General features: G+C 64.8%; 232 protein-coding genes and 1 pseudogene (2 of these 233 cut by a window edge). 118 read left to right on the top strand and 115 right to left on the bottom strand.

The window, feature by feature from the left end; all coding sequences use genetic code 11:
* The 5 genes from ACE103_RS19570 to ACE103_RS19550 all read right to left on the bottom strand — a co-directional run.
* Nucleotides 1-62, bottom strand: partial view of an efflux transporter outer membrane subunit gene (locus tag ACE103_RS19570; protein WP_375780759.1) — the beginning only. The gene continues 1426 nt to the left of window position 1, outside the view; the window shows 62 of its 1488 coding nt (coding positions 1-62); the start codon lies at nt 60-62; the stop codon falls past the left edge of the window.
* Nucleotides 63-3347 carry an efflux RND transporter permease subunit gene (locus ACE103_RS19565; protein ID WP_375780758.1) on the bottom strand — a complete coding sequence of 1095 codons (3285 nt, stop codon included), beginning with the start codon at nt 3345-3347 and terminating at the stop codon, nt 63-65.
* A gap of 3 nt (nt 3348-3350) precedes the next feature.
* Nucleotides 3351-6458, bottom strand: a complete 3108-nt coding sequence (locus tag ACE103_RS19560) for an MdtB/MuxB family multidrug efflux RND transporter permease subunit (protein WP_375780757.1) — start codon at nt 6456-6458, stop codon at nt 3351-3353.
* Nucleotides 6455-7762: an MdtA/MuxA family multidrug efflux RND transporter periplasmic adaptor subunit gene (locus ACE103_RS19555; protein ID WP_375780756.1), complete on the bottom strand. Its 1308-nt coding sequence runs from the start codon at nt 7760-7762 to the stop codon at nt 6455-6457. The genes ACE103_RS19560 and ACE103_RS19555 overlap by 4 nt, the downstream gene beginning before the upstream one ends.
* 179 nt (nt 7763-7941) lie before the next feature.
* Nucleotides 7942-9387 carry a DASS family sodium-coupled anion symporter gene (locus tag ACE103_RS19550; protein ID WP_375780755.1) on the bottom strand — a complete coding sequence of 482 codons (1446 nt, stop codon included), beginning with the start codon at nt 9385-9387 and terminating at the stop codon, nt 7942-7944.
* A gap of 224 nt (nt 9388-9611) precedes the next feature.
* Here ACE103_RS19550 and aat point away from each other — a divergent pair, with 224 nt between their 5' ends.
* Nucleotides 9612-10292: a leucyl/phenylalanyl-tRNA--protein transferase gene (gene aat, locus ACE103_RS19545; protein WP_375780754.1), complete on the top strand. Its 681-nt coding sequence runs from the start codon at nt 9612-9614 to the stop codon at nt 10290-10292.
* 145 nt (nt 10293-10437) lie between these two features.
* Here aat and ACE103_RS19540 read toward each other — a convergent pair whose 3' ends face one another.
* A complete protein-coding gene (locus ACE103_RS19540; protein WP_375780753.1) occupies nt 10438-11415 on the bottom strand; it encodes a DUF2155 domain-containing protein in 978 nt (325 codons plus the stop codon).
* Between the two features lie 259 nt (nt 11416-11674).
* Here ACE103_RS19540 and ACE103_RS19535 point away from each other — a divergent pair, with 259 nt between their 5' ends.
* From ACE103_RS19535 to ACE103_RS19520, 4 genes are all read left to right on the top strand, one after another.
* Nucleotides 11675-12454, top strand: a complete 780-nt coding sequence (locus ACE103_RS19535; protein WP_375780752.1) for an SDR family NAD(P)-dependent oxidoreductase — start codon at nt 11675-11677, stop codon at nt 12452-12454.
* Between the two features lie 121 nt (nt 12455-12575).
* Nucleotides 12576-13517, top strand: coding sequence for an alpha/beta hydrolase (locus ACE103_RS19530; protein WP_375780751.1), 942 nt, complete (start codon nt 12576-12578; stop codon nt 13515-13517).
* Between the two features lie 167 nt (nt 13518-13684).
* The gene (locus tag ACE103_RS19525; RefSeq protein ID WP_375780750.1) at nt 13685-14908 is read left to right on the top strand and encodes an SLC13 family permease; all 1224 of its coding nucleotides are present in this window, start codon (nt 13685-13687) and stop codon (nt 14906-14908) included.
* 123 nt (nt 14909-15031) lie between these two features.
* Entirely contained in the window at nt 15032-15466 is a 435-nt protein-coding gene (locus ACE103_RS19520) for a hypothetical protein (protein ID WP_223967907.1), read from the top strand.
* Between the two features lie 244 nt (nt 15467-15710).
* Here ACE103_RS19520 and ACE103_RS19515 read toward each other — a convergent pair whose 3' ends face one another.
* Both ACE103_RS19515 and ACE103_RS19510 read right to left on the bottom strand, forming a co-directional pair.
* Nucleotides 15711-15929, bottom strand: a complete 219-nt coding sequence (locus tag ACE103_RS19515; protein ID WP_375780749.1) for a hypothetical protein — start codon at nt 15927-15929, stop codon at nt 15711-15713.
* A 249-nt stretch (nt 15930-16178) separates the two neighbouring features.
* Nucleotides 16179-17117 (bottom strand): GlxA family transcriptional regulator, encoded by a 939-nt coding sequence (locus ACE103_RS19510; RefSeq protein ID WP_375780748.1) that lies wholly within the window; start codon nt 17115-17117, stop codon nt 16179-16181.
* Nucleotides 17118-17246: 129 nt separating this feature from the next.
* Here ACE103_RS19510 and ACE103_RS19505 point away from each other — a divergent pair, with 129 nt between their 5' ends.
* The gene (locus ACE103_RS19505; RefSeq protein ID WP_375780747.1) at nt 17247-17933 is read left to right on the top strand and encodes a DJ-1/PfpI family protein; all 687 of its coding nucleotides are present in this window, start codon (nt 17247-17249) and stop codon (nt 17931-17933) included.
* A gap of 393 nt (nt 17934-18326) precedes the next feature.
* Here ACE103_RS19505 and ACE103_RS19500 read toward each other — a convergent pair whose 3' ends face one another.
* Nucleotides 18327-18737 carry an NADH:ubiquinone oxidoreductase subunit NDUFA12 gene (locus ACE103_RS19500; RefSeq protein WP_223967911.1) on the bottom strand — a complete coding sequence of 137 codons (411 nt, stop codon included), beginning with the start codon at nt 18735-18737 and terminating at the stop codon, nt 18327-18329.
* Nucleotides 18738-19003: 266 nt separating this feature from the next.
* Here ACE103_RS19500 and ACE103_RS19495 point away from each other — a divergent pair, with 266 nt between their 5' ends.
* A complete protein-coding gene (locus tag ACE103_RS19495; RefSeq protein ID WP_375780746.1) occupies nt 19004-19570 on the top strand; it encodes a BA14K family protein in 567 nt (188 codons plus the stop codon).
* Nucleotides 19571-19622: 52 nt separating this feature from the next.
* Here the strand turns inward: ACE103_RS19495 and ACE103_RS19490 are convergent, their stop codons facing one another.
* On the bottom strand, nt 19623-20519 hold the full coding sequence (locus ACE103_RS19490; protein ID WP_375780745.1) for a DMT family transporter: 897 nt from the start codon (nt 20517-20519) through the stop codon (nt 19623-19625).
* Between the two features lie 180 nt (nt 20520-20699).
* Here ACE103_RS19490 and ACE103_RS19485 point away from each other — a divergent pair, with 180 nt between their 5' ends.
* Nucleotides 20700-21104, top strand: coding sequence for a response regulator (locus ACE103_RS19485; RefSeq protein ID WP_223967914.1), 405 nt, complete (start codon nt 20700-20702; stop codon nt 21102-21104).
* Nucleotides 21105-21123: 19 nt separating this feature from the next.
* Nucleotides 21124-23361 carry a CHASE3 domain-containing protein gene (locus ACE103_RS19480; protein WP_375780744.1) on the top strand — a complete coding sequence of 746 codons (2238 nt, stop codon included), beginning with the start codon at nt 21124-21126 and terminating at the stop codon, nt 23359-23361.
* Nucleotides 23362-23367: 6 nt separating this feature from the next.
* Here the strand turns inward: ACE103_RS19480 and ACE103_RS19475 are convergent, their stop codons facing one another.
* The gene (locus tag ACE103_RS19475; RefSeq protein ID WP_375780743.1) at nt 23368-24261 is read right to left on the bottom strand and encodes a DMT family transporter; all 894 of its coding nucleotides are present in this window, start codon (nt 24259-24261) and stop codon (nt 23368-23370) included.
* 818 nt (nt 24262-25079) lie between these two features.
* On the opposite strand from ACE103_RS19475, the gene ACE103_RS19470 reads away from it, so the two are divergent.
* A complete protein-coding gene (locus tag ACE103_RS19470; RefSeq protein ID WP_375780742.1) occupies nt 25080-28853 on the top strand; it encodes a vitamin B12-dependent ribonucleotide reductase in 3774 nt (1257 codons plus the stop codon).
* Between the two features lie 19 nt (nt 28854-28872).
* Entirely contained in the window at nt 28873-29658 is a 786-nt protein-coding gene (locus ACE103_RS19465; protein WP_375780741.1) for an ImmA/IrrE family metallo-endopeptidase, read from the top strand.
* Nucleotides 29659-29785: 127 nt separating this feature from the next.
* Here ACE103_RS19465 and ACE103_RS19460 read toward each other — a convergent pair whose 3' ends face one another.
* The 6 genes from ACE103_RS19460 to ACE103_RS19435 all read right to left on the bottom strand — a co-directional run bounded on the left by ACE103_RS19460 (nt 29786) and on the right by ACE103_RS19435 (nt 34581).
* Complete coding sequence (locus tag ACE103_RS19460; protein WP_375780740.1) at nt 29786-30586, bottom strand: endonuclease domain-containing protein; 801 nt, start codon at nt 30584-30586, stop codon at nt 29786-29788.
* A 339-nt stretch (nt 30587-30925) separates the two neighbouring features.
* Nucleotides 30926-31309 carry an aspartate 1-decarboxylase gene (gene panD / locus ACE103_RS19455; RefSeq protein ID WP_375780739.1) on the bottom strand — a complete coding sequence of 128 codons (384 nt, stop codon included), beginning with the start codon at nt 31307-31309 and terminating at the stop codon, nt 30926-30928.
* Between the two features lie 320 nt (nt 31310-31629).
* Entirely contained in the window at nt 31630-32025 is a 396-nt protein-coding gene (locus ACE103_RS19450; RefSeq protein WP_375781146.1) for a lysozyme inhibitor LprI family protein, read from the bottom strand.
* 170 nt (nt 32026-32195) lie between these two features.
* Entirely contained in the window at nt 32196-32465 is a 270-nt protein-coding gene (locus ACE103_RS19445; protein WP_375780738.1) for a DUF2312 domain-containing protein, read from the bottom strand.
* A 142-nt stretch (nt 32466-32607) separates the two neighbouring features.
* Complete coding sequence (locus tag ACE103_RS19440) at nt 32608-33732, bottom strand: metallophosphoesterase (RefSeq protein WP_375781145.1); 1125 nt, start codon at nt 33730-33732, stop codon at nt 32608-32610.
* Between the two features lie 240 nt (nt 33733-33972).
* Complete coding sequence (locus tag ACE103_RS19435; RefSeq protein ID WP_375780737.1) at nt 33973-34581, bottom strand: hypothetical protein; 609 nt, start codon at nt 34579-34581, stop codon at nt 33973-33975.
* A gap of 125 nt (nt 34582-34706) precedes the next feature.
* On the opposite strand from ACE103_RS19435, the gene ACE103_RS19430 reads away from it, so the two are divergent.
* On the top strand, nt 34707-35699 hold the full coding sequence (locus ACE103_RS19430; RefSeq protein ID WP_375780736.1) for a hypothetical protein: 993 nt from the start codon (nt 34707-34709) through the stop codon (nt 35697-35699).
* A gap of 276 nt (nt 35700-35975) precedes the next feature.
* The gene (locus ACE103_RS19425; RefSeq protein ID WP_375780735.1) at nt 35976-36968 is read left to right on the top strand and encodes an LLM class flavin-dependent oxidoreductase; all 993 of its coding nucleotides are present in this window, start codon (nt 35976-35978) and stop codon (nt 36966-36968) included.
* A 63-nt stretch (nt 36969-37031) separates the two neighbouring features.
* Here the strand turns inward: ACE103_RS19425 and ACE103_RS19420 are convergent, their stop codons facing one another.
* A complete protein-coding gene (locus ACE103_RS19420) occupies nt 37032-37448 on the bottom strand; it encodes a DoxX family protein (RefSeq protein ID WP_375780734.1) in 417 nt (138 codons plus the stop codon).
* Nucleotides 37449-37730: 282 nt separating this feature from the next.
* Here ACE103_RS19420 and ACE103_RS19415 point away from each other — a divergent pair, with 282 nt between their 5' ends.
* The gene (locus ACE103_RS19415; protein WP_223967927.1) at nt 37731-37871 is read left to right on the top strand and encodes a hypothetical protein; all 141 of its coding nucleotides are present in this window, start codon (nt 37731-37733) and stop codon (nt 37869-37871) included.
* A 125-nt stretch (nt 37872-37996) separates the two neighbouring features.
* Entirely contained in the window at nt 37997-38938 is a 942-nt protein-coding gene (locus ACE103_RS19410; protein WP_375780733.1) for a LysR family transcriptional regulator, read from the top strand.
* Between the two features lie 29 nt (nt 38939-38967).
* On the opposite strand, the gene ACE103_RS19405 is transcribed toward ACE103_RS19410, so the two are convergent.
* From ACE103_RS19405 to ACE103_RS19390, 4 genes are all read right to left on the bottom strand, one after another.
* Nucleotides 38968-40251, bottom strand: coding sequence for a cystathionine gamma-synthase family protein (locus ACE103_RS19405; RefSeq protein WP_375780732.1), 1284 nt, complete (start codon nt 40249-40251; stop codon nt 38968-38970).
* A gap of 246 nt (nt 40252-40497) precedes the next feature.
* On the bottom strand, nt 40498-40758 hold the full coding sequence (locus ACE103_RS19400; protein WP_173643287.1) for a PepSY domain-containing protein: 261 nt from the start codon (nt 40756-40758) through the stop codon (nt 40498-40500).
* Between the two features lie 129 nt (nt 40759-40887).
* A complete protein-coding gene (locus tag ACE103_RS19395) occupies nt 40888-41637 on the bottom strand; it encodes an ROK family protein (protein ID WP_375780731.1) in 750 nt (249 codons plus the stop codon).
* Nucleotides 41638-42095: 458 nt separating this feature from the next.
* Nucleotides 42096-43034, bottom strand: coding sequence for a LysR family transcriptional regulator (locus tag ACE103_RS19390; RefSeq protein ID WP_375780730.1), 939 nt, complete (start codon nt 43032-43034; stop codon nt 42096-42098).
* Between the two features lie 115 nt (nt 43035-43149).
* Here ACE103_RS19390 and ACE103_RS19385 point away from each other — a divergent pair, with 115 nt between their 5' ends.
* A complete protein-coding gene (locus ACE103_RS19385) occupies nt 43150-43950 on the top strand; it encodes an alpha/beta fold hydrolase (RefSeq protein ID WP_375780729.1) in 801 nt (266 codons plus the stop codon).
* A gap of 164 nt (nt 43951-44114) precedes the next feature.
* Here ACE103_RS19385 and ACE103_RS19380 read toward each other — a convergent pair whose 3' ends face one another.
* Together ACE103_RS19380 and ACE103_RS19375 are read right to left on the bottom strand one after the other, a co-directional pair.
* Nucleotides 44115-44780, bottom strand: a complete 666-nt coding sequence (locus ACE103_RS19380; RefSeq protein ID WP_375780728.1) for an FMN-binding negative transcriptional regulator — start codon at nt 44778-44780, stop codon at nt 44115-44117.
* Nucleotides 44781-44865: 85 nt separating this feature from the next.
* On the bottom strand, nt 44866-45108 hold the full coding sequence (locus ACE103_RS19375) for a hypothetical protein (RefSeq protein ID WP_375780727.1): 243 nt from the start codon (nt 45106-45108) through the stop codon (nt 44866-44868).
* A gap of 511 nt (nt 45109-45619) precedes the next feature.
* Between ACE103_RS19375 and ACE103_RS19370 the strand changes: the two genes are divergently transcribed.
* The 7 genes from ACE103_RS19370 (at nt 45620) to ACE103_RS19340 (ending at nt 48866) form a co-directional block, all read left to right on the top strand.
* On the top strand, nt 45620-45793 hold the full coding sequence (locus ACE103_RS19370) for a hypothetical protein (RefSeq protein WP_016840760.1): 174 nt from the start codon (nt 45620-45622) through the stop codon (nt 45791-45793).
* Between the two features lie 10 nt (nt 45794-45803).
* Complete coding sequence (gene pdxY, locus ACE103_RS19365) at nt 45804-46661, top strand: pyridoxal kinase PdxY (protein ID WP_375780726.1); 858 nt, start codon at nt 45804-45806, stop codon at nt 46659-46661.
* Between the two features lie 17 nt (nt 46662-46678).
* A complete protein-coding gene (locus tag ACE103_RS19360; protein ID WP_375780725.1) occupies nt 46679-47305 on the top strand; it encodes a LysE family translocator in 627 nt (208 codons plus the stop codon).
* On the top strand, nt 47305-47649 hold the full coding sequence (locus tag ACE103_RS19355) for a tRNA-binding protein (protein WP_212317598.1): 345 nt from the start codon (nt 47305-47307) through the stop codon (nt 47647-47649). The genes ACE103_RS19360 and ACE103_RS19355 overlap by 1 nt, the downstream gene beginning before the upstream one ends.
* A gap of 141 nt (nt 47650-47790) precedes the next feature.
* On the top strand, nt 47791-48021 hold the full coding sequence (locus ACE103_RS19350) for a DUF6894 family protein (RefSeq protein ID WP_375780724.1): 231 nt from the start codon (nt 47791-47793) through the stop codon (nt 48019-48021).
* A 9-nt stretch (nt 48022-48030) separates the two neighbouring features.
* A complete protein-coding gene (locus ACE103_RS19345; RefSeq protein ID WP_375780723.1) occupies nt 48031-48204 on the top strand; it encodes a hypothetical protein in 174 nt (57 codons plus the stop codon).
* 425 nt (nt 48205-48629) lie between these two features.
* A complete protein-coding gene (locus tag ACE103_RS19340) occupies nt 48630-48866 on the top strand; it encodes a DUF6894 family protein (protein ID WP_375780722.1) in 237 nt (78 codons plus the stop codon).
* Between the two features lie 113 nt (nt 48867-48979).
* Here the strand turns inward: ACE103_RS19340 and ACE103_RS19335 are convergent, their stop codons facing one another.
* Together ACE103_RS19335 and ACE103_RS19330 are read right to left on the bottom strand one after the other, a co-directional pair.
* Nucleotides 48980-49501: a DUF1993 family protein gene (locus ACE103_RS19335; protein WP_375780721.1), complete on the bottom strand. Its 522-nt coding sequence runs from the start codon at nt 49499-49501 to the stop codon at nt 48980-48982.
* 153 nt (nt 49502-49654) lie between these two features.
* Entirely contained in the window at nt 49655-49840 is a 186-nt protein-coding gene (locus ACE103_RS19330) for a hypothetical protein (RefSeq protein WP_223967941.1), read from the bottom strand.
* A 190-nt stretch (nt 49841-50030) separates the two neighbouring features.
* Here ACE103_RS19330 and ACE103_RS19325 point away from each other — a divergent pair, with 190 nt between their 5' ends.
* Nucleotides 50031-50759, top strand: coding sequence for a class I SAM-dependent methyltransferase (locus tag ACE103_RS19325; protein ID WP_375780720.1), 729 nt, complete (start codon nt 50031-50033; stop codon nt 50757-50759).
* Between the two features lie 2 nt (nt 50760-50761).
* Here the strand turns inward: ACE103_RS19325 and ACE103_RS19320 are convergent, their stop codons facing one another.
* Together ACE103_RS19320 and ACE103_RS19315 are read right to left on the bottom strand one after the other, a co-directional pair.
* Complete coding sequence (locus tag ACE103_RS19320) at nt 50762-50941, bottom strand: hypothetical protein (protein WP_092113623.1); 180 nt, start codon at nt 50939-50941, stop codon at nt 50762-50764.
* A 428-nt stretch (nt 50942-51369) separates the two neighbouring features.
* Nucleotides 51370-51945: a septal ring lytic transglycosylase RlpA family protein gene (locus tag ACE103_RS19315; protein ID WP_375780719.1), complete on the bottom strand. Its 576-nt coding sequence runs from the start codon at nt 51943-51945 to the stop codon at nt 51370-51372.
* Between the two features lie 378 nt (nt 51946-52323).
* On the opposite strand from ACE103_RS19315, the gene ACE103_RS19310 reads away from it, so the two are divergent.
* Nucleotides 52324-53388: a hypothetical protein gene (locus tag ACE103_RS19310; RefSeq protein ID WP_375780718.1), complete on the top strand. Its 1065-nt coding sequence runs from the start codon at nt 52324-52326 to the stop codon at nt 53386-53388.
* A gap of 75 nt (nt 53389-53463) precedes the next feature.
* Here the strand turns inward: ACE103_RS19310 and ACE103_RS19305 are convergent, their stop codons facing one another.
* On the bottom strand, nt 53464-54093 hold the full coding sequence (locus ACE103_RS19305; protein ID WP_223967945.1) for a L,D-transpeptidase: 630 nt from the start codon (nt 54091-54093) through the stop codon (nt 53464-53466).
* Nucleotides 54094-54269: 176 nt separating this feature from the next.
* Here ACE103_RS19305 and ACE103_RS19300 point away from each other — a divergent pair, with 176 nt between their 5' ends.
* Nucleotides 54270-54650 (top strand): hypothetical protein, encoded by a 381-nt coding sequence (locus tag ACE103_RS19300; RefSeq protein ID WP_375780717.1) that lies wholly within the window; start codon nt 54270-54272, stop codon nt 54648-54650.
* A 65-nt stretch (nt 54651-54715) separates the two neighbouring features.
* On the opposite strand, the gene ACE103_RS19295 is transcribed toward ACE103_RS19300, so the two are convergent.
* Both ACE103_RS19295 and ACE103_RS19290 read right to left on the bottom strand, forming a co-directional pair.
* The gene (locus tag ACE103_RS19295) at nt 54716-55498 is read right to left on the bottom strand and encodes an SDR family NAD(P)-dependent oxidoreductase (protein WP_375780716.1); all 783 of its coding nucleotides are present in this window, start codon (nt 55496-55498) and stop codon (nt 54716-54718) included.
* A 33-nt stretch (nt 55499-55531) separates the two neighbouring features.
* Complete coding sequence (locus ACE103_RS19290) at nt 55532-56122, bottom strand: NADPH-dependent FMN reductase (protein WP_229167849.1); 591 nt, start codon at nt 56120-56122, stop codon at nt 55532-55534.
* On the opposite strand from ACE103_RS19290, the gene ACE103_RS19285 reads away from it, so the two are divergent.
* Nucleotides 56114-56557 (top strand): hypothetical protein, encoded by a 444-nt coding sequence (locus ACE103_RS19285; protein WP_375780715.1) that lies wholly within the window; start codon nt 56114-56116, stop codon nt 56555-56557. The two genes, ACE103_RS19290 and ACE103_RS19285, sit on opposite strands and share 9 nt — an antisense overlap.
* 168 nt (nt 56558-56725) lie before the next feature.
* Nucleotides 56726-58807: a methyl-accepting chemotaxis protein gene (locus tag ACE103_RS19280; protein ID WP_375780714.1), complete on the top strand. Its 2082-nt coding sequence runs from the start codon at nt 56726-56728 to the stop codon at nt 58805-58807.
* An 87-nt stretch (nt 58808-58894) separates the two neighbouring features.
* On the opposite strand, the gene ACE103_RS19275 is transcribed toward ACE103_RS19280, so the two are convergent.
* The gene (locus tag ACE103_RS19275; RefSeq protein ID WP_375780713.1) at nt 58895-59557 is read right to left on the bottom strand and encodes an FMN-dependent NADH-azoreductase; all 663 of its coding nucleotides are present in this window, start codon (nt 59555-59557) and stop codon (nt 58895-58897) included.
* Nucleotides 59558-59657: 100 nt separating this feature from the next.
* Between ACE103_RS19275 and ACE103_RS19270 the strand changes: the two genes are divergently transcribed.
* On the top strand, nt 59658-60509 hold the full coding sequence (locus ACE103_RS19270) for a LysR substrate-binding domain-containing protein (protein WP_375780712.1): 852 nt from the start codon (nt 59658-59660) through the stop codon (nt 60507-60509).
* A gap of 14 nt (nt 60510-60523) precedes the next feature.
* Here ACE103_RS19270 and ACE103_RS19265 read toward each other — a convergent pair whose 3' ends face one another.
* The 3 genes from ACE103_RS19265 to ACE103_RS19255 form a co-directional block, all read right to left on the bottom strand.
* Nucleotides 60524-61687 (bottom strand): acyl-CoA dehydrogenase family protein, encoded by a 1164-nt coding sequence (locus ACE103_RS19265; RefSeq protein WP_375780711.1) that lies wholly within the window; start codon nt 61685-61687, stop codon nt 60524-60526.
* Nucleotides 61688-61826: 139 nt separating this feature from the next.
* Nucleotides 61827-62759: an alpha/beta hydrolase family protein gene (locus tag ACE103_RS19260; RefSeq protein ID WP_375780710.1), complete on the bottom strand. Its 933-nt coding sequence runs from the start codon at nt 62757-62759 to the stop codon at nt 61827-61829.
* 3 nt (nt 62760-62762) lie between these two features.
* Entirely contained in the window at nt 62763-63440 is a 678-nt protein-coding gene (locus ACE103_RS19255) for a nitroreductase (protein WP_223967954.1), read from the bottom strand.
* A 151-nt stretch (nt 63441-63591) separates the two neighbouring features.
* Here ACE103_RS19255 and ACE103_RS19250 point away from each other — a divergent pair, with 151 nt between their 5' ends.
* A complete protein-coding gene (locus ACE103_RS19250; RefSeq protein ID WP_092113602.1) occupies nt 63592-63840 on the top strand; it encodes a hypothetical protein in 249 nt (82 codons plus the stop codon).
* A gap of 133 nt (nt 63841-63973) precedes the next feature.
* On the opposite strand, the gene ACE103_RS19245 is transcribed toward ACE103_RS19250, so the two are convergent.
* Complete coding sequence (locus ACE103_RS19245; RefSeq protein WP_223967956.1) at nt 63974-64219, bottom strand: PilZ domain-containing protein; 246 nt, start codon at nt 64217-64219, stop codon at nt 63974-63976.
* Between the two features lie 70 nt (nt 64220-64289).
* Nucleotides 64290-65018 carry a helix-turn-helix domain-containing protein gene (locus tag ACE103_RS19240; protein WP_375780709.1) on the bottom strand — a complete coding sequence of 243 codons (729 nt, stop codon included), beginning with the start codon at nt 65016-65018 and terminating at the stop codon, nt 64290-64292.
* A gap of 39 nt (nt 65019-65057) precedes the next feature.
* Between ACE103_RS19240 and ACE103_RS19235 the strand changes: the two genes are divergently transcribed.
* From ACE103_RS19235 to ACE103_RS19220, 4 genes are all read left to right on the top strand, one after another.
* Nucleotides 65058-65366, top strand: a complete 309-nt coding sequence (locus ACE103_RS19235) for a hypothetical protein (protein WP_375780708.1) — start codon at nt 65058-65060, stop codon at nt 65364-65366.
* 206 nt (nt 65367-65572) lie between these two features.
* Nucleotides 65573-66682 (top strand): DUF2336 domain-containing protein, encoded by a 1110-nt coding sequence (locus ACE103_RS19230; RefSeq protein WP_375780707.1) that lies wholly within the window; start codon nt 65573-65575, stop codon nt 66680-66682.
* Between the two features lie 8 nt (nt 66683-66690).
* The gene (locus tag ACE103_RS19225) at nt 66691-66993 is read left to right on the top strand and encodes a PilZ domain-containing protein (RefSeq protein ID WP_223967958.1); all 303 of its coding nucleotides are present in this window, start codon (nt 66691-66693) and stop codon (nt 66991-66993) included.
* A gap of 38 nt (nt 66994-67031) precedes the next feature.
* Nucleotides 67032-67223: a hypothetical protein gene (locus tag ACE103_RS19220; RefSeq protein WP_375780706.1), complete on the top strand. Its 192-nt coding sequence runs from the start codon at nt 67032-67034 to the stop codon at nt 67221-67223.
* Between the two features lie 24 nt (nt 67224-67247).
* Here the strand turns inward: ACE103_RS19220 and ACE103_RS19215 are convergent, their stop codons facing one another.
* Both ACE103_RS19215 and ACE103_RS19210 read right to left on the bottom strand, forming a co-directional pair.
* A complete protein-coding gene (locus ACE103_RS19215; protein ID WP_375780705.1) occupies nt 67248-68123 on the bottom strand; it encodes an MBL fold metallo-hydrolase in 876 nt (291 codons plus the stop codon).
* Between the two features lie 126 nt (nt 68124-68249).
* Complete coding sequence (locus ACE103_RS19210; RefSeq protein ID WP_092113589.1) at nt 68250-68546, bottom strand: HU family DNA-binding protein; 297 nt, start codon at nt 68544-68546, stop codon at nt 68250-68252.
* A gap of 340 nt (nt 68547-68886) precedes the next feature.
* On the opposite strand from ACE103_RS19210, the gene ACE103_RS19205 reads away from it, so the two are divergent.
* Together ACE103_RS19205 and ACE103_RS19200 are read left to right on the top strand one after the other, a co-directional pair.
* Entirely contained in the window at nt 68887-69861 is a 975-nt protein-coding gene (locus ACE103_RS19205) for a glycerophosphodiester phosphodiesterase family protein (protein WP_375780704.1), read from the top strand.
* Nucleotides 69862-69936: 75 nt separating this feature from the next.
* A complete protein-coding gene (locus ACE103_RS19200) occupies nt 69937-70569 on the top strand; it encodes a DapH/DapD/GlmU-related protein (protein WP_375780703.1) in 633 nt (210 codons plus the stop codon).
* Nucleotide 70570: 1 nt separating this feature from the next.
* Here ACE103_RS19200 and ACE103_RS19195 read toward each other — a convergent pair whose 3' ends face one another.
* Nucleotides 70571-72193, bottom strand: a complete 1623-nt coding sequence (locus tag ACE103_RS19195) for an ABC-F family ATP-binding cassette domain-containing protein (protein ID WP_375780702.1) — start codon at nt 72191-72193, stop codon at nt 70571-70573.
* A 160-nt stretch (nt 72194-72353) separates the two neighbouring features.
* Between ACE103_RS19195 and ACE103_RS19190 the strand changes: the two genes are divergently transcribed.
* Nucleotides 72354-72797 carry a DMT family transporter gene (locus ACE103_RS19190; RefSeq protein ID WP_223967964.1) on the top strand — a complete coding sequence of 148 codons (444 nt, stop codon included), beginning with the start codon at nt 72354-72356 and terminating at the stop codon, nt 72795-72797.
* 18 nt (nt 72798-72815) lie between these two features.
* Here the strand turns inward: ACE103_RS19190 and ACE103_RS19185 are convergent, their stop codons facing one another.
* Nucleotides 72816-73520 (bottom strand): GrlR family regulatory protein, encoded by a 705-nt coding sequence (locus ACE103_RS19185; protein ID WP_375780701.1) that lies wholly within the window; start codon nt 73518-73520, stop codon nt 72816-72818.
* Between the two features lie 288 nt (nt 73521-73808).
* On the opposite strand from ACE103_RS19185, the gene ACE103_RS19180 reads away from it, so the two are divergent.
* The 4 genes from ACE103_RS19180 to ACE103_RS19165 all read left to right on the top strand — a co-directional run bounded on the left by ACE103_RS19180 (nt 73809) and on the right by ACE103_RS19165 (nt 78967).
* Entirely contained in the window at nt 73809-74900 is a 1092-nt protein-coding gene (locus ACE103_RS19180) for a hypothetical protein (RefSeq protein WP_375780700.1), read from the top strand.
* 142 nt (nt 74901-75042) lie between these two features.
* Nucleotides 75043-77817, top strand: a complete 2775-nt coding sequence (locus ACE103_RS19175) for a xanthine dehydrogenase family protein molybdopterin-binding subunit (protein WP_375780699.1) — start codon at nt 75043-75045, stop codon at nt 77815-77817.
* Nucleotides 77814-78338 (top strand): (2Fe-2S)-binding protein, encoded by a 525-nt coding sequence (locus ACE103_RS19170; protein WP_375780698.1) that lies wholly within the window; start codon nt 77814-77816, stop codon nt 78336-78338. The genes ACE103_RS19175 and ACE103_RS19170 overlap by 4 nt, the downstream gene beginning before the upstream one ends.
* Before the next feature lie 11 nt (nt 78339-78349).
* Nucleotides 78350-78967 (top strand): Isoquinoline 1-oxidoreductase subunit, encoded by a 618-nt coding sequence (locus ACE103_RS19165; RefSeq protein ID WP_375780697.1) that lies wholly within the window; start codon nt 78350-78352, stop codon nt 78965-78967.
* Between the two features lie 9 nt (nt 78968-78976).
* On the opposite strand, the gene ACE103_RS19160 is transcribed toward ACE103_RS19165, so the two are convergent.
* The 5 genes from ACE103_RS19160 to ACE103_RS19140 form a co-directional block, all read right to left on the bottom strand.
* The gene (locus ACE103_RS19160) at nt 78977-79126 is read right to left on the bottom strand and encodes a hypothetical protein (protein ID WP_016843021.1); all 150 of its coding nucleotides are present in this window, start codon (nt 79124-79126) and stop codon (nt 78977-78979) included.
* Between the two features lie 63 nt (nt 79127-79189).
* The gene (locus ACE103_RS19155) at nt 79190-80008 is read right to left on the bottom strand and encodes a tetratricopeptide repeat protein (protein ID WP_375780696.1); all 819 of its coding nucleotides are present in this window, start codon (nt 80006-80008) and stop codon (nt 79190-79192) included.
* Between the two features lie 32 nt (nt 80009-80040).
* A complete protein-coding gene (locus ACE103_RS19150) occupies nt 80041-80727 on the bottom strand; it encodes a substrate-binding domain-containing protein (protein ID WP_375780695.1) in 687 nt (228 codons plus the stop codon).
* 5 nt (nt 80728-80732) lie between these two features.
* A complete protein-coding gene (locus ACE103_RS19145) occupies nt 80733-81437 on the bottom strand; it encodes a hypothetical protein (RefSeq protein ID WP_223967972.1) in 705 nt (234 codons plus the stop codon).
* Between the two features lie 210 nt (nt 81438-81647).
* On the bottom strand, nt 81648-82682 hold the full coding sequence (locus tag ACE103_RS19140) for a glutamine synthetase beta-grasp domain-containing protein (RefSeq protein WP_207839084.1): 1035 nt from the start codon (nt 82680-82682) through the stop codon (nt 81648-81650).
* 541 nt (nt 82683-83223) lie between these two features.
* Between ACE103_RS19140 and ACE103_RS19135 the strand changes: the two genes are divergently transcribed.
* The gene (locus tag ACE103_RS19135) at nt 83224-83424 is read left to right on the top strand and encodes a DUF2735 domain-containing protein (protein ID WP_375780694.1); all 201 of its coding nucleotides are present in this window, start codon (nt 83224-83226) and stop codon (nt 83422-83424) included.
* Between the two features lie 90 nt (nt 83425-83514).
* Here ACE103_RS19135 and ACE103_RS19130 read toward each other — a convergent pair whose 3' ends face one another.
* Nucleotides 83515-83826, bottom strand: coding sequence for an MliC family protein (locus tag ACE103_RS19130; protein ID WP_375780693.1), 312 nt, complete (start codon nt 83824-83826; stop codon nt 83515-83517).
* Nucleotides 83827-83953: 127 nt separating this feature from the next.
* On the opposite strand from ACE103_RS19130, the gene ACE103_RS19125 reads away from it, so the two are divergent.
* On the top strand, nt 83954-84697 hold the full coding sequence (locus ACE103_RS19125; RefSeq protein ID WP_375780692.1) for a tyrosine-protein phosphatase: 744 nt from the start codon (nt 83954-83956) through the stop codon (nt 84695-84697).
* 14 nt (nt 84698-84711) lie between these two features.
* On the opposite strand, the gene ACE103_RS19120 is transcribed toward ACE103_RS19125, so the two are convergent.
* Both ACE103_RS19120 and ACE103_RS19115 read right to left on the bottom strand, forming a co-directional pair.
* Nucleotides 84712-84918, bottom strand: coding sequence for a hypothetical protein (locus tag ACE103_RS19120; protein ID WP_038375209.1), 207 nt, complete (start codon nt 84916-84918; stop codon nt 84712-84714).
* 113 nt (nt 84919-85031) lie between these two features.
* The gene (locus ACE103_RS19115) at nt 85032-85739 is read right to left on the bottom strand and encodes an SGNH/GDSL hydrolase family protein (protein ID WP_375780691.1); all 708 of its coding nucleotides are present in this window, start codon (nt 85737-85739) and stop codon (nt 85032-85034) included.
* A 124-nt stretch (nt 85740-85863) separates the two neighbouring features.
* On the opposite strand from ACE103_RS19115, the gene fabG (ACE103_RS19110) reads away from it, so the two are divergent.
* Nucleotides 85864-86544, top strand: coding sequence for a 3-oxoacyl-ACP reductase FabG (fabG, locus tag ACE103_RS19110; RefSeq protein ID WP_375780690.1), 681 nt, complete (start codon nt 85864-85866; stop codon nt 86542-86544).
* Here the strand turns inward: fabG (ACE103_RS19110) and ACE103_RS19105 are convergent.
* A complete protein-coding gene (locus tag ACE103_RS19105) occupies nt 86507-86884 on the bottom strand; it encodes a hypothetical protein (protein ID WP_375780689.1) in 378 nt (125 codons plus the stop codon). The two genes, fabG (ACE103_RS19110) and ACE103_RS19105, sit on opposite strands and share 38 nt — an antisense overlap.
* 135 nt (nt 86885-87019) lie before the next feature.
* Here ACE103_RS19105 and ACE103_RS19100 point away from each other — a divergent pair, with 135 nt between their 5' ends.
* From ACE103_RS19100 to ACE103_RS19090, 3 genes are all read left to right on the top strand, one after another.
* Complete coding sequence (locus tag ACE103_RS19100) at nt 87020-87703, top strand: DUF2161 domain-containing phosphodiesterase (protein WP_375780688.1); 684 nt, start codon at nt 87020-87022, stop codon at nt 87701-87703.
* Nucleotides 87704-87718: 15 nt separating this feature from the next.
* Complete coding sequence (locus ACE103_RS19095) at nt 87719-88018, top strand: putative quinol monooxygenase (RefSeq protein WP_176531724.1); 300 nt, start codon at nt 87719-87721, stop codon at nt 88016-88018.
* A gap of 89 nt (nt 88019-88107) precedes the next feature.
* Nucleotides 88108-88416, top strand: coding sequence for a hypothetical protein (locus tag ACE103_RS19090; RefSeq protein WP_223967981.1), 309 nt, complete (start codon nt 88108-88110; stop codon nt 88414-88416).
* An 82-nt stretch (nt 88417-88498) separates the two neighbouring features.
* Here ACE103_RS19090 and ACE103_RS19085 read toward each other — a convergent pair whose 3' ends face one another.
* Together ACE103_RS19085 and ACE103_RS19080 are read right to left on the bottom strand one after the other, a co-directional pair.
* Nucleotides 88499-89122, bottom strand: coding sequence for a GNAT family N-acetyltransferase (locus tag ACE103_RS19085; protein ID WP_375780687.1), 624 nt, complete (start codon nt 89120-89122; stop codon nt 88499-88501).
* A gap of 140 nt (nt 89123-89262) precedes the next feature.
* Entirely contained in the window at nt 89263-89661 is a 399-nt protein-coding gene (locus ACE103_RS19080) for a PaaI family thioesterase (protein ID WP_375780686.1), read from the bottom strand.
* Between the two features lie 182 nt (nt 89662-89843).
* Between ACE103_RS19080 and ACE103_RS19075 the strand changes: the two genes are divergently transcribed.
* The gene (locus ACE103_RS19075) at nt 89844-90632 is read left to right on the top strand and encodes a cobalamin-binding protein (RefSeq protein ID WP_375780685.1); all 789 of its coding nucleotides are present in this window, start codon (nt 89844-89846) and stop codon (nt 90630-90632) included.
* 105 nt (nt 90633-90737) lie between these two features.
* On the opposite strand, the gene ACE103_RS19070 is transcribed toward ACE103_RS19075, so the two are convergent.
* Together ACE103_RS19070 and ACE103_RS19065 are read right to left on the bottom strand one after the other, a co-directional pair.
* Complete coding sequence (locus ACE103_RS19070) at nt 90738-92015, bottom strand: ArgE/DapE family deacylase (protein WP_375780684.1); 1278 nt, start codon at nt 92013-92015, stop codon at nt 90738-90740.
* A 55-nt stretch (nt 92016-92070) separates the two neighbouring features.
* Entirely contained in the window at nt 92071-92763 is a 693-nt protein-coding gene (locus ACE103_RS19065; RefSeq protein WP_375781144.1) for a pyridoxamine 5'-phosphate oxidase family protein, read from the bottom strand.
* Between the two features lie 106 nt (nt 92764-92869).
* On the opposite strand from ACE103_RS19065, the gene ACE103_RS19060 reads away from it, so the two are divergent.
* From ACE103_RS19060 to ACE103_RS19050, 3 genes are read left to right on the top strand one after another with little or no spacing between them, the layout of a single operon-like run.
* Nucleotides 92870-94384: a PLP-dependent aminotransferase family protein gene (locus ACE103_RS19060; RefSeq protein WP_375780683.1), complete on the top strand. Its 1515-nt coding sequence runs from the start codon at nt 92870-92872 to the stop codon at nt 94382-94384.
* 46 nt (nt 94385-94430) lie between these two features.
* Nucleotides 94431-94580 (top strand): hypothetical protein, encoded by a 150-nt coding sequence (locus ACE103_RS19055; RefSeq protein WP_223967987.1) that lies wholly within the window; start codon nt 94431-94433, stop codon nt 94578-94580.
* Nucleotides 94581-94591: 11 nt separating this feature from the next.
* Entirely contained in the window at nt 94592-94834 is a 243-nt protein-coding gene (locus tag ACE103_RS19050) for a DUF6719 family protein (protein ID WP_375780682.1), read from the top strand.
* A gap of 51 nt (nt 94835-94885) precedes the next feature.
* On the opposite strand, the gene ACE103_RS19045 is transcribed toward ACE103_RS19050, so the two are convergent.
* Both ACE103_RS19045 and ACE103_RS19040 read right to left on the bottom strand, forming a co-directional pair.
* Entirely contained in the window at nt 94886-95281 is a 396-nt protein-coding gene (locus ACE103_RS19045; protein ID WP_223967989.1) for a hypothetical protein, read from the bottom strand.
* Between the two features lie 39 nt (nt 95282-95320).
* Nucleotides 95321-95479 (bottom strand): hypothetical protein, encoded by a 159-nt coding sequence (locus ACE103_RS19040; RefSeq protein ID WP_375780681.1) that lies wholly within the window; start codon nt 95477-95479, stop codon nt 95321-95323.
* 466 nt (nt 95480-95945) lie between these two features.
* Here ACE103_RS19040 and ACE103_RS19035 point away from each other — a divergent pair, with 466 nt between their 5' ends.
* Nucleotides 95946-96173, top strand: a complete 228-nt coding sequence (locus ACE103_RS19035; RefSeq protein ID WP_375780680.1) for a hypothetical protein — start codon at nt 95946-95948, stop codon at nt 96171-96173.
* 43 nt (nt 96174-96216) lie between these two features.
* On the opposite strand, the gene ACE103_RS19030 is transcribed toward ACE103_RS19035, so the two are convergent.
* Nucleotides 96217-96777 (bottom strand): CreA family protein, encoded by a 561-nt coding sequence (locus tag ACE103_RS19030; protein WP_375780679.1) that lies wholly within the window; start codon nt 96775-96777, stop codon nt 96217-96219.
* Nucleotides 96778-97000: 223 nt separating this feature from the next.
* Here ACE103_RS19030 and ACE103_RS19025 point away from each other — a divergent pair, with 223 nt between their 5' ends.
* From ACE103_RS19025 to ACE103_RS19010, 4 genes are all read left to right on the top strand, one after another.
* On the top strand, nt 97001-98707 hold the full coding sequence (locus tag ACE103_RS19025; RefSeq protein WP_375780678.1) for a L,D-transpeptidase family protein: 1707 nt from the start codon (nt 97001-97003) through the stop codon (nt 98705-98707).
* Nucleotides 98708-98790: 83 nt separating this feature from the next.
* Nucleotides 98791-99360 (top strand): glutathione peroxidase, encoded by a 570-nt coding sequence (locus tag ACE103_RS19020; protein WP_375781143.1) that lies wholly within the window; start codon nt 98791-98793, stop codon nt 99358-99360.
* A 163-nt stretch (nt 99361-99523) separates the two neighbouring features.
* Entirely contained in the window at nt 99524-100510 is a 987-nt protein-coding gene (locus ACE103_RS19015) for a polysaccharide deacetylase family protein (RefSeq protein ID WP_375780677.1), read from the top strand.
* Between the two features lie 20 nt (nt 100511-100530).
* Nucleotides 100531-101088: a dihydrofolate reductase gene (locus tag ACE103_RS19010; protein WP_223967995.1), complete on the top strand. Its 558-nt coding sequence runs from the start codon at nt 100531-100533 to the stop codon at nt 101086-101088.
* 122 nt (nt 101089-101210) lie between these two features.
* Here the strand turns inward: ACE103_RS19010 and ACE103_RS19005 are convergent, their stop codons facing one another.
* Together ACE103_RS19005 and ACE103_RS19000 are read right to left on the bottom strand one after the other, a co-directional pair.
* Complete coding sequence (locus tag ACE103_RS19005; RefSeq protein ID WP_375780676.1) at nt 101211-101663, bottom strand: DoxX family protein; 453 nt, start codon at nt 101661-101663, stop codon at nt 101211-101213.
* A 156-nt stretch (nt 101664-101819) separates the two neighbouring features.
* Nucleotides 101820-104129, bottom strand: a complete 2310-nt coding sequence (locus tag ACE103_RS19000) for an NADP-dependent malic enzyme (protein WP_375780675.1) — start codon at nt 104127-104129, stop codon at nt 101820-101822.
* Nucleotides 104130-104351: 222 nt separating this feature from the next.
* On the opposite strand from ACE103_RS19000, the gene ACE103_RS18995 reads away from it, so the two are divergent.
* The gene (locus ACE103_RS18995; RefSeq protein ID WP_375780674.1) at nt 104352-106349 is read left to right on the top strand and encodes a hypothetical protein; all 1998 of its coding nucleotides are present in this window, start codon (nt 104352-104354) and stop codon (nt 106347-106349) included.
* Between the two features lie 166 nt (nt 106350-106515).
* Here ACE103_RS18995 and aspS read toward each other — a convergent pair whose 3' ends face one another.
* Nucleotides 106516-108288 (bottom strand): aspartate--tRNA ligase, encoded by a 1773-nt coding sequence (aspS, locus tag ACE103_RS18990; RefSeq protein WP_375780673.1) that lies wholly within the window; start codon nt 108286-108288, stop codon nt 106516-106518.
* 196 nt (nt 108289-108484) lie between these two features.
* Here aspS and ACE103_RS18985 point away from each other — a divergent pair, with 196 nt between their 5' ends.
* Nucleotides 108485-109957: a YdiU family protein gene (locus tag ACE103_RS18985; protein WP_375780672.1), complete on the top strand. Its 1473-nt coding sequence runs from the start codon at nt 108485-108487 to the stop codon at nt 109955-109957.
* A gap of 117 nt (nt 109958-110074) precedes the next feature.
* Here the strand turns inward: ACE103_RS18985 and ACE103_RS18980 are convergent, their stop codons facing one another.
* A complete protein-coding gene (locus tag ACE103_RS18980) occupies nt 110075-111064 on the bottom strand; it encodes a zinc-dependent alcohol dehydrogenase family protein (protein ID WP_375780671.1) in 990 nt (329 codons plus the stop codon).
* 103 nt (nt 111065-111167) lie between these two features.
* On the opposite strand from ACE103_RS18980, the gene ACE103_RS18975 reads away from it, so the two are divergent.
* The 5 genes from ACE103_RS18975 to ACE103_RS18955 all read left to right on the top strand — a co-directional run bounded on the left by ACE103_RS18975 (nt 111168) and on the right by ACE103_RS18955 (nt 116794).
* A complete protein-coding gene (locus ACE103_RS18975; protein WP_375781142.1) occupies nt 111168-112067 on the top strand; it encodes a LysR family transcriptional regulator in 900 nt (299 codons plus the stop codon).
* A 349-nt stretch (nt 112068-112416) separates the two neighbouring features.
* Nucleotides 112417-112809 (top strand): VOC family protein, encoded by a 393-nt coding sequence (locus tag ACE103_RS18970; protein ID WP_375780670.1) that lies wholly within the window; start codon nt 112417-112419, stop codon nt 112807-112809.
* 148 nt (nt 112810-112957) lie between these two features.
* Entirely contained in the window at nt 112958-114262 is a 1305-nt protein-coding gene (locus ACE103_RS18965; protein ID WP_375780669.1) for an SLC13 family permease, read from the top strand.
* A 92-nt stretch (nt 114263-114354) separates the two neighbouring features.
* Nucleotides 114355-115575: a chromate efflux transporter gene (gene chrA, locus ACE103_RS18960; RefSeq protein ID WP_375780668.1), complete on the top strand. Its 1221-nt coding sequence runs from the start codon at nt 114355-114357 to the stop codon at nt 115573-115575.
* Nucleotides 115576-115645: 70 nt separating this feature from the next.
* Complete coding sequence (locus ACE103_RS18955) at nt 115646-116794, top strand: acyltransferase family protein (RefSeq protein ID WP_375780667.1); 1149 nt, start codon at nt 115646-115648, stop codon at nt 116792-116794.
* On the opposite strand, the gene ACE103_RS18950 is transcribed toward ACE103_RS18955, so the two are convergent.
* Together ACE103_RS18950 and ACE103_RS18945 are read right to left on the bottom strand one after the other, a co-directional pair.
* Entirely contained in the window at nt 116788-117492 is a 705-nt protein-coding gene (locus ACE103_RS18950; RefSeq protein ID WP_375780666.1) for a hypothetical protein, read from the bottom strand. The two genes, ACE103_RS18955 and ACE103_RS18950, sit on opposite strands and share 7 nt — an antisense overlap.
* Nucleotides 117489-118700, bottom strand: a complete 1212-nt coding sequence (locus ACE103_RS18945) for an OpgC domain-containing protein (RefSeq protein WP_375780665.1) — start codon at nt 118698-118700, stop codon at nt 117489-117491. Before ACE103_RS18945 ends, ACE103_RS18950 begins: the two co-directional genes overlap by 4 nt.
* Before the next feature lie 688 nt (nt 118701-119388).
* Between ACE103_RS18945 and rnd the strand changes: the two genes are divergently transcribed.
* Nucleotides 119389-120537 (top strand): ribonuclease D, encoded by a 1149-nt coding sequence (rnd, locus tag ACE103_RS18940; protein WP_223968008.1) that lies wholly within the window; start codon nt 119389-119391, stop codon nt 120535-120537.
* 331 nt (nt 120538-120868) lie between these two features.
* Entirely contained in the window at nt 120869-121072 is a 204-nt protein-coding gene (locus ACE103_RS18935; RefSeq protein WP_021079877.1) for a cold-shock protein, read from the top strand.
* A gap of 89 nt (nt 121073-121161) precedes the next feature.
* Here ACE103_RS18935 and purN read toward each other — a convergent pair whose 3' ends face one another.
* A complete protein-coding gene (gene purN, locus ACE103_RS18930; RefSeq protein ID WP_375780664.1) occupies nt 121162-121812 on the bottom strand; it encodes a phosphoribosylglycinamide formyltransferase in 651 nt (216 codons plus the stop codon).
* Nucleotides 121809-122882, bottom strand: coding sequence for a phosphoribosylformylglycinamidine cyclo-ligase (purM, locus tag ACE103_RS18925; protein ID WP_375780663.1), 1074 nt, complete (start codon nt 122880-122882; stop codon nt 121809-121811). The genes purN and purM overlap by 4 nt, the downstream gene beginning before the upstream one ends.
* Nucleotides 122883-123042: 160 nt before the next feature.
* Between purM and ACE103_RS18920 the strand changes: the two genes are divergently transcribed.
* The 4 genes from ACE103_RS18920 to ppx all read left to right on the top strand — a co-directional run bounded on the left by ACE103_RS18920 (nt 123043) and on the right by ppx (nt 128211).
* Nucleotides 123043-123585, top strand: a complete 543-nt coding sequence (locus ACE103_RS18920; protein WP_223968011.1) for a CDP-alcohol phosphatidyltransferase family protein — start codon at nt 123043-123045, stop codon at nt 123583-123585.
* Nucleotides 123586-123681: 96 nt separating this feature from the next.
* Nucleotides 123682-124359 carry a chromosomal replication initiator DnaA gene (locus ACE103_RS18915; RefSeq protein ID WP_375780662.1) on the top strand — a complete coding sequence of 226 codons (678 nt, stop codon included), beginning with the start codon at nt 123682-123684 and terminating at the stop codon, nt 124357-124359.
* A gap of 132 nt (nt 124360-124491) precedes the next feature.
* The gene (locus ACE103_RS18910) at nt 124492-126696 is read left to right on the top strand and encodes an RNA degradosome polyphosphate kinase (RefSeq protein WP_375780661.1); all 2205 of its coding nucleotides are present in this window, start codon (nt 124492-124494) and stop codon (nt 126694-126696) included.
* 12 nt (nt 126697-126708) lie between these two features.
* Entirely contained in the window at nt 126709-128211 is a 1503-nt protein-coding gene (gene ppx, locus ACE103_RS18905; protein WP_223968014.1) for an exopolyphosphatase, read from the top strand.
* A gap of 65 nt (nt 128212-128276) precedes the next feature.
* Here the strand turns inward: ppx and ACE103_RS18900 are convergent, their stop codons facing one another.
* Entirely contained in the window at nt 128277-129233 is a 957-nt protein-coding gene (locus tag ACE103_RS18900; RefSeq protein ID WP_375780660.1) for a quinone oxidoreductase, read from the bottom strand.
* Nucleotides 129234-129342: 109 nt separating this feature from the next.
* On the opposite strand from ACE103_RS18900, the pseudogene ACE103_RS18895 reads away from it, so the two are divergent.
* The 3 genes and pseudogenes from ACE103_RS18895 to ACE103_RS18885 form a co-directional block, all read left to right on the top strand.
* Nucleotides 129343-129468 (top strand): annotated as a pseudogene (locus ACE103_RS18895) (LysR family transcriptional regulator); the annotation flags it as partial.
* A 104-nt stretch (nt 129469-129572) separates the two neighbouring features.
* Nucleotides 129573-130187 carry a substrate-binding domain-containing protein gene (locus ACE103_RS18890; protein ID WP_375781141.1) on the top strand — a complete coding sequence of 205 codons (615 nt, stop codon included), beginning with the start codon at nt 129573-129575 and terminating at the stop codon, nt 130185-130187.
* Between the two features lie 138 nt (nt 130188-130325).
* Entirely contained in the window at nt 130326-131564 is a 1239-nt protein-coding gene (locus ACE103_RS18885) for an acyl-CoA dehydrogenase family protein (RefSeq protein WP_375780659.1), read from the top strand.
* A 42-nt stretch (nt 131565-131606) separates the two neighbouring features.
* Here ACE103_RS18885 and ACE103_RS18880 read toward each other — a convergent pair whose 3' ends face one another.
* Nucleotides 131607-132446 (bottom strand): TerC family protein, encoded by an 840-nt coding sequence (locus ACE103_RS18880; protein WP_223968017.1) that lies wholly within the window; start codon nt 132444-132446, stop codon nt 131607-131609.
* A gap of 109 nt (nt 132447-132555) precedes the next feature.
* Entirely contained in the window at nt 132556-132978 is a 423-nt protein-coding gene (ndk, locus tag ACE103_RS18875) for a nucleoside-diphosphate kinase (protein ID WP_050425938.1), read from the bottom strand.
* A gap of 350 nt (nt 132979-133328) precedes the next feature.
* Between ndk and ACE103_RS18870 the strand changes: the two genes are divergently transcribed.
* The 3 genes from ACE103_RS18870 (at nt 133329) to ACE103_RS18860 (ending at nt 135960) form a co-directional block, all read left to right on the top strand.
* Nucleotides 133329-133592, top strand: coding sequence for a sulfur globule protein precursor (locus ACE103_RS18870; protein ID WP_375780658.1), 264 nt, complete (start codon nt 133329-133331; stop codon nt 133590-133592).
* 227 nt (nt 133593-133819) lie between these two features.
* Nucleotides 133820-133990, top strand: coding sequence for a hypothetical protein (locus tag ACE103_RS18865; protein WP_223968019.1), 171 nt, complete (start codon nt 133820-133822; stop codon nt 133988-133990).
* A gap of 107 nt (nt 133991-134097) precedes the next feature.
* Nucleotides 134098-135960 carry an ABC-F family ATP-binding cassette domain-containing protein gene (locus ACE103_RS18860; protein ID WP_375780657.1) on the top strand — a complete coding sequence of 621 codons (1863 nt, stop codon included), beginning with the start codon at nt 134098-134100 and terminating at the stop codon, nt 135958-135960.
* A gap of 22 nt (nt 135961-135982) precedes the next feature.
* On the opposite strand, the gene ACE103_RS18855 is transcribed toward ACE103_RS18860, so the two are convergent.
* The 3 genes from ACE103_RS18855 to ACE103_RS18845 all read right to left on the bottom strand — a co-directional run bounded on the left by ACE103_RS18855 (nt 135983) and on the right by ACE103_RS18845 (nt 138605).
* A complete protein-coding gene (locus tag ACE103_RS18855; protein ID WP_375780656.1) occupies nt 135983-136528 on the bottom strand; it encodes a hypothetical protein in 546 nt (181 codons plus the stop codon).
* A 103-nt stretch (nt 136529-136631) separates the two neighbouring features.
* Nucleotides 136632-137084 carry a DNA polymerase III subunit chi gene (locus ACE103_RS18850; RefSeq protein ID WP_375780655.1) on the bottom strand — a complete coding sequence of 151 codons (453 nt, stop codon included), beginning with the start codon at nt 137082-137084 and terminating at the stop codon, nt 136632-136634.
* Between the two features lie 18 nt (nt 137085-137102).
* The gene (locus tag ACE103_RS18845; protein ID WP_375780654.1) at nt 137103-138605 is read right to left on the bottom strand and encodes a leucyl aminopeptidase; all 1503 of its coding nucleotides are present in this window, start codon (nt 138603-138605) and stop codon (nt 137103-137105) included.
* Nucleotides 138606-138975: 370 nt separating this feature from the next.
* Between ACE103_RS18845 and lptF the strand changes: the two genes are divergently transcribed.
* From lptF to ACE103_RS18790, 11 genes are all read left to right on the top strand, one after another.
* Nucleotides 138976-140142: an LPS export ABC transporter permease LptF gene (gene lptF / locus ACE103_RS18840; RefSeq protein ID WP_223968024.1), complete on the top strand. Its 1167-nt coding sequence runs from the start codon at nt 138976-138978 to the stop codon at nt 140140-140142.
* The gene (lptG, locus tag ACE103_RS18835) at nt 140139-141236 is read left to right on the top strand and encodes an LPS export ABC transporter permease LptG (RefSeq protein ID WP_092113464.1); all 1098 of its coding nucleotides are present in this window, start codon (nt 140139-140141) and stop codon (nt 141234-141236) included. Before lptF ends, lptG begins: the two co-directional genes overlap by 4 nt.
* A gap of 77 nt (nt 141237-141313) precedes the next feature.
* Entirely contained in the window at nt 141314-143731 is a 2418-nt protein-coding gene (locus tag ACE103_RS18830; protein WP_375780653.1) for an LPS-assembly protein LptD, read from the top strand.
* Between the two features lie 112 nt (nt 143732-143843).
* The gene (locus tag ACE103_RS18825; RefSeq protein ID WP_375780652.1) at nt 143844-144791 is read left to right on the top strand and encodes a SurA N-terminal domain-containing protein; all 948 of its coding nucleotides are present in this window, start codon (nt 143844-143846) and stop codon (nt 144789-144791) included.
* A gap of 17 nt (nt 144792-144808) precedes the next feature.
* Entirely contained in the window at nt 144809-145810 is a 1002-nt protein-coding gene (pdxA, locus tag ACE103_RS18820) for a 4-hydroxythreonine-4-phosphate dehydrogenase PdxA (protein WP_375780651.1), read from the top strand.
* Nucleotides 145811-146665, top strand: a complete 855-nt coding sequence (rsmA, locus tag ACE103_RS18815) for a 16S rRNA (adenine(1518)-N(6)/adenine(1519)-N(6))-dimethyltransferase RsmA (protein WP_375780650.1) — start codon at nt 145811-145813, stop codon at nt 146663-146665.
* A 19-nt stretch (nt 146666-146684) separates the two neighbouring features.
* Nucleotides 146685-147743 carry an alcohol dehydrogenase gene (locus ACE103_RS18810; protein WP_375780649.1) on the top strand — a complete coding sequence of 353 codons (1059 nt, stop codon included), beginning with the start codon at nt 146685-146687 and terminating at the stop codon, nt 147741-147743.
* A gap of 144 nt (nt 147744-147887) precedes the next feature.
* Entirely contained in the window at nt 147888-149246 is a 1359-nt protein-coding gene (locus ACE103_RS18805; protein WP_375780648.1) for a caspase family protein, read from the top strand.
* A 30-nt stretch (nt 149247-149276) separates the two neighbouring features.
* Nucleotides 149277-149786: a hypothetical protein gene (locus tag ACE103_RS18800; RefSeq protein WP_375780647.1), complete on the top strand. Its 510-nt coding sequence runs from the start codon at nt 149277-149279 to the stop codon at nt 149784-149786.
* 50 nt (nt 149787-149836) lie between these two features.
* Entirely contained in the window at nt 149837-150346 is a 510-nt protein-coding gene (locus tag ACE103_RS18795) for a hypothetical protein (protein WP_375780646.1), read from the top strand.
* A gap of 173 nt (nt 150347-150519) precedes the next feature.
* Complete coding sequence (locus tag ACE103_RS18790; protein WP_375780645.1) at nt 150520-151560, top strand: hypothetical protein; 1041 nt, start codon at nt 150520-150522, stop codon at nt 151558-151560.
* A gap of 64 nt (nt 151561-151624) precedes the next feature.
* Here the strand turns inward: ACE103_RS18790 and gmk are convergent, their stop codons facing one another.
* From gmk to ACE103_RS18745, 9 genes are all read right to left on the bottom strand, one after another.
* Nucleotides 151625-152278, bottom strand: coding sequence for a guanylate kinase (gene gmk, locus ACE103_RS18785; RefSeq protein ID WP_212317734.1), 654 nt, complete (start codon nt 152276-152278; stop codon nt 151625-151627).
* A 3-nt stretch (nt 152279-152281) separates the two neighbouring features.
* Complete coding sequence (locus ACE103_RS18780; protein ID WP_375780644.1) at nt 152282-153169, bottom strand: YicC/YloC family endoribonuclease; 888 nt, start codon at nt 153167-153169, stop codon at nt 152282-152284.
* A 214-nt stretch (nt 153170-153383) separates the two neighbouring features.
* Nucleotides 153384-154643, bottom strand: coding sequence for an endolytic transglycosylase MltG (gene mltG / locus ACE103_RS18775; protein WP_223968035.1), 1260 nt, complete (start codon nt 154641-154643; stop codon nt 153384-153386).
* 232 nt (nt 154644-154875) lie between these two features.
* Entirely contained in the window at nt 154876-156141 is a 1266-nt protein-coding gene (fabF, locus tag ACE103_RS18770) for a beta-ketoacyl-ACP synthase II (protein WP_223968036.1), read from the bottom strand.
* A 96-nt stretch (nt 156142-156237) separates the two neighbouring features.
* Nucleotides 156238-156477 carry an acyl carrier protein gene (locus tag ACE103_RS18765; RefSeq protein ID WP_011441358.1) on the bottom strand — a complete coding sequence of 80 codons (240 nt, stop codon included), beginning with the start codon at nt 156475-156477 and terminating at the stop codon, nt 156238-156240.
* 289 nt (nt 156478-156766) lie between these two features.
* Nucleotides 156767-157504 carry a 3-oxoacyl-[acyl-carrier-protein] reductase gene (fabG, locus tag ACE103_RS18760; protein ID WP_223968037.1) on the bottom strand — a complete coding sequence of 246 codons (738 nt, stop codon included), beginning with the start codon at nt 157502-157504 and terminating at the stop codon, nt 156767-156769.
* Between the two features lie 21 nt (nt 157505-157525).
* The gene (gene fabD / locus ACE103_RS18755) at nt 157526-158479 is read right to left on the bottom strand and encodes an ACP S-malonyltransferase (protein ID WP_375780643.1); all 954 of its coding nucleotides are present in this window, start codon (nt 158477-158479) and stop codon (nt 157526-157528) included.
* A gap of 220 nt (nt 158480-158699) precedes the next feature.
* Nucleotides 158700-159725 (bottom strand): fatty acid desaturase family protein, encoded by a 1026-nt coding sequence (locus tag ACE103_RS18750; RefSeq protein ID WP_375780642.1) that lies wholly within the window; start codon nt 159723-159725, stop codon nt 158700-158702.
* The gene (locus tag ACE103_RS18745) at nt 159722-160426 is read right to left on the bottom strand and encodes a TetR/AcrR family transcriptional regulator C-terminal domain-containing protein (protein ID WP_375780641.1); all 705 of its coding nucleotides are present in this window, start codon (nt 160424-160426) and stop codon (nt 159722-159724) included. Before ACE103_RS18745 ends, ACE103_RS18750 begins: the two co-directional genes overlap by 4 nt.
* A 351-nt stretch (nt 160427-160777) precedes the next feature.
* Between ACE103_RS18745 and rpsF the strand changes: the two genes are divergently transcribed.
* The 4 genes from rpsF to rplI all read left to right on the top strand — a co-directional run bounded on the left by rpsF (nt 160778) and on the right by rplI (nt 163243).
* A complete protein-coding gene (gene rpsF, locus ACE103_RS18740) occupies nt 160778-161245 on the top strand; it encodes a 30S ribosomal protein S6 (RefSeq protein WP_092113431.1) in 468 nt (155 codons plus the stop codon).
* A gap of 6 nt (nt 161246-161251) precedes the next feature.
* On the top strand, nt 161252-161491 hold the full coding sequence (gene rpsR / locus ACE103_RS18735) for a 30S ribosomal protein S18 (protein WP_016844287.1): 240 nt from the start codon (nt 161252-161254) through the stop codon (nt 161489-161491).
* Nucleotides 161492-161617: 126 nt separating this feature from the next.
* Nucleotides 161618-162586: a hypothetical protein gene (locus tag ACE103_RS18730; RefSeq protein ID WP_375780640.1), complete on the top strand. Its 969-nt coding sequence runs from the start codon at nt 161618-161620 to the stop codon at nt 162584-162586.
* 51 nt (nt 162587-162637) lie between these two features.
* On the top strand, nt 162638-163243 hold the full coding sequence (rplI, locus tag ACE103_RS18725; RefSeq protein WP_223968042.1) for a 50S ribosomal protein L9: 606 nt from the start codon (nt 162638-162640) through the stop codon (nt 163241-163243).
* Between the two features lie 39 nt (nt 163244-163282).
* On the opposite strand, the gene ACE103_RS18720 is transcribed toward rplI, so the two are convergent.
* From ACE103_RS18720 to ACE103_RS18710, 3 genes are all read right to left on the bottom strand, one after another.
* On the bottom strand, nt 163283-163744 hold the full coding sequence (locus ACE103_RS18720) for a PaaI family thioesterase (RefSeq protein ID WP_375780639.1): 462 nt from the start codon (nt 163742-163744) through the stop codon (nt 163283-163285).
* Nucleotides 163741-164346: a TetR/AcrR family transcriptional regulator gene (locus ACE103_RS18715; protein WP_375780638.1), complete on the bottom strand. Its 606-nt coding sequence runs from the start codon at nt 164344-164346 to the stop codon at nt 163741-163743. The genes ACE103_RS18720 and ACE103_RS18715 overlap by 4 nt, the downstream gene beginning before the upstream one ends.
* A 93-nt stretch (nt 164347-164439) precedes the next feature.
* Nucleotides 164440-165417, bottom strand: coding sequence for a hypothetical protein (locus ACE103_RS18710; RefSeq protein ID WP_375780637.1), 978 nt, complete (start codon nt 165415-165417; stop codon nt 164440-164442).
* Nucleotides 165418-165675: 258 nt separating this feature from the next.
* Between ACE103_RS18710 and ACE103_RS18705 the strand changes: the two genes are divergently transcribed.
* The gene (locus tag ACE103_RS18705; protein WP_375780636.1) at nt 165676-166929 is read left to right on the top strand and encodes a class I SAM-dependent methyltransferase; all 1254 of its coding nucleotides are present in this window, start codon (nt 165676-165678) and stop codon (nt 166927-166929) included.
* 20 nt (nt 166930-166949) lie between these two features.
* On the opposite strand, the gene ACE103_RS18700 is transcribed toward ACE103_RS18705, so the two are convergent.
* Nucleotides 166950-167561, bottom strand: a complete 612-nt coding sequence (locus ACE103_RS18700; protein WP_375780635.1) for a hypothetical protein — start codon at nt 167559-167561, stop codon at nt 166950-166952.
* Nucleotides 167562-167717: 156 nt separating this feature from the next.
* Between ACE103_RS18700 and ACE103_RS18695 the strand changes: the two genes are divergently transcribed.
* The 13 genes from ACE103_RS18695 (at nt 167718) to ACE103_RS18635 (ending at nt 181684) form a co-directional block, all read left to right on the top strand.
* Nucleotides 167718-169226: a replicative DNA helicase gene (locus tag ACE103_RS18695; RefSeq protein WP_223968047.1), complete on the top strand. Its 1509-nt coding sequence runs from the start codon at nt 167718-167720 to the stop codon at nt 169224-169226.
* Between the two features lie 149 nt (nt 169227-169375).
* Nucleotides 169376-170698 carry an alanine racemase gene (gene alr, locus ACE103_RS18690; protein ID WP_375780634.1) on the top strand — a complete coding sequence of 441 codons (1323 nt, stop codon included), beginning with the start codon at nt 169376-169378 and terminating at the stop codon, nt 170696-170698.
* Nucleotides 170699-170722: 24 nt separating this feature from the next.
* The gene (gene xth / locus ACE103_RS18685) at nt 170723-171493 is read left to right on the top strand and encodes an exodeoxyribonuclease III (RefSeq protein ID WP_375780633.1); all 771 of its coding nucleotides are present in this window, start codon (nt 170723-170725) and stop codon (nt 171491-171493) included.
* 357 nt (nt 171494-171850) lie between these two features.
* The gene (locus ACE103_RS18680; protein WP_375780632.1) at nt 171851-172654 is read left to right on the top strand and encodes an outer membrane protein; all 804 of its coding nucleotides are present in this window, start codon (nt 171851-171853) and stop codon (nt 172652-172654) included.
* 127 nt (nt 172655-172781) lie between these two features.
* The gene (locus ACE103_RS18675; protein ID WP_375780631.1) at nt 172782-173507 is read left to right on the top strand and encodes a sulfite exporter TauE/SafE family protein; all 726 of its coding nucleotides are present in this window, start codon (nt 172782-172784) and stop codon (nt 173505-173507) included.
* 18 nt (nt 173508-173525) lie between these two features.
* Nucleotides 173526-173990, top strand: a complete 465-nt coding sequence (locus ACE103_RS18670; RefSeq protein ID WP_375780630.1) for a hypothetical protein — start codon at nt 173526-173528, stop codon at nt 173988-173990.
* A 78-nt stretch (nt 173991-174068) separates the two neighbouring features.
* Nucleotides 174069-175550: a DNA repair protein RadA gene (gene radA, locus ACE103_RS18665; protein WP_342722384.1), complete on the top strand. Its 1482-nt coding sequence runs from the start codon at nt 174069-174071 to the stop codon at nt 175548-175550.
* Between the two features lie 170 nt (nt 175551-175720).
* Entirely contained in the window at nt 175721-176356 is a 636-nt protein-coding gene (locus ACE103_RS18660; protein WP_223972611.1) for a CvpA family protein, read from the top strand.
* Between the two features lie 26 nt (nt 176357-176382).
* Nucleotides 176383-177945 carry an amidophosphoribosyltransferase gene (gene purF, locus ACE103_RS18655; protein ID WP_223972613.1) on the top strand — a complete coding sequence of 521 codons (1563 nt, stop codon included), beginning with the start codon at nt 176383-176385 and terminating at the stop codon, nt 177943-177945.
* An 11-nt stretch (nt 177946-177956) separates the two neighbouring features.
* The gene (locus tag ACE103_RS18650; protein ID WP_172803473.1) at nt 177957-178100 is read left to right on the top strand and encodes a hypothetical protein; all 144 of its coding nucleotides are present in this window, start codon (nt 177957-177959) and stop codon (nt 178098-178100) included.
* Between the two features lie 85 nt (nt 178101-178185).
* Complete coding sequence (locus tag ACE103_RS18645; RefSeq protein ID WP_375780629.1) at nt 178186-178926, top strand: SDR family NAD(P)-dependent oxidoreductase; 741 nt, start codon at nt 178186-178188, stop codon at nt 178924-178926.
* 242 nt (nt 178927-179168) lie between these two features.
* The gene (locus ACE103_RS18640; protein WP_375780628.1) at nt 179169-180305 is read left to right on the top strand and encodes a hypothetical protein; all 1137 of its coding nucleotides are present in this window, start codon (nt 179169-179171) and stop codon (nt 180303-180305) included.
* Between the two features lie 152 nt (nt 180306-180457).
* The gene (locus tag ACE103_RS18635; RefSeq protein ID WP_223972626.1) at nt 180458-181684 is read left to right on the top strand and encodes an ABC transporter substrate-binding protein; all 1227 of its coding nucleotides are present in this window, start codon (nt 180458-180460) and stop codon (nt 181682-181684) included.
* Nucleotides 181685-181815: 131 nt separating this feature from the next.
* Here the strand turns inward: ACE103_RS18635 and ACE103_RS18630 are convergent, their stop codons facing one another.
* From ACE103_RS18630 to ACE103_RS18615, 4 genes are all read right to left on the bottom strand, one after another.
* Complete coding sequence (locus ACE103_RS18630) at nt 181816-182385, bottom strand: DUF2147 domain-containing protein (protein ID WP_375780627.1); 570 nt, start codon at nt 182383-182385, stop codon at nt 181816-181818.
* Nucleotides 182386-182436: 51 nt separating this feature from the next.
* Nucleotides 182437-183099 (bottom strand): DUF3313 domain-containing protein, encoded by a 663-nt coding sequence (locus ACE103_RS18625; protein ID WP_223972637.1) that lies wholly within the window; start codon nt 183097-183099, stop codon nt 182437-182439.
* Between the two features lie 391 nt (nt 183100-183490).
* A complete protein-coding gene (locus tag ACE103_RS18620; protein ID WP_375780626.1) occupies nt 183491-184165 on the bottom strand; it encodes a TetR/AcrR family transcriptional regulator in 675 nt (224 codons plus the stop codon).
* 157 nt (nt 184166-184322) lie between these two features.
* On the bottom strand, nt 184323-184619 hold the full coding sequence (locus ACE103_RS18615) for a hypothetical protein (RefSeq protein ID WP_375780625.1): 297 nt from the start codon (nt 184617-184619) through the stop codon (nt 184323-184325).
* 200 nt (nt 184620-184819) lie between these two features.
* Here ACE103_RS18615 and ACE103_RS18610 point away from each other — a divergent pair, with 200 nt between their 5' ends.
* Nucleotides 184820-185212: a nuclear transport factor 2 family protein gene (locus tag ACE103_RS18610; RefSeq protein WP_223972656.1), complete on the top strand. Its 393-nt coding sequence runs from the start codon at nt 184820-184822 to the stop codon at nt 185210-185212.
* A gap of 84 nt (nt 185213-185296) precedes the next feature.
* On the opposite strand, the gene ACE103_RS18605 is transcribed toward ACE103_RS18610, so the two are convergent.
* The 9 genes from ACE103_RS18605 to ACE103_RS18565 form a co-directional block, all read right to left on the bottom strand.
* Complete coding sequence (locus ACE103_RS18605) at nt 185297-186541, bottom strand: MFS transporter (RefSeq protein ID WP_375780624.1); 1245 nt, start codon at nt 186539-186541, stop codon at nt 185297-185299.
* The gene (gene der / locus ACE103_RS18600) at nt 186538-187926 is read right to left on the bottom strand and encodes a ribosome biogenesis GTPase Der (protein ID WP_375780623.1); all 1389 of its coding nucleotides are present in this window, start codon (nt 187924-187926) and stop codon (nt 186538-186540) included. The genes ACE103_RS18605 and der overlap by 4 nt, the downstream gene beginning before the upstream one ends.
* A 179-nt stretch (nt 187927-188105) precedes the next feature.
* Nucleotides 188106-188663 (bottom strand): hypothetical protein, encoded by a 558-nt coding sequence (locus ACE103_RS18595; RefSeq protein ID WP_375780622.1) that lies wholly within the window; start codon nt 188661-188663, stop codon nt 188106-188108.
* Nucleotides 188664-188700: 37 nt separating this feature from the next.
* The gene (locus tag ACE103_RS18590) at nt 188701-189357 is read right to left on the bottom strand and encodes a tetratricopeptide repeat protein (RefSeq protein WP_375780621.1); all 657 of its coding nucleotides are present in this window, start codon (nt 189355-189357) and stop codon (nt 188701-188703) included.
* A gap of 158 nt (nt 189358-189515) precedes the next feature.
* Nucleotides 189516-191111, bottom strand: coding sequence for a class I adenylate-forming enzyme family protein (locus tag ACE103_RS18585; RefSeq protein WP_375780620.1), 1596 nt, complete (start codon nt 191109-191111; stop codon nt 189516-189518).
* A 10-nt stretch (nt 191112-191121) separates the two neighbouring features.
* The gene (panB, locus tag ACE103_RS18580; RefSeq protein WP_375780619.1) at nt 191122-191943 is read right to left on the bottom strand and encodes a 3-methyl-2-oxobutanoate hydroxymethyltransferase; all 822 of its coding nucleotides are present in this window, start codon (nt 191941-191943) and stop codon (nt 191122-191124) included.
* Between the two features lie 2 nt (nt 191944-191945).
* On the bottom strand, nt 191946-192530 hold the full coding sequence (locus tag ACE103_RS18575) for an NnrU family protein (protein WP_375780618.1): 585 nt from the start codon (nt 192528-192530) through the stop codon (nt 191946-191948).
* Between the two features lie 215 nt (nt 192531-192745).
* Nucleotides 192746-193354 carry a hypothetical protein gene (locus ACE103_RS18570; RefSeq protein ID WP_375780617.1) on the bottom strand — a complete coding sequence of 203 codons (609 nt, stop codon included), beginning with the start codon at nt 193352-193354 and terminating at the stop codon, nt 192746-192748.
* Between the two features lie 388 nt (nt 193355-193742).
* The gene (locus ACE103_RS18565; RefSeq protein ID WP_375780616.1) at nt 193743-195359 is read right to left on the bottom strand and encodes a peptide chain release factor 3; all 1617 of its coding nucleotides are present in this window, start codon (nt 195357-195359) and stop codon (nt 193743-193745) included.
* A gap of 157 nt (nt 195360-195516) precedes the next feature.
* On the opposite strand from ACE103_RS18565, the gene sugE reads away from it, so the two are divergent.
* Complete coding sequence (gene sugE / locus ACE103_RS18560) at nt 195517-195825, top strand: quaternary ammonium compound efflux SMR transporter SugE (protein WP_375780615.1); 309 nt, start codon at nt 195517-195519, stop codon at nt 195823-195825.
* Here sugE and ACE103_RS18555 read toward each other — a convergent pair whose 3' ends face one another.
* The 7 genes from ACE103_RS18555 to ACE103_RS18525 all read right to left on the bottom strand — a co-directional run bounded on the left by ACE103_RS18555 (nt 195826) and on the right by ACE103_RS18525 (nt 202285).
* The gene (locus tag ACE103_RS18555) at nt 195826-196830 is read right to left on the bottom strand and encodes an anion permease (RefSeq protein ID WP_375780614.1); all 1005 of its coding nucleotides are present in this window, start codon (nt 196828-196830) and stop codon (nt 195826-195828) included. It abuts the gene before it with no gap.
* Between the two features lie 14 nt (nt 196831-196844).
* Nucleotides 196845-197489, bottom strand: coding sequence for a DUF47 domain-containing protein (locus tag ACE103_RS18550; protein ID WP_223972679.1), 645 nt, complete (start codon nt 197487-197489; stop codon nt 196845-196847).
* A gap of 145 nt (nt 197490-197634) precedes the next feature.
* Nucleotides 197635-198603 (bottom strand): branched-chain amino acid ABC transporter permease, encoded by a 969-nt coding sequence (locus tag ACE103_RS18545; protein WP_375780613.1) that lies wholly within the window; start codon nt 198601-198603, stop codon nt 197635-197637.
* Between the two features lies 1 nt (nt 198604).
* Nucleotides 198605-199468 carry a branched-chain amino acid ABC transporter permease gene (locus ACE103_RS18540; RefSeq protein ID WP_050406473.1) on the bottom strand — a complete coding sequence of 288 codons (864 nt, stop codon included), beginning with the start codon at nt 199466-199468 and terminating at the stop codon, nt 198605-198607.
* 64 nt (nt 199469-199532) lie between these two features.
* Nucleotides 199533-200753: an ABC transporter substrate-binding protein gene (locus ACE103_RS18535; RefSeq protein ID WP_375780612.1), complete on the bottom strand. Its 1221-nt coding sequence runs from the start codon at nt 200751-200753 to the stop codon at nt 199533-199535.
* A 40-nt stretch (nt 200754-200793) separates the two neighbouring features.
* The gene (locus ACE103_RS18530) at nt 200794-201537 is read right to left on the bottom strand and encodes an ABC transporter ATP-binding protein (protein ID WP_223972685.1); all 744 of its coding nucleotides are present in this window, start codon (nt 201535-201537) and stop codon (nt 200794-200796) included.
* Entirely contained in the window at nt 201530-202285 is a 756-nt protein-coding gene (locus ACE103_RS18525) for an ABC transporter ATP-binding protein (protein WP_097675648.1), read from the bottom strand. The genes ACE103_RS18530 and ACE103_RS18525 overlap by 8 nt, the downstream gene beginning before the upstream one ends.
* Nucleotides 202286-202626: 341 nt before the next feature.
* Between ACE103_RS18525 and ACE103_RS18520 the strand changes: the two genes are divergently transcribed.
* Nucleotides 202627-203229 carry a PAS domain-containing protein gene (locus tag ACE103_RS18520; protein WP_223972687.1) on the top strand — a complete coding sequence of 201 codons (603 nt, stop codon included), beginning with the start codon at nt 202627-202629 and terminating at the stop codon, nt 203227-203229.
* A 3-nt stretch (nt 203230-203232) separates the two neighbouring features.
* Nucleotides 203233-203850 carry a hypothetical protein gene (locus ACE103_RS18515; protein ID WP_375780611.1) on the top strand — a complete coding sequence of 206 codons (618 nt, stop codon included), beginning with the start codon at nt 203233-203235 and terminating at the stop codon, nt 203848-203850.
* Between the two features lie 14 nt (nt 203851-203864).
* Here the strand turns inward: ACE103_RS18515 and ACE103_RS18510 are convergent, their stop codons facing one another.
* The 4 genes from ACE103_RS18510 to ACE103_RS18495 form a co-directional block, all read right to left on the bottom strand.
* Nucleotides 203865-205031 (bottom strand): HWE histidine kinase domain-containing protein, encoded by a 1167-nt coding sequence (locus ACE103_RS18510; RefSeq protein WP_375780610.1) that lies wholly within the window; start codon nt 205029-205031, stop codon nt 203865-203867.
* Nucleotides 205032-205152: 121 nt separating this feature from the next.
* Complete coding sequence (locus ACE103_RS18505; protein WP_375780609.1) at nt 205153-205521, bottom strand: ArsC family reductase; 369 nt, start codon at nt 205519-205521, stop codon at nt 205153-205155.
* Between the two features lie 279 nt (nt 205522-205800).
* The gene (locus ACE103_RS18500; protein ID WP_375780608.1) at nt 205801-206310 is read right to left on the bottom strand and encodes a cytochrome P460 family protein; all 510 of its coding nucleotides are present in this window, start codon (nt 206308-206310) and stop codon (nt 205801-205803) included.
* 78 nt (nt 206311-206388) lie between these two features.
* Entirely contained in the window at nt 206389-207429 is a 1041-nt protein-coding gene (locus tag ACE103_RS18495; RefSeq protein ID WP_375780607.1) for an alpha/beta fold hydrolase, read from the bottom strand.
* Between the two features lie 164 nt (nt 207430-207593).
* Between ACE103_RS18495 and ACE103_RS18490 the strand changes: the two genes are divergently transcribed.
* The 5 genes from ACE103_RS18490 (at nt 207594) to ACE103_RS18470 (ending at nt 213945) form a co-directional block, all read left to right on the top strand.
* On the top strand, nt 207594-209147 hold the full coding sequence (locus tag ACE103_RS18490; RefSeq protein ID WP_375780606.1) for a winged helix-turn-helix domain-containing protein: 1554 nt from the start codon (nt 207594-207596) through the stop codon (nt 209145-209147).
* A 408-nt stretch (nt 209148-209555) separates the two neighbouring features.
* Nucleotides 209556-211232 (top strand): arylsulfatase, encoded by a 1677-nt coding sequence (locus ACE103_RS18485; RefSeq protein WP_375780605.1) that lies wholly within the window; start codon nt 209556-209558, stop codon nt 211230-211232.
* A 105-nt stretch (nt 211233-211337) separates the two neighbouring features.
* Complete coding sequence (locus tag ACE103_RS18480) at nt 211338-212108, top strand: 2'-5' RNA ligase family protein (protein ID WP_375780604.1); 771 nt, start codon at nt 211338-211340, stop codon at nt 212106-212108.
* 99 nt (nt 212109-212207) lie between these two features.
* Nucleotides 212208-212435 carry a hypothetical protein gene (locus tag ACE103_RS18475; RefSeq protein ID WP_375780603.1) on the top strand — a complete coding sequence of 76 codons (228 nt, stop codon included), beginning with the start codon at nt 212208-212210 and terminating at the stop codon, nt 212433-212435.
* A 214-nt stretch (nt 212436-212649) separates the two neighbouring features.
* Entirely contained in the window at nt 212650-213945 is a 1296-nt protein-coding gene (locus ACE103_RS18470) for a TAXI family TRAP transporter solute-binding subunit (protein ID WP_375780602.1), read from the top strand.
* Between the two features lie 242 nt (nt 213946-214187).
* Here the strand turns inward: ACE103_RS18470 and ACE103_RS18465 are convergent, their stop codons facing one another.
* The 3 genes from ACE103_RS18465 to ACE103_RS18455 form a co-directional block, all read right to left on the bottom strand.
* Nucleotides 214188-214829 (bottom strand): glutathione S-transferase family protein, encoded by a 642-nt coding sequence (locus ACE103_RS18465; protein ID WP_375780601.1) that lies wholly within the window; start codon nt 214827-214829, stop codon nt 214188-214190.
* A 253-nt stretch (nt 214830-215082) separates the two neighbouring features.
* Complete coding sequence (locus ACE103_RS18460; protein ID WP_223972723.1) at nt 215083-215694, bottom strand: TIGR00730 family Rossman fold protein; 612 nt, start codon at nt 215692-215694, stop codon at nt 215083-215085.
* 16 nt (nt 215695-215710) lie between these two features.
* Entirely contained in the window at nt 215711-217039 is a 1329-nt protein-coding gene (locus ACE103_RS18455) for a dicarboxylate/amino acid:cation symporter (RefSeq protein ID WP_375780600.1), read from the bottom strand.
* A gap of 140 nt (nt 217040-217179) precedes the next feature.
* Here ACE103_RS18455 and ACE103_RS18450 point away from each other — a divergent pair, with 140 nt between their 5' ends.
* Together ACE103_RS18450 and ACE103_RS18445 are read left to right on the top strand one after the other, a co-directional pair.
* Nucleotides 217180-217338, top strand: coding sequence for a DUF5993 family protein (locus tag ACE103_RS18450; protein ID WP_375780599.1), 159 nt, complete (start codon nt 217180-217182; stop codon nt 217336-217338).
* A gap of 8 nt (nt 217339-217346) precedes the next feature.
* Entirely contained in the window at nt 217347-217901 is a 555-nt protein-coding gene (locus ACE103_RS18445; RefSeq protein ID WP_375780598.1) for a disulfide bond formation protein B, read from the top strand.
* Here ACE103_RS18445 and ACE103_RS18440 read toward each other — a convergent pair.
* Nucleotides 217898-218602: a glutathione S-transferase family protein gene (locus tag ACE103_RS18440; RefSeq protein ID WP_375780597.1), complete on the bottom strand. Its 705-nt coding sequence runs from the start codon at nt 218600-218602 to the stop codon at nt 217898-217900. The genes ACE103_RS18445 and ACE103_RS18440 overlap by 4 nt on opposite strands.
* 78 nt (nt 218603-218680) lie before the next feature.
* On the opposite strand from ACE103_RS18440, the gene ACE103_RS18435 reads away from it, so the two are divergent.
* Nucleotides 218681-219550, top strand: coding sequence for an SDR family oxidoreductase (locus ACE103_RS18435; protein ID WP_375780596.1), 870 nt, complete (start codon nt 218681-218683; stop codon nt 219548-219550).
* 31 nt (nt 219551-219581) lie between these two features.
* Here the strand turns inward: ACE103_RS18435 and ACE103_RS18430 are convergent, their stop codons facing one another.
* Together ACE103_RS18430 and ACE103_RS18425 are read right to left on the bottom strand one after the other, a co-directional pair.
* Complete coding sequence (locus ACE103_RS18430; RefSeq protein ID WP_212014469.1) at nt 219582-219926, bottom strand: Lin0512 family protein; 345 nt, start codon at nt 219924-219926, stop codon at nt 219582-219584.
* 63 nt (nt 219927-219989) lie between these two features.
* On the bottom strand, nt 219990-221285 hold the full coding sequence (locus ACE103_RS18425; RefSeq protein ID WP_375780595.1) for a CynX/NimT family MFS transporter: 1296 nt from the start codon (nt 221283-221285) through the stop codon (nt 219990-219992).
* A 23-nt stretch (nt 221286-221308) separates the two neighbouring features.
* Between ACE103_RS18425 and ACE103_RS18420 the strand changes: the two genes are divergently transcribed.
* On the top strand, nt 221309-222250 hold the full coding sequence (locus tag ACE103_RS18420) for a LysR family transcriptional regulator (protein WP_375780594.1): 942 nt from the start codon (nt 221309-221311) through the stop codon (nt 222248-222250).
* Nucleotides 222251-223496: 1246 nt separating this feature from the next.
* Entirely contained in the window at nt 223497-224822 is a 1326-nt protein-coding gene (locus ACE103_RS18415) for a TROVE domain-containing protein (RefSeq protein WP_375780593.1), read from the top strand.
* 94 nt (nt 224823-224916) lie between these two features.
* On the opposite strand, the gene ACE103_RS18410 is transcribed toward ACE103_RS18415, so the two are convergent.
* A protein-coding gene (locus ACE103_RS18410) for a PA1136 family autoinducer-binding transcriptional regulator (RefSeq protein WP_375780592.1) crosses the window boundary here: on the bottom strand, nt 224917-225313 show its 3' portion. 308 nt of this gene lie beyond the right edge of the window; only the last 397 of its 705 coding nucleotides appear in the window; the start codon falls outside the window, past its right edge; its stop codon occupies nt 224917-224919.

The raw sequence follows: 225313 nt of genomic DNA, 5'->3' as shown, positions 1-225313 counted from the left end.
CGCCGAAACCGGAACGGTTTCCGCAATATTCGAAGACTATGCAACGCTGCATCTGTCGGCATTTACTCGCCCGGTTGAAGTGAAGAGCCCGGCATCCGCACGGCGCCGCCGCGGCGGACGCGCAGGGCCCACAAGCGGAACCGGTCGAGATAGAGGTAGATCACCGGCGTCGTGTAGAGCGTCAGGACCTGGCTCAGGATCAGGCCACCGACGATGGCGATGCCGAGCGGCTGCCGCAGCTCGCCGCCGTCGCCCATCCCGATGGCGAGCGGCACCGCACCGAGCAGCGCGGCCATCGTCGTCATCATGATGGGACGGAAGCGCAGCAGGCATGCCTCCTTGATCGCCTCGAGCGGCTCCAGCCCGCGCCTGCGTTCCGCGTCCAGCGCAAAGTCGATCATCATGATGGCGTTCTTCTTCACAATGCCGATCAGCAGGATGACGCCGATCAGCGCCATGATACTGAACTCGGTCTTGAATGCCATCAGCGCCAGCAAGGCACCTACACCTGCGGAGGGCAGTGTGGACAAGATGGTCAGCGGATGGACATAGCTCTCATAGAGCACGCCCAGCACGATGTAGATCGTGACGATCGCGGCCAGGATCAGGAACGGCTGGTTGCTGAGCGAGTCCTGGAACGCCTTCGCCGAGCCCTGGAACGTGCCGCGGATCGTGGCCGGGACGCCGATCCGGTTCATGGTCGCCTCGATGCTGCCGACCGCGGTGCTCAGCGACACGTTCGGCGGCAGGTTGAACGAGATGGTGTTGGCGACCAGGAGGCCCTGGTGGTTGACCGCAAGCGGCGTCGCGCCCTGCTTGAACGCCGCCACCGCCGACAGCGGGATCATGGTCTCGCTGTTGGTCGAGACCGCCGATCCGGTCGAGGCCACGCCCTTCCCGGTCGAACCGATCGAATTGGTGGCCTGGTTGCGCGCGGCCTGGGCATTGGCCGAACTGGCCGCGCTCGAGGCTCCCGGCGCCACCACGGTGCCGGCCACCGCGTTGGTCGATTGCGAGCCGCCGACCGATCCGCCCGACGTGCTGATGTAGACGTCCTTCAGCGTCTCGGGGTTCTGCCAGTAGCGCGGCGCGACCTCCATGATGACGTGGTACTGGTTGCGCGCGACATAGATCGTCGACACCTGACGCTGGCCGAAGGCGTCGTAGAGGGTGTTGTCGATCTGGCTGACGGTGATGCCGAGCCGGGCCGCGGCATCGCGGTCGATCACGAGGTCGGATTCCAGCCCCTTGTTCTGCTGGTCGCTGTTGACGTCGGCCAGGTTCGGATCGCGCTGCAAGGCCGCCGCGATCTTCGGCGTCCAGTCATTGAGCTCCTCCAGCGTCGATCCCTGCAGCGTGTACTGATACTGCGCATTCGAGGCCCTGCCCCCGACCCTGATGTCCTGCACCGCCTGCAGGAACAGGCTCGCGCCGGGCACCACCGCCATCTCGCGGCGCAGGCGTGAAATCACCCCATCGGCGCCGATCTTGCGCTGGTCGAGCGGACGCAGCGAGACGAACACGAAGCCGGAATTGGTCTGACCGCCGCCGGTAAACCCGACCACCGTCTCCACCGCCGGATCGCGCTTGATGATGCCGACGAACTGCGCGAGCTTCTGCTGCATCAGCTGGAACGACACGCTCTGGTCGGCCTGGATCGAGCCGACCAGCCGCCCGGTGTCCTGCTGCGGGAAGAAGCCCTTCGGGATCACGTCGTAGAGATAGAAGTTGAGGCCGAACACCGCCGCCAGAATCAGCATCACTGACAGCGGATGCGCCAGCGCCGCGGTCAGCGTCCTGCGGTAGAAATTCAGCATCGCCTCGAAGAAGCGCTCGCTGGCCCAATAGAGCCGGCCGTGGCCGCCGCGGTCCGGCTTGAGCAGCACCGCGCACATCATCGGGGTGGTCGCCAGCGAGACCGCGAGCGAGATCAGGATCGAGATCGAGATCGTCATCGCGAATTCGCGGAACAGCCGCCCGACGATGCCGGCCATCAGCAGGATCGGAATGAACACCGCGATCAGCGAGATGCTCATTGACAGCACGGTAAAGCCGACCTCGTTGGCGCCCTTCAGCGCCGCTTCGAGCGGGCTCAGGCCCTCCTCGATGTAGCGGGTGACGTTCTCCAGCACGACGATGGCGTCGTCGACCACGAAGCCGGTCGCGACCGTCAGCGCCATCAGCGACAGATTGTCGAGGCTGTAGCCGATCAGGTACATCGCCCCGAAGGTCGCCACCAGCGACACCGAGACCGCCACCACCGGAATGAGGGTGGCGCGCAAATTGCGCAGGAACGCGAACACCACGATGATGACTAGCATCACCGCCAGGACCAGCGTCCGTTCGACGTCGCGGAGCGAGGTGCGGATGGTCGTCGAGCGGTCGACCGCCAAGCCGATGTCGATCGCCGGCGAAATCGAGGCCTGCAATTGCGGCATCAGCCCCTTTACCAGGTCGACGGTACTGATGATGTTGGCGTTCGGCTGCCGGTAGAGGATCAGCAGCACCGCCGGCTTGCCGTTGGCGAGCCCGGCATTGCGCAAGTTCTCGACGCCGTCGGCCACCTCGCCGACATCGGAGAGATGAACCGGGGCGCCATTGCGGTAGGCCACGATCAGCGATCGGTAGTCGTCGGCCTTGTTAGCCTGGTCGTTGGCATAGACCTGGTAGCGCTGGTCGCCGACATCGATGCCGCCCTTGGGGCTGTGGGCGTTGGCGCTCGACAACGCCGCGCGGACGTCTTCCAGACCGATGCCGTATTTGTAGAGCGCTTGCGGGATCAGATCGACGCGCACGGCGGGCAGCGAGCTGCCGCCGACCACGACCTCGCCGATGCCCTCGACCTGCGACAGCTTCTGCGCCAGCACCGTGGAGGCGGCATCATAGAGAGCGCCGCGGGTCAGCGTGTCCGACGTCAGCGTCAGGATCAGGATCGGCGCGTCGGCCGGGTTGACCTTGCGGTAGGTCGGATTGCTGCGCAGGCTGGTCGGCAGATCGGCCCGCGCCGCATTGATTGCGGCTTGCACGTCCCGCGCCGCGCCGTTGATGTCGCGATTCAACCCGAACTGCAGCGTGATCCGGGTCGAGCCGACCGAGCTCGACGACGTCATTTCAGTCACATCGGCGATCTGGCCGAGATGCCGCTCAAGCGGGCTGGCGACCGTGGTCGCGACGTCCTGCGGGCTGGCGCCGGGCAGCGTCGCCTGTACCGAGATGGTCGGAAAATCCACCTGCGGCAGCGGAGACACCGGCAGCTTGAAGAATGCGACGAGGCCCGCTGCCGCAAGCCCCAACGTCAACAGCGTGGTTGCGACCGGCCGGCGGATGAAGGGCGTTGACGGATCCATGGCTCAACGCGACCCGCTCGCCTCGCCGACCTCGTCCGCCCGCCCGGCAAACCGCAGCGCCAGGCGATCGAACCAGAGATAGATCACCGGCGTCGTGAACAGTGTCAGCAGTTGGCTCACCAAGAGACCGCCGACGATCGAGATGCCGAGCGGATGCCGAAGCTCGGAGCCGGCGCCGCTGCCGAGCATCAGCGGCAGTGCGCCGAGCACGGCTGCCATCGTCGTCATGATGATCGGCCGGAAGCGCAGCAGGCAAGCCTGGTAGATCGCCTCCCGCGGCGGCTTGCCCTCGTTGCGCTCGGCATCGAGCGCGAAGTCGATCATCATGATCGCGTTCTTCTTCACGATGCCGATCAGAAGGATGATGCCGATGATCGCGATGATGGTGAGGTCCTGGCCGGCCATCATCAGCGCCAGCAACGCGCCGATGCCGGCCGAAGGCAGCGTCGACAGGATCGTCAGCGGATGGATGAAGCTCTCATAGAGCACGCCCAGCACGATATAGACCGTGATGATCGCAGCCAGGATCAGGAACAGCTGGTTGGAAAGCGAGGACTGGAACGCCAGCGCCGCGCCCTGGAAGCTCGTGATCATGCCGAGCGGCTGGTTGATTTCGGCCTGCGCCTGCTTGATCGCGGTCACCGCCCCGCCGAGCGAGGCGCCCGGCGCCAGGTTGAACGAAACGGTTGCCGACGGGAACTGGCCGAGATGTGAGACCTGCAACGGCGCGGTCTCGACCCGCATCCTGGCCATGACGGACAGCGGCACCGGCGTCGAGCCCACCGATGACGGTAGATAGATCGACGACAGCGAATCCAGCGAGTTCTGCAACGACGGATCGGCCTCGAGGATGACGCGGTACTGGTTCGAATTGGTGAAGACGGTGGAGACGATGCGCTGGCCGTAGGAATCGTACAGCGCGTTGTCGATCGTCGCCGGCGTGATGCCGAACCGCGCGGCCTGGTCGCGATCGATGTCCACGAATACCGAAAGTCCCTGTGCGGAGATGTCGCTGGTGACGTCGCTGAGCTCCGGCAATTCCCTGAGCTTGTCGACCAGCTTCGGCGTCCATTCCGCGAGTTCGTTCGGGTCGGCGTCTTGCAGGATGAACTGATACTGCGTGCGGCTCACGGTGCCTTCGATGGTGAGGTCCTGGACCGGCTGCATGTAGAGCGTGATGCCGGTCAGATCAGCCGTACTGGCCTTGATCCGGTTCATGATCGTCGCGACGCCGGCCTTGCGCTGCTCGTGCGGCTTCAGATTGATCAGGATGCGGCCGCTGTTGAGCGTGGTGTTTGTGCCGTCGACGCCGATGAACGACGACAGGCTCTCGACGTCGGGATCCCTGAGGATCGCGCTGGCGAGCCGCTGCTGCCGCTCGGCCATCGCCGCATAAGACACCGATTGCGGCGCCTCCGAGATCGCCTGGATCACGCCGGTGTCCTGCACCGGAAAGAAGCCCTTGGGGATGACCACGTAGAGCAGCGCCGTGAGACCAAAGGTGGCGAGCGCGATCAGCAGTACGAACGTCTGGCGGTCGAGCACCCAGTTGAGCATCCGGCCGTAGATCGCGATGACGGCGTCGAAGCCTTCCCGGCTGAGCCGCTGGAAGGTGTTCTCGCGCGTCGTACTCTCCGGCTTCAGCAGTTTTGCGCAGGCCATCGGCACCAGCGTCAGCGACACCACGGCGGAGATCAGGATCGTGACCGACAGCGTGATGGCGAATTCGCGGAACAGGCGGCCGACGACGTCGCCCATGAACAGCAGCGGGATCAGCACCGCGATCAGCGACACCGTCAGCGAGATGATGGTGAAGCCGATCTGCTCGGAGCCGCGCAGCGCCGCCTCGAGTGGAGATTCGCCCTCCTCGATATAGCGCGAGATGTTCTCGATCACGACGATGGCGTCGTCGACCACGAAGCCGGTCGCGATCGTCAGCGCCATCAGCGACAGATTGTTCAGGCTGAAGCCGAACAGATACATCGCCCCAAGCGTGCCGACCAGCGACAGCGGCACCGACAGGCTCGGGATCAGCGTGGCGCGGGTCGAGCGCAGGAACACGAAGATCACCAGCACGACCAGGATCACCGCAAGCGCCAGCTCGTATTCTACGTCGCGGACCGAAGCCCGGATCGTCACGGTCCGGTCGGTCAGGATGTTGAGGTCGATCGCCGCCGGCAGCGTCGCCTGCAACTGCGGCAACAGGTCCTTGATGCCCTGGACCACCGAGATCACGTTGGCGCCGGGCTGGCGCTGGATGTTGAGGATGATCGCCTGCGTCTCGTTCATCCAGGCGCCGAGCTTGTCGTTCTGCGCGCCGTCGACGACGTTGCCGACGTCGCTGAGGCGGACCGGCGAGCCGTTCTTGTAGGCGATGATCAGCGAGCGGTAGTCGCTGGCATTGCGGATCTGGTCGTTGGCATTGATGGTGTAGGCGCGCATCGCGCCGTCGAAATTGCCCTTCGGCGTATTGACGTTGGCGTTGCCGAGCGTGGTGCGGAGATCGTCGATGTTCAGCCCATAGGCCGCGAGCTTGCGGATGTCGGCCTGGATGCGCACCGCGGGCCGCTGGCCGCCGCTGATGCTGACGAGGCCGACGCCAGGCAACTGCGAGATCTTCTGCGCCAGCCGGGTGTCGACGAAGTCCTGCACCTGGGTCAGCGGCATGGTCTTCGAGGTCAGGCCCAGCGTCAGGATTGGCGCGTCAGCAGGATTGACCTTGGCGTAGATCGGCGGCGCCGGCAGGTCCGACGGCAACAGGTTGCCCGCGGCATTGATCGCGGCCTGCACCTCCTGCTCGGCGACGTCGAGCGAGATCGACAGGCCGAACTGCAGCGTGATGACAGATGAACCGGCAGAGCTCACCGAGCTCATCTGGTTCAGATTCGGCATCTGGCCGAATTGCACCTCGAGCGGCGCCGTCACCGACGACGTCATCACGTCCGGGCTTGCCCCCGGATAGAAGGTCTGCACCTGGATGGTCGGATAATCGACTTCCGGCAGCGCTGCGACCGGCAGGAATCTGAACGCCAGCATGCCCGACAGCATGATGGCGATCATCATCAGGGTCGTCGCCACCGGCCGCAGGATGAATGGCCGCGACGGGTTCATTTCGTCTGCCCGTCCGCGGAACCCTTATGGTCGCCGCCTCCCGGCTTGTCGGCAGCAGCGCCGCCTCCCTTCGCCGCCCCATTCGTCGCGCCCTTGGCTGCGCCGGCCGGGCTCGCGGCATCGGCGGCGGAGCGCACCACCACCTTGGCGCCCTCGCGCAGCTTGTCGGCGCCGTCGATCACGATGCGATCGCCGGGCACAAGCCCTGAGAGCACCTCGACGCGGTCGCCGTCGGTGACGCCGATTTTCACCGGCCGCACCGAGACCGTGCTGTCGGCGTTGACGAGATAGACGAAGGTGCCGGGGACGCCGCGCTGGATGCCGGCGGTCGACATCGTCGTGGCATCCTTGTGGGTATCGAGCAGCAGGCGGATGTTGACGAACTGGTTCGGATAGAGCGTGCGTTTCTCGTTCTCGAACTGGGCGCGCAGCTTGATCGTGCCGGTGGTCGCATCGATCTGGCTGTCGAAGGTCTGCAGCGATCCCTCGGCGAGCTTGTTGGCGCCGCTGCGGTCATAGGCCGCCGTCGGCAGCACCGCGCCGTCCTTCAACCGCTTCGCGACCGCCTGCAGATTGTCCTCCGGCAGCGTGAACAGCACGCTGATCGGCTCGAGCTGCGTGATCACGACAAGGCCGTTGGTGTCGCCCGGCGTCACGTAGTTGCCGAGGTCGACCTGGCGCAGTCCGACCCGCCCGTTGATCGGCGAGACGATGCGACAATATTGCAGATTCACTTCGGCCGATTTCACCGACGCGCGGTCGGCCTCGACCGTGCCCTGATACTGCGCGACCAGCGCGACCTGGGTATCGAGCGTCTGATGCGGCACGGCGTTCTGCGTGGCGAGGTTCTGGTAGCGGGTGAGATCGACCTGGGCGCCCTTCAGCTGCGCCTCGTCGCGCGCCAGAGTGCCCTTGGCCTGCGCCAGCGTCGCCTCATAGGGACGCGAGTCGATCTCGGCGATCAGGTCACCCTTCTTGACCTCATCGCCCTCCTTGAAATCGATCTTCATCAGGTAGCCGCTGATCTGGCTCCGGATCGTCACGGTGGCGAGCGACGTCACGGTGCCGAGCGCATTCAGGCTGACGCCGATGTCGCCCTTGCCGACGGCCTCCGGCACGATCGACATCGGCCCGGCGTTGCGCCCGCCGCCGGCCTGCGGCGGCGCGGCCTGCTGCCGCGTCCACCAGACGATGCCGGCAAGCACCGCCAGCACGACACACCCGGTCAGAAACCCTCGCCCGCGCGACGGCCGCCTGGTTTGCTCGGGCGCCACAATCGACGGGTCTTTGACATGCTGGTCCATAAACTTGCCCACGAAGAAACACGAACGAGCTCGCGCCGCTCTATGTGTCCCCTGAAGTTCGCGCGCGCCACATCCGAGGAAGCATTTTGAACGCTTCGGTCGGACAAAGCGCGTTAAGAATCGGAAAGGATAGCCCTCCTTCCCGATCGGCCGCTGTTTCTCGCTGGATTGTGGCTATTTTACCCGATCATCTGTAGCCAGGGCAACACGATCAGCAACAATCCGGCAAAGTAGATTACGCCGAAGATCAGCCCGAACTTCCAGAAGTCGCCTTTGCCGATATAGCCGCTGCCGTAATACATCGGCGCCGGTCCCGTGGCGTAGGGCGAGATCACCCCCATCAGCCCGAGCGAATAGACGCACAGCAGCATCAGGGTCTGCACCGACAGGCCGGGAATGCTGGAGCCGACGGCGAGCACCACCGGCAGCACGGCGGCGGTATGCGAGGTGATGCTCGAGAAGAAATAGTGGATCCAGAAGAAGAATGTGACGAGCAGGATCATCCCGACCAGCGGCGACGTCCCTGCGAGCGGCTTCGCATAACCCTCGGCCACCCATTTGATGAAGCCGATCTCGTTGAGACCCGACGACAGCGTGAGCAGCGAGGTGAAATAGAAAAATACCTCCCACGCGCTCTTCTCCGCGACGATGTCCTCGAACGCGATCACGCCTGACAGCAGCATCAGCGAGATCACGACGAACACCACAGTGGTCGCGTTGATGAAGTTCGAGCCGAGCAGCGGCACGCTGATGTTGGGATTGGAGCCGCAGATCCACAGGAACATCGCGAGCAGCACCAGCACCGCCATGATCCATTCGTGCCGCGACGGCGGCCCCATCTTGGCGAGCTCGCCCTCGCTCCAGGTCACGATCTCCGGGCTCTCCTTGATCTCGGGCCGGCAGATGACGTAGCTCAGCAGCGGCACCAGCAGCAGCAAGAGGATACCCAGCGGCGCGAAGCCGATGAACCATTGCGACCAGCCGACCTCGATATTGACGAGCTTCTTGGCGATCGACAGCGCGGCGGCGTTCGGCGCCAGCGCGGTCAGAAACAGCGAGCTGGTGACGGCCGTGGTCGCAAATGCCGTCCACATCACGAAGGTGCCGATCTTGCCCGCGGTCGGGCCGGGCTCGGAGCCGTAGATACGCGGGATGTTGCTGACGATCGGATAGATGGTGCCGCCCGAACGCGCGGTGTTGGAGGGCGTCGCCGGCGCCAGCACCAGATCGGAGAACGCCACCGCATAGCCGAGCCCGATCGTGCGGCGGCCGAGCCCGCGCACCAGGAGCAGCGCCAGCCGGCGGCCGAGCCCGCTCTTGCGGTAGCCGATCGAGAACACGAAGGCGCCGACGATCAGCCACACAGTGCTCTCGGAAAAGCCGGCGAGCATCCAGCGCAGCGACTTGTTCGGGTCAGGCTCGACATAACCGCCGACGCCGGCGACCGTGAGGCCGATCAGGCCGACAGCACCGACCGGCATCGATTCGAGGATCAGCCCGGTGATCACAGCGGCGAACACCGCAAAATAGTGCCACTGATTGGCGTTCAGCCCTGATGGCACCGGCACCAGATAGATCACCAGCCAGACCAGCAACGGCGCAAACGTCCGCCATGACGACTTCATGCAGCGTCCCCCTCACCTGTGTCGATTGTCAGGCGCGCAAGCCGCCATGTCCCGGGCGTCGGCGCCATCTTTTTGCGGCAATGTAGCATGGCCGCGCAGTCCGTCTCGGGAAACTGCGGCGGAATGGCGCGGCTTGTGGAGGAACCGGCGCGTTTCGTCAACACGTCGCGACCCCGTGGCCGGCCCCATCGCAAGTCCGCCCGTGCTTTGCTATCTTCGCCCGCATGACCGCACGCGACTCCGCCTCTTCCGAGATCACACCCGAGGTGCTGCTGCGCGCCTATGCCTGCGGCATCTTCCCGATGGCCGAGAGCGCCGACGATCCGACCCTGTTCTGGGTCGAGCCCGAATTGCGCGGCGTGATTCCATTCGACGGCTTCCGTGTCGCCTCCCGCCTGGCGCGCACCGTGCGCTCGGATGCGTTCAGCGTCACCGTCGATACCGCGTTCAAGGCCGTGATCGCCGGTTGCGCGGCGCCGCAGCCCGGCCGCGACGACACCTGGATCAACAAGCGGATCCGCGATCTCTATCTCGGGCTGCACGCGTCAGGCCATTGCCACAGCGTCGAGGTCTGGCAGGACGACAATCTGGTCGGCGGCCTCTACGGCGTCAGCCTCGGCCGCGCCTTCTTCGGCGAAAGCATGTTTCACACCACGCGCGACGCATCGAAGGTCGCACTGGTGCATCTGGTGGCACGATTGATCGCGGGCGGGTTCGAGCTGCTCGACACGCAATATGTGACCGAGCATCTGAAGACGTTCGGTGCGGTGGAGATTTCGCGCCGCCGCTATCGCGCGCTGCTCGACAAGGCGATCGCAGGCGAGCCGGCGGATTTCCGCAAGCTCGACACGACGCAGCCGGTCAAGGGGGCCGAGGCGCTTTCGATCATCGCCGCGCGCAATTGATCTCGCGGCGGATGTAGCCCGGATGAAGCCAACGGGTCGCGCAAACGCGCGCCCGATGACAGGCTCCGCGCAATCCGGGACGACGCTATCCGCGCAGAAAGAACCCGGATTTCGCTAACGCTCCATCCGGGCTACACAGTGCCAATCAGTTTCCGAACAAGCCGCCGAACAATCCGCCCGGCCGCTGCTGCTGGGGCGGCGGAGGTGGCGGCTGCTGCTGGTATTGCGGCAGCGGTTGCGGCGGCGGACGCGGCGCAGCCTGCTTCGGCGGCGCGCGCTTCTGGGCCGGCGGCGGAGGCGTCGGCGCCTTGGGTGGATCGGGCGCGGCGGTCACGATGGTCTGGTCCGGCCCTTTGCAGTCGGTCAGCCAGATGTCGTAGATCGGATGCTCGACGCCGTGCAGGCCGGGGCTCGCTGCGAACATCCAGCCCGAGAAGATCCGCTTCACCTCACCCTGCAACGTGATCTCGTCGACCTCGACGAATGCGTCGGTGTTAGCGGCTTCCGTCGACGGCCTGGTGTAGCAGGCATCGGTCTTCACCCGCAGCGCGCCGAACTGCACGGTCTCGCCGATATCCTCGTCGAAATTGATGATGCGCCCGGTGATCTTGTCGAGGCCGGAGAAGCTCGCCTTCTTGTTAGTGATCTTGGTCGACGGTGGCTCCTGCACGACCTCGTCGCCCGGCTGCAACGCGGCCGGCGTCTGCGGCGCCGCGCCCTTGGCGGCAGGACGCTGCCCCGGCGCCGGGTTGGCTGCGGGCGGTGTGATGGCAACGGCGGGCCCACCGGGCTGCGGCGGCTGCACCGCAACTCCGGGCGGCGCGACCGTGCTGCCTGGCGGCGGTGCCAAAGGCTGCGACTGCACATTACCGGGCGGCGGCACCGCCTGGCCCGGCGGCAACGCCCGCGGCTGCGTCGGCAACAGGCGGCCGCGCGGCAATTCCGGCACTTCCTCGTCGTCGTCGCTGGGCGGCGCCACCTGGCCACGCGGAATCGAGCCGGGCGGACGCGGCGCGGGATCGGAGAAAATCGTTCCGATCTGCGCGCGCGCGGGCGGCGCAAGCGAGATGGTTGAGGCGGCGACCAGGGCCGCAAAGCCAGTCAGGGCAATGGTTCGAAGCATCTCGCGGGCTTTAAAAGGCGAATCGGGCTCGCGACAGTCTACCTTGATATCGGCCGCTCGCAGGCCACCGGTTAACACGCCGAATACGGCGGGGAAAGGGCGCCCGGAGGCCCGTCCCCGGGCTGCCGGCCAGGCACAGGTCACCCCTCTAGTCACTCCTGGGAACACGTGTGATAGTCCTCACGCTGAAGGCGCGCGGCACCGCGCGAAAACCTGAGAAAATCCGGATCGAACCGGACCAGCCAGAGGAAACCCAAACATGCCAGATCGCATCAGGCTCGACGGCCGGGTTGCCGTCGTCACCGGGGCTGCCGGCGTCATCGGAACCGCCACGCTCCAGTTGCTCGCCGAACGCGGGGCCCGGATCGTCGCAGTCGACCGCAAGGGGGCCGATCTTGCGGCCGCCATCAAGGACCTCCCCGCCTCGGCCGAGGCCCTCGCGATCACCGCGGACGTCACCGATGAGGGCGAGGTCAGGGACTATGTCCGCGCCGCCGTCGACCGCTTCAGCACCATCGACGCCTTCTACAACAACGCCGGCATCGAGGGCGACATCAGGCCGATTCCTGAGTATTCGCTGGAGAGCTTTCGCCGGGTGCTCGACGTCAATGTCGTCGGCGTCTTCCTCGGCATGAAGCATGTGCTGCCTGTGATGCTGAAGCAGAACAAGGGCAGCATCATCAACACCGCCTCGATCGCCGGCCTGATGGGATCGCCGATGATCGCGGTCTACAGCGCCAGCAAGCACGCGGTGATCGGGCTGACCAAGAGCGCGGCCTGGGAATGCACCGGCACCGGCGTGCGGGTCAATTGCGTCTGCCCCGGCATGATCGAGAGCCGGATGCTGAGCACCATCCTGCAGGGCCGTTCCGGCGGCAACGCGCCGCCGCCGGTCGAGAAGATCGTCGACCGCATCCCGGCGCGCCGGCTCGGCCTCGCAAGCGAGGTCGCCTCGATCGTCGCTTTCCTCGCTTCCGACGAGGCGAGCTACGTCTCCGGCTCCGCCTACACCGTCGACGGCGGCCGCACCGCCGCCTAGGACCCGTTGTCATTCCGGGGCGATGCGCAGCATCGAACCCGGAATCTCGAGATTCCGGGTCTGGTGCTAACGCACCATCCCGGAATGACATCACCAAGCATCACAACAAGGTTTGCCGCCTATGCCCGTCGTTCTCGATCCCGATGCCGCTGCCGTCTACAAGGCTTTCCAGGAGGCCGGCCGCCCCGCCTATGAATCGCTGACCGCACCGGAAGCGCGCGACTATTATCGCGCCGCCCGCATCGTCTCCAATCCCGAGCCGCCGGCCCTTGAATCGAGCAAGCCGCTTGCGATCCCGGCGCCGCACGGCGCGATCCCGGCCCGCATCTACACACCGAAGACGCTGCGCAGGAAGGATGGGCTCGCGCCGTGCCTGGTGTTCTTCCACGGCGGCGGCTGGGTGATCGGCGATCTCGATACCCATGAGGTGGTTTGCCAGAAGCTCGCCCATGAGGGCGAACTGATCGTGATCTCGGTCGATTACCGGCTGGCGCCCGAGCACCGCTTCCCTGCCGCGGTGGACGACGCCGTCACCGCGACCAAATGGGTCGCCGCCAACGCTGGCGATCTCGGCATCGATGCTGCGCGCCTGATCGTCGGCGGCGACAGCGCGGGCGGCAACCTCGCGGCGGTGGTTACCCTCACCGCCCGCGACGGCGGACCAAAGCTCGCCGCCCAGCTGCTGGTCTATCCGGCCACCGATTTCTCGCGGAAGCATCCCTCGCATCGCGAGCCCGAGACCAGCATCCTGTTGACGCATTCGGTGATCGGCTGGTTCGGCGACCATTACCTCGGCGGTGCCGACAACAGCGACTGGCGCGCCTCGCCCGCGCGCGCGAAAGACTTTGCCGGATTGCCGCCGGCCTATGTGCTGACCGCCGGCGCCGATCCGCTGCGCGACGAAGGCGACGAGTACGCCAAATTCCTCAAGGACGCCGGCGTGCCCGTCACCTACCGGCATTTCCCCGGCCAGTTCCATGGCTTCTTCACCATGGGCAAGCTGCTCAACCAGGCCAACATCGCGGTGACCGAGATCAGCGCCTGGCTGAAGACGCTCGGCTAGCGATCCGATCCGGGCGACGCGCTTGCAGCGTCGCCCTCTCGATCGAAGCTCGGAGTGGATGGCGCGCGCAGCTTGCGGCGTTAGCGCGCCTTGAAGTTCCCCGCGCCGCGCGATAGTGCGGCCGGGCACGCTTCGCGCCACCGGGCACTCCAGCCATCGAGATCGTCTTGTTCACGCCCATCCTCGTCTACGGTATCCCGCTCGAATTCATCCTGTTCGCGCTGACGCTGCTCGGCGTTGCGATCTTCCATCACCATACGCTCGCCGTGGCGTTGACCGGCCTTGCCACGATCGTCGCCTACAAGCTGATGTTCACGGGCTTCGCAAGGTTCGGCACGGGCCTGCCCGGCCTCGTGCACCAGATGGAGCATGAGTGGGTCACGCTCGCGAACCTGTTCCTGCTCCTGATGGGATTTGCGCTGTTGTCGCGGCATTTCGAGGAAAGCCGCATCCCGGACGAGATGCCGGCGCTGCTGCCCGATGACTGGAAAGGCGGACTGATCCTGCTGGTGATCGTGTTCGTGCTGTCGGCTTTCCTCGACAATATCGCGGCGGCGCTGATCGGCGGCACCGTCGCGCGTTCCGTGTTCCGCGGCCGAGTCCATATCGGCTACCTCGCGGCCATCGTTGCCGCATCCAATGCCGGCGGCGCCGGCAGCGTCGTCGGCGACACCACGACCACGATGATGTGGATCGACGGCGTCAGCCCACTCACCGTCGTCGACGCCTATGTCGCGGCCATCGTGGCGATGCTGGTGTTTGCGGTGCCGGCCTCGTTGCAGCAGCACCGCTATTCCCCGATCGTGAAGAACGCGCCGTCCGGTCTCGCGATCGATTGGTCGCGGGTTGCGATCGTCGCGGTGATCCTGCTCGCCGCGCTCTCGGCCAATGTGACCGCCAATCTGAAATTCCCCGCGCTGCTCGATGCGCTGCCCGTGCTCGGGCTCGCGGTCTGGGCCGCGATCCTCGTCACCTCCCTGCTGCGGCGGCCGGATTGGTCGGTGATGCCCGAGACGTTCAAGGGCACCGTGTTCCTGCTCGCGCTGGTGACGGCGGCCTCGATGATGCCGGTGGAGACGCTGCCGGCCGCATCATGGCAGACCGCACTCGGGCTTGGCTTCATCTCGTCGGTGTTCGACAACATTCCGCTGACCGCGCTGGCACTTGGGCAAGGCGGCTACGATTGGGGCTTCCTCGCCTACGCGGTCGGATTTGGCGGATCGATGGTCTGGTTCGGCTCGTCCGCGGGCGTTGCGGTGTCCAACATGTATCCGGAAGCCAAGTCGCTGGTCCGCTGGATCACCCAGGGCTGGCCGATCATGGTGGCCTACGTCGTCGGCTTCTTCGTGATGCTTACCCTGCTCGGCTGGCATCCCGACGCGCCGCACTGACGCAAATGCAGAGTCCGCCATGCTGCGACGCACAATTTGATTGCTTCAAACTTGTGGAAAAGCGAGACAAATCCGTTGACATTGCTAAACTCCATTCGCCGTAACAACTTATGGAGCGTTCGCATGAGTGTCAGTGCAGAAGTCCTCGCCCGCGCCCCGCTGGAACAGTTGCAGAGCGAAGTCGACACGATGACTTCGCCTCGACCACGCAGCAACGTCAGACCTCTCTCACCGATGCCGGACTACGTCGAGCACCGCAACGGCGTCAACGAGGTTGGCAAGCTATCGGCCGAGGCGGTCGTGCGCGAATACGAAGCGGCGGTCAAAGAGATCGAGGCCCTTGGAACGGAACTGCAAGCGGCTGCCAAGAACTGTGAGGCAATGGTGGCAGGCGTCCATGAGATGATCGCGGAAATCAAGGAGTTCGCCGCGGGTTACCGCGACCAGGGCAAGCGTTTCTTCCTGCAGATCGAAGCCGTTTCGTTGATGACCACGGAAGTCAGGAATACCTGCGAAGCACTCAAGAAGAAGATCGCGACCGACACATTGGGCAATTGATATTTCGGCTCGGGCACGTTTCGTGCTCAGCCATCCGTGAATTCTTGGGCGTGCATAGGTGAAGGCCTGCGCTATTCCGGCGCGGCGGAACCGTTAGTTCTATTCGAGACCAAGTCGTTCGGGATTAAGTCGTTCAACATCAAGTGATTCAACATCCGGCCCCGCTTCGGCGGGGCCTTTGTGCTGCGGTGAACTCTGCGCGCGGCGTGTCCGCGACTGGGCCGGATCTGCGTCGATGACCGGCTTAACGCACGTCAGGTGCGCGCTCAGTCATGTCCATTGCCGGAGGCAAGGCTGAAATCGGGGACCAGCGGTCGCTGAAATCCCTGGCCGGAAGCGCTTCCGCGTCGGAGACGACAACGCCCTCGGTCCGGGGCAGGTGCGACCTGATCGTCGCGGCGGTTGCAGTGACAGCCAGCAGGGTGACGGCCACGAACCCGGTAATCGTTCGATGCTTTGTCATGTGGAACCTCCTCGGGTCCGCAACGCCCCACCTAACGTGGGTCACAGGAACCTTCGCGCCGGTTCATCGGTGCAACGACTGAATGAATCGCGTGAGATCGGACAACGAGCTTGTCCCAAACTCAAATTGCCGCTGCCGGCAGCGCCGCTGAGCTAGGCGACGGCCCCTCATCGGCAGCCGCGTTGGCTTCGCCGCTCGAATGATCACCGTTCTTTCCAACAACGCGCCGGGGTTCCGCGCGTCCACCACCTACCCGGCGCGCGATGCCCGGCGCAGCGATTGCGGCGGCTGGCCGAAGGCGCGGATGAAGGCGCGGCGCATCCGCTCCGGATCGCGGAAGCCGGTGATCTCGGCGACGCGCTCGATCGCCTCGCCCGACGACTGCACGCGCTGTCGCGCCACTTCGATCCTCAGCCGCTCCACCGCTTTCGATGGCGTCGTGCCGGTCTCCGCGATGAAGGCGCGGGTGAAATGCCGCGAGCTCATCCCGGCCTTGTCGGCGAGATCCTCGACCGTCAGCGGCGCGTCGAGATGCTCGCGCGCCCAGGCGAGCAGCGGCCCGAACCGACCGTTCGGCGCCTTCAATTCCAGCAGCGAGGAAAACTGCGACTGCCCGCCGCTGCGCCGATGATACAGCACGAGCTGCCGCGCGGTTTTCTGCGCGACCTCGTCGCCGTAGTCTTCGGTGATCATGGCGAGCGCGAGATCGATGCCGGCGGTGATGCCGGCCGAGCTCCAGATGTTGCCGTCGCGGACGAAGATCTGGTCCGGCTCGAGCTTGACCTTCGGATAGGTCTTCACGAAATGCGGCGTGCGCTGCCAATGCGTGGTGGCACGGCGGCCGTCGAGCAGGCCGGCCTCGGCCAGCACATAGGCGCCCGAGCAGACGCTGGCGACGCGGATGCCGCGGCTCGCCATCCGCCGCACGAATGACAGCGTGATCGGACACGTCGCCGGCGCGCGCACGCCGTTGCCGCCCGCGATGATCAGCGTCATGATCGCCGCCGACGGCTTGAAGCCGCGCGCCAGCATCTCGACGCCGGACGAAGAGCGCACCGGCCCGGCCTTCAGCGCGATCGTCTTGATATCAGGCGGATTGTTGGCGAAGCGCGCCGCGATCTCGAACGCCGCGATCGGGCCGGCTGCGTCGAGCAGCTGGAAGTCGGGAAAGATCAGGACGCCGATCATCTGCCAAATCCTCGCAATGCCGAATACCGGGAGATGGCGTCGACGTCCGAAAATGAGGGAATTACGCCATTTTGGACAGGAGGCCACCATGGCATCGTGGTTCCGTCAAGCGCTATTTGGAGACCTCCGATGTCCGACCCCCTGCAGATTGGATTGCTCGTCTTCCCGAAGGTGACCCAGCTCGACCTGACCGGCCCGTTGCAGGTGTTCTCCTCGGTCCCCGGCGCCAAGGTGCATCTGATCTGGAAACGGATCGAACCCGTTCCGACCGACTCCGTCATGATCCTGACGCCGACCACGACCTTTACCGACTGTCCGCAGCTCGACGTGATCTGCGTGCCCGGCGGGTTCGGCACCGACGACATGGTCGGCGACGAGGAGATGCTCGGCTTCCTGCGCAGGCAGGCCGAAGGAGCGAAATACGTCACGTCGGTTTGTACGGGCTCGCTGGTGCTCGGCGCCGCCGGTCTGCTGAAGGGCTATCGTGCCACCACGCATTGGAGCGCGATCGATTTCCTGTCGGGCTTCGGAGCCATCCCGACCAAGACGCGCGTCTGCGTCGACCGCAACCGTTTCACCGGCGGCGGCGTTACGGCCGGCATCGATTTCGCGCTGACGCTGGTGTCCGAACTCGTCGATCGCAAGACCGCGGAAGCGATCCAGCTCAGGCTCGAATACAACCCGGCCCCGCCGTTCAATGCCGGCTCACCCGATACCGCGCCGGCCGAGATCCTCGCCTTCATGAAGGAGCGGATGGGACCGGCACACGCGCGCCGGGGCGAATTGATGAGCCGCGCCGCGGCACGGCTGTCCTGACCCGACCGTGAGACCAAAAAGATCGTGAGACAAAGAAAAAGGCCGCCCGGTTTCCCGAGCGGCCCTTCCTGTCTCACGGCAGCCTCACATTTGCGGGCGATTTCCGGACGTCTGCACCGGGGGCCTATCTCCCGGCCGCATCCAACTCGGAGGCCGCTGCTCATCGGGACAGTCGCGATCTGGAGCCCGATCCGACGCGATGGTTTCCCATCTCCGTAAGATGGCTTCATTGAGCCGCGAAGGCGCGCACAGCGCAAGCGGACAGCATCGAATGCGGCGCACCTGTCCCCGCTGTTACCGTTGTCCACAGGCGCGCTTGCGCTGCCACAGGCCCGTGTGCGACGCACGCGCGGTGTTACGCGCCCACACATCCGAAACAACAATGCGTGAAGCTCAGCTTCCCGGCGTCCAGGCGTGATAGTCGCCGGTCGCCTTGGGGCGGCGGCCGCTCGCCAGCGTCGAGCCGGACGGACGGTAAGCCTGCGCGGTGCCTGTCATGTTCGGCAGATGCGGCTTTTCCCATTCCCGCGGCGCGTACTTCTCCTCGGTCGGGGGCACATCAACGGTGTGATGCAGCCAGCCGTGCCAGCCGGCCGGAATCCGGGACGCTTCGGCATAGCCGTTATAGATCACCCAGCGGCGCTCGAAATGCAGCGTCGGATCGATCTCGCCACCCTTGGTCCGGTAGTAGCGATTGCCCTGCTCGTCCTCGCCGACCAGCTCGCCGTAGCGCGAGGTCCAAAATTGCGTGCCAAAGGTCTGGCCGTTCCACCAGGTGAAGAATTTCAGCAGGAATTGTTTCATGCGTGGCCGGTCGTCGGTTCGAGGCAGTCCGGCTCTGATGCCACCTGAATCTCCAAATGTCCAGCCGCCGCCAAGGTAGCCCGGCACTCCCGGAAGAGACCGGGTTGCGGGACCGTTGGCGACCAAATGACGCGGTCACGAGGAGTTTTGTTCACCTGCCATACATGCGCCGCCGGTCAAGCAAAGATGACGGACAATCAATGTGGAACGCGGGAACGTCCGACCGCAGAGTTGGTTAGACATTGTCCGTTTTGATGGAGTCCAAAATGATCAATATGAAGGTTCTGAGCACCGCCGCGGCGCTGGCGCTTGCGCTGCCGTTGGCTGTGGCGCCGACCATCTCGTTCGCCCAGTCTGCCGCGCAGATGGGCGCGATGGGCGGTGGCGGTGGTGCTCGCGGCGGTGGCGGTGGCCATGTCGGCGGCGGCGGTGGTGGCTTTGGCGGCGGCCGTGGTGCCGCGATGGGCGGTGGCGGCGGCGGTCATTGGGCCGGTGGCGGTGGCGGCGGCGGCCACTGGGCCGGTGGTGGCGGCGGCGGTTGGCGCGGCGGCGGTGGCGGCTGGCACGATGGCTATCACCGCGGCGGCGGCTTCTGGCCGGGCGCGGTTGCCGGTGCAGTCGTCGGCGGTGCCCTCGCCTCGGGCGCGTATTACGGCGGCTACGGCCCCGGCTACTATGACGACAGCTACGGCTATTACGACGACAGCGCGCCTGTCGCCGTCGAGGCCGCGCCGGGCGGCGATGCGAGCTACTGCGCGCAGCGCTACAGGTCCTACGATCCGGCCTCTGGCACCTATCTCGGCTTTGACGGCCTGCGGCACCCCTGCCCGTAATCACGGCCTGAATCTTTGAGTTGGCGAAGGGCGGCGGCAACGCCGCCCTTTTTCATGTCCGCAACGCCACCGCGACGGCCGCGAACGTCACCACCAGCGCCGCGACGTCGCTCGTGCTGAGCGGCTCGCGCAACATGGCCGCTGCCGCCAGCACGCCGACGACGGGCACCAGCAGCGTGCCGATCGACGCGGTCGCCGCCGGCAACCGCTCCAGCGCCGCGAACCAGCAGACATAGCAAAGACAGAACTGGATCAGCGTCATGTAGACCATCGACGCCCAGCCGAGTTGCGACAGCGCCGCAAGCTGCGGCTGCTCGATCAGGACGCCGGCGATTGCGATCGGCACGCAGCCGATCGCGAGCTGCCAGGCGGCGAGCGACAGCGGTGGCATTGCGAGCTTGAAGGATTTGGTCAGCACCGTGCCAAGCCCGACGCAGAGCGCGCCCGCGAGCGCGAACAGCAGGCCCGGCAACTTGCCGAGGCTCGCGTCGAGGCCGCCGCCGCCGATCAGCGCCGCGATGCCGGCAAGCGCCACGCCAAGTGCGAGCGCACGCGGCAGCGACACGCGCTCGCCGAGCACCGGCCAGGCGACCAGCGCGACCCACACCGGAATCGAGATCCCGAGCACGGCCGCCTCGCTTGCCCGAAGCCAGATCAGCGCCAGGCCCATCGACGCGACCCAGCCGCCGATCGACAGCGTCGACACCAGGGCAAGCCGCAACCACATGCCGTCAGGGACGCGCAGCGTCTGTCCGCGTACGACCGCCACCAGAGCGAGTGCGATCGCGCCGACCACGCCGCAGAGCCCGCGCGACGACAGCGGCGGCCACTCCGTGAGCAGGAACTTCATGATCGGGAAATTGAGACCCCAGCCGGTCGATGCGACCACCAGGAATGCGAGACCGAGCGGTGACAGCGGGGCGCGGCCGGCGACTGGAACTGCGGTCATGGACCCGTCGTAATGTGGGCGGACAAATACAAGTGATGGCGTCAGGGCTAGCTGGAAATCTGCTTGTCAGCAAACAGCATATGCATTCTATGATACAGACTTTCCATCCAGGTTCCGCCTTAATCGGCAGACGGGCCAAGCGAGTCGACGGCACGCAAGGCCGCAGGAAGAGGATGCATCGTGCCGAGCGTTCTCGTGGTCGATGACGACCCGATGGTGTGCGTCGCCATCGAGGTGTGTTTGCAGCGCCAGGGCTTCGACGTCACCGTCGCGGATGGCGGTGAATCGGGTATGCGCGCGCTGGACAAGGCGTCGTTCGACGTCATGCTGGTCGACGTCTTCATGCCGCATATGCGCGGTTTCGAGGCGATCCGCGTCTTCCACGAACGCGCGCCCCATATTCCCGTCATCGCGATGTCCGGCTATGCCTTCGCCAATGCCGACCGTGCGCCGGATTTCCTGCGGATGACGATCGAGCTCGGCGCGTCGGCCTGCCTGCGCAAGCCGTTTACCCCGCAGGCGCTGGTTGCCGCCGTTAACGAATGTCTTGCGAAGTCTGCTCCTTCTGCTCGTCTTTCCAAATAATTGCTCGTACTAATCGTCGATGGCTTCCCAGCGTCTCATCCTCGGCAGCGGCCTTGCGATCCTTCTCGTCATCAGCGCGGCGTCGATCGGGCTGGACGTCAAGTCGCGCAGCGAGATTGATTCGGTCGATCACGCGCTCGGCATCCTCAAGCGCATTTCGGACGCGCGTTCGCTGCCGCGCGGCGTCGAGAGCGCAGCGCGCGGGTTCGCGCTGACGGGCGATACGTCCTTTGCCGACGAGTTTCGCCAGCAGAGCACCGCCCTCACCGCCGCCTTCGACGATTTGATGGCCGCGGTGAAGTCGGCCCCGGAGGAAGCGCAGCTGATCGCGGGCACCAAGGGACAGGTCGAGCGCGCCATTGCGCTCGGTGCCGAACTGATCAGGTTGCGCACGGCGGGTGACACGGCCGGCGCCGCGGCGCTGATCTCGGCGGACGAGAGCCGCGCGCTGATGGACAAGGTCGGTACGGCGCTCGACCGCCTGGTCACTGAAGAGCGCCGCCTGCTCGGGATTCGCACCGAACAGTCGAAGACCAATGGCCGGCTGTTGCTGGCGGTCGACCTTGCCGGCGTGGTGATGATCCTCCTGCTCGCGGTCGCGCTGACGCTGGCGGCCCGGCGCGCCAGCCGCGAATTGCAGGGCGTGCTCAGCGCGACCAAGGCGACCAATCTGTCGCTCGAGGGCAAGGTGGCCGAACGCACCAAGGACCTCGGCGCCGCCCTCGAAGGGCTCCGCCGCTCCACCTCGGTGATGGAAACCACCTTCCGCACCATGGCTGAGGCGGTGCTGGTGATCGACGCCGAAGGCATCGTGCTGCTCTCGAACCCGGCCGCCGAGAAGATGCTGCGCTATAAGCCCGGCATGACCGTCCGGCAGTTGCGCGCCATGAGCAACGTGTTCCAGGCCGACGGCGTCACGCCGATGCAGGCGAGCGACATGCCCTCGGCCAAGGCGCTGCGCGGCGAGGAATTCGACGGGCTGGAATTCGTCGCCCGGCCGGTGCGCGGCGCGCCGGAGATTCACCTCGTGGTGTCGGGCCGGCCGTTGCGCGACGGCGACAGCGCCATCACCGGCGCGGCGCTGATCTATCACGACATCACCGCCTCGCGCGAAACCGAGCACAAGCTGCAGCAGGCGCAGAAGCTCGATGCCATCGGCAAGCTGACCGGCGGCGTCGCGCACGACTTCAACAACATGCTGACTGTCATCACCGGCACCACCGAGACGCTGGTCGACAGCCTGCGCAGCCAGCCGAAGCTTGCGCAAACCGCCGAGCTGATCGACCGCGCCGCCGAGCGGTGCCGCGAGCTGATCCAGCATCTGCTCGCCTTCGCCCGCCGCCAGCCGCTGGAGCCGCGCACCGTCGACATCAACGGCACCGTGGTCGATATCGCCAAGCTGCTGCGGCCGACGCTCGGCGAGCAGATCGAGATCGATCAGGTGCTCGCGCCCGATGTCGCCAGCGTTCACATCGACCCGTCGCAGCTTGCCAACTCGCTGCTCAACATGGCGATCAACTCCCGCGACGCGATGCCGAACGGCGGCAAGCTGCTGTTCGAGACCAGCAACATCGTGCTCGACGACGCCTATGCGGCAACCAATCCCGACATCACGCCGGGCCGTTACGTGCTGCTCGCGGTCAGCGACACCGGCACCGGCATGTCGCACGCGGTGCAGGACAAGGTGTTCGAGCCGTTCTTCACCACCAAGGAGGTCGGCAAGGGCTCCGGCCTCGGCATGAGCATGGTGTACGGCTTCGTCAAGCAGTCCGGCGGCCACATCAAGATCTACAGCGAGGAAGGCCACGGCACCACGATCAAGCTCTATCTGCCCCCTGCCCGCGGCCAGGTCGAGGTCGAGGCGCCTGCACCGGAGCCGCCGCGGCGCGGCAGCGAGGTCATCCTGGTCGTGGAAGACGACCAGCTGGTGCGCAACTACGTGGTCACGCAGCTTGGCGCCCTCGGCTACAAGACCATTGCCGTGCCCGACGCCCGCGCCGCGCTGGCGCTGGTCGACAAGGGCGAGAAGTTCGACCTGTTGTTCACCGACGTCATCATGCCCGGCGGCATGAACGGCCGGCAGCTCGCGGACGAAGTGGCAAAACGGCGCCCCGGCATGAAGGTGCTCTACACCTCGGGCTATACCGAGAACGCGATCGTGCATCACGGCCGCCTCGACGAAGGCGTGCTGCTGCTGGCAAAGCCCTACCGCAAGGCGCAGCTCGCCAGCATGCTGCAGCAGGCGCTCGGCGAGTGATGCGAGCTACCTTGTCGCCAGCGCGACGCCGGCGAGCGTGAACAGCAGCGCTGTGATCTGGGTCGGCCCGAGCGGCTCGTGCAGCGCGACCGCGGAAGCAATCACGCCGATGACAGGCACCGCCATGGTGCCGATCGCCGCCACCGAGGCCGGCAGGCGGGCAAGCGCGGCAAACCAGGCGACATAGGCGACGCAGAACTGGATCAGCGTCGAATAGACCAAGAGCCACCAGCCGACCGTCGTGACGCGGTCGAGATGCGTGGTCTCGATCATCAGGCCGATGATCGCGATCGGCACGCAGCCGAGGCCGATCTGCCAGGCCGCGGCCGGGATCGGCGGCATCACCAGCGGGTATTTCTTCGCCAGCACCGTGCCGAGCGCAAAGCCGAACGCGCCGCCGAGCGCCATGATGATTCCCGGCAGCTTGTCCTTGCTCGCGGAAATCCCGTTGCCGCCCATGATCGCGGCAAGCCCCGCGAACGCCATCACCAGCGCAATGGTCCGAAGCCACGTCGGCCGCTCGCCGAGCACCGGCCACGCCAGGAGCGAAGCCCACACCGGCATGGTGTAGGCAATCAGCGCGGCCTCGCTCGCCGGCAGCCACAACAGCGCGAGCCCCATCAGCACCATCCAGCCGCTGACGTTGAGCGCCGCATACAGCACGAGGCGCGGCCACAGCCGGGCCTCGACATGCAGGCTCTGGGCGCGGAGCAGCGCCAGCGCCGCCAGCAGCACGGCGCCGATCACGCCGGTGATGCCGCGCAAGGTCAGCGGCGGCAGCTCGCTGAGCAGGAACTTGGTGGACGGCCAGTTGAACCCCCAGCCCACCGAGGTGATGGCGAGGAACATCAGGCCGGCGGGCGCAAGGCGCGTCCGCCCGGAAGGCTTCGGATCTGTCATGGAACCCGGCAAGGGTGTGAAGAGGAGTGAGTCGGCCGCAGCTTGCCCGCGATTTTGTCGCCCGACCATCACGCCTCTGACATGCCTGATCCGTAGTTTGCCCGTAGGGCTACGTGAGTCCCCAAAATTCAATCCGCCACGGCGAATAAAAACTTCGCCTGTGAACAGCGGGGCGAACCTCCAATCCACAGGCGGAGCGAATTTTTTTGGCTTGGGAATCCCTGAGGACTCACCGATAGTTGGCTCGATCACAGGCGCGGCACTGACCCCTGTTATCCCCCTCCGTCCACCATATTTAGTGTTTGATTCAGAAACTCGTACTAGTCCTTGACGGGCGCAACGGACATGGCCTAGCTTTCAACCTGTTCGGCGCGAGTGTGTTTGGGTCCCCGCCGGTCGCTCCCACAAGGGTTCCAAAATGACCACTCCGCCAGGCCTTCGGGCCGCGGGTGAAGGGCTTGTTTGCCCTGATTTTGGGCCGCCGTTGAGGACGACAAACGGGCCGAGAAGGACCCGGAAACAGAGGCCGTAACCGGCCCACGAGAAGCGTACGCGTGACGTGTCGCGTGAGCGTTTGGGGCGTTGAATGCATGACCCGGAGGACCCGACCAGTCGGGCGCCGCCGCGGGACCATGCCGCCGCTGGGCCGGGTCAAATCGGCGCCTGGCGGACGATGAGAAAACAGGCCGGATCCACCGGCTGAGCTGCGGATGACGGGAGGCGTGCTGACGCGTTCTCCCAAAGTCCGCGAACAGATAACATTCCGGCAACCTGCGGGGAAACGTGGGGCCGGGCAGAAGAAGAGACGGGGCTCGACCATGCAGATCCAACGACGCAACACCACCAGCGGACAATCTCCCTATGCCGGGATCAATTTCCGCCTGACGACATCTGAGATCCGCAACCCGGACGGCTCGGTCGTGTTCCGCGCCGAGAACGTCGAGGTTCCGGAGTTCTGGTCGCAGGTCGCCTCCGACGTGCTGGCGCAGAAGTACTTCCGCAAGGCCGGCGTTGCCGCGCGCCTGAAGAAGGTCGAGGAAGAGACCGTGCCGTCCTGGCTGTGGCGTTCGGTGCCCGACACCGACGCGCTCGCCACCCTGCCCGAGAACGAGCGCATCGTCGGCGAGACCAGCGCCAAGCAGGTGTTCGATCGCCTCGCCGGCTGCTGGACCTATTGGGGCTGGAAGGGCGGCTACTTCTCGACGGAAGAAGATGCCCTCGCCTTCTTCGACGAGCTGCGTTTCCAGCTCGCCAAGCAGATGGTCGCGCCGAACTCGCCGCAGTGGTTCAACACCGGGCTGCACTGGGCCTATGGCGTCGATGGCCCCGGCCAGGGCCACTATTACGTCGACTGGAAGACCGGCAAACTGACAAAATCGAAGTCGGCCTATGAGCATCCGCAGCCGCATGCCTGCTTCATCCAGGGCGTCGGCGACGACCTCGTCAACGAGGGCGGCATCATGGACCTCTGGGTGCGCGAGGCGCGCCTGTTCAAGTATGGCTCCGGCACCGGCTCCAACTTCTCGAGCCTGCGTGGCGAAGGCGAAAAGCTGTCCGGCGGCGGCCGCTCGTCCGGCCTGATGAGCTTCCTCAAGATCGGCGACCGTGCCGCGGGCGCGATCAAGTCGGGCGGCACCACCCGCCGCGCCGCCAAGATGGTCGTGGTCGATGCCGATCACCCCGACATCGAGACCTATATCGACTGGAAGGTGAAGGAGGAGCAGAAGGTCGCCGCTCTCGTCACCGGCTCCAAGATCAACCAGAAGCACCTCAAGGCCGTGATGAAGGCCTGCGTGAACTGCGAAGGCAGTGGCGACGATTGCTTCGATCCCGAGAAGAACCCGGCGCTCCGCCGCGAGATCAAGCTCGCGCGCCGCAGCCTCGTGCCCGACAACTACATCAAGCGCGTCATCCAGTTTGCCAAGCAGGGCTACAAGGACATCCAGTTCGACATCTACGACACCGACTGGGATTCCGAGGCGTACCTCACCGTCTCCGGCCAGAACTCCAACAACTCGGTGTCGCTGAAGGATGACTTCCTCCGCGCAGTCGAGACCGACGGCGACTGGAACCTGGTCGGCCGCACCACCAAGAAGGTGACGAAGACACTGAAGGCGCGCGACCTCTGGGAGAAGATCGGTTACGCCGCCTGGGCCTCCGCCGATCCCGGCCTGCACTTCAACACCACGATGAACGACTGGCACACCTGCAAGGCGTCCGGCGACATCCGCGCCTCCAATCCGTGCTCGGAATACATGTTCCTGGACGACACGGCGTGCAACCTCGCCTCGGCCAACCTGCTGACGTTCTACAGCTCGACCACCAAGCGGTTCGACATCGAGTCCTACGAGCACCTCTGCCGGCTCTGGACCATCGTGCTCGAAATCTCCGTCATGATGGCCCAGTTCCCGTCGAAGGCGATCGCCGAGCTCTCCTACGAGTTCCGCACCCTCGGCCTCGGCTTCGCCAACATCGGCGGCCTGCTGATGACCATGGGCCTGCCCTATGACTCGAAGGAAGGCCGCTCGCTCTGCGGCGCGCTGACCGCGGTCATGACCGGCATCTCATACAAGACCTCGGCCGAGATGGCGGCCGAGCTCGGCACCTTCCCGGGCTACAAGAAGAACGCGGCCCACATGCTGCGCGTGATCCGCAACCACCGCCGCGCCGCCCACGGTGAAAGCCGCGGCTATGAGGCGCTCGCCGTCAATCCGGTGGCGCTCGACCACGAGTCCTGCCCGCAGGCCGACATCGTCGCGCATGCCAAGCTGGCGTGGGACGACGCCCTCGCCCTCGGCGAGGTCAACGGCTATCGCAACGCCCAGACCACGGTGGTGGCGCCGACCGGCACCATTGGCCTGGTGATGGATTGCGACACCACCGGTATCGAGCCTGATTTCGCGCTGGTGAAGTTCAAGAAGCTCGCCGGCGGCGGCTACTTCAAGATCATCAACCAGGCGGTGCCGGCGGCCTTGCGCGCGCTCGGCTATCGCGAAGCCGATATCGCGGAGATCGAGGCCTACGCCGTCGGCCACGGCTCGCTGTCGAATGCCCCTGGGATCAACGCCACCACGCTGAAGGCCAAGGGCTTCACCGATGAAGCCATTGCCAAGGTGGAAAAGGCGCTGCCGACCGCGTTCGACATCAAGTTCGCCTTCAACAAGTGGACTTTCGGCGAAGACTTCATTCGCGACACGCTCGGCATCGGCGCTGAAGCCATTGCAGCGCCGGGCTTCGACCTGCTCTCGGCGGTCGGCTTCTCCAAGCGCGAGATCGAGGCCGCCAACGTCCACATCTGCGGCGCGATGACGGTGGAGGGAGCTCCTCACCTCAAGGCCGAGCACTATCCCGTGTTCGACTGCGCCAACCCCTGCGGCAAGATCGGCAAGCGCTATCTCTCGGTCGAGAGCCACATCCGGATGATGGCGGCCTCGCAGCCGTTCATCTCGGGCGCGATCTCGAAGACCATCAACATGCCGAACGACGCCACGGTGGAGGACTGCAAGTCCGCCTATTTGTTGTCGTGGAAGCTGGCACTGAAGGCCAACGCGCTGTACCGCGACGGCTCAAAACTGTCGCAGCCGCTGAACTCGCAGCTCATCTCCGACGATGAGGACGAAGACGATGCGGTGGAAGCGCTCTACGAGAAGCCGATGGCCGCACGTGCCGCCCAGGTCTCGGAGAAGATCGTCGAGAAGCTGGTCGAGCGCATCATCGTGATGCGCGAGCGCGAGAAGATGCCCGATCGCCGCAAGGGTTATACCCAGAAGGCGGTTGTCGGCGGCCACAAGGTCTATCTGCGCACCGGCGAATATGACGACGGCCGGCTCGGCGAGATCTTCATCGACATGCACAAGGAAGGCGCGGCGCTGCGCTCCTTCATCAACAATTTTGCGATCGCAGTATCTCTGGGTCTGCAATACGGCGTGCCGCTCGAAGAATATGTCGACGCCTTCACCTTCACCCGCTTCGAGCCCGCGGGTCCGGTGCAGGGCAACGACTCGATCAAGTACGCGACCTCGATCCTCGACTACGTCTTCCGCGAGCTCGCGGTGAGCTACATGAGCCGCTTCGACCTCGCCCACGTCGATCCGAACGAGTCTGGCTTCGACGCGCTCGGCAAGGGTGTCGAGGAAGGCAAGGAGCCGGATGAGGCCCCGACCCACCAGGCGACCAAGTACGTGTCGAAGGGCCTGACCCGGTCGCGCACCGACAACCTCGTCGTCATGCGCGGCGGCTCGGCCGCGGTCAGCGGCAACGCCGACAACGCCCCCGCCGGTGGCAGCCGCGTCACCGCGCTGGCCCCGCACGGCGCCACCGCCCGCGGCGTCTCCGACACCATCGAAGGCGCGGTCGCCCTCAAGCAGGAAGTCAGCCACGACCTCTCGCCGACCGAGAAGCTCGAGGCACTGAACTGGAGCAAGCCCGGCACCGCCGCAGCCGCCGCCCCGTCCAAGGCGGAGCGTCGCGCCGAGGCGAAAGCCAAGGGTTACGAAGGCGAAATGTGCTCGGAGTGCGGCAACTTCACGCTGGTGCGGAATGGGACTTGTATGAAGTGCGATACTTGCGGCAGCACGACGGGATGTTCGTGAGCAACTAGGCGGAGCCAGCATGAGTGATGAGGGAGAGGACGATCGTCGCGTAACTCGTCGCTCCAATGACGAGTGCCGGCGTATCGCGAATGACACGAAACGCTACTATGGCACCGACAGGCTGTGGCCGGTAAACGTCGGCCGCATCCTCCGGTCGGGCAAGGTTCTGACCTTGCACGGCGAAAGGCCTCTGATTTACGAGTGCGTGGATGATCGCGCACTCGGCAATAAGGATGCTAAAACCGAACTAGTCGATGGCTCAATCAAGATCACTATAAAGAAGTCAATCGACTCATTGAGTACTTGGGGCGACGGAAGGGCCCGTATGACCCAAGCGCATGAGCTTGGCCATGCCGTCATGCACGCAGCCGACGGCTTCATCGATCACCGCGCATCCGGTGCAGCGGGCACTACGACCCTTTCAAAAATAAACGCATCGGAATCCGCGGAACATCAGGCAAAGGTTTTCGCGGCGGCGTTTCTCATTAACGAGCGGCGCGCGTCTGAGCTCGAATCTCCGCTAGATATCGCCACCGAGTTCCTTGTGAGCCTCTCGGCGGCGGAAATCTGCTTCGAGCGAATTCTGGACGAAAGAGATCGCGCCGCGGCAGTCAAAAGAGTTCTAGAATCCAACAGAGAATTTCAGGCTCAAATGCGCCAGGTCGCAAAGCCTGCGAAAAAATACCTGCTAGCCAGATGCCCTGCGTGCATGCACCGAACCCTCGTCCCACTTGGAATCAAGGTAGTCTGCGACAATTCCGGCTGTGGCTACGTGGGCGACGATCCTGAGAATGGCGATCAATAACTAGAACAACCGCAACGATATCCGAGGGCGCCTCTTTATCGAAGGCTTTAGATCTTAGATCCTTGACCGGACCCAAACGAGACCAACTTTGTCTCGCAGGTGCCACCGTGCTGCGTCGTCGACCGCTTCACTCGCCGCCAGCAATTTTGTCCAGACGCGCCGCCAATTCCCCTGCCACAGTGGGTGGATCTCGATGTATTTCCTGCCCCGAGAACCGAAGTACGTCATAGCCTAACGCACTCAGTTTTCTATCGCGCTGTCTATCAAGCGTAAATCGCTCTTTGCTTGAATGATATTGATAGCCATCACATTCGACTATGATCTTGATGTTGGGACGGTCTGGAATCCAAAAGTATATGTCAGGCCTTATCGACCGACCATCGATCCTAATGGCTGGAAATTTCGGTTGGATCGACATGTGAAACAAGCCAGACATAGGAAGATACCGATACTTAAACACAAGTCGGTGCAAGTACCTTCGTTCATCTTCAAGCATTTTGCCCCGGGCACACTCGGTGTCCAGAAACTCATCTAGCGTCTTATTCGGCTTGTTGGCTGCAAACCAAGTCTCCAATTCGCGGAAATGAGCAAGGTCTGACCGAAGCTGTGCAATCTCGGCAGCGCAATCAGTGTACGTGGCGTGAACCGAAAGGAGCTGTTGACTCTTTATCGAACAAAGAACGAGTGAATTCAGAAATAGCTTTTCAATAGGTGACTCAGATCGCTCTGCTATTTCTTGTCTGTTCTCGGCAGTTAGAGCAGCGAGAGCCTCTCCAAAGAACTCATTGAATCCGCCTGAGGGCGCTTCAGCTAGAAGCTCTGCTTTCATCTTTCCTATGAAGAAGTCCGCCAGCTTCAGAAAGCGCTCGTCGTCGAGGAGCGTCTCGCGGAGACTCTCAACGGCAAACCGATCCAAACCAGAGGTCATGTCGACTTCCACCCAGAAAGAAACTTACGCAAGCTGCGCGCAGCTATCCGGACGTCCGGGCACAGTCTGCTGTCGTTCGATTGCCGTATCGAGTTCAGCAACTAAGGGCAAATTGGCAAAGGGCGCAACTACCATTCCGCCCACTACATCCTTGGCGGATTGCGCCTCGCCAGCTCACCTTACTCGCTGCGCCGAGGTCATCGTATCCTCAGGCAAGCCAATCGTAGCAACCGTGGGGCGGATTAGCCGAAGGTTTAGTCCGCCATTCCCCGTAATCCAGTCGACGGGTTACCTTACGCTAGCCGGCCTACGCAATTGAACTAAGCGGCGAGATAGGCGTTACGCCTCCGCCAACACCGACGAAACCGCACCCGCCTCTACTCGTCGGTTCTTCTCGTCCACCATCACCACGCGCGGGCGAAACCTGCGCGCCTCCTCGGCATCGAAGCCGGCATAGGCGACGATGATCACCTTGTCGCCGGCCATGGCGAGGCGCGCGGCGGCGCCGTTGAGGCCGATGATGCCGGAGCCTACGGGCGCCTCGATCACATAGGTCGAGAAGCGCGCGCCGGTGTCGATGTTGTAGATGTCGACGCGTTCGTTGATCAGGAAGCCGGCGGCCTCGATCAGGTTGCGGTCGATCGAGATCGAGCCCTCGTAGTGCAAGTCCGCTTCGGTGACACGCGCGCGATGAATCTTGCCCTTCATCAAAGTCACTTGCATCGAGCCCATCTCGTATTGTTGCGTCGCATTCTCCGCGCCCGCCAATAGGGACCGTGCGGCTCCCGGTCAATACGTGTCGCGCGACCGGGTGTTCCTGCGTCGGCAGGTTTGTTCTGAAATCGCCGACTGCTTTGGTCGGAATGGGCTGCAGGTCGCGGCACACCTGGAATAATCGCGCTGCAATTCGCCCTTCAGGGAGCATGGCATTATCTTGCCATTGATTGGCTGGCAGCGAGCATGAGGCGGATCAGCCGATCCCGCATGTCGCGGGGCCTGTCATCGGGTGCGCGTGCTTCGCGCGACCCGTTGGCTCATGCGGGCTACAGGCCGGCACGCTTCTCAAGAAGCAGCGTGCGGTCGGCGATGTCCTGCAATTCGAACGCCTGGGAGTCGAGGAACGCGACGGACCCATTGTTGGGGTCCGCGGCGAGGCGATGGGTTTCACCCAGATGATGCTTCAGCCAGACCCGCTGCTCGGTCTGCAATTGCGCGTGCGCCTCGCCCTTCGACTTTGCGAGCAGCGCTTGATAAGCGGTGTTGAGCCTGATGTCCCACTTCTCGATAGCAGCCTTGCCGCAATCGAGCATCTTGGTTGACACCCCTTCGGCCTTGTCCATGCACGCATCATACTCTGTGCCTTGCTGCGCGCGGGCCGACAAAGCCCCGAGCACCAGCGTAGCTGCAACAATGACAAGCCTTCGCGAAAGCATGACCACGTCCAAATTGCCCCACCCGCATCTCGCAGCAAGCGTAGGGCGGATTAGCCGTAGGCGTAATCCGCCATTTCGCCAGCTACAGTTTAGGCGGGTTACGCTTCCGCCTTCGCTCGTTGAGCTACGGCGGACAAGTCGCTAACCCGCCCTACGCACCGAACGCGCCTCAAGCCTCACGCCGCCTTCGCTTCCTTCTCTGCCGGCGCGTTTTCCATCGCGCGCATGTAGAGATCGAGCAGGGATTCACGCTCGTCGCGCTCGTCCTGGTCCTGCTTGCGCAGCTTGATGATCTCCTTGAGGATCTTCACGTCGAAGCCCTCGCCCTTCGCCTCCGAGAAGACTTCCTTCTTCTGCTCGGTCAGTTCCTGGATTTCAGTGTCAAGGTTCTCGACCCGCTCGACGAAGGAACGAATTTTTCCGCCGGGAATGGTGATGTCAGACATGGTGTCTCCTGCTGAATGAGGTCGTGAAAATGCAAGCAAAGAGATGACCAATATCTTAAGCACGCGACCGCTGTGGCGAGTTCATAGCTGAGGTATTTTTGTGACGCGATGCGCTTGCATCATCGCATCCGATACAAATCACTCAGGCATCGCCCGCCACCCGCAGCGTGATCCGCGTCAATTCGGACGGGCGGCCGAGCCGCAAGGCAAAGCCCGGCCAGAGCGCGGTGCCATTGTTGACGTAGAGCGTCATCCCGTCGACGTCGTAGCGGCCCGAGACGAAGCCGGCATTGGCGGGCGCGGCCAGGCGGTCGATGCCCCAGATCAATCCCCCATGGGTGTGTCCGGAGAGTTGTAGCGCGACGCCGAGCGCAGCCGAGTTGCGTGCGTCGCTCGGCTGGTGGTCGAGCAGGACGACGGGCGCGCCCTTGGGGGCGCCTTTGAGCACCGCGGCAAGGTCGCGGACGGGGTGCTTCCTGCGACGCGACGCGCGGTCGGTAATCCCTGCGATCACCAGCCGGCCGCCGCCGCGTTCGAGCGCGATGTGCCTGTTCTCGAGCGAGCGCAGGCCCAACGCTTCGTAGTGCGCCATCCAGGCGTCATAGCCGAAGATATATTCGTGATTGCCCGAGATCACGTAGACGCCATCGGCGGCCACAAGGTCCCGCAACGGCTCGATGTCCTTGCGCCGCGCATCGATGGTGCCGTCGATCAGGTCGCCCGTGATCGCGATCAGGTCCACGCCGAGCTTGTTCGATCGCGCGACGACCTCGCGCGCCCATGCCGCAGGAAACAGCCGGCTGATGTGAAGATCGGTCAGGTGCAGGATGGTGTAGCCGTCGAACTGTCGCGGCAGTCCGCGGATCTCGACCTCAATATCCTTCAGAGGCGGAATGCGCATCGCCTGATGAACGCCGATCGCGGCGGCTACGGCCGCGAGCGCTGCAATTGCGTAGCGGACGCCGTCAGGCGCGCCCACGAAGCCGCCGTGGATCAGGGCCGCGACCAGCAGTCCCGCATCGAGCGCCAGTTGCAGCAACGCCAGCAGCATGACCGCGCCGAACGCCCAGTTGAACAGCACGACCACCGGACGCGGAAACTCCGGCGAGAATTCCGATCCCGACGACCATCTGTTCCAGCGGTGAAACTGCAAGGCGACCAGCACCAGCAACGCTGCGACGATCTTTGCCGGGAGCGGCCAGTCGAGCGGCCAGATGAAGCGGGCCAGGATCAAGAGGCTGGTCAGGCCGAAGATGAGTTGGGGAATTGGTTCGCTCCGGATCGGATCGGGTAAGGCTCTGCGGTGGGTGCTCAGCGAAGGTAGGGTGGATCGGTCGCGGGCGTAAGGCGCCGATCAGCACATTTTCGGCAGATCGCGCGGCGCTGAAACGCCCTGCGCGGTACCCAACCGACCCCGCATATCGCGGAGCCTGTCCTCGGGCGCGCGTTCGCGCGACCCGTTGGCTCATGCCGACTACCGGCCGACCTTCCCGGCACAAGCGCCCGATCAATCTTCGATATCGGCAATTCGCCTGAGGACGATCACGACGGCGAGGACCAGGCCAAACAGGCCGCCGGCGACTCCGGCCAGACCCGAACCAAAGACGCCACTTACATCCCGGTCGGATAGAGCGAACGCGGCCATTTCAGCTGCAAAGGCCATCCCAACCGTCATGGCAATGACGATTGCAACGGACTTGGAAAGTTCGACCACAAATCGACATGCCATATCTTCCAAAGCGCCGAGCGCGCGGGTCGCGCGACTATCCGGACGCGAGGCAGCCCGGCCAAGTGCGCTCCGATGCCTTCTGATGGAGGCACCGGAGGCCGTATTGCCGATCAATCGGTTCGCGCGGGGATTGTCGTTGGGATCATCGAGAGCCTCAATGTCCCGTCTCAATTCTCCTCGCAGAAGCAGCGTCAGAAGCAGCGCACAACACAAGAGCACGGCCAGTCCTGCGTAGATGCTGACGCTACCTGCCAAAAGGATCAGAAGGATGCCGAGCCACCCAAGGGCCTCGCCACAAAATTGAACCACTGCCAATCGGGCAATGTCGGCCCATGACTGTTTTCGCCATGACTGTTTTCTCTTGGGGACGAAATCCGCGAGCCTCATCGGTTTGCCCTTCGACAGTCCGCTTTCAGCACCTTCAGCCGATCAATCTCCTGAGATGTGGAGCGTTGGTCGTCGGGCGCAATCCTTCCGTCGCAACGCCGACGAGAAGCGCAAGGGCAGCGCCAATGAGCGGCCTTTGCTCGCAACTCGGCGAAAGCGCACCTCCCCATAGACGGCGGTCAAAGCGCAAAATAGAACTTGAACGTCGCTCATTTTCTTGGTCTACTATTGAACATTGTTCGTTTTTGGTGAAGCCGACGATGCAGACGACCTTCCGGATGGACGGATCGACCGGGTCCGAGCGGCCCGCGAAACCATGGATGAAAGTCACCCCGACGATCATCACGCTCGGCATCATTGCGGCATTCGCGGTGCACGGACGCATCGCGCAGCCGGCCAATTACAACGATTTCGCCGACCACTCGGCCGTCTTCGGCATCCCTTACGCAGCCGATGTCTTGTCGAACGCAGGCTTCGCCCTGGTCGCGATCTGGGGCTGGCTGGCGCTGCGCCCTCACCGGAGCAGCGACCGGCTGCGCGCCGGATGGCCGGGCTATCGCCTGTTCCTGATCGGCCTGTTCCTGACCGCCTTCGGGTCCGCCTTCTTTCACTTTGCCCCCGGCAATGGCCGGCTGACCTGGGACATGCTGCCGATCGCGCTCGCCGGCGCCGGCCTGCTCGTCGGCGTCCGCGGCGACACCTGGCCGGTATCGACGAACCCGGTATCGAACGCGAACATCGAAGCGATCGCTCTCGGGCTTTACGCCACCGCCGGCGTCGCATGGTGGGTTTATACCGACCGACACGGCGCGGGCGACCTGCGACCGTACCTGTTGCTTCAGGTCCTCCCGCTGATCCTGATTCCGCTCTGGCAGTCGATCTATCGCGCGCCGCGCACCGAGCGCCTCGCCTTCGCCGCTGCGATGGCGCTGTACGTGCTGGCCAAAATCGCCGAGGTGCTCGACCATCGGATCGCAGACGCGCTCGGCTTCGTTAGCGGGCACACCTTGAAGCATCTGATCGCGACGGCAGCCACGGCCGCGATCGTCTGGGGGCTCACGCGACGATTCTCGGGCGGCGGCGGTCGAACGGCGGGCACTCGCACAATTTCGGAATAATGGAAAAATACTACTGAGTTGCCCGACGCGTCAAGTCGCTTCTCCGGGCCGTCGCGGCCACGGCTACTTTGCATGGGGTTGTTTTCGATATTTTGGGACGGGCAGCTTTGCCGCTTCAGCGCGCCTCGGTCGGATCAGGCGGATTGACCCGCGTGGCGACCGTATCCATATGCATCTGCATGAAACGGCAACCCAGCCGTTTCGCACCCACCGTGGACACAGCCTGATACCACCGGCCTCGTCCCTTGCGCACCCTCCTCTTGTTCCGGAGCTCCCGTGGCCGCCCTCTCCATTCTCGATCTCGTCCGCGTCACCGAAGAGACCGACGCGCGCGGCGCGCTCTACAATGCGCGCGATGTCGCTCGCCACGCCGAGGCGCTGGGCTATCGCCGGATCTGGGTGGCGGAGCACCACAACATGGCCGGTATCGCGAGCGCCGCGACGTCTGTCGTGATCGGGCATATCGCGGCGGGCACCAAGACCATCCGGGTCGGCGCCGGCGGCATCATGCTGCCGAACCACGCGCCTTACGTGATTGCCGAACAGTTCGGCACGCTGGCGCGGCTGTTCCCTGATCGCATCGACCTCGGCCTCGGCCGCGCGCCGGGCACCGATCAGCTCACCTTGCGCGCGCTGCGCCGGACGCCCGAATCCGCCGAGAACTTTCCGCAGGATGTGCTTGAGGTGCAGGCCTTCCTCGCCGCGGCCGGTCCCAATCAGCGCATCCAGGCCGTGCCGGCCGCGGGCACCGACGTGCCGCTGTGGATTCTCGGATCGAGCAACTTTGGCGCGATGTTGGCGGGCGAGCTCGGCCTGCCCTACGCCTTCGCCTCGCACTTTGCCCCCGAGCTGCTGATCCAGGCGCTGCAGATCTATCGCGCGCGCTTCAAGCCGTCGGAACAGCTCCAGCAGCCCTACACCATGGTCGGCGTCAACATCATCGCCGCCGACACCGACGCGGAAGCGCGGCGGCTCGCCACCACGCAGCAGATGTCGTTCACCAACATCTTCCGCGGCGCGCGCGGTCTCAGCCAGCCGCCGATCGACGACATCGAGACCTACTGGTCGCCATCCGAGAAGGTGCAAGCGATGCGGATGCTCGCCCGCACCATCATCGGCTCGCCCGCGACGGTGCGCGCCGGCATCGATGCGCTGGTCGCGGAGACCGGCGCCGACGAATTGATGATCGTGTCCGACGTCTACGATCACCAGAAGCGGCTGCGATCGTTCGAGCTGATCGCCGAAGCCGGCGGCATCAAGCCCGCCTGACCTCATCACGCAGCCGACCGCTGCCGCTTCTGGCGCGGCAGCGGTTGCTGGTTCGCATTCCGCTCAATGCGCGGCGACGGCTTGCGGCACGGCATGGCTGGCGCGGTTGTCGAGGCTGAGCGCGCCTGCGCCGAACGCTGCGATCTGCAGCAATCCACCCGCCATCATCACATTCTTCAGGAAGTGGATCATCTGGTTCTGGTCGGCGAAATTGCTGTGGAACGCGACCGCGGTTGCGATCGAGAACACCGCCAGTGCCAGCCCCACGGCGCGGGCCTGATAGCCGGCAATCAGAAGCAGGCCGCCGCCGAGCTCGACGACAACCGCCACCGCAAAAGCGAGCGGCGGAAACGGCAGGCCGACCGCACCGATCAGACCGGTGGTGGCCGCATAGGAGCCGAGCTTGCCGAGGCCGCTCATGGCGAACGTGAGGCCGATCAGAAGCCGGCCGGCGAAGGGAAGATATTTGGTAGCGCTCATGGTCGTGATCCTTTGTTGCGTGGATGAATGCGGCGCCCCACTGTCGGTGGCCTCGCCGGTCGCGAACCGTTGTGCTGTCCGCTTCGTCCCTGTTATCGCCCCGCAGCCGCCGATCGATTAGTCGGCCGATTTCAGACGGATCGTTCCACCACGAGAACGATCGCGGGACACGATCCGGATCGCGCAGCGTCGTTCAGTCAGTGGAACGCTCCGTCTGACAAACGCCGGCTAATGCGGCCGACCGATCGTCTCTACGATCCCATGCATCGAAGGAGACGGACCATGTGCGACATCCTCAAACACAACCTGATCAAGGCCCTGCGCGGCTTCCAGCACGCCTATCTCACGCCGGTCGTCCGGGACGACGACGAGGACGATGGCGACATCGCAACGCCGAAGACCAGCCTCGACGACGGCTGGTGAGGCCGCTCACGAGGCGCCCTCGCCGCCATGCAGGCTTTCGCCGCGCTGCCTGTCGAACGGCTTTCCGGTCGACAGGCAGCGATTCGGCGTTGAAAATCGAAGGGAACTATGATGCGGATGAATGATTGGTCCCGCCCGACGCGGGCGGAATTGACCTGGTAGTGCCCTTCATGCGGGACTTCAACGACCTCTATTTCTTCGCGGCGGTGGTCAAGCACGAGGGTTTTTCGGCCGCGGCGCGCGCGCTCCGCCTGCCGAAGTCCAGGATCAGCCGCCATGTCGCGCTGCTGGAGGAGCAGCTCGGCGTTCGCCTGATCGAACGCTCGACCCGCCGGTTGAGCATCACGGCGATCGGCCGCGACGTCTATCGGCATGCGCAGACCGTGGTCGACGCCGCCGAGGCCGTCGATGAAGTCGCGCTGCGGATGAAGTCCGAGCCGCAGGGCCTGGTCCGCATCGGCTGCCCGGTCGGCGTGCAGCGGGCGTTGGCGCCGAAACTGCCCGAGCTGTTCGCCAAATATCCGCGGCTGCGGGCGCAATTCCTCATCACCAACCGGCCGATCAATCTGATCGAGGAGCAGGTCGACGTCGCCATCCGCATCCGCGACAGCCTCGATACCGACAGCGAGATGCAGATGCGCAGGATCGGGACCAGCCGCAGGCTGCTGGTTGCGAGCCCGGCCCTGCTCAAGGCGCACGGCACGCCGAAGGCGGCCGGCGATCTTGCCGCGTTGCCGATCCTCGATGCCACGGAAACGCAGGGCGTGCGGACATGGGAGCTGTCAGGCCCACGCGGACAAAAGGCCTCGGTCGCCGTCGAGCCGAAGATCTCGGCGGGTGACTTCACCATTCTCATTCACGCAGCCGAGGCCGGGCTCGGCATCGCGCTGCTGCCCGAGCTTCAATGTCAGGCCGCACTCAGCGAAGGCAAACTGGTCCGCGTCCTGCCGGACTGGAGCGCCAGGGAGGGCATCATCCATCTCGTGTTTCCGTCCCGGCGCGGCATGCTGCCCGGCGTCCGCGCCACCATCGATTTCCTGGCCACCGCGCTCAAGGCGCAGCTCTAGCTCCGCCGGCGTGCAGCGATCCTGCACGCTCAAACCCGGCTCAATGCCTGCGCGATGTCGGCGACCAGATCGGATGGATGCTCGATCCCGATCGAGAGCCGGATCGTCGTATCGAGCACCCCGATCTTCTTCCTGATATCGGCCGGCACGCCGGAATGCGTCATCGTCGCCGGCAGGCTCGCGAGCGACTCGGTTCCGCCGAGGCTCACCGCGAGCTTGAAGATCTGCAAGCTGTTGAGGAATTTCTCCGCCGCCTGCTGCCCGCCGACGATGTCGAACGAGAAGGTCGAGCCGGCGCCGCTGCTTTGGCTTGCGAACACACGCCCCGCTGGTGACGCCGCGTCGTGATGGCCGAGATATTGCACCTGCGCCACCTTGGGATGGTCGCGCAGATAGTCGGCGACGATGTGCGCATTGCGGTCGGCCTTCTCCATGCGCAGGCTGAGCGTTTCCAGCGAACGGCTGATCATCCAGCACGAATGTGGATCGAGCTGGGTGCCGATCGCGCCGCGCAGCGCCTTGACGTCCTTCATCAGCTTCTTCGAGCCGAGCGCCGCGCCCGCGATCAGATCGGAGTGGCCGCCGACATATTTGGTCAGCGAGTACAGCGAGAGGTCCGCGCCGTGCTCGATCGGGCGCTGAAACACCGGCCCGAGCAGCGTGTTGTCGCAGGCGATGATCGGGGGAAAGCCCTGCGCCTTGCCGATCGCGTCGGCGACGCGCCTTGTGAGCGCGATATCGACCTGGCCGTTGGTCGGATTGGCCGGCGTCTCGATGAAGATCATCGCGACGCGGCCCTTCTTCATCGCCTCGTCGGCAGCAGCGCGGACGATGGTCTCGTCGAGGCCGTCGGCAAAGCCGACCGCGCCGATCGAAAAGCCCGCCAGCGTCCTGGTGAACAGCGTCTCCGTGCCGCCATAGAGCGGCTGCGAATGCAGGATCACGTCGCCGGGCCGCGCGAAGGCCAGCACCGTGGTCGAGATCGCCGACATGCCGGAGGAGAACAGCGCGCAGCTCTCGGTGCGCTCATAGATCGCGAGCCGGTCCTCGACGATCTCACTGTTCGGATGATTGAAGCGCGAATAGACCAGCCCCGCTCCCATGCCTTCCGGAGGCTCGCGCCGGCCCGCAACGAAATCGAAAAAGTCCTTGCCGTCCTCGGCGGTCCGGAACACGAAGGTCGAGGTCAAAAATACCGGCGGCTTGACGGCGCCCTCCGACAGTTGCGGATCGTAGCCGTAGTTGAGCATCTGGGTTTCCGGATGCAGCAGGTGGTTGCCGATGTGGGTTCTGGACGGAAACGGTTTGACCACGGCCAGTCTCCTTGTCTCGAGGGATCGCCGCATCGGCTGATCCATAAGAATCTGCCGCAAGCATACTCCACCTTTGTGCCATTCCGCCAAAACACTGCATCGAACACTCTGGATAACGAACGGCCGGCGTGCGCCCGCGCCGCCGGCCGTCCGAAAACCTCGTATCGTGCGTGCGTGATGTCACTTAGCTGAAGACATCAGGACCGATCGCCGGCGCGGGCTGCTCACGCTGCGGTGAATACGCCGCTACCAGCTGCGATCCACATTGCGCACCTCGCCGGTGCGCGCATCGACATCGACCTGCATCCAGCGGCCGAGCCGGTCACGGCCCTCGACTTCCCACTCGTCGCCGAGGAACTGGGTGTTGGACACCGTCACGACGCCGAGATTGGTCGCGACGTCGAGGGCGGCCTCCATCGAAATCTGGCTGCCGGAATCGTAGGCCATCGCCGGCGTCGCTGCGCCGATCGCCAACGCCGCAATCGCCGGAATAATCAAGCTTCGCATCAGTCACTCCTCATGGAACGGGATGTCATGCCGCATAAACGAGCGGCGCACCCGATCAGTTCCGACAACAGGGATGACGAAGCAGCGTGAAACTTCGGCAGTTGCGGCAATTTGGTGGCAGCTTTGGTTTCACCGACGCCCGCCGCGCGGCTTGCGCGTTGCCTTCTTCCACATCCGGAATCCACCCTCGAATGCGTTGGCGTTGTCGCCGAACCTCACTTTCGGCGGCGGGTTGTCGACCTTGTCGGCATTGCCGCCGCCGAGCACGATGTAGTCGGGCTCCAGCGCCGCCGACAGCCGCGCGATGACGTCGTCGACGCTTTTGCGCCACTTCTTCCGGCCGCGCCGCTCGAGGCCGGCGGCGCCGACATAGTCCTCGAACGTCCCGTCCTTGCGATAGGGCAAATGACCGAGCTCCATCGGCTCGTAAATTCCTTCCACGATCATCGCCGAGCCAAGCCCGGTGCCGAGGCCGAGAAACAACATCCGTCCGCCCTGATAGCTACCGATCGCCTGCATCAGCGCATCGTTGACGACCTTCACCGGCCGGCCGAACGCGCTGTGAAAATCGAAGCCGGCCCAGCCGCGGCCGAGATTGTGCGGCTCCGTCAACGGACGGTCGTGAACCACCGGTCCGGGATAGCCGATCGAGATCACGTCATAGGACCAGTCCCTGGTCAGCGCCATGACCTGCCGCACCATCTCGGTGGCGGACAGCGTTGGACCCGACTCGAATTCGCGCTTGATGCGCTCCTTGTCGGTCATGACCTTCACATGCGTGCCGCCGATGTCGATCGCCAGCACCGTCCGGCGCGACACGGGCTTTGCCGTCTTCCTGCCTGTCTTCCTGCCTGTCTTCTTGCCTGTCTTCTTGGCCATCGGCGCGATCTCTGTTGTGGGCGCCGAGTGGAGCAGAGAAACGCAGCGCGCGCCACAGCGCCGTTCTGCATCTGACTCCAATTTGTTCGCGGGGAACGAATCGGAATCGGGAAAATCGGCGCGGCTCAGGCGTTAACAACCTCTGTGCATGAACCGCGTCCGAGCGACCGATGTTGTGCCACGGTGGGATTATTGCGCTCGGTGCGGAACATCGCCGTGTGGTTCAGGCCCGTCGCATGTGCTGGCCTCCCGGATTGTGCGACAGACGGCATCACCGCTACGTTCTCCGTTCGACTCCATTTCGTTCACGAAGAACGAATCGGAATCGAAGAATCTGCGCGGGCCGATTCTTAACAACACGTTTGCATATCCTCGTCGCAGCGGCACTTTGTCGGGTGGATGAGCGCAAGCGTAATCCGCCACCTCTCCGCGACATCACTGCGGTGAGTTAAGCCCGTTCATCGCCCACGCTTTGCGCGGAGCCGTTTGCTGCCCCGCCCTGCGCGCCGCGCGAGCGGCCACTCTTCGAGATGAAGCCAAAGCGCTTCCGCGACCGGTCCGTGCGCATGCTGCCGATGGCGGATTGCCGCCAGGTGCTCCTCGCGGCCCGGAAAATTCGGTCCCGCGATGCTGATCAGTCGGCCATCCCTGAGCTCATCCTCGATCAGCCACGCCGGCAGGTGGCCCCACGCCAGACGATGCAGGATCAGCTCCTTCTTCATCATCTGATCCGGCACGGTACAGCGATGGGCGCCGTCGATCAGGAAGAAGCTTTCCGATGACGATCGCCGCGCCGTGTCACGGATCACGCACTGCGTGAAGGGACGCATCTGCTCCGGCGTGATCTTCTTCGTCCACGCGAATGGCAGAAACCCGGGAGCGACAACCGGCACCATCGCAGTGGTCGAAAGCTCGATCCGTTCGAAGCGCGGATCGGACGGGTCCGCGCGATGAAACACGAGGTCGGCGTTATCATCGACCAAGCGCTCGAACGGTCCCCCGACGGCCTCATATTCCAGATGCAGGCGCGTGTTGGGATATCTCGCAAAGAACCCCGAGAGCATTTGCAGGACGGGCGGCCGCGGACATAGATCACCGATGACGACGCGCAGGGCAACCTCTTCGCCGCTGACAAGCTGGTCCGCATAGGTCTGCAGCAGATCGAGTTCGCGCAACGTCAGGCGCGTGCGCTCGTGAAACGTCCGCCCTGCGTCCGTCAGCCCGACGCGGTATCCGCTGCGATCGAACAGCATGAGGCCGAGCTGCTGCTCGAGACGGGCGACCGCCGCGAACACCGACGGGTGCGAGCGGTTCAGGGCGGCGCCGGCAGCCTGGAAGCTGCCCTTGGTCGCCACCGCGTCGAAGCACCGCAGATCGTGGAGTTTGATCCGATCCATTATCCATATCTCCGACAGAGATTGGTCGATCTTAGTAATTTTATCTGCGGAGCGCGAGCCCTAGCCTGGCGCGACGCGAAGCCGTCGGCTTCGACCAGCACAAGGAATTGACGACATGAGCGGCGATCGACACTTCACGACGACGGACGGCTGCCGGATTGCGTACCGGATCGACGGTCCGGACGATCGGCCGGTGCTCGCACTGTCGAACTCGATCGCCACCAACCTGCATATGTGGGACCGCTCAGTGCCGGCGCTCAGCCGGTGCTTCCGCCTGCTCCGCTACGACACCCGCGGTCACGGCGGTTCGGACGCGCCGGTGGGCGCCTATTCGATGGACCGGCTCGGCCGCGACGTGGTCGGATTGCTCGACGCCCTTTCGATCGATCGTGCGCACTTCCTCGGCCTGTCGCTCGGCGGATTCATCGGGCAATGGCTCGGCATCTTCGCGCCTGAGCGCATCGATCGCCTGATTCTCTCGAACACCGCGTCCCATCTTGCGTCGGAGCTGCCGTTTGACGACCAGATCCGCGCCGTGCTGGCGGCCAGGGATATGGACGGAATCGCTAACGGCTTCATGCGCAACTGGTTTCCCGCGACGACGCTGGCTGCGCCGAACCAGATTGTCGACGAATTCCGCAGCATGGTGCTCACCACTGCGCCGCGCGGCCTCGCCGGCTGTTACGCCGCGCTGCGCGATGTTGATTTTCGCCGGGCAATCTCGCTGATCGCAGCGCCGACCTTGGTCATCGGCGGCGAGAGCGACACCGTCACGCGGGCCAGTCACAGCGAAGCGATCGCGGCGACCATCGCCAATGCAAAGCTCGTTCTGCTGCCCGGCGTTCACATTCTCAATGTCGAGCAGGCGGACCGATTCAACGATGAAGTTGCGAGCTTCCTGCAAGGCACACCCTAACTGTTCTCCATCCGACTCCATTTTGTTCGCAAAGAACGAATCGGAATCAAACAAATCGGCGCGGCGCAAATCTTAACAACAGGTTTGCGATCTCGATGTCGATCGACTTTGTAGGGGGATTGGCCGAAGGCGTGATCCGCCGCCCATCTAACGAAGATGGCGGGTTACGCTTCGCTAACCCGCCCTACGCGACCACCCTCATACGCAAGCCCAGGCCGCAGCGCGCGCATCTTCTCCGCCAGCCTGTGGCTTGAGGTCTCCGCCGCATGCGCGAGCCGGTTGACGAGCGCGACATAGTCAGCATCGCTCTTGTGCTGGTTGAGCTTCGACTGGCCCTCGATCTGGTCGACGACGAGGTCGATCACCCTGATCCCGAACAGCATCGCCTCGCGCTTGCCGGGCTCCATCTGGGTGAGGTCCCAGGGCTGCTTCGGAAGCCGCGCCTCGGAAGCCGCGAGCAGCGCGTCGCCGTGGCCGCGGTTCTCGCCGTGATCGCGCAGATGCGCGACGCCGGACAAATGCACCGCCTCGTAGAGCCAGGTGGAGACGTTATCGCGCGAGACGTACCAGTCGTTCGAGATGTAGGCGTCGTCGCCGGAGACGACCAGCAGGAAACGCCTGACGCCGTCGGCGAGCTCGACCAGCGGATTGTTCGCGGTGAGATGGATCTGCACGATCACGCGATCGTCGCGCCGCTCGATCACGAACGGTACATGGGATGCCCGCGGGCCGCGCGCATCGGCGGCGACGATGGCGCCGAAGCCGCGCGCCGCCGCAAAGGCAAGCGCGCGGTCGTCCTCGATACGAAATTGGGGACGGAGGATGTGCATGGCGGCGGCGCTCGCGGCTGGAGGGAGACGACCCAGCGAAGCTAGCGCAACTTTTGCCGGAGATCACCGCCATGCACCATCCGGCTCAGCAGATCATGGCATTGTCGCCGTGATCGCAGACGCCGCCGGGCTGGTCCCGGGGCAGCGTTTCGAACTCACCGAAGCGCGGCACCGCCATCCGCGGCGGCCCGCCGCTCCAGCGGCCGGCGGCCGCGGCATGTCCCTTCACCAACGCGGATGGGCCGGCCGGGACTTCGCGCGCCATGGCCGATGTCGTCAGCATGGCCAGCGCGAGCAAACCCGCCGCAACGTGTTTGATCGTGGTCATCGAGCGTCTCCTGCTGGATTCAACAGGATCGGACCGTGTCGCCGGCCTGCTGAAGCGTTTTCGCTAGAACCATGACGGGCGGCGCCACCCGATTATTCCGCGAGGACGCAGCGAATTTGCCTGTGCTGCGGCCCAGTTCGACAAATTCGATTGATCGGAGCGTGACCGCCGGGACCTGAGGTTCGCGGCCGCAACCGAGCCTGCCTGCGCGCAAGTCAAATCCGGTGCGAGAGCTGCGACAGAACAACCCGACGGGCAACTCATTCGACGTCGTCCTGGCGAAAGCCAGGACCCATTACCCCGAATGAGACTAGTTGCGCGATGCTGGGGCCGCGATCCCGTCCATTATCAAATGCGGTGGTTATGGGTCCTAGCTTTCGCCAGGACGACATTGGTGTGCAAGGCACCCGCCCCGTCATCCCCGCGCAAAGCCACGATGCACCGTTGAACTCGCACCAACTCGCAGGTTACGCTGCCACCAATCTCACGCCCTCGCGCTGGAAGGATCACCATGAACGGCAACCGATATTATGGCGTCCGCGTCGAGGGCGCGAAATACGGCGTGGGGTTCGGCTCGGCGCTGGCGATTGCGATCTCCTACACCAAGAACCATTCGATCCTTTGGGCGATCATCCACGGTATCCTGGGCTGGCTCTACGTGATCTACGCCGCGCTGTTCGGGTGATGCGGACAACATGACCGTCATCTCGATCCAGTCACAGGTCGCCTGGGGCCATGTCGGCAACAGTGCGGCCACCTTTCCGATCCAGCTGCACGGCATCGACGTCGTCGCCGTGCCGACCACGCTGCTCAGCAACCGACCGGGCTATCCAACGATCCGCGGACGGGTGCTCGATGTGCAGCTGGTCGCCGACCTCTTGCGCGGCGTCGAGGAGCGCGGAGCGGTTGCGGCCGCGCGGATGATCCTGTCGGGCTATCTCGGCTCGGCCGACATCGCCATGGATGTCGCCGACTTCGTCGCCCGCGCGAAGGCGGAGAACCCTGCCCTGCTCTATTGCTGCGATCCCGTACTCGGCGATCGCGACCGCGGCATGTTCGTGCGATCGGACATCCCGCCACTGGTGCGCGACCAGCTCTGTCCGCTGGCCGACATCATCACGCCCAATCATTTCGAGTTCGAATTCCTCTGCGGCGCTCGCGTGACCACGACCGATGCCGTCATCGTGCAGGCGCGCGCGCTGATGGCGCGGGGGCCTGCGACCATCGTCATCACCAGCGCCGAGCTTGCCGGCACGCCCCACAGTGAGATCGAGACGCTGGCGATCGAGCGCACGGGAGCCTGGCGCGTGCGCACCCCGCGCGTGCCGATCAGCCCGTCCGGCACCGGCGACCTGTTCGCCGCGCTGTTCGTCGCCGCCCGGGTGCGCGGCCTGGCGACGCCGGAGGCGCTCAGCCACGCCGCCTCCGGCATCCACGGCGTGCTGGTGCGCACGGCGGAGCGAGGAACCGAGGAAATGCGCATTGTCGAAAGCGCCGACGTGATGCTTGATCCGAAACCACGCTTCGCTGCGGTCGCCATCCCAGCATCCTGACATCCGGGACACCTTTCATGATCGACATCACCACCCTCCTAACCTACGCCGCCGTCGTGCTCGCCCTGTTCCTGATTCCGGGGCCGGCCGTGCTGCTTGTGCTCGCGCGTTCGGTCACCGGCGGGCCGCGCGTCGGCGTCGCGACCGGGTTCGGCATCGCGCTCGGCGACCTCGTCCACACCGCCATGGCGACGTTCGGCCTGTCGGCCGTGCTGATGACCTCGGCGCTCGCGTTCTCGATCGTCAAATATGCCGGCGTGATCTACCTGATCGTGCTCGGCGTCCGCGCCTTGTTCGAGAAGAATGCCGACCTGCATTTGCCGGCGGCGCAGCCGGTCGATCCCAGGCGCGCGTTCCGGCAGGCGATCTGGGCGGAAATGCTCAATCCGAAGACCGCGCTGTTCTTCCTCGCCTTCCTTCCCCAGTTCGTGCATCCCGGCCACGGCTCCGCCGTGGCGCAGTTCGCGACGCTGGGCCTGATCTTCGTCGCGATGAGCGCGGCCTACACCTCGCTGCTCGCGCTCGCCGCCGGCCAGATCAGCCCGTGGATCCGGCGGCATCGCCGCATCGGCCAGTGGCAGGGCCGCGTGGTCGGCACGATCTATATCGCGCTCGGCATCCGCCTCGCGTTTCAGGAGCGCTGATGTCTCCGCTCAAGCCGCAGGCCACATATGACGATTTCGCCCGCCTCGACATCAGGATCGGCAAGGTGGTCGAGGTGCAGCCGTTTCCGCGCGCCCGCAACCCCTCATACAAGGTCGGCGTCGATGTCGGTGCCGGTCGGACGATGTGGTCGAGCGCGCAGATCACGAATTACGAGCCAGCGGCGCTGGTCGGCTCGCAGGTCGTCTGCATCTGCAATCTCGGGCCGAAGAACATCGCGGGTTTCACCTCGGAACTGCTGATCCTGGGCGCCAAGGATGCCGGCGGCCAGGTGATCGTACTCGGCCCGCGCAGCGAGGTTGCGATCGGTGAACCGATCTTCTGACGACCCGGCTCGATCACGGCCGCGTGATTCAAATCGTCTGGATTCCCCGTAGTTTACCGATGGGGGATCACCCGGATTCTAACTGCCGGCGTGCGCTGCTATTCCAATGCGCGAGAATCGCTTCGGCATGGGAATCGGAAGATGTCTGCAGTTTTCTTTCACTGCTCCGACGACAAGCACGTCATCCTGGATCGCACCGGCGCCGCGATGGATTTTAGGGAGGTGCGGGTGTATGCGGAGCAGCTGGCGCGCAGCTTTGTCATGACACCGAGCGTGGAAGACTGGCGCAACTGGGCGGTCCACGTCACCGACGATATCGGCACCGAGATCTTCGAGCTGCCATTCACCGCCGTTCTCGGCGAATTGCACTGAGGGCGTGCCATGAATTCGATGGAACTCGCCCTGCATCCCTTGCGCCGCCACCTCGCCCGCCTCGTTGCACGCTGTGTCGCGTTGGTCGAGGGCGTCATCAACCCCTATCGCCCCGAGCTGTACTACATGCGCGGGCCGGGTCCGAAATTCCGCGCCAGGCGGCAGGCCACGCTGCGCGACTAGCGCATGTTCGGTTCTGATCGAATCAGAACCGAAGCTCGAGTTTGTTGTTTGACGCGTTTTCTTCACGCGAACCGCTGTCCGCTTCGCTCGAAAGCGCTCTGGTCCGAGCGCTTGAGCGACGAGAAAAGGCCGATGGGCGTTACGCCACCGGCCTTCTCCTGCGGCTGCCGGTTCCCGGAGTCCGGTTCCGCCGCAATTCCACCTGGTCCCAAGCTTGCGACGACAGTTTTAATCAAATCTTAACGGCATGGCGGTGAGCTGTCTCACGAGACTCCTTCGCCGTGCCACGCGGCATCGTCGTTCATCGTGCGTCGAGCGTTGCACATCGTTTTTGCGCCGATCGCCCGACGATTGTGCGCGATGCATCTTAGGGAACGCACGACTCAGTGTTACCCTGTGATGCAAACCGAAACGGAGACTTCGGAATGCCGTACTACACCTTCGATCTCGTGGTGGGGGACGAGTTCCGCGATCAAGGAACGATCATCCTCGAAGACATCAGCCTCGCCTCCGATCGCGCCGATCAGCTCGCCAACGAGCTGTCACAGGTCAAGCCGGAGCTGAAGGCGCGCGGCTGTGCCGTGCGCGTCACCGACGTCGACCGGCGCGAGCTGTATCGGACGCCGCTCGATCCCGTGCCACACTGGCGCAGGGCCGGCTAGCGCCGGCAGGCTTTGGACTCTGTTGACCGCGCCCGTCAGCGCGCGGTCTTGGTCTTGCTGCGCGCAGCGGCTGATGTTGCCGCCTCAGCAAGACCCGTCGACGTGCGGCCCGATCACTTCTTCATGTTCAACCGGCCGATGAAGTCACGCTTGCCGAGCGGCGCGCCCTTGTGGCGAAGGATGTCGTAGGCCGTGGTCGAGTGGAAGAAGAAGTTCGGCAGCGAGAACGACATCAGGAAGCCCTCGGCCGTGAACGGCATCGAGCGCTCGCCGAGCTTGAACATCACTTCGCGCCCGAGCAACGCGTTGACCGAATCCGGCGTCAGGGCCGACAATTCGCTTTGCGCATCCTTCACCAGCGCCTGCAGCGCGGCGTAATCCAGATCGGGCTTGCCGGACGGTGGCACAAACACGCCGGTCCTGGCCGCTTCCATCGCGCCGCGGGAATGATGCGCCAGCGAGACCACCTGAAACCGGAACGGCAACATGTCCGGGAACAACCGGGTCTCGACGATCTCGGCCGGATCGATGCCGTTCGCCTTGAAATGGGCGAGGCTCTTGTCGAGAAAGCCCGAGGCGGCGCCGAGGATCTGCAGATAGTTGGCAACGGTCGCGTCGTAGAGTGAAAAAGTCATGGCGAATTCCCCCGGATAGAAAATTTCTTTGCTGCTTGTCCTGAACACAGTTCCCGGAAACTCCGGCGAAGGCAAGCGGCATCGGGCGCGCAAATCGAATCGATCCGGCGCACAGCGCCAGAGCACTCCGCCAGGCGTCGCGCAATCCCGCGGTCAGCTCTGATGCGGTCCGCGCATCATCTTCATGGCGTCCTCGATATGGCGCCACTCGCGGGCCTCTTCGGTCTCGCCCTTGCTCTCGCAGGCGACGGCGTTCTGCGCCGCCTCGGCAATCGCCTGCAGGCCGTGCTTCTCCAGCATCTGCCGCGCGATGGTGTGGATCTGCATCTCGGCAATCATGGCGCTCTCCTCTGCTGTCCGATGCCGCAGGGACAGGCGTGACCGCGCGTCCCGCGGGCTGACTTCAAAACGGCCGAACGCCGTGTCTGGTTCCAGCATCCCGGCCGGCGCGACGGAATCAGCGGTTCCCACGCGCCACGGCGGCGGATACAGAGAGGCGGCTCCCGTTGCTTCCCGAGTTGCTGGACCCATGGCGCAGAACATCTATGACGATCCCGGCTTCTTCGCCGGCTACAGCCAGCTGCCGCGGCAGGTCCACGGACTGCTCGGCGCGCCCGAATGGCCCGCGATCCGCGCCATGCTGCCTGACATCGCGGGCAAGCGCGTGGTCGATCTCGGCTGCGGCTTCGGCTGGGTGTCGCGCTGGATGCGCGAGCAAGGCGCCTCCAGCGTACTCGGCGTCGACCTCTCGCAGAACATGGTCGCGCGCGCCACGGCGATGACGCAGGATCCGGCCATCGCCTACGATATCGCCGATCTCGAAACGCTGGAACTGCCGAAGGCCACGTTCGACCTCGCCTACAGCGCCCTCACCTTCCACTACATCAGGGACTTCGATCGGCTGGCGCGGATGTTGTATCGCACGCTGGTCCCGGAGGGGCATCTGGTCTTCACCATCGAGCATCCGATCTACATGGCCGCCACCCACCCCGACTGGGGACAGGACCAGGACGGCCGCAAGACCTGGCCGGTCAACCGCTACTTCATCGAAGGCGAACGGCGGACCGACTGGTATGTGAAGGGCGTGCTGAAATATCACCGCACCATCGGCACCACGCTCAATGCGTTGATCGGCGCCGGCTTCACGCTTCGCCATGTCGAGGAATTCTCCCCGACGCGGGAGCAGATCAAGGCTGTGCCCGAACTGGCCGACGAACTGGAGCGGCCGATGATGATGCTGGTGTCAGCGCAGCGCTAACATCACGCCGCGAGCAGCTTGTCGAATTCCTCGGGCGGGTATGATTTTCCGTCCTTGTCGGTGATCACCACCTGCCATCCCTCGCTCGCCCAGACCTTGGCCTTGGCGATGATGATGAAGGTGCTCTCCCGCTCGATCCTGACCGTTTCGTTCTCGCGTTCTGCGATCATCTTGTAGGCCAATGCTTGTCCCTCGCCGACACAGTCCATTCCGCGGTGTGTTGGCAGCGACGTTGGGCCGCAATTCGCCGGGAGCATGACAATTTGATGGAAGCACAGGCGCCGGATGCGGCAGAGCGCAACGTGCGGTCGCGGCTAGGTCGACTTGCTCATCAAGGTCGGCATATCCAGCATATGCTAGGTCTAGCGTCCACCGCAGCAGCACATGCGGCGCGCATGCCCCAAAGAAAAACCCCGCCTCGGTGGGACGCCAAGGCGGGGAAGGTTCATTGGGTTGAAATCCACGCGCCTGGAAAAGCAGAGCGCGGGAAGTAGCGGCGACAATTCTATTTGCAGCTGGCGTTCGGACAACAGGATTAAAGCGCGCGTAACGCCGGGACTTTTTCCCGATCCAGCCGGAAAAAAATCCCGAACCCGGCTTACGACGGGGCTCACTGCACCACGTCGAGCCGGACATTCGCGACGCCCTTGCCGATCATGCCGAGCGACTGCGCTGCAGAATACGAGACGTCGACGATGCGCCCGGGAACGTAAGGCCCGCGGTCATTGACACGCACCGTGACCGAACGGCCGGTCTTGACGTCGGTGACGCGCAGCTTGGTGCCGAACGGCAATGTCGGATGCGCGGCGGTCAGTTCGCGCGCGTTGAACTTCTCGCCGCTCGCGGTCTCCTGCTCGTCGCTGTAGAAGCTTGCGACACCCTGCGACGCAATCCTGGTGTCGCCGCCTTTGCGCGCGGCGTACGGCGTGTGCTTGCGCGCGGTTGCGACATGTGTGCGCGTCGCCGATGACGCGGCCCGCGTCGGCTCGGCCGATACCGGCCGGCTCGCGAGCGCCTGCGAGCGCTGGCTGACGACGGAGGACTGCGCACAGGCGGCAAGCGACGCGGCGCCGATCACGATGGCACAGAGCCGCAGCGGCGCTCGCGCACGAGTCAACGGAATTGCAGCACCGCGGGCGCTGCGTTTGACGTCGACGTACGAAATGACTGCATCGTCGCGTGACATGTTGCATCCCCAACTCGTGCCCCAGCCCAAGCCGAAAATCCAACACCCGCATGGCCGAATCCAATCCGGGCGGAACGGAGGCGGAGCGCGGTCGGACGTGCCGCGGGCAACGCGATTTCCCCTCGGCTGTGGTGGATGCGCCACACAACCAGGGTGATTCACCCGAAAATGCGATCCCGGAGCCTCTCCGCCCGCGTTGCCGGGTGCCCGCCCCCTCAGCTCCCTGTGTGGTTCCCGAAACTCCCCAACCTCTCCACCCTCTCGCCTTGCTTTGGTCAAACCGGACTGGAGTCGTGGGGTCAGGGCCAGGGGTCGATACAGAGCTCAAATTGCCGGCCGCCCATTTGCGGTTGACCTTGGACTGAAACGGGGACCGCCATGCAATCGACACTGAAAGACGCAGATCCGCACGATATTTTCGCGATCGAACCTAGCTTCACTGCAACCCGCACCGACAATGCCGCCATCACACCGGCACCTGCCGGCAAGGTAGCATCGGGGCAACGGGAGCCATGGTTCGGCCCGAGCCTCGCACCCTCTTCCACGCCACCGGTCGCGCCCGCCGCGCCAGTCGCCTCGGTGCCACCGGTGACGCCGATGCCCGTGACGGCGCCGCCGGCCGCGCCGGAATACAGCACCGCGAGCCATGACGGCAGGCTGGACGACATCAGGCTGGAGCGTGCGCCGCGCCCGACCAGCAAATGGGCGATCCGCGCCTTCTGGTTCCTGTTCGCGATCGCCGGCGCCATGGGCACCGCGGCGTGGCAACACTACGGGCATCGCGTCAAGCAGGTGGTGGCGGAATACGTGCCCCAAGTCGAGGCCCTGACGTCGCTGCTGCCGGGCAAGGCCACTCCCGCTGCCGACCAGGCGAGCCCGCCCGCGCAGGCGGCTGCGGCCGATCAGCCGGCTGAGGCCGCTCCGGCGGCTGCGCCACAGGACGTCGCTGCAGCCCAGCCGGCGGCGACCACAGCACCCGTTGCAGCGGCGGCGCCGGTTGTTCCGCCGGCACCAGCTGACCAAACACAGTTGTTGCAGTCGATGGCACGCGATCTCGCGTCGATGGGACAGCAGATCGAGCAGCTCAAGACCAGCATCGATCAGCTGAAGGCGAGCCAGGATCAGTTGACGCAACGGGTCGCGCGGACGACTGAGACCAGGGCGGTCGAACCGCGGCCGGTCGCGCCGCGCCCGCGTGCCGCGATCGCACCGCCGCCTGCGGCGCCACATACGGCTGTTGCTTCACCGCCGGTGCGCCGGTCCTACCCGCCGGCACAGGCCTACATCCCGCCGCCACCGGCTGCATCAGCAGCCCCGCTGCCGGCGCCCGTTGCGGCCGCACCGCAGACGGTAGCACCGCGGCCGGTTCAGCCGCAGCAGTCCTCTGTTGTCGATGCCGATGATAACGGCCCCGTGGTTCGGCCACCGATGCCGCTGCGCTGACAGCCAGCTAACGGGTCAAACAAAAGGCGCCGATCGCGATTACGCAATCGGCGCCCTTTGCAGTTCAAATACGAATTACGCGCTCTGTCCCGGCGGCAGCACGACCACGGTCGCGCCCGGCTTGACGTGCTGGTAGAGATCGATGACGTCGGCGTTGTTCATGCGGATACAACCCGACGAGATCGCCTGCCCGATATATTCGGGCTGGTTGGTGCCGTGGATGCGGTACAGCGTGTCCTTGTTGCCCTGGTAGAGGTAGATGCCCCGGGCACCGAGCGGATTGGCCGGTCCGCCGGCGACCCGCGCCGGATACGGACCGAGCCGCTCCTGGATGTCCTTGGTCGGAACCCAATCGGGCCACTCCGCCAGACGGCCGACCGTGGCCACGCCGGAGAACGCCATCGCCTCTTCGCCGACGGCAACGCCGTAGCGGATCGCCTTGCCGCCGGGCAGCACGTAATAGAGGTAGCGCGCGTCGGTATCGACCAGGATCGAGCCCGGCTGCTCCTTGCGCCTGTAATCGACAATGTGGCGCTGGAACTGATCCGGGATCTTGGCGTCCGCATAGGGCGGATGCGCCAGCAATTGCCGATCGCGCGGCGTCATCGCGGCATCCGTCACCGGCGACAGCGTCGCCTGCATGCAGCCGCCAAGTGCGAGCGAACCCACCAGCACCGCAGCAAGCCCCAACTTCGACACGATCATTCTCCCCTGCGTCAACTTGTGGCACTTGCTGCCGAAATCGTGCTGAAATCGTGGCAGCCCCGGCTGGAACACGGCCGTTTGATCGGTTCCTTCCGCAACTGTGTCCTTACGGTTGCAGTCGGTTCCCGCGGACGCTAGCCTTGCCGCAAAATGTCTAAAACATCGGGAGGAATTCGATGCGTTACGCTCTGCTGATCGGCGGCCTGATTGTCGCGGTAACACCGGCCCACGCCGATCCGCGCGCGGCCTATGTCACCATGGTGCTGCAGGCCTTTGCCGCCAAGGTCGAGTGCCCCGGCACCGATCTCGTCTATCAGGACCTCGTGCAGCGCGCGCAGGACATGCACCTGCCCGACGGCACCACCGAACAGGTGCGCAAGGCGATCGCCTTCATGCATACCGGCGGCAAGATGGGCGAGAAGCAGGCCGACGACCTGATGACCGAAGTCGCGATCGCAACCCAGAGCACCGACCTCGACCAGCGCCGCGCCGGCAGCATGACGACCTGGTGCCAGGACCAGAAGACGCGGCTCGCGGGCTACATCAGGACCAAGTAGTAGAAAGCGTTTTCGAGCGAAGCGGGCACCGGTTCGCGTGAAGAAAACGCGTCAAACAAGAATCCTCAATCAAGCTCCGGCGGCGCGAACCAGTTGGTCAGCGACAGGCCGCCGTCGACCACGATCGATGCGCCGGTGACGTAGCCGGAGAGCTTGTGCGAGAGCACGGCGAGCGCCATCGGCGCGAGATCGTCAGCCTGACCAAGCCGCCCGAGCGGAATGTGCTTGGCCAAGGCGGGATCCGCGACGAAGCCGCCGGCCGCGATCGCGCCTGGCACCAGCGCATTGACGCGGATGCCGTAGCGGCCCCAGCTCTTGGCAAGCTCCTTCACCAGCATCGCCATGCCGGCCTTCGCCGTCGAGTAATGCGGCAGGTTGCGCGGCGTGCCCGCGTGCAGCGAGGTGAGCAGCAGGAACGAGCCAGGTTTCTTCGCCGCGATCAGCTTGCGCGCCAGCTCGCGCGACAGATGAAAACCGGCATCGAGATTGACCGCGTGCATCTGCCGCCAGGTCTCTTCATCGACCGCCATCGCGTGATCGGCCTCGCGGCGCGGCGGCGATGCGCTGTGGACGAAATGCGTCACCTGCCCGACCGCTGCTTGCGCATGCGCCAGCAGCGCGTCGCACGCCGCACGTTGCGCGAGATCGCCGACCCAGGGCACGGCAAGCTCGGGATGCGGGGCAGCCTTGATGGCGGCCAGCACCCTGTCCTCATGCAGGTCGGCGAACACCGTGCGCACGCCTTCACCGACCAGGGCCTGCGCGACCGCGCGGCCGATGCCGTTGCCGGCGCCGGTCACCAAAGCGGCCTCGCGCGCGGGATCGAAGGGCGATGTGAAGAGGCTCATGATGCCGATCTCCGAGGACGTGCAGGCCTGCACTCAGTATGGCGGCGCCTTGCGCGCCCGCTGTGCCTTGGCGGCTTCGATCCACCAGGTGAAGTCGTCGGCAAAGCGTGGAAAGGCGCGTTCGAGCGACTTGCCGCCCTCGCCGATCGGCTTGCCTTCGGCGGACAGGGTCTGCGCGATCGGCCCCGCGCTGATCGTGCTCGACACCACCACCATGCCCATCTCCGACAGCGTGCCGTGCCAGGCGGTCGCGGCGCGCGCACCGGCGAACCGCCCCGCCGAATAGCTTGCGATCGCCGCCGGACGCCAGAACCATTCCTCGAGGAAATGATCGGTCAGGTTCTTCAGCCCGGGCTGGATGCCCCAATTGTATTCGCCGGTGACGAACAGGAAGCCGTCGGCGTCGCGGATCTTGCCGGCGAGCGTTTCGAGCACGGCCGGTGCCTGGCCCTTCGGGTGTTCCTTGTACATCCGGTCGAGCATCGGCAGGCCGACCTCCTTGGCGTCGATCAACTCGACATCGTTGCCGCGCGCACGCAGGCCGTCGACGACGAAATGCGCCAGGCGGATGCCCATGCGATCCGAACGATAGGAGCCGTAGAGGACGAGAATGCGGTGGGTCATGATGGCGCGATCCTACCACGTCGCTGCGACAGCCGTCCCGCGGCCGGCGCGCAGATATTAACGGGCATTCCGGAGCGTTTTCCCGGCATTAAGCAATTCGTCGCAGGTCGCCCGCCGCGGCCAAAAATTGCCAGATTTGTTTTCTGGATATGTTTTTCGCTTCGAGAAGGAGAACCCGACATGCAGATCGCAAAGCTGGTTTTCGCAGGCTCGCTCGCGGCCGTCGCTGCCGTTGCCACGCCAGCGCTGGCGAAGAGTGCCGAGCGGCAGAAGGCCGACGAAAAAGCCGCCACCACAACCAATTCGGCCGGCTGCCAGGCCTACCAGCAGGCCGCCGACGGCACCTGGAACCAGCTTCCCTGCGGCGAAGCGGGCACGGGCGGCGCGACCCAGCACCGCGCCGCGACCAAGGGCGCTGACGACGACGGGCACTGACCGTCACACCGTGCCGCCACGCGCGGCCGAACGACCCGGCGCGTTCGACTTTCGGACAACGCGGACTGGGCGGGACCGCCGCGGATCCCTGATCATAAACCCAAGCTTAATGCGCACCCGGTAGGGTTGAGGTCTCTCCCTCTCTCGTCAAGAAATGGCGCGCATCCCATGAAAATCGGTACTCTCCTGACGGCCGCGATCGTCTCCTTGTCCGCGGTCGGCGGTGGCCTTGCGGCCTATGTCGCGGTGACCAAGTACCAGACCATGGACAAGGTCTCGACCGCGCAGAGCCGGCTCGAGATCGTCCGCGCCGTCGGCGACATCCCGCGCTACATGAACCCCGAGCGCGGCTACGCCACCAACCTGCTGCTCGCAGGCGGCACGATCGACCCGAAGCAGATCGCCGCGCTCGACCGCCAGCGTCAGCTGACCGACGGTGCGCTGGCCAAGGTCAACCAGGTGCGCACCACCCTGCCGGGATCGCTCGACGATGGCGAGGCCGTCGCACGCGAGATCGACGCGCTGAAGGTGAAATTTGCCGGGCTGCGCGACGCCATCGCGGCTGCCATCTCAGGTCCAGCCGATGCCCGCCGCGCGGCCGCCGGCAAGATCGTCGCCGACAATTCCGTATTCAACGCCGGTGTCACCACGCTGCTCGACGAGCAGGTGCGCCGGCTCGCCGGCCTCGACGGCAATGCCTATCGCCAGGCCAGCTACGCCAACGTCGCCTGGATGCTGCGCGACACCGGCGGTCTCAATGCCAGCCTGCACAAGGCGCTGGTCGGCGCCAAGCGCGTCGCGACCGATCAGGAGAAATTGGAACTCTACCGCTCGACCGGCCGCACCGAGCAGATCCTCTCGACGCTGCAGGAGTTGCGCAACAATCCGGCGACGCCCGCGAACGTCATGACGGCGCTCGGCAAGATGCAGGCCGACTATGTCGAGCGCTTCGGCAAGGCGCTGAAGCTTGCCAAGGAAGGCGCCGTGTCCGGCAAGTATGAGCTGGATCTCGACACCTACTATCCGGAATCGCAGATCGGCCTCGCCGCCATCATCACCGTGCGCGAGGCATTCTACGAGAACGCCGAGCAGGTGCTTGCGAGCGCCTATTCGTCGGCGCGCTTCAGCTTCGTGATCGCACTGACCGGGCTGCTCGCGGTCATTGCCGTCAGCGCCGGCCTCATCGTCGTGGTCCGCCGCCGCATCCTCAACCCGATTGCAGCCCTCACCCGCCGGATGTCCCGCCTCGCCGCGGGCGATGTCGCCGAGGCTATCCCGGGCGCCGCGCGCAACGACGAGATCGGCGCGATGGCCGCCGCCGTGCAGGTGTTCAAGGACAACAGGATCGAAGCCGATCGCCTCGCGTCCGAGAAGGAAGCCGAGAACGACGTCAAGATGCGCCGCGCCCGCGCGCTCGACGATCTGACCCGCGCCTTCGAAGCCAAGGTCACCGAACTGGTCGGCGGATTGTCCGCGGCGTCATCGGTGATGGAGGACACCGCGCAATCGATGTCCGCCACCGCCTCCGCCACCAATCGCCAGGCCGCGGTCGTTGCCGCCGCATCCGATCAGACCTCGACCAACGTGCAGACGGTCGCGAGCGCGACCGAGGAACTGACCTCCTCGATCTCGGAGATCGCCCGCCAGGTCGCGACCTCGACCGAGATCGCCGCCCGTGCCGTCGACCATGCCCGCCGCACCGGCGACACCGCGCGCTCGCTGGCCGAGGGCGCCCAGAAGATCGGCGACGTCGTGACGCTGATCCAGAGCATCGCGGCGCAGACCAACCTGCTCGCGCTCAACGCCACCATCGAGGCGGCCCGCGCCGGCGAGGCCGGCCGCGGCTTTGCCGTGGTCGCCTCTGAAGTGAAGTCGCTGGCCGGCCAGACCGCGAAGGCGACCACGGAGATTTCCGAGCAGATCACCGCGATCCAGACCGCAAGCGACGAGACCGTGACCGCGATCCGGAGCGTCGTCGACGTCATCACCGAGATCGACCAGATCGGCACCGCGATTGCCGCCGCGATCGAGGAACAGGGCTCGGCGACCAAGGAGATCTCGCGCAGCGTTCAGGAAGCCGCGCGCGGCACCCAGGAGGTCAACTCCAACATCTCCGGCGTGCAGCGCGCCGCCGACGACACCGGCGCCGCGGCAACCCAGGTGCTGGGCGCCGCCGAGCAGCTCTCGACGCAGTCCAAGGACCTCGCCGGTCAGGTCAACCGCTTCCTCTCGGACGTGCGGGCGGCGTAAGAGCGCGCCCGACCAAGAGACGGAGCGGCAGCGCAGACCAGCCGGCTGCTTTGACACATGGTGACAGCGCCCGGCGGCGATGCATCGCTATGACGTCGCCGCGCGTGATGACGAATGCGCAAGCTGCTTCACCGCCTCGACCGCGGCCCGCTTGGCGGCCGCACGCGAGGCATGATCGACGTCAGGTCCCGCGAGGGTCTTTTCGACCACGACCGTCGTGATGTCGGTAATGCCGATATACCGCAGCCACATCTCCAGATAGGGCCTTTGGAAGTCGTAGCTGCCGGCGGGCGTGATTGCCGTCGGCGCATAGTCGAGCCCCCGCGCCAGCACCAGCAGAGCCTTCCTCCCGTGCAGCAGGCCGCCGAACGCCCGTCCGTCAAACGAGAACAGGAGATCCTTCTGCGACACGACATCGATGAGCTGCTTCAACTTGTAAGGTATCGAGAAATTCCACAGCGGCACCGCGAGCAGAATCACGTCGGCTGCGAGAAAGCGTGCAGCGATCGCGGATATCTGCGCCCACGCTTCGGCCTGCTCAGGCGTTAGCGCCGTTCCTGCCAGTCCGGCGTATTTCGCCATCATGACCGGACCGTCGAACTCGGGGAGCTCCGTCGACCACAGGTCGAGGACATCGACGCTGAGATCGGGCTCGACGTCGCTCCATGCTGCGAGCGCGGCGTGCGCCACCTCGTTCGACGCGCTGCGGTTCTTTCGCGGGGATGCTTCGACGTAGAGGATGCGGGTCATCTGGAATCTCCGGGGCTGGTAGCGGCCCAACAGAGCAGCTTCCGTTCAGTGAGAGAAATGATATATAGTCGTCTAATTAATCTCATATCGAGATATATCGATGTTCGACACAACGCTCCTCCGGACGTTTCAGGCGGTCGCGCAGGAGGCAAATTTCACCAAGGCAGCGCGCCGGCTGAATCTCACGCAGTCCGCGGTCAGCGCGCATATTCGCCGCCTGGAGGTTCAGGCAGACCGACCATTGTTCGCACGCAACACGCGGTCGGTCGCGTTGACCGCCGAGGGCGAAGCCTTACTCGGCTATGCGCGGGCCATCCTTCGCCTCAACGAGGATGCGCGCCTGAGGTTGTCAGGCAAGAACCGCGGCGTTCATTTGCGCATCGGCGCATCCGACGACTTCATGAGCAACTGGCTGCCGCGCACGCTCGCGCAATTCCAGCATGGTCACCCTGGTCTGACGCTGGAGGTGCGGGTCGCGAACACGGCCCTGCTCCTGGCCGGGCTCGACCGGGGCGAACTCGATGTCGTGGTTTGCGGCCGATGCCAGGGCGACCAGAGCGGCCAGCTGCTGTGGCGTGAGCCGCTGGTGTGGGCCTATGCGAAGGGCGCGACGCCGGATACCACGGCGCCGCTCTCGCTCGCGCTGTTTCCCGAGCCCTGCCCATATCGCGACGCCGCGCTGGCCGCGCTCGCTGCGGCCAGCCGTGAAGCCCGCATCACTGTGGTGAGCCCGAGCATTGGCGGTCTGCGTGCCGCCGCTGCGGCCGAGCTTGCGGTGTGCCCGCTCTATCGCAGCCTGCTCACACCGCAATTGCGGGCGCTCGGCCGCGAAGCCGGCTTGCCCAGACTTCCCGAGGTCGAGTTCACGGTGTTCACCCGCAGTCGCGGCGGCCCGCGCGAGATCGGCGACATCGCCCAGGATATCATCAAGGCCGCTGCGAGCCGACGATAGCCCTCACGCGCTGATCAGCCGCCGCGCAGGCCGAGCACGCGGCGGGCGATCGCCTGGCGATGGACCTCGCTCGGGCCTTCGTACACCCGCATCAGGCGGGCCTTCTGCCAGAGCGCGTTGAGCGGCAATTCCAGCGTCACGCCGAGAGCGCCGAGCGTCTGCATGGCGTGGTCGCAGGCGTCATAGGCCATTTCGGTCGCGAACACCTTGATCATCGAGGCCTCGTGGCGGATGTCCTCGCCGCGATCGGTCTTGTCGGCAGCCTCGCGCACCATCAGCCGGCATGCATGCATGCGCGTCGAGATGTCGGCGATCCACCACTGGATCGCCTGGCGCTCGGCGAGCTTGACGCCGAAGGTCTCGCGCTGCTTGGCGTGCTCGCACATCATGTCGAGCGCGCGCTTGGTGATGCCGACGCAGGTCGACCCCATCTCGAGCCGCCGCGTGCGCAGCCGCAGCTGCATCGCCGCGTAGCCCTTGCCGACCTCGCCCAGCACCGAGTCCTTCGGGATACGGCAGTCCTCGAACACGATCTCATAGGTCGAGCCGCCGCCGACCATCGGGATCTCGCGCTCGATGATGAAGCCCGCCGTGCCCTTCTCGACGATGAAGGAGGTGATGCCGCCCTGGCGCTGGTCGTTGCCGACGCGCGCCATCACGATGATGAAATCGGCGGCGCGCGCATTGCTGATCCAGATCTTGCGGCCGTTCAGCACCCATTGCTCGCCGTCGAGCACCGCGCGCGTCTTCATCCCCGCGGGATCGCCGCCGGCGCCGGGCTCGGAGATCGCGATCGCCGACGTCATCCGGCCCTCGATGTAGGGCTGCAGATATTTCTTCTTCTGCGCGTCCGTGCCGACCGCCTGCAGCATGCGCAGGTTCGGCGAATCCGGCGGCAGCACGAACGGCACGCAGCTGCGGCCGAGCTCTTCGTGCACTGCAGCCATCGTGCGCGTCGGCAAATCGTGGCCGCCGAGATCCTCGGGTGCATCAAGGCCCCAGAGGCCGAGCTCCTTGGAGACGTCGCGCAGCCGCTTGCGCTGCTCTGCGGTGAGCTCGGGATGATCGCTGCCGGGCAGTTTGGATTTGAGATATTGCGGCTCCAGCGGGATGAGTTCGCGATCGACGAATCTCGCGACAGTCTCGCGGATCATGGCTGTCTGTTCATCATCGCTCATCTGGGATTCCTCGCCTGTGCTGTTTCGCTTCACAAAACCAGTAGCGCATTTTTTGTCGGCACAAATAGCGGAAACGCGCGCTCGCGCTCACGCTCGCGCGATGGTTTCATGGTGCGGAATTCAATATCCCGCGGCGCGGTCAGCGTGTGCTTAATTGCGCCGGACGCTCGGGCGCGTCGAGCAGACGATCACGCAGCACAAGGTTATTGGCTGCAAGGAAGCGATCGACGATCGGCGCCCAGATCGCCGATCCGTTCTCGCTGAACAGCATGTGACCGTCACTGCCGAATGCGGCCGTTCGAACCAGCGAGAGCTTGCCGCCTGATTTCGCGAACGCGTCCGACAACCGCGTCACGAGTTTCGGGCCGAAGAAGTGATCGTTGTCGGCGGCGACCCAGAGCAGCGGAACGCGTGAGGATTTTCCGAACTGCGCGAAGGCGTCGACGAGCTCACCTTCCCCACAGACCGTATCGGGACCGCTCGATCCGCGGCCCGGTGCGAACACGATCGCGGCCGCAAGACCCGACGGCGCACTCGACGTCAATGCCACCGTGGCGAAGCCGCCCGCCGAGCGGCCGACGCTGATCCACTTCCCGCCGCTGACGTAAGCCTGGCCGGCCATAAACCTGGCGGCAGCCGCGATGTCGCTGGCGCCGGCGCGGCCGGCTTTCGCGTAGTCCGGACTGGAGCACGGCCCGTAGGTCTCGGCCCATCCACCCTGCGAGGCGCCGTAGCCCCGGCGCAGGAACGCCACCGCCACCCAGCCGCGGCGCGCGAACTCCGCCGCCTGCGCCCACATCCCGTAGGGGCTCATCGACGGACGGTCGCTTGCCGAGCGCGGCGAGCCGTGATTGAGCAGGACCAGCGGATGCGGCTGCCCGTCATCCGGCCGCAGCACGATCGCGTCGAGCAGCGCAGCGGCCGGCCCTGCCCCTCCCGCATTCGGCACCGGGATCTTGAGCGCATCGAGGCGAATGCCTTCGGCTCGCGAGGCGCCGAAGGCCGAGATGAAGACCACCAGGGCCAGAACGACCGCGCCGATGCCGCTGCGGGTCCGCACTGGTCGGATCATGCGCTACTCGGCAAAGCCGACATAGCGGACAAAATCGCCGTTGGCCTCGCGGTCCGAGCGCACCGCGTTGGCGGCGAAACTGTCATCGGGATAGCCCATCGCGACGCAAGTCATGATCACCTGGTCTTCCGGGATGTTGGCGACCTCGCGCACGATGTCGGAGCGCATGATGCCCTGGCCGTTGATCACACTGCCGAGGCCGCGATCCCAGGCCGCCAGCACGATGCCGTAGCAGAGCGCGCCGAGATCGAAATGACAGACCGCGCCGGGATCGAGGATCCGGTCGTAGGCCAGGACCAGCGACACCGGGGCGTCGAACTGGCGGAAGCCGCGCAGCACCCAATCCTGCCGCATCGGCTTGTCGTCGCGGGCAATCCCCATGGCCCCGAACAGCTTCTTGGCAATGTCGACCTGGCGGCCGCGGTGCACGCCCTGGTATTCGCCATGGCTGACGATGTCGCGCTTGGCCTTGGCGCCGGCGATCATCTCCTCCATGTTGCGGCGCCGCACTTCCTCCAGCGGCGCCCCGGTCAGGACATGGACGTGCCAGGGCTGGGTGTTCATCGAGGACGGCGCGCGCTTGGCCACCTCGATGATCTCCTCGACGGTCGCCCGTGACACCGGCTGCTTCTTGAACCCGCGCACGCTTTTGCGTGTCTGTACCAGCGTCTCGAATTCCATTTCCGCGTTTCCCCCATTTTGTTCCGCGCTGCACACGGAATTTTCTCGCAGCTATCGGGGTATTTTATAGACAAATTCGGCTGTGGGAACTTGATCGAGCCAAGAATCCAATATCCAATCCGTCCACTGGTTTGGTTTAGGGAGAACCCAGATGAAGCGGATTTTCTTGGCGGCCGTGATCGCGACCTTTGCCGCCGGTTCGGCATTTGCACAGGACGCCTCCTGCGAGACGAAAGCCGTCGGCAAGGACGGCAAGCCGCTGGCCGGCGCGGCCAAGACCTCGTTCATGAAGAAGTGCACGATGGATACCTGCGAGACCAAGGCGGTGGGCTCCGACGGCAAGAAGCTCGCCGGCGCGGCCAAGAACTCGTTCATGAAGAAGTGCCAGAGCGGCGCTTGAGCCCCTCGCCGGCGCTTATCTAGCCCCCTCAATCGGGACAGACTTCATCGGGACTCAATCGGGTCGCGCAGGGCGCGGCCCGAACGGCTGTTGACGGGTGGACGGACCCTTCATCGGCCCACGCCCTGTGGCGCTAGAACGAAACGCCGACCCGGACGCCCCTGCTCCAGACCCGTCGGCAACGCTTCCGGGTGTTGCCGTGAAACATCTCGAAACGCTCGGGCAACTGGATCGGCTTGGAAAATTCCAGGCAGGCCCCGCCGGCGGAATAGTCCACCAGCCGGCATTCGATCAGGGGCGCCTTCGGTTCGAGCTGGAGTTTGACCACGCTGGAGACGCATCCTGTCGGACGAACACGCGCAAATCGTCGGGGATGCATCAGGCCGCCTCTGGTGGAATCGTACCCACAGATTCGCAACCGCCCGTTAAGATTTGGTTCAGGCGGATTGTTACGATTCGTGTCTGCCGCCGGCCGGATCGGCGGGCGCGACGCCAGCACGCCGCGAGGCCGCCAGCGTCTCCGATGGCGCTTCCCCGAACTGCGACCGATAGCTCCGTGAAAAATCGCTCAGGTGCCAGAACCCGTAGGCCAGCGCACAGGCCTTGACGCTCGGCGCACCGGCAAGCAGTTGCTGGCGCACCAGCCAGAGTCGGCGCAGCCGCAGATAGCGATGCAGGCTGATGCCCCGGTAGCGCTGGATCGCATCATGCAGCGTGCGCACCGACACGCCGATCTGCCTGGCGAGTTCGCCGCTGTAGATCGGGTGCGCGACGTCGCCGGCCAGGACGGCGCGCGCGTCGTTGAAGACCTTGAACTGACGCGTCGTGTTGGCCCGCGTCGCCCACTTGGCCGGCACGATCTCGGCGAACGCGTTGTCGATCGTGGACAGCAGCGTCTCCTTGATCGACGCGCCCGTGGCGAACTCTGCAATCGTGACCTGATCCGACGTGACGAGCAGAACCTGCCTCACCACGTCGCGCAGCCGATCCTGCGCGCGTTGAGATATCTCGTGAATGCTGAAATGGAGTCCGGCACTCGGCCAACCGCGGTCGACGATCTCGGGCGTGAACATCATCGAGACATATTGGCGGGGCGTCTCCTCCACCGAGGTGTAGAACGCGCCGCCGCCGCCGAGCACGATCACCGCACGATCGCGTTCGACGCCGTTGAACCGCATCGGAACGCCGTCATCCATCGTGAAGCCGACCGCGGTCGTATGCCGCGCAAGCTGCGCGTCGACGATCCGCGGAAACGACTGTGTGTAGTTGAGCTCGCATCCCGGCAAACTCAGGATGATTTGCTCGGCCGAAATCTTCCGCGCGAGTGGCGTGAAATCAACATCCAGATCCCGGATCGAACTCCGGAACGCATCGACATCGTCAAAACGAAAGACTCTCGGCACCAGCAATGGCGCCGTCAAATGACTGCTCCTGTGAAATGGTCTCTAAAATTTGCGCGCGGCGCCGCGCACAGCGCGCCAGCCGCATTGATAAATTGCATGCACAAAATTCGAATCGTCCAATGAACTCAGTCAGAAAAAATGCTGTCCGCTCGCCGAACCCGACAATCTGGCAAAATAGCGCTGCTGCCGAATTTCGATAGTGTTTGCCGCGATATCCACCGTTGGGATCAACCTCCACATCAATTTCTATACCCCTATTAAAGATTCGGGGAGCAGATTGACATCGGGAACGATGATGTTCCCCGTCGCGGAACATTTTAGGGACCGCAATGACAGCTATTGCCTCGCCCGATCTTATTGCCAAGCTCGACCATGTCTTGAGAGCCGGTTCCCCAGACCTCCGCACGCGCATGCTGCAGGAGGTGGCCGGGCTGTTTCTCGACGACGCCCACCGCCTCAGCGAGCATCAGGTCAGTCTGTTCGACGACATCCTGATCCGCCTGACCGATAGCGTCGAGCTGCGGACCCTGACCACGCTCAGCCGCTCGCTCGCCGACCTGCATCTGGTGCCGCGGGAACTCGCCCGTCGCCTCGCCAACCATGATGATGCCGATGTCGCCGCTCCGATCCTGCGAAAATGCGCCTGCATTCCGGACGCCGATCTGATCGACATTGCCTGGATGCGGGCCGAGGGGCATCTCTGCGCGATCGCGGGACGCAAGGCCGTCAACCAGGAGCTCACGGACATTCTGCTGATGCGAGGCGACAGCAACGTGCTTCGCGCGATCGCACGCAATCCCGGCGCGGACATGACGAGCGCAGGCCTTGCCATGATGGTCGATGCCGCCGAGCGCGACGAGGACATCGCAGCCGCGCTGGTCGCGCGCAAGGACCTGCCTCACCGCGTTGTTGCCGACCTCGTCGTGCGATCGACGCCGCGCCAGCAGGCCCGGCTGCTCAAGATCGCACACCCCGAGATCCAGCACGCGATCCGCGCTGCCATCGATGGCGGCGCAGCCCGCGCCTCCGCAAGCCCACCAGCCACAATCGACTATGCGGAGGCGCGGGCCACGGTGATGGCCCTCAACAATTCCGGACAGCTGAACGATTCCAGCGTCAACCGCTTCGCGATCCGACGGGAAGTCCACAACGTCGTCGCGGCGCTGGCGCAGCTCGCGACCGTTCCGATCGAGACGATCGCGCCATTGATGCAAGCCGCCGACATCAACGGGCTCGTGATCGCCTGCCGCGCATCGCGACTGAACTGGAACACGACGGCCACCATCGTCAGCTACCGGAAGGCCGGCTCGAAAGTCCCGCCGGATCAGCTCGAGCAGACCCGGAAGATGTTCGAGGCACTGCCGCTCTCAAATGCGCAGCGCATGATCCGGTTTGGCTCGCTGAGCGAGTTGGCTGCGAAACCCCTTCAGGCAGTGTGAGTTGCGTTATGACGTATGGTGACCGCAGGGCTGAGCGCGTCAGGCTTGAGACGCGCCATCCCGTCAATCTCATGGGGGTCGACGGCACGTGGCGGCGCAGCTGCATCCTGCTCGACGTCTCGCAAAGCGGTGCCCGGCTCGAGGTCGACGGAACGCTTGATGTGCTGAAGGCCCAGGAGTTCTTCCTGGTCTTGTCCTCGCGCGGACTGGCGTTCCGCCGCTGCGAGCTGGTTCGTGTCGACGGCGCCGAGATCGGCGTGCGATTCATCGAAGAACGAAAGCGAAAGGGACGTGCCGTCATTCCGAGATGAGAATTGGCGGCACCGGGCCCTGAGGGGAAGTTGACGACATGACCATGCACAGAGCAACCAGCATCGCGGTATCGGCGGTCTCCGCCGCACCATTGCGCGGCACCATCGCAATCGACTGCGCCGGCACCATCGCGACGTTCGAGATCGACGAGGAGCTCGCCCATCGCCTCTGCACCGATCTCGAGCGGTTTCTGACCCAGGTGCCGCGCCGGACCGGCGCGGCGCGGTGACCTCGAGCCGCCGACTGCCGCGCCCTACCCGCGCTTGAACCGATAATCGAAGCGGTCGCCGTCCGCCGTGATCAGGCCGAAGGTGGGGGCCGGAAAATGGATCGGCAGGATCAGCGTGTCGGTCCCGGCCACCGAGGCAAAGAACTTTCGCCGCGAGACCGCCGATTGCTTCGGGTCCCAATCGGGCTTGGCCGACCACTCCGGCTCGCGGCACTGGATCGCGTGGTGCATCAGATCGCCGGCGACCACCGCGCGCTGTCCTTTCGAGAAGATGTTGACGCAGCAGTGGCAGGGCGAATGGCCCGGCGTCGGCGTCAGCGTGACGGTGTCGTCGAGCGCATAGTCGTCGTCGACCAGCAGCACCTGCCCGGCTTCGACGATCGGCAGGCAATTGTCGCGAAACACCGTGCCGGGCGGATTGGCGCCCTTGGCATTCTCGGCCTCCCAGGCCGCATACTCGCCCTTGTGGAAGACATATTTCGCGTTCGGGAAGGTCGGCACCCAGCGCCCATCGCGCAGCGTGGTGTTCCAGCCGGTGTGGTCGATATGCAGATGGGTGCAGAACACGTAGTCGATCTGCTCAAAGGAGATGCCGAGCGCGAACAGCTCGTTGCGCCAGCGCTCCTTGCCCGGGAAATCGAACGGCGGCGGGTGCCCCTTGTCCTCGCCGGTGCAGGTGTCGACCAGGATGGTGTAGCGCGGCGTCCGCACCACGAAGGTCTGATAGGTGATCACCATCATTCCGCGCGCGGCATCGAAGACTTCCGGCTCCATTGTCTTCAGATGATGCTTGAACACATCGTCGTCATAGGTCGGGAAGAAATCCTGCGGCCGCCGCCACGGCCCCTCGCGCTCGATCACCGCGTCGATCGTGATGTCGCCGATCCTGATTTGCTTCATGCCGTTTCGCTCCCGCTTTTTTGAGAACCGTAGCGGGCGATGCTGAGCCGGACAAGCCGGACACAGCGCGGCAGGCCATGCGCCGTTGCATTGCTTGCGCGCGTGGCTTGCCGCAAACCGTAGTCTTTAAACAGCGTCCTTGGCGACCTTGAGAGGTGACGCCTTGACCGACTTGCTGGCCGGCTTCGCTGCAAACTCCATCGGCTCTTTCGTGAAAGGATTCACACCGCTGCGAGCTTCCGTGGCAGGCTTATGCACGACAGACATTTTCACAAAGCCAGGAATGACGAACTCACCGGATTCGTTCAGCTCCTTGTAGCCAACAGTCGCCATGTGCTCGATGACGGTCCTCACGTCATTCTTCGAGATCTGCGTGCCCTCGGCAATCGCGTCGATCAATTGATTTTTCGTCATCTTGGCCATGCTGAAAATCCTCTGAATTGGGGGGCGCGCGAGCTGCGATGTAACTCTGTCCAGAATGTGGTAGAGCCACGCAGCGCGCTTCTTGTTCATGCCAACGGTCATGAAGTCACCGGGCTTAAAACCTATCGAGGTCCGAAACGCAAGCATGCGAATCGCGGTACCTTCGATAGCGCAACAATCTGCGGTGCATATTTCTCGACCCGGTTAGCGCCTTGGTTCCACGCGCGGACTTGCTCAACAAGGCGATTGCCGTTGACGACGGCTTGAAGGATCAGGCCGCCGCAAATCGACCCAAAACGCGCCCTACCCGGAGCGACTATCCAGCAGGGAAAAGAGTCGCTTGGGCAGGAAATTGAAATACGCGGCAGCGGCGATCGTTGCCATCGCCGCCGGCATCTACCTCAACAACTCCAGTCTTCTCGCAACCCACGCCGGCGGCAAGCCGGTACTGCTCGCCCATCGCGGCATGGCGCAACGCTTCGACGAACGCGACCTCAGGAACGACACCTGCACCGCGGTGCGCATGCTGCCGCCAACCCACGACTATCTCGAGAACACGACCCGCTCGATGCGGGCGAGCTTCGAGCAGGGCGCCGATATCGTCGAGCTCGACGTCCATCCGACGACCGACGGCGAGTTCGCGGTGTTTCACGACTGGACGGTCGATTGCCGTACCGACGGCCAGGGCGTCACCCGCGAGCAGCCGATGGCGCGGCTGAAGATGCTCGATATCGGCTATGGCTACACCGCCGATGGCGGCAAGACCTTTCCATTCCGCGGCAAGGGCATCGGCCTGATGCCGTCGCTGGACGAAGCGCTCAAGACGTTTCCGGATCGTAAGTTCCTGATTAACATCAAGAGCCGGGATCCCGCCGAGGGCGAGAAGCTCGCGGCGGTCTTGAACCGGCTTCCCGCCGAGCGACGCAAGCTGATCATGGTCTATGGCGGCGACGATCCGATCGAGACGATCCGGCGTCTTGCGCCGGGAACACGGACGATCTCGCGCGCGGCGATCAAGAGCTGCCTCATTCGCTATCTCGGCTATGGCTGGACCGGCATCGTGCCGGACGCCTGCCGCAACGCCATTGTGCTGGTGCCGATCAACTACGCGCCGTGGCTGTGGGGATGGCCGGACCGTTTCCTCAACCGCATGGCGGCGGCAAACAGCGTGGTGTTCGTGCTCGGCCCCTATCAGGGCGGTGAATTCTCGACCGGGGTCGACGATGCCGAACTCTTCCGGCGCCTGCCCGAGAACTATTCCGGCGGCATCTGGACCAACGAGATCGAGACCATCGCCCGGCTCACCGGGCGTTAGATCCGGCGTCTCCTGTCATCTCGCCGTCATAGAAATCGTGCGACTGAAGCCGCTCGCTGCATCGAGGATAACGCTATGAACGGACTATCCGCCGCCCGCCCCAAGCTTGCCGAAACCGTCATCGAGCCGACGGTCAAGCTGCGCGAGGTCAAGGTCGGCCGTTGCTGCGAAGTCCTCGGCGACACCGCAATCGAATATACCGAGCTCGGCGACTACTCCTATCTCGGCAGCGGCTGCATGGTCGCCGACGCCGTGATCGGCCGGTTCTGCGCGATCGCGGCGCAGGTTAGGATCGGCGCGCCCAATCACCCGGTCGAGCGCCCCTCGCAGCACCGCTTCACCTACTGCCCTGAATATTACTCGGCCTCCGCCGAGCGCGATCATGGCTTCTTCAGCGACCGGCGCGCGGACCGCGTCGTGATCGGCAATGACGTCTGGATCGGCCACGGCGTGATCGTGCTGCCCGGCGTCACCGTCGGAGACGGCGCGGTGCTCGCGGCCGGCGCGGTGGTCTCGCGCGATGTCGCGCCCTACACCATCGTTGGCGGCGTGCCGGCACGGCCGATCAAGGAGCGCTTCAACCGCAGGATCGCGGCCGAGCTGTCGCAGATCGCCTGGTGGAACTGGCCGGCCGAGACGATCTGGGAGCGGCTACCGGAGTTTCAGTCCGGCGACGTCGAGGCGTTTTGCGCGCGGTGGAGAGCGTGAGCTAACTCCGCAACCCCGGCGCTTCCTGCCCGGTGCGCGCGACGTATTCGGTGTAGCCACCGCCAAACTGATGGATACCTTCCGGCGTCAGCTCCAGCACGCGGTTGGAGAGCGCGGCGAGGAAGTGCCGGTCGTGGGACACGAACAGCATCGTGCCCTCGAACTCGGCGAGCGCGTTGATCAGCATTTCCTTGGTGGCGAGATCGAGATGGTTGGTCGGCTCGTCCAGCACCAGGAAGTTCGGCGGATCGAACAGCATCTTGGCCATCACGAGCCGCGCCTTCTCGCCGCCCGAGAGCACTCGGCATTTCTTCTCGACATCGTCACCGGAAAAGCCGAAGCAGCCGGCGAGCGCGCGCAGGGAGCCCTGCCCGGCTTGCGGAAATGCATCCTCCAGCGACTGGAACACGGTACGCTCGCCGTCGAGAAGGTCCATCGCATGCTGGGCGAAATAGCCCATCTTGACGCTGCCGCCGACCGCGACCGCGCCGTCGTCCGGCTCGGTTGAACCAGCGACCAGCTTCAAGAGCGTCGACTTGCCGGCGCCGTTGATGCCCATCACGCACCAGCGCTCGCGGCGGCGGATCATGAAGTCGAGGCCGTCATAGATGCGCTTGCTGCCGTAGGCCTTGTGGACATTCTTCAGGCTGACGACATCCTCGCCGGAGCGCGGCGCCGGCTGGAATTCGAACGCGACGGTCTGGCGCCGCCGCGGCGGCTCGACCCGCTCGATCTTGTCGAGCTTCTTGACGCGGCTCTGCACTTGAGCAGCGTGCGAGGCGCGCGCCTTGAAGCGCTCGATGAACTTGATCTCCTTGGCGAGCATCGCCTGCTGCCGCTCGAACTGCGCCTGCTGCTGCTTGTCGGAGAGCGCACGCTGCTGCTCGTAGAACTCGTAATTGCCGGAGTAGCTGGTGAGCTGGCCGCCGTCGATCTCGACCACTTTGTTGATGATGCGGTTGATGAACTCGCGGTCATGCGAGGTCATCAGCAGCGCGCCCTCATAGCCCTTCAGGAACTGCTCGAGCCAGATCAGGCTTTCGAGATCGAGATGGTTGCTCGGCTCGTCGAGCAGCATGACGTCGGGACGCATCAGAAGAATGCGCGCCAGCGCCACCCGCATCTTCCAGCCGCCGGAGAGCTTGCCGACGTCGCCGTCCATCATCTCCTGGCTGAAGCCGAGCCCCGCGAGCGCCTCGCGCGCGCGGCCGTCGAGCGCGTAGCCGTCGAGCTCCTCGAACTGATGCTGCACCTCGCCATAGCGCGCGATGATGTCGTCCATCTCGTCGGCCCTGTCAGGGTCGGCCATCGCGGCCTCGAGTTCCCTGAGCTCGGCTGCGACCACGCTGACCGGCCCGGCCCCATCCATCACCTCGGCCACGGCGCTGCGGCCGGACATTTCGCCGACATCCTGGCTGAAATAGCCGATCGAGATGCCACGATCGAGCGAGACCTGGCCCTCATCGGGGATCTCCTGGCCCGAGATCATCCGGAACAGCGAGGTCTTGCCGGAGCCGTTCGGGCCGACAAGGCCGATCTTCTCGCCCTTCTGGAGCGCCGCGGAGGCTTCGATGAAGAGGATCTGGTGGCCGACTTGCTTGGAGACGTTATCGAGGCGGATCATGCTCTATGACTGGGAACTGAGGGTTTGCGGCCTCTTATTCGATCTGGGACGTGGGTGGAAGCCCAATCCTTAGGGTTTCGCGCCGTGCTTTACGCATGCCACGAACGTTGCCGATCGAATATGACATGAAATCCTTCAGCGACCGGTTTTGGGGCGTCACATGCAAGTCTGGTTTCTCTATCTGCTCGCGCTCGGCGCCGGCATCGCCGTGGCTGTTCAACAGGTCCTGAACGGCAACCTCCGCTCCGCGCTGAATTCGCCCGCCTGGGCCGGGCTCGTCAGCTATCTCGGCGGTCTCGTGACGATGGCGGTCGTGCTGGTCGCGACGCGGGAGCCGGTGCCGTCCTGGAAGCTGGTCTCGGCCGTGCCGTGGTGGGCCTGGAGCGGCGGCATCCTCGGCGGCGTCTTCATCCTCCTGATGATCCTGCTGCTACCGTCGCTCGGCGCCGCGACCTTGCTGGCGCTGGTGGTCGCGGGTCAGATGACCGCAGGCATCGCGATGGACCATTTCGGAGCGTTCGGGCTGGCGCAGCATCCCGTGTCGATCTCACGGCTGGCCGGCATCGCGCTGATCATCGGCGGCGTGCTTCTGATCAAGGATTGAGAGCGAGCCGCGCTTGAACTACGCGCGGCGCATCAACCGCAATTCGGCCGACAGGCGAAGGCTGCGCTTGCCGGCCAGCGCAATGCCTTCAAGCTCGGCGCCGTCGTCGCCGCAGGTCCCCGCGAAACCGATGCCGACCTCGTAGCCGCCGAACACCGGGTACGCGCCCTTCGCGAGCGTATGCTCCTGGTTGACGATCTCGCCGCGCCAGCGGCCATCCGCCGACGAATACGCGCCGAGATAATAGAAGAACGCATCGCCGCCGAGGATGCGGCCGTCCATCAGCAGCATCACCCCGGTGAGGCCGGCATCGACACCGTCGAGCGCGCGCAGCTGGATGGAATAGAGCCCGTTGACGATGCCACCCAGCCCGACCTCCCCGCGCGGCGGCAAGGCCTCGTCGTCTAGCGGCACCAAATTCGCCCAGAACACGCCGTCCGGCATAGCGTCCGCCCGGCCCTCGAGCAGGATGGTCGAGCCTTCGGTTCGGCCGCGCACCTTGATGACGGCGACGTCGGCGCCCATCAAAGGCTTGAAAATGGGATCGTCGTTGTGACGCTCGGTGATCACATCGCCGGCGATCTCGCCATTCGTCACCTGATAGGTGCCGAGATGGGCGAAGCCCGAATTGCCGCCCATCATCTTGCCGTCGTGCAGGCACATGATGCTGCGGCCGAATGCGCCGTTGATGCCGTACTCGACCTTGTAAAGTCCGTTGAGCACGCAAAAAATCCAATAAATAAAATTGATTCTGTTCGCGAGATAGCACCGGGCGGAAGGCTGCACCATTGGGTGTTTTGGCGCAGGGCAAGGCCCGCAATGTCCGGGTGTGGACACCAGGTGATTCGTCGCTTAGCTGTAGTCACCGCCCGCGTTGTGCTGCGTCACGCGGGATCTACACCCCTGTTCACTTCTCTCCAGTTCATTGCGTCCAGGCATTTGCGCATTCCGCCGATGATCGCGCGGCCGCATCCGGCCGCGACGTTGGCGCGAGGCTTCGAGGAGCATCACATGATCAATCGCTTTCGCCTGGCCGCCGCGCTGGCACTGCTGCTCGGCAGCTGTAGTGCGGCGCTGGCCCAGTCGCTGCCCGACTACATGGCACCGATCGCGGGCAAGACCAGCTCCACTCCGGCCGATGTCGCGACCAAGGACGTGCTGGCGCTCAACACCGGCATGTTCGAGCTCTATGGCGATGCGGCGCGGATCTTCCAGAAGAACATCCTCGACAAGCATCCGGTGATCCTCGGCCTGTTCTCCGGTGCCGGCGGCCGCCTGATCCTTTACCGGCCGGGCAAGCCGCCGACCGAGGCGCCGCAGGTGCCGGTCGTCTATCAGCTGCTCAAGTCGGTCGGCCACAGCACGATGGCGCTGGCCGAGGTGGTCGGCCCCTATGTCAACAATCCCGACGACAAGGCGTGGCGCGGGTCGATGCAGGCCTATCGCAGCCGGATGCAGTCGGCGCTCGACGGGCTCGATGCCACGCCAATGCAGGCGGACTGGCGCGACAACAACCGCGCCATCCTCAAGAACAACATCGCCTTCATGGATGAATGCCTCACCGCCGGCGCGATCCCGTTCGCGACGCTCGAGGCATTCGGCAAGAAGCAGGCGCCGCTGCTCGCCAAGAACGTCGCCTGGGCCGCGCAGACCCAAGTCGCGCACTGGATGACGGTCATGGCCGACTGGAAGGCCCAGCTCGGCGCCGACTGGGACAAGACCTACGGCGCGAGCAACACGATCTATGTGGCGCGGCAGAACAACGTGATCTTCAGCGTGCTGGCGCAGTTCTTCGGGCCTGACGCCATCAACAGCCGCCTGATGCTGATCGAGACGATTTCCTTCACCACCACACCGTCGGACATGCTGGAGTCGCTGACCCGGATCATTGCCGACCGCTCGGTGGGCGCACTGTTCTTCGGCAGCTACCATTTGATGGACTACGAGCTGATGGGGGGCGACGCGCGCGAGGCAATCATCGCCGAGACCAAGAAGCGCGGGATGACGACCGTCCTGCCGCCGCTGGTGCCGTTCGGTTCCAAGCAATGGCCGACCCTGATTACCCCGGGTCCGGGACCGGCCACCATCGCCGACCTCAAGTGAGGCCAGATCTACAAGTGAGAGGGCTACGACCTATTGCGGCATTGCGATTGCGCTCGCTTTGCTGCAACACTGCAGCGTGCATTTTTTTAATTCCTAAACCGTGGCGCGATTCGCCACCGAAGCGTTGTTGAGAGATCAGACCATGCGGCCCTCGCGACGCGACTTCGTGAAGTGGTTGTCGGCAGGCGGCATCTCGGTCAGCCTGTCGCATCTGGCGCTTGCGAAGGAGCCCGCCTTCGCGACCCGCGAGACGCTTCCCGGGCGCGGCCATTTCAATCCGTCGCTCAAGGGCGCCGGCCGCGTCGACGGGGTGGCCAAGGTCACCGGCGCAAAGCTCTACGCCTCCGACTTTCGCGCTGCCGACATGCCGGGCTGGCCTGCGACCACCTCGCACGCCATCCTGGTCCGCGCCAACGACGCCACGCATGTCTATGCCGGCATGGACCTCGCCCGCCTCGATGGTCCGGCGAAGCCCTCGGTCGTCGTGACTGCGGCCGATCTCGACAGGATCGGCACGCGGGTGCCGGAGTTCTACACCGGCGATCTGTTCTGCCCGGTCGGCACGACGCCAATCTATCTCGGACAGCCGGTCGCGCTGCTGATCTTCGAGCAGTTCGACGCCTTCGACCGGGCACGCCTCGCGTTGCGCGATGTCGGCTTCGTCAAGTTCGGCGACGAGACTGGTCCGGTCGTCCTGCCGAACTTCGGCGCGTATCGCTTCACCCGCGTGGCCGGCGCCACGCCCGATGCGCCCGACGTCTATTCGCCGATCCAGGCCGGCTGGGTCTCGCCGAGCCGCATCCAGAACGCGGCACTGCCGGTCTGGCTGCCGCTCGCCAAGGAGACCAAGGCCGACTACGCCAAGGCCGCGATCCATGGCGAGAAGATCCGCGCCCAGCTCGCCAAGGATGATCCGTCGCAGCTCGTGCTCGACCGCGAGTTCGAGACCCAGTCGGTCGATCCGATGTTCCTCGAACCCGAGAGCGGGCTCGCTTGGTACAACGACAACAGCGGCAATCTCGAACTGGTGCTCGGCGTGCAGTCGCCCTATGAGGCGACCGAGTCGATCGCCTTCATGCTCGGCAAGGCCCGCTCGCCCTTCCGCCCCTCGCACATCAACGCGCAGTTCGCCCATATCGGCGGCGGCTTCGGCGGCCGCGACCACACCCCGTTCGTGCTCTACGTGGCACTGGCGGCAATGTTCTTCCCGGGACGGCCGGTGCGGCTGGCGCACGACCGCTACCAGCAATTCCAGGGCGGCATCAAACGCCACCCGATCAAGATGCGCTCGCGGATCGGCATCGATCGCAAGAGCGGCAAGATCACGGCATTCGCCGCTGACCATGTGCTCGACGGCGGCGGGCTCGCCAACTTCTCCGCCAACGTCGCGACCGTGGCCGCCACCGCGGCGATCGGCATCTACGACGTCCCGAAGGTCGACGTCACCACCGTGGCGCTGCATTCGCGCGGCGTGACCGCGGGCTCGATGCGCGGCTACGGCACGCTGCAGACCATGACCGCGCTCGAAGTGCTGATCGACGAAGCCGCCAGCGAGCTCAAGGTCGATCCGATCGCGTTCCGCCGCAACAACGCGCTGAAGCAGAACGGCCGGACCATGACCGGCAGTCCCTACATCGTGTCGGTGCGCACACCCGAAATCCTCGACAAGCTCGAGACGCATCCGATCTGGCGGCAGCGCGCCGACTTCAAGCAGAAGGCAACGGAAGGACGGCTGGTCGGCACCGGCGTCGCCTGCGTCACCAAGGATTACGGCGCAGGCGCAGATTGCTCGCTCGGCCGGGTCGAGATCGATCCTGAGGGATGGATCGCAATCTTCTGCGACCACGTCGAGATGGGCAACGGCATCGGCACGGCGCTTGCCAACCGCGTTGCCGGCCATCTCGGCGTCGTGGCCGATGAGGTCGCGGTCTCCCGGGTCGACAGCTACGAGGCACTCGGGCTCGTCACGTCGGGTGATCCCTACACGATGGATCAGAAGACCCAGGACCTCGCCGAGAAGAACCCGCGCTGGGTGCCGGCGATCAGCTCGGCCACCAGCGCCTCGATCGGCGCCCATGTCGGCACTCACTCCTCGGCCGAAGCCGCCCGCATCATCTTCCGCTTCGGCCTGTGGCCGGCGGCACTCAAGCTCTGGCACATCGGCAAGGCCGATCCGCGCGCCCGGCAATGGGACAGAGCGCGCTGGAACGACGGCCAGCTCGTGCTCGATGACCTCGCGCCGCTGCCGCTGCCAAAGCTCGCCGCGACCGCGCATGCGCGCGGCTTCGTCACCGGCGCGGTGGCGCACAGCTTCTCGCGCTGGGCCTGGTCGCGCGCCCGCTTCCCGCTGTTCGGCGAGCAGTATCGCGCCGAGATCGATGCACTCGCGATCCGCCGCGGCCGCGGCGGGTTCGAGCGGATCGACCGCGTCAGCGTCAAATTCCCGCCGACCGACAACAACCGGATCGGCACCGCCTATACCTCGATGTGCGGCACGCTGGTGCGTGTCGAGATCGAGCGCGCGACCGGCATTTTGCGCATCGCCAAGGCCTACAGCGTGTTCGAATGCGGCCAGGCGCTGGTTCCTGAAGTGGTGCTCGGGCAGGCGCATGGCGGTTTTGCCATGGGCGTCGGCTACGCGCTGCTCGAGACCCTGCCGCCGTTCGAAGGCGGGCCCGGCAACGGACAGTGGAATCTCGGCCAATACCTGATCGCGCGCGGCTCCGACCTGCCGCTGCACGATCTCGAGATCGAGATGCTGCCGCCGCTGACGCCGGACGAACCGCCAAAGGGCATGGCCGAGGTGGTGATGATCCCGATCGTGCCAGCGCTGCTCAACGCTATCAACGATGCCACCGGCCATCGCTTCCGCTCATTGCCGGTGACAACGAGCCTGCTCAAGGGAGCGCTTGCGTGACGACGCTCAACCTCACCATCAACGGCCAGAAGCACGGCCCGATCGAGGTCCGCGACGACCTCTCGATGAACGACTTCCTTCGCGAGATGCTCGGCATGACCGGCACCAAATTCGGCTGCGGCGCCGCGCAATGCCTGAGCTGCGCCGTCATCATTGATAACCCTGACGGCACGAGCTACACCACCCCGACCTGCGTGGTGCCGGCGGCGAATTTCGACGGCAAGGCGATCCGCACAGTCGAGGGCCATGCCAGGGACGGCGAGCTCTCCGCGTTGCAGCGCGCCTTCATCGAGCATTTCGCGTTCCAGTGCGGCTATTGCACGGCCGGCTTCCTCAACGAGGGCCAGGTGCTGCTCGAACTTCTGGCAAGAGAGCCGGTGGCGCGGGACCAGCTCGAGACCGTCATTGCGGACGCGCTCGATGGCCATCTGTGCCGCTGCACCGGCTACATCAAATATCATCAGGCGGTGCGCGACGTGATCCTTGCCGATGCCACGCGCTATCTGACCGCCAACAAATGAGCGCACGCGCGATGACATCGGAAACGCGGTTTCGGATCATTGCGGTGCTGACGGCGCTCGCGACCAGCCTGTGTGCAGGATATGCGGCATCGGAGAGCGCAAGCCACGCCCTCGCCTCGCCGGAAAGCTTTGCCGGTATAGAGAATGTCGAGCAGCGCTCGGCGGCGATCTTCACCGAGCTCGGCAAGGTGCTGACGCATCCGCGCTGCACCAATTGCCATCCGGCCGGCGACAGCCCGCGGCAGGGCGACATCAGCCGCATGCACCAGCCGCCGGTCACGCGCGGCGCCGATGGCCATGGCAGCAACGCGATGCGCTGCTCGATCTGCCACCAGCACGCCAATTTCGATCCCGGTCGCCTGCCGGGTCACCCGGAATGGCACCTCGCGCCGCGCGAGATGGCTTGGGCCGGGAAAACCGTCGGCGAGATCTGCCAGCAGATCCGGGATCCCGCGCGCAATGGCGGCCGCAAAGTCGAGGATTTGGTCGAGCATATCGGCAAGGACACGCTGGTGGGCTGGGCCTGGCATCCCGGCTTCGGACGCTCGCCCGCGCCCGGCACGCAGGCAGAGGCCGGCGCTTTGGTCGAGGCCTGGGTGAAGACCGGCGCAGCCTGCCCTGCGCCCTAGCACACACGCTTAGTGGCGCTTGAAGTACTGCACGTCGCGCTCGTGCTTCTCTGCTGCCGCGCGTGACTTGAAGGTGCCGAGATTGCGGCGCTTGCCGGTCTTCGGATTGACCTTGCGAGAATACAGCCGGTACTCGCCGGAACGCAGCTTGCGGATCATGACGTCGCCTCGCCAGTGCCTTTCGCACATCAACGATATGCGAGCGCGAGCGTTCCTGTCTGACTAGAAGCAGAGGTTGGTCACGGCGTTGCCGCGCTTGTCCTTGATCACGTACGGGCAGCGTGCCCGCTCCAGCGCCTTCTTCGCATCCACATCGCCGAGCGCGGCCGCGCGCTCGTAGTAGGCTTTTGCCGCGTCGCCATCCTTCGGACCGCCGCGGCCGGCCTGCGCGAAGGCGCCCATCCGCTCCAGCGCGCCCGGATGGTTCTGCGCGGCAGCCTTCTCGAACAACGCGCGCGCACCGGCATCGTCCTGCGCGCCGCCTTTGCCCTCGGCCAACATCATGCCGAGCTGGTACTGCGCCTCCGTATTGGTCTCGGCGGACTTGGCAAGCAATTCGCGCGCGTGTGCCGGGTCGGACGCGACGCTGCCGCCGAGCGCGGCGAGATTGCTGACGCCGCGCGCGTTGCCGGCCTGCGCCGCGCGCTCGAACAATTTGCGCGCCTGCGCCTCGTCTTTGGCGACGCCAGTGCCATTGCCGTAGAGCACGCCGAGCTCGACCATCGCCGACGTCGAGCCCTTGTCGGCCGCCTTGCGCCAGGCCGACATTGCTTCGGCGGCCTGCCGGTTGGCGGCATAGGCGCGGCCGAGCTCGTACATCGCGCGGCGCGACGATTTTGCCGCCACCGCGCAATATTTGATCGCGGTCGCGATATCGGCCGACGCGATCTCGGCCACGCCCTTCACGTCAGCCGGCTTGTCGGGATCGGTGGGATCGGCGGCGAGCCGATCGCACAGCACGAGGTCGGCCGTTTGCGCGTGAGCAAGCACAGGCGCGGCCAGCGCCAAGGCAAGGACGATTGCATGGAGAGGTCTGAACATGCCCGGCAGGTTGCGTCGCGGTGCAGGCAAATTCAAGGCTCGAGCCCGGTCTCGCGCAGCACCGGCGCGACATCGGCCGACGCGAGGTAGCGCAGCAGATCATCGGCGGCTGCTGCGCGCTCTGAGGCGACCATGCGGCCCGCGGAAAACACCGCCGGCGTCTGCAGGTCTAAGGGAATTGGCCCGACGACTTCGATGCCATCGATCTGATTCAACTCGCTGATCTGCTGGATCGCAACATCGGCTTCGCCGCTGACGAGCCTTTCCGCAGTGAAGCCCATCGGAATGATCACCGCACGGGCGTTGATCGCCTCCGCAATGCCGAGACGCAGGATCAGCTGCGCGAACAGGATACCGCTGGCGCCGAGCCGCGAATAGGCCACCGCCCGTGCGCCGAGCAGCGTCGCACGCAATGCGGCTTCGCTCGCGATGTCGGGATGCGCAGTGCCCGCCTTCACGGCAACACCTACATAGGAGCGCGCGAGATCGACAACACTTTCCCGCGCAACGCGGCCCTCGCCGGTCATCTCGTCGAGGCCCTCGCGGGTCAGGATCACGAGATCGGCGGCCTCGCCGCCGCGCAGGCGTTCGAGCAGCGCCAGCGTCGGCGCGAAATCGGCATCGATCCGCACACCACTTGCCGCCTGGTAAGTCGCGGCAAGGCGCGCGACCGCGCCCTTCAGCGCCAGCGTCGAGAGCACGCGAACCGAATTGTCCATCCCGCTTACGCCCGCCGCATCAGCTTGAGCGTGGCCCCGAGGCGGAGGCTGCGCTTGCCGGCAAGCGCGGTCGCTTCGAGCACGGCGCCTTCCGCGTCGCAGGTGCCGGCAAAGCCGATGCCGACCTCATGGCCGCCGAACACAGGGTTCTCGCCCATCGCCGAGCTGTGCTCCTGATTGAGGATCTGCCCCTTCCAGCGGCCTTTCTCGGACGTGTAGGTGCCGAGATAGTAGAAGAACGCATCGCCGCCGAGGATGCGGCCGTTGTTCAGCAGCATCACGCCGGTGAGGCTGCCGTCGACACCGTCGAGCAGCTGGATGTGGATCGAATAGAGCCCGTTGATGATGCCGCCCTCGCCGACCCCGCCTGCGATCGGGATGTCATCCTCGGTGATCGGCGTCATCACCGACTGGAACGGCACGCCGGGCAATTCCTTCAGCTCGCCCTTGAAGCGGTAGAGCTCGCCGTCCGGGCCGCCCTTGGCGAGCAGCGTCGCATCATCGGTGCCGGCCATCGCGCGGTAGTTCGGATCGGGGTTGTGGCGGACGGTCTGGATCTCGATCGCGACCTCGTCGCCGGCCTTCTCGTAGGTGCCGATATGAGCGAAGGCCGAGTTGCCGCCGAGCATCTTGCCGTCGCCGACATACATCACGCTGCGGCCGACGGCGCCGCCCAGCTCGAACCGGACCTTGTAAAACCCTTCAAACAAGCGCCGTGTCCCCGGCAGCCAAGATACAACCGTTGTCTAGCGCGGTTCATAACGTAGCGAAACCGCTTTCGGCGGCAGGCTGTCCGTCAAGACTGTCGTCAAAAGCAAGGGTCCGCCAAGGCAGTCGCCCTGGCGGACCCGATTGCGGTACCGGATGGCTCCATCCGGGTCCGGCAGCTGCTTAGTCCGCGGCCATCAAGCCGCAGTCATTCAAGCCGCAGCCTTGGCGCCGGTCGGAACCTCGGAGATCGTCTTCAGGATCTGCGAAGCGATCTGGTAGGGGTCGCCTTGCGAGTTCGGGCGGCGGTCTTCCAGATAGCCCTTGTAGCCGTTGTTGACGAAGGAGTGCGGCACGCGGATCGACGCACCACGGTCAGCCACGCCATAGCTGAACTTGTTCCACGGCGCGGTCTCGTGCTTGCCGGTCAGACGCTTGTCGTTGTCGGGGCCGTAGACAGCGATGTGGTCCATCAGGTTCTTGTCGAAGGCCTTCATCAGGCTCTCGAAGTACTCCTTGCCGCCGACTTCGCGCATGTACTTGGTCGAGAAGTTGGCGTGCATGCCCGAGCCGTTCCAGTCAGTGTCGCCGAGCGGCTTGCAGTGGAATTCGATATCGATGCCGTAGCTCTCGGTGAGGCGCAGCATCAGATAGCGGGCCATCCACATCTGGTCAGCGGCGGTCTTGGAGCCCTTGCCGAAGATCTGGAATTCCCACTGGCCCTTCGCCACTTCGGCGTTGATGCCTTCGTGGTTGATGCCGGCGGCGAGGCAGAGATTGAGATGCTCTTCGACGATCTTGCGGGCGACGCTGCCGACGTTCTTGTAGCCGACGCCGGTGTAGTACGGGCCCTGCGGAGCCGGATAACCCTCTTCCGGGAAGCCGAGCGGACGGCCGTCCTTGTAGAAGAAGTATTCCTGCTCGAAGCCGAACCAAGCGCCTTCGTCATCCAGAATGGTGGCGCGCTTGTTCGAGACATGCGGCGTCTTGCCGTCGGGCATCATGACTTCGCACATCACCAGCACGCCGTTCTCGCGCGCGGCGTCGGGATAGCAGGCGACCGGCTTCAGCACGCAGTCAGAGCTGTGGCCTTCAGCCTGCTGGGTGGACGAACCGTCAAAGCCCCACAGCGGAAGCTGTTCGAGGGTCGGGAACGACGCGAATTCCTTGATCTGCGTCTTGCCGCGCAGGCTCGGCGTCGGCGTATATCCGTCGAGCCAGATATACTCGAGCTTGTACTTGGTCATTGAACCTCTCTGTTGATGATGCAAAACCGTGAGGAACCGAAAGCCAGTCGGCCGCCGCACGCGTACCCGGCCACCATCGGCCGGCTCTTACTAAGCAATTAAAATGCCAGTCGCTGCACTGCGGCACCCGCCCGGCCTGCGGATGTCCACAGCGGACATCGCATTTTTAGCTGCGACAAAGCAGCGCAGCTGGCATGCGCCACGGTCAGCCAAAAACTTCTCTCAGCGCCCTCTGCCGCCCGTTTCTGCAGCAAATTCAGCTACGGCGTCGGCCACCGATTAATGCGGCGGCAGCGCCATGTGACAGTTCGTGTCCAACCATCGGGCGCCGAGCAACCATCGGCTCGGCCCAAGCGTTGGTCAGCTGCATCCTGCCTCGCAAGATGCAAACCTGCATTTGCACACAAATTAGACAGTGAATGACTATTTCTTGGTCAACTTGCGCCCTATCGGGCCCGGGCCGATATCAAAACGACGGTAACGACACACGAATGAGTCGGGCGCACCATGGAGGCTCGCTCCGGCCATAGGAGACTTTGACATGATCACGACGGGCCAAAATCAGCGATCGGCAACGATCTATCAATTCCCGGCTGGGGGCCGCGCGGCGCTCGGCGGGCGCCGCTACGGCGAGATGCGGACGGCGCGCGAGCTTGCTGCTGAGGTCGAGACCTCCGCTTGCAGCGAGAGCTGGTACCATCAGGCGGCCATCGAAGACGCCAAGCCGAGCCGCGATCACTGATGTCGATCGGGCAGAGAGGCGTGACGCAAAAGCGTCAGACAGCAGCAGAGCAGTAAGAGAGGGTCGGAACGAAGCGTTTCGGCCCTTTTTTCATGCCAGCTCGCAGGCCGTCACCGGCCGCTTCGCATGCCGGAGCCTGGTCAAACCGGCCTTGGTGACCTCGAGCGTGACGCCGCCCCCCTTGTAGCGCACACCCCTCAGCGACAGACGCTTCGTCAGCGTCACCGCCTTGCCGTCAAGTTGCAGATGCGCGCGGGTGTCCCCGTTGAAGAAAGCGGCAATGAACTGCGTACCGTCAGCACAATGATAATTCCGGAAGGCGGATTGCGCCGGCGCGGCCGAGGAACCAAGAATCCCGACAAGAATTGCGCCGACGAGAATGGCGCCTCCGCGATAAGTCATATTCTCCCCCCGAGAGGCCGGTTATAGACCTGTCTGCGCCGATACACCTGCGCCGGGATTCCTGCGCCAAGTTTTCTGCGTCAGGTTTTCTGCGCCAAGACCTCACCAGCTGCAACAGGCCCGCCCGATGTCAGAAGCCCCTGCCCGTCACCTCAATCTCGCCGGCGCCAGCAATTTTCGCGACCTGGGCGGCTACCAGGCGCGTGACGGCCGGACGGTGCGCTGGCGGCAGATCTTCCGCTCCAACCATCTGGCCTATCTCACCGAGCAGGACGTCGCCGTGGTGCGCTCGCTCGGGGTCAAGAGCGCATTCGACTTCCGCGGTGTCGCCGAGCGCGCCGAGGCGCTGTGCAGCATGAGCGACGTGACCGTGCATTCGCTCCCGGTCGAGCCGACGGTGGTTGCTTCGCTGCGCGCGATCGCCAGCAAACGTCAACTGCTGGAGGCCGATGCGATCGACGTGATGCGGGATTCCTACCGCGGCTATGTGCAGGAAAACACGCCGCGCTACCGCACGCTGTTCGCCCATCTGCTCGAGGACCGCGCCCCGCTGGTGATCCACTGCACCGCGGGCAAGGACCGCACCGGCTTTGCCTGCGCGCTGATCCTGCACGCGCTCGGCGTGTCCGATCGGGTGATCGCGGACGACTATCTCCTGACCAACCAGTTCTACAAGCGCGACCCGGCCCACAGCACCGAGCTGCCCGATGACGTCAAGCAGGTGCTCGGCACCGTACGCGCGGCGTTTCTGGAGGCGGCGTTCGAGGCGATCGATGCCGACTATGGCAGCCTCGACGGCTATTTCCGCGAAGGCCTCGGGCTCGGCCAGGCCGAGCGCAAGGCGCTTGAAGGCCGCTATCTACAGGCTTGATCGATTCACGTCGCTCAGGCCGCCGCGGCCTCGAGCTCGAGCTCCGCATCGAGGTCGGCAATCACGTCCTCGAACGCCGAGATCGCCTGCTGAATCGCTGCGATCTGCATCAGCTCCCAGCTGCCCACTGGTCCGTTGCGGTTTTGCAGCGCCACCACGAGATCGCGCCGCTGCTCCTTAAGCTGAACGAGCGGTAAACCGTGATCCGGAAGATTTCCCATTCGCATTCCCCTGCCTTGATCGGAGTTCCGCTTCTAAGCAAAGGGTTCTGAAAACGACTTACAGAACTGCCGCAAATTTTATCCAACCGGCCCACCTCCGTAGTCTTACGTAGTCAAGACGACATGCTCGCGCTACCTGCCACTGCATCGTTGATCGCACCGAGCAACGCTTGAGTGACACAATCGGTCGCCCACTCGCTCGTATGGAGATGCTCCTGTGCACCATCGTCGAGTTCGGAGAGCGGAATTCCGGCATCGACCCATTGCTTCATCAGCGCAAAGCGGCGGAACAGGTTGACTTTCCTGCTTGCGGCGACGTCGGCGATCATTGGCATGAACTGGTTGGCGAGCTTGAGCACGTCTGGCGCGCCGATGATTGCCTGGGTGTATTGCGAGTCCATCACCACGACGTCCAGCGGCAGCCCGGCGAGCACATCGAGTCCTGCCTCGAATGTCGCTTGCACCTGATCGAAGTTGTAGTTCCTGTACACGGCGTTGGTGCCGACCTGCCAAATCACCATCACCGGTGCTTCAGCGATGACATCGGACTCGATGCGCGAGAACTCTTCCGGCGCCTCTTGCCCGCCGATCCCTCGGTTGACGATGTCGATCATCCGGCCGAAGGACTGCTTCTGGCTTCGCCATAAGATCTCCAGCCGTGGCGGAAATGGAAGAATTTTATCGGCTCCCGCGGTCGATGATGATCCGAGGGCAACGATCTTGACCTTCCTGTCGCGCCTGAGCGCCTGCGCAAGATGCGGCAATCCGTAGCTGAACTTGACGAGTTCGAGATGGGTTTCGCAGGCCCTCGGTGTCGGCATCGCAAACATCCCTGAGGCGAATGAACTGATGAATACGCGCAGTAGGAGACGAAATTGGCGGCATTGCAAATGAAATCCGCCTGATCATAGTGGGCAGCAACCTGTTGCTGATACGGAGACCACCATGAAGGGAAAAGCCATCGTCATCACCGGCGCGCTTGGCGCGCTCGGCAAGGTGGTCGCCGAAGAAGCCCTGGCGCGCGGCGCGCGCGTTGCCGGCATCGATCATGCGGCCTCGCAGCTGGCCGCGACGGCCAATCGTATCGAGCTCGGCAATGTCGACCTCACCGACACCGCGCAGGCGACGGCCGCGATCGACAAGGCGGCTGCGCATTTCGGCCGGCTCGACGGGCTGATCAACATCGCCGGCGGCTTTACCTTCGAGGCGGTGAGCGACGGCGATCCGGCGACCTGGCAGCGCATGTACGCGATGAACGTGATGACCGCGTTCAACACGTCGCACGCGGCCATTCCGCACCTCATCAAATCAGGCGCCGGACGGATCATCAATATCGGCGCGCTCGGCGCCTTGCAGGCCGCCTCCGGCATGGGCCCCTACGCGGCCTCCAAGGCCGGCGTGCATCGCCTCACCGAGTCGCTCGCCGCCGAGCTCAAGGGCAAGGTCACGGTCAACGCCGTGCTGCCCTCGATCATCGACACCGCCGCCAATCGCGCCGCGATGCCGAAGGCCGACATCTCGAAGTGGGTGACGCCGAAGGAACTCGCCGAAATCATCCTGTTCCTCGCCAGCGACGCCGCGAGCGCCGTCACCGGCGCGCTGCTGCCGGTGAACGGACGGGTTTAGTCTGCAACCAGGAGCCGCAGCTTCGACCGGAAGCGGATGCTCTGCTTGCCGGCCAGCGCCATGCCGTTGCCCTCGGCGGTCTCGTTGGTGTAGGTGCCGGTAAAGCGATCGTGACCACCTTGCGTTCCCACACCGGGCGTTCGCCGTAGGTCGGCGAATGCTCCTCGTTGGTGACCTCGCCCTTCCACTTGCCGTCGGCCGCGGTGTAGCTGCCGTGGGCGAAGAAGAACGAGTCGCCGCCGCGCATCTGGCCGTCGCGCAGCACCATGACGCCCTGGTTGCCGCCAGAGACGCCATCGAGAAATTCGACGGTGATGTGATAGAGGCCGTTCCGGATCATGAAATGGTCGCGCCCTGTCCGGCCCAACATTAGCCGCCTGGCCGCGCTTTGGGCAAATTCCATCCGCCTCAGTGAGCGCAATTCCGCGCTATGCTGGCGCTTGAGTCGCGGCGGGATGCCGCAGGAGCCTGCCTGTTGGAAACCGCGCTTTATCTGCCCGTCAAACGCTTCCTCGAAAAGCTCGCCTTCACGGTGAAGGGCGAGATCGGCGGCTGCGACCTCGTGGCGCTGAGCGGCGGCGATCCGCCTGTCGTCGTGATCGGTGAACTGAAGCTTGCCTTCAATCTCGAACTGATCCTGCAGGCGGTCGATCGCGCCGCGGCCGCTGATGAGGTGTGGATCGCGGCCAAGGTCTCGGCCCGCGGCAAGGGCCGCGAGAGCGACGCGCGCTATCGCAATCTGTGCCGGCGGCTCGGCTTCGGCATGCTCGGCGTCACCGACCGCGGCGACGTAGAGGTGCTGGTGCCGCCGCCGACTGCGGCACCGCGCCGCAATCCGAAGAAGCGCTCGCGCCTGATCACCGAGCATCGGAAGCGCAAGGGCGATCCAGCCATGGGCGGATCGACGCGCGCGCCGATCATGACCGCCTACCGGCAGCAGGCGCTGGCCTGCGCCTGTGCGCTGTCGGATGGCCCCCGGCGGGTACGCGACCTGCGCGCCGAGATTCCCGACGCCGGCAAAATCCTGCAGCATAATGTCTACGGCTGGTTCGATCGCGCCGAGCGCGGCATCTATGTGCTGACCGATGCCGGCCGCGCCGCGCTGAAGCGCTGGCCGCAGCAGCCGATCAATGCATCAGGGGCGGAAGCCGCCCCGTAACAACAGGGGGAGACCATGATCGTCGTCACCGGCAGCGTTACCGCCCGCCCCGACTCGTTCGACGAGGTGCGGCGATTGAGCCTCGAGCATGTCCATCGCTCTCGCACCGAGCCCGGCTGCATCTCGCATGCGGTCCAGGTCGACTGCGAGAATCCGCTCAGGCTGGTGTTTTTCGAGCAATGGGCCGACCGCGCGGCGCTGGCGGCGCATTTTGCGGTCCCTGCGTCGCGCGATTTTGTCCGCTCCCTGCAATCTCTCGCGGCGGCTGCGACCACCATCGAACTTTATGACGCTCACAAGATTGAGAGACTCTAGCTGCATGGCTGGATTGCCATCTCATATTCATATTGCAATGCAACATTGGGGACCTTACGTATCTCCCGCGATTCAAAGATGAGGCGGCGATGAGCGGAGACTGGAACACCAAGTATGGCACCCGGCGCGTGCGGCATGATCCGCCGACGCTGGAGGAGGCAATCTTCGCCGCCATCGGCATCACCGACGACGTGGAGGCCCAGGCCGAGATCGCGTCGTCCCTGATGGGGCTGCCCTATGAAGAGGTGCTGGCCGAGGTGAAGAAGACCGCGCGCGTCAGCGCCCGCACCGGTACGGCAACCCGCGTGATCGCCGGCGAACAGGGCGCACAGCGCTCGGTCGTGGTCGAGCGCCGGGTGGTCCGACGCTTCGCAATCGACAAGCGCACCGGCACCTGAACAACGACATCCGGTTACTCAAAGAAAAAGGGCAATCCGCTGAGCGGATTGCCCTTTTTTGTATTTGACGTAAAGTCTCGGCTCAAGCCGCCCGGCCCCAGCCGGACATCTGCATCACCATTCGCCAATAGGCGCGGTTCATGTCGACGATCGCACGCGCGGCCTCGACCGGCGTAACCGGTGCAGCGGCCGGCGCCGGTTCGGCCTGGTGCTGCTCGGTCAGGTCGATGCTGCCGGTGGACTCACCGTGACGGAAGGTCAGCTGCGCACCGAACTTGGTGGCGAGCGCACGCATCGCGTCGTTCTGCGCGCCGGTGGTGATGCGCAGGCTGCCGTAGCCCTTGGCATGCGCCTCGGCGATCAGTTTGCGGAACAACGTGCTGCCGACGCCCTTGCGCCGCACCGACCGTTCCACGCTGAAGGCGATCTCAGGCTGCGCATCCGGTGACTGCTCCGGCGGATGCAGCTCGGCCGCGCCGCGGACCACGCCATCCTCGAAATAGGCGATAATGACCGTGCCGTCGTTGGCGCAGCGCTCGGCGTAGCGGCGGATGAAGCTGTCGTCGATGAAGCCATGAAAACGATCATGGCGGCTGGTACGATCCAGTCGCAACAGGTGATCGCGCAGCAGAGGAAGTTCCTCCTGCTGGCTCAACGTCCGCACGGTGCCCTTGGCGGACGTCGGACGGATGGAATCATAGTTCATTTCATAACTCCTCTTGGTAGCCCTCGAGGAGGCGTCGAGTCCCTAGCAGTCCCTATATTGTGCGACGCACCATATAATTCAAGTGTCCAGATTCATTTAAGTAAACAATGATGTGATCGGTAAATCACATCATCGCCTCATCATAATACCAGCTGCGTTTGCGTAACCACCGCGACCAGCTTGCCATCCTCAGTCTCCAGCCTGGTCTGCCAGACCTGGGTCCGCCGGCCGCGGTGAACCGGGGTCGCCGTCGCGATCACGGTGGCCCCCTCCTTGGCCCCGCCGATGAAATTGGTCTTGCTCTCCAGCGTCGTGGTGCCCTCGGCGTCCTCAGGCAGGTTGATCACGGTGGCGGCGGCGCCGACCGAGTCGGCGAAGGCCATCACCGCGCCGCCGTGGATGGTGTTTCGGAGGGTACAGAGGTCCGGCCGCACCAGCATTTTCGCGACCACGCGATCCGGGCCGGCCTCGGTGAAGGTGACGCCCTTCAGTTCCGCAAACGGCATCTTCATCGACTGGATCTTTTCGAGCGGCGTCATCACGTTCCTCCGGTTTTTCTGGCGTCATACGCGGGCTTGACCCGCGTATCCATCGTTCTCGCGAGAAGTGTCCTCTGCATGATGGATTGCCGGGTCAAGCCCGGCAATGACGTGCGAGGTAATGGTGCAGATGACGTCATGGCCGCCGTGACAATCCTTGGCGAGTCTGCATACCGTCCGCGATGCGTGACTTCCCTCCCCGCCGGATCGTCTGCCTGACCGAAGAAACCGTCGAGACTCTGTACCTGCTCGGCGAACAGGACCGTATCGTCGGCGTCTCCGGCTATGCGGTGCGGCCGCCGCAGGTCCGCCGCGAGAAGCCACGCGTGTCGGCGTTCATCTCCGCCGACATTCCAAAGATCCTGGCGCTCGATCCCGATCTGGTGCTCGCCTTCTCCGATCTGCAGGCCGACATCGTCGCCGATCTCGTGCGCGCGGGTGTCGCCGTCCATGTCTTCAATCAGCGCGATGTCGCCGGCATCCTCGCAATGATCCGCAGCCTCGGCGCGATGGTCGGTGCTGCCGAGCGCGCCGGGCAACTCGCGCAAAGCCTCGAACAACGGCTGGCCGCCATCGCAGCTACGCCGCGCCCGACGCCGCGGCCAAAGGTCTATTTCGAGGAATGGGACGATCCACTGATCAGCGGCATTGGCTGGGTGTCCGAGCTGATCGAGACTGCCGGCGGCGAGGACGTGCTGCCGCATCTGCGCACGCACAAGGCCGCCAGGGATCGCATCGTCACGCATGATGACGTGCGCGCGGCGATGCCCGACGTGATCCTGGCATCCTGGTGCGGCAAGAAGGTCGTGCCCGACCGCATCCGCACACGCGCGGGCTGGAGCGATATTCCGGCCGTGCGCAACGACCGCATCGTCGAGATCAAGTCACCGATCATCCTGCAACCCGGTCCTGCCGCGCTGACCGATGGGCTCGATGCGATCGTCAAGGCGTTGTGGGCGGAGCGCGCATAGGACAACTGCGCCGTCATTGCGAGCGAAGCGAAGCAATCCATGTCACCGCTTGCCGCGAAATGGATTGCTTCGTCGCTTCGCTCCTCGCAATGACGGAGAGACTACCTACGCCTTCTCCACTCCGCACCATTCCGCGATGAACAGCGCGATGGCCTTGGTCGACTTCCGCAGCGATTCCAGTTCGACATATTCGTTGAAGCCGTGCATCGCCGCGCCACTGGCGCCGAAGCAGAGGCTCGGGATGTCGTAGTTCAGGCCGTAGAAACGCGTGTCGGTCAGTGCGGTGAAAGCGCGGTCTTCCACCGTTCCGCCATAGACCGTCTGATGCGCCTTGGCGAAAGCGGCTTCGGGCGCCTCGGAGTTCACGAGCTCGTAGCCTTCCGACAGGAAGCCCGACCATTCCACCTGCGGCGGATTGTTGGAGAGGAAACGATGGTCGCGCGCCGCCGCCGACACGCAGGCCAGAATTTCCTTCTGGCACTCCGCGATCGACCAGCCCGGCAGCACCGCGATGCGGCAGTCGACATCGCACCAGGCCGGCACGCTGGAGGCCCAGTCGCCGCCCTTGATGATGCCTGGATTGAAATTGATCGGATGATTGACGTCCTTGAAATGGCGGTCGGCCTTGGCGCGCTCGTTCCAGTCGATCTCGAGCTTCTCCAGCGCGTGCACCAGATGATACGCAGCCATGATCGCGTTCGAGCCGGCGCCGGCCTCGAACACATGCACCGGGAAGCCGCGCACCTTCAGGCGGAACCAGATCACGCCGACCTGTGAGCGGATCATCTTGCCGTTGGTCGGCTCGGGGATAAAGCAGGCATCGGCGCGATAGCCGCGCTGCAAGGTCGAGAGCGCGCCGACGCCGGTGCTCTCCTCCTCGATCACGGACTGGAAGTGAATCCGCGCCGTCGGCTTCAGGCCGGCCTTCCTGATCGCATCCAGCGCATACAGCGCGGCGATGGTGCCGGACTTCATGTCGCAGGCACCACGGCCATACATCCTGCCGTCGTTGATCACCGGCGAGAACGGCGGCGTCTCCCACATCTCGAGCGGACCGGTCGGCACCACGTCGCAGTGGCCCTGCAGGATCAGCGATTTGCCGGCATTGCTGGCCGGGCGGTAGGTGCCGACCACCGTGCGCGCCTTGGAGAAATCATGCTCGATCGGGCCGAAGCCGCGCAGATCCTTCAGCTCGTCGAGATTGATGTGCCAGTCGTCGACCTCGTAACCGCGCTCGCGCAGGAGATCGCCGATCATGTCCTGGCACGGCCCCTCGGCACCGCGGGTCGACGGGATCGCGACAAAGGCCTGCGTCGTCGCAAGCTGCGCATCGAATCCTTCGTCAACGGCGGCAAGGATTCGTTGTTGCGTCTCGGCAGTCATGCGGCAGCTCCATGGGGGACATCAGAAAAGGCGGGAGCCGCAGCGTAACCTGATTTCACTCCGCCGGGTATTGCGCAAAATAAGCATCCCGCAATGCATCTTCGAGCAGACGGCCTTCCGAATAGCCATCAAGCGTCGCAGGCCGCGTCACGCCGTCGAGCAGACGCGGACACGGCTCGGGCGCACCGAGCACGGTGCGCACCGGAATGCGCTCGGCATAGATCGGCAACTCGTAATCCTCGTCGTCGTCTGCTACGCCCTTGGCGCGCACCTTTGCCGAGGCTTCCTCGATCTCCATCGCGATGAACGAGGTCGCCTTGATCTCCTGCTTGTTGCTGGCGCGCAGACTGGCGGTGCGCTCCGGAAAGAAGCGGTCGACCATCGCAACGATCGCGCGCTCCTTCTCTTCCGGGTCGGTCACGAGATAGGCCGAGCCGAACGCCATCACCGCGCGATAGTCGGCCGAGTGGTTGAAGCCGCAGCGTGCCAGCACCAGGCTGTCGAGATGGGCAACCGTCAGGCACACGCGCTGGCCTTCGGACTGGTTCTCCAGCATCCGGCTCGCGCTCGAGCCGTGCCAATAGAGTTTCGTACCCTCGCGCCAGAAGAAGGTCGGCGTGCAATAGGGTTGGCCGTCGATCACGTAGGAGACGTGGCACAGCATCGAGGCGTCCAGGATCTTGTGCACGGTGGCGTGGTCGTAGAAGCCGCGATCATGGCGGCGCTTGACCCGGTTGCGGGACGACATGGGGTAGGACGGAGTGGACGCGCCTTCGGTCACGGCAGTGCCTTTCGAAATCTGGAATCTGTCCAGAGTTGTAGCGGCCCATTTGGTCTGCGATAGTGCCAATTCCATGCGAAAAATTCCGACCAATTCCCGAGAGCCCACGGCGCGCAAGCCTGAGCTACCGCTCGACCTCACCGGCCCGCACGTGACTCCAGGCGCGGCCTCGCAGCAGCGGCTCTATCAGGCGCTGTGCCACACCATCGTCGGCGGCCTCGTCAAGCCGGGCGAGCCGCTGCCGCCGTCGCGCGCGCTGGCCAAGCAGACCGGCTTCCGCCGCAACGCCATCACCACAGCCTATGAGCGGCTGATCGCCGACGGCTTCGCCGTGGCGACCACGGGCTCCGGCACCTTCGTCGCCGCGCGCATTCCGGCCCAGGCCACCGCGCCGCGACGCGCCAGGATCGAGATCGAACCGCCGCAGCACAATGCGCTGTCGCTCGGCTGCACGCATATCGATGAGCGCGCACTGCAGCGCTTCCGCGCCTTTGCCGGCCGCCGGCTGCGCGCCTTCGGCTCCGAGCATCTGCATTACGGCGATCCCCGCGGCAGCAGCGAGTTGCGCGCCGCGATCTCAGACCATTTGCTGTCGGCGCGCGGGCTGCGCTGCGATCCCGACCAGATCATGCTGGCCTCGGGCACGCTGCATGCACTGCGCATCGTGCTCGGCGCGATCCTCAAGCCCGGCGACCAGGTCTGGTGCGAGGACCCCGGCTATCCGGCGGCGCGGCGCGCGATCGAGCATTGCGGCTATCGTCCGGTGTCGGTGCCGGTCGATGGCTCCGGCATGCGCATCGACAAGGGACGCGTATCCGCGCCTAGCGCGCGCGCCGCCTATGTCACGCCGTCACACCAGTTTCCGCTCGGCGTGCAGATGGCGATGCCGCGCCGGCTCGAGCTGCTCGACTGGGCCAGGGACGCCGGCGCCTTCGTGTTCGAGGACGATTACGACAGCGAGTTCCGCTATGACGGCGCGCCGCTGCTGTCGCTCGCCGGCATCGATCATCTGCGCCGCGTGATCTACATGGGCACGTTTGCGAAGACGCTGTTTCCGGGATTGCGGATCGGTTACTGCGCCCTCCCCGAAGCCTTGATCGGTCCGGTGACGGCGGCGCGCGCCGCGCTGGATCGCTTTCCCGGCACCCTGATGGAAGGCGCGGTCGCCGACATGCTGAACTCAGGCGCCTTCGCCGCCAACCTGCGCAAATCGCGAAAACTCTATCGCGAGGCGCGCGACGTGCTGGCTTCGACACTCACGAATGCGTCCGAGGGCGAACTCACGGTTCCCGTGCCGTCGCAAGGCCTGCATCTCGTGGCGCGGCTCGTTCCCTCAACCGATCCGCAGATTGCCGCGCAGGCCAAGGCGGCTGCCGGCGTCGGCGGCTGGCTGCTCGCCGAGACCTATCATCGCGCGCGCCCACTGCCCGGCTTCGTGCTGGGATTCTCCGGTCATCCGGTTCCGCAACTGGTCGCGTCGGCGGAACAACTGGCGAAGACAACGCTGATTGCGCTGCGCGCGACGCGCAAGATATCCGTCAAGCCATCCGCCAGGCCGCAGCGCTCTAGGAGAATCGCAACCACCTGACTAAGGTCGCCCGCGTTCAGTCAGTGTCCGCCTACGGAGATACCGGATGCCCAATCGCAACGTCCTGTATCTCGTGATCGCCGCGCTGGTCGTGATCGCAGGGATGCTCGGCTACAATCTGTACCAGGCGAACAAGCAGCCCGAAGGTTTGCAGATCAATGTCGGCCCCGACGGGGTCAAGATCCAGAACAAGTGAAGGAGGCTGCGATGCCGCGCATTGGATTGGTCGCGCTGGTCAGCGCCGCAGCATTTCTCGCGATCATTCAGTCCGCTTCCGCACAGACCGTCATGCGCGAGGCTGACATCGTCGACCTCCGGATCGGTCAGCGCGTCCTGGTCGATGACGGCTCCTGCCCGGCCGGGCAGATCAAGCAGGTGATCGGCGCCAGGCTGAGCCAGAATGGCGTGGTGCGGACCCAAAGCTGCGTGCAGCGCCTCGCCAAAAAGTAACGCCCCGCTTCCGCGAGGCGCCTCATTCATACTGTATCGGCAAGACGCCGCTCAGTTCGAGATCGGCTCGAACATGCATTGCAGCGTCGGCTTGGCGATTTTGGTGAAGGTCGGGCCAATCTCGTTTTGCTTGGACGGCGGCACCCAATCGGTCTCGATGGTCGGCACGCCGGTCTCGCTGATGCCGCGCAGCAGCGCCTGGCGCAGATCGGGATCGTCCACCGTCGCGGCAGCATGGTCATGCAGGCAACCGCACACGGCCTCGGGATGCGCCCAGCGCCCGAGCATATGCGGCGCGCATTGCCGCACGAACTCGTCGCGCGGCTCAGGCACCCGGTAAAGCGACCGGATCTGCATCGACTCGAGTGGAAGTTGGGATTGCGCCTGCGCGGAACCTACGAGGGCAAGCGATGCCAGGAGCGCGGCGGAACAGATACGGAGCAACATGGGGAGCCTTTACCGGCAGTTCTGTTTGTCGCGTCGCGCTCAGTTGACCTGCGCCACCACCATCGGGGCCGACGTGACCACCGGCGAGCCGTTGTAGGAGAAGGTGCCGATGCCGGGCAAACCATTGTCCGGGGTACCAGCCATCGACGAACCGGCCATCATGAAGGCGAAGGCGAGGATCAGGCTCATGGTCCGCATTTGACAGTCTCCGTCATTCCGACTCGACGCCGGGCGCCGTTGTTGACGGTTTGATAACGATCTGCCGTTTCGAGAGTTCTGCGGAACAAGCTGAAAATGGTTTCGTCGACCGGAGAATTGTTTCGTCGATCGGCAGCCCACGAAACATTGACCGGAAAACACCAATGTTTTCAGTGCATGCAGGCGTCCCGTGGGCGTGTTCAACATTTCGCGCGCCGAGCGCCGCCCGGCGGCAGGAACCGCCCACGAATTATGCGTGCAAATTGAGCGGGCTACCGCGCTTTCTTAACTTCCTCTGCTGAGACAGGAAGCAGCACAGCAAGAGCGGCGTGAACCGGCCGGCGGTTCGGCCGACTCATCTGGGCACCGTGCAACCATCTCCGCGGTGGCACGTTGTGGTGATTCCCGATCCAACGGTTGTTGTGATCCCTGATCCAACAGTTGTTGTGATCCAATCCAACGAAGGATGTCAGTCGTGGGCAATGGCAACATGGGTGTTGGCAATCAATCCGCGGCCAGCAAATCCGGCCAGCAGCAACAAATGACGGCCGCGATGCCGCAGCAGGGCGCCTATGTGATGGGCGACAATGAGTGCGCGCAGCAGAAGCTGGTCCGCCTCGTCGGCTGCCACGACCCGAAGGTCAAGCTAGGCCTCAGCATGGGCACGAAGCAGTTCGGGCAAACCAAGCGCTAGCTCGCCCGCCGCTTCAGCCGCCCGGGCCAAGCCCCTGCTCCCGCTACTGAATGAACTCGCCGCATTTCTGCACGGCGCTGGCGTCGGCCGCGCCCCAAGGCATGATCGGCACCGACGACGTCGAGTTCTTCGGCGAGCCCTCGATCAGCTTGTCGGAATACACCATGTAGACCAGCACGTTGCGCTTGGCGTCGCAGCCGCGCACGATCTGCATCCGCTTGAAGAACAGCGACCGCCGCTTGCTGAACATGTCGTCACCCTGGCTGAGCTTGTTCTTGAAGCGGATCGGCCCGATCTGCCGGCAAGCCAGCGAAATATCAGAGACTTCCTCGGCAAGGCCGAGCCAGCCCTTGAAACCGCCCTTCTCCGGCACCGTGAAGTGACAGGCGACGCCGTCGACCTCGGGGTCGTCGACGCCATAGGTCGCGAGCTTGTCGTTGGGGCTCACCCATTTGAACACCGTCGAACGGCGAAAGATCAGGTCCGGCTCGTCAGCCGCGGCCGCGGGAACCGCCTGCCCCAAAGCCAACAACATCAGCAGCGCCGCGCAGCCCGATCGAGACAACAGTCGCGCGTCACACAAGCTCACATTTCTCGATGTCATTGAGGTCTCCGCCGGGTGGGTCCCGCCTATGTAGTGCGCAAACGCCGCACAGGAAGGCGCTGACAGTTCGGTGATCAGACCGGGCGCTTTAACCTCCTGTGAGGCTTTTTTGCTACTCTTTCGTCGAAAAATAGCCCCTCACGGAAGGGTTAGATCGCTTGCGCTGGTGAACGCGTTCGGCGTCTGCGACAACCAACAGATAGTTTGGACTGGGATTCGGAATATGCGCGCAAGCGGACGTCAGATTTCGATTTTTGATTCTGCGAATAGGCGGGTCTGGCAGTTTGCAATTCTGACGGCAGCCGGCACCGTGGCCGCCTCCTCGCAGGCCGATGCAGCCCTGTTCTATTGGAATCGTGACTCCGGCTATTACGGCGATATCGAGCCGATGCCGCCGCAGCAGGCCCGGCCGAAGCCGAAGCGCAGTACAGCCAAGAAGAATCCGGCGATCGAGAAGGAGGCCGGCCGCAAGCCGCAGGGTCCCCTGATCATCTCGGTCTCGATCGACCAGCAGCGGGTCAGCATCTACGACGCCAACGGCCTCTACGCCGAGAGCCCGGTATCGACCGGCATGAAGGGGCATTCGACCCCGATGGGTGTCTTCAGCGTCATCCAGAAGCAGAAGTACCACCAGTCCAACATCTATAGCGGCGCACCGATGCCGTACATGCAGCGCATCACCTGGTCGGGCATCGCGATGCACGCCGGCGTGCTGCCCGGCTATCCGGCCTCGCATGGCTGCATCCGCATGCCGATGTCGTTTGCGGTCAAGATGTACAACTGGACGCGGATGGGCGCCCGCGTGTTCGTCACGCCGGGCACGATCTCGCCGGAGAATTTCTCGCATCCGCTGCTGGTGACGCAGAAGGTCGCGCCGCAGCAGCCGGTTGCCGACGATGTTCTGAAGATGGACGCGCCGCTCGGCGTGAAGAGCGACAAGGGCGCGGACAAGCAATCCAGTCTCGACCTGCGCACCAGCGTCGGCCATGCGGCCGCCGCGTCACTGCGCGACAATACCCACACCGCCGATGCCAGCGGCGCGATGCCGGCGGCAAGCGCGACGGCGACGATGTCCGATGCTTCCTCCACCGCGCGCGACGCCATTGCGGAGAAGATCGCAGCTGACAAGTCCGAGGTGAGCGCGGCCGAGCCTGCCGCTGCCGACGACAAGACGGTCGGCGAGGTCACCGGCAGCACCGACACGCCGAAGTCCGAGGTTTCCGCAAGCGACCCGGTGAAGGCCGAAGCCAAAGCCGATGAGCCGAAGGCAGACGCCGCCAAGCCCGGCGTTGCCGAGGCGCCCAAAACGGAACCATCGAAGACGGACACATCGAAGACTGACGCGGCCAGCAAGGACGCAGCCAAGGCGGCGGATGCGGTCAAGCCCGCCGAGGCGGCGACTGCGACCGACGCCAGCCAGGATGCGGCCAAGGATCCCGCACGACTGCCCGGCGTTGCCAAGATCGAGATACCGAAACGCGGCGGCCAGATTTCGGTGTTCATCAGCCGCAAGGATTCCAAGCTCTATGTGCGGCAGAACTTTGCGCCGCTGTTCGAGGTGCCGGTGACGATCGCGGCAAGCGACCGGCCGCTCGGCACGCATGTGTTCACCGCGGAGGCCGACAAGACCGATGCGAACCTGCTGCACTGGTCGGTGGTGACGCTGCCGACCCGCAACGCCGCCCGCATCGACGTCGAGGAGCGCGCCTCACATCGTCGCAAGGTCGCGGCCGCAGCGCCGGTCGAGGCGAAGCCGCAGCCGGCGACCAACACCCCGGCCGAGGCGCTCGACCGCATCTCGATCCCGGCCGACGCGACGGCGCGGATCAACGAAGCGCTCGGCACCGGCGGATCGATCATCGTCTCCGACCTGGGCGTGAACCAGGGCGAGACCGGCGAAGGCACCGACTTCATCCTGCCGCTGCGCTGAGGCGATCAATAACGCCTTCTTGAAAGCCTCCGCCTGCCCGCTGGATTATGATCGCCGTGAACATCTGTTCCGGGGACGAGACCATGATGGACCGCAGGACACTGATCGTGGCGGCATTCGCCGCGGCCGCAGGATCCCGTGCGCTGCATGCGGAGCAGCCGGCGATGAGCCGGATCACCGCCTATGCCTTCTCATTTCCGGCACTCTCCGGCGGCGACATTCGCCTTGCCGACTATGCCGGCCATCCCCTGATGATCGTGAACACAGCCTCGCTCTGTGGCTTCACGCCGCAATATGCCGGCCTGCAGCAATTGTGGACCGAATTCCGCGATCGCGGCTTCGCCATCATCGGCGTGCCCTCCAATGATTTCGGCGGCCAGGAACCCGGCGGCTCGACCGAGATCGCCGAGACCGCGCAGCATCAATACGGCGTCACCTTCCCGATCGCGGCTAAAGCCGTGGTCAAGGGCGCAAACGCGCATCCGTTTTACCGTTGGGCGGCGGAGGCGCGGCCGAAGGACGTGCCGCGCTGGAATTTCCACAAATACCTGATCGGCCGCGACGGCTATATCGCCGACGTCTTCCCTGAGTCGGTGACGCCGGACGACACCCGCATCAAGACTGGGATCGCACGGGCACTGGCGGCAGCCTGAGAAGCTACGATAATCCCCGGAATTAACTGGGATTTTGGGCGCGAGGTCGCCACGTTCATTGCCTTGGCGTCGGCACTGTGACTAGGGTACGATCAGTTGGGGGTGAAGCGGCCTTGGTTGCGGCAGTGCCGGCACCGGGAGCGCGATCAGCAGGGAACACGCCATGCGCATTGCGGCAGGTCTGATTTTCGCAGGGACCGTATCATTGCTCGCGTCGAGCGCAGCTTGGTCGCAGACGCCGCCCGCCAAGGGCGCCGCCCCAGCGCCGGCGGCAGCACCAGCGGCCGCAGCGCCTACTACTGCTGCGCCCGCCGCAGCGGCCGCTCAAGTGCCACCGAAGCAAGCGCCGCAGCCGGCACGCGCCGCCTGCAACAATCCGAACGCGCTCGGTGTCGCCCGCACCGTCGAGATCGACACCACAGGCGGTCCCGGCTTCGGCTTCGAGCATTTCAAGCAGCTCGACTTCCTGCGCGACCATGAGGTGGTGCTGACCTTCGACGACGGTCCGTGGCCGGGCAACACGCCAGCGGTGCTGAAGGCGCTCGCCGATGAATGCACCACGGGCATCTTCTTCCCGATCGGCAAGCACGCGACCTATCACCCCGAAATCCTGCGCCAGGTCTATGCCGCCGGCCACACCGTCGGCTCGCACACCTGGTCGCATGAGAATCTGAACAACAAGAAGCTGACCGAGGATCAGAAGAAGGACGAGATCGAGCGCGGCCTGGCTGCGGTCAAGTGGGCGCTCGAGACGTCGCCCTCGCCGTTCTTCCGCTTCCCGGCGCTGCAACATCCGCCGGAGATGGTCACCTATCTCGGCAACCGCAACATCGCGATCTTCTCCTGCGACCTCGACTCCTTCGACTTCAAGTCGAAGAACTCGCAACAGGTGATCGACACCGTGATGAAGAAGCTCGCCAAGCTCGGCAAGGGCATCATCCTGATGCACGACTTCCAGAAGCACACCGCGGAAGCGCTGCCGACGCTGCTGACGCAGCTCAAGGCCGGCGGCTACAAGGTGGTCGCGATGCGCGCCAAATCCCCGGCGTCCGTGCTGCCGCAGTACGAGCAGGAGCTCGCCAAGGACGTCAAGCTGCCGACCGTGAGCTCGCGGCCGGTGAACAGCGTCGTCACGACAGTCGATCAGTAAGCGCGCCGGCGATAATTCTGGTGTCTGGGTTGCGTATCGAGGGTTTCGTCATCGTCTCCGCCGATGGCCGGTTGGCGAACGCGCGGAATGTGATGCCCGACGATCTCAAGATCGAGGGCGACAAGCGCTTCTTCACCGCGGCGCTCGACCGTGCGGACCTCGTCGTGCATGGCCGCCACTCCCAGGAAGAGCAACCGAACGCATCGAAGCGGCGCCGCCTGATCCTGACCGGCAAGGTCGCAGCCATCGCACCCGACCCGGACAATCCGAAGGCGCTGTTGTGGAATCCCGCCGGCTGCCCGTTCGAGACCGCGAGCCGCGAGGCCGGCGTGAGCTCGGGCATGGTCGCGATCATCGGCGGCCCCGGCGTGTTCGGCATGTTCATGGACCGCTACGACACGTTCTGGCTCTCGGTCGCACCGAAGGTGCGCATACCAGACGGCGAGCCGTGCTTTCCCGGCGTTCCTGCCCGCACCCCGCAGCAGGTGCTGTCAGCGCACGGCCTTCACGCCGGCGCGCCGCAGCAGATCGACGCGGAGCAGGATGTCAGCGTGACGCCGTGGCGGCGGGTGGGTTGAAGATCGTCGTTCGTAGGGCGGGTTAGCCGAAGGCGTAACCCGCCGGCTCCTCCTGCCCCATATGAAAATCGGCGGATTACGCTTCGCTAATCCGCCCTACGACTGCGACGTAGTCGTCGTATCTACACATCCCCATAAGCCGGGTCGTCGCGGCGCGGGCCGCGACCGTAGCCGGCGATGATGAACAGCGCGCCGATCAGCGACAGGTTCTTCAGCGCGTCGATCAGGGTCTTGGCGTTGTCGGGCGCCGGCTGATTCCAGAAATCATGGAAATAGAACGTCGTGAAGCACACGAAGATAATCAGCAGGATCGCGAAGAACCTTGCCAGCACGTTCACCGCGATCATCAGCCCCGCGATGATCTCGAAGCCGCCGACCGTGATCGCCAAGAGCTGCATGAACGGCATGCCGACGAAGGTCTCGATCTGCTGCGTATAGGGCGCTGCGATGGCCGGGATCGTCACCTTGGCCGTGAGCAGATCCGCCGTTGCCTGGATGCCGAACAGCTTGCTCGCCCCCGAATAAAGGAACAGCACGGCGAACAGAATCCGTCCGAAGGTGATGAACGCTGGCATGGGTCGGCCTCACTGGATGGCAGAAATCGGACGAAGCAGGCGGGGCGATTATGGCCGCCCCGCCTGCTTCGATCAAATCGAATCGATCTCGGCTCAAGCACGATCCGGAAAACTGCGCTGCGGTTCTCCGAACATAACGTGCTCAAACGACGTCTGTCAGCCGAACAGCGTCGGCTGCGCGCGGCCGGCGCGCTCCTGGGCCTCGACAGCCGCAACCGCGGTCATGTTGAGGATGCCGCGCGCCGTCACGCCGGGGGTGAGGATGTGCGCCGGGCGCGCCGGACCGATCAGGATCGGCCCCACCGGCAACGCGTTGGCCAACGACTTGATCATTTGATAGGCGATGTTGGCGGCGTCGAGGTTCGGCATGATCAGGATGTTGGCCTCGCCTTCCAGTCGCGACTGCGGCAGCACCATGCGCCGGGCAACGGCCGACAACGCGGTGTCGCCCTGCATTTCGCCATCGGCCTCGATCTCCGGATGCTTGTCCTTCAGGAGCTGGGTGGCCCGCCGCATCTTGCGCGAGGAGTCCGTATCGTAGCTGCCAAAGTCGGAATGTGACACGAAGGCAACCTTCGGCTTGAAGGCGAAGCGCTGGACGTGGATCGCCGCGAGCGACGCCACTTCGGCGAGTTCCTCCGCACTCGGATTCGGCCGCACCTGGGTGTCGGCGAGGAAATGGGCGCCGGTCGAGGTGATCATCAGCGCCAGCGCGGCGTAGTCGCTGACTCCCGGCAGGAAGCCGATGATCTCGCGGACATGGCGCAGATGGCTCATGTAGCGGCCCTCGACGCCGCACAGCATGGCGTCGGCCTCGCCGCGCGACACCGCGAGCGCCGCGATGACGGTGTTGTTGGTACGGACCACGGTCCGCGCACCCTCCGGCGTCACACCGCGCCGGCCGGCGACGTCGATATAGGACTGCACGTAGGAGCGGTAGCGCGGATCGTCCTCGGGATTGACCAGATCGAAATCGCGGCCAGCCTTGATCGACAGGCCGAAGCGCTTGATCCTGGTCTCGACCACCGACGGACGGCCGACCAGGATCGGCCGCGCCAGCTTTTCCTCGAGCACCACCTGGGTCGCGCGCAGCACGCGCTCGTCCTCGCCCTCGGCGTAGATCACGCGCACCGGCTGGGTCTTCGCCTTGGCAAACACCGGCTTCATGGTGAGGCCGGAGCGGAACGCGAAACGTTCGAGATTGGCGGCGTACTCGTCGAAATTGGTGATCGGCCGGGTCGCGACGCCGGACTCGATCGCGGCCTTGGCGACCGCCGGCGCGATACGCAGGATCAGCCGCGGATCGAACGGGCTCGGGATCAGCGAGCCCGGGCCGAACCCCTGCGTCTCGCCGCTATCGAAACCATGGGCCACCGCATCCGACGGCGGATCGCGCGCGAGCTGCGCGATCGCGTCCACTGCGGCATGCTTCATCGCCTCGTTGATCGCGGTGGCGCCGACGTCGAGCGCACCGCGGAAGATGAAGGGGAAGCACAGCACGTTGTTGACCTGGTTCGGATAGTCCGACCGGCCGGTGCAGATCATCGCGTCGGGACGCGCCGCGCGCGCCTCTTCCGGCATGATCTCCGGCACCGGATTGGCAAGCGCCATCACCAGCGGCTTGTCACCCATCTGCTTGACCATCTCAGGCTTCAGCACGCCCGGCGCCGACAGCCCGATGAAGATGTCCGCGCCCGGAACGACGTCGGCGAGCACGCGCGCGTCGGTCTTCTGGGTGTAGACCGCCTTCCAGCGGTCCATCGTGGTGTTGCGGCCGTCATAGACCACACCGTCGATGTCGCAGACGAAGATGTTCTTGCGCTGCGCGCCCATCGAGACCAGGAGATTGAGGGTCGCGATCGCGGCAGCACCCGCGCCCGAGCAGACGATCTTCACATCGGACAGTTGCTTGCCGTTCAGCAGCAGTCCGTTGACGATCGCGGCCGCGACGATGATGGCGGTGCCATGCTGGTCGTCGTGGAACACCGGGATCTTCATGCGCTCCTTGAGCTGGGTCTCGATCTCGAAGCACTCCGGCCCGCGGATGTCCTCCAGATTGATGCCGCCGAAGGTCGGCTCCAGCGCCGCGACGGTCTCCACCACACGCTCGATCGTGTTCGCATTGATCTCGATGTCGAACACGTCGATGCCGGCGAATTTCTTGAACAGCACCGCCTTGCCTTCCATGACGGGCTTGGAGGCCAGCGGGCCGATATTGCCGAGCCCGAGCACCGCCGTGCCGTTCGAGACCACGGCAACCAGATTGGCGCGGGCGGTCAGCGTCGCCGCCTCGGCGGGATTGTTGGCAATCTCGGTGCAGGCGGCGGCAACGCCCGGAGAATAGGCCAGCGCCAGGTCGCGCTGGTTGGCGAGCGGCTTGATCGCCTGGATCTCGAGCTTACCCGGCCGCGGCAGCCGGTGATAGGCGAGCGCTGCGTTATGGAGTTCTTCAGACGATGACGACATGCGTGCTCCCCGCGTTTCCAGCCCAAATTTCTTGTTTCTGTGCTAATCCAGGCAAAAGTCAGTTGTCCGGCAAATCGAGCCGGATGTGAAGCATGTCCCGCCGCCTGGATGCAACATCGGATACTATCCCCGTCAACAGGCCCGGGCGGACCCGTCATCGATGCTGCACCTTCCGACCGCCGATTGGCAATTTCTTTCCCTTGATGATCCGGAGTTGACCGAATGAAGAAAATTCTGCTCGGCCTGGTCGCCGCCGCAGTCCTCGCGGCCGGCGGTTACTTCGGTTTCGACTTCTATGCCCAGCGCCGGGTCACGCGCGACGTCGAGGCCGCCTTCGAGCAGGTCCGTGCCGCCGGCGCCAAGGCGAGCCACGGCAAGATCGCGTTCGACACCAAGAGCCGCACCCTGACGATTTCGGACATTGCCACCGAGTCAGGGACACAGCCCCCGGTCAACGTCAGGATTGCCAGCCTCACCATGACAGGCCTTGGTCAACCTGACGCGGGCCGAATCTCCGCTGACAATATCGCATTCAATGATGTCGAGATCGGCGCGACGGGACCGACACCGACCATCGCCGCCCTGACCTACAAAGCGCCGCAGATCACGGTGAAGGACTATTCCGGTCCGGCCGGCCTGCCCCAGCTTCCCGCCTCGTCGTCGATCTTCGAGCTGTACCGGTTCGCATTCGCCCAGCTCGCGAGCATCAACGCATCGTCGGTGACCGCGCCCACCTTGACCGGAACGATGACCTTCAGCGCCGCCGCACATGTCGGCGACGGCGCCGGCGGCGAATTCGCCTATTCGGGCCTTGCCATCGAGAACATGAAGAACGGAAAGATCGGCACCAACAAGATCGACAAGGTTGCGTTCACGATCAATTCGCAGGCGGCCGGCAAGGCGATCAAGACGACCGGCGATCTTGCGAACATGGTCGCGACCGATATCGACGTCGGCGCGATGGCGGCGATATTCGATCCGGCCAAGGCCAACGATGACCGGGAGTACCGGGTTCAGGGGCGCGTTTCCGCCGGCCCCTACGTGATCACCACCACGACCACGCCTCGCCTCAACATGCGGATCGATGGCATGACCATCGACGACGTCAGGATCAACCCGTCAAAGATGCAACTGCCGGTGTTGCTGGCAATGGTCCCGCCACCGGGGAGTCCACCGCCGTCTCCGGCCCAGGCGCGCGAATTGCTGGAGAAGGTCGCCGGCCTCTATGCGGGTGCCGGCATCGGAAATGCCGAGATGCACGGGTTCTCGGTCGAGACGCCGAAAGGCCCGCTCAAGCTTGCCTCGATGCGGTTCAACTTCGAACACGGCAAGATCGGCGAGCTTGCGGTCGAGGGACTTGATGGCAATGCCGAGAACGGCCCCTTCAAGGTCGGACGTTTCGCGCTGAAGGCGCTCGATGTTGTCAACCTCATGCGGCTGTCGGCACAGTTCGCCGCGCAGAAGCCGTCGCCCGAACAGGCGCTGACGCTGTTGCCCCTGATTGAAGGCGTCGAGGTCAAGGGCGTCACCTCGCCGTACAAATCCACCGGCAAGCCGGTCAACATCGACGTCCTCAGCCTCGACTGGGGCCAGTTCGTCGGATCGATCCCGAGCAAGCTGCGGCTGGTCGCGAAGATGGCGGCGCCGCTGGATGCAGCCGATCCGCGGCAACAGGCACTCGTCGCCGCCGGGATCGACCGGATGGCCGTCGATGCCGATCTCGGCGCGGTCTGGACCGAGGCGTCACGCTCGTTCGCGCTCGAGCCGGTCAAGCTCGACATGGCGGGCCTGTTGAATGCGTCGGCGAAGGTCACGCTCGCCAACGTGCCGCGCGAGGCATTCTCGACCAGCGCCGCGGAATCCTTGGGCGCGGCCGCGCAGATCGAGGCCGGCACGATCGAACTTGCCGTCCACGATCTCGGCGTCATCGATCTCGCCATCGCCCAGTACGCGCGCACCCAGAATGTCAGCCGCGACGAGGCGCGCAGCGCCGTCCTCAGCAGCATCAAGGCGCAGGGCCAAGCGGTGAGCGGAGGCAGTGCCGATGTCATGGCACTGGTCACCGCCATCAGCCAGTTCATCGAGACGCCGGGACAGACGCTGGTCATCAAGCTGACGCCACGCGCCAAAGCGCCGGCGCTTCAGCTGATGCAATTGCTCAAGACCGATCCGCCGTCGGCGCTGGCGCAATTCCGGATCGAGGCCTCGACAGGCTTGTGACGCGCTCGCCTGTTCTTTTCCCTCTCCCCGTTCTTACGGGGAGAGGGTCAGGGTGAGGGGCTGCTTCCGCAAATTCAGGAAGACGAGCTTACGCGGAAAGAAGTCCCTCACCCGGCGCTTCGCGCCGACCTCTCCCCGCAAGCGCGGGGCGAGGTAACTTCACAGGCTAGCCCTTCGCCGGCGGGTTGGTCTTGATGTGCAGCTCCTTGAGCTGCTTCGGCGTCGGTTCCGACGGCGCGCCCATCAGCAGGTCCACGTACTGCTGATTCATCGGGAACAGCGAGACCTCGCGCAGATTGTTGGTGCCGCACAACAGCATCACGATGCGCTCGAGACCGGCCGCCATGCCGCCATGCGGCGGCGCGCCGTACTGGAACGCGCGGTACATGCCGCCGAAACGGCCGATGACCTCCTGCTCGCCGTAGCCTGCGATCTCGAACGCCTTCACCATCGCTTCCGGCTTGTGGTTACGGATGCCGCCGGACGCCATCTCGTAACCGTTGCAGGCGATGTCGTACTGGAACGCCTTGATGGTCAGCGGGTCCTGCGACTGCAGCGCCTCCAGCCCACCTTGCGGCATCGAGAACGGGTTGTGCGAGAAGTCGACCTTCTTGTTCTCCTCGTCATACTCGTACATCGGGAAGTCGACGATCCAGGCGAACTCGAACCGGTCCTTGTCGATCAGGTTCAATTCCTCGCCGAGCTTGGTGCGCGCCAAGCCTGCGAACTTCCAGAACTTCTCCGGGTCGCCTGCGACGAAGAATGCAGCATCGCCCTCCTTGAGGCCGAGCTGGTCGCGGATCGCGGCAGTGCGTTCCGGGCCGATGTTGTTGGCGAGCGGACCTGCGCCCTCGCCGCCCTCGCGCCACATGATGTAGCCGAGGCCGGGCTGGCCCTCGCCCTGCGCCCAGGAGTTCATGCGGTCGCAGAACGCGCGGCTGCCACCGCCGGTGCCCGGGATCGCCCAGACCTGGTTCTTCGGGTCTTCCAGCATCCGCGCGAACACCTTGAAGCCGGAGCCGCGGAAGTGCTCGGAGACCTCCTGTATCACGATCTTGTTGCGCAGGTCCGGCTTGTCGGAGCCGTATTTGCGCACCGCTTCCGCGAACGGAATCCGCGGCCAGTTCTTGGTCACCGGCTTGCCGTTGGCAAAATCCTCGAACACGCCGGTGATGACGGGCTCCATCGCCGCGAACACGTCGTCCTGGGTGACGAAGCTCATCTCGACGTCGAGCTGGTAGAACTCCGGCAGACGGTCGGCGCGCGGATCCTCGTCGCGGAAGCACGGCGCGATCTGGAAGTAGCGGTCGAAGCCCGACATCATCAGGAGCTGCTTGTACTGCTGCGGCGCCTGCGGCAGCGCGTAGAACTTGCCGGGATGAATCCGCGACGGCACCACGAAGTCGCGCGCGCCTTCCGGCGAGGACGCCGTCAGGATCGGGGTCTGGAATTCGAAGAAGCCCTGCTCCTTCATCCGCTTGCGCATGGAATCGACCACCGCGCCGCGGGTCATGATGTTCTGGTGCAGCTTCTCGCGACGCAGGTCGAGGAAGCGATACTTGAGCCTGATATCCTCAGGATATTCCTGCTCGCCGAACACCGGCAGCGGCAGCTCGGCCGCCGGGCCAAGCACCTCGATCTCCTTGATGTAGACCTCGATCATGCCGGTCGGCAGTTCCGGATTGTCGGTGCCGGCGGGACGGCGGCGCACCTTGCCGTCGATCCGCACCACCCATTCCGAGCGGAACTTCTCGACCTCGGCGAACGCCGGCGAATCCGGATCGGCCACGCACTGGGTGATGCCGTAATGGTCGCGCAGGTCGACGAACAGCACGCCGCCATGGTCCCGGACACGGTGGACCCAGCCTGACAGCCTGGCCGTCTGGTCGATATCGCTCTCTCGGAGCGCGCCGCATGTGTGTGACCGGTAGCGATGCATATTCGTTCCAAAACTGATGTCGGAGGGTCGAATCGCGACAGGGCCAAAATGCCCTGTCCGAAGTTGCGGAGGGTTTACCCGACGAGGCCGGGTGCGGCAACCAAGGGAACGCCCGGTTTTCGGGCCAAACGGCAGATTTTCCGCACCGACGCCGCCAATCGTTTGCCTATTCGGCCCGCGGGCCTATCTTCCCGATATGACCATCCATTTCCCGTTTCAGAACACCTATTCGGCGCTGCCGGCGAACTTTTTCGCCCGCGTCGCGCCGACCCCGGTGGCCGCCCCCAGGTTGATCAAGCTGAACCGGCCGCTCGCGGTCCAGCTCGGGCTGGACCCGGACCTGCTCTCGACGGCGGACGGCGCCGAAATCCTCGCCGGCAAGCGGCTGCCTGACGGCGCCGACCCGATCGCCATGGCCTATGCCGGCCACCAGTTCGGGCACTTTGTTCCCCAGCTCGGCGACGGCCGCGCCATCCTGCTCGGCGAGGTCATCGACAAAGACGGCGTCCGCCGCGACATCCAGCTCAAGGGATCGGGCCCCACCCCGTTCTCCCGCCGCGGCGATGGCCGCGCCGCGCTCGGCCCGGTGCTGCGCGAATACATCGTCAGCGAGGCGATGTTCGCTTTGGGCATCCCGACCACCCGCTCGCTGGCCGCTGTCGTCACCGGCGAGCCCGTGATGCGCGAGACGGTGCTGCCGGGCGCAGTGCTGACCCGCGTCGCCGCGAGCCACATCCGCGTCGGCACCTTCCAGTTCTTCGCCGCCCGCGGCGACACCGACGGCGTGCGTGCGCTGGCCGATCATGTGATCGCCAGGCACTATCCCGAGCTGAAGGATGCCGCCCAGCCCTATCACGCGCTGCTTGCCGGCGTCGTTGGGCGGCAGGCCGCGCTGGTCGCACGCTGGCTGCTGGTCGGCTTCATCCACGGCGTGATGAACACCGACAACTCTTCGATCGCGGGCGAGACCATCGACTACGGCCCCTGCGCCTTCCTTGACGCCTACAACCCGGCGCAGGTGTTTTCGTCGATCGACGAGATGGGGCGCTACGCCTATGCCAACCAGCCGCGGATCGCGCTGTGGAATCTGACCCGGCTCGCCGAATGCCTGCTGCCGCTGTTCGACAGCGAGCAGGAGAAGGCCATCGAGCAGGCGCAAGTGATCCTCGGCGAATTCCCGGAGAAGTTCACCGCGGCCTATCAGGCCGGGCTGCGCGCCAAGGTCGGCCTGTTCACCGCACGCGACGGCGACGAGGCGCTGATCCAGGACCTGCTCGACGCGATGGCGAAGAACGCAGCCGACTTCACGCTGACCTTCCGCCATCTCGGCGACGCCGCGAGCGGCGACGCCGCCGACGTCCGCGCGCAATTCACCGATCCGGCAGCATTCGACGAATGGGCCGGCCGCTGGCGCGCCCGCCTCGCGCTGGAGAGCGAGACGCCGGCCGAACGCAAGGCCGCGATGGGTGCCGTCAATCCGGCCTTCATCCCGCGCAACCACCGGATCGAGGCGGTGATCCAGGCGGCCGTCAACAGCGACGACTACGCGCCGTTCGAGGAACTGCTGACGGTACTGACCAAGCCGTTCGAGGATCGGCCGCAGTTCGCGGCCTACGCCGATCCGCCGCTGCCCGAGCAGATGGTGACGCAGACGTTCTGCGGGACGTAAGGCCTCCACATCGTCATTGCGAGCGCAGCGAAGCAATACATCGCGCCACATGCGCTGAACAATGGATTGCTTCGTCGCTTCGCTCCTCGCAATGACGGTGGGATCGTCAGTAACCTCTCACACCGTCACAACGATCTTCCCGAACTGCACGTTCGACTCCAGATACCGGTGCGCCGCGACGATCTCCTCGAAGGCAAACGTCCGCGCGATGATCGGCTTCAGCGCGCCGTCTGCAAGCCCGTCAAGGATGAACGCCTTCGCCGCGGCGAGCCGCGCGGGATCCTGGACGATCTCGTGCACGCGGTAGCCGCGCAGGATCAGGCTCTTGCTCAGCACGGTGAACAGCGGAAACGGTGTCGGCTCCGGGCTGAGCCCACCATACTCGATCAGGATGCCGCCATGCGCCATCGCTGATGTCAGCGGCATGAAGACGGGACCGCCGACCGGGTCGAGCACGACGCGAACTCCGTTCGGCCCTGCGATCTGCTCCAGCCTCAATTGCAGGTCCTCCTCTGCCGACGCGATCACGTGCGCAGCGCCGGCGTCGCGCAAGGCCCGCGCCTTGGCCGAGGTCCGCGTCACCGCGATCGGGATCGCACCGACACGATTGGCGATCTGGATTGCGGCGAGGCCAACGCTGCTCGATGCTGCCGTGATGACGACGAACTCGCTCCGCCCAAGCTTCGCAATATCAATCAAGGCGCCGTAGGCCGTGAGATATTGCATCCACATCGCGGCGGCTTCCTGAAAACTCAGCTCTGGCGGATGCTTGACGACCAGTTCGGCCGGGAACGTCGCGAGCTCGGCATAGGCCGGCCACCGCGCCATCGAGATCGGCGGCACGATGCTGACGGCATCACCCAGGGCGAAACGGTCGCCCCCCTCGCCGATCGCTTCGACAAGGCCGGCTGCCTCAAGGCCGAGGCCGGACGGCAGCGCCGGCGTCTCGATGTAAGTCCCCGTGCGCATCAGGGCCTCGGCGCGGTTCAGTCCGAGCGCCTTGATCCGGATCCGGACCTCGCCGCGCGCCGGCGGCGCGATCGCAACGTCCTCGATGCGCAGCACCTCGGGACCACCATGTTGATGAAAACGGACCACGCGAGCCATCGGCAACACTCCAAAACAGTTGAGTTGAATGAGCTATGCCAAGGCCAGTTCAGCGGATAAATCATCCTACAGACTGAACAGTCCAAACTGAGGGTTTCGAATGATGGATCGCCTGACCAGCATGGCCGTGTTTCTCAGGGCGGTCGATCTCGGCTCCTTCGCGGCCGCCGCCGAGGCGCTCGAGATGTCCGGCCCGATGGTCGGCAAGCATGTCCGCTTCCTCGAGGAGCGGCTCGGCGTTCGCCTGATCCACCGCACCACGCGGCGTCAGAGCCTGACCGAGTTCGGGCAGGCCTATTACGAGCGCTGCCGCGCCGTGCTCGCCGAAGCTGATGCCGCCGACGCGCTCGCTGCCGATCAGCTGTCCGAACTGCGTGGACGGCTCAAGGTGACGATGCCGGCGCTGCTCGGCCGGCACTGCGTGGCGCCGCTGCTGCTCAAGCTGGCGCAGAAATATTCTGCGCTGGAGCTCGATCTCTCATTCGGCGATCCGGTCGCCGATCTGATGGAGGGCGGCTACGATTTTGCGATCAGGACCGGCGATCTCGACGAGCAATCCGGCGTGATCGCGCGGCGCATCGCGCGCCAGCGCATGGTGGTGTGCGGCTCGCGCGCGTATCTGAAGGCCAACGGCAGGCCGCGCACGCTCGACGAGCTCGGCCAGCACCGGGCGATCGTCTATCGCCGCCGGGGGCGCGCGCGCCCGTGGCTGTTCCCGCGCGACGGCCAGAAGCCGCGCGAGGTCTGGCCTGCCGGGCGGCTCAGGCTCGACGATCTCGAAGCCATCGCCGACGCTGCCGCGCGCGGCATGGGACTGGCGTGGCTGCCCTCCTGGCTGGTGCGCGAGCGCCTCGAGCGCGGCACGCTGGTCCGCGTTCTCGGCAACGAGGGTGAGCTTCCCTACGATTGCCATGCGCTGTGGCTGCCGACTCCGCGACTGCCGCTGAAGGTCCGGCTCGCGGTCGACGCGCTCGCAGCCGCGCTGCCGAAGCTCGTGGCGTAGCGCCAACGCGTTGTTCCACGATGCCCGTCGTGAGCGTTAACTCACCCTCCACCATGCCGGGAGGCTGGCGGCGGTAACCATAAGGCTTAACAGCGCGTCAACGCTCCCCCAACAAGTCTAACTGTTTCTAATGGGGGAGAATGGCCCGTGGACGCATTTGCATTCGAATTCATGGGATTGGCGATGATCGCGCTGTGTCTCGTCGTGCTGGCGATGCCGGCGGCGCGGCGGCCGTCGAAGAACATGCGCTACGAGTGACGCACCCGACGCGGCGCACGAGCCGCGCGGATCGGCGTGTCGCAGACAGGCGCCCTGCTCGGGCCGTCGTCTTCAATGGAAGAGATCGTTGATGTTGGACCACGTCTCCATCACCGTATCCAATATACGCGCCGCCGAGCCCTTCTACGACGTCGTGATGGCAGCGCTCGCCGTCACCAAGATCAGCAGCGGCGAGACATGGATCAGTTACGGCGAGCGCTGTGACGCCGATCATCCGGACCTGACCTATTTGCTGATCCGCCCCGGACCGGTGCCCGATGAAGCATACGGGCGGCATTGGTGCTTCAAGGCGCAACGCCGCGAGCAGGTTGACGCGTTCTGGCGTGCCGGACTTTCGGCGGGAGGATCCGACGAAGGCGCGCCGGGTCTGCGTCCCGAATATCATCCCCACTACTACGGGGCGTTTCTGCGCGACCCCGACGGCAACCGGATCGAAGCTGTCTGCCATCGGCGTTTCGCGTAACGCCGCATCGGGCGCGACGCGGACTTCACGCCACGCACCGGTCGCCCCGCCATCCCGGCACGTCAGCCTTGCCCGATCACGGCCACGCAGCCGGGTTGCGCGGTGCTATGGTCGCGTCGTCCTGCCCTCGTTTCCTTGATTCCCTGACATGACCGAGACCGCCTCGTCGCTGATCCATCCCGGCTGGTTTGCCGCGATTGCCATCCTGCTCTGGGCCACCAGCCTGCTGCCGGAATTCCTCACAGCGCTGCTGTTCTTCGCCGCAGTCGCCGTGTTCCACGCGGCGCCGCCGGACGTGCTGTTCTCAGGCTTCCAGTCGGAAGCGTTCTGGCTGGTGCTCGGCGGCTTCGTGATCGGCACCGCAATCCGCAAGGTGGGACTGGCCGACCGGATCGCGCGGCTGCTCGCAGACCATCTCAATGGCTCCTGGTTTCGGATGGTGGCCGGCGTGATCCTGCTGACCTATGCGCTGGCCTTCGTGATGCCCTCGAACATGGGCCGCATCGCGCTGTTGATGCCGATCATCCTGGCGCTGGCCGATCGCGCCGGCTTGGCGGAGGGATCGCCGGGCCGCGCCGCGCTCGCACTCGCCGTCGGCTTCGGCACCTATCAGCTCTCGGCCTCGATCCTGCCGGCGAACGTGCCGAACCTGATCATGACCGGCGCCGCCGAGCGCGCCTATGGCGTGCACTTCGAGTACATGTCGTATCTCGTGCTGCATGCGCCTGTCATCGGCATCCTCAAGGGGGGCGTGCTGATCGGGTGTCTGGTGTGGCTGTTTCCGGCATCGCCCAAGCCGATCGAGGGCGGCGCCGCGGCGATACCGATGAGCGCGGCCGAATGGCGGCTCTCGATCATCCTGCTTGCGACGCTCGCATTCTGGATGACGGACTCTCTGCACGGCGTCCGCCCGGCCTGGGTCGGGCTGGTCTCCGCATGCCTTTGCCTGCTGCCGCGCGTCGGCTTCCTCAACGGCGAGGAGTTCGCCGCCGGCGTCAATGTCCGCACCTGCATCTATCTCGGCGGCATTCTCGGGCTTGCCGCCGTGGTCGCGTGGTCGGGGCTCGGCACCGCGATCGGCGATCTCATTATTCCGCACCTGCCGCTCGATCCGGCGCGACCGGCGGCGGATTTCGCCTCGATGATCGGGCTTGCCAGCCTCTTGAATTTCGTCGTCACCGCCAACGGCGTCCCCGCGGTGTTCACGCCACTTGCCGCCTCGCTCGCCGCACACACCGGCCTCAGCCTTCCCACCGTGCTGATGTCGCAGGTGTTCGCCTATGCGACGCCGCTGTTGCCGTATCAGGCCGCGCCGATCGTGGTCGCCGCTGGCATGGCCCGCGTGCCGACCAGCGCGGCGGTCAAGATGTGCCTCGTCGTAGGCCTGATCTCCTTTGTCGTGCTGGCGCCGCTCTATCTCGTCTGGTTCCGGCTGCTCGGCTGGATCGGCTGACGGTCGTCGCGAGAATATCGCGCTTGGGCGTCGTCGATTGGCGATATGCTTGCGCTGATGACATGGAACGCAAGCCAGGGAATTGACGACGCTTGAACGATACCGACGTCCAGCACGCCAACACATCAGCCGCGAGGTCAGCACACTCGCCTCTCGAGGTGCTGCTCATTTTCCTCAAGCTCGGTGTGACCTGCTTCGGCGGGCCGATCGCGCATATCGGCTATTTCCGCGACGAGTTCGTCATCCGCCGGCGCTGGCTTGACGAACAGGCCTATGCGGATCTGGTCGCGCTCTGCCAATTCCTTCCGGGGCCTGCGAGCAGCCAGGTCGGCTTTTCGCTCGGCCTGATGCGCGCTGGCTATCTGGGCGCACTCGCGGCCTGGACCGGCTTCACGCTGCCCTCGGCGATCGCGCTGGTGCTGTTTGCTTTCGGCGCCGGCGGATTGAGCGGCCCGGCCGGCGCGGGCCTGGTGCATGGCCTCAAGCTAGTCGCGGTGGCGATCGTGGCGCAGGCGGTCTGGGGCATGGCGCGCTCGCTCTGTCCCGACCGCGAGCGCGCATCGATCGCGACGGTCGCGGCGCTCATCATCCTCGCGAGTTCCTCGTCGATCGCGCAGATCGGCGCCATTGTGCTCGGTGCCGTCGCCGGGCTGTGGTTCTGCCGGGCAGCGCAAGCGGCCGACGGCGTCACTCACATCGCGATGCCGGTGTCGCGCCGCGTTGGCCTCTGCGCAATGATCCTGTTCCTTGCCCTGCTGGTCGGGCTGCCGCTGCTCGCCCGCGCATGGCCCGGCCTCGGCCTGTTCGAAGCCTTCTACCGCTCCGGCGCGCTGGTGTTCGGCGGCGGCCATGTCGTGCTGCCGCTGCTCCGCGAAGCCGTGGTGACGCCGGGCTGGATCGGCGACGATGCGTTCCTGACAGGCTACGGCGCAGCACAAGCCGTGCCGGGCCCGCTGTTCACCTTCGCGGCCTATCTCGGCGCCGTGATCGGCGGCGTGCCGGGCGCGCTCGTCGGCATGGTCGGCATCTTCCTGCCGGGACTGCTCGTCCTGCTCGCGGCGCTGCCGTTCTGGGATGGCTTCCGCAAGCGGCCGGCGGCGCAGGCGATGATGCGCGGGGTCAACGCCGCCGTGGTCGGCATCCTCGGTGCCGCGCTCTACAATCCGGTCTGGACCAGCAGCGTGCAGCGTCCGCTCGATTTCGGCATGGCGCTATCAGGCTTCGTCCTGCTCATGGCATGGCGCGCGCCGCCGCTCGCGGTGGTCGTCCTCAGCGCGGCCGCCGGCATCGCCACCGGCCTCCTGCAATCGTGAACAGCGACGCCGCCCCCTCGCGGGCCAAATTAAGAACGCTTTCATGCCTGGCCGCCATCATTGAAGGCGTATGCCGAGCGTACCCAAACAACCGGATCCGACCCGGGTTCCCCTGCTCGACCTGCTGCGACTCGCCGCGGTCGGGGCCGTGATCCTGTACCATTACGGCTTCTGGGGCACGGCATCGCACGGCGTTCAGAAGGTGGCGTTGCCGTACCTCGCCCCGGTCGCCCAATACGGCTTCCTCGGCGTCCCCGTGTTCTTCACGATCTCCGGCTTCGTAATCGCCTACTCGGCCGAAGGCCGCACGCCGGTCGGATTTGCGATTGCGCGCTTCAGCCGGATCTATCCGACCTTCGTCATCTGCATGACGCTGACCTTCCTCACCACGCTGCTGCTGGGCCAGGTGTATTTCCACGTGACGTGGAGCCAATGGCTGGCAAACCTGGTCATCGCCGCGCCGATGCTCGGTCAGCCCTACATGGACGACGCCTACTGGTCGCTGGTGATCGAGGTCGTGTTCTACGTCTGGGTCGCACTGTTTCTGGCCTGGGGCATTTTCCCGCGGAAGATCGACACCATCATACTGGCGTGGATCGCCATCACCTTCGCCAACGAGCTGACGCTGGATATTCCGCTGTTCGAGAAGCTGTTCATGGCCGACGACAGCGGCTTCTTCGCCGTCGGGCTGCTGATCTACGAACATTACCGCGGACGGCGCGACACCAGGCTCTACAGCCTGCTGACGCTGTCGATGGGCACCGCGACGTTCCAGGCCGTGCACAAGCTGGAACGGCTCGGCGTCCACACCCATGGCAGCTTCGATCCGCGCGTCGTGACCGTGATCTGCATCGTCTCGCTCGGCATCGTGTTCGCCGCCACCCGGATCAAGTCGGTGCCGCTGCCGGACAGCGTCGTCAGGGCCTTGGGCGGCATCACCTATCCGCTCTATTTGCTGCACCTGCAACTCGGCTACGTGCTCCTGATCCTGATGACGCCAACGCCGGACGCGTTTTCGACCGCGCTCGTGGTGGCAGGCATGGTGGCGCTGGCATGGTTCGTCTGGCGCTTCCTCGAAGGTCCGGCGCATTATTTCGTCAGAACCAGGCTCACGACGCTGGCGTCACGGCACGGATGGCCGTCGCGCATTCGCGACGCGCGGATCGATCCGGGCCACGTCGCCGCCCCGGTCGAGGCCGGGCAAATCGCCAATCACTGATTGCGCCGCGACCAGCGATTGCGCGCCCATCCAGCGCAGAACACGGCATCGGCGCTATCGGGAATGGTCTGCGCGAACCACCAGTCGACATCCGGCGAGGTTTGTGTCCGCGGCTCATCGCGATAGCGAAGCTCGCCATAGGCGCCCCGCATCGCCATAGTCGCCTTCTCGATGGCCTGACGAGGGTACAGGGTTGCGGCCAGGCTGAGACAAAGCTCGTCGAGATCGCCCGCGTGTATCTCCGCCGAAATGGCCGGCACGACGCTTCGACATTGCGCGCGACCCAAGATGCAAATGACCGGATTTCGCGTCCGCCAGCACAGGCAGAATTCAGCCGGCGCCGCCGGATCACCGAACTCTGCCGTCATGGCCGCATCGAACATCCGCTTGAAAAAGCCGCTGCCCCGATAGCTGTCTCTGACTGCGGTGCCCGAAAGATAGATCACCGAGATGCCGGCAGCAGCCAGACGCTGAACGATCATGTAAGCCACGCATGCGCCGCCGCGGTGGAGCAGGACGATGCCGTGGTCGGCCTTGAACGGGGAGTGCCGGCGCGACCAGAATCTTTCTTCAGTCAGCCAATTGGTGTCGATGATGCTGTTGATGTCGTCGAGCACGGCATCGCGGCGATGCTCCGGGACATCAGAGGCGATTTGAAACAGCTCGCTGGTAACAGCCCCAGGCGGCGTCGCGATCAAGGCAGCTCCTTGTTGCTTATTAATCCAGTTCGGTCGGCAATCTTCCGTCGAAGCTCTGCATGTGTCACATCGACGAACAAATTCGGAATGTTGTCGGCGCGATGCAACAGCCATGCCGCGACGACCATAATCGCAATTCCGGCCGCGCTCACCACGAGCTGTGCGATGACCGCGCCGCTGTATTGGGTCAAGACCCAATGGGCGGAGAATGAAAGCAAGACCCCGAGGCAAAAGATCGGAAGCGAATGCTCGCCGCACAAGGTCAGCGGACGCAATGATCGGGACTTCAGCGGCGGCCAGTCCCGCGGAATCAGGCCATGGACAACCACCGCGAGCGCGAGAAAGTGGGTCAAGCGCAACATATCCAAGTCCGTTTTGTCGATCGGGTAGATGAACTTCATCAACCATCCCGGTATGAACGCCTCCAGCGCATGGAAATGCCAGGTCATCACGATCAGGAACGAAAAGATCAGCCAGGCAATCGCGACAGCCGCGACGATCCGCGACTGGATGAGTCTCGATATCTGCGACAACGCGCCCACACCACACCACTGGCCGAAGACAAACAGCAACTGCCAACAAAATGGATTGAAGTACCACGTTGTGCCCGGCGGATAGGAGGCGATGTTCCAATCGAACCATCGCGCCAGCACGTAGAGAACAATCGAGGCCAGCAAGGTGAGATTGGGGCGACGCACCAAGCCCCAGATGACCAGTGGGGCCGCGAGCAGCAAGACAATGAACAGCGGCAGCACGTCGAGATCCACGGGCTTGTATCGCAGGGTGAGCGCCTGCCCGATCAGGATATCCGGATGCTGGAGAAAATTGAAAACGTTGAATTCGTTTTCATACATCGGGTTGTCGAGCCGTCGGGAGGTTCTCGCGACCTGGGCCGTGAAGATCAGGAACAGCATGATATGCGCCGCGTAGATATGCGCGGCCCGCGTCCACAGCCGCTTCGCTGCAGACAGCAGGAATCCTGAAGCGATGATCGGGCCGTATATGAAGCCGGCAAGATAACCCGAGATGAAAACGAAGAACTCCGCAGCGTCGCTGAAGCCGTAGTTGCGCAGCGTTATCCAGCCGATGGCTCCATCATTGGGGATGTGATCCAGAAATATCATCCACAACCCGAGCCCTCTGAACAGGTCGAGCCGAACATCGCGTTCGATCGTTTCCTCGATCTGGTTCGCGTGGTGGAGCTCCATCGGACGACCCTCACTCGGCTGCTTCTGAGATCGCGATAGCTGCACCCGTCGGAGCCTGAATTCGCGTCGGGCCGGAATGCGTTAGCCGACAGCGAATCCGGCTCAGCAGGGGAAGATCATTGACATCCTTATACTCTCGCGTGCCATCGCCGTCCAAGTGCCGCTCCCATTCCAGCTCGTGGTGCTGACGAGAGCACGCGAAGCGGACGGTGAAGTCGTGTGGTCCTGACGCCCTAGAGCGGCCAAACGAAGAGCAAGACTCGGGCGACTCATGTTGCGAGAATGCGAAGATGCGTCCACAGCCTCAACTGTCATCGCCCGGCTCGACCGGGCGATCCAGTACGCCGCGGCTTCTCGGCTCAAGCACAGGCGTCTCTGGAATGCCGGATCGCCCGGTCAAGCCGGGCGATGACACCGAAGACGGGGTTCGCCAATGACGGTGCGTTGCCATACGAGGCCGGGGCCGCGATCCCCCGACCAGCGAATTCCGGTGGTTATGGGCCCTGGCTTTCGCCAGGACGACGGCCGGATTCGGGGCACAACCGGGCCGAAAACGCCCTCGAATCGCGCCCAATCACTTCAAAAATGCCCTGTTCCTCACCCGGTGCAGAGCCAAAATCCCTGCAAGACCCTTGACATAGCTGCCCTTTCGGCAGAACGCGTGTGGTCAAGCCGTCATGGACTGTTCATGGATCTGATTAGCACGACCTCCGACCTCGCCGCCGCCTGCGACCGGCTCGCCCAACACAAGGTCATCACCGTCGACACCGAGTTCCTGCGGGAGACGACCTACTATCCCCTGCTCTGCGTCGTGCAGATGGCGAGCGCGGATGAAGCCGTCGTGGTCGACGCGCTGGCGCCCGGCATCGACCTCAAGCCGCTGTTCGAACTGATGTCGAACGAAGCCGTGCTGAAGGTGTTTCATGCCGCGCGGCAGGACATCGAAATCGTCTGGCACCTCTCCGGCACGATCCCGCATCCGATCTTCGACACCCAGGTCGCCGCCATGGTGCTCGGCTATGGCGACAGCATCGCCTATGACCAGCTGGTCGATCGCGTCACCGGCCACCGCCCCGACAAGACCCACCGCTTCACCGACTGGTCGCGCCGCCCGCTGAGCGAGGAGCAGCTGCATTACGCCGTCTCCGACGTCACCCATCTGCGCGAAGTGTTCGCGGCACTCGACGCCGATCTGAAGAAGCGCGACCGCAGCGACTGGGTCAGCGAGGAAATGGAAATCCTGACCTCGCCGAAGACCTACGACTTCCATCCCGAGCGCGCCTGGGAGCGGCTCAAAACCCGCGTCCGCAAGCCGCGCGAGCTCGCGGTGCTGATCGAGGTTGCCGCATGGCGCGAGCAGGAGGCGCAGAGCCGCGACGTGCCGCGCTCGCGCGTGCTCAAGGACGACGCGGTCGGCGACATCGCCACCCATGCACCGACGTCGCTGGACAAGCTCGGCAATCTGCGTTCGCTGCCGAAGGGTTTCGAGCGCTCGAAATGGGGGGCCGACATCATCGCCGCGGTGCAGCGCGGACTGGCCCGCGACCCGGCGACGCTCCCCAAGCTGGAAAAGCCGAGAAACAATTCCAACGGCGCGGCGACCGTCGAGCTGTTGAAGGTGCTGCTCCGCATGACCTCGGAGCGCCACGGCGTCGCCAGCAAGGTGATCGCCACCGTCGACGACCTCGAGCAGATCGCCGCCAGCGATGAGGCCGAGGTCGGCGCCCTGCACGGTTGGCGGCGCGAACTGTTCGGCGAGGCGGCGCTCAAGCTCAAGCGCGGGCAGCTCGCTCTTGCGATCGACAAGGGCCGCGTGGTGCGGGTGGATCGGGGCTAGCAAACCAGGTCCCGGCGCGTCCGGCCGTCGGTCAGTGGCCGAACGCTCGGCGCCCAAGTTCGACCGGCACAGGCTGAGGTTGCGTCAGGCGAAACCAGCGCGCTTGCTAAGGCGCAGATTTCGTGTTGCAATCCCTTCACAATCGGATTGCGGCCGTTCGACTGTGCGTTTCACGACGTTGATAGCCAAGGCTTCGACAGGCGAAACTTCGGACTTGAAGACCTTGGATATAGTGACCCGGGAATTGAACAGACAGCGGAAAGCCCGCTTGTGGCGTGGCACGTGGAAAACGTGGCCGCGTCTTTTTTATGTCTAGACTGGGAGAGAGACGATGCCGAAGGGTACCGTCAAATGGTTCAACCCGACCAAAGGCTACGGGTTCATCAAGCCGGCCGTCGGCGACAAGGATGTGTTCGTTCACATCTCGGCGGTCGAACGCGCAGGTCTCAGCACATTGAACGAGAACCAGACCGTCGAGTACGAGCTGGTGGAGAACCGCGGCAAGGCGTCGGCAGAGAACCTCAAGGTTCACTGAACGCCGCTGCTAGCGGAATTCATCCTGATGCCTCCCCCGGCCGCATCACCCGGGGGATTGCTCTCGGGGATCTCTTGCGCAACCACGCGCTAGGGCGCCGGCGCGATCAGCGTGCTGCCGGTTGCGGCGCTGCCTTGCGTCCTGCAGAGATCGCCTTCGAGCTTGAGCCGGCCGCTCGCCAGCAGCCGCAGCGCCTCCGGATAGATCCGATGCTCGATGGTGATCACGCGTGCGGCGAGCGTCTCCGGCGTGTCGTCGTCAGCCACGGTGACCGCGCCCTGCATCACGATCGGTCCGGCGTCGGTCTCCGGGATCACGAAATGCACCGTCGCACCGGACAGCTTGACCCCTGCACGCAAGGCCTGGCCGTGCGGATCGAGGCCGGGAAAGCAGGGCAGCAGCGACGGATGGATGTTGAGCATCCGCCCGTACCAGTGCCGCACGAATTCCGCGGTGAACAGCCGCATGAAGCCGCCGAGGCAGATCAGCTCGACCTGGCTGTCGTCGAGCACCCGCTGCAGCGCCGCCTCGAAACCCGCGCGGTCCTTGCCGAACGGCTTGCTCTCGATGACGACGGTTGGAATGCCGCTCGCGGCCGCCTTCTCGAGCCCGGGAGCATTAGGACGGTTGGAGATCACGGCGACGATCTCGGCCGGAAAATCCGCAGCCTTCGCAGCCTCGATCAGCGCGGCCATGTTGGAGCCGCGGCCGGAAATGAGGATGGCTGTGCGGCGCTTCATCGCGAGAGATCGAGATGACCGTGATAGACCACGCGATGCTCGTCCTTGGCCTCGATCACTTCACCGAGCAGCGTCACGGTCTCGCCGCCGGCGGTGAAGGCCTCGGTCACCGCATCGACCGCGTCAGCCTTGACGATCGCGATCATGCCGATGCCGCAGTTGAAGGTGCGCAGCAGCTCGAGCTCGGCGATACCGCCCTGCTCGGCCAGCCATTTGAACACCGGCAGCACCGGCAGCCGCGCCAGGTCGATGCCGACGCCGAGATGCTTCGGCAGCACGCGCGGGATATTGTCGGTGAAGCCGCCACCGGTGATGTGGGCGAGCCCCTTCACCGCGCCGGTCTCGCGGATCGCGCGCAGGCAGGATTTCACATAGAGCTTGGTCGGCGTCAGCAACGCCGCACCGAGCGTCATGACCGGTGCGAACGGCGCCGGCGCATCATAGGCCACGCCGGACAGCTCGACGAGCTTGCGCACCAGCGAGTAGCCGTTGGAGTGCACGCCCGAGGACGCCAGCCCGATCACGGCGTCGCCGGCCGCGATATCCCCGGTCGGCAGCAGGGTGCCGCGTTCGGCCGCGCCGACCGCAAAGCCGCCGAGGTCGTAATCGCCGTCCTTGTAGAGGCCGGGCATCTCGGCGGTCTCGCCGCCGATCAGCGCGCAACCGGATTCGCGGCAGCCCTCGGCGATCCCCGCGACGATCTGCGCGGTGGCCTCCGGATCGAGCTTGCCGCAGGCGAAATAGTCGAGGAAGAACAGCGGTTCCGCGCCCTGCACGACGAGGTCGTTGACCGACATCGCGACCAGGTCGATGCCGATGCCGCCATGGATGCCGGTCTCGATCGCGATCTTCAGCTTGGTGCCGACGCCATCGGTCGCGGCCACCAGGACCGGATCCTTGAAGCCCGCGGCCTTGAGGTCGAACAGCCCGCCGAATCCGCCGATCTCGGCGTCAGCACCAGGCCGTGCGGTGGCCCGCACCATCGGCTTGATCAGATCGACCAGACGATTGCCGGCGTCGATATCGACACCCGAATCCGCGTAAGTGAGCCCGTTTTTGCGCTCGGTCATGCCCAATTCCAGATGATAAGGGGCTGGTTACGAGGAATTCCGCCCCCGCGCAATGGCTCGCGGCAATGCTGCCGCGATACTATGTAGATAACACCCGGCCACCGCGCAAAAGAGCCGGATATCGAGTAAAATCAGGCTTCTAGCCGGGAAGCGATTCAAGTTGAGCATTCCGAACATCATCACCCTCGCCCGCATCATCCTGGTGCCGGTGATCGTCTGGGCCATCGTGTCGAGCCAGATGGAGATCGCGTTCGCGATCTTCGTGATCGCCGGCGTCTCGGACGCGGTCGACGGTTTCCTTGCCAAGCGCTTCAACATGGCGAGCGAGCTCGGCGCCCTGCTCGACCCGCTCGCCGACAAGGCGCTGCTGGTGTCGATCTATGTCGCGCTCGGAATCTGGGGCGCGGTGCCGCGCTGGATTGTGATTCTCGTGGTGTCGCGCGACATCATGATCGTCTCCGCCGTGATTGTGTCATGGTTGTTCGACAAGCCGGTGGAGATGAAGCCGCTGATGGTGTCGAAGTTGAACACGGTGGCACAGGTCGCGTTCGCGGCTTTGGTGCTGGCCTCGCTCGGCTTCGGCTTTCAGCCGCATCCCTACGACGTGATCCTGATGGGACTGGTCACAATCTTTACTTTGGGTTCGGTGTCCCTCTATCTCGTGGAGTGGGTGCGGCACATGAGCACGATCGAGGCTCGGTAGCGCACGATCCCGGAAAAGTGGAAACCGGTTTTCCCGCGACAAACGCGAAGCGTTTGCGCAGGGATCATGCTAAAATAAAGTGGTTTGGAGATTTGCGTGGCAGGTAGCGTTCAACCTCGTCAATTGGCCTTGGCCCTGCCGCACGAGGAGAAGCTGACCCGCGACGATTTCCTCGAGGGACCCGCCAATGAGGCAGCGCTGGCGCTGATCGACGGCTGGCCCGACTGGCCGAACCGAATCATGCTGCTGGTGGGGCCTGACGGCTCCGGCAAGAGCCACCTCGCCGCGATCTGGGCCGAGATCGCCGGCGCGCGCTCGACCGCGGCACATGCCCTGACAGCCGACGCGGTGCCCACTGCTCTCGCTACCGGCGCGCTGGTGGTCGAGGATTTGAGGCCGGCCGATTTCGACGAGCGCGCGATGTTCCATCTGATGAATCTCGCGCGTCAGGACGATGCCTTCGTGCTGATCACGGCGCGCGTCCCGCCGTCGGCGTTCGAGATCGAGCTGCGCGATCTGCGGTCGCGGCTCCGCGCTGTGCCGACGGTGACGCTGCTGCCGCCCGACGACCAGCTGTTCCGCGGCCTGATCGTCAAATTCTGCGCCGACCGCCAGATGAGCGTGGACGAGCCGCTCGTCAGCTACCTGACCAACCGGATCGAGCGGTCCTATGCCGCCGTCCGCCAGGCGGTCGAGCTCCTGGATACCGAGGCGCTGCGGCTCGGCCGGCCGGTGACCCGGGCGCTGGCGGCGGAGCTGTTGCGCGATGCTTGAGCAGTCCCGCGGCTTGACGGCGCAGGCCAGCGGAACATCAATGTCATCGAAACGTCATCGCAATATCACATGGTCTGCGCGGCCCTCGGCTAGACCGCCCCAGCCCCCTGCCCGGAATTGGACCAGCACTTGATGGACTCGGCACAAGCACCTGAAATCAAAGAGAAAGAGGCGGAGCTCCCGCCCGTCCCCGCGATCGCGAGCAGCCCCGAGCGGTTCATCAACCGGGAGCTGTCCTGGCTGCACTTCAACCGCCGGGTGCTCGAGGAATCGGTCAATCTCGGCCATCCCCTGCTGGAGCGGGTCCGCTTCCTGTCGATTTCGGCGAATAACCTCGACGAGTTCTTCATGGTCCGCGTCGCCGGCATCAAGGCCCAGGTCCGCGAAGGCATTGCCGAACGCAGCCCGGACGGCCTGCTGCCGGCCGAGCAGCTCGTGATGATCAACAAGACCGTCTCGCAACTCGCCTCCGACCAGCAGGCGATCTGGAGCGACCTGCGCGAGTTCCTGTCCAAGGTCGGCATCCAGCTGGTCGACGGGCGCGACGTCACCAAGTCCGAACGCACCTGGATCGAGGATCACTTCCTCCACAACATCTTCCCGCTACTGACGCCGCTGGCGATCGACCCGGCGCATCCGTTCCCGTTCATCCCGAACCTCGGCTTCACGGTGGCGCTGCAATTGTCGCGGATCGCCGACGGCAAGGCGATGAACGCGCTGATCCGCATGCCCGGCAAGATCGACCGCTTCATCCGCATTCCCTCAACCAAGGAAGGCGCGCCGGCCCGCCTGATCACGCTCGAGCAGGCCACCGGCCTGTTCATCGGCCGCCTGTTCCCCGGCTACACCGTCAAGGGCCAGGGCGCGTTTCGCATCATCAGGGACTCCGAACTCGAAATCGAGGAAGAGGCCGAAGACCTCGTGCGCCTGTTCGAGACCGCGCTCAAGCGCCGCCGGCGCGGATCGGTGATCCGGCTCGAGATCGAGGCCACGATGCCCGAAGAGCTGCGCGTCTTCGTGCAGCACGCCTTGTCGGCCGCAGACGATGAAGTGATCCTGGTCGACGGCGTGCTCGCGATGAACGAGCTGTCGCAGCTCACCCGGCTCAATCGCCCCGACCTCGAATTCCCGCCCTACGTGCCGCGCCATCCCGAGCGCGTGCGCGACCATGGCGGCGATATCTTCGCCGCGATCAGGCAGAAGGACCTCGTGGTCCACCACCCCTACGAATCCTTCGACGTCGTCGTCCAGTTCCTGCAACAGGCGGCGCGCGATCCCGACGTGGTCGCGATCAAGCAGACGCTCTATCGCACCTCGAACAACTCGCCGATCGTGCGCGCGCTGGCGGACGCCGCCGAAGCCGGCAAGTCGGTGACCGCGCTGATTGAACTGAAGGCGCGCTTCGACGAGGAAGCCAATATCCGCTGGGCGCGCGACCTCGAACGCGCCGGCGTCCAGGTCGTCTACGGCTTCATCGAGCTGAAGACGCACGCCAAGCTGTCGATGGTGGTGCGCCGCGAGGGCGGCAATCTCACGACCTATGTGCACACCGGCACCGGCAACTACCATCCGGTCACCGCCCGCATCTACACCGACGTCTCCTACTTTACGTCGGACCCGATCATCGGCCGTGACGTCGCGCGGGTGTTCAACTACATCACCGGTTATGCCGAGCCGAGCGACATCGAGAAGATGGCGGTGTCGCCGCTGACATTGCGCAAGCGGATCATCGAGCACATCCACGGCGAAATCGCCCACGTCAAGCATGGCCGGTCCGGCGCGATCTGGATGAAGATGAACGCGCTGGTCGACCCTGACATCATCGACGCGCTGTATGAGGCCTCGCAGGCCGGCGTCTCGATCGAGCTCGTGGTGCGCGGCATCTGCTGCCTGCGGCCCGGACTCCCGGGATTGTCGGAGAACATCCGCGTCAAATCGGTGATCGGCCGGTTCCTGGAACACGGCCGAATCTATTGCTTCGGCATGGGCCAAGGCCTGCCGAGCGCAAAAGCTGCTGTGTATATCTCGTCCGCCGACATGATGCCGCGGAACCTCGACCGCCGCGTCGAGGTGCTCTGTCCGCTGCAAAATCCCACGGTGCATCAGCAGGTTCTCGAACAGATCATGGTCGCGAACCTGAAGGACACCGAGCAGAGCTGGCAATTGTTGCCGGACGGATCGTCAACGCGTATGAAGGCCGCGAAAGGCGAAGAGCCTTTCAATCTGCATGACTATTTTATGACAAATCCGAGTCTGTCCGGCCGTGGTAAGTCTCTCAAGGAATCTTCACCGCGCCGTCTCACGCGTCGTAACGAGCGTCAGCAGCCATCGTCTTAAGGGGGCCTTACGGTGAAGCGGCCGCGGAAGCGCGCTTCCAGCGTCGCTGTGATCGATATCGGCTCGAACTCGGTTCGTCTCGTGGTTTACGAGGCGATGGCGCGCAGCCTCATCACCATCTTCAACGAGAAGGCGCTGTGCGGGCTCGGACGCGAGGTGCAGAGCACCGGTCTGCTCGCAACCGATGCGGTGAACAAGGCGCTCACGGCGCTGCGCCGCTTTCGCGCGCTGTGCCGGATCCAGCAGGTCGGCCGCGTCTACGCGATTGCGACCGCGGCCTGCCGCGATGCCAAGAACGGTCCGGACTTCATCGCCCAGGCCGAACGCATCTGCGGCGCCAAGATCGAGATTCTCACTGGGCCACGTGAAGCGAAGCTGTCTGCGCTCGGCGTCGTCTCGGGCGTGCACAATCCGAACGGCATCGTCGGCGATCTCGGCGGCGGCTCGCTCGAACTGATCGACGTCAAGGGCAACCGCGTGCGCAGCGGCGTGACGCTGCCGCTCGGCAGCCTGGCACTGCAGGACCTCTCGAACAAATCGCTCAAGCGCGCCGAACGCATCGTCAAGAACGAACTGCTCGGCGTCGCCCAGCTCAAGACCGGCCGCGGCCGCACCTTCTACGCGGTCGGCGGCACCTGGCGCGCGCTGGCGCGCATCCACATCATCCAGAGCGGCTACCCGCTCAAGGTGATGCACGGCTATTCGATTCCGGCGGCGGACGCGCTCGACTTCGCGCAGCGGCTGCGGCGGCTCGCCGCCACCAACATGCTCGCCAATATCGAATCCATCGCAGATGCGCGGCGGCCGCTATTGGCCTATGCCGCGCTCGTGCTCGAATACATCATCCGCGTGGCCCAGCCGAAGACCATCGTGTTCTCGACCTTCGGCGTGCGCGAGGGCCTGCTCTACGAGATGCTGCCGCAGGCCGAACGCGCCAAGGACGGCTTGGTCTGTGCCGCGCAGAACCTCAACGAATTGCTGTCGCGCTCTGCCCGCCACGCCCAGGAGCTGACGGCGTGGACCGACCGGCTGGTCCGCGTCGTCCGGCTGCGCGAGACCGAGGAAGACCGCAGGCTGCGTCACGTCGCCTGCCTGCTCTCCGACATCGGCTGGCGCGTGCATCCCGATCATCGCGGCGAGGAAACCCTCAGCCTGATCATGAACGGCAATTTCGGCTCGATCACCCATCAGGGCCGTGCCTTCGTCGCGCTGTCGGTGTTCTATCGCTACGCCGGCCTCAGCGAGGAGAACGAGCCGCCGCCGCAGATCCGCGCGCTGGTGACGCCGGCGATGGACGAGCGGGCGCGTGTGCTCGGCGCAGCGTTCCGTGTCGCGCACCTGATCACGGCGGCGCGCACCGGCGTGCTGCCGGCGACACATTTCCGCACCCAGGGCCGCAAGCTGATGCTGGTGTTCGAGCATCGGATGGTGGATCTGGTCGCCGACCGCGTCGGCAGCCGCTTCAAGCAATTGGCGCGGCTGGTCGGGCGTGCCGGCTCGATCGTGCGGCGCTAGGAGCGTTTCTGGATCGAACCGGACTTCCCTTCCCGGGGGATTCGATTTGAGAACTCCGCCGGCCGTTACGGCCGAAGCAGAATAGACCCGACAGTTGCGCCTTGCTCGAGACGGAGATGGGCGGTGGCCGCATCGCTCAGTGCAAGCTCGGCGCCAATCTTGATCTTCAGACCGCGTCCGAGTTGCTCAAACAGGGCCGCCGTCGCACGGGCGTAGGATTTCGGATCGCCGGCATAGGCAAGGAAGCTGGGCCGCGCGAGTGACAATGACCGACGGGGTCCCAACTCGCCGAGCGCGATTGCCGGCAAGGATCCGCCGGCTTGGCCGACGCTGATGACCGTGCCGAACGGCTTCATCGCATCGAGCGTCCGAGTCAGAGTCTCTCCGCCCACACCGTCATAGGCGATGTCGACGCCGGTACCGTTGGTCAGACGACGCACCTCCGCAACAAAATCAGTCTCGCGATACAGGATCGCGTGATCGAGGCCATGGCTGCGCGCAAGCTCCGCCTTGTCGAAGGACCCGACCGTACCGATCACGGTTGCGCCGAGGCGCTTTGCCCACTGCGTAAGGATCAATCCAAGTCCGCCCGCAGCGGCGTGCACGAGCACCACCATGCCCTGGCGAACCGGGCACACGCGATCGAGCAGCATGTGCGCGGTGATGCCGCGCAACATGGCGGCCGCTGCGGTCTGGTCGTCGATGCCGTCAGGAATGCGCACCAACCTGCTGGTCGGCAGGTTGCGGGCTTCGGCATAGCCGCCGAGCGGCAGGCCGGCATAGGCGACACGGTCACCGATGCGGAACGCTTTGACCTCGGTCCCGACCGCTTCCACGACGCCGGCACCCTCCACTCCGAGCACGGCCGGCATGCCGGGTACGGGATAGAGCCCCATGCGCTGGTAGATATCGACAAAGTTAACTCCGATCGCGGTTTGACGCAGCCGCACCTCATCGGCCGCCGGACGCGGAAGGTCCGCGCGAACCGGCTTGAGGACGTCGACACCGCCGGGCGCGGTCATGGCAATGCTCAGGGTCATTGGTGGTCTCCAGTGATAGGACCAACTTAGGGGGAGCACCTGCGCGCAAGAATTCCTTATCCGCGCGCAGTTTCTGTGCAAAAATTCGCATATGGATTGGGATGACCTCCGTTTCTTTGCCGAATTGGTGCGCCAGGGCAATCTCTCGGCCACCGCCCGCCGGCTTCGTGCCGACCACTCGACGGTCGCCCGGCGCGTCGACAGCCTGGAGCGCGCGCTCAAGATCAAGCTGTTCGATCGCCTGCCACGCGGATACGTGCTGACGGCCGAAGGCGAACGCATCGCCGAGCGCGTCGGCGCGCTTGAAGAAGCCGTCTCTCGATCCAGCGCCTTGAAGGCGGTGAAGCGGCGGTCAATGGCCGGGTCAGAATCAGCGCGCCGCCTGCCTTCGCGAGTCTCTGGCTGGTCCCGCGGCTTGCGGCCTTGGGCCGCAATCATCCCGGTCTCGTTCTCGACGTCCTCGGCGCGACTGCGGCAGCAAGCCTCGCACGCCGGGAAGCCGACATCGCGTTGCGGCTGTCGCGCCCCGAGGACGGCGGCTTGACGATCCGCAACCTGGGTCGCTTGCGATACGGGATCTATGGTGCGCGCACCTACCTCGACGAGGTCGCTGAGGAAGAGCGGGTCTTTCTGGCCTACGACGAGGCGCTTGACGCCTCCCCGCAGCAACGCTGGTTACGCAAATTCGCCGGGGACCGGCCCATTGTGATGCTGGCCAACGACCTGGTGTCCTTGATTTCGGGTGCTCGCGCCGGGATGGGGCTCGCCGCCGTACCCCACGTGCTCGCGGTGGACTGCAAGGAGCTCCGTTGCGTGGCCGAAAGCGAGGAAGCCACGCGCCAATTGTGGCTCGTCTATCACCCCGACATCGGTCGCTCGGCGCGCATCCGCGTCGTGATCGATCACCTCGTGGCGATCACCCAATGCCTGAGGTGAGCCGGGACATCCCGTAGCAACCCTTCTGCGCGTTTGCGCACACGAACTGCGCAAAGATCGGGAGTTCTCCTCCGCACCATCGCGATGCACAGGTCGCTGGCAGGCAAATGCCCGTCGCGCAAAGGAGGACGAATCGATATGGCAAACGTATCGCTGGTGGAACATGACGCTGCTGAGCACGTATGGCTGCTACCGGAAGTGCTTCATGGCAAGGACACTTCGAGCCCGGCTGACTTTCTCGCGCTCGACTCGCTGCTCACGCCTGCGGAGCGTGGTGAACGCGATGCCGTGAGGCAGTTCGTCGAAAAAGAACTGAGTCCGCATACGCGGGATTGGTTCAAGATAAGGCCGCCGCTTCGCGAACTGACGAGATTGTTCGGCCAGCACCGAATGTTCGGCAGATTGATCGGGGAGACTGCGGCCCGGATTCCGCCCGCGGTCTCTTTCGGCCTGCAGATGCTCGAGCTCGAAGCTGGCGACACGGCCTTTCGGCAGCTCGTCTCGACGCAGGACAACCTCGTGATGTTTGCATTGGCCGAGTACGGTTCGCCGGAGCAGCGCTCGGAATGGTTGCCGCAGCTTGTCACAGGCGAGGCCGTCGGCTGCTTCGCGATGACGGAGCCCACTGCCGGCAGCGATGTCGCCGGCATGCAGACGGTGGCCCGACGAGATGGTCCCGATTGGGTACTTAACGGCGAGAAGCGCTGGATCACCAACGGTGTGGATGCCGACGTTGCGATCGTTTGGGCGAAGACCGACGAGGGCATTCGCGGCTTCGTCGTCCCGACCCGAACCGCGGGCTTCAGCGCCGTGGACATCGGCGACAAGGTGGCGATGCGCCATTCCTCCTCCACGGAGCTTGGCCTCCGCAACGTTCGGCTGCCGGCATCGGCATTGCTTCCCCTCGCCTCCGGCTCGCGCGCGCCGCTGTCCTGCACCAGCGAAGCGCGCTACGGGATTCTCTGGGGCGCGGCGGGAGCGGCGCGCGACTGCTTCCTTGCCGCGCTGGAGCGATCACTTGCGCGAACACAATTCGGCCGTCCGCTGGCGAACTTCCAGCTTACGCAGCAGCGCCTTGCGGTGATGTGCTCGAAGGTTGGCCACGCCACGATGCTCGCCATTCATCTGGGCCGCCTGAGAGAACAGGGCTGCGTGACCGCCGCGCAGCTCAGCCTCGGCAAGCTGCAGAACGTTCAGGCAGGTCTTGAAGTCGCACGTGAAGCTCGCGCCCTGCACGGCGGTGACGGCATTACGTTGGAATTCTCGCCGATCCGCCACATGATCAATCTCGAGGCTGTCTCGACGTACGAAGGCACGCATGAAATTCATACGCTTGCCGTCGGACGCGCGCTGACCGGGATCGATGCGTTCCGTTGACGATCGGACGGCCCGCCTGAAGCGGGACATCGCAGGTGCGCGTCACGCCGCCTTGGCGGCGTGCTTGGCCTTGCGGAGCGTGTGACGGCGCCAGATCGATCCCATGACCAGCACCACGACGATGCCGAGCACGGCGAGCGTGATCTCGCCGCCATTGCCGCCATGGGCGAATTGCGGCGACATCCCGATCGAGGTCAGCCAGGAATCGAGCCTGGCACCGAGCGGTCCGGCGAACAGCGCATTCAGCTTGGGATGCACGGCCGGATCGGTCGCGATGACGTCGCCCGCGATCCAGCCGAGCAACGCGGCGCCGGCCCAGACCAGGACCGGCAGCTTGGTGAGCAGCGCCATGATCAGCGCCGCACCGGCCACGATCAGGGGAACGCTGATCGCAAGTCCGAGCACCAGCAGCGGTACGCTGCCATTGGCGGCAGCGGCAACCGCGATCACATTGTCGAGGCTCATCACGATGTCGGCGACCACGACGATCTGAACCGCGGCCCACAGATGCGAGGCTGCGTGCACGCTGTCTTCGTCCTCCTGCTCCGGCACCAGGAGCTTGGCGGCGATCACGATCAGCGCCAATCCACCGACCAGCTTCAGATAGGGAAGCTCCATCAGGCTGGCGACGATGCCGGTGAAGATGACGCGCAGCAGCACCGCCGCGGCGGCACCGAGAATCATGCCCCAGAGGCGCTGGCGCGGCGCGAGCCCGCGGCAGGCGAGCGCGATCACGAGCGCGTTGTCGCCCGACAGCAGGACATTGATCCAGATGATCTTGCCGACGGCGACCCAGAAGGTCGGGGTCGCCATCTCGTTCTTGAACTCGGTGAAGAACGCGCCGATGTACGCCGGATCAAAGATCTGCCACAGCCAGTCCACAGCGAGTCCTATTCGGCCTTATGGCCGCCCCTGGCGGCGGTGGTTCGCCGCTCCCAGTTCATTTCGACGCGGTCTCCCCAGGAGACCGCGTCACTTCAGTTGTGCGGCGTCAGCCGACGATCTCGTTGCCGGCGAAGAACTGCGCGATCTCGATCACCGCGGTCTCCGGCGCATCCGAACCGTGCACCGAATTCTCACCGATCGACTTCGCATAGAGCTTGCGGATGGTGCCTTCGGCGGCCTTCGACGGATCGGTCGCGCCCATCACGTCGCGATACTTCAGGATGGCGCCCTCGCCTTCCAGCACCTGGACCACGACCGGGCCGGAGGTCATGAAGTCGACCAGTTCGCCGAAGAACGGGCGTGCCTTGTGGACGGCATAGAAGGTTTCGGCCTGGCCGCGGGTCATCTGGATGCGCTTCTGCGCCACGACCCGCAGGCCCGCCTTCTCGATCACCGCATTGACCGCGCCGGTCAGGTTGCGCTCGGTGGCGTCGGGCTTGATGATCGAAAAGGTGCGTTCAATCGCCATGATTTCGTCCTTGTAAACGGTGGCTGGGAGTTGCCGGGGCTTATATCGGCGCGATGGGGTAACGGCAAGCGACCCTGTGACGCGTTAGCCTTTAGTTTTGATGGATTTTCACGACAAAAACCGTCGTCCGGGCGGTCTGTGGACAGCGACAGGCTCGGCCAACTTACCGCGATTTCACTTAGGTGAACCCATTCTGACAGCGCCGTGCCGCTGCCGTTCAGCTGCAGCCGCCTAGGCTCTACACCGATCGGACGCCTTGCTGGCCCCCCATCCGCAAGCCTCACAGGACGTCTCGGGAAACGATGTCACCGCGGGCGCGTCACGCGCGCCCATACCTCGAGGAGACGATCATGTTACGCAAATTATCGCTCGCTGCCGTTGCCGCAATTTCGCTCGGTGCCGCTGCACTCGCCCCGACCTCCGCCTCGGCCTGGGGTGGTTGGCATGGCGGCTGGCACGGCGGATGGCACCACGGCTGGTGGGGCGGCCCGCGCGTCATCGTCGGTGGGCCGGCCTACTACGGCGGCTATGGCTACGGTGGCGGTTGCTATGTGCGCCGCATCGTGCCGACCCCGTGGGGTCCCCGCTGGCGTCTGGTCAACCGCTGCTACTGATCCATCTGTTCTGTCGACTGCTCCCCTGACTTGCATCGCCCCGGCCTCGCGCCGGGGCTTTTTTGTGCCCGCCTGGGAACCCGCCTCGCTACCTCAAGGCGACAGTAAGGCGGAACCGAAACCAAATTCGGGGGTCGCGACTTGTCATGGCAGGATTTACGAAGCACGCGAGATGGAACTCGCCAAGAAACATTCCAAGGCACATGCCAAGAGCCATGACGATGACAATGACCCAGACCGACAACGATCCCGATCAGATTGATCGCAAGACCTGCCGTTACATCTGCGATGCCGTGGGTGAACGACTCCAGCAAAGCATGCGGCCAGAACCCGCACTTTCGTCCCGCTTGCAACAGCTGCTCGAGGAAATGCAACGCCGGGAAAACGAGCGCCATTAGATAATGCGGGCTGACCGGCAGCCCAATTGCGTTTTTGCAACAGCCGTCCGGAGAGATTTTACCGACAGACGGGTTGCGTTTGGCAGCGGGTCCGGTGACAACGCTGCATGCTCTCCATTACTGACATTTCAGTCCGGATCGCCGGGCGGCTGTTGATTGATCACAGTTCTGTGCAAATCGTGCCCGGCGCGCGCGTCGGATTTGTCGGCCGTAACGGTGTCGGCAAGTCGACGCTGTTTCATGCCATCCGGGGCGAGCTTCCGACCGAGAGCGGCAGCATCGCGCTTCCTCCGCGCTGGCGAATCGGCAGCCTCGCGCAGGAAGCGCCCGACGGGCCCGAAAGCCTGATCAACGTCGTGCTGAAGGCCGACCTCGAGCGCGACGCGCTGCTGCGCGAGGCCGAGACGGCGCACGACCCGCATCGGATCGCCGATATCCAGACCCGGCTGGTCGACATCGACGCCCACTCCGCCCCTGCCCGCGCCGCGGCGATCCTCTCCGGCCTCGGCTTCTCGACATCAGACCAGGCGCGGCCGTGCGCGGAATTTTCCGGCGGCTGGCGCATGCGCGTGGCGCTGGCGGCGACGCTGTTCTCCGCACCCGATCTGCTGCTGCTGGACGAACCGACCAACTACCTCGATCTCGAGGGCACGTTGTGGCTTGAGAACCACCTCGCCAACTACCCGCGCACGGTGATCGTGATCAGCCACGACCGCGATCTGCTCGACACCTCGGTCGATCAGATCCTGCACCTCGATCGCGGCAAGCTGACGCTCTACAAGGGCACCTATTCCTCATTCGAGGAGCAGCGCGCCGCGCGCGAATTGCTCGACGCCAAGCACGCCAAGCGGCAGGCCGATGAGCGCAAGCGCCTGCAGGACTTCGTCGACCGCTTCAAGGCCAAGGCCTCCAAGGCGCGGCAGGCGCAGTCGCGCGTCAAGATGCTGGAGCGGATGAAGCCGATCACCGCACTGGTGACCCAGGACGTTCGCGAGATCTCCTTTCCGGCACCGGAGAAACTGCTGTCGCCGCCGATCATCGCGGTCGATGACGTTTCGGTCGGCTACGAGCCGGGCAAGCCCGTGCTCAATCGCGTGACGTTGCGCGTCGATCCAGACGATCGCATCGCGCTGCTCGGTTCCAACGGCAACGGCAAGTCGACGCTGGTCAAGCTGCTGGCGGGCAAGCTCGCGCCGTTCGCGGGCAGGATCACGCGGGCCGATAAATTATCGGTCGGCTATTTCGCACAGCACCAGGTCGACGAGCTCAATCTCGACGGCTCGCCCTATGATCACATCCGCAAGCTGATGCTCGAGGCTCCGGAGAGCAAGGTGCGCGGCCGTGTCGGCGCGATCGGCTTCTCCGGCAAGGCCGGCGACACGCTGGTGAAGAGCCTGTCGGGCGGCGAGAAGGCGCGACTGCTGCTCGGGCTTGCGACGTTCTACGCTCCCAACATGATCATCCTGGACGAGCCGACCAACCATCTCGACATCGACAGCCGCGCGGCGCTGGCGGAGGCGATCAACGAATTCCCCGGCGCCATCATGATGGTCTCGCACGATCGCTATCTGATCGAGGCCTGTGCCGATCGTCTGTGGGTCGTCGCCAATCAGACGGTGACGGCCTATGACGGCGATCTCGACGAATATCGCCGCATGATCCTGTCGGCCAATGACGGACGGACCGTGTCGCGTGAGCGCGTCAAGGAGCCGGCCAAGCCGGAACGCATCCGCAATGAGAAGCGCACTTCACCGAGACAACGGGTCGCGCAGGCCGAGAGCGAGATCGAGCGCATCAACGGCATCATCGCAAAGATCGATACCGCGCTCGCTCTGCCCGATATTTTCACGCGCGATCCCAAGCAGGCCGCACAGCTGACCAAGGCGCGCGCCGGCGCCGAGAGCGCGCTGCAACGCGCCGAGGAACAATGGCTGGAAGCCAGCGCCGAACTCGACGAAGCCGCGAGCTAGATTTGCGAGGAAGCGCCCGGGTTTAGCCGTGCGCGGTCTTTTTCTTCTTCGGCTTCGCGGGCTTCGGCTCCGGCGCAGCATCCGGGCCGCGCTCGACCGACGTCAGGCGTCCTGAGGAGAACGTATAGATACCGGCGCGCGCGCCGCGCGACCAGGTCACGACCGCGACGCGCTCGCCGCCCGGCCCGCTCGACAGGTTCACGCTGTCGGGGGCGCCGATGCCGCGCACGACATCGCATTCGGTGTGGCCGAGTGCGACACTGCCGCCGGTCGGCCGCGGCGCACCGGGAGCCTGCGCGTTCGCGTCGGTGGCACCTGCCGGCGGCGCCATGCCGGGGCAGCTTCCGTCAGCACTGACGAGATCATCGTTGGTCACCGGTTTGTCCGGCGTCAGCGGCGGCGATTCGATCGAGATGTTGCGGATGAACACCCGGCCGGGCCGCGAGAACCAATCCGCGTCACGCGAAAAGATGTCGGACGCGCCCGAGCAGCCGGCAAGGCCAGGTGCAAGTACCAGCAACGCCAGCAGCGACTTCCGACTGAATGTTCCATCACGCACGATCGACAAGGCTCCTAACCCCTCTACCTAAGGGCTTGTCCGAACATCACTTTGCGGCATGACCGTGACCCGCCCGAGGAAACGTCGAATTATCATTAATTCATCGATATCGCTATTGGCGCCGCTGCCAGCGTCCCCGCTCGTCGGCCTGCCAATAGGTGACGTCGAAGCCTCGGGCCTTGCAAGCGGTCCAGCTCTCCCGCGCCGAAGCCACCGCGTCGGGGTCGTCACCGTTGAACACGAGGACCAGGCGCTCGTAGCTGTCGCAGTCGGCCGGGAGCGCCGCGTTGTCGACCAGGAACCGGACATTGGCCCGGTTCGGATTGCCCTCCTCGATCGACAGGACGATCGGCTGATCCTGTGCATCGGCAACCCGCGCGCTCGCATGCGGCAGGAACGAATCATCGCTGTAGGTCCACAAATGCGCGTCGAGCGTCTCGGCGCGCTCCTGCGACGTCGATTGCACGACCACCCGCCAACCGCGCTCGAGTGACTTCTCGAGCAGCGGCGGCAGCACGCTTTCCAGCGTCATGTTCTGCAGATGGTAGAACAGAACCTCGGTCATGGGCCGGCCGACACTCTATTACTTCTTGGCTTCATAATACTCGGAGACGAGCCGCTCGAGCAGGCGGACGCCGTAACCCGAGCCCCAGCTCTGATTGATGTCGGTCTTCGGGGCGCCCATCGCGGTGCCGGCGATGTCGAGATGGGCCCAGGGCGTGCCGTCGACGAAGCGCTGCAGGAATTGCGCTGCCGTGATCGAGCCGCCATTGCGTCCGCCGGTGTTCTTCATGTCGGCGAATTGCGAGTCGATCTGCTTGTCGTATTCGGGACCGAGCGGCATCCGCCACACCTTCTCGCCGGTCTCGAGGCCGACCTTGGCGAGGCGCTCGGCGAGTTCGTCATTGTTGGAGAACAGGCCGGCGTAATCGGTGCCGAGCGCGACCATGATCGCGCCGGTCAGCGTTGCGAGATCGACCATGAATTTCGGCTTGCACTTCTTAGCGACGTACCAGAGCACGTCTGCGAGCACGAGGCGCCCTTCGGCGTCGGTGTTGATGATTTCGATGGTCTGGCCCGACATCGAGGTGACGATGTCGCCCGGACGCTGCGCGTTGCCGTCGGGCATGTTCTCGACGAGGCCGATGGCGCCGACCGCATTGACGCGGGCCTTGCGCGCCGCGAGCGCGTGCATCAGCCCGACCACGCAGGCCGCGCCGCCCATGTCACCCTTCATATCCTCCATGCCGCCGGCCGACTTGATGGAGATACCGCCGGTGTCGAAGCAGACGCCCTTGCCGACGAATGCGACCGGCGCCTCGCTCTTCTTGCCGCCGTTCCAGCGCATGATCACGGTGCGGCTGGGCCGTACCGAGCCCTGCCCGACGCCGAGCAGCGCGCCCATGCCGAGCTTGGTCATCGCCTTGACGTCGAGCACCTCGACGGTGACGCCGAGCTTGCGCAGCTGGCTTGCGCGGCGCGCGAACTCTTCGGGATACAGCACGTTCGGCGGCTCGTTGACGAGCTCGCGCGCCAGGTTCACGCCGTCGACGATGGACGAGTCGGGCGCAAACGCCTTCCTGGCAGCAGCGACGTCGTCGACCGCGATCGAGACGTCGGCGCGCACGGTGCCGTCCTCGCCGTCCTTCTTCTTGGTCTTGTAGCGGTCAAACTTGTAGGCACGCAGGCGGATGCCGGTGGCGACCGTTGCCGCCTGCCCCGCCGTCATCGCGGCATCGGGCAGTTCGGCAAGGACGGTCATTGCACCGCTGCCGGCGTTGAGCTTGCCGGCCACCACGCCGCCGAACTTGAGAATATCCTTCTCCTTGAGGTCGGCCACCTTGCCGGTGCCGATCACGATCAGCCGGTCGACCTTGATTCCCTCCGGCGCCAGGATGTCGAGGGCCGCCCCGCTCTTGCCCTTGAACTGGTTGGCGGCCGCGGCCCGCTTGACCGTCTCGGCGGCAGCTCCGAGCGCCTTCCGGGTAGCAGCTCCGAGCTTCAACTGCTCGTCGCAAAAGGCGACCAGAATGCCGCGGGCGGACGCGGAGAACGGGACAAAGCCGACCTTGACGGCGTCGGACATAGGAAAATCCTCCAGAACTCAGGGTGTTGCTCGGGCCTGAGGCGGCCCTTCCGGCACGCGGGGGTGAGCATTGCGATGGCGGTCCAGACCGACCCGGACCGGGCTTGTGGAGCACTATGACCTGCCGGCTGCGCCGCTGCCAAGCGCCGGAGTGGCCGGAAGGCCACAAAAGCGATTAATTAACCATAAATTAAGCGTGCCTTGGCCCGGCCATTTTGTTGACGGATCAAAGGGATGGTAGTGAGATTGTGAACAGAGAGTGAGCCGGACGAGTCCGCGGCTCGACCATAGGGGAACCCGGGTTGACGGGATTGGTCGAAAGCCGTGCGTCTGGTTGCGTGAAGGGGGTCTTGGGGGCCGTGCGGTAGCGATGGGGTCGATCGACAAGTACATCTTCAAAACGACGCTGGCGTCGTTTGCGCTTGTCTTGGTCAGCCTTACCGGCGTGATCTGGATTACGCAGGCGTTGCGCGGCATCGACCTGATGACCAGCCAGGGTCAGACCATCCTCACCTTCCTCGGCATCACCAGCCTCGTGATCCCCGCCCTGATCCTGATCATCGCCCCGATCGCGCTGATGATCGCGATCTCGCACACGCTGAACAAGCTCGCGACCGATTCCGAAATCATCGTCATGAACGCGGCGGGCTTCTCGCCGTTCCGGCTGTTCCGGCCGTTCTTCTTCGCCACCTGCGTGGTTGCGGCGCTGGTCGCCTTTATCGGCGCCTATCTCGCCCCCGACGGCATGCGCCGAATCAAGCAATGGGATGCCGAGATCACCGCCGACGTTCTGACCAATATCCTGCAGCCCGGCCGCTTCGCCCAGCTCGATCAGAACCTGACGATTCGGATCCGCGAGCGCCTGCCCGCCGGCGTGCTCGGCGGCGTTTTCGTCGACGATCGCCGCGATCCGCAGCAGCGCGTCACCATCGTCGCCGACCACGGCACCGTGCTGAAGAACGAGAGCGGCTCATATCTCGTGCTGGAGGACGGCAATCTCGAGCGATTCGAGGTCGGCAAGCGCGATCCGACGCTGGTGGTGTTTCAGCGCTACGCGTTCGACATGTCGAAATTCTCGCAGGGCCGCGACGTCACGCTCGGAATTCGCGAGCGCTACCTCTGGGAATTGATGTGGCCGGACGAGAACGACCAGACCTATCAGCAGCTGTCGGGCCAGTTCTTCGCCGAGCTGCATGATCGCTTCATGGCGCCGATCTATCCGTTTGCGTTCGCGGCCCTCACCTTCGCCTTCCTCGGCGCACCACGCACCACGCGCCAAAGCCGCAATTTCTCGATCGGCGGCTCGGTGTTCGCAGTGTTCGGCCTGCGCATGGTCGGATTCGCCTGCTCCGTCATGGCGGTGAAGACGCCGCTGGCGGCGCTTGTGCAATATCTGATGCTGTTCGCCGGCATCGGCGTCGGGATCTGGATGATCGTCGGCGGCGTGGTCGTCGAACCGCCGGCAGCATTGATGGAAGTCATCAACAGGAACAACGAACGCATTGCGCGCCTCTTCCGGAGGCCCGCCACCGCATGAGCATGGTCACAAATACGCTCGGGCGTTATTTCGCCGGCCGCTTCGTGGTCGCGGCGGTGGGCGTGTTCGCGGGCATCTTCGTGCTGCTCGTGCTGGTCGACTACATCGAGATGGTGCGCAAGACGTCGAGCCTGGTCGGGGCCTCCGCGATTACGGTCGCGGAAACCTCGCTGTTCCGCGTGCCGCAGCTGCTCGAGAAACTGATGCCGTTCTGCGTGCTGATCGGCGCGATGACCTGCTATCTCGCGCTGTCGCGGCGGCTGGAGCTCGTCGTGGCACGCGCCGCCGGCGTCTCGGCCTGGCAATTCATCTCGCCGGCGCTGGTCAGTGCGATCGTGCTCGGCATCTTCGCTACCACCGCCTACAATCCGGTGTCGGCCAATCTGCGCGAGCTCTCCAAACGGATGGAGGCCGAGCTGTTCGGCTCGGCGCCGGGCGGCGGCATCCAGGACGCGTCCGGCTTCTGGCTCAACCAGATCAACGACGAAGGTCAGGCGATCATCAATGCGGCTCGTAGTGAGCAGCAGGGCATCCGGCTGACCGGCCTCACCGTGTTCCGATTCGATACGGCGCTGCAGTTCAAAGAACGAATCGAGGCCCGCGAAGCGACGCTCGAAGAAGGCCGTTGGGCGTTCACGGGAGTACGCCGATACACCCTCGACAAGGCTCCGGTGGACCAGGACACCTTCTACCTGACCACAACCTTGACCCCGGCACAGGTGCGCAACAGTTTCTCCACCCCCGAAACTGTGTCCTTTTGGCAACTGCCGAACTACATCCGTTCGTCGGAGAGCTCAGGGTTCGCGACGGCCGGCTATCGCTTGCAGTATCACAAGCTTATCGCGCAGCCGTTTTTGCTGGCTGCGATGGTGATGTTGGCGGCTTCTGTGAGCCTCCGCTTCTTCCGGATGGGCGGCGTGCAGAAGATGGTTTTGAGTGGCGTGGGCGCAGGCTTTCTGCTCTACGTCCTGTCGAAAGTAACTGAAGATTTGAGCAAGGCTGAGTTGATGCATCCCATCGCTGCGGCGTGGTTGCCTGTCGTTGTGGGTAGCCTCACCGGTTTCTTAGCCTTGCTGTACCAGGAGGACGGGTAGTGGCTACTGTCGCCGCCCGCCAGTTGATGTCGCCTGCATTCGGGCGGCGCAGTGCCCTGCGCCGTCAACGGAGCCGCATGGCCGCGTTTGGCGTTTCGATTTCTGCTCTGCTTGCCGCGTTCGTCGTGGTCAGCGCGCTCGACGTCGTCACGTCGACGCCGGCTGCCGCGCAGTCGTTTACCTACAATCCGCGTCCGCCGAAGCCGGTCCGCCCGCCGGCCAAGAACGACGGGCAGATGCTCGTTCAGGCGACCGAGGTCGATTACGACTACAACAACAGCCGCATCTCGGCCGTCGGCAACGTCCAGATGTTCTACAACGGCACCAGCGTCGAGGCCGACAAGGTCATCTACGACCAGAAGACCAAGCGTCTTCATGCCGAAGGCAACATCCGCATGACCGATGCGGAAGGCAAGATCACCTACGCCAACATCCTGGATCTCAGCGACGACTACCGCGACGGGTTCGTCGATTCGCTGCGCGTCGATACTGAAGACCAGACCCGCATGGCGGCGACCCGCGCCGATCGGTCCAGCGGCAATTACACGGTGTTCGATAACGGCGTTTATACCGCCTGCGCCCCCTGTAAGGATGATCCGAAGAAGCCGCCGCTCTGGCAGGTCAAGGGCGCGCGCATCATCCATGACCAGACCGAGAAGATGCTCTATTTCGAGAACGCCCAGCTCGAGTTCTTCGGCGTTCCGATGGCCTACATGCCCTATTTCTCGACGCCCGATCCGACCGTGAAGCGCAAGAGCGGCTTCCTGATGCCGGGCTTCACCAGCTACACGGCGTTCGGCTATGGCGTCGAAATTCCGTATTATTGGGCGATCGCGCCTGACATGGACGCGACCTTCAGTCCGCGCATCACCTCGAAGCAGGGCGTGCTGCTGCAGACCGAATTCCGCCAGCGCTTCGTGGACGGCTCCTATCAGATCAGGCTTTACGGCATCGACCAGCTCGATCGGGGTCAGTTTACTGGCCAGCCGGGCGACCGCGACTTCCGCTGGGGCGTCGACACCAAGGGCCAGTTCGCGCTGAACGACAAATGGGTCTGGGGCTGGGACGGCGTCGTGCTGTCCGACTACTTCTTCATGTCCGACTACCGGCTCGCCCAGTACAAGGATCCGTTCGGATCGTTCCTGTCGCTGCCGACGGAAGCGATCTCGCAGCTCTATCTGACCGGCGTCGGCAACCGCAGCTTCTTCGATGCGCGGGCGATCTACTATCTCAGCTACTCGGGCAACCAGAACCAGGTCCCGGTGGTCGCGCCCGTCATCGACTACAACAACGTGATCAACAACAACATTCTGGGCGGCGAGTTCAGCTACAAGATGAACTTCGTCAACCTGACCCGCGAAACCGCGGTGTTCGATCCGATCACGACGATCGCCAACACCGCCGGCCTGTGCAGTTTGACGTCCGCCGATCCGCTGGCTCGGACGCCGTCGCAGTGCCTGCTGCGCGGCATGCCGGGCACCTACACAAGGCTGACGGCCGAGGCGCAGTGGCGCAAGTCCTATACCGACCCGCTCGGCCAGATCTGGACGCCGTTCGCCAGCGTCCGCGCCGATGCGATCAACGCCGACATCTCGAACCAGCCGGGCGTTTCCAACTTCCTGCCGGTCGGCGACACCCAGACGGTCCGCTTCATGCCGACCGTCGGCCTCGAATACCGCTACCCCTTCATCAATGTGCAGCCGTGGGGCACGACCACCGTCGAGCCGATTGCGCAGGTCATCATCCGGCCCAACGAGCCGAATGCCGGCAAGCTTCCGAACGAGGACGCGCAGAGCCTGGTGTTCGACACCAGCAACCTGTTCGCGGTCGACAAGTTCTCCGGCTACGACCGTGTCGAAGGCGGCAGCCGCGCCAATGTCGGCGTGCAGGCCACTACGCAGTTCGATCACGGCGGCAGCGTCAAGGGGATGTTCGGGCAGTCCTACCAGATGTTCGGGCTGAACTCGTTCGCGGTCGCTGATATGACCAATACCGGCATCGACTCCGGGCTGCAGAACCCGCGCTCGGACTATGTCGCGAGCCTCGCCTATTCGCCCAACCGCACCTACACTTTCAGCGTCCGCTCGCGGATGGATGAAGCGACCTGGAACATCAACCGGTTCGAGGCCACGGCGAGCGCGAACTTCGACCGCTGGTCGATCGCCGTGACCTATGGCGATTATGCAGCGCAGCCGGAACTCGGCTACCTGACGCGCCGCGAGGGCATCCTCACCAGCGGATCGGTCAAGGTGGCGTCGAACTGGGTGGTTCAGGGTGCGGCGCGCTGGGACCTTGAAGCGAACAAGATCAACCAGTATGCCGTCGGCGCGGGCTATGTGGACGACTGCTTCGTGCTGGCTGCCAACTACATCACGTCCTATACCTATCAGGCAGGCTCGCAGCCGCCCGTCCTCAGCCATGCGTTCATGTTCCAGATCGGGCTGCGGACGATCGCCCAGACCTCCACGACCAGCAGCTCCGCTGGCATGCAGTAGCGAGCGAGGAGCCTGCCAAGGACCATGTATTGGGGGCTTGAATTGGGGGCTTGTATTGCTCGCGGGCCTGTGGCCCCGGCTTGAATTGGTTTAAACGGCTGACATGACCACAATGACGACCGCTAGCCTGCCAAGGCGCTGCTATCAGCTAGTGTTGAGTTCCCTGCTGGCTCTTTTCCTCCTGTTGGGAGGCGGTGCGCGACTGCACGCCCAGACCATCGCCGTGATGGTCAATGGCGAACCCATCACCAATTTCGACATCGAGCAGCGCGCCAAGCTGAACGCGCTGACCGGCGGCAAGACCCCCGATCGCAAAACCGTCCTCGACGACTTGATCGACGAGAAGCTGAAGATCAAGGAAGCCAAGAAATTCGGCGTCGATCCCACCGCCAACGATATCGAGCAGTCCTATGGCGGGATGGCGCAGCGGATGCGGCTGAACAACGACCAGCTGACCAAGGTCCTCGAGAGCAAGGGCATCCGCCCCGATACGCTCAAGCAACGCATCAGGGCCGACATGGTCTGGACCAGCCTGGTCCGCGGCCGCTTCAAGGAAAGCCTGCAGGTCGGCGAGAAGGACGTCGACACCGCGGTCAAAGGCGCCGGCGAAGCGCCCGACGCCGAAGCGTTCGAATACCGGATGCAGCCGGTCGTGCTGATTGTGCCCCGCGGCTCTCCGCAATCCGAATTCGAGAACCGCCGCAAGGAAGCCGACACCCTGCGCGAGCGCGTCACCAGCTGCGAGGAAGCCAACACCTTCTTCAAGTCGATGCGCAACGCCGCGATCCGCGAGATCGTCGTGAAGACGTCGGCAGACCTGCCGCAGTCGCTGCGCGACATCCTGGACAAGACCCCGGTCGGCCACCTCACCCCTCCCGAGCTCACCAAGCAGGGCGTCGAAATGGTCGCTCTCTGCGGCCGGAAGGCAACCACCGTGGACACGCCGAAGAAGCGTGAGATGCGAGACAAGATGTACGTGCAGAAGTACGAGGCGAAGTCGAAAGCCTACCTGCAGGAAGTCCGGAAAGCCGCGATGATCGAATATCCAGGCGGGCGATGATCGACTATCGTTGACGCATGGCTCAACCTCTCGCACTGACATGCGGCGAGCCCGCAGGCATCGGCCCCGACATCACGCTCGCCGCGTGGCTGCGCCGGCGCGAACTCGACCTTCCGCCGTTCTATCTGCTCGGTGACCGCGCGGCCCTGGCCGAGCGCGCCAGGACGCTCGGGCTCGTCGTCGAATTTGCCGAGGTCAGCGCCGAGGAGGCATCCGCGGCATTTGCACGGGCCCTGCCCGTCGTTGCGACCGGCAAGGCGGCGACGGCGCAACCGGGCAAGCCGGACGGAACGAGCGCGGATGCCGCGCTGGCGTCGATCCGTCAGGCCGTCGCCGATGTTGCGTCGGGCAAGGCAAGCGCGGTCGTCACCAATCCGATCGCCAAGAACGTGCTGTACCGCGCCGGTTTCCGCCATCCCGGCCACACCGAATTCCTCGCCGAGCTTGCCGCCCGCGGCGGGCCCGCGCCGCAGCCGGTGATGATGCTGTGGTCGCCGTCGCTCGCCGTGGTCCCGGTGACGATCCATGTGTCGGTCCGCGAGGCGCTGGCGCAATTGTCGATCGACCTGATCGTCTCGACCGCGCGAATCGTGGTCGCCGACATGAAGGCGCGGTTTGGCCTCGCCTCGCCGCGGCTTGCGGTCGCCGGCCTCAACCCGCATGCCGGCGAAGACGGCACGCTCGGCATGGAAGACGTCGAGATCGTCGCGCCTGCGGTCGAGATTCTGCGCCGCGACGGCATTGCCGCCCGCGGTCCGCTGCCGGCCGACACCATGTTCCACGCAGCCGCGCGCAAGACCTATGACTGCGCGCTCTGCATGTATCACGACCAGGCGCTGATCCCGATCAAGACCGTCGCGTTCGAGGACGCCGTCAACGTCACGCTGGGCCTGCCCTTCATCCGGACATCACCCGATCACGGCACCGCATTCGACATCGCCGGCACCGGCAAGGCCAATCCCTCGAGCCTGATCGCCGCGCTCCGGCTCGCCGCGCGCATGGCCGCGGCATCAAGCTAAGTGAGCGCGATCGACGATCTGCCGCCGCTGCGCGACATCATTCGCGAGCATTCGCTGTCGGCGCGCAAATCGCTCGGCCAGAATTTCCTGCTCGATCTCAATCTCACCGCACGCATCGCCCGCGCCGCGGGCCCGCTGGAAGACTCAACCGTGATCGAGGTCGGACCCGGCCCCGGCGGACTGACGCGCGCGCTGCTTGCGATGGGCGCCAAGCGCGTCATCGCCATCGAGCGCGACGAGCGCGCGATCGATGCACTCGACTACATCGTCAAGCGCTATCCCGGCCGCATCGAGATCGTGCATGGCGACGCGCAGCACTTTGATCCGCGTCCTTTGCTCGATGGCGGCAAGGCCAAGATCGTCGCCAACCTGCCCTACAACATCGCAACCCAGCTCCTGGTCGACTGGCTGTCGATCGAGCCGTGGCCGCCCTGGTACGACACCATGGTGTTGATGTTCCAGCGCGAGGTCGCCGAGCGCATCGTCGCGCATGAGGACGAGGAAGCCTATGGCAGGCTCGCGGTGCTCGCCAACTGGCGCGCCGAAACCAAAAGCCTGTTCGACATTTCGCCCGCAGCCTTCGTGCCGCAGCCGAAGGTCACATCCTCGGTGGTACGATTGATCCCGCGCGCCGCGCCGGAGCCGTGCGACCGCCGCATGCTCGAGCAGGTCGCCGCCGCCGCCTTCGGCCAGCGCCGCAAGATGCTGCGCCAGAGCCTGAAGTCGCTGTCGGTCGATCCGGCGCGGCTTGCTGCCGCAGCCGATATCGACGCAACGCGGCGCGCCGAAACCATTCCGGTCACGGGCTTTGTTGCCATGGCCAGGGAATTGGCCGATATACGGTCCACAAAATAGAACATCAGGAGAAAACGAAATGGCGCGTATGGTTCGCCAATCCCTCGTGAAATTCGACGCACCGCTGTGCGAAACCATCGTGGACACGCCCAAGCCGCAGGGACGCGAAGTGCTGGTGCGCATCGAGCGCTGCGGCCTGTGCCATTCCGATCTCCACATCCAGGACGGCTATGCCGATCTCGGCGGCGGCAAGAAGCTCGACACCACCCGCGGCATGACGCTGCCCTTCACGCTCGGCCATGAGATCGCGGGCGTCGTCGACGAGGTCGGTCCCGATGCGTCGAAGGATCTGGTCGGAACGAAGAAGGCAGTCTTCCCCTGGATCGGCTGCGGCCAGTGCCGCGACTGCCTCGCCGGCGACGAGAATCTCTGCGCCAAGCAGCGTTTCCTCGGCGTCTCGATCGACGGCGGCTTCGCCACCCACGTGCTGGTGCCTGACGCGAAATACCTGCTCGATTACGATCCGCTGCCGGTTAATCAGGCCGCCACGCTGATGTGCTCCGGCGTCACGGCTTACGGCGCGCTGAAGCGCCTGGTCGATCGTCCGCGCCAGCGCAATCTGCTGCTGATCGGCCTCGGCGGCGTCGGCATGATGGGCCTGTCGTTCGCGCAGGCGATGTTCAAGCAGCCGATCGCGGTTGCCGATCTCAGCCCGGCGGCGCGCGAGACCGCGCTGAAGAACGGTGCGGCGGCGGCCTACGATCCCGCGGAGCCCGATGTCGTCAAGCGCATGCTGAAGGAGAGCGACGGCGGCTTCGACGGCGTCGTCGACTTCGCCGGCAACGAGAAGTCGATGGCGTTTGCGGTGTCGACAGTGGCACGCGGCGGCAAGATCGTGGTGTCCGGCCTGATGGGCGGCCAGTTCACGCTGCCGATGGTGCAATGGGTCTACAAGCGCATGACCATCGAAGGCTTCATGGTGGGCACGCTGGCCGAGGGCCAGGAGCTGATGGCGCTCGCCCGGGCCGGCAAGATCAAGCCGACCCCGATGAAGGAAGAGCCGATGGCCGACGTCCAGAAATGGATCGAAGAGCTGCGCGCCGGCAAGGTCGTCGGACGCATCGTGCTGAAGAACTGACGAAGACGTCCCGCCGGCCGCGCAACCGCCGGCGGGACATCCCCCTTAATGAGCCCATTTGGTCGCGCCTTGCGGAGCCGACTGCTGCTTTTGTCCTGCCGCGCGCGCTGGTAATCTTCCGGCGAGGCTGAGAGGGTACGGGGCATGCACGGAGCAGTGCAAGGCAGGAGCCTGGCGGCTGCGGCGCTGCTGGCGCTGCTGTGGCAAGCACTTATCGGCGCGGCGCAGGCCGCCACCGAAAAGCGCGTCGCGCTGGTGATCGGCAATTCCGCCTATCAGAACGTGACGCGGCTCGACAATCCCCGCAACGATGCCGCCCTGATGGCCGAGACGCTGGCAGGCCTCGGCTTCACCCTGGTCGGCGGCCGCGCCCAGCTCGATCTCGACAAGCCGGCGATCGACATCGCCGTCCAGAGCTTCGGCCGGCAGGTGCAGGGCGCTGACGTCGCGCTGTTCTATTATGCAGGCCATGGCGTCCAGGTCTCCGGCGCGAATTACCTGGTCCCGGTCAGCGGCAACGCCACCCGCGAGGCCGACGTCGATTTCCAGATGCTCGACGTGAATCTGGTGCTGAGGCAGATGCAAGGCTCCGGCACACGGCTCAACGTGGTGATCCTCGATGCCTGCCGGAACAACCCGTTCGGTGGACGCGGGTTGCGCGCCGCAGACGGCGGCCTGGCGCAAATGCGCGCCCCGGAGGGCACCCTGATCTCCTACGCCACGCAGCCTGGCAACGTCGCGCAGGACGGCACCGGCGGCCACAGCCCCTACACCAAGGCACTGGCCGCCACGATCAAGCTCGCTGGCCTCGACATCTTCCAGACCTTCAACCAGGTCGGACTTGCGGTGAAGCGCGAGACCGGCGGCTCGCAACAGCCCTGGGTCTCGTCATCGCCGATCGACGGAACGTTCTATTTCGTGCCCCCGGTGGCCGAGCAAAAGGTTGCGATCGCGCCGCAGCCCGAGCCGCAACTGCCCGGCACGTTGCGGCCCGATCCCGATCGCATCCCGATCAAGGACGTCGCGCTGCTGCGCGAATTGAGCGATCGGCTCTATGAGCACAATTTCGATCCCGAGCCGCTCGACAGCAGGAACGGCATGCGTGCGGCGATCAGCAAATTCCAGGAGAAGGTCGCGATGACGCCGACCGGCGAAGCGACCGAGGGCCTCCTGACGCGGCTGCGCAAGATGGAGGACCTGCAACCCTGGGGGTCGATCGTCTACGGCCCGGACATCGATAAATGGGGCATCTCCTGGAAGCATGCGTCACGACGTGCCGCGGTCGACGACGCGCGCACCAAATGTGGCGGCGCCAAATGCACCCTCGAGCTTTCCTTCTACGGCTCGCGCTGCGGCGCGTTCGCGATATCAGCCAAGTCCTGGTCGCTGATCCAGCGCGACACGCTCGATCGCGCCAAGACCGCCGCGCTTGACGAATGCGGCAAGGCCGGGAAATCCTGCCGCATTATCGATGCCGTCTGCGCTGACGGCTCCGGGCACTGAATTGATTGATCACATTGGATAGAGCTGAAAATGAAAAGCATGTTTCGCTCACTGCCTCGCACCGTCCTGTTTTCCGCCCTGCTCCTTTCCGCTCTCGGTCCGACGGCCGCGCTTGCGCAAGCCGGCAGCAGCGGCGGCAGCATCGGCAATGATGAGAAATCACTGTCCGGCTCGCGCGCCGCGCCGCGCTCCGTCGAACCCGATCGGCCGGTCCGGCGCAGCAAGCCGGAATCGGAGGAGCCTCGCCACACCGCGCGCAGGAGCGGCGGAGGTGGTGGCGGTGGCAGCACCGACGGGGCCTGGGTGGTTACCTCGGTGGGCTGCGGTGGTACCGCCTCCGGCGCGGTCGTGGTCACGAGCGGCAGGATCATCGGCGAAGGCCTCACCGGGTCCGTCAGCCCCAATGGCGCGGCGCGGTCCGTGTTGCGCTCGAACGGCGTGACCTCGATCGGTTCGGGCCGTCCGTCCGGCCGCAGTGGCTCGGGAACGTTCCGCCGCTCCGACGGCTGCAGCGGGACCTGGACCGCCACAAAACAATAGCGACGCTCGGACCCTGAATTTGCAAAGCAAGAATTTGGACACGCCCGACCATGCAAACGATGTTTCAGCCGAACGCCCGGACGATCCTGTTCTCTGCCCTGCTCTGCCTCTCGGGTTCAACGGCCGCGCTCGCGCAGTCCGGTAGCAGCGGCGGCAGCATCGGCAATGACGAGAAGTCGCTGTCCGGGACGCGCCAGTCGCCGCGCGCCGTCGCGCCGTCAACGCCGGCGCGAAGCAAGAGCTCGGAGGCGCCGCGCCGCGCCACACGGAAGACCGGCAGCGAGGGCGGTGGCGGCAGCGGCAATTTCGATGGTGCGTGGGTGGTCGTCGCAGAGGGCTCGCCCTGCGGCTCCAGCACTGAACGACTGGTGATCTCCGGCGGCAGCATTTCGGGAGAGCTGAGCTCCGGACAAATCAGCCCCAACGGATCCACGACGGGCAGCGGGTCCGCCGGCGGCTTGAGCTGGACCAGTTCGGGCCGTTTCTCGGGCCGCAGCGGTTCCGGCTCATTCGTGCGATCTGACGGATGCAAGGGCCACTGGACTGCGTCAAAGCGGTAGTCCACTCCCTGAACGAGCCAGCATGCGCGCTGCCACCGGCGCGCCGCAATTGCGGTCTGCCGCGAGCCTCAATTAAGCCCTACCCGTTCCGGATTTGCGGCGCATTGCGACCCAACTCTTTACCGAGATTGGCTGCACCAGCGTTTGCGTAAAAAAGAATACCGGGGACGCGTATGTCAAATCGTTCAGCGAAATTCGCTGCGGCGCTTGCCGCCAGCATGTTGGCCGCTGCCAACTTCACAGCCATGGCCCAGACCGCCGCCAGCACGGCGGGCACCACTACGGCGAATGCGAAGACCGCGGATAGCTGTCAGTCCGCGCCGAAGGGAACCGCGCCTGCGGGGAGCCACTGGTTCTATCACCTCGACCGCAGCACCAAGAAGCAGTGCTGGTATCTCGGTGACGCCAAGACCAAGACCGTCGCCAGGACCGCGGCGACGCAGCAGCAGCCAGCGGCCGCCGAGCCGGACGCCACGACCGCCGATACAACGCCACCACGGAGCCAGCCGGCGCCCCAGCCGGCCATGCGCAAGTCCGTCGCGGACGCGCATGCCGAGTGGCCCTCGCCGCAGCAGGCGGCGACCGCGCCGGTGCCGAGCGCAGATGCCGGTCAGGCCGGCACCGCGGCAACGACCGCCCCGACGGCATCCGCCGCGCCCAGCGGCCCGAACGGCCAGGCATCGGAGGTGAACGCCAGATGGCTGGATGCATCGAGCATGGCCGGAACCAACGGAACCCGGCACGCAGCAGACCAGCCGACCGTGGTCGCGCAGGCCGACGCGATGCCGCAACAGGCAGCCGCGCCGGTATCAGCCGCCTCCGTGACGGCCGAGGCGTCCGCCGAGAAGTCGTCCTCCTCGACGCAGATGCTGCTGATCGTGATGGTCGGCGCGCTGGCACTGGCCGGCCTGGTCAGCGCGCTGGTGTTCGGGCTGACCCGCACCCGTACGCCGCCCTATGAGATCAGCGACGAATGGCGTGCGCCCTGGGATTCACTCCACACCGAGCCGGCGCCGCCGATGGCCGTGGTCAGCCGCGACCGTCCGCTGCGCCTGGCGGAGGCTGCACCGCGCCGGTCAGAGACACCGGTTCCGCGCCGCGCCGAGACGCCGGTTGCTCGCCGCGAGACGGCACGCGAGCCGGATCAAACCGAGCAGGACAACAAGCAGATCGCGGCGATGCTGCAGCGGCTGGCGCGCAGCGCGGCCAACTAGAGAGCGCTCAAGAAAGCAGATGAGATATGATGCGATCCCCGGATCGCATCATGGTTCCGGCGGGTTACTTCTCGAGCTGGCGCTGCAGGCCGCGTACGAACTCGGTGAGGCCGGTGCGGCGCTCTCGCTTGAGCCGCTCGGCTTTCAGGATCGACTGCACCTCGGCAAAGGCGTCGTCGACGTTCTGGTTGACGACGATATAGTCGTACTCCGCCCAGTGGCTCAGCTCATGGGTGGCGCGATTCATCCGCCCGCGGATGACCTCCTCGGAATCCTGCGCACGGGTGTGCAGCCGCTTCTCGAGATCGGCCGCCGACGGCGGCAGGATGAAGACGCTGACGACGTCGGCGCGCGCCTTCTCGCGCAACTGCTGGGTGCCCTGCCAATCGATGTCGAACAGCACGTCCTCGCCGGCCGCGAGCGCAGCCTCGACCGGCGCGCGCGGCGTGCCGTAGCGGTTGTCGAACACGGTGGCCCATTCCAGCAGCTCGCCCTGCTTGGCCATCGCCTCGAACTTGGTCTTGTCGACAAAGAAATAGTCGCGCCCCTCGACCTCGCCCGGCCGCTTCGGCCGCGTGGTCGCCGACACCGACATTTTCAACCCCGGCATGCGGTCGATCAGCATGCGCGACAACGTCGTCTTGCCGGCGCCCGAGGGCGACGACAGGACGAACATCAGTCCGCGCCGCTCAACGCCGTCAAAACCCTGTGCCGTCATCGTTCACTCCAGATTCTGGACCTGTTCGCGGAACTGCTCGACCACGTTCTTCATTTCAAGCCCGGTGTTGGTCAGCTCGACGTCGTTCGACTTCGAGCAGCAGGTGTTGACCTCGCGATTGAACTCCTGGGCGAGGAAGTCGAGCCGCCGCCCGACCGGTCCGCCCTTGCCGATCATCTCGCGCGCCTGGCCGATGTGCGAGGCGATACGGTCGAGCTCCTCGCGGATATCGGCCTTGGTGGCGATCAGAATCGCCTCCTGGCTCAGCCGGTCGGCATCGAAGCGATCGGAGGTCTCCAGCAGCGCCGCGATCTGCTCGGCAAGCCGCGCCTTGATCGCCTCGGGCTTGCGGCCGGGAGCCGTCTCGGCGCGCCTGGCGAGCCGCTCGATCTCGTCCATCCGCTGCATCAGGATCTGGCCCAGCGCATCGCCCTCGCGGCGGCGCATCTCGACGAGGCTGCCGAGCGCCTGCTCGAACGCCTTCGTCGCCGCCTCGCGTGCCGCCTTGTCCTCGTCCTCATCGCTCGCAGGCTCAACCACCTCGATGACGCCCTTGATGCCGAGCAGCCCGTCGATGCTCGGCGCCACCGCGTCGATCCGCTGCGCGAGCTCACCTGCGACCTTCACGACCGCAGCCAACACATCCTCGTTGATCCGGATGGTCTGCGCCGCATCGGTGCGCTTGACGCTGAGATTGGCGTAGACCGTGCCGCGCGACAGCAACTCGCCGGCCCGCTTCTTGGCGAGGGCTTCCAGTTCGTCCCAGCCCGGCGGCAGCCGCAACCGCAGGTCAAAGCCCTTGGCGTTGACCGACTTCAGCTCCCACTCGAACGTATAGGGACCGCTCGCGCCATGGCTTCGGGCAAAGCCGGTCATGCTCGATAGCGCCATCGCGTGAAACTCTCCAACAGAAGGATATGGGGCTCACCCGGAGACGACGAGACTCGTGGGCAGCCGGTGCGACCTTAGAACGGATTCCGTGAAAGTGGAATTACGTCCACCCTCGAGAAATGCAGAGCTACGGCAAGGTCCGGGAAAGCGTGAAGCGGATTTCCGAAAGACCATGCTCGAACAAGAAGCTAAAGCGCGTTGATCGCATCGCGCTTTAGCGCTGCACAACCGGCGGCGAAACGGTCTGCTGGGCTGCGCCCTGCCGTCCGCTGCGCGGCGGCTTCTTCTGATTGGTGGGCTTCGCCGGCGTGGCCGCCGTGGGATTGGTGTCGGCCGCCCCAGGCACTGCCGCGGCCGGCGCCGGATCATCCGCGGGCTCGACGGTGTCGTTCTGGATCTGCTTTTCCGACGCGCGCAGCTTGGCGACGTTCTTCGCGTGCTGGTCGTAGGTTTCGGTAAAGGCGTGGCCGCCGGTTCCGTCGGCAACGAAGAACAAGTCGCGGGTGCGCGCCGGATTGGCGGTCGCCTCCAGCGAGGCGCGGCCGGGATTGGCGATCGGTCCCGGCGGTAGGCCGTCGATCACATAGGTGTTGTAGGGCGACGGTTGCGTGATCTCGCTACGCTTGATCGGACGCCCCAGCGTTCCCTTGCCGCCCACCAGTCCGTAGATGATGGTCGGGTCGGACTGCAGCTTCATCCTCTGCCGCATGCGGTTGACGAACACGGCTGCAACGCGGCTGCGCTCGTCGGCACGGCCGGTTTCCTTCTCGACGATCGAGGCCAGCGTCACCAGCTGGTCCGGCGATTTCAACGGCGAGTCGGTGTTGCGGCGTTCCCAAATCTCGGCGAGCACGCGCTTCTGCGCCTGCTGCAAGCGCTGGATCACCTGGTCGCGCGTGGTGCCGCGCGGGAATTTGTAGGTCTCCGGCAACAGCGTGCCCTCGCGCGGAATCTCGCGCACCGAGCCGGTGAAGATGTCGTTGTCGGTGAGCCGCGTCACGATCTGCTCCGAGGTCAGACCTTCAGGGATCGTGATGGCGTGCTGCACCACCTTGCCGTCGACGATGGTGGCGATGACGTCGCGCAGACTCGCATTCTTCTGGAACGAGTATTCGCCGGGCTTGAGGTCGGAGCTCGCCTTCAGCGCAAACACGCTGCCGATGAAGACCCACGGGTTGACGTTGATCACGCCCTCGCGCGACAGCACGTCGGCGATGTCACGCTTGCCGGCACGCGCGGGGATGTTGACGATCTTGTCTTCCTGCAGCGGCCCCGGCGATTCCAGCGTCTGCTTGCCGTAGTAATAGGTGGCCCCAGCACCGATCATCAGGATGATCAGGATGGTGAAGATGGCATTGCCGACGATCACGAAGGGATTGCGGGCGCGATCCGAACGCTTGGGCGGCGGCGGAACCTGCTCGGGCTCCAGCGCCGCACGTGGACTCCTCGGTGAAATGGGCGGCCTCTCACTCATCGATGCAAACCAATATCCTGCCGGTTGAATCGTGGCCGGACAAACCCCTGCCCTGCCAATAGCATACGCCCGCTATTAGGAGTCACCGCGGAATACGGCAAAACGGTGGACTAGTTCTAAAGTCCCGTTCCGATCGCACCTGAACGGGACTTCAGATTCTTATATCGACGCGTTTTCTTCACGCGAACCGGTACCCAGTACCCACTTCGCTCGAAAACGCTCTAGCGACCTACTAATTGGTCACGCGCTGCACGATCACGGAGGCATTTGTGCCGCCGAAACCGAAGGAATTGGACAGCGCCACATTCACGTCACGCTTGCGCGACGTGTGCGGCACAAGATCGATCGCCGTCTGCACCGACGGATTGTCGAGATTGATGGTCGGCGGCACCACATTATCGCGAATCGCCAGCACCGCGAAGATCGCCTCGATCGCACCGGCAGCGCCGAGCAGATGTCCGGTCGCGGACTTGGTCGACGACATCGAGACCTTCGAAGCCGCATTGCCGAGCAGACGCTCGACCGCGCCGAGCTCGATCTCGTCGCCGACCTGCGTCGAGGTGCCGTGCGCATTGATGTAGTCGAGATCGGATGCGACGAGGCCGGCGCGCTTCAGCGCCATGCTCATGCTGCGGAAGCCGCCATTGCCGTCCGGCGGCGGCGAGGTGATGTGGAAGGCATCACCCGACAGGCCATAGCCGGTGACCTCGGCGTAGATCTTCGCACCACGCTGTTTGGCGTGCTCGTATTCCTCGAGCACCAGAATGCCGGCGCCCTCACCCATCACGAAGCCGTCGCGATCCTTGTCGTACGGTCGCGATGCCTTTTCCGGCGTGTCGTTGAAGCCGGTGGACAGTGCGCGCGCTGCACAGAAGCCGGCAATGCCGATGCGAGAGATCGGCGATTCGGCGCCACCTGCAAGCATCACCTCGGCGTCGCCGAGCGCGATCAGCCGCGCCGCATCACCGACCGCGTGCGCGCCAGTCGAGCACGCCGTGACGACCGCATGATTGGGCCCCTTCAGGCCGTGCTCGATCGAGACGTAGCCGGACGCCAGATTGATCAGGCGGCCCGGAATGAAGAAGGGAGAGATCCGGCGCGGTCCACGCTCCTTCAGCAGCACCGCGGTCTCGGCAATGCCGGTGAGGCCGCCGATGCCGGAGCCGATCATCGTGCCGGTCGCGAACTGGTCCTCATCGGACTTCGGATGCCAGTCGGCATCGTCGAGCGCCTGCCTGGCCGCGCACATCGCATAGAGGATGAAGTCGTCGACCTTGCGCTGGTCCTTCGGCTCCATCCACTGATCGGGATTGAAGGTGCCGTTGGAGCCGTCGCCGCGCGGAATGTAGCAGGCGACCTGGCTCGGCAGGTCGGACACTTCGAACGTGTCGATCTTCTTGCCGCCGCTGTCGCCGGCGAGGATACGCGCCCAAGTTGCGTCAACGCCGCAGCCGAGCGGAGTAACCATGCCCAGCCCCGTGACGACAACCCGTCTCATTTCAACGTCTCCGGCCAGCAATGCGCGGCTGATAGTAAGAAGCCGGGGGACCGCTTGATCACGGTCCGTCCGGCCCCGTCAACTTCGCGATCGGCGTCAGCTCTTCGCGTTCTTCTCAAGAAACTTGGTCGCGTCGCCCACGGTCAGGATCGTCTCCGCGGCGTCGTCGGGAATCTCGCAACCGAATTCTTCTTCGAAAGCCATCACGAGCTCGACCGTGTCGAGGCTGTCGGCGCCGAGGTCATCGATGAAGCTCGCGCCATCGACCACCTTCTCGGGTTCGACACCAAGGTGCTCGACCACAATCTTCTTAACCCGCTCGCCAATCTCACTCATCGTTCAACCTCGTTGTTCCATTGGACCCGACCCCAAGACGATACGAGCCATCGTGGTCGTCTCGATTACTCAGTCGCGCATAGTCTTGATTCGGCCCGGTCGTAGCCGATTAAAGCCCCGGCGAACGGCAGGCGTCGCCACGCCAATATACAGGGTTTCAAAATCCTGCAATGGCGTTCTTTGCCCATCCATAGGGGGTTCAGCTATCATACTTCCCAAGCCTTGACTACACGCCTGAACTGGCTCCCGAAAACGGCTTTTCGCCGCATTGCGAGAGCCAGCAACCAACTCAAATCATAGCCATCCCGCCGTTGACGTGAATCGTCTGGCCGGTGACGTAGGCGGCCTCGTTCGAGGCCAGATAGACGGCTGCCGCAGCGATATCCTCGGGCGTTCCGAGCCGCGCCGCAGGAACCTTCGCCAGGATGGTTTCGCGTTGCTTGTCGTTGAGCGCATCGGTCATCGGCGTCTTGATGAAGCCCGGTGCGATGCAGTTCGCGGTCACGCCGCGCTTGGCGTATTCGGCGCCCAGCGTCTTGATCAGGCCGATGATGCCGGCCTTCGACGCGGTGTAGTTGCCCTGCCCCGGATTGCCGGTGACGCCGACGATCGAGGTGATCGCAATGATGCGGCCGAAGCGCTTTCGCATCATCAATTTGGTCGCCGCGCGCGCCAGGCGGAATGTCGCGGTCAGGTTGACCGCGATCACGTCGTCCCAATCCTCGTCGCGCAGCTGCACGAACAGGTTGTCGCGGGTGATGCCGGCGTTCGCAATCAGGATGTCGACCTGCCCCATCGCAGCTTCCGCCGCCGGCACCAGCGCCTCGACGTCATCCTTGCTGGAGAGATTGCACGGCAGCACATGAACGCGCTCGCCGAGCTTGGCCGCGAAGCCGTCCAACACCTCGCGCCGCGTCCCCGAAATCGCGACCGTCGCGCCCTGCGCATGCAGCGACTGCGCGATCGCGCCGCCGATGCCGCCGGTTGCGCCCGTCACGAGCGCCGTCTTGCCAGTCAGATCAAACATCGAATTCTCCTTCCGGCTGCTTCAGGCCGATGCTGCCAGCGCATCCTTGGCCGCAGCGATATCGTTCGGGCCGCCGACGGATACGCCGACCGCGCCATCGGCGATGCGCTTGACGAGACCGGTCAGCACCTTGCCGGCGCCGATCTCGAAGAACCGCGTCACGCCCTGGCCTGCCATATAGGCAACCGACTCGCGCCAGCGAACCGTCCCCGTGACCTGCTCGACCAGGCGGCGGCGGATCTCGTCGGGATCGGTGATGGAGGACGCCAGCACGTTGGACACCAGCGGCGCGGCGGGCGCCTTGATGGTGACGCCGGCCAGCGCTTGCGCCATCGCATCGGCCGCCGGCTGCATCAGCTTGCAGTGGAACGGTGCCGACACCGGCAGCAGCATGGCGCGCTTGGCGCCCTTGGTCTTGGCGATCTCGACCGCGCGATCGACGGCGGTCTTGTCGCCGGAGACCACCACCTGGCCGCCGCCATTGTCGTTGGCGGCCTGGCAGACCTGGCCCTGCGCCGCCTCATTGGCGACCGCGACCGCCGCCTCGTAGTCGAGGCCGAGCAGCGCCGCCATCGCACCGGCGCCGACCGGCACCGCCCTCTGCATGGCAAGCCCGCGGGTCCGCAGCAGCCGCGCGGTGTCGCTCACGGTCAGGCTGCCGGCGGCGGCGAGCGCCGAATACTCACCGAGCGAGTGCCCGGCCACGAAGGCCGCGTTGCGGCCGACCGAGAAGCCGGCCTCGCTCTCGAGCACGCGCAAGGTGGCGATCGAGACCGCCATCAGGGCGGGCTGGGCATTTTCCGTCAGTTGCAATTTCTCGCCCGGACCATCCCAGATGATCGCGGTCAGCTTCTCGCCGAGCGCGGAATCGACCTCATCGAACACGGCCTTCGCGACTGGAAAGGCGTCGGCCAGGGCCTTGCCCATGCCAACCGCCTGCGAGCCCTGCCCGGGAAATGTGAATGCTGCCGTCATCGGCGCTCCCTACCTTGTTGAGCGTGATCCCCGCGCAAGCGCCGCGCCTGCCGCAGGGGAAAACGGTATCCCGTCGCGCGAAACGCGCCACAGCGGGTCCGGACCAATTCCCTGCAACCAAATCTTGCAACCGGCCTCGGACCGGGCCGTAAGACACTGATGGGGGGCGCGATGTCAAGCCGCGCGCGCGGAACCCTGGGGATGCCGGGGCCGGCCCGGCCTAGAATCCGCCGGCATTCTGGTCGGCGTTAACCTCGGCGCCGGCCCGCGCCCGGCGCGCGCTGTTGACCAGTTGGCCCGGGCGGTCTTCCCGATTGGGCTTGGCGGTCGCCAGCCGCAGCACGGCGGCGTAGCCCGGCTGAACTTCCATCCGGTCGGCATAGCGGCTTCCGCTCAGGATGCGGTGGACGCGCGGCAGGTTGTAACAAGGCACGTAGAACAGCAGATGATGCTCGAGGTGGTAGTTCACGTAGTACGGCGCGATGAACAGCCGCTCGAGCACATTGGCCCGCGTGGTGCGGGTGTTGCGCAAGGGGTCGGCGCTGTCGGGCACGACGGCATGTTCGGCGATGTTGCGGATCCGCGTGATCACCATCATCCAGGTCAGCAGCGGCACCAGCCACAACAGCGGATAGGCCCACCACACGCCCGCAGCGGCGAGCCCTGCGAACAGCAACGCGTTGGTGACGCATTGTGGCCCGAGCTTCTGCCAGAAGTTGGCGGCGCGCTGCGATAGCGGCCATTCCTTCGGTCCGATCGCATTGAGCAATTGCGCCTTGCGCTGCTGGTAGCCGGTCTGCCCGGTGATATCGCGGAAGAATTTCCGGCGGTAGCTCATCTTGGTGATCGGAAACGGCGCCGACAGCACCAGATCGGGATCATCCTCCTGCTGCGTCCGCGCATGGTGCTGCAGATGATAGCGGCGATAGCCGCGGGTCTCGGCGAAGATCGGATAGGCGCAGAACCACTGGCTCAGCGTGAGATTGGTGTTCTCGTTCGCCGAGAGACAGCCATGCGCACCGTCATGCATCAGGATGGCAAGCCCGAGCTGGCGCGAGCCGATGATCGCGACCGCAAGCAGATAGGTCAGCGGATTGGGCCACCACGCAACCAGCGCGATTGCACCCAGGATCAGCGCCCAGGCGTGCACGATCAGGCCTGCGCCCTTCCACGTCGTGCGTTGCCGGACCGTGACCAGTTCATCCTCGGTGAGGAAATCTCGGGCACGCATGCGTAGTGCGGTCATGAGCTGGTCTCCCCGTCCGTTGAGGATGAAGTGTCGCGATCGCCGACCAGGCGCAGCCGCGATCCATCATTCGTCGATGTCGCCTGCTCGCCGAGTGCGCGCAGCAATTCGCGGCACATCTCCTCGCCTCCGCGCCCCATCGCAAAACCCTCGACGATCACGCCGATCGCAATCGCCCAGAAGCGCCGCGAGCTCTCTTCGGGCGCGCGCAGCGAGCGCCAGCCATGCCGCTCGACCTGGCCGGCGTAGGCGCGTGCGCCTTCACTGTGCAGTCGCTCGATGGTGCGCTCGACCAAAGGCGCGAGGTCCTGCCGGCGCCGTGTCAAGGTCAGGGCCTCGGCGAAGAAGGCGACCGTGTCGGTCGCGGTCACGGTCTCGGCCAAGGCGTGGGTGTAATCCCGCGGCGTGTGGGCGTGCAGGGCGGCCTGCTCGGTCGCGCGCGCGAGGTAAAGCATGTCGCGGCTGGCGGCTTCGACGAACAGCGCTTCCTTGGTGCGGAAGTAATAGGTGATCTGGCTCGGAAAGGCGTCTGCGGCGGCGGCAATGTCGGAGATCGACGTGCCCGAGAGCCCGCGCTCCTTGAACAGGCGGCTGGCGGAATCGAGCAGCAGCGAGCGCATCTTGCGCCCCGCCGACCGCGTCGCGCGGACCGCGTGCTTCGGATCGGGCGCAGGCATGCCGCTGGCGGTCTCCGAACCCATCGATCGTCCTCCCGGAACATATTTGTATGACATACAAACAAAGAAATCAACAGGAACCGGCCGAAAGTTGCGCTGGGCGACCGGCGCGGCTACGACCTCTCGTCACTCTGGGGGCCAAGAACCCTCCGCGGACCCTTGCCTTCGCGGCCAAAATCCGTATAACGCGCCCCATTCGTGGGCTCCGGCCGGGAGCTGAACGGACGGTCTCAGCAAATTCACCCGTTGATTTTGATGTGGCAGGGCCAGTCGGCCCGTCGTCCCGTGCTTCCGCCTTCTGAGCAGCTCGAGTCCTTTCCGAAGGTCTCGAAGGGCTTGTCGCCGGAAACCACGCCAACACAGGAAAGGACAACCATGCCTCTTTATGAGCATGTTTTTCTCGCGCGTCAGGATGCGAGCACCCAGCAGGTGGATGAACTGACGGCCCAGATGACGGGTATCGTCGAACAGGGCGGCGGCAAGGTCACCAAGACCGAGAGCTGGGGCGTGCGCTCCCTCACCTACCGCATGAACAAGAATCGCAAGGCGCATTTCGTGCTGATGAACATCGACGCACCGTCGGCTGTCGTCACCGAGATCGAGCGCCAGGAGCGGATCAGCGAAGACGTCATCCGCTATCTCACCGTGCGCGTCGAAGAGCACGAGGAAGGCCCGTCCGCGATGATGCGCAAGGCCGATCGTGACCGCGAGCGCGATGACCGTGGCGGTGGCTTCCGCGGCGACCGCGAAGGCGGCTTCCGTGGTGATCGCGATGGCGGCGGCTTCCGCGGCGATCGTGGCCCGCGCCGTCCGCGCGAAGAAGAAGCTGCGACCGAGGAGTAATGAATCATGGCTGATGCTGGTGCCCGCCGTCCGTTTTTCCGTCGTCGCAAGTCCTGCCCGTTCACGGGCGCGAATGCGCCGAAGATCGACTACAAGGATTCCAAGCTGCTGATGCGTTACGTCTCCGAGCGCGGCAAGATCGTGCCGAGCCGCATCACGGCCGTGTCCGCCAAGAAGCAGCGTGAGCTCGCCCGCGCCATCAAGCGTGCGCGATTCCTCGGCCTGCTGCCCTACGTTATTCGCTAACCGTTTCTGGCCGGCGGCACGCGCCGCCGGCCGCTAATTCTCATAAGGCTTCCGGGTCGTCCGGTCGCCGATGGTTGGGGTTCTCGACAGAGTACCTCTAACCGCTCGAAAGGAGCGGGACAGCTGATGATCGCGATCCTCATTATTGCACTTGCCGCCGGCGCCGCATCGGCGCTGATGTTCGCCTCGATCGTCTCGGGCGCGGCAATCTCGATATTGCTGTTCTATCTCGCGCCGCTGCCTCTGATGGTGACGGCGCTCGGCTGGGGCCCGCTCGCCGCCGCCATCGGCGGTACCGCTGCAGCGTCCGTGCTCGGCGCGCTCTTCGGACTTCCCTATTGCATCGCCTTTGCCATGATGGTCGCCCTGCCCGGCTGGTGGCTCGGCCATCTCGCTTTGCTCGGACGGCCGATCGCAGGCGCAGCCGGCGATAGCGCTGCCCAGCAGCCGCCCGCGCTCGAATGGTATCCCGTCGGCCGTATCCTGCTCTGGATCGCGGCCTTCGCCATCATCACCACGACCGCCGCGCTGCTGACGCTCGGCACGGATACCGACACGATCACCGGCACGTTGCGGCGCGGCCTGCTCAAGATGCTCAGCGCCGGCGAAACGCAACCCGGCAGTGACATCGAACGCTTCGTCGACGCGTTGTTGATCTTCGCGCCACTCGCGGCAACGGTCATCGCGATGGTCACGCTTACGCTCAACCTGTGGCTCGCCGGCAAGATCACACAAACCTCGGGGCGGCTGAACCGGCCGTGGCCGGAGTTCCGCAGCACCGCGCTCCCCGCCATGGCGCTGGTCGCGTTGCTGGTGGCGGTCGCCTTCAGCTTCGTCGGTGGCATGCTTGCGCTGCTGGCGCAGATCGTCACCACAGCGCTCGTGATCGCCTATGCGCTGGTCGGCTTCGCCGTGCTGCACACCCTGACGCTGTCGCTCGCCAATCGCGGCTTCTGGCTCGCCGGCATCTATGCCGTCGTCGTCATGTTCGGCTGGCCGATCGTGGCAATCTTCGCGCTCGGCATTGCGGACGCCGTGTTCGGACTGCGCCAGCGCTATCTGCAAACCAGACCGCCGCCTTTGCCTGCGGCCTGACATTCGATCCAACCACTCAACCCGATACTTAGCCTCTAAAGGAGAACGAAAATGGAAGTCATTCTGCTGGAACGCGTTGCCAAGCTTGGTCAGATGGGCGAGGTCGTGCGCGTCAAGGACGGGTTCGCCCGCAACTTCTTGCTGAAGCGCGGCAAGGCGCTGCGCGCCACCGAGGCGAACCGCGCCAAGTATGACGGCATGAAGGCCGAGCTCGAGGCCAACAACATCAAGGCCAAGGGCGAAGCCTCCGTGGTCGCCGAAAAGATCGACGGCCGCGACATCATCATAATCCGCCAGGCTTCCGAATCCGGCCAGCTGTTCGGCTCGGTCACGGTGCGCGACATCGTCGTTGCACTGGCCGCCGACGGCATCACGGTTGCGCGCCCGCAGGTCTGGCTCGACTCGCCGATCAAGGTGATCGGTGCGCAGAAGGTGACGATCGCAGTTCACCCCGAGGTCGAGACCAGCGTCACCGTGACGGTCGCCCGCTCCGCCGAAGAGGCCGAGCGGATCAAGCGCGGCGAGGACATCTCGACCCGCCAGGAAGATCAGGACGCTGCCGCCGAAGCGCTCGCCGCCGCCGGCGAATTCTTCGATCCGGAAGCGCAGCACGACGACGAGGCCGCGCCGGCTCCGGCCGCCGAAGAAGAGAAGTAAGCTTCTCTTCTTCGCTCCACCGACTGAAGCCCGGCCCCATCAGGCCGGGCTTTGGATTCGTGCCGCCGCCTGATCATCGAGCATGGCGATCGACGCGAGCGCCGTCGCGGTATGCTTCTCCTTGCCGTCGATGATGCAGAACACATCGGCTGCGACGACGGCGACCTGACGCCCGGGCTTGATCACGCGCGCCCGGCAGATCAGGCGATCGCCCGATGCCGGCGACAGCAGGTTGAGCTTGTACTCGGCCGTCAGCGCCGGCTGGCCACGCGACGTCGCGGCCGCGATCGTGGTGGCGTTGTCGACCAAAAACGCCGTCACCCCGCCGTGAAACAAGCCGTACTGCTGCAACAGTTCAGGCCGGCGGTCGACCGCGAGCGTGCACGCGCCGCGTGACAGCTCGGCCACCTCAGCACCGACAAGACCCATGAAGCCCTGACGGCCGACATTGTCGCGAATCCGCGTCGCAATCGGCGCAAAGTCCGGATCGGCCTCGTTCATGACGTCCCTCCCGCTCGCTCCGGCGCACCCGGCGCCACCACCGCGCGGATCGCGCAGGCGATCAGCGTCTCGACCTGTTCGCGCGGGTCGCCGTGATGGCGGCCCGACAGATAGGCGCGGCAAAAGATCTGCGCCGGCCCGATGATCTGGCTGAAGAACAGCACAGCGCTCATCGGCAGCAACTCGCCGCGCGCGAGCAGCGGCGCGCGCCAGCGGTCGATGCCGTCAGTGAGCCGCGAATTCTCGGTGCGTTGCGCGCCGCGCACCTCCTCGCCCCACTCGCTGCGCGAAATCTCGAACAGGAAGCGCGCCTCGCGCCTGTTGGTCACGACCCAATCGAGATGGGCGCGGATCAGCCGCGCAACGCCCTCGCCGGCGCCGTGCGTGTCGTTGACCGCGGTGATGATCGCGGCGTGATAGGTCTGCAGGATCTCCAGGAACAGGGTTCCGGCGAGCTCCTTCTTCGAGATGAAGAAGTGGAAGAAGCTGCCGTTGGACGCGCGGGCGCGGGAGCGGATCTCGGCCACCGTCGCACCCTCGAAACCGTCGCGGTCGAACACCGCCAGTCCCGCTGCCAAGAGGTCTTCGCGCGCCGTACTCACCTCTGCTCCCCTGCTGACTAGATCAAAACTCTAGAGCTTTGCTCTAGTCGCAGTCAAATGATAACGCCGGACCTCACGGCCCGGCGTTGGCGATTACTTCGAGTTCGGCGCTTCCGGCGGACCGGAGCCTGGCGTCGTCGGGGGTGGCGGCGGAGGCGGCGCGGCCGCGGTTACCGGCGGCGCGGCGGGTGCCGGCGCCGGAGATGCGGCAGCGGCTGGCTCGGGCGCAGGGGAAGCGGCGGGAGCCGCGGGAGTGACCTGCGGGACCGGGTCCGATCGCACGGCAGCCGGCTCGCTGCCCGTGTTGGCTTTGGGCGCATCGACCTTGGCCGTATCGGGCTGGCTGGCAGGCTTCGCCGGCTTCTCGGCCTCACCCTTGTCTTCGGGCTTGATCGCCGTCTGGGATTTGGGCTCGTCGCCCGACGTCTCGCCCTTGGGCATCTCGTCGGACTTCGGCTCCTCGACCGGCTTGCCGCGACGACCGTGCTTCTGGCGCGATGGCCTGCCCTCGCCGGCGGCCTGCGGGATCTGGCCGTCGTCCGGCTTGGCACCATCCGGCGTCTCGCTCGGACGTGCCATGCGCCGGCCGCGGTGATGAGGACGTGCCTCGGGATTCAAACCGTCGGCGTCGGGCTTCGCGGCTTCCTTGGAACCTTCCTTGGCCCCTTCCTGCGGCGCCGCACCCTGGTGCTGCCGGCGAGACGGGCGCTCGGCCGGCTGCTCCGGGGACTGGTTCGCCTCCTGGCGGCCGTCTCGGCCGCCCTTGGCCCCCTTGGGCTGATCCTTGGCCTGGTAGCGCGGGTCGTTGGCGCCGTTCGAGATCAGATAGGACGAAAGCACGCCGGCCATGTCGCTCGACGTTGTGTAGTGCTGGCGCAGGAAGCCCGGCAGCGAGCCGGCCGGTACGGTCTTCAAGAGACCCCGCGGGCTCTTGTGGCAGGCCGTGCAGGTGTTGGCGAAAATCTGGGAGGGGCTTTTGCCGGCCTCGAGGTTTTGCGCTTGCGCCGATACGGCTGACAGACAGCCAATCAGAAGCGCGACCGTCGCCAGACTGAGGGCTCGGCTCAACATTCCTTAAGTCTCCAGATTCCGGAAAAATCGCCGCCTGCGCCTGATGGATCGGCCGCGGCGGTCACCTTTTATCCGATTATCGCGCGAATGGAAGCGCGCGCGTGCCGCATCCACGCAATTGTCACATTTTGGAATATCGGCTTTGAGCACAACGCAATAGCGCGATCCAATTCCCTGCCTATCTTTGGGTCGGGGACACATTGGAGTGATCAGCTCCGGTGGTGTCAGTGTGCAGCTTGCCGTTCCGTTGGTGCTTCGATGGACCGATTGTTGCGATTTTTCTTGGGGCGCTTCATCCGCCGCGGTTCGATCACGTTCACGACCGCAAGCGGCGCCAAATTCACCTGTGGTGACGGCACGGGCACTCCCGTCGCCGCACGGTTCATGACCAGCGCCGCCGAACTGCGCATTCTGGTCGATCCCGAGCTTTACCTCGGCGAAGCCTTCATGGACGGCACGTTCGTGGTGGAGCAAGGCAGCATCGCCGACGTGCTGGCTGTCCTGATGGGCCAAGCGGCCATGCTGCCGAACTTTGCCAGGCTGCAAGCCTGGGTGCGGTTCCTCGGGCGGCGCGCCCAGCAGCTCAATGTGCGCGGCCGTTCCAGGAGCAATGTCGCCCGCCATTACGACCTCGACGGCCGCCTCTATTCCCTCTTCCTCGACGCGGACAAGCAATACAGCTGCGCCTATTTCAAGACGCCGGACTCGACGCTGGACGACGCCCAACTCGCCAAGAAGCGCCACCTCGCCGCAAAACTCCTGATCAAGCCCGGCGACCGCGTCCTCGACATCGGTTCCGGCTGGGGCGGACTCGGGCTCTATCTCGCCGAGATGAGCGGCGCCGACGTCACCGGCGTCACGCTGTCGACCGAGCAGCTGCAGATCGCCAACGCCCGGGCGGCGGAGAAGAACCTGGCGTATTCGGCGCGCTTCCTGCTGCAGGATTACCGCGACATCCCCGGCCCGTTCGACCGCATCGTCTCGGTCGGCATGTTCGAGCATGTCGGGGTCGCGTTTTACGAAACCTTCTTCAAGCGCTGCGCCGAGCTCCTCAGCGATGACGGGGTCATGCTGCTGCATTCGATCGGCCGCTCGACCGGTCCTGACGTCACCAGCCCCTGGATCCGGAAATACATCTTCCCGGGCGGCTACATTCCGGCGCTCTCCGAGGTCATGCCGGCGATCGAGAAGGCCGGATTGCTGATCTGCGACATGGAGATCCTGCGCCTGCACTACGCCGAGACCCTGAAGGCGTGGCGCGACCGCTTCATGGCGCGGCGCGAGGAGGCCGTGCGGCTCTACGACGAGACCTTTGCGCGGATGTGGGAATTCTATCTGGCGGCCTCGGAGATGTCGTTCCGGGTGCAGAACATGATGAACTTCCAGCTGCAGCTGACCAAGCGCCAGGGCATCGTGCCGATGACCCGCGACTATATCGGGCGCGAGGAAGGCCGCCTCCGGCACAAGGAAGCCGGCGCCGCGAAACCCCGGCTGCAACTCGCCGGCGAATAGGTCTGCAAGCGCGGATACCGCTAGTTGCGCAGGCTGTAGGCCGAGCCGCAATGGGCGAAGGTCGGTGCCGGGCGCGCAAGGTGGGCCGCGGCCGCCGAAATCAGGTTGATGTCGCAGGGAACGTTTCGGACCTCCGGACGCGCCGCCTGCTCCATGGCATCGACAAGCGACGCTAGCCAGCGGCGGTCCGTGCCGCCTGCCCGGCTGATCCTTAGTCGCGCTGTCTGAAACTCTCGAGCCATCGTCGCCGTATCTTCCCTGAGCGAAGACAACCCGGAATCCGCCGGGTCGTTCCGCGAGCCTGCCGCAAAGAAAATGCGCCAGGTGTGATCTGCTTCACAGAGGTCTGTTCCGGGCTGTCGTAGTGGTCCGGAATGACCCGAGAACCGCACCAGACGATGTTGGACCCGCAACGCGACCTCGTGACCGACTACGCCCTGATCGCAACCGGCGTGGCGGCCGCCTTGATCGCGCTGGCTTTCCTCATCCTGGTCTGAGGAACCGAAGCCAGCACCGACCTCGCTGCTGGTTGGGCGCGGCAGCCTGGCAAAAGGTTCAGGCCGCGTCGGATTTTTGCCAACGCCATCGCTGACCGGCCGGACTCCGCCGATTTTCGAGCGAAACCCCGTCAAGCGGAATGCATCCGGCTGTGGCGGATTCACACATCGCGTTGTGTGAATCGTGCATAAGAAACATCCGTCCTTTCGCTTCGTGCCGGGCTGGCGCTTGATCGCGGCCCCACAGCCGAAAATCTCAGTAACGACGAAATCAGAAGAATAAGCTCGTCCATGGCCTTGATTGATTCGAACGTCCACAAGCTCGCGCCCGACGCCGCGTCCGCGACCTATCGGAGCGCGCCGCACAACATCGAAGCGGAACAGGGGCTGCTCGGCGCAATCCTGGTCAACAACGACGCCTTCTACCGGGTCTCCGATTTCCTGGAGTCGAAGCACTTCTTCGAAGCCATCCACCAGCAGATCTTTGAAACGGCCGGCAGTCTGATCCGGATGGGTAAGGTCGCCAATCCCGTGACCTTGAAGACGTTCCTGCCTGCCGAGCTTGACCTGGGCGGCATGACGGTCAGCCAATACCTCGCCCGACTCGCCGCCGAAGCCACCACCATCATCAACGCGCAGGACTACGGGCGTACCGTCTATGATCTCAGCCTGCGCCGCAACCTGATCCAGATCGGCGAGGAGATCGTCAACGTCGCCTACGACGCGCCGGTCGATTTTGCCCCGCGCGCGCAGATCGAGGACGCCGAACGGCAGCTCTACGGCCTCGCCGAGACCGGCCGCTACGATGGCGGATTCCAGCGCTTTGCCGATGCACTCACGGTCGCCGTCGACATGGCGGCAAAGGCGTTCCAGCGCGACGGCAAACTGTCCGGCATTTCGACAGGGCTGCGCGACCTCGACGCCAAGATGGGCGGATTGCAACCAAGCGACCTGATCGTGCTCGCCGGCCGACCCGGCATGGGCAAGACCTCGCTCGCCACCAACATCGCCTACAACATTGCCAGGGCCTATGTCCCCGAGGTGCAGGCCGACGGCACCACCAAGGCGGTGAACGGCGGCGCGGTCGGCTTCTTCTCCTGCGAAATGAGCGGCGAACAGCTCGCCACCCGTATTCTCGCCGAACGCACCGGCATTCCGTCCAGCCACATCCGGCGCGGCGGTATCACCGAGCTCGATTTCGAGAAGATCCGCGACTGCTCGATCGAGTTGCAGTCGCTGCCGTTCTACGTCGACGAAACCGGTGGTCTCTCGATCTCGCAGCTCACCGCGCGCGCCCGCCGGCTCAAGCGGCAGAAGGGCCTCGACCTGATCGTGATCGACTACATCCAGCTGTTGCAGGGCTCGGGCAAGAAGGGCAACGACAACCGGGTGCAGGAAATCACCGAGATCACCACCAATCTGAAGGCGCTGGCGAAGGAGCTCAACGTCCCCGTGATCGCGCTGTCGCAGCTCTCGCGTCAGGTCGAGAACCGCGAGGACAAGCGGCCGCAGCTTTCGGACCTGCGTGAATCCGGCTCGATCGAACAGGACGCCGACGTCGTGATGTTCGTGTACCGCGAGGAATACTATCTCGCGAACAAGGAACCACGGCCCGGCACCCCGGAGCACGCGACCTGGCAAGCCGAAATGGAGCGCGCGCTCGGCAAGGCCGAAGTCATCATCGGCAAGCAGCGCCACGGTCCGACCGGCACCGTCGAACTGCACTTCGAAGCCAGCGTCACCCGGTTCGGCGATCTCGCAACGGACGGACTGGTCCCGGATCGCCCGCCCTCCTACTAAAGCGTTTTCGAGCGAAGTGGATACCGGTTCGCGTGAAGAAAACGCGTCAAAACAAGAATCTAGAGCCCGTTCCGATTCAATCGGAACGGACAGGGCTCTAATGCTGGGGCACTGTTGAAGGCCGCTGGCCCCGCTTGTACAACTGAGCCATGAACATCGTGACCGACGCGAAATCGCAGCTGACGCCCGAAGCCAGTTTGCTGGCGGCCCATCCGGCCGCCACCGGCATCCTCACCGTCGACCTCGACGCCATCATCGCCAACTGGCGCAAGCTCGAGAAGACCGCGGTCCCGGCGGAATGCGCCGCCGTGGTCAAGGCCAACGCCTATGGCTGCGGCGCCGAGCAGGTGTCGCGGGCGCTGGCCAAGGCCGGCTGCAAGACCTTCTTCGTCGCCACCGTCGAGGAGGCCGCCGTTGTGCGCGCGGCCGTTCCGCAGGCGACCGTGTATGCGCTCGGCGGCTTTTTTCAGCAGACCGGCGACGCCTACGCCAAAATCGACTGCAAGCCTGTGATCGGCGATCTCAACGAGCTCGCCGAATGGGACGTGTTCTGCCGCCGCTCCGGCTGGTCCGGCGGCGCCGCCATCCATATCGACACCGGCATGAACCGGCTAGGGCTGACGGTCAGCGAAGCGCAAGGCATCATCCCGCGGATCAATGCCGGCGACCACGGCATCACGCTGGTCATGAGCCACCTCGTCTCTGCCGAATTGCTCAACAATCCCGCCAACGCCAGGCAGCTTGCGAGCTTCCGCGAGATCGCGAGCCTGTTCACCGGCGTGCCGGCTTCGCTGGCGAACTCCTCCGGCGTGTTCCTCGGCGCGCAATTCCAGTTCGAGATGGTGCGGCCGGGCTGCGCGCTCTATGGCGTCAATCCGACGCCGGAGGCCGACAACCCGATGCAGCAGGTGGTCGATCTCAAGGCGCGCATCGTGCAGATCCGCAACATCGATCGCGGCGAGACCGTCGGCTATGGCGGCACCTGGACCGCGCGGCGGCCGACCCGGCTTGCGATCGTCTCCGCCGGCTATGCCGACGGCTATTTCCGCGCCGCCAGCGCCAATGACGGCACCCGCGGCGCCGAGGTCGTGGTCGCCGGCAAGCGCTGCCCGATCGCCGGCCGCGTCTCGATGGATCTGATCGCCGTCGACGTCACCGATCTCGACAAGAATGCCGTGCGGCGCGGCCACATGGTGACGCTGATCGGCGAAGGCATCACGGTCGACGAGGTCGCGCATCATTTCGGCACCATCGGCTATGAGGTGTTGACCAGCCTCGGCCGCCGCTTCGTGCGCATCTACAAGGGCGGCGATGCCGTCGCCACGACAAGCGACGCGCCTGCCGAAAGAAGCGACGCTGCTGTCGAGAAGAGCGAGCCGGCCGCGGTGCAAGCGGCGCCTCCTGCTTTGCCGACAGCAGCGCCTGCGCCGCCGCCATTGCCTGCCGCCGCGCCAACGGCACCGTCCACCTGACGCGATCGGGGTTCGCGATTGCCGATGAAGATCGCGACCTTCAACATCAACAACGTCAACCGCCGGCTGCCGAACCTGCTGCGCTGGCTGAAAACCGCGAAGCCCGACGTCGTCAGCCTGCAGGAGCTCAAGGCCAGCGACGCCGAGTTTCCCGCGGCCGCGCTCGAGAAGGCCGGCTACGGCGCGGTATGGCAGGGACAGAAGACCTGGAACGGCGTCGCCATCCTTGCGCGCAAGGCCGAGCCGGTCCTGATCCGCACCGCCCTGCCCGGCGACGCCAACGATCATGAGGCGCGCTACATCGAGGCCGCGGTGCGCGGCATGGTCGTCACCAGCCTTTACCTTCCGAACGGCAATCCGCAGCCCGGGCCCAAATTCGATTACAAGCTCGCCTGGTTCAATCGGCTGCGCGCCCATGCCGCCAAGCTGCTCAAGCAGCAGGTCCCCGTGGTGCTCGCCGGCGATTACAACGTCGCGCCGACGCCTCTCGACATCTATCCGACCCGCTCCTGGGACAAGGATGCGCTGATCCAGCCGAAGAGCCGCGCCGCGTTCAAGGCGCTGGTCGATCAGGGTTGGTGCGATGCGCTCCGCACGCTGCATCCGGATCGTCAGATGTTCACCTTCTGGGACTACAAGCGCCAGCGCTGGCCGCGCGATGCAGGCCTCCGGCTCGATCATCTGCTGCTCAGCCCCGACGTGGCGACGCGGCTCGCGAAAGCCGGCGTCGACCGGGATGTTCGTGGCGAGGAAGGTGCCAGCGATCATGCGCCGGCGTGGGTCGTGCTGAAGTGATGGGCCACCGTCACGCCTCGTGACAATCAGCATTGTTGGTCGCGACGCGGATCGGATGACGCCGCACAGACCACGTCGTCCTGGCGAAAGCCAGGACCCATAATCACCGCATTTGATTGTGAACGGGATGGTGGCCCCAGCGTCGCGCAACGGCTGATGCTCGGGGTAATGGGTCCTGGCTTTCGCCAGGACGACGTCGAGTTTGTTGCACGGCGTGCGAGTCAAACATGCGCATTCTCGTGCCACGGGAGCCTGCGGTACACGCGAATGCGGCTGGATGTGGCGGACCGGGTACAGCCGGAGGTGGTGCAAATCGACTAGCCTGCCATCGATTTGATTCATGCATTGGGGCTGCCCATGAAGACATATTGCGTCGCCGCCACCGTGCTCATGCTCGGCATTGCAAGCGCGTCCGCTGCCGACCTCGCCGCCCGCCCCTACACCAAGGCACCCCCGATCGTCGCCGCCACCACCGACTGGAGCGGCTTCTATGTCGGCGCCAATGGCGGCGGCGGCTGGAGCCGGAAGTGCTGGGACATCGTGCCCTTCACCATCGCCAATCCGGCGCTCGGCGTGGTGAATTTCGCCGGGCCGGAAGGTTGCCACACCGCGAGCGCGGCGACCGCCGGCGGCCAGATCGGCTATCGCTGGCAGCAGGCGGCCTGGGTGTTCGGCGTCGAAGCGCAGGGCAATTGGGCCGACCTCTCCGGCTCGAACCCGTCCACAGCGGCGTTGTTCGCGGGCTTCGCCAACCGCTCGAAGATCGATGCCATCGGCCTGTTCACCGGACAGGTCGGCTATTCCTGGGGCGCCTTCCTGCTGTACGCGAAGGGCGGCGCAGCCGTCGTGCGCGATCGCTATGAGAGCTTCATCACGCCGGCTTTCGGACCCGGCGTGCCGGTCGGCTTCATCGCCGACCGTGGCAGCGAGACGCGCTGGGGCGGCGCGATCGGCGCCGGCGCCGAATATGCGATCGCACACAATTGGTCGCTGGCGATCGAATACGACCATCTGTTCATGGGGACCAACAACGTTCACATGACCTACGATCCGGTCTTCATCGCCCAGCTCAACCATGACGAACGCATCCGCCAGGACGTCGACATGGTGACGGTGCGCGTCAACTACCGCTTCGGCGGCCCGGTCGTCGCGAAGTACTGACGCGGCGCGCGACGGCACGTCCCTTGTTCAACGCGCCCTTGCGCCGTCTCGAACCATGAGGTCACACTGAGCCTTCGTTGTCGAGGCACGCATCCGGCGTGGCTCGGGATCACGTCCCGGAGTGCGCGTGGGCTTCCTGTTCGTCCTCATCGTCGGCCTGGTCGCCGGCACCATCTCAGGCATCGTCGGGACCGGCTCGTCGATCATGCTGATGCCGGTGCTGGTCTATCAGTACGGGCCGAAGCAGGCGGTGCCGATCATGGCGGTCGCAGCCGTGATGGCCAATCTGTCGCGCATCCTGGCCTGGTGGCGAGAGGTCGACTGGCGCGCCTGCGCCGCCTATTCGATCACCGGCATCCCTGCCGCAGCACTCGGCGCGCGCACGCTGCTCGCCCTGCCCTCGCACGCGGTCGACGTGGCGATCGGCCTATTCCTGATCGCGATGGTGCCGGTGCGGCACTGGCTGGCGCGACACGAGCTGAAAGCCAATCTTTGGCATCTCGCAATCGGCGGCGCCTTGATCGGCTATCTCACCGGCATCGTGGTCTCGACCGGACCGCTCAGCGTGCCACTGTTTTTGTTTTACGGCCTCAACAAGGGCGCCTTCCTCGCCACCGAAGCGGCGAGTTCGCTCGGGCTCTATGTCAGCAAGTCGGTGACGTTCGAGCGGTTCGGCGCGCTGACACTCGACATCGCGCTGAAGGGCCTGATCGCCGGCGCCTCGCTGATGGCCGGCGCCTTCATCGCCAAGCGCTTCGTGCTGCAGATGAAGCCGGAGGCCTTCCGCCTGATCATGGATGGCATCATGCTGGCGGCGGGCGCGTCGCTGCTATGGTCGGCAGCATTGCATTAATCCGGGCCGAACCCGCACATGAAATCTTTCGACCTCTCGCTGTTCGCGGATTACTTCCAATTCTACATTCAGGATGAATCCGCAACTGGCGACCTTTCTGAAGCGTGGACGCCGGAAGCGACGGACCGGTTGCTCGCGATCGTCCCCGGGATGGTCGGGATCAGCACCGTGCGGAACATGCACGTCCCAGTCTCGGTACAGGTTCTCGAACGCGAGCCGGACCACGATTCCTCCGATTGGGATCACGTGGTCGAAGCCAGCCTGGACGTCGCGTCCGGACGCATCGTGATCGCCGGTTGCACAGACTACTTCCCAGACGCCATGCGCATAGAAACTGAACCGGGGACCTATCGGGTGCGCGTGTCCTATGGCGCGCTCGACACACTGTCGGAGGACGGCCTGGAGGGAGACGATCACTACAGGCTGCAGCTCTGGCCGGCCCCCTCAATCGCGGTGCGGGTCTTGAAGCAACGGCCGACATAGGCAGACACGGTGGCGCCGTTGGTCGTTGCCGGCTCTTGATCCATGCTATGGAGAGAAGACGGAATCGAGCTCTCCCCCATGGCCAAATCCACCCTCTCCTTCGTCTGCCAGAACTGCGGCGCGGCGTATAATCGCTGGCAGGGCAAGTGCGACTCCTGCGGCGAGTGGAACACGCTGGCCGAGGAAGACACCACGGGCTCGGTGCCGGTCTCGATCCGCAGCAAGCGCAAGGGGCGGACGTTCGCGCTGGAATCGCTGTCCGGCAAGACCCAGGATGCGCCGCGGCTGTCGTCGGGCATGGCCGAGCTCGACCGCGTCACCGGCGGCGGCTTTGTCCGCGGCTCGGTGCTCCTGGTCGGTGGCGATCCCGGCATCGGAAAATCCACGCTATTGACCCAGGCCACCAGCATGATGGCGCGCGCCGGCCATCGCGCGGTCTACATCTCGGGCGAAGAAGCGGTCGCGCAGGTGCGGCTCCGCGCCGAGCGGCTCGGGCTGGCGGACGCGCCGGTGCAGCTCGCCTCCGAAACCTCGGTCGAGGACATCGTCTCGACACTGTCGGAAGGCGCGGTGCCGCGGCTGATCGTGATCGATTCGATCCAGACCATGTGGACCGACACGGTCGAGTCCGCGCCCGGCACGGTGACCCAGGTCCGCGCCTCGGCGCAGGCCCTCATTCGCTTCGCCAAGAAGACCGGTGCAACGATCATCCTGGTCGGGCATGTGACCAAGGACGGCCAGATCGCCGGCCCCCGCGTGGTCGAGCACATGGTCGATGCCGTGCTGTCGTTCGAGGGTGAAGGCTCGCAGCAGTTCCGCATCCTGCGCTCGGCCAAGAACCGCTTCGGCGCGACCGACGAGATCGGCGTGTTCGAGATGACCGGGCTCGGGCTGCGCGAGGTCACCAACCCCTCGGAACTGTTCCTCTCCGAACGCGAGCTCGGCAGCCCCGGCACGGCGGTGTTCGCCGGCATCGAGGGCACCCGCCCGGTGCTCGTCGAGTTGCAGGCGCTGGTGGCGCCGACCTCGCTCGGCACGCCGCGCCGCGCCGTGGTCGGCTGGGATCCGAGCCGGCTGTCGATGGTGCTGGCGGTGCTGGAGGCGCATTGCGGTGTCAAATTGTCCGGACATGACGTCTATCTCAATGTGGCGGGCGGCCTGCGCATCCAGGAGCCGGCCGCGGACCTCGCAGCTGCCGCCGCGCTGGTCTCCTCGCTGGTGAATGCGCCGTTGCCGACAGATGCGGTCTATTTCGGCGAAATTTCGCTGTCCGGCGCGATCCGCCCGGTGGCGCAGACCCCGGCCCGGCTGAAAGAGGCCCTCAAGCTCGGCTTCGGCCGCGCCATCCTGCCCGAATCGGCCCGCGGCGATGGTGGCGGCGATAGCGGGCTTGCGCTGAACAGCGTCGGCAATCTGACCACGCTGGTCGCCGAAATTGCGGCACGCGGGACACCCCGAGGCGGCCGGGCTGCGCCACGGGACGACCAGGACGGCTCCAGGGGCGCTGATGCGGCTGAGAAAAATGCCACACCGGCCCGATTCCGTCGCGAGACCAGCTAAAGCAGGCGTGACGTATCAGCCCCCCGCCGCTATACATCCGGCGCGCGGGACAGGTGGTGTTGCGGCCTTGCCGAATGCCCCCGATGCGCCTCAGTTAGGACGGCACCGACTTTGCCGATTCGCGAGCCCTTAACAGCGGACCCAAACGTACCAGCGGACCTGACCAGCCGATGCCCATAACGATACTCGATCTCGTCCTGCTCGGCGTGATGCTGATCTCGGGCCTGCTTGCCATGGTGCGCGGCTTCATGCGCGAGATCCTGTCGATCGCGGCCTGGGGCGCCGCTGCGCTGGTCACGCTGTATGCTTTCTCGAAGCTGCTGCCGACTGCCAAAACTTACTTCAATAACGACACGGTCGCGGCCGTGGTGGTGGTGGCCGGCGTCTTCATCGGCACGCTGATCGTGGTCTCGATCATCACCGTGCGGATCTCGGACATGATCCTGGATTCCCGGATCGGCGCGCTCGACCGCACACTCGGCTTCCTGTTCGGCCTCGCCCGCGGCCTCCTGATCGTGGTCGTGGCGTTCATGTTCTTCACCTGGCTGGTTCCGGACAAGCAGCGGCCCGATTGGGTCACCGGCGCGAAGTCCCGGGTGGTGCTGCAGGGAACCGGGGATTGGCTGATGGCGCTCTTGCCTGATGACCCCGAGAACACCATCTTAAAGAAGTTCAAGAAGAATAAGCCCGACGACGATTCTGCGGCTGATACCAACGATCAGGCAACGCCGGCGTCGGGCGATGGCTACAGCAAACCTGCGCGTGACGGCTTGAAAAAGCTGATCGAGAAACCCGCGGGCCGATAACTTATTTGGGCCCCTTGCGAGAGGCGATGAACGAGATGCAAACCCCTTCCGATCACGCCGCCCAGATGGATCTCGACCTCGGGCCGATCGAAAAGCAGGAACATCTCCGACAAGACCACCGGGACGACGATTTCAGATACCACCCCGATCTTGATGGCGACACGCTCCGCGAGGAATGCGGCGTGTTCGGCGTCTTTGGCCACCCCGAGGCCGCCGCGATCACCGCGCTCGGCCTGCACGCCCTGCAGCACCGCGGCCAAGAGGCCGCCGGCATTGTCTCCTTCGACGGCGGCCGCTTCCACAGTGAACGCCGCCTCGGCCTGGTCGGCGATGCCTTCTCCCGCCGCGAGGTGATCGATCGCCTGCCCGGCAACGCCGCGGTCGGCCATGTCCGCTACTCCACCACCGGCGGCACCATCCTGCGCAACGTGCAGCCGTTGTTCGCCGAGCTCAGCGCCGGCGGCTTTGCGGTCGGCCACAACGGAAACCTGACCAACGGCCTCACCCTGCGCCACGAACTGGTCAAGGGCGGCGCCATGATGCAGTCGACCACCGACACCGAGGTGATCCTGCATCTCGTCGCACAGTCCAAGCGCACCCGCTTCATCGACCGTTTCATCGAGGCGCTGCGCACCATCGAGGGCGCCTACGCGCTGGTCGCGCTGACCAACAAGAAGCTGGTCGGCGCCCGCGATCCGCTCGGCATCCGCCCGCTGGTGCTCGGCGATCTCGACGGCCATCCGATCCTGACCTCGGAGACCTGCGCGCTCGACATGATCGGCGCGAAATATGTCCGCGACATCGAGCCCGGCGAGATCATCGTGTTCGACGAGCGCGGCGCGCACAGCCACAAGCCGTTCCCGCCGAAGCCGGCGCGGCCCTGCATCTTCGAGTACATCTATTTCGCGCGGCCGGATTCGATCGTCGGTGGCCGCTCGGTGTACGACGTGCGCAAGGCATTCGGCGCCCAGCTCGCGCGCGAGAGCCATCCCGAGGTCGACGTCGTGGTGCCGGTGCCGGATTCCGGCGTGCCCGCCGCGGTCGGCTACAGCCAGTATTCCGGCGTGCCGTTCGAGCTCGGCATCATCCGCAACCACTATGTCGGTCGCACCTTCATCCAGCCGACCCAGACCGTGCGCGAGCTCGGCGTGCGCATGAAGCATTCGGCCAACCGTGCCGCGATCGAAGGCAAGCGCATCATCCTGATCGACGACTCGCTGGTGCGCGGCACCACCTCGAAGAAGATCGTGCGCATGATGCGCGATGCCGGCGCCCGCGAGGTGCACTTCCGCCTCGCCTCGCCGCCGATCCTGTATCCCGACTATTACGGCATCGACCTGCCGGACCGCGGCGGTCTCTTGGCCGCGACCCATTCGCTCGAGGAGATGCGCGACATCATCGGCGCCGACTCGCTCGCCTTCCTGTCGATCGACGGCATGTACCGCGCGATGGGCTATGAAGGACGCGACCCGGCCAATCCGAGATTCGCCGACCACTGCTTCACCGGCGCCTATCCGACCCACCTCACCGACCAGAGCGAAACCGAGGCCCCGCCGCGCCAGCTCTCACTGCTGGCCGAGGCGAGCTGACGGAGCACGCCATGCAGCCGATCATGGGCATCCTCTGTGGGGTGCTGCTGGTCGGCTTCATCGTGTTTGCCTTCCGACAGGGCATGAAGGTGACGCCCGACAATTCGGGCAACGGCACCAACAGCAGCAATATGGACCAGGGGCCCGGCCCCTAGCCGAAAGCGCAGGAATTCGTCATGGCCGGGCTTGTCCCGGCCATTTCCGTCTGTAATACCCGCCGCAAGATATGGACGGACAGACATGACAAAACCCCTCGCCTCCCGTATTGCCCTCGTGACCGGCGCCTCGCGCGGCATCGGTTATGCGACCGCGGTCGCGCTGGCCAAGGCCGGCGCGCATGTCGTGGCGGTGGCGCGCACGCAAGGCGGGCTGGAAGAGCTCGACGACGAGATCCGCAAGGACGGCGGCAGCGCCACGCTGGTGCCGCTCTCACTGACCGATTATGACGGCATTGCGCGGCTCGGGCTCGCGCTGCATGAGCGCCATGGCAAGCTCGACATCCTGGTCGGCAATGCCGGCACCGCCGGTCCCTCCTCGCCGCTCGGCCATATCGAGCTGAAGCCCTGGAATGACGTGTTCGCGATCAACGTCACGGCGAATTTCCAGCTGATCCGCTGCATGGACCCGCTGCTGCGCCAGTCCGACGCCGGTCGCGCGGTGTTCGTCACATCAGGCGTGGCGCACAAGGCCAACGCCTATCTCGGCCCCTATGCCGCCTCGAAGGCCGCCCTCGACGCGCTGGTGCGCTCCTGGGCGAACGAGACCGCCAACACGGCGCTGCGCATCAACCTGTTCAGCCCCGGCCCGATCCGCACCCGGATGCGCGCGCAGGTGTTTCCCGGCGAAGACCCGATGACGCTGGACACGCCCGACATGGCCGCCGAATTCGTGCTGCCGATGTGTTCGCCCGCATGGACCGAAACCGGCAAGCTCTACGACTACAAGGCGCGCACGCTGCGGAGCTTTCAGCCGCCTGCGTGAGGAATCACAGGCGGGCCGCGCATTCGATGTCATCCCCGCGAATGCGGGGATCCAGTATTCCAGAGGCGATAGCGTTTGAATCGAGACGCCGCGGCGTACTGGATCGCCCGGTCAAGCCGGGCGACGACACCATCTATGACGCATCGGCTTGCCTTTTCCTCGCGATTGACTCCTCCCCCGCCCCGCGATTGACTGCCCTCCTCAAGCGGGACGCCCCGCCAAGAAAAATCTCGGGAGGCATCATGACGCCGACGTTCAATCGCGCGCGCTCCATTCTGTCCGGATTGTTTCTCTCCGCCGGCATCGCATCAGCAGCCCTTTTTGTTCAGCCAACGCCCGCCAGAGCCGGTGACGTTCCGACCTTCGCGGTCGACACGTCCTGGCCCAAGCAGCTGCCGAACAACTGGATCATCGGCCAGGTCGGCGGCATCACCGTCGACTGGCAGGGGCATATCTGGGTGGTGCACCGGCCACGCTCGCTGACCGATGGCGAGAAGGCGGCGAGCCTCACCCCGCCGCGCGCGAAATGCTGCGTGGCGGCACCGCCGGTGCTCGAATTCGATGTCGACGGCAATCTGCTGCGCGCCTGGGGCGGCCCCGGCGACGGCTATCAATGGGTCGGCCGCGAGCATGGCATCGAGGTTGACGAGCGCGGCTTCGTCTGGATCGGCGGCAATGCCGATGACGACAGCGCGATCCTGAAGTTCTCGCTCGACGGCAAGTATCTCGGCCAGATCGGCAAGATCGCAGCCCGCACCAACAGCAACGACACCACCCAGCTCGGCCGCCCCGCCGAGATGGCGATCGACAAGGCGGCCAACGAGCTCTACATCGCCGACGGCTACGGCAACCGCCGCGTCATCGTGTACGACGCCACCACGCTGGCCTACAAGCGGCACTGGGGCGGCTATGGCAAGCTGCCCACCGACGACAAGCAGCCGCCCTACGATCCGAGCGCCGCGGTGCAGGAGCAGTTCGGCAATCCCGTGCATTGCATCAAGATCGCCAATGACGGGCTGGTCTATGTCTGCGACCGCAGCCAGGACCGCATCCAGGTGTTCCAGAAGAACGGCACCTTCGTGAAGGAATGGTTCTACGAGAAAAACACCCGCGGCGACGGCGCCGTATTCGATCTCGCGCTGTGGCCCGATCCGAAGCAGACCTATCTGCTCAACGCCGACGGCGCCAACAACGAGATCCGCGTGCTGAAGCGCGACGACGGCAGCGTGGTCGGCACCTTCGGCCATAGCGGCCGCAATGCCGGACAGTTCGCCCTGCTCCACGTCATGGCGGTGGACCAGAAGGGCAACGTCTACACCGGCGAGGTCGAGGGCAAGCGGATCCAGAAATTCAAGCTGACCTCGGATGCGCTCAAGTAGCAATGACGGCAGGATGACGCTTCGACGCAGTTCATCCGGCTTTATGCGGATTGCCGCTCGCCAAAGGAAAGGGTAAGCGGGAACCCGACGACCGCCACAAGGCTCCATAAGAGGGCCGTTGCGGAAAAAATCGACAGTGGAGGGAATGTCTCATGACGACGACGCTCGCACGGCGCCACGCCGTGCTTCTCGCTTGCGCTGCACTCGGCCTTGCAACGCCAGCCTTTGCTCAGGACAAGAACGTCAAGATCGGCGTGCTGAACGACATGTCGGGCCTCTATGCCGATATCGGCGGGCCCAATTCGGTGGCCGCGGCCAACATGGCGGTGGAAGATTCCGGCCTGCGCGCCAAGGGCTGGAAGATCGAGGTGGTCAGCGGCGACCACCAGAACAAGCCCGACGTCGGCGTCAACATCGCGCGCAACTGGATCGACAACGACAAGGTCGACATCATCACCGATACGCCGAACTCCGGCGTCGCGCTGGCGGTGAGCAACCTTGCCAAGGAGAAGAACTCGATCGTGCTCAATTCGGGCGCGGCGACCGCCGATCTGACCGGCAAGGCCTGCAACGCCAACACGATCTCCTACACGTTCGACACCTACATGCTCGCCAACGGCACCGGCAAGGCGCTGACCAAGGCGGGCGGCGACACCTGGTTCTTCCTCACCGCCGACTACGCCTTCGGCCACGCGCTGGAGCGCGACACCTCGGCGGTCGTCACCGCGAACGGCGGCAAGGTGCTCGGCGGCGTCAAGCACCCGCTCAACACCGCGGACTTCTCCTCGTTCCTGCTGCAGGCGCAGGCCTCCAAGGCCAAGATCATCGGCCTCGCCAATGCCGGCGGCGACACCACCAACGCGATCAAGCAGGCGTCCGAATTCGGCATCACCGCGGGCGGACAGAAGCTCGCGGCGCTGCTGCTGTTCGTCAACGACGTGCATGCGCTGGGCTTGAAGATCGCCCAGGGCCTCACCTTCACCGAGTCGTTCTACTGGGACATGAACGACCAGACCCGCGCCTGGTCGAAGCGCTTCCAGAAGGTCTCGCCGAAGAACGCGATGCCCTCGATGACGGTGGCCGGCGTCTATGCCGGCGTGCTGCATTACCTCAAGGCATTGGACGCGATGGGCGGCAATCCGCATGACGGCGCCAAGGTCGTCGCCAAGATGAAGGAGATCCCGACCGACGATCCGCTGTTCGGAAAGGGTCCGCTGCGGATCGACGGCCGCCGCATCATCCCGGCCTATCTGTTCGAGGTGAAGAAGCCGGAGGAGTCCAAATATCCGTGGGACTATTACAAGCTGATCGCCACCATCTCGCCGGAGGACGCCGCCAAGCCGCTCGAGGCCAGCGATTGTCCGCTGGTGAAGAAATAAGCGAGCTCTGTAGGGTGGATTAGCCGACTACGTCCGCCGTAGCTCAACAAGCGAAGGCGGAAGGCGTAATCCACCATCTTTTCACGGCACGAAGTTGGCGGGTTACGCATCGCTAACCCGCCCTACTCCGATCACTTCGCCGCCGACTTCGCCTTCGCAGCCGCCGGCAGCGATGCCCACTCCCGGTCGGCACGCGGGCCGCCGGGATCGCCGGTCAGGCCGACGAGTTGTCCGGGCTGAGCGTCGAATGTCGGCGTCCAGGTCTGGGTCTGGCACAGCAGCTTGAGCAGGCACCCCTTGAGCTTCAGCCGGTCGGACGGATCGCGCCACAGCGAGACCGAGTAGGACTTGCCGTCCTCGGCATTGTAGATGTCGCCGTCGAACCGGCCCTCCGGCGACAGCTTCAATCCCAGGATCAGCTGATGGCCGAGCAGCGCGCGCGTGCGCTTGTCGGGATCGGGATTGAAGCTGTCGCGGAACGGCTGGCCGCGCGGATCGAGCGGATCCTTCATCCACACGATGAAGCCGCAGATGCGGTCGCGCGCCGTGCCGCAACGCTCGAGGCGGATGCGTGCGCGTCCGTCCTCGGTCAGCCAGGTGCCGCTCGGATCGCTCGATGCGATCACTTCGGCATGGCCGGTTGAGCTCATCAGAATGGCGGCGACCAGGCCGCGCAGAAACAGGCGAACCATGTAATTCATTCGACAGCACCTTTCATCGTCGGGATGATTGCAGGAGGCGCGACGCGCGCCTCACTTCAGTTGCGCCATGAAGGCATCGGCACCCTTGTCGATGCCGGCGGTGGCGGCGGCGAGATCGCCGACGCTGGCCTTGATGTCGTAGGCGCCGGGATATTGCTTGCTGACGTAGGCGCCGAGCAGGCGCGCGGTCGAACTGTCGAACATCTCGACGGCATAGATCACCGAGCCGGTCATCGTACCCTCGCCGTCACGCGCGGCCTGCACGCCGTTGTAAATCGCGCCGGCCATGTCGAAGCGCGACAATGTGCCGAGCACCGGCGTGTTGGCGACCGCGCCGGTCAGCGTCAGCCGCACGCGAAACGTGTTCGGCCCGCGCGTATTCACCAGCGTGAAGCGGCCGCGCAATTTGTCGGCGAAGCGGGTCTGCATGTAGGCGGCGAGCGTCTGCTTGTCCTTCTCGGACATGTCGCCGAACTGATGATCCGCACCGCGATAGATCACGACCGGATCGAGCATCACCTTGTTGTAGCTCCGCCAGTCGACCGGCGGCGCATAGCGATACGGCACGCGGCCCGACGAGTCGGACGTATCAGGCGTCATGTAGGCCGACGAGGCCACGTCCGAATAAGCCACCGGCGTAACGGCGGCACATCCTCCGGCGAGGACGCAAAGCGCCATCGCTCCCAGACCGCGCGCGGCGATCGAGCTCTCCATTCCAATCTCCTCATCCGAGCTAAAGCGGAAGAGCAGCTCGGCCGCAGCCGCGTCCGGGGCTGAAGTTACGGCTGCGGCCGTCACTGCCGATCTGGCTCGCCCTCACGGCGCCGCCAGATCTTACCTCAGTGCGATAACTATAAAACCGACCAGTTGGTTTGTAAAGTTGCAATCGCAGGAACGCGTCAGAAAAATCGGGCGATCGAAACGTCGTGGAAAACCGGTGAGCTGCGTCGCGAAATGACGGCCTCGCGCTGTCACAAACCCGCGATATCTCTCGTGCTAACGCACCAATTGCCGGGGGATTTCAGGGGCCCGGTGCCGACCCAACGCCGCCAAGCGATCCATATTCCGCTTGGGCGGCGTTGTGCTTTCGGATCACGCCGGAGATTCAGCCACGCTTGCGCGCTGATGCCGGCTTTGCGGCCCGTGCGCCGGCAGGCCGCGGCGATGCCGTGCGCGTCGCCGTCACCTTGGATGGCTTTGCGGCCGCCGGCGCGCCCTGCTCGATCGCAGTCCACTTGCTGTCGTCGAGCAATCGCTCGAACAGGCGATCCCGCTCGCCGTCGGTCAGCGACGACAGGCCGAACAACGAACTCAGCAGCAGCCCCCGCGCCGCGGCCCAGCGCAGCAGCGCCAGATCCGGATCGCGCGCCTCGGCCTTCATCAGCGCGATCTTCTTGATGTCGACATCGCGCGGCATCGCCATCAATTCGGGATTCTCGTTCATCGCAGCCAGCAGCGCAAATGCCCCGGCCCGCGGCGTCGAGATCGCCTCCTTGAGCGTTGCGATCTGCGCCGCCAGTTCCGGCTGATCCGTGGTCTCGCGCGCGTTTTCGAGGTAGCGGCTCGAGAACTCCTCGAAATGCGCCATCTGCTGCTCGAGCAGAGCGCGCAGCACCGCTTCCTTGGTGCGGAACTGATGCATCACGCCGCCCTTGCTGAGCCCGCTCTCGCGCGCAATCGCGTCCAGCGTCAGGCGTCCCGGACCATCGCGCGTCACGATGGTGATCGCGGCGTCGAGTGCGGCGTTGCGGGAACGTTCGGAGCGGGAAGGATTATCCATGGAATTACTCAGGAAGGAGTCTCGTGAGATCACAGTATCTCAGCGGCCTCAGTCAATCTCAAGCGCTGGATCGGATCTCGCCTGGCAGCGCAAACGACGTACCGGAAAGCCAATGCCGGCTCCGGTCACACATCACTTCGAGGAATCAATCATCGCCCTACCCGGTCGCTCGCGCGCATGGGCCTTCGGCGCCGCGAACCTTCTGCAGCAGACGGCGGCGCAGGCCGTAAAGGAACCCGTGAGCCATTCGGCCGATGACCCTCTCCCCGCGACGGCGCGTGCGGGCAACAGACTCCGCGTCGGCATAGCCGGCAGCGACGATCGTGCCGTGCCTGCCGTCATCGAGCTTCAGGTCGGTGAGATAGACCAGGCCGCGCGACGTCAGCAGCGCCGCCTGCGCGTCGCTGAAGCGGGTCAACTCATCGCAGATATCAACGGCCTCGTTGTCCACCATGCTCCTCCTGCCGAGGCGGCCTCAGGGAACGAGGCGCGCACCTTCATCCCGCATCGCTTATACAAACCAACCGGATGGTTTGTATACAGGCAAAATGGCGCAATCCGCAAGATCCAGCCCGGACGCATCGGCGTGTCGGATCGGCGCCCTCGCATTCGTCCTCGAAGCATCGATCAGCCAGCACGCGGAGCACGCGAACGATGACACAGCAGCGCAACACGGCAGAAACCGAAGTCAGAACAATCATCGAAGCCTGGGCGGACGCCGTCCGCCGACACGACTATGCAGGCGTCCTCGCCCATCACGATCAGGACATCGTGATGTTCGACGTGCCGCCACCGCTCCAGTCACGCGGACTTGATGCGTACAGGAAGACCTGGGATTTGTTCTTCGGCTGTCAGCGTTCCTCCTACGCCTTCGATATCGAGGACATCGCGATCACGGCCGGCGATGACGTCGCCTTTGCCGTTGCGGTGATGCGATGCGGCCCGCTCGACGACACGTTCCAATTCAGGCTCACGATCGGACTGCGCAAGATCGACGGCAGCTGGCGGATCACGCACGAGCACCATTCGGTGCCGGCGACCGATTAAGATGTAGGGTGGGTTAGGCGAAGCCGTAACCCACCAACTTTCGGCGCCGCACGAAGGCGGCGGGTTACGCTACGCTAACCCGCCCTACGCTCTCTTCGCCGTCGCACGCCAGGCGATGGCGAGTGCGAGCAGCAGCAGCACGCCGGCCAGATAGAACGGCGCACCGGGCAGCTTCACGGACACGTTGTCGCCGATGAAATACGCAAACGTCAGCGTGAACAGGAACGGGCCGATCAATTCCGACATGCTCTGCACGCTCGATGTCGCGCCCTGCAACTGGCCTTGTTGGTCGGCGGCGACGAGTTGCGTCGTCAGGGCCTGGGTCGCGGCGCCCGAGATGCCCCACAACGCCATCACGGGAATGCCGATCCAGAACAGCTGCCCGGTCGGCGCCGCGCCGAAGATCACGAAGCCCAAGGCGCCGCAGACGAGGCCGAGGAACAACGCGTTGCGCTCGCCGAGCCGCTGCACGATCGGGCCGATCGCCGCGCCCTGCACGATCATGCCGCAGAGCCCGACCAGCGCCAGCGTCGCACCGACGGTGCCGGTGTCCCAGCCATAGCGATAGGTGGCGTACAGCACGAACACCGAGGGCAGCACGACATGCGCGAGCTGGCCGAAGAAAGTCGCCAGCGACAGGCCGGCCAGCGTCCGGTTCGCGCGCAGGAAATGCAGCGCGCCGATCGGATTGGCGCTCTTCCATTCGAACGGCGCGCGCCGTTCGACCGGCAGCGATTCCGGCAGGATGAACAGGCCATAGAGGCCGTTGACGAAGCTCAGGCCGGCCGCGGCCCAGAACGGCAGTCGCGGATCGATCTCGCCGAGCAAGCCACCGAGCGCCGGTCCCAGAATAAAACCCGCGCCGAACGCGACGCCGATCTTGCCGAACATCGCGGCGCGCTGCTCCGGCGCGGTGACGTCGGCGATATAGGCGAACACGGTCGAGATGCTCGACGAGGTGATACCCGAGATTGCCCGCCCGACGAACAGCCAGATCAGGTTCGGAGCCAGCGCCATCAGCACGTAATCTGCGGCGAGGCCGAAATTCGACAGCAGGACCACCGGCCGGCGGCCGAAGCGATCGGACAGCACGCCCAGGATCGGCGAGCAGACGAACTGCATCAAGGCCCAGATCGAGCCGAACACGCCGAAGATGCGCGCCGCATTGGCGGTGTCGTTGTTGACGAAGCCTTCGATCAGCTTGGGCAGGATCGGGATGATGATCCCGAGCGCGAGCATGTCGAGCAGCAGGGTGATGAAGATGAAGATCACCGCGCCACTACGTGCCTGCGGAACTGCCGCAGGATGGACTTCGGCGTCGCCGCTCACGACGGCCGCTTGCGCTTGTGAGCGAACGGATTGGCCTTCTCGCGCAGCGTGATCCGGATCGGCGTGCCCGGCAGATCGAAGGTCTCGCGCAGCGAGTTGGTGAGGTAGCGCAGATAGGATCTCGGGATCGCATCGGCGCGCGAGCAGAACAGAACGAAGCTCGGCGGGCGCGCCTTGACTTGCGTGATGTAGTTCAGCTTCAGCCGACGGCCCGAGACGGCCGGCGGCGGGCTGGCCTGGATTGCCTGCTCGAACCAGCGATTGAGCGCCGCAGTCGGCAAGCGCCGGTTCCAGACGGCATAGGCCTCCTGGATCGCAATCATCAGGCGGTCGATGCCCTCACCCATCAGGCCGGAGACGGCGACGATCGGCGCGCCCTTGACTTGGGGCAGCCAGTGGTCGGCATCGGTGCGCAGCTGCGAGATCTGGTTGGGCTTGCGCTCGACGAGGTCCCATTTGTTGACCGCGAGCACGATGGCACGGCCCTCGCGCTCGATCAGGTCGGCGATGCGCAGATCCTGCTCCTCGAACTTGTTCTGCGAGTCCATCATCATCACGACGACTTCGGCGAAGCGCACCGCGCGCAACGCGTCGGCGACCGAGAGCTTCTCCAGCTTCTCCTCGATCCGCGAGCGGCGGCGCAGGCCGGCAGTGTCGAATACGCGGAACTGGCGGCCCTGCCAGGTGATCTCGACAGCGATGGAATCGCGCGTGGTGCCGGCCTCGGGGCTGGTCAGCAGCCGCTCCTCGCCGAGCAGATGGTTGATCAGCGTCGACTTGCCGGCATTGGGTCGGCCCACGATGGCGACGCGGATCGGGCGCTGCGCGATCTCCTCATCCGACCAATCCTCGACGCCCTCGATCTCCTCCTCTTCCCCCTCGTCGACGGGTTCAGGCATCAGCGCACTCAGCGCCTCGTGGAGGTCGCCCATGCCCTCGCCGTGCTCGGCCGAGATCTGCACGGGATCGCCGAGCCCGAGCGCGTAGGATTCCATTGCGCCGATCTCGCCGTGCTTGCCCTCGGCCTTGTTGGCGATCAGCAGCACCGGCTTGTTGGCCTTGCGGGCGAAGTCGGCAAAGGCGCGATCGGTCGGCGTGAGGCCGACGCGAGCGTCGATCACGAACATCAGGGCGTCGGCGAGCTCGATCGCGGTTTCGGTCTGCTCCTGCATCCGCGCCGTCAGCGAGCCCTTGGCGCCCTCATCGAGCCCCGCGGTGTCGATGATGGTGAAGTCGAGATCGTAGAGCCGCGCCTGGCCCTCGCGGCGGTCCCGGGTCACGCCGGGCTCGTCGTCCACCAGCGCGAGCTTCTGGCCGACCAGCCGGTTGAACAGCGTCGACTTTCCGACATTGGGCCGGCCGATAATGGCGATGGTAAAAGACATGGATCATCCCGGCGCCGCGGCGCGGCGCGCGTCTAATGAATTGAAGCAGGAGCCTAGCGCGCGATGCGATTGGGTTGAACCGTCATCGCGCTTTAGATTCTTGTTTTAGCATGATCTCCGCGCAAACGCGTTCCGCGTTTGTCGCGAGGGAAAACCGCTTCGCACTTTTCCGGATCATGCTAGCGGCTAAATCCGCCGCTCGGTAGCGGCGCGGGGAACGCGCCGCCGGATTGTTGCGTGGTCTGGGTCTGCTGCGCCGGCGGGGCAGGCTGCGCCTGCTGGTCGTCGGCGGGCGGCGCGGTGGTGCGGCGGCGGACAATCTTCTTCGGCTTCGGCTCGGGCGGCAGCGCGGCAGGCGCGCCCTCGTCCGGCGCTGCGGCGTCGGGAGCAGCTGCCTGATCCGCGGCCGGCGCGGCGCGCTTGGTGTGCTTCTTGGCGCCCTTCGGCGGCTCCGGCGGCGGAGCCGGCTGGGCGGCGGCCGCTGCCGCGGCGTTCTGCTGGTCGAGCTGCTCCTGCTGCGAGCCCTTGTACAATTCCTTCGGCACGCCCTGCTCGAGGCCGGGCACGCCTTCCGGGAACACCGGCTTGCGGTCACCGGCCAGCTTCTTCTTGGTGTCGAGGAAGTCGAGCAGATCGCTCGGATCGAAATTGGCCATACCGCCACCGCCGCAGCCGGCCAGCGCGCTGCAAAGCGCTGTCAGAACTGCGGCTGCGATCAGGCGTTGCGAGCGGCGCATGGTCGATCTCTCACTCAAACTCGGGTTTCGCGCCGGTTCAGCTTTTGGCGACCGGCGGCAACAAGGCCTGCAGCGCTTCGGCGCGCGAACGCAGGCTCGGCGGCGTCTCGCCGTCATTGGCAATCTGGTCGAGCCACTGCCGCGCGGCGGTGGCATCGTTGGCGCGCCAGGCCGACAGCGCCAGCAACTCGCGCGCGGAGTGGCGGAACGTCGAGTCCTTCGACGTCGCCATGCCCTCGAGCCGTTGCACCATGTTCGGATAGGTCGTGGTGTCCATCACCATCTGCGCGGCGCGGATCCGCGCCAGGTCCTGATCGGGACCGCCGACGCTGCGGTCGGCTGCGATCTCGTCATAGAGCTTCGCAGCGGCCGGCTGATCGCGGGTCGCGACCTCGGCGGCCATGCGCAGCCGCGCCAGATTGCGATAGCCGGACGGCGCCTTGGTGATCAGGTCGGCGAACGCGGCCTCGGCCTCGGCGTGCTTGTTCTGGTCCGACAGCTCGACGGCGCGGTCGAACGCCGCACCGGCCTCGGCGGCCTTCTTGCCCTCGAGATATTGGTAGCCACGCCAGCCACCGACGCCCGCGACCACCACGATCGCCAGCGCGATGATGAAAAGCGAGTACTTGTCCCACAGCTTCTTGAGCTGATCGCGACGGACTTCCTCGTCGACTTCGTCAAATAATTCAGACACTTAAGGCTATCCCATCCCCTCGGGACCGCGAATCTCGGCGGAGCGCAGCCCCTACCTGATCCCCACATCGCGGCGGCGTTACCCTAACGGTGTGGCGGAGGCAAGGCAAAGCGAGGCGGATCAAAGCGTTAACCGGGGAAGTTTGTCCTAACCCGAGGCTACGCCCCTGCCGACAGGCCCTCGCGCAGCTGGCGCTTGATCACCTTGCCGTTGGCGTTGCGCGGCAGCGGCTCTGACGTCAGCGCCATCGTCTCGGGCACCTTGTAGTCGGAGAGACGCTCGGCGCACCAGGCGCGCAAGCTCTCCGCATTGACCTCGCTGCGGGTCACGATCACGGCGTGCACGCGCTCGCCGAGCACCGGGCATGGTTTTGCGATGATCGCGCTCTCGATCACGGCCGGATGGCCTGAAAGCACGGACTCGACTTCGGCGGAATAGATCTTCAGGCCGCCGCGGTTGATCATGTCCTTCTGGCGGTCGAACACGCGGACGAAGTTGTCGGCATCGACCGAGCCGAGATCGCCGGAATGCCAGAACCCGGCCGTGAAGCTTTCGGCGGTCGCCTTCGGATTGTTCCAGTAGCCCTTGATGACGGAAGCGCTGCGGATCCAGAGCTCGCCGATCTCGCCGCGTGGCACCTCGTGGCCATCGGCGCCCATCACCACGATCTCGGCGCCGGGACACGGCAGGCCGACGCTGTCGATATGCGCCGCGGTCAACTCACCCGGCATCAAGGTCGAGGGCGACGTGGTCTCAGTCGCGCCATAGCAGTTCGCGAGCTTGAGGCCGGGAATCTTGGCGTTGAGCTTTTCGATGGTCGCGACCGGCATCGGCGCGCCGCCGAAGCCGCCGATCCGCCAACTCGACAGGTCGGTGCTGTCGAAATCCGGCTGCATCAGGCAGAGATTGTACATCGCCGGCACCATCACCGTGTAGGTGACGCGCTCGCGCGCCGCGACCTTCAGATACTCCGACGCCTTGAACTCAGGCATGATGATCAGCGCGCCGGCAGAGCGCGCCATGGTGGTGACGTTGGCGACCGCGCCGGTGACATGCGCGAGCGGCACCGCCGCGATCGAGCGATCGGCCTTGGTCAGCTTCAGGCAAGATGCGAACACCATCGAGGAGTGGATGATGTTGCAATGGGCGAGCATCGCGCCCTTCGGCCGGCCCGTGGTGCCCGAGGTGTAGAGGATCATCGCGGTGTCCTCTTCCCTCACCTCCGCCGGCGCTTGCACTGGCGCGTTGTCGCGCAGGCCCGCGAATTGCGATGTGCCGTCGTCGCTGACCGAGACGCGATGCGTGAGGCCGGGAATGTCGGCAGCGTCGGGGATACGGTCGGCAAGCGCGGCCTCATGGACCAGCAGCTTGGCGCCGCAATCGTTCAGCACATAGGCGATCTCGGGCTTCTGCTGGCGTATCGAGAGCAGCACGGTCACCAGCCCCGCATGGGCGGCGGCGAACATCGTCAGCACGAACTCGATGCGGTTGCCGAGCAGGATCCCGACGCGGTCGCCCGGAACGAGGCCGAGCTTTGCAAAGCCGGCCGCGACCTTCGCCGATTGCTCGGCGACCTCGCGCCAGCTCAGGCGCGTCGCGCCGCAGACCAGCGCCTCGCCGTCGCCGTTCTGTGCGATGGCGTCCGCGATCATCGCCCACAGGCTGGCCGGCCGCTCGGCAAAGACAGGCACGACGCGGTCGCCGAAGCGCGGCTCGAGCCGCATGGCCGGAAGTGCGTGTTGCGACCAGTCCATGTGCGCCTCGTCAGCTCTTCTTCATGCCGTAGACGTGCTCCGGCCCGGGAAAGGCGCGGCTCTTCACGTCGCGCGCATAGCCCGCGATCGCTTCCTCGATCATTGGCCCGAGGTTGCCGTAGCGGCGCACGAATTTCGGCGCACGCGGCGACAGGCCGAGCATATCCTCCAGCACCAGCACTTGGCCGTCGCAGGCGGCGCTGGCGCCGATGCCGATGGTGGGAACGGTGATCGCTTGCGTGATCTTGCGCGCCAGCGGCTCGGCGACCGCCTCGACCACGATCGAGAAGGCGCCAGCCTCCGCGATCGCCCTGGCGTCGTTCTCGATCGGCGCCCAATTCTCCTCCTCGCGGCCCTGCGCGCGGAACGAGCCCAGCGTGTTGATCGATTGCGGCGTCAGGCCGATATGGCCCATCACGGGAATGCCGCGCTCCGACAGGAAAGCCACCGTCTCCGCCATCCGCGCGCCGCCCTCGAGCTTGACCGCGCCGCACAGCGTCTCCTTCATGATCCGCACCGCCGACCGGAACGCCTGCTCTTTCGACTCCTCGTAGGAACCGAACGGCATGTCGACCACGACGAGTGCAGCCTGCGAACCGCGCATCACCGCGCGGCCCTGCAGGATCATCATGTCGAGGGTGACGGGCACCGTGGTCTCGAAGCCATGCATCACATTGCCGAGGGAATCGCCGACCAGGATCGCGTCGCAGTGCCGGTCGACCAGCGCCGCGGTGTGCGCGTGATACGATGTCAGCATCACGATCGGTTCGCCATTCTTGCGGGCGCGCAGATCGGGCGCGGTCTTGCGCTTGATGGCGGATTGAACAGACATAGTCAGGCTCCCATGACAGGCACGCCGATCACGACCGGGTGGAACGCAAACGCCAGCGCCAGATAGACGATGACACCGACCGCGATCGCGATCAGGTCGTTGGTCGGACCGCCCACCGGGATCGGCGGCCCGCCGGCATCCGCACGGCGCTTCAGCGAGATGCGGTCATAGACCGCCCAGCCGAGAAACGAGCCGAACAGGATGGTCGAGCCAAGATCGCCATTGGCGAGCAGATGCGCGAACGCCCACAGCTTGACGCCCGCCAGCATCGGATGCTTCAGCGTGGTGTAGATGCGGCCGCGGATATAGGCGGCGACGACGAGGATGACGGCCGGCAGCATCAGCGCCACCGTGATGTGCTTGAAGGCGGTCGGCGGCGTCCAGACGTCGATCCAGCCGGTCGCGCGGTAGTGGGCGAAGCCCCAGATGATCAGCGCGAGCCCCGCGAACGACACCAGCGAATAGACGCCCTTGTAGGCTCCCTCGCCCATTGCATTTACGATGCCGGCGCGCAGCTCGCGCAGGCTGGTCAGCACATGGATACCAAGGAACAGCACGAGACCCAGGATCATGACGAGCAGTCCCACGAAGTTCCTCCCCTGATTGATTGCTGCCTTCGCGTAACATCTTCGCTGGGCGGGTGGCAATGCACCACGCTCCGCAAGCCGTCATTCGGGATGGCCCGTAGGGCCAGACCACGGGTGCGCAATTGCGCACCGGGGAATCTCGAGATTGGCGGATGCGCAAGCCAATTTCGGGATTCCGGGTTCGATGCTCCGCATCGCTCCGGAATGACGTGCCATTACGGATTGCCGGTCGGCTTGGCTAGTTCGCGATTGTCGACATAGCGGATCATGATCGGCCGGCCGGCCAGCGCGCCGCCGAGCCCGCCGGTGAATTTCAGCGGCAGGCAGGTACTGAGCGAGGCGTTGATCGCGTTGAGGTAGGTCGTGCGGGTATCCGCCGGGATGCCCCGCGTCGAAAATGTCAGGCGCGGCGTGCCGATCATCTCGCCGGTCCGCTTGAAGCTGAAGCGCACCGACATCTGCATGCCCTCGCGCGCATCGTCCGGCGGCGGCGGCGCCCAGCAGGAACGCAGCGCGGCGAACAGATCGCCGATGGTATCGAGATCATGGTCCGGCTTGCGGTACTTCTCGGCCTGCCCCTCGGGCGGCACCGTCAGGATCGTGAGCTGCAGATTTTCGCCGTACGGATAATTGATTTCGGGCAGGCAGGGCCCGTGGTTGAACACGCTGCAGTAAGAAGGGATGCAGGGCCCATAGTCGAGCACGCTGCACGGCGTGTGTGCGAACGGCACCGGGTTGGTCTGTTGCCGTTGTCGCGCGCCAGCGGTGCCCGCGAGGGCAATGGCCACGGCGATAGCGAGGCAAATGACGACGCGTCGGAACATGCGGTTGGACCCGGGATGCGCTCCGGGGAAAATGGTACCGCGGCCGGACCGCGGCAAGCGGGGCCGTGTTCAATTCCTTGCGCTCGCGCACGGCTCTCCGCCGTCGTCGCCCGGCTTGACCGGGCGATCCAGTATTCCAGAGACGGCAGTAATCAATCAATAGGCCGCGGCGTACTGGGTCCCCCGGTCGAGCCGGGGGACGACACCGGATACTGGGCGTCACGCCCGCTTCTTCACGTCCTCGCGCTTCTCGCCCCACAACCCCGCCGTCATCGCCCGGCTCGACCGGGCGATCCAGTATCCCAGAGACGGCAGTGAGTCACGGAGAAGCCGCGGCGTACTGGGTCCCCCGGTCGTGCCGGGGGACGACACCGAGTATGTGGCGGCGCTACGCCTTCTTCACGTCCTTGACGTTGGAGAAGGTGATGCCCTCGGCGCGCTCGCGGGTGTAGCCGAGATAGAACTCGTTCTTGGCCATGAACACGGGATCGCCGTCGACGTCGTCGGCGATGCCGGAATTGTTGGCGGCGACGAAGGCCTCCAGCTTCTTGCGGTCGTCGGACGAGATCCAGCGCGCCAGCGAGAACTCCGAGATCTCGAACTCGACCGGCAGCGAATATTCGGCATCGAGCCGCGCCTTCAGCACGTCGAGCTGCAGCGGACCGACCACGCCGACCAGCGCCGGCGCACCGTCGCGTGGACGGAACACCTGCACGACGCCCTCCTCCGACATCTGCTGCAAGGCTTCCTTCAGCTTCTTCGCCTTCATCGCATCGGTCAGGCGGACGCGGCGGACGATTTCCGGCGCGAAGCTCGGCACACCGACGAAGGTCAGATCCTCGCCCTCGGTCAGGGTGTCGCCGATCCGCAACGTGCCGTGGTTGGGAATGCCGACGACGTCGCCGGCAAACGCCTCGTCCGCCACCGAGCGGTCCTGCGCGAAGAAGAATTGCGGGCTCGACAGGCTCATGTTCTTGCCGGTGCGCACCAGCTTGGCCTTCATGCCGCGGGTGAGTTTTCCGGAGCACAGCCGGGCGAACGCGATGCGGTCGCGATGGTTCGGATCCATGTTGGCCTGGATCTTGAACACGAAGGCGCTCATGCGCGGCTCCGCCGCCTCGACCTTGCGCAGATCGGAATCCTGCGCGCGCGGCGCCGGCGCGAACTTGCCGAGGCCCTCAAGTAAGTCACCGACGCCGAAATTGCGCAGCGCGCTGCCGAAATAGACCGGCGTCAGATGGCCCTCGCGGAATGCCGCGAGCTCGAACGGCTTGCAGGCTTCCGACGCGAGCGCGAGCTCATCCCTGACCTCGGCGACGTCGAGATTGGGATTGCGCTTGCCGAGGTCGGCGATGTCGATCTGCTCGGTGGCGCCGGTCTTGGCGCCGCCGCCCTCGAGCAGCCGAACGCCGCCATTGACGACGTCATAGGTGCCGAGGAAGTCGCGGCCGCGGCCGACCGGCCAGGTCATCGGTGTGGTGTCGAGCGCCAGCGTCTTCTCGATCTCGTCGAGCAGATCGAACGTGTCGCGGCTCTCGCGGTCCATCTTGTTGATGAAGGTGATGATCGGGATGTCGCGCAACCGGCACACCTCGAACAGCTTGCGCGTACGCGCCTCGATGCCCTTGGCGGCGTCGATCACCATGACCGCGGAATCGACCGCGGTCAGCGTGCGATAGGTATCTTCCGAGAAGTCCTCGTGGCCCGGCGTGTCCAAGAGGTTGAACACCAGGTCGTTGAACTCGAAGGTCATCACCGAGGTGACGACCGAGATGCCGCGCTCGCGCTCGATCTTCATCCAGTCGGAGCGCGTGTTGCGCCGCTCGCCCTTGGCCTTGACCTGGCCCGCAAGGTTGATGGCGCCGCCGAACAGCAGCAGCTTTTCCGTCAGCGTGGTCTTGCCGGCGTCCGGGTGCGAGATGATCGCAAAGGTGCGCCGCCGCGCCACTTCCTCGGAAAGCGGCGAGCGGGACGGAGATTCGGCTGAAACTGAGATGTCGGACATGGCGGGGCAGCGTTTGGCAGGGAAAACGGGCGCAATCAAGGGCGTTTTGTCGCAATGCGGAAGAGCCGCACCACCCACATATAGGCACGGGAAGGACGACCTTTTCCTCACCATACCATCCCGCGGGGACGACCCTGCCTTATCCGGAGGGTTCGTTATGGCTTGGACCATTCTGTTCACCGCAGGCCTGCTCGAGATCGGCTGGGCGATCGGGCTGAAATATACCGAGGGCTTTTCCCGGCTGGTGCCGTCGGTGCTGACGCTCGCGGCGATGGCCGGCAGCGTGATCCTGCTCGGCATCGCGCTGAAGACGCTGCCGATTGGAACCGCCTACGCGGTCTGGACCGGGATCGGCGCGGTCGGCACCGCGGCGCTCGGCATCATCCTGCTCGGCGAACCCGCAACCGCAATGCGGCTGGCCAGCATCGGGTTGATCGTGTCGGGCATCGTCGGACTGGTCGGTTAATTATCTGAGAATCTGTACCGCCCAATAGGTCGCGGCTGCGACCGCGGCCGACGCCGGGATCGTGATCACCCAGGCATAGACGATCGAGCTCGCCACGTTCCAGCGCACGGCGGACAGCCGCCGTGCCGCGCCGACGCCGACGATGGCGCCGGTGATGGTGTGGGTGGTCGATACCGGCACCCCGAGATAGGTCGCGATGAACAGCGTGGCGGCGCCGCCGGTCTCGGCGCAAAAGCCCTGCATTGGCGTCAGCTTGGTGATCCGCAGCCCCATGGTGCGCACGATCCGCCAGCCCCCCATCAGCGTGCCCAGCGCCATCGCGCTCTGGCAGGCCAGCACGACCCAGAACGGAATCTCGAAGGTGTCGCCGAGGTGGCCCTGCGAGTAGAGCAGCACGGCGATGATGCCCATGGTCTTCTGCGCGTCGTTGCCGCCATGGCCGAGCGAATAGAGCGACGCCGAGGCGAATTGCAGGATCCTGAAGGCGCGATCGACCGCGAACGGCGTCGAGCGCACCGAGAGCCAGGACACGATCGCGACCAGCACCAGCGCCAGCAGGAATCCGACCAGCGGCGACAGCACGATGGCGAGCAAGGTCTTGGTGAGCCCGCTCCACACCGCCGCCGAGATGCCCGCCTTCGCCATGCCGGCGCCGACCAGGCCGCCGATCAGCGCGTGCGAGCTCGACGAGGGAATGCCGAGCGCCCAGGTGATCACGTTCCAGACGATCGCGCCGACCAACGCGGCGAAGATCACGGTCGCGTCCACCACCGACGGGTCGATGATCCCGGTGCCGATGGTGTTGGCGACGTGCAGGCCGAACACCGCGAAGGCGACGAAGTTGAAGAACGCCGCCCAGAACACCGCATATTGCGGCCGCAGCACGCGGGTCGAGACGATGGTCGCGATCGAATTCGCGGCATCGTGCAGGCCGTTCAGGAAGTCGAACAGCAGCGCGACCGCGATCAGGATGGTCAGAACCGGAAGACCCAGCGTGGTGTCCACGTGATGTCCCCGACTTACACTTGCTCGATAACGATGGAGTTGATCTCGTTGGCGACGTCGTCGAAGCGGTCGGCCACCTTCTCGAGGTGATCGTAGATCTCCGCGCCGACGATGAAGTCCATCGCGTTGGCGTTGCGGTGCTTCAGGAACAATTCCTTGAGCCCGATATCCTGGAGATCGTCGACTCGGCCCTCGAGCTTGGTCAGCTCCTCGGTGATCTGGGTCAGCATCGAGACGTTCTGGCCGATCGCCTGCAACAGCGGCAGCGCGCGGATGACCAGATTGGCGCATTCGACGATCAGGCCGCCCATCTCGCGCATCGGCGGCTCGAACTCGCGCACCTCGAACAGCATGACGGCCTTGGCGGTCGCCTGCATCTGATCGACCGCATCGTCCATCGCGGTGATCAGGTTCTTGATGTCGCCGCGGTCGAACGGGGTGATGAAGGTGCGGCGAACCGCGGTCAGGACCTCGCGGGTAACGCTATCGGCGTCGTTCTCGAACTGGTTGACGCGCTGGCAGAAGACCGGGGTCTCCTCGCCGCCCTTCAGCATGTCCTGTAGCGCCAGCGCGCATTTTACCGAGGTCTGGGCGTGTCGGGCGAACAGCTCGAAGAACCGCTCTTCCTTGGGCAGAAAGGCGCGAAACCAGCGCAGCATGTCTCTATTCCATCATTCAGGGACAGCCCTTTTAGCGACTGTCACAGAACTGTCATAGAGCATCTGCCTGGGAAAATACCCCGACCTACCGCCCCAATGGGCGGTCGTCCACCGCTAAAGTCGGCCGAAAATCGCGTGCCCTGCCCTACAGCGACCGCCGCAGCAGGTGGGCCAGCTCGCCGACCAAGCCGCGCCGGAACAGCAGCACGCAGGCCACGAAGATCACGCCCTGGATCACCGTCACCCACTGGCCGAAACCGGCGAGATATTGCTGCATGGCGATGATCACGAACGCGCCGACCACCGGGCCGAAGATGGTGCCGAGGCCGCCGACCAGCGTCATCAGCACGATCTCACCGGACATCGACCAGTGCACGTCGGTGAGCGAGGCATTCTGCGCCACGAACACCTTCAGCGAGCCGGCAAAGCCCGCCAGCGTGCCCGACAGGATGTAGGCCAGCATCTTGTACTGGTCGGTCTTGTAGCCGAGCGAGATCGCGCGCGGCTCGTTCTCCCGGATCGCCTTCAGCACCTCGCCGAACGGCGAGTTGATGGTGCGGTAGATCAGCAGGAAGCCGCCGAGGAATCCGGCCAGCACGACGTAGTAGAGCACCGTCGGCTTCGACAGGTCGAAGATCCCGAACAGGTGCCCCTGCGGAATGCCCTGAATGCCGTCTTCACCGTGGGTGAACGGCGCCTGCAGATAGAGGAAGTAAAGCAGCTGCGACAGCGCCAGCGTGATCATCGAGAAATAGATGCCCTGCCGCTTGATCGAGATGAAGCCGGTGACGAGGCCGAGCAAGGCCGCAGCGGCAGTGCCGACCACGATGCCGAGCTCCGGCGGCAGCCCCCACACCTTCAGCGCATGCGCCGAGACGTAGCCGGCGGTGCCGAGGAACATGGCGTGGCCGAACGAGAGCAGGCCGCCATAGCCGATCAGCAAGTTGAAGGCGCAGGCCAGCAGCGCAAAGCACAGCGCCTGCATCACGAAGAAGGGATAGATCCCCGTGAACGGCACCACGGCCAGCAGCACCGCCATCACGGCGAATACGATCATCTCGTCGCGCATCGCGCGCGGCGTCACCGGAAGTGTATCGTCGGTCAATGCTGACATATCAGGCCGCCCGTCCCGTCAGTCCCGTTGGCTTTACCAGCAACACCACCACCATCAGGACAAACACCACGGTGTTGGAGGCCTCGGGATAAAAATACTTGGTCAGTCCCTCGATCACCCCGAGCGCGAAGCCGGTGATGATCGAGCCCATGATCGAGCCCATGCCGCCGATCACGACCACCGCGAACACCACGATGATGAGATCGGCGCCCATCAGCGGGCGGACCTGGTTGATCGGCGCCGACAGCACGCCGGCGAGCGCGGCAAGACCGACGCCGAGCCCGTAGGTCAGCGTGATCATGCGCGGCACGTTGATGCCGAAGGCCCGCACCAGCGTCGGGTTCTCGGTAGCCGCGCGCAAGTAAGCGCCGAGCTGCGTCTTCTCGATCAGGAACCAGGTGGCAAGGCACACCACCAGCGAGAAGATCACGACCCAGCCGCGATAGATCGGCAGGAACATGAAGCCGAGATTGACGCCGCCCTTGAGCTGATCCGGGATCGAGTAAGGCAGGCCCGAGGAGCCGAAATAGTTCTGGAACACGCCCTGCACGATCAGCGCGATGCCGAAGGTCAGCAGCAGTCCATAGAGATGGTCGAGGCCGGCGAGCCATTGCAGCATGGTCCGCTCGAGGATCATGCCGAAGATGCCGACGATGACGGGTGCGATGAGCAGCGCCCACCAGTAGTTGATGCCGCCCAGGTTGAGCAGGAAATACGCCACGAAGGCGCCCATCATGTAGAGCGCGCCGTGCGCGAAATTGATGATGTTGAGCATGCCGAAGATGACGGCGAGCCCCAGACTGAGCAGCGCGTAGAACGAGCCGTTGATCAGTCCCACCAGAAGCTGTGCGTAGAGAGCCTGCATCGAATGAGCTTTCGCTGGATAGATGAAGCCCGCCGGCCACGCCCATGGCCGGCGGACATGATCGTTACTTCTTCAGGAGCGCACAGGTGCTCTTGTCGAGCGGCGTGAAGGCCTGGTTGCCCGGCACGGTGCCGACCAGCTTGTAGAAGTCCCACGGACCCTTGGACTCCGAGGGCTTCTTCACTTCGAACAGATAGGCGTCGTGGGTGACGCGGCCATTGGCCTCGACCTCGCCCTTGCCGAACAGCGGATCGTCGGTCGGGATGGTCTTCATCTTCGCGACCACCTTGGCGCCGTCATGAGGATTGCCGCCGAGCGCTTCGAGCGCCTTGAAGTAATGCAGCAGGCCCGCATAAACGCCGGCCTGCACCATGGTCGGGGGAGCGCCGCTCTTCATCTTCTCGGAGAAGCGCTTCGAGAACGCACGGGTCTTGTCGTTCAAGTCCCAGTAGAACGTCTCGGTGAAGTTGAGGCCCTGCGCGGTCTCGAGCCCGATCGCCTTGACGTCGGTGAGGAACAGCAGCAGCGCCGCGAGCTTCTGGCCGCCCTTGACGATGCCGAACTCGGCAGCCTGCTTGATCGAGTTGGTGGTGTCGCCGCCGGCATTGGCAAGACCGATGATCTTGGCCTTGGAGGCCTGCGCCTGCAGCAGGAACGAGGAGAAGTCCGCGGTGTTGAGCGGATGCTTGACGCCGCCGACCACCTTGCCGCCATTGGCGGTGATGACGGCCGTGGTGTCGCGCTCCAGCGCTGCACCGAACGCGTAGTCCGCGGTCAGGAAGAACCAGGTGTCCCCGCCCGCCTTCACCAGCGCCTGGCCGGTGGCGTGCGCCAGCATGTAGGTGTCGTAGGTCCAGTGCACCGTGTTCGGCGTGCACTGCGCGTTGGTGAGGTCAGAGGTCGCGGCGCCCGAATTGATGTAGACGCCGTTCTTCTCCTTCACGACGTTGTTGACCGCGAGCGCGACGCCGGAATTCGGCACATCGACGATGGTGTCGACCTTGTCGACGTCGAACCACTGGCGCGCGATGGTGGTGCCGATGTCGGGCTTGTTCTGGTGATCGCCGGAGATCAGGTCGATGGTCCAGCCCTTGGCCTTGAGGCCGGAATCCTCGATCGCCATCTGCGCCGCCAGCGTCGAGCCGGGGCCGGCAAGGTCGGCATAGAGGCCGGACTGATCGGACAACACGCCGATCTTTACCATCTTGTCGTCAGCGGAGGCGACACTTGCAACGGAGAGCACCATCGCGGTGCCGAGCAGCAGCGCAGAAATCGTATTCTTCATCGGGTATTCCCTCGTCCTAAATTTTCTGGCTCGGGCGACTTCAGACGCCGAGATAGGTATGCAGCTTGTCCATGTTGGCCGACAGCTCCGAATTCGCGAAGCCGTCGATCACCTTGCCATGCTCGACGATGTAGTAGCGGTCGGCAACGGTCGAGGCGAAGCGGAAATTCTGTTCGACCAGCAGGATGGTGAATCCCTGCGACTTCAGGCGCGCAATGGTGTGCCCGATCTGCTGAATGATGACCGGCGCCAACCCTTCGGTCGGTTCGTCCAGCATCAGGAAGCGCGCGCCGGTGCGCAGGATGCGCGCAATCGCCAGCATCTGCTGCTCGCCGCCCGAGAGCTTGGTGCCCTGGCTGTTGAGCCGCTCCTTCAGGTTGGGAAACAGCGTGAAGATCTGGTCGAGCGGCAGGCCGCCCGGACGCACCACCGGCGGCAGCAGCAGATTCTCGCGTACGTCGAGGCTCGAGAAGATGCCGCGCTCCTCGGGGCAGAACGCGATGCCGAGCCGCGCGATGCGGTCGGAGGTGGCGCGGATGATCTCTTTGTTGTCGAAACGGATCGAGCCGGAGCGCTTGTTGATGACGCCCATGATCGACTTCAAGGTCGTGGTCTTGCCGGCGCCGTTGCGGCCGAGCAGCGTCACCACCTCGCCGGCCCTCACGTTGAAATTGATGCCGTGAAGAATGTGGGATTCGCCGTACCAGGCCTGCAGGTCGCCCACCGTCAGCACCTCGGCGCCGGCCGCAGCCACGGGCCTCTCCGCCAGTTTTGCCTCAGCCATGACCCGCTCCCAGATAGGCTTCCTTCACGCGCTCGTCCTTGGAGAGGTCGGCGTAGTTGCCCTCAGCCAGCACCTGCCCGCGCGTCAACACGGTGATGATGTCGGAGAGGTTGGCCACCACCGAGAGGTTATGTTCGACCATCAGGATGGTGTATTTGGCGGAGATCCGCTTGATCAGCGCCGCGATCTTGTCGATGTCCTCGTGGCCCATGCCGGCCATCGGTTCGTCGAGCAGCATCATCTCGGGGTCGAGCGCGAGCGTCGTTGCAATTTCAAGTGCGCGCTTGCGGCCGTACGGCATCTCGACCGCCGGGGTGTTGGCGAATTCGCTCAAGCCGACGTCGTTCAGCAGTTCATGGGCGCGCGGATTGAAGCGGTCGAGCACGGTCTTCGAGCGCCAGAAATCGAATGACGCGCCGTGCTGGCGCTGCAGCGCCACGCGGACGTTTTCCAGCGCGGTCAGATGCGGAAATACCGCCGAAATCTGGAACGAGCGGACCAGCCCGAGCCGCGCCACGTCGGCCGGCGGCATCGCGGTGATGTCCTGGCCCTTGTAGCGAATCTGCCCGCCCGTCGGCTTCAGGAATTTGGTCAGCAGATTAAAACAGGTTGTCTTGCCGGCGCCGTTCGGCCCGATCAACGCATGGATACTGCCGCGACGCACCTTCAGCGCAACGTCGCGAACGGCAAAGAAACCCGCGAATTCCTTGGTCAATCCGCTGGTTTCGAGAATGAACTCATCGGCCAAATAGATTCCCCCATACGCCATCGCCGCGAAGCCCGTCGCCCGCGTGGCCAGCTCTTTTTTCATGTTCGACAGGTTGTCCGTACGTCTTGGAAACCGTCCGGGGGCCTGTCGCCTCCGGGCCGGAATATGCCGTCATCTGTGGCGGTTACGCAAGGTGGAAAGCTGTGCAGTGCAGTATTGGCACGACCAGTTCCGGTTGATCCTTAGTCGAATGGCCTTCGAGCGCGCTTTGCGCCTCGGAAAGCCGTCATTAAGGCTGTTTTGCTCCTGACTTTCCTTTTCATAGAATATTTCCGCCTCTCGCCGAAGCTCTCGCCATTGTATTAAGGGCGGCCAGGGCCTTGCATTTCGAGAGCACCAATTCCTCGGTCATCAAGTCGATCCGGCAACGTGATTTTCTCAACACGTGGCTGCGACTTTATGCCCGTGGCCAGACCATCCCGCGGATCGATGAATTTCAGCCGGAGCGGATCGAGGAAGATCTGCCTGACACCGTGTTCTTCACCGTCGATGCGGCAGCGCAGCCGCCGCAACTGACGATCGAGAGCGACGGCACGCGGATGGCCACAGCCTACGGACACAGCGGCAAGGGCCGCCTGCTCGACGACTATCTCGGACCGCGGCTCGCGCCGGTCGTGATGCCGGTCTACCATGAATGCATCGCGCGGCGGCTGCCCGCCTACACCATCACCGATATCGACGACATCTACGGTCACGTCGTGGCCTATGAACGGCTGCTGCTGCCGTTCTCGGACGGCGGTGCCGTCACGCATCTTGTCGCATCGCTTAAGACGATCAGCGACAACGGCAGTTTCGAGATCCGCAATCTGATGCGCGGCAACGAGACGCTGCCGAACTTCAAGCTGTGCGCGATCATCGACCGCGACCTGTTCCACCGTGCCCCCGGTCGCATCCCGCCCGCGGATGTGCTCGAGTTCGGCTAGCTCATGCCATTCAGAAGCGCCGATCCATCGGTGGTCAAATCGATCACGCAGCGGGTGCTGCTGAACACCTGGCTGCGCGCGCTGCGCATGCCGGACACCCTCCCCCTGCTGTGCGATTTCCACACCGACGGCACCGCCGACGAGCGGGCCGACATGATGGGTTTTGATGTCGTCGGCAGCGGCGCCGCCGCACGCTTCATGATCACGCAGGAAGGCGCGCGGCTGACGACGGCCTATGGCAACGAGCATGTCGAGCCGCGGCTGCGCACCAACCGCTATCTCGACGACGCGATCGGCCCCGAGCGCTACGCCGGCGTGATCCTGTCCTATCGTGCCTGCCTCGCGCGCAAGCGTCCGACCTACACGGTTGCGGAGGTCACCGACGCCGACGGCAAGGATGTCTCCTATGAGCGGTTGCTGCTGCCGTTCGGACGCGGCGACACCGTCGAGCACATCATCGGCTCGTACAAGGCGATCAGCATCGAGGGCGGCTTTCGGCTGCACAATCTGATGGGCGTGAAGGCGAAGGCCGTGCCGGTCGTCACCGTGCGGGCGGTGATCGATCGCAGGTTCGTGCCGGCGGGTCGTCCGGCGAGCCATGATTCAGTCGAGCTGATCTAGGCCCATGCAAAGCCTCAGACTGCAAGACGATCTAAAGGCACCGTAACCCTCAGCCTGAGCCCGCTCGGCAGCCAACTGTGCTCAACCTTGCCGCCGAGCTGATCAGAAATGCTGCGCTCGGCAAGCACGCTCCCAAAGCCTTTGGCTGATGGCGGAGCGACAATTGCGGGGCCGCCTGTTTCCTTCCAATCAAGTTGCAAGTTGTCGCCCTCAGTCGCCCATGTGACACTGATCGAACCGGTCGGCTCCGATAGCGCGCCATACTTGGCCGCATTCGTCGTGGTTTCGTGCAGCGCGAGAGCGAGACCGGTCACGGCCATAACACCCACGGGCACAGTGGGTCCCCCTAGGATGATGCGTTCGCGAGACGTGTCATCTTCGTACGGTCGCAAGACCGTTCGCACGACGTCTCCCACGGTCGTTCGCTCGCTGTGGGTCTCCGTACCCATAATCCCGGGACGGATTAGATCCTTGGCTTGCATGAGAGCGTTCAGACGGCCTCGTAAGGATTGAGCCATTTCCTGCGGCGTTCGAGCTGACCGAGCGCTCAGACTTATGATGCCCTGGAAAACGGCAAACATGTTCTTTACGCGATGGTTTGCCTCCCGAGCGAGCAGCCGTTGGCGCTCTTGCGCAGCTACACGTTCGGTCGTCTCACTGACGATGCAAAGTACACCGCCAATTTCGCCCGCCAGGTTTTGAACAGGAGAATAGGAGATGTCGAAGTAAACTGTTTCCGGGTAGCCGTGGCGCTCGATGTAGAAGGGACGATCCTTGGCGAAGACTGTTTCGCCGGTATTGAGGACGCCTCTCAGTAGCGGTTCTAAATCATCCCACAACTCGGCCCAATTCTCGCGTGCGGGCCGTCCAAGAGCCGTTGGGTGCTTCTGACCTATCGACGGTGCATAGGCGTCATTGTATAGCGCCACAAACTCCGGCCCCCAGAACAGCACTATCTGTGCTTTTGCCGGCAGCATAAGGCTGACTGCACTCTTGAGGTGTGCAGGCCAGTCCGCGATTGGCCCCAAGCTGGTGGCAGACCAGTCAAGAGACCTAATGAGTGCGGCAGCTTCGCCCCCACCTTGGGGAAAATCGCCGTCGACGTTGCGAACGGTGCCCATGGCGTTCAACAAGCAGATTTTACCATCGGGAACAAGGCTCGCGACACCAGCCTGTGTCAAGTCCGCTGCGGGTCATTTTCGACGGTCTCGGCGGGGACTATTGCCAGGTTGATGTCCGCTTCTGCCCGTGCGCGCCGGGGAGCCGAGTCAAACTCCCAAACTGGGGTTCGCGCCAAACGCGTCAGCCCTTCTTGCGCACCTTTGCCGGCACTTCCTTGGCGTAGATATCCGGCTTGAAGCCGACCACGCGCTTCGAACCGAGATCGAGCACCGGGCGCTTGATCATCGAGGGCTGCTCGGCCATCAGCGCCAGCGCCTTGCGCTCGTTCAGTCCTTCCTTGTCGGCATCGGGCAGCTTCTTGAAGGTGGTGCCGGCGCGGTTGAGCAGCGTCTCCCAGCCGACCTCGTCGCTCCACTGCTTGAGCTTGTCCTTGGCGATCCCGGCGGTCTTGTAGTCGTGGAAGTCGTAGCCGACGCCGTGATCGTCGAGCCAGGCGCGCGCCTTCTTCATGGTGTCGCAATTCTTGATGCCGTAGATGGTGATCGTCAAAGCCGTTCCCCGCATGCGATTGCTGCGGAGAAACTAGCCTCACTGCAACGGCAGCGCTAGATCAGACCGCGCCGCGAGGACGTGAAGAAGGCGTAGTGCCCATACTCGGTGTCGTCCCCCGGCTCGACCGGGGGACCCAGTACGCCGCGGCTTCTCCCTATCTCACAGCCGCCTCTGGAATACTGGATCGCCCGGTCCATGTGCGCAATTGCGCACAGGCCGGGCGATGACAGCGGGGTTATGGCGAGAAAACAGTCTCCACACCGATATCAGTGGCACTCAATGCGCATAATGCGTGAAGACGAAATCGTGATCGCTGGCATGAGCCTCGTGACAGGCGAAGCACGTCTCGTGCTGGGCGGCATCGACCGGCTTGCCGTCGATGAAGCGGCCAAAGCCCCAGCCGCCGGTCGAGGCATATTTGGCGGAGTCCTTGACCATGACTTGGACAGTGGTCGCCTGCCCCGTGATGAACGCACCGTTGAGGCCCGCAACCGGCTTGCGCTTCCAGGCGAGCTTGACCAGCACGGTACCGTCGGGGAATCGCGCGGCGCCGTCCTGATAGGCCTTCACGGCGGTCGCATTGCCGAGCACGCTGCGCAGTTCGTCGAGCCCGGTCTCCTCGCCGACCGCGATCAGCTTCCAGTCGCGATAACCGTCCGGCATCTTCACGCCGAAGATCGGCGATGCCAGCGCCGCATCGTCGGCATGTCCGACGGCGAACGGCAATGACGCGCTGATGCAGGCTGCCGCGATCGCGGCAGCTGCCCATTTCACAAACTGTCTCATGATCCCTGTCCGCGCTCTCGATTCTTGTTTGACGCGTTTTCTTCACGCGAACCGGCATCCATTTCGCTTGAAAACGCTCTAGACCTTGCTGACGTCGATGATGGCCTGGGTGAAGGCCTGCGGCGCTTCCTGCGGCAGGTTGTGGCCGATGCCGCCGGTCAGGGTCCGATGCTCGTAATGCCCGGAGAACTTCTTGGCATAGGCCGCGGGCTCCGGATGCGGCGCGCCATTGGCGTCACCCTCCATCGTGATGGTCGGGATCGCGATCACAGGCGCCTGCGCCAGCGTCTTCTCGAACGCGTCGTACTTCGCCTCGCCTTCCGCGAGACCGAGCCGCCAGCGATAGTTGTGGATCACGATATCGACGTGATCGGGGTTCTCGAACGCCGTAGCGCTGCGGTCATAGGTGGCATCGTCGAACTTCCACTGCGGCGAGGCGAGCTGCCAGATCAGCTTGTTAAAGTCGTGCCGGTTCTTGCCATAGCCCTCACGGCCGCGCTCGGTCGCGAAATAGAACTGGTACCACCATTGCAGCTCGGCCTTCGGCGGCAGCGGCATCTTGCCGGCCGCCTGGCTGCCGATCAGATAGCCACTCACCGACACCATGGCCTTGCAGCGCTCCGGCCAGAGCACCGCCATGATGTTGGCGGTGCGCGCACCCCAGTCGTAGCCGCCGAGCACGGCCTTCTCGATCTTCAAGGCATCCATCAGCGCAATGATGTCGGCAGCGACCGCGACCGGTTGGCCGCTGCGCATCGTATCGCTCGCGAGGAATCGCGTCGTGCCGTAGCCGCGCAGATGCGGCACGATCACGCGATAGCCGGCCTCGGCCAGCACCGGCGCGACGTCGGCATAGCTGTGGATATCGTAGGGCCAGCCGTGCAGCAAGATCACTGCGGGACCCGACGCCGGGCCCATTTCGACATAACCGGTATCGAGCACGCCGGCATTGATCTGCTTGACCGGACCGATCGTGGTGTGGCCACCAGCCTTGACCGCCGGCAGCGCCGCCTTGGTCTGCGCCTCAGCCGATCCGATGAAGCCCAGCCTGGAAACGGCGAGCATCCCGCCGGCGATGCCAAGGAAGCAGCGGCGTTGCTGATTGATGGATTGGGACATGGCGATCTCCTTAAGTCTGGTGTCGGGACCGACTATCGCAGAGACCGCCCCCGTCCGCTTTCAGAGGACGTGGATTTGTCCTTCAGAGCGTCGTGATTTTGGCCCCACGCCGGCTGTGCTAGGTTCCGCCCCGGATTCAGCCGCCGGCCGCCGGACTCTTCGATTTGACCTACCATTTCAACGACTTGACCCTCGATTCCGGGCGCCGGGAACTGCGCCGCGGCGATGCCCTGGTGGCCGTCGAGCCGCAGGTCTTCGACTTGCTCGAGTTCCTGATCCGCGCCCGCGACCGCGTGGTCAGCCGGGACGAGGTGCTGGCGGCGGTCTGGCACGGGCGGATCGTCTCGGAAGCGACGCTGAGCAGCCGGGTCAATGCGGCACGAACCGCGATCGGCGACAATGGCGAGGAGCAACGGCTGATCCGCACCCTGCCCCGCAAAGGCCTCCGCTTTGTCGGCGATGTCAGGGAGGAGAGCGCGCCCGATCATCCGGCTGCGGACAAAGCCACCGCGTCACGTCCGAGCGAGGGTCCGTCGATCGCGGTGCTGCCGTTCACCAATATGAGCGGCGACCCCGAGCAGGATTATTTCGCCGACGGGATCGCCGAGGACATCACCACCGCGCTGGCGCGTTGCAGCCGCCTCACCGTGATCGCGCGCAACTCCGCCTTCACCTACAAGGGCAAGGCGGTCGACATCCGCCAGGTCGGGCGCGATCTCGGCGTCGGCTATGTGCTCGAAGGCAGCGTCCGCCGCGGCGGCGACCGCCTGCGCATCACCGGCCAGTTGATCGACGCCGTCTCCGGCGCGCATCTGTGGGCCGACCGCTTCGACGGCGCGGCGACCGACGTGTTCGACCTGCAGGACCGCATCACCGAGAACGTGGTCGGCGCGATCGAGCCGACCTTATTGGTCGCCGAAGCCGAGCGGGTACGGGCGGCGCCGCCGGACAGGCTCGATGCCTACGACCTGCTGCTGCGCGCCTATAGTCTGAGGTACGAGTTCACGCCCGAGAGCATGGTTGCCGCGCTCGATTGCCTCGACCAGGCGTTGGCGCTCGATCCGGCTTACGCGCCGGCGCTGGCGGCGTCGGCCTATTGCCATGCGATGCGTCATGTCCAGGGTTGGCTGAAGCCGAACGACGCCTACCGGGAACGCGCGGTCATGCAGGCCTGGCGCGCGGTCGAGCTCGCGCCCGGTGACCCGCAGGTGCTGTGGATGGCGGCGTTCGCGATCTGGAACATGGCCGACGAGATCGAACCCGCGCGCGAATTGTTCGAGCGGTCGCTGGCGATCAACCCGAACTCGGCGATGGCGCTCGTCCTCAGCGGCTGGATCGAGGCGATGCGCGGCAACCAGACGGCCGGCCGCGCCATGATCGAGCGCGCACAGCGGCTGAACCCGCGCGACCCGCGCGGCTGGTTCGCCTCAGCCGCGCTCGCAATCTGCGCGGTGCTCGACCAGAATTTTGCCGAAGCGGTGATGTGGGCCGACAAGGCCCTGGCGCAGAACCGCCGCTTCGCGGTGGCGCTGCGCGTCCTGATCGTGGCGCTGGTGAAGACCGGCGAGAGCGAGCGCGCGACCCAGATCGCGCGCGAACTGCTCAAGGTCGATCCGGAGTTCACGATCTCCGGATTCCTGGCGCGGATCCCCTTCCCGGTGGAAGCGATGTCCGCGATCTATCGCGAAACCCTGAAGGCAGCCGGCGTCCCGGACTGACATCGCTCTGAGGACGCTGCGATCGTGCACCCGTGGTGCGCCGCGCGGCTTGCTTGGCAGCATCGGCCTCAGTGCATCCCTCGTCGTCGAGTTCGTAGCGCATGATTCGGCCCGCTTCGGTCAAAGATTTGAATCATGGCACGGCAGTCAGGCTCAATGAGCCGTGCCGACGGGAGCGGTCGCGATGTGCCCGGAAGCGGACGCATAATGCCCACCTTGAGTTTTGCCGAGTTTGACCCGAAGCCGACATCACCGGTCACTCACTCATCATGCCGGCCCGCGAGCCAGAAGGCGGAGTCCGTTGACCTAGATCAACAGAGCTTCGCGACGTTTTGTCCTACCTAACCTCCGGCTCCCACATCTCGTCGACTCGGTTCACCCGGCAAGGCTAAGCGGAGGAAATATCTCATGAAATCTAGATTTGGACTTTTGCGTGTCTTGATGGCGAGCACTGCTGCCGTGGTAGTGACGACGATGCCTGCATCTGCCCAACAGCAGAAGCGACCCAACATCGTCATGCTAATGACGGACGACACCGGCTGGAACGACTTCGGTGCCTATTCGGGCGGTGGCGCTGCACTCGGCCATCCTACACCGAACATCGACAGGATCGCCAAGGAAGGCGCAACATTCACGAGCTGGTACGGTCAGGCGAGCTGTACCGCTGGCCGCTCCTCATTCATCACAGGGCGGATTCCCATCCGTTCGGCACTCTCGATCGTCGTGGCTCCGGGCGATGAGAACGCGATCAAGAAGGAGACGCCAACCATCGCAGAGTTCTTCCAGAAGAATGGATACTCAACCTACTTCTCGGGAAAATGGCACCTCGGCGACAAGCCTGAGTCCTATCCGATCGAGCATGGCTTCGATGAGATGAAGGAATTTGCCGCCTATTATCCTGGCGTCTATACTTATAGCGACACGTCCCGCTACTTCCATCCGTGGTTTCCTTCCTACAATCCCGAGATTGCCAAAGCCTATCTCGAGGTTGTGAACATGTTCGAGTGGGAAGGCGTGGCCGGTCAACCAGCGAGGAAAGTGGCCGAAATAGGCTACCACTATCTGAAGACTTTCGACACGCGGCAGGCGGACTCGGCGATCGAGTACGTCAAGAAGCATGCCAAGGACGACAAGCCGTTCTTCGTGGATGTGAATTTCATGAAGATGCACAACCCGACCAATCCCAACCCGAAGTTTGCCGGGAAATCACATCTTGGCGACTATTCCGACGCGCTGATGGAGCTTGACGACGACATCGGGCGGATCATGGATGAAATTCGCGCCGACGCGCCCAACACAATCGTCATTGTCACCGCGGACAACGGCGCCTGGCAGGACGCCTATCCCGATGCCGGCACCACGCCTTTCCGTGGTGAAAAAGGTACCGCGTTTGAAGCAGGCTGGCGCGTGCCGGGTCTGATGTGGTGGCCGGATCACATTCCAGCTAGTGCGAAATACGATGAAATGATGTCGCATATCGACTGCTGGGCGACGCTCGCCAAGATGGTAGGGCTCACCCCGCCGCCGCACGGCGCTTGGACCGACAACAACGGTAAGCCGATCTACTTCGACAGCATCGACAACAGCGAGTACGTCCTCGGTCGCGCCAAGCACTCGGCGCGCCGATCATGGGTCTATATCGACGGCGAGAACTTCATGGGAGCACGCGCGGATATCGCCGGCGATCCAAGCAACCCCGACATCAGCATCGCGTGGAAGTACTTGTGGACCGCGAAGGACACATGGCTTGGACCAGAACAAAACCTTGGTTCGATCGGCGCGCTCTATAATCTCACCATGGACCCGTTCGAAAAGTACGACATGGTGTTCAACGGCGCGATGTCGGCGCGCATGCCGACACAGTCGCCTGGCAAGTACGCAGGTCAGGACAACGGCTGGGCCGCGGCGCTCATCTTCCCGGTCGTGATGGAGTTCAACAAATCCATTGTCGACTTTCCGAACACGAAGCGTTCACCGGGTGGGGCTTCCAACGATTGGAGACCCGATCTCCAGCGACCCGACAATCCGGTGCCGCTCCTGGATATGAAGAAGCCGCCTAACGTGAGAAGCCTGGGCGGCGGCTAGCTGGCTAGACGAAAGACGCACTTCGACCAACGCCGATTTCGCAATCGGCGTCGGTCTTATAAGCGACGGGCTATGCTAACCCTCCACCATTTGGGGAGCAAAGCGATGAAGACAGCCTTCTTAGCGAGCATTCCTGCCCATCTAGAATACCAGGGTCGTCCATGCGCGCTGGTCCTTAGAGCCATCGGCCTCGTGCTGGCCGTGGTGCTCGGCTTCGCCCAAGACGCCGTTGCGCAACAAAATCTGGTGACAGCGATCGACATCGCGCTCGAACCCGACGCAACGATGCTTCAACACGCGAAGGACGCCAACGCGCGACTGCTCAAATCCTTTCCAAAGGGCTTTCCTCTGGATGAGACGCACCACCCGCACGTCACCATGCTACAGCAGTTCGTCCGCACCGAGGACCTCGACAAGGTATTTGCGGCGGCGAACGCGGTACTGGCCAAAGAGAGGCCCAAGGCGTGGGTGCTGAAGGCGTTCAAATACTACTACATCCCGTCTCCGCCGCTCGGACTCGCAGGGATAGTCGTCGAACCGACTGAAGACCTGCATCGGCTGCAAGATGAGCTCATCAAAGCCGTTGAACCCTACACCGTGAAGAACGGAACCCCGGCAGCATTCTTCAGCGAAGATGGCGGACGCGACATTCAGGAAGACTTGATCAGGTACGTCGCCAATTTCGTCACAGACGCGGCGGGCAAGCGGTTCAATCCGCACGTGACGATCGGCGTCGGAACGGAAACCTATCTAAACGAGATGTTGGCTGAGCCATTTCCATCCTTCACCTTCTCGGCGGCTGGCGCGTCGGTCTATCAGCTTGGCACTTTTGGCACAGCTCGCAAGGAACTCAAGGCGTTACCGCTGACGCCCTGAGCCGGTGAGCAAAATGACGCCTTCGAACATCTCAAAAAAATCCGCGGCTCTTGCAGAGCGTCGGCCTCGGTTGCGACGTTCATCGTTAGGAGAAAGCCGGTGAAGTTCGACGACCGTCCCCCTGAAATTGACCGTCGCGCTCTGGTTTCAAGCTTCGTCTTGTTACCGGTCCTGTCCACAACGCTGCTTTCCTCGCCTGTCCAAGGGCAGACGACGCCAAGCGACCAGCTTGCGTCATGGAACGAAGGCCCGGCGAAACAGTCGATCATCGACTTCGTGCGCGCCACCCGGCGACCGCGAAGCGATCACCAAGCTGTCGATGCATGACCTTGAGACAATTCTCGCCGCGCCCCTGACTGGCATGCCGGTCGAGGAATTTGAAGCCGGCGTCAAAAACTGGCTGGATACCGCATCAACACGAGATCGTTAATCGCGCAATCGATCTTAAATAACGTGCCTTCCATCGAAAAAGAGGAAAAGGGGTAGCGATTATTAGTCACGCGCTCAAGGCCAGTAACTCGATGAAAATAGGGTTTGATGGATGGCTGCCAAGGAAATTCTAGGAAAGCATTTGCCTGCAGTCGCCATCCTCGTGATCGCCGCGGTGATCGCGTGGGCTGCCATTATAGTGTTGCGCAACATGCCGCCGTTCACAATCGCCATGGCAACTGGACCCGAGGGAAGCGCTTATTACCAGTACGGTCAACGCTATCGCGAAGAACTCGCAAAGGCAGGCGTGGATGTGCGACTGGTGACCACTGCGGGCTCGCCGGAAAACATAGCTTTGCTGCAGGACCCACGTTCCGAGGTTAATGTGGGTTTTATCCGCGGCGGCACTGCTGGCGCAAGCGCTTCGCGCGAACTCGAATCGCTTGGGACAGTCTCCTATCAACCGTTGTGGCTTTTCCATAAGCGCGAGTTGCTGCTAGCGGACGGGTTCATGGGTCTGCGGGGCCGGAAGATATCAATTGGTCCCGTCGACAGCGGCACTCAAACACTATCGCTCGAACTGCTCAAACGTAACGGAATTGATGAACGGGTTAGCGAATTGCTGAACCTGGCTCCAGAGATAGCGGGCGAAAAGCTCATAGGCGGGGAGATCGACGCGATGCTAACGCTGAACTCTTGGGAATCACCCATTGTTCAGACGCTTCTCGCCGACGACCGCATCGAGATTACAAGTTTCCCACGTGCGGATGCGTATGTCGCGCTGTATCCTTATCTGAATAAGGTTGTGGTACCTAGGGGTGTGGGCAACCTGGCAAAGGATCTGCCACCAGCCGACGTTGTTCTGCTCGCGCCGAAAGCTAGTCTCGTCGTTCGCAAGGATCTGCATTCAGCAATTCAATACTTGCTGCTGAATGCGGCCGTGCAGATCCATTCGGGGCCCGGCATTTTTCAGCACGCTGCTCAATTCCCAGCCGCTCAATCTATCGACGTTCCCCTAAGCAGCGAGGCACATCGGTTTTACAAGTCTGGGCCGCCATTCCTGCAGAATTACCTTCCTTTTTGGATGGTTGAACTGGTCGGAAGGCTATTAGTACTGCTCATTCCACTTATCGGCTTGCTCTATCCGATTATAAGGTTTCTGCCGTCATTTTACGATTGGCTGATGCGAACAAAGATTTTTCGGCTGTACGGCGAGCTGAGATTTCTGGATGATACCATATCGAGCCCCGCCGAACGCGACACGGCTGCAATGATCGCGAAGCTCGATCAGCTTGAAGAACAAGCTGACAGTCTCAAGCTACCGGCCGCCTACGCGAGTATGCTGTATATGTTGCGAAATCACATCGATCTTGTGCGGGCCAAACTGCAAAAAAGGCTGACGAATTGACAAATGGCATCCTCCCGCCTTCGGCCCATCGCATCATGTTGCCCACCACGAGCTCGCACGCACCGATGAGGTGAATCAAATAGCCAGCCATGAGGTCTCCTATTGGCCCATCGGCGATCTCGGGAGATATCTGCTTTTCCGCCGCTGTTGCGGTCAAGCGGACATCAGGCGCCGACCGCTCAATGAGTATGCGGCTTATGTAGTGCTACTCCGGTCGCTTGGCCGCTCCAATGAAGCGAGCACTACAATCCCGGTGATCTCGCCGCCCATGCCTTGGTGGCCTGGCAGCTTTCCATCGCCCGGGCGTAGGCAGGGCGCGCCGTCGTGCGGGCGAGATAGTCCCGCTCGGTCGAACCAGGGACGTAGTTGCCGGTTCGCATGCCGAGCAGGAGGGCGTAGCTCACCGAGATATCGGCAGCAGTGAATCGGTCGCCGGCGAGATAGGGGCAATCCGCGAGGCGACGGACGACCAACCCCAGCCGGCTCTCGAAGGTCTCGAGAGCCCAGCAGGTCACCCGGGCATCTCGCTCGGCTTCGGGCGCCAGTTGGCGACCGACAATGACGGCGTTCATCGGCCCGGCGAGCCCGGCCTCCCCCAGGTGGAGAAATTGCAGATAGGAAGCGAAGGCGGGATCGCCAGGGGCGACGGCAAGCGAAGCTGAGCCGTGGCGAGCGAGCAGGTATTCAAGGATCGCGATCGACTCGACCATGATCGTCTCTCCGTCCTGCAGTACGGGAATGAAGCCGGCGGGGTTGATCGCGAGGAAATCGCGATCAATCTCGGCCGCGAGCAGATCGACCGGGCGCAGCCGATAAGCCAGTCCCAATTCCTCGAGCAGCCAGACAACACGGAAGCCACGACCTTCGCCATAGACGGTGAACATAGTTGAGCGTTCCTGGATTGGGCTAGATGAAGGAACTCGGGGTAAGGCAGCCGCGCAACGGACTATCGATGGCGCATCATGCACCCAAAGCCCGGCGCGTGCGGGCATTCTTGGTAATTTCTGAATATTAGAAATATACGCCTGAGTTGCCCGACATGTCAAGTTGCTTGGTCGAACGCCGACCGCCGCCGGCTACTTTGCATGGGGTTGTTTTCGATATTTTGGCAGCGCCCTACCCGCGGCTCTGACCGCGCTACATGTTGTCGATGACAGCGGCACTGCCCTCGGAAGACGTGCCGGCGGACGCAGCGGCAGCCATGATCGCCGGGATGATGCCGTCGACGCGATCAACCACGATCGGACGGATCAGGTGGCTGCTGTGAAGGAACCCAACGCGTTGCAGGTGGTCGAGCATAGCCAGCATGGGATCCCAAAAGCCCTTGATGTTGGCAAAGACCATGGGCTTCCGGTGTTGCCCGAGCTGGGCCCAGGTCATGACCTCGATGATCTCTTCCACCGTGCCGATGCCGCCGGGCAGCGCCACGAACGCGTCCGAACGTTCAAACATCTTGTGCTTACGTTCGTGCATTGTCTCGGTAACCGTCAAATCATCGAAGATGGCCAGCGCATCCGTCGTGGACTCGCGGTTGGTGAGAAAGCGCGGAATGATGGCACCGACCTTGCCGCCGGATTGCAGCACCCCGCGTGCGACCGCACCCATGACACCATTGGTTCCGCCACCGAAGATCAGCTCCAATCTTGCCGCTGCAAGATCCCTGCCGAAGCGTTCGCCCGCTTCGACAAAGGCAACATCGTTGCCTGGCGAGGAACCACAATAGACACAGACGGAACGTATCGTATTCATACTGAACCTTTGCACGCTAGCCCGCTCCACCGGGCTCGAGCGCCTCGCCGAGTTCGAGCGGATGCGCCATGGTCTGGTGCAGCGCGTCCTTGTCGAGCTCGCCCTCGGAGAGGCTGATGACAACGCAGGCGACGCCGTTGCCGATCAGGTTGGTCAGCGCGCGGCACTCGCTCATGAACTTGTCGATGCCGACCAGGATGGCGATCGACTGGATCGGAATATCCGGCACGATCGACAGCGTCGCGGCGAGCGTGATGAAGCCCGCGCCGGTGACACCGGAGGCGCCCTTCGAGGTGATCATGGCGATGCCGAGGATGCCGAGCTCCTGCCAGATCGTCAGATGGGTGTTGGTGGCCTGCGCCAGGAACAGCGTCGCCAGCGTCATGTAGATGTTGGTGCCGTCGAGATTGAAGCTGTAGCCGGTCGGCACCACGAGGCCGACCACCGAGCGCGAAGCGCCGAGATGCTCCATCTTCTGGATCATCTGCGGCAGCACCGTCTCCGACGACGAGGTGCCGAGCACGATCAGGAGCTCGTCCTTGATATAGGCGATGAAGCGGATGATCGAGAAGCCCGCCAGCCGCGCGATCGCGCCCAGCACGATCAGCACGAACAGGATGCTGGTGAGATAGAAGGTGGCGATCAGCGCCGCCAGATTCACCAGCGAGCCGAGGCCGTAGGCGCCGACCGTGAAGGCCATCGCGCCAAACGCACCGAGTGGCGCGACGCGGACGATCATCCGGATGATGCCGAAGAACATCTTGGACGCCTTGTCGATCGCCTCGGCGATCGGCTCGCCGGACTTGCCCATCAGGGCAATGGCAAACCCCGAGAGGATCGAGATCAGCAGCACCTGCAGCAGGTCGCCGCGCGCCAGCGCCCCGAAGAAGCTGTCGGGGATGATCGCCATCAAATGGGCGACGATGCCCTGCTCCTTCGCCTGCGTGACGTAGGTGGAGACGGACTTCGGATCGATCGTCGAAGGGTCAATATTGAAGCCGCGACCGGGCTGCAGCAGCTCGCCGATCAGAAGGCCGACCGCGAGCGCGACCGTCGACACCGCCTCGAAATAGATCAGCGCCTTCAGCCCGACCCGGCCGACGCGCTTGAGGTCGCCCATCGAAGAGATACCGTGCACCACGGTGCAGAAGATCACCGGCGCAATCATCATCTTGATCAACGCGATGAAGCCGTCGCCGAGCGGCTTCAACTGCTTGCCGAGGCCGGGATAGAAATGACCGATCAGGACGCCGGCAGCGATCGCGATCAACACCTGGATGTAGAGGATCTTGTACCAGGGCTGATGTCGGTGATGGGCGGCGGGCTTGATCGCGTCTGTGGTCATGAGGTGCCCCGGGCTGGAATGAACTCATCTGGTGATGCCATCTTGGCGGAGCCGCGCGCAAGCGACAATGGCCATTCGCGCCGGCGCGCGTGCACACGAATCTGTCATAGACTACGGCCGGCTCGCATCCGGAGGCTGAGATGGAATTCACCGCACTGTTTCTCGCCATCACCATCGCCATGCTGGTGGCCTGGCGTGGCCCGCGTCCCCTCGCGATCGGATTGTTCGCGGTGATCCTGGTCGCCTGCGTCGCGACCTTGCTGCACCACGCCACCGACCATCTCACCCTGTCGTTCTGAGGGCAGACATGACCGACACCCAGGCTGTGACCCTCAATGCCCTCGCACTCTATGGCCTCGCGCTGTTGCTGGCCGCAGCTTTTGCAGCGCAGCTGCTGTTGCACGAGCTGCCCTGCCCGCTCTGTTTGCTGCAGCGCATCCTTTTCGCCCTGCTGGCGATCGGACCGATCCTGAACATCCGCTTCGGACCGCGGCCGAGCCACTATGCCCTGTCGCTGCTGACGGCCGTCCTCGGCGCCTCGGTCTCGACCCGGCAGGTCCTGCTGCACATCCTACCCGGCGACGCCGGCTATGGGTCCGCTCTGCTCGGCTATCATTATTATTCGTGGGCGCTGATCGGATTCATCGCGGCGATCGTCCTGCTCGCCGCGATGCTGCTGTTCGACCGCCAGTTCGACCACCGCGCGGCGCCGGGCACTTCGCCCGGCAAATTCGCGCAAGGCGCCGTTTGGCTGGTTGTCGGGCTGACGGCGCTGAACGTACTCTCCACCCTGCTCGAATGCGGCCTTGCCGCCTGCGCCGACAATCCGCTCGTCTATGAGTTGCTGAAGCAGGCGAGTTAGGGGCGCTTCGGAATATTCAATCCACGTTCCACCGCCGGCCGCTTGAGACCGCGCTCCAGCCAGGCCGCGACATGGGTGAACTGGTCGAATTCGACGAGTTCGCGCGCGCCGTAGAAGCCGATCAGATTGCGCACCCAGCCGATCATCGAGATGTCGGCGATGCTGTATTCATCGTCCATGAACCATTGCCGTCCGGCGAGATGCGACTGCATCACGCCGAGCAGGCGCGCGGATTCGGCGACATAGCGCTGCAGCGGCCGCTTGTCCTCATAATCCTTGCCGGCGAATTTGTGGAAGAAGCCGACCTGGCCGAACATCGGTCCGATGCCGCCCATCTGGAAATGCACCCACTGGATCGCCTGATAGCGGCGCGCGGCGTCCGCCGGCAACAGCTTGCCGGTCTTCTCGGCGAGATATTGCAGGATCGCGCCGGACTCGAACAGCGGCAGCGGCTTGCCGCCGGGACCGTTTGGATCGAGGATTGCCGGGATCTTGCCGTTCGGGTTCAGCGACAGGAACTCCGGCGTGTTCTGGTCGTCCTTGTTGAAGTCGACGAGATGGACCTCATAGGGCAGCCCGATCTCCTCGAGCATGATCGAGACCTTCACGCCGTTCGGCGTCGGCAGCGAATAGAGCTGCAGGCGGTCCGGATGCTGGGCGGGCCAGCGTTTTGTGATGGGAAAGGCTGACAGATCGGTCATGTCGACATTCTTTGCACGGTTGTTGTTGGGTGGCTAATGTACGGAGCTCATTGAAAGCCGCAAGGTCTGCAACCGGCCATGAACGATCAACAGACAGAGGCAACGCTCGGCCCCTCCGACGACGAACTCGCGACACATCCGACCGTGTTTGCGGCAGACGCGTTGGCCGGTCAGGTGGTCGTCGTATCCGGCGGCGCCGGCGGCATCGGCCGCGCCATCGCATGGCTGTTCGCCCGGCTCGGCGCACATGTCGTGATCGCAGGACGCAGTGCCGACAAGCTCGATGCGCTGGTCGATCGTCTCGGCCGTCGGGGCCTGAAGGCGTCGGCGCACGTTGTCGATATCAGGGATCCCGACGTGGTCACCGCGATGTTCGACGCGCTGTGGACCGCGCATGGCCACGTCGACCATCTGGTCAACAGCGCCGGCGGCCAGTTCCCGCAAGCCGCGATCGATTTCTCGATCAAGGGCTGGAACGCGGTCATCAACACCAACCTCAACGGCACCTGGTACATGATGCAGGCCGCGGCGCAGCGCTGGCGCGACCGCAAGCATCCCGGCAGCATCGTGAATATCGTCGTGGTCACGACGCACGGCCTCTACGGCATCGCGCACACGATCGCCGCGCGCTCCGGCGTGATCGGCCTGTCGCGCGCGCTCGCGGTCGAATGGGCGTCGCTGAACATCCGCATCAATTGCATCGCGCCGGGCGCGATCGAGACCGAGGGCTGGAACGTCTACAGCGAGGCGGCGCGCGCCGCCTATCCACGCTCCAACCCGATGATGCGTCCGGGCACGCCCTGGGACATCGCGGAGGCCGCGGTCTATCTCGCCGCGCCCTCCGGCAAGTTCATCACCGGCGAGACGCTGACCGTCGACGGCGGCGGCCAGCATTGGGGCGAGACCTGGACGACCGGCAAACCCGACTACTTCAAGGGCGACGAATAACGCACGCATACGCCGCCCGCCGCTCCCTCGATTATTTGCCGTCGTCGAAGCTGACGATGACGGCCGCGTTCGCGATCAGGATCGGGTCGTTGCCGAGATCCGACGGAATCTCGAGCCCGCCCGCGATCGCCTTCACGGTCTTGGTGCCATAGGGCAATTCCCTGGCGACGGCTTCGGTATCGACCGCTTCAGGATTGGGCACCGCTATCGTGACGTCGACGAACATGTCGTTGGCGGTCTTGCCGAGCATGCGGAAGAAGCCGAGGCTGGAATGGCGGATCGCATCCGAGACCGCGCGCTTGGCGGCCTTGGTGGCGTCGCGGCCGTGGACGTCGACGCCCATGCCCATTTCGGTGATACAGCGCACGCGTGTCATGAAGCTTTCCTGTTGTCGTTGGCGTGAGAGACCTTCATTCCTTCGCCCCCGGCACGCGCGGCGTCAAGCCGGGTCCCTCGCCTCGCTGACGTTGTCGTGATCGCCGCGCGCCAGCATCCATGCCGCAAGACCGGCGAGGATCGCCGCCGCAACCACCATGACGCAGGCCGCGCTCCAGCCCCATGCCGAAACGACCGCGCCGACTGCGATCGGTGCGGTCACCTGACCGAAATTGCTGCCCGTCATCAACAGCCCCATCATGACCGGCACCATCGCCGCCGAACGCGCCGCCGCGGGTGCGGTCGCGAGCAACGTCGCCGGGATCAGGCCGCCGGTCGCGGAGAACAGCAGGCACAGAACGAATGCGCCCGATCCGCCGAGCACCGGCAGGAAGATGCCGAGCGCGGACGCGCCCATCACGACTGCCGCAACTGCGATCAACCCAGGCCGGCTCACGCTGCGCGCGAGCAGATTGCCGGCGGCGAGATTGCCGACGACGTTGGCGGCCGCGGCCAGCGCACTGAGCCCGCCGGCGCTCTGGCTGGAGACGCCGAGCCGCTCGGTCAATAGGATCGGCAGGAAGCTGAACACCGCAAAGAACATCAGGCTGTAGAGCCCAAACAGCACCATCAGAAGCGCCGGCGTGCGGCGCCGCGCCAGCGCGGTTGCCTCTTGCATCAGGCCGCTCCGCGCCGGACCGGTCCGCGATACCACCTCAGGCACGATGACGCTGGCGAGCACGAACAGCAGGGCGGCAAAGGCAGCGCTGGCCCACCAGATCGCGCGCCAGCCGTTGAACATCGGACCGGCGACCAGCGCCAGCGCGATCCCGAACGGGATCACGCAACTCCACACCGCCATGGTGATGTCGCGCGCACCGACATCGACCACGCGATTGAGCAATGCAGGGGCGGAAACCATCACCAGCAGGAAGCCGAGCCCTTCCAGCAGGCGCGATCCCAGCAGCACCGCGAGCTGCGGCGCGAGCGCGCCCGAAGCCGCACCGAGCGTGATCGCCGCAAGCCCGCACAGCAGCACCCTGCGCGCGCCGACCGCGGCGATCACGACGCCGGCCGGAACGCTGCCGATGAGCCCGAGCACCGCAAAGATGCCGGCGATTGTTCCGACCGCGGCGAGGTCGATGCCGAGGTCTTGTTGCAGCATCGCCGCCGCAATCGGCACCTTGCCGACCTGGAGCGCGGCGCCGGTCCCGCAACCGGTCACGACGGCGACCGTCGCCCATCGCTTGGCCTCGCTCTGCGGCACCACGGCCGTCTCGATCGTCATGCGTCCACTCCGCCAGTTCAGCCACCACAGATAGCGGTTCCAGATCATCGACAGGAGTGATATGTTTTGCATCCATTTGATCGATTTCGTAGATCATGCTCGATAACCTCACGCTCGACCAGATCCGGGTCTTCGTCACCATCGCCGAGAGCGGCAGCTTTCGCGCCGCCGCGACCAAACTGGCGCGGGTGCAGTCCGCGGTCAGCCATGCCATTGCCAATCTCGAGGCCGAGCTCGGCCTCATGCTATTCGACCGCTCCGGCCATCGCCCGGCGCTGACGGCGGAGGGCAAGGCGGTGCTCGGCAACGCCCGCGACCTGCTGCTCCGGGTAGATGCGATGCGAGCGCGCGCGCACGGCCTCGGCGAGGGAGTGGAATCGGAACTCTCGCTGGTGGTCGACACGCTGTTTCCGACCGCCGCGGTCGGTGCAGCGCTGACGGAAATGCGCTCAGCCTATCCGTCCGTGAGCGTGCGGCTCGCGGTCGAACCGATGGGCGGGCCGATCGCCGCCCTGACCGAACGGCGCAGCGCGCTCGCGGTCACGGTCGGCGAGGATTTTCGCGATCCCCGCCTCACGCTCGAGGCGATCTGCGCCGTGCAGATCATAGCCGTCGCCTCCGCAGGCCATCCGCTCGCGCGGCGCGGCCGCAAGAGCGTCGCCGACCTCGCCGATCATCTGCAGATCGTGCTGTCGGATCCGACGCCGCTGTCGGAGGGCCGCAGCTTCGGCGTGCTCTCGCCGCAGATTTGCCGGGTGAGCAATCAGGACACCAAGCACGCCATGATCCTGGCCGGACTCGGCTGGGGCCGGCTGCCGCTCTGGCAGGTCGCGCGCGATTTGAAAGAGCGCCGTCTGATGCGGGTCGAAACCGGCGCACTCGGCCGCAACGCCGCGCTCGCGATGGAGGCCTATCTCGCCCACCGGCTCGACGAACCGCTCGGCCCCGCCGCGCGCGCGTTTGCCGATGCACTGACGCGGATCGCCGCGCGCAGCAGCGCACCGGCGAACAAGACGAAGGTACGCAGGCAGCGCTGAAGTTCTCTCGGCGCGATCATTTCCCTTGTTGACATCGACCATGACGAGGCGTATGTCCCGCAACCTTCGCGAGCGCTGTCGCTCGCGATCAAACATGAGCACGATGATGCAACACGGATTTGAAAAATTCCGCAGACTGTCGAACGGCCTTCGGCCGAACGATAGCGTGTGCCCGGCTCATGGGAGCGATCTCGCATAATGCGAGGTCGACAGTCCGCCTTAAACGGACCCTCCCGAGCCAGCCGCTCCGGAGGGTTTTTTGTTGTCCGAAGCACGGCTCATTCGAATTGCCCGGCGCAAGCCGGAACGGGAGACCCGGATCCCGGGGCTCGCGCGGAAACGCGCGTGCCCAAGCGCGCGGGGCCTGCCGGAGGGAACAAGGCGATGAGCCGGACACCGATGGCAGAGTGAACTCCAAGGAGTTCGCAAACGGCGGCGCGTCGAGCGCCGCGACGAAATTTTCAATTCGGTTTGCCGCATTGTGCGGCTCAACCGACGCTGGTGGTGAAGATGTCGGATACTTCGCTCGACCGGAAAGAGCGGGTTCGAATCCCGCCTGTGACACACGCACCGGGATGCGGCTTGGCAAAGGTCCGCACGCGGCCCGGCGCAGTTTCTCGTCCGCAAGGCGAGACGCTGCGTTGTCGTCACTGACACCGATATCGCCCGTTCCCCAGCGTACCCATCAATGGCCGGCGCATGGCGCCGGTCTGGCGGTGGTGAAGATGTCTGTTACTTCGTGGTAAGGCGCTCCGGTGCCGAGCGGGTTCGAGGCCCGCACACCGAAAGGCGGTTCGCCCGCAAGGGCAGCAACGGCATTGCTTGTTCCCCGCCAACCCCCTCCACGCCCCGTGGTGAAGATCGCTGTTACATCGTCTGTGAAACGAGAGGTCGCGGGTTCGAATCCCGCCCGGCGTCATGTGCGCCGGTAGCTCAGCGGTAGAGCGCTTCCCGATCGGCAGGGTAAGCTGCCGGCTGGGGTCTCAGCAATCGCATGTTCCCGGGTCGTGGTCTTCGATCGTCGGCATGGTGTCCTCGCAAACGCTTTCCGTTTGCGCGGACGTCGTGCCGACAGCCGGTGGTGGAGAGTGCTGTTACTTCGGATCGCCAGTTGAGGGTTCGATGCCCTCCGGACCATGTGTCCGCCGCTCGATGGTCGAGCGAGCGAAGCCCGCAAGGGCAGTACAGTCTCGCTTGTTCCCCGGCACTACCTTCCAATCCATACTCACCCAGAAAGGAGGCCATCATGGCCACGATCAACAAGATCATGCGCGCCTTCACCCGTGAGGGAGCGCGCGGCAAGCGCTTCACGCCCGAGATGGAGCTGCGGCGCGCGCTGCTGAACTGCCTCCTGTGGGAGAACCAGTTCTACGAGGACGGCGTCGCGATCGCCGATCGCATCAAGGCGCTGGTGCCGAAGGTCGAGCCTGCGCGCGTGGCGGAGCTTGCCATCGCCGCCCGCGAGACCATGAAGCTGCGGCATGCGCCGTTGCTCGTGGTCCGCGAGATGGCGCGGCACGCGACGCACCGCACGCTGGTCGCCGACACGTTGGCTCGCGTGATCCAGCGGCCGGACGAGATGACCGAGCTGCTTGCGATCTACTGGGCGGAAGCGCTCGGCCCGCAGCAGCAGCGCAAGTGTCAGCCGGTCTCGGCGCAGATCAAGAAGGGGCTGGCGCGGGCGCTCACCAGGTTCGACGCCTACCAGCTCGCGAAGTACGATCGCGACGGCGCGGTGCGGATCAAGGACGTGCTGTTCCCGGTTCACGCCAAGCCGAAGGACGCCGCACAGGAGAAGGTGTGGAAGCAGCTCGTCGACGGCGAGCTGGCCTCGCCCGACACCTGGGAGGTTTCGCTTTCGTCCGGCAAGGACAAGCGTGAGACCTTCGAGCGGCTGATCGCCGAGAACAGGCTTGGCGGGCTGGCGCTGCTGCGCAACCTGCGCCTGATGCAGAAGGCGGAGGTGCCGCGCCGGACCATTGCGGACGCGATCGAGGCGATGCGGACGGATCGTATCCTGCCCTACCGCTTCATCACGGCGGCGCGTCATGCGCCGGACTTCGAGCCCGAGCTCGAGGCCGCGATGCTGAAGTCGGTCAAGGACTACGCGCGGCTGGACGGCCGCACGCGGCTCCTGATCGACGTGTCGGGATCGATGTTCACGCCGCTCTCGGCCCAGTCCGAGATGACGCGGGCGGAAGCGGCCTGCGGACTTGCGATCCTCGCCCGCGAGGTCTGCGACGAGGTGGAGATCTTCACGTTCAGCAATGAGGTCGTGAAGCTGCCGCCGCGCCGCGGCTTCGCGCTGCGCGATGCGATCATCGGCTCGCAGCCGCATGGCGGGACGTATCTCGGCAAGGCGGTGACGGAGATCGACCGCAAGGGCGATCGCCTGGTCGTCTTCACCGACGAGCAGAGCCACGACCAGGTGCCCGCGCCCAAGGGACGCGGATACATCTTCAACGTGGCGTCCTACCAGCACGGCGTCGGACACGGCCCGTGGACGCGGGTCGACGGCTTCTCGGAGGCCGTGATCGCCTGGATCGCGGCGTCGGAAGCGACTGCACACTGACGTCTGCATCAACAACGGGCCCGGACGCGCGATGCGCGCCCGGGCTCCATGCCTTTCGGCGCGACCGCCGCGAAAGACAGCGCGCGATCCCGCCTCAATCCTCGATCTCGCCGCTGCGGATCGCGAGCCGGATCGCCTGCGCCGTCGTCGCGACGCCAAGGCGAAGCCGGGCCCGCCGCAAATGGTTCTCGATCGTCCGCTCCGAAAGCCCGAGCGAGGCCGCGATATCGGCCTGACGCCGGCCGGCGGCGATCCAGCGCAACACCTCGCGCTCGCGCGGCGACAGGCTCGACGCGCCGTTCGCCTCGCGCGCTTCCAATAGCCGGCGCGCGGCGCGAAAGGCTGCGGTGCCGATCATCGTCAGGGCCACACGCGCCCGCGCCGACGCGTCGATCCGCGTTCCGGCAAAGCTCATCGCACCTTCAAGGCCGCTCCGCCCGAACACCGGGACCTGCAATCCGTGGAAACCGGGCCCGCGCGGCGTGCGCACC

Source organism: Bradyrhizobium sp. ma5, assembly GCF_042258955.1.
In the GTDB taxonomy this organism is placed as follows: Bacteria; Pseudomonadota; Alphaproteobacteria; order Rhizobiales; family Xanthobacteraceae; genus Bradyrhizobium.
This window is presented reverse-complemented; position numbering and strand designations above follow the sequence as displayed.

Excerpts from the sequence above, each read along its gene's own strand:
- ACE103_RS19565 (WP_375780758.1), bottom strand. The coding sequence starts at position 3,347 with ATGGATCCGTCAACGCCCTTCATCCGCCGGCCGGTCGCAACCACGCTG.
- ACE103_RS19560 (WP_375780757.1), bottom strand. The coding sequence starts at position 6,458 with ATGAACCCGTCGCGGCCATTCATCCTGCGGCCGGTGGCGACGACCCTG.
- ACE103_RS19555 (WP_375780756.1), bottom strand. The coding sequence starts at position 7,762 with ATGGACCAGCATGTCAAAGACCCGTCGATTGTGGCGCCCGAGCAAACC.
- ACE103_RS19550 (WP_375780755.1), bottom strand. The coding sequence starts at position 9,387 with ATGAAGTCGTCATGGCGGACGTTTGCGCCGTTGCTGGTCTGGCTGGTG.
- aat (WP_375780754.1), top strand. The coding sequence starts at position 9,612 with ATGACCGCACGCGACTCCGCCTCTTCCGAGATCACACCCGAGGTGCTG.
- ACE103_RS19540 (WP_375780753.1), bottom strand. The coding sequence starts at position 11,415 with ATGCTTCGAACCATTGCCCTGACTGGCTTTGCGGCCCTGGTCGCCGCC.
- ACE103_RS19535 (WP_375780752.1), top strand. The coding sequence starts at position 11,675 with ATGCCAGATCGCATCAGGCTCGACGGCCGGGTTGCCGTCGTCACCGGG.
- ACE103_RS19530 (WP_375780751.1), top strand. The coding sequence starts at position 12,576 with ATGCCCGTCGTTCTCGATCCCGATGCCGCTGCCGTCTACAAGGCTTTC.
- ACE103_RS19520 (WP_223967907.1), top strand. The coding sequence starts at position 15,032 with ATGAGTGTCAGTGCAGAAGTCCTCGCCCGCGCCCCGCTGGAACAGTTG.
- ACE103_RS19515 (WP_375780749.1), bottom strand. The coding sequence starts at position 15,929 with ATGACAAAGCATCGAACGATTACCGGGTTCGTGGCCGTCACCCTGCTG.
- ACE103_RS19510 (WP_375780748.1), bottom strand. The coding sequence starts at position 17,117 with ATGATCGGCGTCCTGATCTTTCCCGACTTCCAGCTGCTCGACGCAGCC.
- ACE103_RS19505 (WP_375780747.1), top strand. The coding sequence starts at position 17,247 with ATGTCCGACCCCCTGCAGATTGGATTGCTCGTCTTCCCGAAGGTGACC.
- ACE103_RS19500 (WP_223967911.1), bottom strand. The coding sequence starts at position 18,737 with ATGAAACAATTCCTGCTGAAATTCTTCACCTGGTGGAACGGCCAGACC.
- ACE103_RS19495 (WP_375780746.1), top strand. The coding sequence starts at position 19,004 with ATGATCAATATGAAGGTTCTGAGCACCGCCGCGGCGCTGGCGCTTGCG.
- ACE103_RS19490 (WP_375780745.1), bottom strand. The coding sequence starts at position 20,519 with ATGACCGCAGTTCCAGTCGCCGGCCGCGCCCCGCTGTCACCGCTCGGT.
- ACE103_RS19480 (WP_375780744.1), top strand. The coding sequence starts at position 21,124 with ATGGCTTCCCAGCGTCTCATCCTCGGCAGCGGCCTTGCGATCCTTCTC.
- ACE103_RS19475 (WP_375780743.1), bottom strand. The coding sequence starts at position 24,261 with ATGACAGATCCGAAGCCTTCCGGGCGGACGCGCCTTGCGCCCGCCGGC.
- ACE103_RS19470 (WP_375780742.1), top strand. The coding sequence starts at position 25,080 with ATGCAGATCCAACGACGCAACACCACCAGCGGACAATCTCCCTATGCC.
- ACE103_RS19465 (WP_375780741.1), top strand. The coding sequence starts at position 28,873 with ATGAGTGATGAGGGAGAGGACGATCGTCGCGTAACTCGTCGCTCCAAT.
- ACE103_RS19460 (WP_375780740.1), bottom strand. The coding sequence starts at position 30,586 with ATGACCTCTGGTTTGGATCGGTTTGCCGTTGAGAGTCTCCGCGAGACG.
- panD (WP_375780739.1), bottom strand. The coding sequence starts at position 31,309 with ATGCAAGTGACTTTGATGAAGGGCAAGATTCATCGCGCGCGTGTCACC.
- ACE103_RS19445 (WP_375780738.1), bottom strand. The coding sequence starts at position 32,465 with ATGTCTGACATCACCATTCCCGGCGGAAAAATTCGTTCCTTCGTCGAG.
- ACE103_RS19435 (WP_375780737.1), bottom strand. The coding sequence starts at position 34,581 with ATGAGGCTCGCGGATTTCGTCCCCAAGAGAAAACAGTCATGGCGAAAA.
- ACE103_RS19430 (WP_375780736.1), top strand. The coding sequence starts at position 34,707 with ATGAGCGGCCTTTGCTCGCAACTCGGCGAAAGCGCACCTCCCCATAGA.
- ACE103_RS19420 (WP_375780734.1), bottom strand. The coding sequence starts at position 37,448 with ATGAGCGCTACCAAATATCTTCCCTTCGCCGGCCGGCTTCTGATCGGC.
- ACE103_RS19415 (WP_223967927.1), top strand. The coding sequence starts at position 37,731 with ATGTGCGACATCCTCAAACACAACCTGATCAAGGCCCTGCGCGGCTTC.
- ACE103_RS19400 (WP_173643287.1), bottom strand. The coding sequence starts at position 40,758 with ATGCGAAGCTTGATTATTCCGGCGATTGCGGCGTTGGCGATCGGCGCA.
- ACE103_RS19395 (WP_375780731.1), bottom strand. The coding sequence starts at position 41,637 with ATGGCCAAGAAGACAGGCAAGAAGACAGGCAGGAAGACAGGCAGGAAG.
- ACE103_RS19390 (WP_375780730.1), bottom strand. The coding sequence starts at position 43,034 with ATGGATCGGATCAAACTCCACGATCTGCGGTGCTTCGACGCGGTGGCG.
- ACE103_RS19385 (WP_375780729.1), top strand. The coding sequence starts at position 43,150 with ATGAGCGGCGATCGACACTTCACGACGACGGACGGCTGCCGGATTGCG.
- ACE103_RS19380 (WP_375780728.1), bottom strand. The coding sequence starts at position 44,780 with ATGCACATCCTCCGTCCCCAATTTCGTATCGAGGACGACCGCGCGCTT.
- ACE103_RS19375 (WP_375780727.1), bottom strand. The coding sequence starts at position 45,108 with ATGACCACGATCAAACACGTTGCGGCGGGTTTGCTCGCGCTGGCCATG.
- ACE103_RS19370 (WP_016840760.1), top strand. The coding sequence starts at position 45,620 with ATGAACGGCAACCGATATTATGGCGTCCGCGTCGAGGGCGCGAAATAC.
- pdxY (WP_375780726.1), top strand. The coding sequence starts at position 45,804 with ATGACCGTCATCTCGATCCAGTCACAGGTCGCCTGGGGCCATGTCGGC.
- ACE103_RS19360 (WP_375780725.1), top strand. The coding sequence starts at position 46,679 with ATGATCGACATCACCACCCTCCTAACCTACGCCGCCGTCGTGCTCGCC.
- ACE103_RS19355 (WP_212317598.1), top strand. The coding sequence starts at position 47,305 with ATGTCTCCGCTCAAGCCGCAGGCCACATATGACGATTTCGCCCGCCTC.
- ACE103_RS19350 (WP_375780724.1), top strand. The coding sequence starts at position 47,791 with ATGTCTGCAGTTTTCTTTCACTGCTCCGACGACAAGCACGTCATCCTG.
- ACE103_RS19345 (WP_375780723.1), top strand. The coding sequence starts at position 48,031 with ATGAATTCGATGGAACTCGCCCTGCATCCCTTGCGCCGCCACCTCGCC.
- ACE103_RS19340 (WP_375780722.1), top strand. The coding sequence starts at position 48,630 with ATGCCGTACTACACCTTCGATCTCGTGGTGGGGGACGAGTTCCGCGAT.
- ACE103_RS19335 (WP_375780721.1), bottom strand. The coding sequence starts at position 49,501 with ATGACTTTTTCACTCTACGACGCGACCGTTGCCAACTATCTGCAGATC.
- ACE103_RS19330 (WP_223967941.1), bottom strand. The coding sequence starts at position 49,840 with ATGATTGCCGAGATGCAGATCCACACCATCGCGCGGCAGATGCTGGAG.
- ACE103_RS19325 (WP_375780720.1), top strand. The coding sequence starts at position 50,031 with ATGGCGCAGAACATCTATGACGATCCCGGCTTCTTCGCCGGCTACAGC.
- ACE103_RS19315 (WP_375780719.1), bottom strand. The coding sequence starts at position 51,945 with ATGTCACGCGACGATGCAGTCATTTCGTACGTCGACGTCAAACGCAGC.
- ACE103_RS19310 (WP_375780718.1), top strand. The coding sequence starts at position 52,324 with ATGCAATCGACACTGAAAGACGCAGATCCGCACGATATTTTCGCGATC.
- ACE103_RS19305 (WP_223967945.1), bottom strand. The coding sequence starts at position 54,093 with ATGATCGTGTCGAAGTTGGGGCTTGCTGCGGTGCTGGTGGGTTCGCTC.
- ACE103_RS19300 (WP_375780717.1), top strand. The coding sequence starts at position 54,270 with ATGCGTTACGCTCTGCTGATCGGCGGCCTGATTGTCGCGGTAACACCG.
- ACE103_RS19295 (WP_375780716.1), bottom strand. The coding sequence starts at position 55,498 with ATGAGCCTCTTCACATCGCCCTTCGATCCCGCGCGCGAGGCCGCTTTG.
- ACE103_RS19290 (WP_229167849.1), bottom strand. The coding sequence starts at position 56,122 with ATGACCCACCGCATTCTCGTCCTCTACGGCTCCTATCGTTCGGATCGC.
- ACE103_RS19280 (WP_375780714.1), top strand. The coding sequence starts at position 56,726 with ATGAAAATCGGTACTCTCCTGACGGCCGCGATCGTCTCCTTGTCCGCG.
- ACE103_RS19275 (WP_375780713.1), bottom strand. The coding sequence starts at position 59,557 with ATGACCCGCATCCTCTACGTCGAAGCATCCCCGCGAAAGAACCGCAGC.
- ACE103_RS19270 (WP_375780712.1), top strand. The coding sequence starts at position 59,658 with ATGTTCGACACAACGCTCCTCCGGACGTTTCAGGCGGTCGCGCAGGAG.
- ACE103_RS19265 (WP_375780711.1), bottom strand. The coding sequence starts at position 61,687 with ATGAGCGATGATGAACAGACAGCCATGATCCGCGAGACTGTCGCGAGA.
- ACE103_RS19260 (WP_375780710.1), bottom strand. The coding sequence starts at position 62,759 with ATGATCCGACCAGTGCGGACCCGCAGCGGCATCGGCGCGGTCGTTCTG.
- ACE103_RS19255 (WP_223967954.1), bottom strand. The coding sequence starts at position 63,440 with ATGGAATTCGAGACGCTGGTACAGACACGCAAAAGCGTGCGCGGGTTC.
- ACE103_RS19250 (WP_092113602.1), top strand. The coding sequence starts at position 63,592 with ATGAAGCGGATTTTCTTGGCGGCCGTGATCGCGACCTTTGCCGCCGGT.
- ACE103_RS19245 (WP_223967956.1), bottom strand. The coding sequence starts at position 64,219 with ATGCATCCCCGACGATTTGCGCGTGTTCGTCCGACAGGATGCGTCTCC.
- ACE103_RS19240 (WP_375780709.1), bottom strand. The coding sequence starts at position 65,018 with ATGCGGTTCAACGGCGTCGAACGCGATCGTGCGGTGATCGTGCTCGGC.
- ACE103_RS19235 (WP_375780708.1), top strand. The coding sequence starts at position 65,058 with ATGCCGCGCAAGCTGCGCGTCGACGATCCGCGGAAACGACTGTGTGTA.
- ACE103_RS19230 (WP_375780707.1), top strand. The coding sequence starts at position 65,573 with ATGACAGCTATTGCCTCGCCCGATCTTATTGCCAAGCTCGACCATGTC.
- ACE103_RS19225 (WP_223967958.1), top strand. The coding sequence starts at position 66,691 with ATGACGTATGGTGACCGCAGGGCTGAGCGCGTCAGGCTTGAGACGCGC.
- ACE103_RS19220 (WP_375780706.1), top strand. The coding sequence starts at position 67,032 with ATGACCATGCACAGAGCAACCAGCATCGCGGTATCGGCGGTCTCCGCC.
- ACE103_RS19215 (WP_375780705.1), bottom strand. The coding sequence starts at position 68,123 with ATGAAGCAAATCAGGATCGGCGACATCACGATCGACGCGGTGATCGAG.
- ACE103_RS19210 (WP_092113589.1), bottom strand. The coding sequence starts at position 68,546 with ATGGCCAAGATGACGAAAAATCAATTGATCGACGCGATTGCCGAGGGC.
- ACE103_RS19200 (WP_375780703.1), top strand. The coding sequence starts at position 69,937 with ATGAACGGACTATCCGCCGCCCGCCCCAAGCTTGCCGAAACCGTCATC.
- ACE103_RS19195 (WP_375780702.1), bottom strand. The coding sequence starts at position 72,193 with ATGATCCGCCTCGATAACGTCTCCAAGCAAGTCGGCCACCAGATCCTC.
- ACE103_RS19190 (WP_223967964.1), top strand. The coding sequence starts at position 72,354 with ATGCAAGTCTGGTTTCTCTATCTGCTCGCGCTCGGCGCCGGCATCGCC.
- ACE103_RS19180 (WP_375780700.1), top strand. The coding sequence starts at position 73,809 with ATGATCAATCGCTTTCGCCTGGCCGCCGCGCTGGCACTGCTGCTCGGC.
- ACE103_RS19175 (WP_375780699.1), top strand. The coding sequence starts at position 75,043 with ATGCGGCCCTCGCGACGCGACTTCGTGAAGTGGTTGTCGGCAGGCGGC.
- ACE103_RS19165 (WP_375780697.1), top strand. The coding sequence starts at position 78,350 with ATGACATCGGAAACGCGGTTTCGGATCATTGCGGTGCTGACGGCGCTC.
- ACE103_RS19160 (WP_016843021.1), bottom strand. The coding sequence starts at position 79,126 with ATGATCCGCAAGCTGCGTTCCGGCGAGTACCGGCTGTATTCTCGCAAG.
- ACE103_RS19155 (WP_375780696.1), bottom strand. The coding sequence starts at position 80,008 with ATGTTCAGACCTCTCCATGCAATCGTCCTTGCCTTGGCGCTGGCCGCG.
- ACE103_RS19150 (WP_375780695.1), bottom strand. The coding sequence starts at position 80,727 with ATGGACAATTCGGTTCGCGTGCTCTCGACGCTGGCGCTGAAGGGCGCG.
- ACE103_RS19140 (WP_207839084.1), bottom strand. The coding sequence starts at position 82,682 with ATGACCAAGTACAAGCTCGAGTATATCTGGCTCGACGGATATACGCCG.
- ACE103_RS19135 (WP_375780694.1), top strand. The coding sequence starts at position 83,224 with ATGATCACGACGGGCCAAAATCAGCGATCGGCAACGATCTATCAATTC.
- ACE103_RS19130 (WP_375780693.1), bottom strand. The coding sequence starts at position 83,826 with ATGACTTATCGCGGAGGCGCCATTCTCGTCGGCGCAATTCTTGTCGGG.
- ACE103_RS19125 (WP_375780692.1), top strand. The coding sequence starts at position 83,954 with ATGTCAGAAGCCCCTGCCCGTCACCTCAATCTCGCCGGCGCCAGCAAT.
- ACE103_RS19120 (WP_038375209.1), bottom strand. The coding sequence starts at position 84,918 with ATGGGAAATCTTCCGGATCACGGTTTACCGCTCGTTCAGCTTAAGGAG.
- ACE103_RS19115 (WP_375780691.1), bottom strand. The coding sequence starts at position 85,739 with ATGCCGACACCGAGGGCCTGCGAAACCCATCTCGAACTCGTCAAGTTC.
- fabG (WP_375780690.1), top strand. The coding sequence starts at position 85,864 with ATGAAGGGAAAAGCCATCGTCATCACCGGCGCGCTTGGCGCGCTCGGC.
- ACE103_RS19105 (WP_375780689.1), bottom strand. The coding sequence starts at position 86,884 with ATGATCCGGAACGGCCTCTATCACATCACCGTCGAATTTCTCGATGGC.
- ACE103_RS19095 (WP_176531724.1), top strand. The coding sequence starts at position 87,719 with ATGATCGTCGTCACCGGCAGCGTTACCGCCCGCCCCGACTCGTTCGAC.
- ACE103_RS19090 (WP_223967981.1), top strand. The coding sequence starts at position 88,108 with ATGAGCGGAGACTGGAACACCAAGTATGGCACCCGGCGCGTGCGGCAT.
- ACE103_RS19085 (WP_375780687.1), bottom strand. The coding sequence starts at position 89,122 with ATGAACTATGATTCCATCCGTCCGACGTCCGCCAAGGGCACCGTGCGG.
- ACE103_RS19080 (WP_375780686.1), bottom strand. The coding sequence starts at position 89,661 with ATGACGCCGCTCGAAAAGATCCAGTCGATGAAGATGCCGTTTGCGGAA.
- ACE103_RS19075 (WP_375780685.1), top strand. The coding sequence starts at position 89,844 with ATGCGTGACTTCCCTCCCCGCCGGATCGTCTGCCTGACCGAAGAAACC.
- ACE103_RS19070 (WP_375780684.1), bottom strand. The coding sequence starts at position 92,015 with ATGACTGCCGAGACGCAACAACGAATCCTTGCCGCCGTTGACGAAGGA.
- ACE103_RS19065 (WP_375781144.1), bottom strand. The coding sequence starts at position 92,763 with ATGTCGTCCCGCAACCGGGTCAAGCGCCGCCATGATCGCGGCTTCTAC.
- ACE103_RS19060 (WP_375780683.1), top strand. The coding sequence starts at position 92,870 with ATGCGAAAAATTCCGACCAATTCCCGAGAGCCCACGGCGCGCAAGCCT.
- ACE103_RS19055 (WP_223967987.1), top strand. The coding sequence starts at position 94,431 with ATGCCCAATCGCAACGTCCTGTATCTCGTGATCGCCGCGCTGGTCGTG.
- ACE103_RS19050 (WP_375780682.1), top strand. The coding sequence starts at position 94,592 with ATGCCGCGCATTGGATTGGTCGCGCTGGTCAGCGCCGCAGCATTTCTC.
- ACE103_RS19045 (WP_223967989.1), bottom strand. The coding sequence starts at position 95,281 with ATGTTGCTCCGTATCTGTTCCGCCGCGCTCCTGGCATCGCTTGCCCTC.
- ACE103_RS19040 (WP_375780681.1), bottom strand. The coding sequence starts at position 95,479 with ATGCGGACCATGAGCCTGATCCTCGCCTTCGCCTTCATGATGGCCGGT.
- ACE103_RS19035 (WP_375780680.1), top strand. The coding sequence starts at position 95,946 with ATGTCAGTCGTGGGCAATGGCAACATGGGTGTTGGCAATCAATCCGCG.
- ACE103_RS19030 (WP_375780679.1), bottom strand. The coding sequence starts at position 96,777 with ATGACATCGAGAAATGTGAGCTTGTGTGACGCGCGACTGTTGTCTCGA.
- ACE103_RS19025 (WP_375780678.1), top strand. The coding sequence starts at position 97,001 with ATGCGCGCAAGCGGACGTCAGATTTCGATTTTTGATTCTGCGAATAGG.
- ACE103_RS19020 (WP_375781143.1), top strand. The coding sequence starts at position 98,791 with ATGATGGACCGCAGGACACTGATCGTGGCGGCATTCGCCGCGGCCGCA.
- ACE103_RS19015 (WP_375780677.1), top strand. The coding sequence starts at position 99,524 with ATGCGCATTGCGGCAGGTCTGATTTTCGCAGGGACCGTATCATTGCTC.
- ACE103_RS19005 (WP_375780676.1), bottom strand. The coding sequence starts at position 101,663 with ATGCCAGCGTTCATCACCTTCGGACGGATTCTGTTCGCCGTGCTGTTC.
- ACE103_RS19000 (WP_375780675.1), bottom strand. The coding sequence starts at position 104,129 with ATGTCGTCATCGTCTGAAGAACTCCATAACGCAGCGCTCGCCTATCAC.
- ACE103_RS18995 (WP_375780674.1), top strand. The coding sequence starts at position 104,352 with ATGAAGAAAATTCTGCTCGGCCTGGTCGCCGCCGCAGTCCTCGCGGCC.
- aspS (WP_375780673.1), bottom strand. The coding sequence starts at position 108,288 with ATGCATCGCTACCGGTCACACACATGCGGCGCGCTCCGAGAGAGCGAT.
- ACE103_RS18985 (WP_375780672.1), top strand. The coding sequence starts at position 108,485 with ATGACCATCCATTTCCCGTTTCAGAACACCTATTCGGCGCTGCCGGCG.
- ACE103_RS18980 (WP_375780671.1), bottom strand. The coding sequence starts at position 111,064 with ATGGCTCGCGTGGTCCGTTTTCATCAACATGGTGGTCCCGAGGTGCTG.
- ACE103_RS18975 (WP_375781142.1), top strand. The coding sequence starts at position 111,168 with ATGGATCGCCTGACCAGCATGGCCGTGTTTCTCAGGGCGGTCGATCTC.
- ACE103_RS18970 (WP_375780670.1), top strand. The coding sequence starts at position 112,417 with ATGTTGGACCACGTCTCCATCACCGTATCCAATATACGCGCCGCCGAG.
- ACE103_RS18965 (WP_375780669.1), top strand. The coding sequence starts at position 112,958 with ATGACCGAGACCGCCTCGTCGCTGATCCATCCCGGCTGGTTTGCCGCG.
- ACE103_RS18955 (WP_375780667.1), top strand. The coding sequence starts at position 115,646 with ATGCCGAGCGTACCCAAACAACCGGATCCGACCCGGGTTCCCCTGCTC.
- ACE103_RS18945 (WP_375780665.1), bottom strand. The coding sequence starts at position 118,700 with ATGGAGCTCCACCACGCGAACCAGATCGAGGAAACGATCGAACGCGAT.
- rnd (WP_223968008.1), top strand. The coding sequence starts at position 119,389 with ATGGATCTGATTAGCACGACCTCCGACCTCGCCGCCGCCTGCGACCGG.
- ACE103_RS18935 (WP_021079877.1), top strand. The coding sequence starts at position 120,869 with ATGCCGAAGGGTACCGTCAAATGGTTCAACCCGACCAAAGGCTACGGG.
- purN (WP_375780664.1), bottom strand. The coding sequence starts at position 121,812 with ATGAAGCGCCGCACAGCCATCCTCATTTCCGGCCGCGGCTCCAACATG.
- purM (WP_375780663.1), bottom strand. The coding sequence starts at position 122,882 with ATGACCGAGCGCAAAAACGGGCTCACTTACGCGGATTCGGGTGTCGAT.
- ACE103_RS18910 (WP_375780661.1), top strand. The coding sequence starts at position 124,492 with ATGGACTCGGCACAAGCACCTGAAATCAAAGAGAAAGAGGCGGAGCTC.
- ACE103_RS18900 (WP_375780660.1), bottom strand. The coding sequence starts at position 129,233 with ATGACCGCGCCCGGCGGTGTCGACGTCCTCAAGCCGGTTCGCGCGGAC.
- ACE103_RS18885 (WP_375780659.1), top strand. The coding sequence starts at position 130,326 with ATGGCAAACGTATCGCTGGTGGAACATGACGCTGCTGAGCACGTATGG.
- ndk (WP_050425938.1), bottom strand. The coding sequence starts at position 132,978 with ATGGCGATTGAACGCACCTTTTCGATCATCAAGCCCGACGCCACCGAG.
- ACE103_RS18870 (WP_375780658.1), top strand. The coding sequence starts at position 133,329 with ATGTTACGCAAATTATCGCTCGCTGCCGTTGCCGCAATTTCGCTCGGT.
- ACE103_RS18865 (WP_223968019.1), top strand. The coding sequence starts at position 133,820 with ATGACCCAGACCGACAACGATCCCGATCAGATTGATCGCAAGACCTGC.
- ACE103_RS18860 (WP_375780657.1), top strand. The coding sequence starts at position 134,098 with ATGCTCTCCATTACTGACATTTCAGTCCGGATCGCCGGGCGGCTGTTG.
- ACE103_RS18850 (WP_375780655.1), bottom strand. The coding sequence starts at position 137,084 with ATGACCGAGGTTCTGTTCTACCATCTGCAGAACATGACGCTGGAAAGC.
- ACE103_RS18845 (WP_375780654.1), bottom strand. The coding sequence starts at position 138,605 with ATGTCCGACGCCGTCAAGGTCGGCTTTGTCCCGTTCTCCGCGTCCGCC.
- lptF (WP_223968024.1), top strand. The coding sequence starts at position 138,976 with ATGGGGTCGATCGACAAGTACATCTTCAAAACGACGCTGGCGTCGTTT.
- lptG (WP_092113464.1), top strand. The coding sequence starts at position 140,139 with ATGAGCATGGTCACAAATACGCTCGGGCGTTATTTCGCCGGCCGCTTC.
- ACE103_RS18830 (WP_375780653.1), top strand. The coding sequence starts at position 141,314 with ATGGCCGCGTTTGGCGTTTCGATTTCTGCTCTGCTTGCCGCGTTCGTC.
- ACE103_RS18825 (WP_375780652.1), top strand. The coding sequence starts at position 143,844 with ATGACGACCGCTAGCCTGCCAAGGCGCTGCTATCAGCTAGTGTTGAGT.
- pdxA (WP_375780651.1), top strand. The coding sequence starts at position 144,809 with ATGGCTCAACCTCTCGCACTGACATGCGGCGAGCCCGCAGGCATCGGC.
- ACE103_RS18810 (WP_375780649.1), top strand. The coding sequence starts at position 146,685 with ATGGCGCGTATGGTTCGCCAATCCCTCGTGAAATTCGACGCACCGCTG.
- ACE103_RS18805 (WP_375780648.1), top strand. The coding sequence starts at position 147,888 with ATGCACGGAGCAGTGCAAGGCAGGAGCCTGGCGGCTGCGGCGCTGCTG.
- ACE103_RS18800 (WP_375780647.1), top strand. The coding sequence starts at position 149,277 with ATGAAAAGCATGTTTCGCTCACTGCCTCGCACCGTCCTGTTTTCCGCC.
- ACE103_RS18795 (WP_375780646.1), top strand. The coding sequence starts at position 149,837 with ATGCAAACGATGTTTCAGCCGAACGCCCGGACGATCCTGTTCTCTGCC.
- ACE103_RS18790 (WP_375780645.1), top strand. The coding sequence starts at position 150,520 with ATGTCAAATCGTTCAGCGAAATTCGCTGCGGCGCTTGCCGCCAGCATG.
- gmk (WP_212317734.1), bottom strand. The coding sequence starts at position 152,278 with ATGACGGCACAGGGTTTTGACGGCGTTGAGCGGCGCGGACTGATGTTC.
- ACE103_RS18780 (WP_375780644.1), bottom strand. The coding sequence starts at position 153,169 with ATGGCGCTATCGAGCATGACCGGCTTTGCCCGAAGCCATGGCGCGAGC.
- mltG (WP_223968035.1), bottom strand. The coding sequence starts at position 154,643 with ATGAGTGAGAGGCCGCCCATTTCACCGAGGAGTCCACGTGCGGCGCTG.
- fabF (WP_223968036.1), bottom strand. The coding sequence starts at position 156,141 with ATGAGACGGGTTGTCGTCACGGGGCTGGGCATGGTTACTCCGCTCGGC.
- ACE103_RS18765 (WP_011441358.1), bottom strand. The coding sequence starts at position 156,477 with ATGAGTGAGATTGGCGAGCGGGTTAAGAAGATTGTGGTCGAGCACCTT.
- fabG (WP_223968037.1), bottom strand. The coding sequence starts at position 157,504 with ATGTTTGATCTGACTGGCAAGACGGCGCTCGTGACGGGCGCAACCGGC.
- fabD (WP_375780643.1), bottom strand. The coding sequence starts at position 158,479 with ATGACGGCAGCATTCACATTTCCCGGGCAGGGCTCGCAGGCGGTTGGC.
- ACE103_RS18750 (WP_375780642.1), bottom strand. The coding sequence starts at position 159,725 with ATGACCGCACTACGCATGCGTGCCCGAGATTTCCTCACCGAGGATGAA.
- ACE103_RS18745 (WP_375780641.1), bottom strand. The coding sequence starts at position 160,426 with ATGGGTTCGGAGACCGCCAGCGGCATGCCTGCGCCCGATCCGAAGCAC.
- rpsF (WP_092113431.1), top strand. The coding sequence starts at position 160,778 with ATGCCTCTTTATGAGCATGTTTTTCTCGCGCGTCAGGATGCGAGCACC.
- rpsR (WP_016844287.1), top strand. The coding sequence starts at position 161,252 with ATGGCTGATGCTGGTGCCCGCCGTCCGTTTTTCCGTCGTCGCAAGTCC.
- ACE103_RS18730 (WP_375780640.1), top strand. The coding sequence starts at position 161,618 with ATGATCGCGATCCTCATTATTGCACTTGCCGCCGGCGCCGCATCGGCG.
- rplI (WP_223968042.1), top strand. The coding sequence starts at position 162,638 with ATGGAAGTCATTCTGCTGGAACGCGTTGCCAAGCTTGGTCAGATGGGC.
- ACE103_RS18720 (WP_375780639.1), bottom strand. The coding sequence starts at position 163,744 with ATGAACGAGGCCGATCCGGACTTTGCGCCGATTGCGACGCGGATTCGC.
- ACE103_RS18710 (WP_375780637.1), bottom strand. The coding sequence starts at position 165,417 with ATGTTGAGCCGAGCCCTCAGTCTGGCGACGGTCGCGCTTCTGATTGGC.
- ACE103_RS18705 (WP_375780636.1), top strand. The coding sequence starts at position 165,676 with ATGGACCGATTGTTGCGATTTTTCTTGGGGCGCTTCATCCGCCGCGGT.
- ACE103_RS18695 (WP_223968047.1), top strand. The coding sequence starts at position 167,718 with ATGGCCTTGATTGATTCGAACGTCCACAAGCTCGCGCCCGACGCCGCG.
- alr (WP_375780634.1), top strand. The coding sequence starts at position 169,376 with ATGAACATCGTGACCGACGCGAAATCGCAGCTGACGCCCGAAGCCAGT.
- xth (WP_375780633.1), top strand. The coding sequence starts at position 170,723 with ATGAAGATCGCGACCTTCAACATCAACAACGTCAACCGCCGGCTGCCG.
- ACE103_RS18680 (WP_375780632.1), top strand. The coding sequence starts at position 171,851 with ATGAAGACATATTGCGTCGCCGCCACCGTGCTCATGCTCGGCATTGCA.
- ACE103_RS18670 (WP_375780630.1), top strand. The coding sequence starts at position 173,526 with ATGAAATCTTTCGACCTCTCGCTGTTCGCGGATTACTTCCAATTCTAC.
- radA (WP_342722384.1), top strand. The coding sequence starts at position 174,069 with ATGGCCAAATCCACCCTCTCCTTCGTCTGCCAGAACTGCGGCGCGGCG.
- ACE103_RS18660 (WP_223972611.1), top strand. The coding sequence starts at position 175,721 with ATGCCCATAACGATACTCGATCTCGTCCTGCTCGGCGTGATGCTGATC.
- purF (WP_223972613.1), top strand. The coding sequence starts at position 176,383 with ATGAACGAGATGCAAACCCCTTCCGATCACGCCGCCCAGATGGATCTC.
- ACE103_RS18650 (WP_172803473.1), top strand. The coding sequence starts at position 177,957 with ATGCAGCCGATCATGGGCATCCTCTGTGGGGTGCTGCTGGTCGGCTTC.
- ACE103_RS18645 (WP_375780629.1), top strand. The coding sequence starts at position 178,186 with ATGACAAAACCCCTCGCCTCCCGTATTGCCCTCGTGACCGGCGCCTCG.
- ACE103_RS18640 (WP_375780628.1), top strand. The coding sequence starts at position 179,169 with ATGACGCCGACGTTCAATCGCGCGCGCTCCATTCTGTCCGGATTGTTT.
- ACE103_RS18635 (WP_223972626.1), top strand. The coding sequence starts at position 180,458 with ATGACGACGACGCTCGCACGGCGCCACGCCGTGCTTCTCGCTTGCGCT.
- ACE103_RS18630 (WP_375780627.1), bottom strand. The coding sequence starts at position 182,385 with ATGAATTACATGGTTCGCCTGTTTCTGCGCGGCCTGGTCGCCGCCATT.
- ACE103_RS18625 (WP_223972637.1), bottom strand. The coding sequence starts at position 183,099 with ATGGAGAGCTCGATCGCCGCGCGCGGTCTGGGAGCGATGGCGCTTTGC.
- ACE103_RS18620 (WP_375780626.1), bottom strand. The coding sequence starts at position 184,165 with ATGGATAATCCTTCCCGCTCCGAACGTTCCCGCAACGCCGCACTCGAC.
- ACE103_RS18615 (WP_375780625.1), bottom strand. The coding sequence starts at position 184,619 with ATGGTGGACAACGAGGCCGTTGATATCTGCGATGAGTTGACCCGCTTC.
- ACE103_RS18610 (WP_223972656.1), top strand. The coding sequence starts at position 184,820 with ATGACACAGCAGCGCAACACGGCAGAAACCGAAGTCAGAACAATCATC.
- der (WP_375780623.1), bottom strand. The coding sequence starts at position 187,926 with ATGTCTTTTACCATCGCCATTATCGGCCGGCCCAATGTCGGAAAGTCG.
- ACE103_RS18595 (WP_375780622.1), bottom strand. The coding sequence starts at position 188,663 with ATGCGCCGCTCGCAACGCCTGATCGCAGCCGCAGTTCTGACAGCGCTT.
- ACE103_RS18585 (WP_375780620.1), bottom strand. The coding sequence starts at position 191,111 with ATGGACTGGTCGCAACACGCACTTCCGGCCATGCGGCTCGAGCCGCGC.
- panB (WP_375780619.1), bottom strand. The coding sequence starts at position 191,943 with ATGTCTGTTCAATCCGCCATCAAGCGCAAGACCGCGCCCGATCTGCGC.
- ACE103_RS18570 (WP_375780617.1), bottom strand. The coding sequence starts at position 193,354 with ATGTTCCGACGCGTCGTCATTTGCCTCGCTATCGCCGTGGCCATTGCC.
- ACE103_RS18565 (WP_375780616.1), bottom strand. The coding sequence starts at position 195,359 with ATGTCCGACATCTCAGTTTCAGCCGAATCTCCGTCCCGCTCGCCGCTT.
- sugE (WP_375780615.1), top strand. The coding sequence starts at position 195,517 with ATGGCTTGGACCATTCTGTTCACCGCAGGCCTGCTCGAGATCGGCTGG.
- ACE103_RS18550 (WP_223972679.1), bottom strand. The coding sequence starts at position 197,489 with ATGCTGCGCTGGTTTCGCGCCTTTCTGCCCAAGGAAGAGCGGTTCTTC.
- ACE103_RS18545 (WP_375780613.1), bottom strand. The coding sequence starts at position 198,603 with ATGTCAGCATTGACCGACGATACACTTCCGGTGACGCCGCGCGCGATG.
- ACE103_RS18540 (WP_050406473.1), bottom strand. The coding sequence starts at position 199,468 with ATGCAGGCTCTCTACGCACAGCTTCTGGTGGGACTGATCAACGGCTCG.
- ACE103_RS18535 (WP_375780612.1), bottom strand. The coding sequence starts at position 200,753 with ATGAAGAATACGATTTCTGCGCTGCTGCTCGGCACCGCGATGGTGCTC.
- ACE103_RS18530 (WP_223972685.1), bottom strand. The coding sequence starts at position 201,537 with ATGGCTGAGGCAAAACTGGCGGAGAGGCCCGTGGCTGCGGCCGGCGCC.
- ACE103_RS18515 (WP_375780611.1), top strand. The coding sequence starts at position 203,233 with ATGCCATTCAGAAGCGCCGATCCATCGGTGGTCAAATCGATCACGCAG.
- ACE103_RS18500 (WP_375780608.1), bottom strand. The coding sequence starts at position 206,310 with ATGAGACAGTTTGTGAAATGGGCAGCTGCCGCGATCGCGGCAGCCTGC.
- ACE103_RS18495 (WP_375780607.1), bottom strand. The coding sequence starts at position 207,429 with ATGTCCCAATCCATCAATCAGCAACGCCGCTGCTTCCTTGGCATCGCC.
- ACE103_RS18485 (WP_375780605.1), top strand. The coding sequence starts at position 209,556 with ATGAAATCTAGATTTGGACTTTTGCGTGTCTTGATGGCGAGCACTGCT.
- ACE103_RS18480 (WP_375780604.1), top strand. The coding sequence starts at position 211,338 with ATGAAGACAGCCTTCTTAGCGAGCATTCCTGCCCATCTAGAATACCAG.
- ACE103_RS18470 (WP_375780602.1), top strand. The coding sequence starts at position 212,650 with ATGGCTGCCAAGGAAATTCTAGGAAAGCATTTGCCTGCAGTCGCCATC.
- ACE103_RS18465 (WP_375780601.1), bottom strand. The coding sequence starts at position 214,829 with ATGTTCACCGTCTATGGCGAAGGTCGTGGCTTCCGTGTTGTCTGGCTG.
- ACE103_RS18460 (WP_223972723.1), bottom strand. The coding sequence starts at position 215,694 with ATGAATACGATACGTTCCGTCTGTGTCTATTGTGGTTCCTCGCCAGGC.
- ACE103_RS18455 (WP_375780600.1), bottom strand. The coding sequence starts at position 217,039 with ATGACCACAGACGCGATCAAGCCCGCCGCCCATCACCGACATCAGCCC.
- ACE103_RS18450 (WP_375780599.1), top strand. The coding sequence starts at position 217,180 with ATGGAATTCACCGCACTGTTTCTCGCCATCACCATCGCCATGCTGGTG.
- ACE103_RS18445 (WP_375780598.1), top strand. The coding sequence starts at position 217,347 with ATGACCGACACCCAGGCTGTGACCCTCAATGCCCTCGCACTCTATGGC.
- ACE103_RS18440 (WP_375780597.1), bottom strand. The coding sequence starts at position 218,602 with ATGACCGATCTGTCAGCCTTTCCCATCACAAAACGCTGGCCCGCCCAG.
- ACE103_RS18435 (WP_375780596.1), top strand. The coding sequence starts at position 218,681 with ATGAACGATCAACAGACAGAGGCAACGCTCGGCCCCTCCGACGACGAA.
- ACE103_RS18430 (WP_212014469.1), bottom strand. The coding sequence starts at position 219,926 with ATGACACGCGTGCGCTGTATCACCGAAATGGGCATGGGCGTCGACGTC.
- ACE103_RS18425 (WP_375780595.1), bottom strand. The coding sequence starts at position 221,285 with ATGCAAAACATATCACTCCTGTCGATGATCTGGAACCGCTATCTGTGG.
- ACE103_RS18420 (WP_375780594.1), top strand. The coding sequence starts at position 221,309 with ATGCTCGATAACCTCACGCTCGACCAGATCCGGGTCTTCGTCACCATC.
- ACE103_RS18415 (WP_375780593.1), top strand. The coding sequence starts at position 223,497 with ATGGCCACGATCAACAAGATCATGCGCGCCTTCACCCGTGAGGGAGCG.